We start from the raw sequence: 195,082 nt of genomic DNA on the forward strand, positions 1-195,082 counted from the left end.
GAACTGCCAGGCATCAAATTAAAAAACCCCGTACCTTATGGTGCGGGGTTTTTTGCTTTTCCACCCTGGCGGGCACAATCAACAATCTCTGGCTAAAATAACAAGATACGCATCGTCAGCGAGGTTATTTTGCCGAACCCCCCCTTTAACTATCAACAAGATTTCGCCAACATAAACTTTCGCGACCATCCTGAGCTTTACCAGGTAGGGCGGGGAGAACAAGGCGTTCTGCTGGTTGAACCTTACAAAAGCGAAATTCTGCCCTACTGGCGATACAAAAATGCTGAGGTTGCGACAAAATCTGCGCAGGAAATATACGCACTCTTTGAGCAATACCGTCAGCAAGACGATTTTGTGGGCATGGATATGGCCAGAAAATTCATCCAGATGGGATATACCCGCGCCAGACGCTACGCCAACCACAAAGGCGGAAAAAAGTACGATGATGAATGCAATGTTCGTCCACTGGATCACGATCCCGTTAAAGCCGAAGCCGCAAAAGTATTCAAAGGATGGTGGGACAAAATTCGCGCCGATGAGGATTATTTACAGAGAAAACAAGCGCATCAAAAAAAGTGGGGCTGATGATGTTATCCGTGTCAGGACGCATTTTGTGACGGAGATAACAAAATTAAATGAAACATAATAGAAACAATTATTTTACCTAACGTTAAATTTTAAATCTGGTTTTACTGGAGTGGGTGCTTTGGCCCGCATTGTAAGACAGGGGATTTAAAATGACAGAAACCGTAGCAAGTACAGATACGGATAGTAAAAAACTGGCAGAGGACGATACTCGCCGCAGGATTTGGGCAATCGTCGGTGCATCTTCAGGCAATCTGGTTGAATGGTTCGACTTTTACGTGTACTCGTTTTGCTCGCTCTATTTTGCCCATATCTTCTTCCCATCCGGCAACACCACTACCCAGCTTCTGCAAACTGCAGGCGTTTTCGCCGCAGGCTTTTTGATGCGTCCAATCGGCGGCTGGCTCTTTGGGCGTATTGCCGATCGAAAGGGGCGAAAAACGTCCATGCTGATCTCCGTCTGCATGATGTGTTTCGGCTCCCTGGTTATCGCCTGCCTTCCGGGCTATGACACTATCGGCACTTGGGCTCCAGCCTTACTGCTGTTGGCGCGTTTGTTCCAGGGACTTTCCGTTGGGGGGGAATATGGCACAAGCGCGACATATATGAGTGAAGTTGCCGTGGAAGGGCGTAAAGGCTTTTATGCCTCATTTCAGTACGTCACCCTGATCGGGGGACAGCTCCTGGCAATTCTGGCCGTCGTGATCCTGCAACAGGTTCTGAGTGATGAAGATCTCCGTGCCTGGGGATGGCGTATTCCTTTTGCGCTTGGCGCCCTCCTTGCCATTGTGGCGCTGTGGCTGCGCCGTCAGCTGGACGAAACGTCGCGTAAAGAGGTAAGGACGTTAAAAGAGGCAGGTTCTTTTAAGGGCTTGTGGCGTAACCGGAAGGCCTTTTTAATGGTGCTCGGCTTTACGGCTGGCGGTTCGCTCACCTTCTATACCTTCACTACCTATATGCAGAAGTATCTGGTTAATACAACGGGTATGCACGCTAACGTGGCGAGCATGGTCATGACGGTGGCGCTCTTTGTCTTTATGCTCACCCAGCCCATTATCGGTGCGCTGTCGGATAGAATCGGTCGTCGTAGCTCAATGCTGATTTTCGGCGGGTTGTCGGCAATATGTACTGTGCCCATTCTCACTGCACTCCAGCATGTCACATCTCCTTATGCCGCTTTTGCACTGGTGATGGTCGCATTGGTCATTGCCAGTTTTTACACCTCGATCAGCGGCATTCTTAAGGCAGAGATGTTTCCGGCTCAGGTGCGTGCACTGGGCGTTGGGTTATCTTATGCGGTGGCTAACGCGCTGTTTGGCGGCTCAGCGGAATATGTAGCCCTGTCATTAAAATCGGTGGGGAGTGAGGCAATCTTTTTCTGGTACGTCACGCTGATGGGGGCGCTGGCATTTATGGTTTCTTTAATGCTGCACCGCAAAGGGAAAGGCGTGCGTCTTTAATGATCCGCCATCTGCCAGACGGCATAGCCGGTAGTCGCACCGGCTATGTCCCAGGCAAAATCTTTCCAGCTCCAGCCGCTCCCTGCCGGGCGGCTGTCCCAGAGCTCTTTCGATGCCCCCAGACTGACCGAAAACATCAGGCCGTATGCAGCGCTGCAGTCGCGGCTGTAGCCCTGGCGCTGTGCATATTCATTACCCGCAGCCGAGAGCATCGCCGAGGCTAAAAAGTGTTGCGCCTTATCCTGACCCGACCAGCTATCCTGAGCCATATGGCTGCATCCGCCCAAAACCAGGCAGCCCATTAACAGCAAATAACGCACAACGACCTCCATAAAAAAGCCCCGTCAATGACAGGGCTGAAGATTACAGGATGCGGCTAATCAACCGGTCGATTCGGATGCGACGTAAACGGCGAATTAGCTTACGCACTTTCACCGGATAGTCAGCGATACTTTGCAGATCGCGATAATGGTTAACCACAGTGGTGTGCGTGCGGATCAGATCCAGTTCACGGTCGCGCGGAGCAGCCAGCTCCTGGCGGGGATCGTGGATCAAAATCGCATTTTCTAGATCCAGTCGCCACGCGCGGGGATTGAGGTTATTGCCCGTCAGCAGCATCCATTCATCATCAACCCACATGCCTTTCAGGTGATAGCTGTTATCTTCATCTTTCCACAGACGCACAACCAGCTGATCGGTATTCACATAGTACTGCAGGCGGCTCAGGAAGCGGCGCAGGTTGATCTCATAGAGATAAGGCAGGGCGCCGATGATCTTAAATGGCTGATCTTCAGGAATGAAGAAATCGTTCGCGGTTTTATCGCCAACGATAATTTCCACCTTTTTACCGTCGCGTAACAGCTGAATGATGTTACGCACCAGCACCGCCGGCAGGTTGAAGTACGGTGTACAGATGGTCAGCTTATGTTCTGTACACGGCATCAGATGGAAGATGGTCTTGTTGAGCAGGCTGGATTTACCCAGCCCAACCAGTGGGGTCACTGCAAGCTGTTCATTATCGGCATCGCCCTGGAAATGGAACATGGCATCGCGCAGTTCCTGACGGAAAAGGCGGATCTCATTTTTGATCTCCGGGCTTTTTGGTCGCTGCGGATCGTCAAGCCGATTCACGCCGCGGCCATGCACCAGATGTTGGTCCACCCACTCAAACATGACGTCAGCCATGCGGGCATTACGCACCAGGTGATAACGATCGTAACGGTATTTATCCAGTTGATGCAGATAGACATCGTTCAGACTCGCGCCGCTATAGAGCACGCTGTCATCAATGATAAAGCCTTTGAAATGGAGAACGCCCAGAGCTTCGCGGGTGTTAACAGGAACACCATAAACGGGGACATCTACGCCGGGGTTTTCCTGCGCCATGCGGCAATACCAGTCGGCATTGGTGTTGGACGCAGCGGCGCCAATACGACCGCGCTGGGCGCGATGCCAGTCGACCAGGATACGGACATCCAGCTCAGGGCGCTGGCGTTTGGCTTCGTACACGGCGCGTAAAATGGCGCTGCCGCCCTCATCCTGTTCAAGATAAAGCGCGATAATGCAGATACGATGCGTTGCGCTGGCAATTTTTTCCAGTAGCGTCTCCCGAAAGTCGGCGGGAGCATAAAAAAACTCTACATCATCAACTGACTGAGAAATCTTCGGTAGTTGAGCAAGGTGTTGTTGATGTTTATTACGCTTAAATTTTGACAACATCACAGTGCGTTTCTTCTCTGTTCATTGAAGGATTATATGTACTATGTAGACAACAGAAGCGGGCAATCATACCACCAGTGCCGTTTAAAGTGGTCAACATTTCCAGTACCTTACTCTTGTTTACCTGATGGCATAAGCTGCAGAGTCAACCCGACGATCCCATCTTCAAGCTGGATATCAACGGTAAAGCCCAGCTTTCGCGCCAGGGCGACCATGCCACGGTTGTTAGGCATGGTAATGCCATTGAGGCGGATCAGTCCGTGATCGCGCGTATAACTGATCAGTTTTTCGAGTAATCGTCTTCCCAGCCCAAGACCTTTCAGATCGGAGCGAACAAGCACCGCAAACTCCGCATCAACGTTATCAGGATCGGAGATGGCACGTGTGACGCCAAGGATTTCATCGCCCTCTTCAGTGCGTCGGACAGCAACGAAAGCCATTTCCCGATCGTAGTCGATCTGCGTCATATTGGCTAAATCTTCGTGGGTAAATTCGTTGATTTCGCTAAAGTAGCGGTAATACAAATCTTCTTTTGTGACCTGGGCGATAAAGCGCTGAAGCTGGGGTTCATCTTCAGGAAGGATAGGGCGGAACAGCGACAGTTCGCCATTTTTCATCTCCACCCACTCTTCAAGCTGATGGGGGTAAGGGCGAATAGCAAGCCGGCTTTCGCGATCGCCGGTATAGGCCGCCACATCCATCGTCACATCCAGCGCCGTCAGTTCGCTGCCGGATACCAGTAAAGGATGAATATCCAGACGCTGGATTTCCGGGCTATCGACAATCAGGTTCGATACCTGCACCAGGAACTGGCTCAGGGCGGCGATATCCAGCGGTCTTAAGGCACTGCGTCCACGGATCTTTTTGCTCTTAATCCCCTGAATCACCAGATAACGCGCCAGGTTCATGTTCAGGGGCGGCAGGGCAACCACCGCCTGCTCTTCAGGGCGCCACTCCACGCCCCCTTCGCCCAGCATAATCAGCGGACCGAAGACCGGATCGTGTTCCACTACCACCCGTAGCTCCTGCGCGCCGGCACGATTAGCCATGCTCTGCACCAGCAGGCCGTGGATCCGCGCCTGGGGCCAGGCCATTTTAACGCGATCGATAATGGCATCCGCCGCCTGCTGGACTTCCACCGCGGTACGCAGATACAACATCACCCCCTGAACTTCAGATTTATGCGGGATATCTGGCGAACGCAGTTTCAGTGCTACCGGATAACCGATCTGCTCGGCAATATGCACCGCTTCCGCGCTGTCGCTGGCGATCCAGGTGGGCAGTGTATGCAGGCCATAGGCGGTGAGGATCGGCTGTACCTCATGGGTATCCAGCGAACGCGCGCCGTCATCAATGGCACGCTGCAACAGGTCGTGAGCATGACCCGTATTGGCGGTCAGGTTTCCCGGCAGGGCAGGCGTCTCCCGCAGCTGTTTCTGATTGCGCCGGTACTCCACCATATGCATAAAAGCGGTGATAGTGCCTTCCGGGGTACGGTAAGTGGGGAGGCCAGCCTCGCTGAACAGACGTCGCGCCTCCTGAGATGAAAATTCACCGCACCAGTTGGTCAGAAGCGACACATACTTTCCACGCGGATGCTTCTTCACAATATCAATCAGCGCACGAGCGCTTTCGCTGCCCGGGGCTACGGCACTAGGGGAGTGAATAACCATCAGGGCATCAAAATCCTGGCTGTCCAGCAGGATATTGAGTGCCATGAGATAGTGCTCGCTGCTGGCATCGTCGCGTAAGTCGAGTGGATTACCCGGCTCCACGCCGGACGGCAATGCCTCACGCAGGCGCTGCATTGTCTCTTCGCTGAGTGTGGCCAGCTTACCGTTACGCAGCCACAGTTCATCCAGCGCCAGCGCGGCCGGTGCGGCCCCGTTACTGATGATCATCAGCCGTTCCCCGCGCAGCGGGCGCATATGGCTGAGCGTTTCGACAGCGGAAAAGAGTTCGTGGGTGTCCTGAACACGCAGCAAGCCGGCACGCTGGATAGCGGCATCCCATGCCGGATCCATGCCTGAATGAGAATGCAAAAGACGTTGGGCGGCCGGGCTACGCCCGCTTTTGATCACCAGAATCGGTTTGTTGCGTGAAGCGCTACGGGCTGCCGAGACGAAGCGTCGCGCGTCGCTGAGATGCTCAAGATAGAGCAGGATGGCGCTGGTTTTACTATCGCGCGCCAGAAAATCCAGCAGCTCGTCAACGTCAATGTCCAGACCGTCGCCCAGCGCGATGAAATAGGAAAAGCCCATTTCGCGCTGCTGGGCCCAGTCGAGGATAGTATTAGAGACCGCCGCCGACTGGGAAATAAAGGCCAGCTTGCCTTTACGTATCGGGACGGGAGAAAAGCTGGCATTCAGCCCCTGCCACGGTGCCAGCAGACCCAGACTGTTTGGCCCCAGCAGTCGCATCTGGTAGCGCGTCGCGCAGGCCAGCAGCTCCGCCTGTTGTTCAGGGGGCGAAGAGAGAATAATGCAGGTTTTGCAGCCCTTCTTCCCCAGTGCGTCGAGCAGGGCGATGTTACGTCGGGCGTGGGTGCAGAGCACCGCGAGATCGGGAATGAAGGGCAGGCTCTCCACATCCGGCCAGGCAAGGACACCCAACACCGCCTTATACGCGGGGGTAACCGGCAGTATCGGGCCATTAAAGCCGCCAGCGAGCAGGTTACGCATCATCAGATAACCGGCGCGTTCAGGCTTCATCGACGCGCCAATCACGGCAATGGATTTAGGGCGGAGTAAGGCTTCTAGCCCGCGCTGGCTCATACAGATCTCCTGAAAAGGCGAGTGACCTGATGATTTTAAACGCTTTCCGGCTCCGCCGCTGTGATGCTTCCCTTATGAATGGTTTTTCCGGCCAGATAACGTTCGCGAAAGCGTGAGAAGTGATCGCCCAGGGCGCCTGCCGCCTGAACGTCCCCCGCCAGATCCAGCAGGGCAATGGCCACTTCGGCAGTACAATACTGGCCTTCTGCGTGGGCTTCACGCAGCCGGTAAGCCGAGACGCGCGACAAATCGACGGAGATCACCGGCAGCGCATCCAGATAGGGGCTTTTGCGAAACATTTTACGCGCTTCAGTCCAGGTGCCATCCAGCATGATAAACAGCGGCGGTTTGCCGGCGGAGGGCGCGGTAATTACCTGGCGCGTCTCACCGGCGTAGGAGGCCGGAAACACTACCATCGGTTGATAGTCGGGGCTGGCGACCAGATCGAGCAGCGCCTGAGGTGGCTCAGTGCGTGACCACTGGAAGGCTGCGGTATCCGGTAGAATATCGGCGATCAGCCGTCCGGTGTTGCTGGGCTTCATCGGTTCGGTATCGAACATCACCAGGCAGAAACGGCTTTGAGCATGGCTGGGCGCCAGCGTCGCGCAGAGACACTGCCTGAGCGGCAGCAGACAGCGCTGACAGCGACGAATGCGGTTACCACGGGCAAGAAAAGGGCGAGTCGCACGCGCCAGGCGTTGGGCGCGCAGTTGCAGTACGGCGTTATCAGTCATGGGAAGGAGCGCAGAAAAAACGCCATTCTCGCAGAGGCGAGGGCGGGGCACAAGTTACGTGCCCCGGAATGTCAGAGGGATTCGTTCAGCCAGCTATCAAAAGGTGCTTTCGGAACGGCACCATTGAGCATATCGACGACTTCACCATTTTTGAAAATCATAATGGTCGGGATACTACGAATGCGGAAGCGGGAGCTCAGTTCGCGCTCAGCTTCGGTGTTCACTTTCACAAAACGCATTTTACCGCTACGCTCTTCGGCGACATCTTCAAAGATCGGCGCAAAGTTACGGCAAGGGCCGCACCAGGGTGCCCAGAAGTCTACAACAACCGGCAGATCATCCTTCAGCAGTTTATCCAGAGTTTCGCCGGTAGCATTAATCACGTCACCATCGAACAATTCATGACCGCAGCGTCCGCATTTTGCTCCGTCATCAATGCGATCTTCCGGAATGCGGTTAAGAGCCTGGCAGTTGGCACATACGGTATTCATAACTAACCTCAGGTAGAGCAGGGGGACAAATCGGCAACATGCCGGTTATGTTTCCAATATGTTACATATTATCAACGACCCTGTTTGAAACGACAATGCGTTTTGTTCAATGAGAACAATAGTCACAGGCTTTTATACGAAGTAATGGCTATGCGCCGGGACATCGGGTAATCTGCGCGCTTCGCGCAGCGCTGGTGGAGAAAAGCATGAACGACGAACTGAAAAACAAAAGCGGCAAGGTCAAAGTGATGTATGTCCGCAGTGACGATGACTCTGATAAACGCACCCAAAATCCGCGTACCGGAAAAGGTGGCGGACGTCCAGGGCCATCTCGTGCAGACGGTGGCCGTCGCCCCGCCCGCGATGAGAGAAGCAGCCGCGGTGATGACCGCAAACGTGACGACCGTAAGCGTGATGATTTCAAACGCGACGATTTTAGCCGCGACGCCTCACCGTGGCGTACCGTCTCCCGCGCGCCGGGCGACGAGTCCACAGCGCCCGTCGATCACGGCAGCATGGCCGGTAAAACGGTTATCGATCCGGAAGTGATCCGCCGTCAGCGTGCCGAAGAGACGCGCGTCTATGGCGAAAACGCCTGTCAGGCCCTGTTCCAGAGCCGTCCTGATTGCATCGTGCGCGCCTGGTTCATCCAGAGCGTCACGCCGCGTTTCAAAGAAGCGCTGCGCTGGATGGCGGCCAACCGCAAAGCCTACCATGTGGTGGACGATGCTGAGATCACCAAAGCGTCTGGCACCGAACACCATGGTGGCGTCTGCTTCCTGATTAAGAAACGTAACGGTACCACCGTTAAGCAGTGGGTCAGCCAGGCTGGCGAAGATGATTGCGTGCTGGCCCTGGAAGACGTGGGTAACCCGCACAACCTCGGCGCCATGATGCGCAGCTGTGCCCACTTCGGCGTGAAAGGCGTTCTGTTGCAGGATGCGGCTCTGCTGGAATCCGGCGCAGCAATCCGTACGGCGGAAGGCGGCGCGGAGCACGTTCAGCCGATCACTGGCGACAGCGTGCTGGAAGCGATTGAGCAGTTCCGTCAGGCGGGCTATGCCATCGTGACCACCTCCAGCCACAAAGGCACCACGCCGCTGTTTAAAGCGACACTGCCCCGTAAGATGGTGCTGGTGTTGGGTCAGGAGCGCGATGGTCTCTCCGATGCGGCACTCTCCAGCGCCGATCTGAGCGTCTCTATCGATGGCACCGGCAATGTAGAAAGCCTCAACGTATCCGTTGCGACCGGCGTTCTGCTGGCGGAATGGTGGCGTCAGAACAAAGCATAATCCCGCTTTGTTCGTCGTTCGTAGGCCCGGCAAGCGTAGCGCCGCCGGGCAATGTGCCGGGTGGCGGCTTCGCCTTACCCGGCCTACAACAACTTACTCGCTTTCAGCCGGTAACTCCGGCATCCAGTCAATCGGCGTTTCGCCCTGTTTCTCCAGCCACTCATTCGCCAGCACAAAATGATTGCAGCCAAAAAAGCCGCGATGGGCTGACAGCGGTGACGGGTGCGGCGCTTTCAGCACATGATGGCGCTGAGTATCAATGATCGACCCTTTCTTCTGCGCATGCGATCCCCAGAGCAAAAAGACCACGCCTTCCCGGTGCTGGTTAATCAGGCTGATGACCTTGTCGGTAAATGTCTCCCACCCGAGGCTGGCATGAGAATGGGCCTGCCCGGCGCGAACCGTCAGCACGGTGTTGAGCAACAGAACGCCCTGACGCGCCCAGCTTTCCAGGTAACCATGTGAAGGTCGGGTAAACCCCGGTACGGAGGCTTCCAGCTCCTTATACATATTCAGCAGGGAAGGGGGGATAGCAACGCCCGGACGCACAGAAAACGCCAGGCCGTGTGCCTGACCCGGTCCGTGGTAGGGATCCTGTCCCAGGATAACCACTTTGACATCTGCCAGCTCGGTAAAACGAAAGGCGTTGAACACATCTTTCTGGGGCGGATAGATGGTGATGCCGTCCTGACGTTCCGCGGCAACGGTATTCAGAGTATTAACGAAGTAAGGCTGTTTTTTTTCATCGGCCAGTACGTCGTGCCAGGTTAAAGGTGCTGTCATCTCGCTCTCCTGCGAATTTTCACTGTCTTTAGCTTAACTGCATATGACGAGGGAACAAAACTGGCGAGCCAAAAATGTCATTGCACTGAAAAATATTGAAAATTTACACGGAATTTTGAAGCCAATTGCGAGGTTAAAATTGATATAAAACAATAATCTCCGTTTATCACCCTTTTACTGGTGTGGTTTTTGTTGATTTAAGTCAAGGAATGGCGAGGGTTTGACTGATATATATACACTCAAGCAACAATGGTTTTACCAATTGCCCGGACGAACGGGCGACACCCAATATTGTAGTGTAAGGGAGACATCACATGATTACTGGTATCCAGATTACTAAAGCTGCAAACGACGACCTGCTGAACTCTTTCTGGCTGCTGGACAGCGAGAAAGGCGAAGCGCGTTGCGTATGCGCAAAAGCAGGCTTTGCTGAAGATGAAGTTGTTCAGGTTAACGCGCTGGGCGAGTTCGAATACCGCGAAATCCCTATGGAAATCAAACCTGAAGTCCGCGTTGAAGGCGGTCAGCATCTGAACGTTAACGTGCTGCGTCGTGAAACGCTGGAAGATGCTGTTAAGCATCCGGAAAAATATCCGCAGCTGACCATCCGTGTTTCTGGCTACGCGGTACGCTTTAACTCACTGACTGCCGAACAGCAGCGCGACGTTATTGCCCGTACCTTTACTGCCAGCCTGTAATCGTTACCAGCGTACAGATAAAAAAAGCCGGGTTAGAACCCGGCTTTTTTATTACTCTTCTTTCTGTGTCACCGGCGCGCTGCCGCTAGGCTTACGACGCTTGCCCACGTTTTTGGTATCACGGTGGCGTTGCTTCACGCGCGGTTTCTCTTTCTCTTTCGCCTTTTTCTCGGCACGTTTAGCGAGCACTTTCTTGGACGGTTTGCCCGTCATTTTTTCGCTCGGCGCACGGGTGCTCGGACGCAGTTCGTCGATCACGCGGGCCTTCAGCGGCTCTTCAACGTAACGACCAATTTTTTGCAGCAGCAGATGGTCATGCGCTTCGACCAGCGAAATGGCTGTCCCTTTACGCCCGGCACGACCGGTACGGCCAATGCGGTGGAGATAGGTATCCGCAGTGCGCGGCAGATCGAAGTTGAACACGTGGCTGACATCAGGAATATCAATACCGCGCGCAGCAACGTCGGTCGCCACCAGCACGTTCACGCGGCCATCGGTCAGACGTTTGATCGCTTCGTTACGTTTAATCTGCACCATCTCGCCTTCGAGATAGCAGTTATTGATACCCGCTTCACGCAGCCAGGTCGCCAGCTCGTGCACACGCTCACGTTTCCGTACAAAGACGATAGAGCGGGTGGCTTCAGGCTGTTTCAGCAGGTGGATCAGCAGCGCGGTTTTATGCTGAATATCATCGGCGCGGTAGTACCACTGATGGATCTTCTTGCGCTCGCGGGTGGACGGGGTGGCGGAAACCTCAACTGGGTCCTCCAGAAGACGCTCAGCAAAATCTTTAATTGCATCGCCTTCCAGCGTCGCGGAGAAGAGCATAGTCTGCTTACGCCAGCGGGTCTCACCGGCAATGTGTTCGATATCCTGCGCAAAGCCCATATCCAGCATACGGTCAGCTTCGTCAAGAATTAAGGTTTCAACCGCACGGCAGTCGAAGTTCTCTTCTTTGATGTATTGCAGCAGACGCCCGGTCGTCGCAACGACGATATCCTGGTTCTCACTGAATACTTCGGCGTGGTTCATATAGGCCACACCGCCGGTAATGGTTGCGATATCCAGGTGGGTATTCTTCGCCAGCTCACGGGCATGATCGGTAACCTGCATCGCCAGTTCACGGGTCGGGGTGAGGATCAGAATACGCGGCGGACCTGATTTCTTACGCGGAAAATCCAGCAGATGCTGCAACGCAGGCAGCAAATAGGCTGCCGTTTTACCCGTGCCGGTTGGCGCAGAACCGAGCACGTCACGGCCCTCCAGTGCAGGCGGAATTGCCGCTTCCTGAATAGCGGTCGGGCGTGTGAAGCCTTTTTCCTGGAGCGCGTCCAGAAGGCTTTCATCGAGTTCAAGTTCGGAAAAAGTCGTTACAGTCATGTTCTACCTCTGTGTGGGGCGCTGATTATAGACGTTACGGCTGCAATCTTCATCTGTTTGTGTGGATATCCCTTTTCCGTCGTTACGCTTTCACCTATGCTACTCCCGTTTCACTTTGAAGGTTGCTCCGACATGTCTCAACTCAAAGCGCAGCTGCGCCGCGATGGTTTTACTTTTAAGCAGTTCTTTGTTGCCCACGATCGCTGTGCAATGAAAGTCGGCACTGATGGCATTTTACTGGGGGCATGGGCACCGGTAGCAGGCGTTAAACGTATCCTCGACATTGGCAGCGGCAGCGGATTATTAGCCCTGATGCTGGCGCAGCGTACCGAACACGCTGTCACGCTTGACGCGGTTGAACTGGATCCCCAGGCGGCTGAGCAGGCAGCGGAAAACGTAGCGGAATCCCCCTGGGCTTCGCGCGTATCTCTTCATTGTGCGGATGTTCTTGCCTGGGCGCCAGAACAAACGGGCCGCTATGACCTGATTGTCAGCAATCCTCCCTATTTTGAACCGGGCGTAGCCTGTGCTACACCCCAGCGAGAGCAGGCCCGGTATACCGACACGCTCGATCATGGCGCGCTGTTAGCCTGCGCTGCCGGGTTGATCTCCGAAGAGGGATTTTTCTGCGTGGTATTACCGGAGAGCGCAGGCAGTGCATTTATTGCCAGCGCGCTGGAGATGGGCTGGTTTTTACGCCTGCGCACCGATATTGCGGAAACCGACGGCAGGCTGCCGCACCGGGTGCTGCTGGCGCTGTCGCCGAAAGAGGGAGAGTGCTTCAGCGACAGGCTGGTGATACGTGGGCCAGATCAGCGTTATTCCGATGACTACACGGCGCTGACCCACCCCTTCTATTTATTTATGTGAGCCAGCGGTGAGAGCACCGACGGGCCGGAATGCTCAAGCTGCTCCGGGTAGTCGAGCGTGTAGTGCAAACCGCGGCTCTCTTTGCGCATCATTGCGCAGCGCACAATCAGCTCCGCCACCTGAACCAGATTACGCAGTTCCAGCAAATTATTGGATACGCGGAAATGGGCGTAATACTCATCAATTTCCTGCTGCAGCATGGTAATACGGCGCAGGGCGCGCTCCAGACGTTTGGTGGTGCGCACAATGCCGACGTAATCCCACATAAAGAGGCGCAGCTCGTGCCAGTTATGCTGGATCACGACCAGTTCATCCGGGTTCTCCACGCGGCTTTCGTCCCAGTCCGGCAGGTTTTCCACCTGGCGGGCGTAAGGCATGCGCTTCGTGATATCTTCCGCCGCTGACCAGCCATACACAAGGCACTCCAGAAGCGAGTTTGATGCCATTCGGTTCGCGCCATGCAGGCCGGTGTAGCTCACCTCGCCGATGGCGTACAGGCCGTCAACGTCGGTCCGGCCATGATCGTCGACCATCACGCCGCCGCAGGTATAGTGCGCCGCGGGCACCACCGGCATCGGCTCTTTGGTGATATCGATGCCGAGCCCCAACAGTTTTTCATAGATGGTCGGGAAGTGCTGGCGAATAAAGGCTTCGGGTTTGTGGCTGATATCCAGATACATGCAGTCCACGCCCAGGCGTTTCATCTCATGATCGATAGCGCGGGCCACGACATCACGCGGCGCCAGCTCGCCCCGCTCGTCGAAATCCTGCATAAAGCGCGTGCCATCCGGGCGTTTTAAATGCGCGCCTTCACCGCGTAGCGCTTCGGTCAGCAGGAAGTTGCGTGCCTGCGGGTGGAATAGCGCAGTGGGATGGAACTGGTTAAATTCCAGATTGGCCACGCGACAGCCTGCTCGCCAGGCCATGGCAATACCGTCCCCTGAGGAAATATCCGGGTTGGTGGTGTACTGATACACCTTAGAGGCACCGCCGGTTGCCAGTACAACCGATTTTGCCCGACAGGTTTCCACCTTCTCTCTATTACGGTTCCAGACCCAGGCTCCCACAACGCGCCGCGTGCCCGGCAGACCAATCTTATCGGAGATGATCAAATCCACCGCGTTGCTGCGTTCCAGCACCCGGATGTTGGGATGGCTTAACGCCTGGCTGACCAGCGTCGTTTCGACTGCTTTACCAGTGGCATCTGCGGCATGCAGGATCCGGCGATGGCTGTGTCCGCCCTCACGCGTCAGGTGGTAACTCTCTTCTCCATTGGCCTGCACGTGGGTATCAAACAGCACGCCCTGATCGATCAGCCATTGCACGCAGTGGCGGGCATTACTGGCGACAAATTCAGCCGCGTGTCGGTCCACGATACCGCCACCTGCAATCAGGGTATCTTCGACATGGGAGTCGATACTGTCAGTTTCATCAAACACCGCAGCAATTCCGCCCTGGGCATAGAAGGTAGAACCTTCGCTAACAGGACCTTTGCTGAGGACAATCACTTTCTGGTGTGGGGCGAGTCGCAGCGCCAGTGAAAGGCCGGCGGCACCGCTGCCGATAATCAGTACGTCACAGGTGAGTTCGGAAATTGCGTTCATGATGTGTGTTTAATTTACTAAACAGTGTTTGGCCAGCATAGCACCTGAATGCGATGAATCGCACGTTTTTTTTAAGAGTTGTTGCAATGACTAAACAAAGGCTGGACAGCGATAAGGGACTAAAAGGGCGAAAATATTTTGCGTAGCAGATCGTTAGCTTCAGATTTTGTGGTGAAATAAAGCCCGTCTTGCGTTACCCTGCAAGCGGTAAAAGACCATTTCTTAGCAGAAACTGGGTACGTATCGGTATCAGACTTATAATGATAGAAAATGAACGGTCTGCGACGTGATTAACAAAAACAAAGGCGTGACGGAACTAATTGAAATAAAGACCCTCAAAGCAACTGCTTGCTCACAGTGCAGTGTTTGGAGTGGCGTTTCGATAACGCGTGGAATTTAGGTTTGGGGAGACTTTACCTCGGATGAGCGAGCAGTTAACGGACCAGATTCTGGTTGAACGGGTCCAGAAGGGAGATCAGAAAGCCTTTAACCTACTGGTGGTGCGCTACCAGCATAAGGTGGCGAGTCTGGTGTCCCGCTATGTACCGTCAGGGGATGTTCCTGATGTGGTACAAGAGTCTTTCATTAAGGCCTATCGTGCGCTGGAATCTTTCCGGGGAGATAGTGCTTTTTATACCTGGCTGTACCGTATTGCCGTCAATACGGCTAAGAACTACCTCGTCGCTCAGGGCCGACGTCCGCCTTCAAGCGATGTCGATGCTATCGACGCTGAAAATTTTGAAAGCGGCGGTGCGTTGAAAGAAATTTCGAACCCTGAGAACTTAATGTTGTCAGAAGAACTGAGACAAATAGTTTTTCGCACCATCGAGTCGCTCCCGGAAGATTTACGCATGGCAATTACGTTGCGGGAGTTAGATGGCCTGAGCTATGAAGAGATAGCCGCTATCATGGATTGCCCGGTCGGTACGGTTCGCTCACGGATCTTTCGTGCGCGAGAAGCTATTGATAATAAAGTTCAACCGCTAATCAGGCGTTGACGATAGCGGGATACTGGAAAAGGTATTAGGCATGCAGAAAGAACAACTTTCCGCTTTGATGGATGGTGAAACGCTGGACAGTGAGATGCTCAACGAGCTCTCTCGCTCTCCTGAGATGCAAAAAACCTGGGAGAGTTATCATCTCATTCGCGATACTCTGCGCGGCGATACCAGCGATCTCCTCCATTTTGATATCTCAGCTCGCGTAATGGCGGCCATAGAGAACGAAGCTGTTTCTCAGGCCACCCCGCTAATCCCCGAAGCCCAACCTGCACCGCACCTGTGGCAGAAGATGCCTTTCTGGAACAAAGTGCGCCCCTGGGCGAGTCAACTGACTCAAATGGGTGTGGCTGCTTGCGTATCGCTTGCAGTTATTGTGGGCGTCCAGCACTATAACACTCAATCTGAAGTGAGCCAGCAACCAGAAGCGCCAGTGTTTAATACACTTCCGATGATGGGCAAAGCCAGCCCGGTAAGTCTGGGTATTCCTTCTGATGCCTCGGCCGGTGCCGGTCAGCAGCAGCAGGTCCAGGAGCAGCGCCGTCGTATTAACGCGATGTTGCAGGATTATGAATTGCAGCGTCGTCTGCATTCTGAACAGCTTCAGTTTGAACAGGCGCAAACGCAGCAGGCTGCTGTGCAAGTGCCAGGAAACCAAACTTTAGGAACGCAATCGCAGTAATGAAGCAACTTTGGTGCGCCATGTCTCTGATGGCGGGTAGCCTGTTGTTCACTGTCAACGCCTCGGCTGATGTATCGTCCGGGGCGTTGTTGCAGCAAATGAACCAGGCCAGCCAGTCACTCAACTACGAGCTGTCTTTTATCAGTATCAATAAGCAAGGTGTAGAGTCGTTACGCTATCGCCATGCCCGTCTTGATAAACAGCCGCTTGCCCAGCTTTTGCAGATGGATGGTCCGCGCCGCGAAGTCGTGCAGCGTGGCAATGAAATCAGCTATTTCGAGCCGGGTCTCGAACCCTTTACGCTGAATGGCGACTACATTGTTGATTCGCTGCCTTCGCTCATTTATACCGATTTTAAACGGCTCTCCCCTTACTACGACTTTATCTCCGTAGGACGTACCCGTATCGCCGATCGGCTCTGCGAGGTGCTGCGGGTGGTCGCCAGAGACGGAACACGTTACAGCTATATCGTCTGGATGGATGCAGAGACCAAGCTGCCAATGCGGGTCGATCTGCTGGATCGGGATGGTGAGACGCTGGAGCAGTTCCGGGTGATCTCTTTCACCATCGACGATCAGGTCGGTAACAGCATGCAGAATCTGGCAAAAGCGAACCTGCCGCCGCTGCTCTCCGTCCCGGCGGGGGATAACGTCAACTTTAACTGGGCGCCCAACTGGATCCCGCAGGGCTTCAGTGAAGTCTCCAGCAGTCGACGCCAGCTGCCCACCATCGATACCCCGGTTGAATCCCGTCTTTACTCCGACGGCTTGTTCAGCTTCTCGGTTAATATCAACCGGGCAACACCGGTCAGTGCCGATCAGATGTTGCGTACCGGGCGTCGCACCGTCAGCACCACAATACGGGATAACGCAGAGATCACCGTTGTCGGTGAACTGCCGCCGCAAACGGCTAAACGTATCGCCGACAGCATTAAATTCAGGGCTGCACAATGATCAAAGAGTGGGCAACGGTCGTTTCATGGCATAAGGGCGTCGCGCTGGTCAGCTGCGACGTCAAAGCATCCTGCAACAGCTGCGCCTCCCGCGCCGGTTGCGGCAGCCGGGTGCTGAACAAACTTGGACCACAGACCTCACACACGATCAGCGTGCCCAGCGCAGAGCCGCTGGTGGAGGGGCAAAAAGTCGAGTTAGGAATCGCTGAAGGTAGCCTGCTTGGCTCGGCGATGCTGGTCTATCTCTCCCCGCTGGTGGGGTTGTTTGCCCTTGGCGGTCTGTTCCAGGTACTGTTTGGGACCGATCTCGCCGCCATGTGCGGCGCAGCGCTGGGCGGCGTAGGCGGTTTTTTACTGGCTCGCGGCTTTTCCTCCCGTCTTGCGGAGCGTGAAGCGTGGCAGCCCGTTATTCTCAGCGTCGGATTGCCACCCGATCAGCTGCGTGTCGACACGCTCTCTTCAGAAGCCCGGTGATGTTACCGGGCTTTGTTTTATTTACATCTCATAAAAGAAAACGCCAGATCTTCGCGCTAAGCTTGCTGGAAGAGCATTTCCTGGTGACGGAGATGTAGTGTAGAATGCTGCGTTTTCGCACTGAAAAACGTCAGGCTAAGAACAGCGGCCTCCAGGAATTCGTAAGGCATAATTATTTAACTATATGAAGAACATACGTAACTTTTCGATCATTGCTCACATTGACCACGGTAAGTCGACGCTGTCTGACCGTATTATCCAGATTTGCGGTGGCCTGTCTGATCGTGAAATGGCAGCCCAGGTACTGGACTCCATGGACCTGGAACGCGAACGCGGTATTACCATTAAAGCGCAGAGCGTTACGCTCGACTATAAAGCGTCTGACGGTGAAACCTACCAACTTAACTTTATCGACACCCCAGGCCACGTTGACTTCTCTTATGAAGTTTCCCGTTCGCTGGCGGCCTGTGAGGGCGCGCTGCTGGTAGTGGATGCGGGGCAGGGCGTAGAAGCCCAGACCCTGGCGAACTGCTATACCGCGATGGAAATGGATCTCGAGGTGGTGCCGGTTCTGAACAAGATCGACCTGCCAGCCGCCGATCCTGAGCGTGTGGCGGAAGAGATCGAAGATATCGTCGGCATCGACGCGACCGACGCCGTGCGCTGCTCGGCAAAAACCGGCGTGGGTGTAACCGACGTGCTGGAACGTCTGGTGCGTGACATCCCGGCGCCGGAAGGCGATCCGGAGGGGCCACTGCAGGCGCTGATCATCGACTCCTGGTTCGATAACTATCTCGGCGTTGTCTCGCTGGTGCGTATTAAAAACGGCACCATGCGTAAAGGCGACAAGATCAAAGTGATGAGCACCGGACAGGTTTACAACGCTGATCGTCTGGGTATCTTCACGCCAAAACAGGTCGACCGTACCGAGCTGAAGTGCGGCGAAGTAGGCTGGCTGGTTTGTGCGATCAAAGACATCCTCGGCGCGCCAGTGGGCGATACCCTGACGGGCGCCCGCAACCCGGCAGAAAAAGCGCTGCCAGGCTTTAAAAAGGTGAAACCGCAGGTTTACGCCGGTCTGTTCCCGGTCAGCTCTGACGATTATGAGAACTTCCGTGACGCGCTCGGCAAGCTGAGCCTGAACGATGCTTCCCTGTTCTATGAGCCAGAAAGCTCGACGGCGCTGGGCTTCGGCTTCCGCTGCGGCTTCCTCGGCCTGCTGCACATGGAGATCATTCAGGAGCGTCTGGAGCGTGAATATGACCTGGATCTGATCACCACCGCACCAACGGTCGTGTACGAAGTCGAGACCACCTCCAAAGAGGTTATCTACGTCGACAGTCCATCCAAGCTGCCGCCGCTGAATAATATTCATGAGCTGCGCGAGCCGATCGCCGAATGTCACATGCTGCTGCCGCAGGAGTTCCTCGGTAACGTCATCACGCTGTGTATCGAAAAACGTGGTGTGCAGACCAACATGGTTTACCACGGTAACCAGGTGGCGCTGACCTATGAAATCCCGATGGCGGAAGTGGTGCTCGACTTCTTCGATCGTCTGAAGTCAACTTCACGCGGTTATGCGTCGCTGGATTACAACTTCAAACGCTTCCAGGCCTCCAACATGGTGCGTGTGGACGTGTTGATCAACGGCGAGCGCGTCGATGCGCTGGCGCTGATCACCCATAACGACAACGCCCCGTATCGCGGTCGCGAACTGGTCGAGAAGATGAAAGATCTCATCCCACGCCAGCAGTTCGACATTGCGATTCAGGCGGCGATTGGCAACCATATTATCGCCCGTTCTACGGTGAAACAGCTGCGTAAAAACGTTCTGGCAAAATGCTATGGCGGTGACGTCAGCCGTAAGAAGAAGCTGCTCCAGAAGCAGAAAGAAGGTAAGAAGCGTATGAAGCAGGTCGGTAACGTTGAGCTGCCGCAGGAAGCGTTCCTCGCCATTCTGCACGTTGGTAAAGACGGAAAATAACCCTTAAGGAGTTGGCATGGCGAACATGTTTGCCCTGATCCTGGTGATTGCCACACTGGTGACGGGGCTGTTGTGGTGTCTGGATAAGTTTATCTTTGCTCCGAAACGTCGCGAACGTCAGGCCGCCGCGCAGGCTGCCACGGGCGACCAGTTGGATCCGAATACCCTGAAGAAAGTCAGCCCTAAGCCGGGCTGGCTGGAAACGGGCGCTTCGGTCTTTCCGGTGCTGGCCATTGTGCTGGTGGTACGTTCGTTTATCTATGAACCTTTCCAGATCCCATCCGGTTCGATGATGCCAACGCTGCTGATCGGTGATTTTATTCTGGTCGAGAAGTTTGCTTATGGCATTAAAGATCCGATCTACCAGAAAACGCTGATCGAAACCGGCCATCCAAAACGCGGCGATATCGTGGTGTTCAAATATCCGGACGATCCGCGTCTGGATTACATCAAACGTACCGTTGGCGTACCGGGTGATAAGGTAACCTATAATCCGGTTTCTAAAGAGGTGACGGTTCAGCCTGGCTGCAGTTCCGGCACCGCTTGCGGTAGCGCATTACCGGTGACCTATTCCGGCGTTGAGCCAAGCGACTTTGTGCAGACCTTTGCCCGTCGCAACGGCGGCGAAGCGACCAGCGGTTTCTTCCAGCTGCCGAAAGGCGAGACCAAAGAGAACGGTATTCGTCTGAACGAGCGTAAAGAGACCCTGGGCGATGTGACGCACCGTATCCTGACCGTCTCCATCGCGCAGGATCAGCTGGGTATGTACTATCAGCAAAAGGGGCAGCAGCTGGCGACCTGGATCGTGCCACCGGGACACTACTTCATGATGGGTGATAACCGCGATAACAGCGCGGACAGCCGTTACTGGGGCTTTGTGCCGGAAGCGAACCTGGTGGGTAAAGCCACCACCATCTGGATGAGCTTCGAGAAACAGGAAGGCGAATGGCCAACCGGCGTACGGTTAAATCGTATTGGCGGCATCCATTAATTCCTGATAAATGAGCACGTAGCCTCTTTAACCAGAGGCTACGTGAATTATTTCACTGATAAATCTCTTCTGACTAACGACAACCCCTGTCGTTGCGTATAGAATATTCCCCCGAAGTTTAAGGTTGGCGCTGATTCAGTGCCACGGCACACGAAACCGCGTTGGCTTTCTCAGGACGGTTTCGTGTGCTGCATTTTTGACGCATTTATTCTATTGGTATCGCATGAACCCCATCGTAATTAATCGGCTTCAACGGAAGCTGGGCTACACTTTTCAGCATCAGGAGTTGTTGCAACAGGCATTAACCCATCGCAGTGCCAGCAGCAAACACAATGAGCGACTCGAATTTCTGGGCGACTCCATTTTAAGTTTTGTTATTGCGAATGCGCTTTATCACCGTTTCCCGCGTGTGGATGAAGGCGATATGAGCCGCATGCGCGCAACGCTGGTACGTGGCAATACGCTTGCCGAAATTGCCCGTGAATTCGAACTGGGTGAATGCCTGCGACTCGGGCCTGGCGAACTGAAAAGCGGCGGCTTCCGTCGTGAATCTATTCTCGCGGATACGGTCGAAGCGTTAATCGGTGGTGTTTTCCTCGACAGCGATATCCAGACGGTGGAGCAGCTGATCCTGAACTGGTATCAGACGCGTCTGGATGAGATCAGCCCGGGTGATAAACAGAAAGATCCAAAAACCCGTTTGCAGGAGTATTTGCAGGGTCGCCATCTGCCGCTGCCATCTTATCTGGTGGTGCAGGTTCGTGGCGAAGCACACGATCAGGAGTTTACCATCCATTGCCAGGTCAGTGGCCTGAGTGAACCGGTGGTTGGCACAGGTTCAAGCCGTCGTAAGGCGGAACAGGCTGCCGCCGAACAGGCGCTGAAAATGCTGGAGCTGGAATGAGCGAAGAAAAAAGTTATTGTGGATTTATTGCCATCGTCGGACGTCCGAACGTAGGCAAATCAACCCTGCTGAATAATCTGCTGGGGCAAAAGATCTCTATTACCTCCCGCAAGGCGCAGACCACGCGTCACCGCATTGTCGGTATCCATACCGAAGGGGCATATCAGGCGATTTATGTCGATACCCCGGGTCTGCATATGGAAGAGAAGCGCGCCATTAACCGTCTGATGAACAAGGCGGCGAGCAGCTCTATCGGCGACGTTGAGCTGGTGATTTTTGTTGTCGAAGGTACCCGCTGGACCCCGGACGACGAGATGGTGCTGAACAAACTGCGTGACGGTAAAACGCCGGTGATCCTCGCGGTCAACAAAGTGGACAACGTGCAGGAAAAAGCCGATCTGCTGCCGCATCTGCAGTGGTTGGGTAGCCAGATGAACTTCCTCGATATCGTCCCGCTCTCTGCCGAGACCGGTCTGAACGTCGACACCATCGCGGGCATCGTGCGCAAGCATCTGCCGGAAGCGATTCATCACTTCCCTGAAGAGTACATCACTGACCGTTCTCAGCGCTTTATGGCGTCTGAAATCATTCGCGAAAAGCTGATGCGTTTCCTTGGCGCGGAGCTGCCGTACTCTGTCACCGTTGAAATCGAACGTTTCCAGACTAACGAGCGCGGCGGATATGACATCAACGGGCTGATCCTCGTTGAGCGCGAAGGGCAGAAGAAGATGGTGATTGGCAATAAAGGTGCCAAAATCAAAACCATCGGTATTGAAGCCCGTAAGGATATGCAGGAGATGTTCGAAGCGCCGGTTCACCTGGAACTGTGGGTGAAAGTGAAATCTGGCTGGGCCGATGACGAGCGCGCACTGCGCAGTCTTGGTTACGGCGACGACGTATAAGCCACTAAAACGTGGATGGATGGCAAAGAGCCTTTGTCCTTCACAGTCGTCCCTGGAGCGAAACCAGCCTGATGCTGGACGTCTTCACGGAAGAGTCAGGCCGCGTGCGCCTTGTTGCCAAAGGCGCACGTTCTAAACGTTCTAATCTGAAAGGTGCTTTGCAGCCCTTCACACCGCTGCTGGTGCGCTTTGGCGGACGTGGTGAAGTGAAAACCCTGCGCAGTGCTGAAGCCGTCTCTCTGGCGCTCCCTCTCTCTGGTATTACGCTCTACAGCGGTCTGTATGTTAACGAGCTTATTACGCGCGTGCTTGAACATGAGACCCGCTTCTCTGAACTCTTTTTCGATTATCTGCACTGTCTTCAGGCGCTGGCAGGCGTGAGCGGCTCGCCCGAGCCTGTGCTGCGCCGCTTTGAGCTGGCGTTGCTCGGGCATCTGGGATACGGCGTCGATTTTCTGCACTGCGCGGGCAGCGGCGAGCCAGTCGAAGACACCATGACCTACCGCTATCGCGAAGAGAAGGGCTTTATCGCCAGCGTGGTTATCGACAACAGCACCTTCACCGGGCGGGATCTGCGGGCGCTGGCGGAACGCGAATTTCCGGACGCCAGCACTCTGCGGGCGGCAAAACGCTTTACCCGTATTGCGCTCAAGCCGTATCTTGGTGGCAAGCCCTTAAAGAGCCGCGAATTATTCAGGCAGTTTATGCCAAAGCGTAAATGAACAACGAGAAACCGAGGATTGTCATGGCTGAATTACTGTTAGGCGTCAACATTGACCATATTGCCACGCTGCGCAATGCGCGCGGAACCGCCTATCCTGACCCGGTCCAGGCGGCCTTTATCGCCGAGCAGGCGGGTGCCGACGGCATTACCGTGCATCTGCGCGAGGACCGTCGCCATATTACCGACCGCGATGTGCGTATCCTGCGCCAGACCCTGGACACCCGCATGAATCTGGAGATGGCCGTCACCGAAGAGATGCTGGCGATCGCTGTAGAAACGAAACCGCATTTCTGCTGCCTGGTGCCGGAAAAGCGCCAGGAAGTGACCACCGAAGGCGGGCTGGATGTGGCCGGTCAGCTGGATAAGATGCGTGACGCCTGCAAACGTCTGGCCGATGCCGGGATTTTAGTATCCCTGTTTATCGATGCCGATGAAGCGCAGATCAAAGCCGCCGCCGACGTTGGCGCGCCGTTTATTGAGATCCACACCGGCTGCTACGCCGATGCCGAAGACGAAGCGACCCAGGCGAAAGAGCTCGATCGCATCGCCAAAGCGGCAACCTACGCGGCGGGTCTGGGTCTGAAGGTGAATGCTGGTCACGGTCTGACCTATCATAACGTTAAGGCCATTGCGGCGATCCCGGAGATGCATGAGCTGAACATCGGCCATGCGATTATCGGGCGCGCGGTGATGAGCGGTCTGAAAGAGGCGGTGTCAGAGATGAAGCGTCTGATGCTGGAAGCCCGCAAGTAATGGCTATCCTCGGCTTAGGCACGGATATTGTTGAGATCGCCCGCATCGAAGCGGTGATTGCCCGCAGCGGCGATCGCCTTGCCCGTCGGGTGCTCAGCGATAACGAGTGGGCCATCTGGGAAGCGCACCAGCAACCGGTGCGTTTTCTTGCCAAACGTTTTGCGGTGAAGGAGGCGGCGGCAAAAGCCTTCGGTACCGGCATCCGCAACGGTCTGGCGTTCAATCAGTTCGAAGTCTTTAACGATGAGCTGGGTAAACCGCGCCTCAGGCTGTGGGGCGAGGCGCTAAATCTGGCAGAAAAGCTGGGCGTGGCGAACATGCATGTGACGCTGGCGGATGAACGCCATTACGCCTGCGCCACGGTGATTATCGAAAGTTAAATTTTATCGGCGTGGTGCATCAGAACGAACTTGTCCCACAGCTGCTCTTCCGATTCAGGATGTGCCGGATCTTTCAGGATAGTATTGGGGATCGGGCACACCTTCTGGCAGGTTGGCGTCTCATAATGGCCCACGCACTCGGTGCAGCGGTCGCTGTTAATCTCGTAAATGCTCGCTCCCATTGAAATTGCCTGGTTAGGGCATTCGGGTTCGCACATATCGCAATTGATGCATTTTTTGGTGATTAACAGCGCCATCAGGAAATTCTCAGAAACAACACAAACAGGGCGGGCATTATACGCTCATTGTCTGTTCAAACCAGTTTTTTTACCAATGCCTCGCTGTGGCGAATACGTTCCGGGGCATGCTCCAGATCCTGCTGAACCAGCGCCATAAACAGCAGATCGGTCAGCATCATCTGCGCGCTGGTGGACGAGATCGCCGCGCTGCGGGTGGCCTGCTCTTCGGCAATGGTATACAGACAGCGTGTGGCCCGCTGCTGCAGGGCATTGGGGGTAAAGCCGGTGATCGCCAGAATTTTGCCCCCCACGCGCAGCGCTTCATCAGCGGCCAGATTAATCTCGCGGCGTTCGCCAGAATAGGAGAGGGCCAACAGCAGATCGTCAGGCTCCATCGCCTGTACGGTAGCCAGCAGGGCATGCATGTCCTGTTCGACAATGGCAATCACACCGATTTTATTGAGCTTCCAGCCGAAGTTACGCGCCACCAGCCCCGAGGCGCCGATGCCGGTTAGGATCACCCGTCTTGCCGCCCGCAGCATGGCCACGCTCTCCAGCAGCTTCTCTTCGCTGTTGACGTCGAGGGTGGCATGCATCGCCGCCACGTTCTCTTTGATGAGCTTTTCCCCGACCAGGCGCATCGGATCGTCGCCGCGGATCTGGTTATGAACCGGCATGGATTGCGGATTCGGGTTGCTGGCCAGCGCCTCGCTGAGTGCCAGTTTCAGGGCGGGGAAACCTTTGAAACCAATCTTTTGCGCGAATTTCACCACGCTTGACTGGCTCACGCCCGCCTCGCTGGCAAGCTGCTGAGAGCTTAAATGGCGGGCACGATCGGGCTGCGAGAGTAAAAAATCCGCCAGCTTTTTATCGCTCTGGGCAAAACCCGCGTATCGCTGGCGGATGCGAATTAGACAGTTCATAGGGACTCCTGGCGAAATGTGATGACTGCAGCAAATGCGAATTCTGCTCGCCTGAATGAATTTTATATTCCATGATAATGCGATTATTATGAATTAAAAATTCTTGAGGTACAAAAAAATGAATCTCGGCTCACTGGTATCAGAATCCCGCAACCCACAAACCCTGGACCTGGACGCACTCTCCACGCTTGACCTTGTTCATCGCTTCAACCAACAGGATACGCTGGTCGCGCAGGCAGTGAAAGAAACATTGCCCGAGGTGGCGAAAGCGGTGGATGCCGCGGCAGATGCGCTGAAAGCGGGGGGACGCATTATCTATATGGGGGCGGGCACCAGCGGGCGTCTGGGGGTGCTGGATGCTTCAGAGTGCCCACCCACCTTCGGCGTACCACATGGCCTGGTGATCGGCCTCATCGCCGGTGGGCCGGGAGCGCTGCTGAAAGCGGTGGAAGGGGCAGAGGACAGCAAGCAGCTCGGTGAAGACGATCTCAAAGCGCTTAACCTGACCGCGCAGGATCTGGTGGTCGGGCTGGCGGCCTCCGGGCGCACGCCGTACGTCATTGGCGGGCTGGAGTATGCGAACCAGACCGGCTGCACTACCGTGGCCATCTCCTGCAATCCAGGTTCCCCCATCGCCCAGGTGGCGACGATCGCTATCTCGCCGGTGGTAGGCCCGGAAGCGCTGACCGGCTCCACCCGCCTGAAATCCGGCACGGCGCAAAAGCTGGTGCTGAATATGATCTCCACCGGGGCAATGGTGAAGTTCGGTAAGGTCTACCAGAACCTGATGGTGGACATGAAAGCGACCAACGTGAAGCTCATTGACCGGGCGTGCCGCATGGTGGTCGAAGCCACAGGGAGTTCCCGCGAAGAGGCGGAAGAGGTGCTGAAACAGACCGGGTACGACGTCAAACCGGCCATTCTGATGATTTTAAGCGGGCTGGATGCCGCTGCGGCGCGCGCCAGGCTTGACGCGCATCAGGGATTCTTACGTGCGGCATTAGAAAACTAAAGAGGCGTACATGGAAAAAACAGTAGCGCTCGCCAGCGGTATTCTTGCGGGGATCGGCGGAGAAAAAAATATACGGCGTCTGGAAAACTGTATGACGCGGGTGAGGGTGGAAGTGCAGGATGACGACAAGCTCGATCCGGCCACCCTGAAAAAACTGCCTGGCGTCAGCGGATACGTAAAGCAGGGGGAGCAGCACCAGCTCATCGTCGGGCCGGGTAAAGCCGCGCAGGTAGTGGATGCCATGCGCTCCCTGATGGGCGGGGCGGTGATTGATGATGCCGAGCGCACCAAAGCGCAGGCAAAAGCGAAATATAAAGCCCCGATGAGCGATGCGCTACGCATGCTGGCAAATGTCTTTATTCCGCTCATTCCGGCCTTTATTGCCTCGGGGCTCATCACCGGCATTATCAATATCCTCAAACGCCCGGACATTGTCGGGGATTTTGCGACCCACTATCCAAACCTGCTCGGGATCCTCGGCATTTTCGGCAGCGCGGTCTTTGCCATCATGAACATTCTGGTGGGGGTTAATACCGCCAAAGTGTTTGGCGGCTCGCAGGCGTTAGGCGGGGTGATGGCCGGTATTCTCTCCAGCCCGCAGCTGGCGCAGATCACCCTGTTCGGCGAAGCGCTGCAGCCGGGGCGCGGCGGGGTGATCGCCGTGCTGCTGGTGGTGGTGCTGATGTGTTGGCTCGAGAAAAAGCTGCGTAATGTTCTGCCAGGCTCCCTGGAGCTGATCCTCAACCCGCTGTTGACCACGCTTATCACCGGCAGTATCGCCATCATCGCCCTGCAGCCGCTGGGAGGCTGGATCTCGGAGTCCATTGCCCACGGTGCCTCCTGGGCTATCGATCGCGGTGGGTTCCTGGTGGGGGCAGTGCTATCGGGTACCTTCCTGCCGCTGGTGCTGACCGGTTTACATCAGGGGCTGGTGCCGATCCACGTTGAGCTGGTGCAGGCGCACGGTTACAACGCCCTGCTGCCTATTCTGGCGATGGCCGGGGTCGGACAGATCGGCGCGGCCATCGCGGTGCTGATGAAAACCCGCAACGCACGCCTGAAAAAGGTGATCAAAGGGGCGCTGCCGGTCGGGCTGCTGGGCATCGGCGAGCCGCTGATTTTTGGCGTCACCCTCCCGCTCGGCAAGCCGTTTATCGGGGCCTGTCTGGGTGGCGCGGTCGGTGGGGCGCTGATCGGTTACTGGAAAGTGGCGACCGTCATCACCTTTGGTATTTCCGGATTACCGCTGGCATTAACCATCGTGACCGGAAAAGTCATGCTCTATCTGTTAGGCTATCTGGTAGCGGTGATCGCCGGGTTCCTGTTTACCTGGCTGTTAGGGTTTAACGATCCAGAGGAGTAAGGTTTGGCAAATAACGAGCGTCGTGTTGTCTTTTTTGACCTGGACGGAACGCTGCATCAGCAGGATATGTTCGGCACCTTTATGCGCTATTTACTGCGCCGACAGCCCCTGAATGCCCTGCTCGTATTGCCCTTGCTGCCAATCATTGGCGGCGTGTTGCTGGTGAAGGGGCGCGCCGCTCGCTGGCCGATGAGCCTGTTGCTGTGGGGGTGTACCTTCGGCCACAGCGAAGCCCGGCTTAAACAGCTGGAGAAAGAGTTTGTCACCTGGTTTCGCAAACATGTCACCGCCTTTCCGGTGGTGCAGGATCGGCTGACAAACTACCTGGACGCCAACGATGCCGACATCTGGCTCATCACCGGCTCGCCGCAGTCGCTGGTGGAACAGGTCTACTTTGATACCCCCTGGCTGCCGCGCGTTAACCTGATCGCCACCCAGATTGGCCGCGCCTATGGCGGCTGGGTGCTGACCATGCGCTGTCTCGGGCATGAGAAGGTGGCACAGCTGGAGAAGAAAATCGGCACCCCACTGCGGCTCTACAGCGGCTACAGCGACAGCAAACAGGATAACCCGCTGCTCTACTTCTGCCAGCACCGCTGGCGCGTTACGCCGCTGGGCGAACTTCAGCAACTGGAATGATTTTGTGATTATGCATAGCGGGTGTGTATAATGCGCCCGCTTTTCAGACTGGAGTATGCTGCGTTGTCCGACCCTGAACTTAATCATGAATACTGGATGCGCCATGCGCTCCAGCTTGCCCAACGTGCCTGGGATGAAGGCGAAGTCCCGGTCGGTGCCGTGCTGGTACACAATAATCAGGTGATCGGCGAGGGCTGGAATCGCCCGATTGGTCGCCATGACCCCACCGCCCATGCCGAAATTATGGCCCTGCGCCAGGGCGGACTGGTGCTGCAAAACTACCGCCTGCTGGACACCACCCTGTATGTCACTCTCGAACCTTGCGTCATGTGCTCCGGCGCCATGATCCACAGCCGGATCGGTACAGTGGTGTATGGGGCTCGGGATGAAAAAACCGGTGCGGCAGGTTCGCTGCTGGACGTGCTCAGCCATCCCGGCATGAACCATCAGGTCAAGGTTATTGGAGAGGTGTTGGCACCAGCGTGTTCGGCGATGCTAAGTGACTTCTTTCGAATGCGGCGTCAGCAGAAAAAGCAGCAAAAGGCAGAATTGAAGTTATCGGGTGAGTAAGCTCCTCCGGTGCCACCACCGGATAGGCCTGGGCCAGCTGCTGGGCTGCCTGCGCCTCTTTCTCTTTCTCCATCAGATACCCCACCAGGCTTATCTGGTATTTGCGGATGTTTTCCACGTAGGCGTACGCCTCGTGGCCGCGCGCGTAGCCATAGGTCAACTTGCTGTAATAAGGCTTCTGGCTCAGCAGCGGCAGACGCTGTTTTACGTCTGACCAGCTGTCGGGGTTGCCTTTGGTTTTCGCGGTCAGGGCGCGGGCGTCGATCATGTGGGCATAGCCCATGTTATAGGCCGCCAGCGCAAACCAGATCCGCTCCTCTTCCGGGACGCTCTCCGGCACTCTGTCCATCATCGCCTGCAGGTAGCGCGCGCCGCCGCTGATGCTCTGCTCAGCATCGGTACGGTCGGTTAGTCCCAGGCTTTGGGCGGTATTTTTGGTCAGCATCATCAGGCCGCGTACCCCGGTTGGCGAGGTGGCCAGTGCGTCCCAGTGAGACTCCTGATAAGAGATGGCGGCCAGCAGTCGCCAGTCAATCTCCTGGGCATACTTCACAAACAGGGGCTTCAGCGTCGGCAGGACATTATCCACCGCCCGCAGGAAGCTGCGGGTATCGACATAGTCGAAGCCCTCCCCGTGACCGAGGTATTTCTCCTCCAGACGCGCCAGCGTGCCGTCTTCATTCATCCTGTTAAAGAAATCGAGCATGGCGGCGGAAAGCGTCTGGTCGGCGTCGAGAGGGCTGAACCAGGTGACAGGCTGCTCGTCAGTGACGTCCAGCGCCACGGCCAGCTCCGGGTGAACGCGCTGGAACAGGCTGATGGCAACCGAGTCGGCGATGGTGTAGGGCAGTTTCCCGTCTGTCACCTGCTCCAGCAGCGCCGTGGTGCCGAGCTTCTTATCAACCTTCCAGCTAAGTTCAGGGTACTTTTTTTCTTTCAGCGCCCGAAGGTCGTCAATGACAACATGGCCCGGGGCAACGGTGAGCTGCTCGGCGGTGAGCCCGGCAAGCGTGCGTGGTCGCAGGCTGCCCACGCGATAGACCAGCTGCTGCGAGACAGAGTAGTAGGTTGGGCCTGGCTGATAGTTTTTGCTGCGCTCGCTGTTATAGACCAGGCCAGCAGCCAGCATGTCAGCCTTATCATTGTCCAGGTCGTCAAACAGCTGGCTGATGTTCTGGCGTACCGTAATTCTGAGCTTTACGCCCAGATAGTCAGCAAAATGCTGCGCCAGCTCGTAATCCAGCCCAATGACTTTATCGTTGATCGCACTGTAGGTGAGGGGAGAGGCCACGGTACTGACGCGCAGCTCCCCCCGCGCCTGAATGGCGGCGATGCGATTTTCGGCTTTACCGAACCAAGGGATTGAAGGCCACAGGGCCGCTGCCAACAGCAGGGTCACGATGCCGATGAACAGATAATTAATCTTTAATTTTTTCAATAAGTTGATTCTATGCGCTGTGTATTATTCTGTTGTTTATTGGCCATAGTAAAAACAAGTATTACCAAAGATTTCGCGGCATTTTGCGTAAAGTTGCGCCACTTGGCAACTTATTAGCGGGAAAGGCAACACCAATGGTTAAATGACGACGACGATTTTATTACGACGCAAACGGTTTCGTCGGCGCGCAGGATCCACTATAATGGCGCCCGTTTTCCCCCCTTGCGCACACTGTAAGCGCCTCCGGCGCTTCGAAGACGAGAGACTTATGATGGAAATTCTGCGTGGTTCGCCTGCACTGTCTGCCTTCCGTATCAATAAACTGCTGGCACGTTTTCAGGCGGCCGACCTTCCGGTAAGCAATATTTACGCTGAGTATGTCCATTTTGCTGACCTGAATGCTCCCTTAACGTCAGAGGATTTAGTCCGGCTTGAGCGCCTGCTGAAGTACGGGCCAAGCCTGAGCAGCCATACCCCGAACGGTAAACTTCTGCTGGTTACGCCTCGTCCGGGTACCATCTCCCCCTGGTCTTCTAAAGCAACCGACATCGCCCATAACTGTGGTCTGAGCCAGATTAATCGTCTGGAGCGGGGCGTGGCCTATTACGTTGAAGCCGCAAGCCTGACTGATGAACAGTGGTCAGCCGTGTCAACAGAACTGCACGACCGCATGATGGAGAGCGTGTTCGCCTCTCTCGACGATGCGCAGCAGCTTTTCTCTCACCATCAGCCTGCGCCCGTGCAGAGCGTGGACCTGCTGGGTGAGGGCCGTCAGGCGCTGATTGACGCCAACCTGCGTTTAGGCCTGGCGCTGGCAGAAGATGAGATTGACTACCTGCAGGACGCGTTCATTAAGCTGAACCGCAACCCGAACGACATCGAACTCTATATGTTCGCGCAGGCCAACTCAGAGCACTGCCGCCACAAGATTTTCAACGCCGACTGGGTTATCGACGGCGAGCAGCAGCCGAAGTCGCTGTTCAAAATGATCAAAAACACCTTCGAGCAAACCCCTGATCATGTGCTGTCCGCCTACAAAGACAACGCCGCAGTTATGGAGGGTTCCGAGGTGGGCCGCTTCTTCGCCGATCGCGAAGCGGGGCGCTATGACTTCCATCAGGAGCCGGCGCATATCCTGATGAAGGTGGAAACCCATAACCACCCGACGGCTATTTCGCCGTGGCCAGGTGCCGCCACCGGCTCCGGCGGTGAAATCCGTGACGAAGGTGCAACCGGCCGTGGGGCAAAACCAAAAGCGGGTCTGGTCGGTTTCTCCGTCTCCAACCTGCGCATCCCGGGCTTTGAACAGCCGTGGGAAGAAGATTTTGGCAAACCAGAGCGCATTGTTACCGCGCTGGATATCATGACCGACGGCCCGCTGGGCGGCGCGGCGTTTAACAACGAATTTGGTCGTCCGGCACTGAACGGTTACTTCCGTACCTACGAAGAAAAAGTGGACAGCCACAACGGCGAAGAGCTGCGTGGCTACCATAAGCCGATCATGCTGGCGGGCGGGATCGGCAACATTCGCGCCGATCACGTGCAGAAGGGTGAGATCGTCGTGGGTGCCAAGCTGATCGTGCTGGGCGGCCCGGCGATGAATATCGGTCTGGGCGGCGGGGCAGCCTCCTCTATGGCATCCGGCCAGTCTGATGCGGATCTCGACTTCGCCTCCGTACAGCGCGACAACCCGGAGATGGAGCGCCGTTGCCAGGAGGTGATCGACCGCTGCTGGCAGCTGGGCGATGCCAACCCGATCCTCTTTATTCACGACGTGGGCGCGGGCGGTCTCTCCAACGCCATGCCGGAGCTGGTGAGCGACGGCAACCGCGGGGGCCGCTTCAACCTGCGCGACATCCTGAGTGATGAACCCGGCATGAGCCCGCTGGAGATCTGGTGTAACGAATCTCAGGAGCGCTACGTGCTGGCCGTTGCCCCGGATCAGCTGCCGCTGTTTGACGAGCTCTGCCGTCGCGAGCGCGCCCCGTATGCGGTAATCGGTGAAGCCACCGAAGAGATGCACCTCTCCCTGAGCGATACCCACTTCGACAACCAGCCGATCGATCTGCCGCTGGACGTGCTGCTGGGCAAAACGCCGAAGATGACCCGCGACGTACAGACCCGTAAAGCGAGCGGCAAAGCCCTCGACCTGCAGGGTGTGACCGTTGCCGAAGCGGTAAACCGCGTTCTGCATCTGCCGGCAGTGGCGGAGAAAACCTTCCTTGTCACCATCGGTGACCGTACCGTGACCGGCATGGTCGCCCGCGATCAGATGGTGGGCCCGTGGCAGGTCCCGGTGGCGAACTGCGCGGTCACTACCGCCAGCCTCGATAGCTACTATGGCGAAGCGATGGCGCTGGGCGAACGCTCCCCGGTGGCGCTGCTGGACTTTGCCGCTTCTGCCCGCCTGGCGGTAGGTGAAGCGCTGACTAACATCGCCGCCACCCAGATTGGCGACATCAAACGTATCAAGCTCTCCGCCAACTGGATGGCCGCAGCCGGTCACCCGGGTGAAGACGCCGGGCTGTACGAAGCGGTGAAAGCGGTGGGTGAAGAGCTCTGTCCGGCGCTGGGCCTGACCATTCCGGTGGGCAAAGACTCCATGTCGATGAAAACCCGCTGGCAGGAAGGTAACGAGCAGCGCGAGATGACCTCTCCGCTGTCGCTGGTGATCACCGTCTTTGCCCGCGTGGAAGATGTGCGCCACACCATTACCCCGCAACTCTCTACCGAAGACAATGCCCTGCTGCTGATCGACCTGGGTAAAGGTCATAACGCACTGGGTGCCACCGCGCTGGCGCAGGTTTATCGCCAGCTGGGTGACAAAGCGGCAGACGTGCGCGATGTGGCGCAGCTGAAGGGCTTCTACGACGCCATTCAGGCGCTGGTGGCCCAACGCAAACTGCTGGCCTACCACGACCGTTCCGACGGCGGCCTGCTGGTCACCCTGGCGGAAATGGCCTTCACCGGCCACTGCGGCGTGGAAGTGAATATTGCCTCTCTGGGTAACGATAATCTGGCTGCGCTGTTCAACGAAGAGCTGGGCGCCGTCATTCAGGTACGGGCGGCAGATCGCGAGGCGGTGGAAACGCTGCTGGCGCAGCACGGCCTGGGCGACTGCGTCCATTACCTGGGTAAAGCAGTGACCGGGGATCGCTTTGTTATCGACGCCAACGGCCAGGCCGTCTTTGCCGAAAGTCGCTCCACGCTGCGTATGTGGTGGGCGGAAACCACCTGGCAGATGCAGCGTCTGCGTGATAACCCGGCGTGTGCCGATCAGGAGCACGAGGCGAAAGCCAACGACAACGATCCGGGCCTGAACGTCAAACTCTCGTTCGACATTAACGAAGACATCGCCGCGCCGTACATTGCGAAGGGTGCGCGTCCGAAAGTAGCTGTCCTGCGTGAGCAGGGCGTGAACTCCCACGTTGAGATGGCGGCCGCCTTCCACCGTGCAGGCTTCGATGCCATCGACGTTCACATGAGCGACCTGCTGGCAGGGCGCACCGGTCTGGCCGATTTCCAGGCGCTGGTGGCTTGCGGAGGCTTCTCTTACGGTGACGTGCTGGGCGCGGGCGAGGGCTGGGCAAAATCCATCCTCTTCAACGAACGCGTCCGCGATGAGTTCGAAACCTTCTTCCACCGTCCACAGACCCTGGCGCTGGGCGTCTGTAACGGCTGCCAGATGATGTCTAACCTGCGTGAGCTGATCCCGGGCAGCGAAGCCTGGCCGCGCTTTGTGCGTAACCAGTCCGATCGCTTCGAAGCGCGTTTCAGCCTGGTGGAAGTGACCCAGAGCCCGTCTCTGCTGCTGCAGGGAATGGTGGGATCGCAGATGCCGATCGCTGTCTCCCACGGTGAAGGGCAGGTTGAACTGCGTGATGCCGCGCATCTGGCGGAGCTGGAAAGCAAAGGTCTGGTGGCGCTGCGCTTTGTCGACAACTTCGGCAAGGTAACGCAAAACTACCCGGCAAACCCGAACGGCTCTGCCAACGGGATCACCGCGGTGACCAGCGAAAGCGGTCGCGTCACGGTGATGATGCCGCACCCTGAGCGCGTATTCCGCACCGTCAGTAACTCCTGGCACCCGGAAAACTGGGGCGAGGACAGCCCGTGGATGCGTATCTTCCGCAACGCGCGTAAGCAGTTAGGTTAAGAGATCGTTGTTGTGCCCGGGGGCGCTTCGCTTACCGGGCCTCCAAAAGCCGGATAAATTTTGTAGGCCGGGCAAAGGCAGTGCCGCCCGGCAATTCCTCAGTGTCGCAAATGTGCGACAACTCACATTCTGCGGTGTCGCCAAAAGGCGACACTTAAGTTTTTGATTTTTATAATGGTAGTAAGGATTCTGCCAGAGTGTTGCTGATTAGCGACAGATACCCTGAAAATCATCACGCGCTGAATAAGTACGTAAAACTCTATAAATTCATATTTTTCAACACATTAATATTTTTATTTGCATTTTGGCACATCTGTTGCATAATAGTAACCAGTGGCTCATTCACCTTCTTATGTCAGCCCCTTCGGGACGTGCTACATAAACTTCGAATGACGCACAAAAAGGTGCCTGCCGTCCAACTACTGATCATAGCGTTGCTTTATCAGACCCAGGGCGAAACGTCGAGTTAGGCACCGCCTCATTCCGCAACAAAGCCGGGTTTTTAACCCGGCTTTGTTGTATCTGAACGCATGTCCGGCTAGCATCCCCTTACCCCCTCGCGACAGAGAGTAATGCGTTGAAACGCTGGCCAGTTTTCCCTCGCTCCTTACGACAGTTAGTCATGATGGCCTTCCTGCTGATCCTGCTGCCTTTGCTGGTGCTGGCATGGCAGGCGTGGCAGAGCCTGAACGCGCTCAGCGCGCAGGCGGCGCTGACCAACAGAACCACCCTGATTGATGCCCGCCGCAGCGAGGCGATGACCAATGCCGCCCTGGAGATGGAGCGCAGCTACCGGCAGTATTGCGTCCTCGACGACAGAACGCTGGCCCGGGTGTACCAGGATCAGCGTAAGCGCTACAGCGATATGCTCGACGCCCATGCCGGTGTACTGCCCGACGATAAGCTCTATCAAACGTTGCGCCAGGATCTTAACGCTCTGTCCCAGCTGCAGTGCATTAACAGCGGGCCTGATGCCCAGGCCGCTATGCGACTGGAGGCCTTTGCGAATGCCAATACCGAGATGGTTCAGGCGACCCGGTCGGTGATCTTCTCCCGCGGGCAACAGCTCCAGCAGGAGATTGCCGAGCGCGGCCAGTTCTTTGGCTGGCAGGCGCTGGTCCTTTTTCTGCTCAGCCTGCTGTTAGTGGTGCTCTTCACCCGGATGATCATCGGCCCGGTTAAGGGCATTGAGCGGATGATCAACCGGCTGGGGGAGGGGCGCTCGCTGGGCAATACCGTGGCCTTTACCGGCCCGCGCGAGCTGCGTTCGGTCGGACAACGTATCATCTGGCTGTCGGAGCGGCTGTCATGGCTCGAATCCCAACGTCACCAGTTTTTACGCCATATTTCCCACGAACTGAAAACGCCCCTTGCCAGCATGCGTGAGGGCACCGAACTGCTGGCCGATGAGGTTGCCGGGTCGCTGACCCCGGAGCAAAGAGAGATTGTCGAGATCCTTGATGCCAGCAGCCGCAACCTGCAAAAGCTGATTGAACAGCTGCTCGACTACAACCGTAAACTGGCCGACGGCATCCCGGAGCTTGAGCGCGTAGAGCTCGCACCGCTGGTGGATATGGTGCTGTCTGCTCACAGCCTGCCTGCTCGCGCTAAAATGATGCATACTGAACTGGCGCTGGCGACACCCGCCTGTTTAGCCGAGCCGATGCTGCTGATGAGCGTGCTGGATAATCTTTATTCCAATGCGGTGCACTATGGTATTGAATCCGGTACCATTTATGTTCGCAGTTTTACGCGCGGCTCGCGAGTCTGTATCGATGTCGCCAACACCGGAAGCCCGATCCCCGACGATGAAAAAGCGATGATCTTTGAACCCTTTTATCAGGGTAGCCATCAACGAAAAGGGGCGGTGAAGGGAAGCGGCCTGGGGCTGAGTATCGCACGCGACTGTATTCGTCGTATGCATGGAGAGCTTAACCTTGTCACTGACGACCGTACCGATGTCTGTTTTCGCATCGAACTGCCGCTTGAGTCGGAAAAACCACTAAAATGAATCTAAATCTGGTGAGTATGTCACACGTCTTTTCCCGCGCCATTAACGCGGTATTTTCCGGTCACTCTCTCTTTCTGAGCCTTCCCTGCCTGCTGCTGGCCGGGTGCGTCACTAGTACGCCGACCAGTGCCATCAGCGACAAGCAGGGTGAAAAATTGCCTGAGCATCAGCTGGCGGACTTCCTGTCTACCGATTGCAATAATATCTGGCAGCTGCACGGTCAGGAGACCGACAGCAACCCGCTTTACTGGCTGCGCGGCATGGATTGCGCAGATCGCCTCTCACCCGCCGCCGCGCGCGCAGAGGCGAGGGGATGGGACGATGATACCTGGCAGGAGAGTTTTAAGCGCGGGATCCTGCTGGCCAATGCCAAAATTAATCCCGTGGAGCGGCGCCAGTTGACCACCCGGCTGGATGCGCTGAGCCCGCAGATCCCGGCCCAGGTGCGCCCGCTGTATCAGCTGTGGCGACACGGTCAGGTGCTGCAACTGCAGCTGGCAGAGGAGCGTTTCCGCTACGGTAAGCTGCAGCAGACCACCGACGGTGAACTGGATACCCTGCGCCAGCAGCAGCAATACCTGCGGGCGCAGCTGGACACCACAACCCGCAAGCTGGAAAACCTGACCGATATTGAACGGCAGCTCTCCACCCGTAAGCCGGTCAGTAACTATCTGCCGGACGCGCCGAAGAGTGCCGCGTCGCCCGCCGGCACCGAGGGTGATGCGACAGAGCCGAAAAGCGATGCCCCGAAACAGGAGGACGTAAAGCCATGACAAGCCGAAAACCTGCGCATCTTTTGCTGGTGGATGACGATCCCGGTTTGCTGAAGCTGCTGGGGATGCGTCTGGTGAGCGAGGGTTACAGCATCGTGACCGCCGAAAGTGGTCAGGAGGGGCTGAAAGTGTTGGGCCGCGAGAAGATCGATCTGGTGATAAGCGATCTGCGGATGGACGAAATGGACGGCATGCAGCTCTTCACCGAGATCCAGAAGCTCCAGCCCGGCATGCCGGTGATTATTCTTACCGCCCACGGCTCCATCCCCGATGCGGTGGCCGCCACCCAGCAGGGGGTCTTTAGCTTCCTCACCAAGCCGGTGGATAAAGACGCGCTCTACAAAGCGATTGATGATGCCCTGGAACACGCCGCCCCCTCCGGCGACGAAACGTGGCGGGAGGCGATCGTTACCCGCAGCCCGATTATGCTGCGTCTGCTGGAGCAGGCGCGCATGGTGGCGCAGTCCGATGTCAGCGTGCTGATTAACGGCCAGAGCGGCACAGGGAAAGAGATCCTCGCCCAGGCCATTCACAACGCCAGCCCGCGCGGCAAAAACGCCTTTATCGCCATTAACTGCGGGGCGCTGCCCGAGCAGCTGTTGGAGTCCGAGCTCTTTGGACACGCGCGCGGCGCCTTTACCGGCGCGGTCAGCAGCCGGGAAGGGCTTTTCCAGGCGGCGGAAGGCGGCACGCTATTCCTCGATGAAATTGGCGACATGCCGGCGCCCCTGCAGGTTAAACTGCTGCGCGTGTTGCAGGAGCGCAAGGTCAGACCGCTCGGCAGTAACCGCGATATCGACATCAACGTGCGCATCATCTCCGCGACCCACCGGGATCTGCCCAAGGCGATGGCGCGCAACGAGTTTCGTGAAGACCTCTTCTACCGTCTCAATGTTGTTAACCTGAAGATCCCGGCGCTGGCGGAGCGGGCAGAAGATATTCCGCTGCTCGCTACTCAGCTGCTGCGCCAGGCCGCGGAGCGGCACAAGCCGTTTGTCCGTGCATTTTCCACCGACGCCATGAAGCGGCTGATGACCGCCAGCTGGCCCGGTAACGTGCGTCAGCTGGTGAACGTGATTGAGCAGTGCGTGGCGCTCACCTCCTCGCCGGTGATCAGCGATGCGCTGGTGGAGCAGGCGCTGGAGGGCGAAAACACCGCCCTGCCGACCTTCGTTGAAGCCCGCAACCAGTTTGAGCTTAACTATCTGCGTAAGTTACTGCAGATCACCAAAGGCAACGTCACCCATGCGGCGCGCATGGCGGGGCGTAACCGCACCGAGTTTTATAAACTGCTCTCGCGCCATGAGCTGGAAGCAAACGATTTTAAAGAGTGATGCGCTAAATTCCGCCTGAATATGATACTGTGAGCAACCGATTACGAGGCAGCTGACAGGCATAAGTTTAAGGACCACCATGAAAAAGATTGATGCGATTATTAAACCTTTCAAACTGGATGATGTGCGCGAAGCGCTGGCAGAAGTCGGCATTACCGGCATGACGGTGACAGAGGTGAAAGGCTTTGGTCGTCAGAAGGGCCACACCGAACTCTACCGTGGCGCAGAATACATGGTCGATTTCCTGCCGAAGGTGAAGATTGAGATCGTGGTGTCGGATGACATCGTGGATACCTGCGTGGATACCATTATCCGCACCGCACAGACCGGCAAAATTGGTGATGGCAAAATCTTCGTCTTTGACGTGGCGCGCGTGATCCGTATCCGTACCGGCGAAGAAGACGACGCAGCGATTTAATTACCCGTTGTTTGACATCCCGTAGGCCCCTGCAAGCGCAGCGCCGCCGGGCAAAAAAAAGCCCCTCTACTGAGGGGCTTTTTGCATTACAGCACCTTATGCGGGCCGAAGCATTCGTAGTGAATGTTCTCTTTATTCACCCCCAGCTCAAGGAGCTGCGCGGCGGCATACTGCATAAAGGCCACCGGGCCACAGACGTAGAACTGCATCTCCGGGGCGTGGAACTGCTCTTTATGCTCGCTTAACGCCATCAGGCCTTCGCTGTCGAAGCGGGCAGCGGCACGGTCGTCATCCGACGGCAGGCGATACCAGGTATGAGCGGTAAAGTGCGGCAGGCCGGCAGCCAGGCTTTTCACTTCATCAGAAAACGCATGCACTTCGCCATTCTCTGCAGCGTGGAACCAGTTCACCTGCGCCTTATGCTGCGCCTTCGCCAGGGTGTCCAGCATCGCCAGCATCGGGGTCTGGCCGACACCGGCGGAGATCAGCGTCACCGGGGTATTGCTTTCAACAGCCATAAAGAAGTCGCCCGCAGGGGCGGCCAGATGCACCACATCACCCACGCGGGCTTCGTTATGCAGCCATGTCGAAACCTGACCGCCTTCCTCGCGTTTTACCGCAATGCGATAGCTTTTGCCGTTTGGCTTGCGGGTCAGGGAGTACTGGCGGATCTCCTGATGCGGGAAGCCTTCAGGCTTCAGCCACACGCCCAGGTACTGGCCTGGCTGGTAATCGGCAACCGGCTGGCCGTCGACGGGTTCAAATTCAAAGCTGGTGATAAGCTGGCTGCGCGGGGTTTTTTCCACGATACGGAAGGCGCGGGTACCTTCCCATCCGCCGGTCTTACTGGCGTTTTCGCTGTAGATCTGCGCTTCACGGTTGATGAAGACATTCGCCAGCACGCCGTAGGCTTTGCCCCAGGCGTCCAGCACCTCCTGGCCCGGGCTGAACATTTCGTCCAGGGTCGCCAGCAGGTGGGTGCCAACAATGTTGTACTGCTCAGGTTTGATCTGGAAGCTGGTATGTTTCTGAGCGATTTTTTCCACTGCTGGCAGCAGGGCCGGCAGGTTCTCGATGTTGCTGGCGTAGGCGGCAATGGCGTTGAATAACGCTTCGCGCTGATCGCCATTACGCTGGTTGCTCATGTTAAAAATCTCTTTGAGCTCCGGGTTGTGCGCGAACATACGATCGTAAAAATGGGCGGTAAGTTTAGGACCCGTTTCGACCAGCAGGGGAATCGTGGCTTTTACGGTAGCGATGGTTTGGGCATCTAACATAGCAGCTTCCTTCAAATGTTACTTTAATAGTGTATTTTGAATGCATCTTATAAAAAATAACCCTGCTTTGTAAATGGTTCTTTGCAACATGAATTAACTGCATCACAAACCTGAAAAGAATTCCCTTTTGCAGGGCGAGTACGCTATTCCTCAAACCCTTGCGTGGCGGGTAGGTAAACGTTTGCGTAAAATCCTTTGTCAAGACCTGTTATCACTCTGCTAATCAGTTATACTGTTGCCCGTCGTCCATCAGGACTGCCTTTTCAGGCCAAAATTTACTTGTTAGCTGAGTCAGGAGATGCGGATGTTAAAGCGTGAAATGAACATTGCCGATTATGATGCCGAACTGTGGCAGGCTATGGAGCAGGAAAAAGTACGTCAGGAAGAGCACATCGAACTGATCGCCTCCGAAAACTACACCAGCCCGCGCGTGATGCAGGCGCAGGGCTCTCAGCTGACCAACAAATATGCTGAAGGTTACCCGGGCAAGCGCTACTACGGCGGTTGCGAGTATGTCGATGTGGTTGAACAGCTGGCAATCGACCGTGCAAAAGAGCTGTTTGGCGCTGATTACGCTAACGTGCAGCCGCACTCTGGCTCTCAGGCTAACTTCGCTGTCTATACCGCACTGCTGCAGCCGGGCGATACCGTACTGGGTATGAACCTGGCGCAGGGCGGCCACCTGACTCACGGCTCCCCGGTTAACTTCTCCGGCAAACTGTACAACATCATCCCTTACGGTATCGATGAGTCCGGTAAAATTGACTACGCCGACATGGAGAAGCAGGCCAAAGAGCACAAACCGAAGATGATCATCGGTGGTTTCTCTGCCTACTCCGGTGTTGTTGACTGGGCAAAAATGCGTGAAATCGCAGACAGCATCGGCGCATACCTGTTCGTCGATATGGCACACGTTGCCGGTCTGATCGCCGCAGGCGTCTACCCGAACCCGGTTCCACACGCACACGTTGTCACCACCACTACCCACAAAACCCTGGCCGGTCCGCGCGGCGGCCTGATCCTGGCGAAGGGCGGTGACGAAGAGCTGTACAAAAAACTGAACTCTGCTGTCTTCCCAAGCGCGCAGGGCGGCCCGCTGATGCACGTTATCGCGGCAAAAGCCGTGGCGCTGAAAGAGGCGATGGAGCCAGAGTTCAAGGTTTACCAGCAGCAGGTTGCTAAGAACGCCAAAGCGATGGTGGAAGTCTTCCTGAACCGCGGTTACAAAGTGGTCTCCGGCGGGACTGAAAACCACCTGTTCCTGCTGGATCTGGTTGATAAAAACCTGACCGGTAAAGAAGCTGACGCTGCCCTGGGCCGCGCCAACATCACCGTTAACAAAAACAGCGTACCAAACGATCCGAAGAGCCCGTTTGTGACCTCCGGTATCCGTATCGGTTCTCCGGCTGTCACTCGCCGCGGCTTTAAAGAAGCGGAAGTGAAAGAGCTGGCGGGCTGGATGTGCGACGTGCTGGACAACATCAACGACGAAGCGGTTATCGAACGCGTGAAAGCGAAAGTGCTGGAAATCTGCGCCCGCTTCCCGGTTTACGCATAAGTCTGCCTCGCAGAACAAAAAGGCCGCGCAAGCGGCCTTTTTTATGGCTAACGCCGGTCGATGGAGATAGCGCCCGGCCCGGCCACCGCCAGCAGCAGGAATCCGCCAGCGATGCTGATGTTCTTGAAGAAGTTAATCATGTTCGGCATCACCGCATCGCCACTCATATCCCAGTAGTGGTGCCCAATCAACGCCGTTCCCAGCGTATAAAAGACAAACAGCACCGCCAGCGGGCGAGTAAAAAAGCCGAGCGCGATAAGAATGGCGGCGGGCACTTCCATGATCACCGCGACAATGGCCGCCAGCATCGGCATCGGAGCGCCCAGCTTCACCATATACTGCACCGTGCCGTCAAAACCGAACATTTTAGGCACGCCGAAAATAATGAACAGAAGGATAAGGGCGAGACGGGCAATCAACAGGATCAGCGCCCGGGACTGACCAAAATCGAAATACCGTAGTGTGTTCATGGCAGGCTCGTTTGGGGTGGGATTTATCTTAAAGCTAATACACAAATTGCCGCCCCGCCATTCCGCTTTTCGCCATAAATCAGCCATCAGGATGATTTAAATTCCCCCCTTTCAGCATGTTCTCCGCTAGCCTTCCGCCAGCGCGTCCTCCACGAACAGAAAGCCAATGCCGATAATCTGCTGCTGCCGGGTTAAGCCGCCAAAGGCGATTTCCGTTTGCCGGTTACGCACCGCATCGCCGTGATCGAAGGGGGTAAATCCAATCTGGCGATTGATGGTCTGCAGCCAGCGTTCGCCAAAGGCGCAGCTGCGGCCATAGAACCAGATTTGGTTGATATTAAGGATATTGAGCAGGTTGTAGAGCGTCAGCCCGATCGCGTTGGCGGCCTCGTCAGCCCAGCGCTGAATTGGAGCATTCCCCTGACGCCAGGCCTCAATCAGTTGCAGACTGGTGAGGCTGTCCGGATCAAGCCCGAGGGTGCCGGGCTGGGATTTCAGCCATAAACGCGCCTGTTTTTTAAGGGCTGAGAGGGAGGCGACCGTCTCCAGACAGCCGTAGCGTCCGCAGGCGCAGGCTACGCCGTCGCGATCGAAAATGGTGTGGCCAATTTGCCCGCTGCCGTTAAGCGTCCCGCGATAGACCTGGCCATTAATCACAAACGAGGATCCGATACCGTAATCGACGTTAATCACGCAAAAATCGTCGCGGTTGGCCGGGTTTTGCCACTTCTCTGCCAGCGCCAGCATCACACAGTCGTTATCCACCTTCACCGTGATGCCCAGTTTTTCTTCCAGCAGATACTTAATCTCAACCGGTTTTTTCCACGGCGCCTGGGGCATCATCTGCGATACCCCGGTGGCGGTATCGACCTGGCCGTGGATCCCCAGCGCCAGATTAATGCGCTGCCCCGGCCACTGTTTGCGCTGCTGCTGCCACAGGTTCTCAATGGCCTGTAACAACGCTTCGGGCGTCTGTGCGTTCACGTCAGTCCAGCGAAACTCGCCTAACGGCGACATACGGGCGTCGATAAGCTGGCTCTCAATGCTGGTGGGGCTGACATTCATGCAGAGTATTAATGGCCCCGCATCCGGGATCTGATAATGGCCGCTGTTCATTCCCCGGGTGCTGAGGTTTTCACTGGAATGCCCAAGCTTTTTGTCCGCCACCAGCTCATCCAGGATCTTGCTTACCGCCGGAATAGAGAGCCCGGTGTGCTGGGCCAGCTGGGATTTGCTCAGGCGCTTGTAGCGCCAGACCAGGGACATGATCGTGCGGCGGTTATGCTGTCGTACCCTGTGATTGTTCAGACCGGATAGCTGCATTCACTAAACTCCGTTAATTATATTGCGTGAGCATTACGCAATCAGCGCGCTGAATTCCTCTCTACACTGCCATCTTATCGCTTTTTACTGTTATTTGTTTACTGGAGAGTGAATATGTCTGGAGCAGTGAAGGTCTGGCGGGAGACCGTGGCATTACCGACGTGGACCACCGGCGCAGAAGATACCAACCCGATGTTCCTGGAAAAGCGCGTCTATCAGGGCTCCTCTGGCGCGGTCTATCCCTACGGCGTGACCGATACCCTGACCGGCGTTCGCGAAACCCGTAATTACCAGGCCGTCTGGATGGAAAACGACTTCATCCGCATTATGCTGCTGCCGGAGCTGGGGGGACGTATTCATCGCGCGTATGACAAAGTCCAGCAGCGTGATTTCGTCTACTACAACGAAGTAGTGAAACCGGCGCTGGTGGGGCTGCTGGGGCCGTGGATATCCGGTGGGATCGAGTTTAACTGGCCGCAGCACCACCGCCCAACCACCTTTATGCCTGTCGACGTCACCATTCAGGAGCAGGATAACGGGGCGCAAACCGTCTGGCTGGGCGAGGCCGAGCCGATGCGCGGCCTGCAGGTGATGACCGGATTTACCCTTTACCCTGACCGGGCATTGATTGAGATCGCCGGTAAAGTCTTCAACGGCAACGCCACGCCGCGCCACTTCCTGTGGTGGGCAAATCCGGCGGTGAAAGGTGGGGACGATCACCAGAGCGTCTTCCCGCCGGACGTCACGGCGGTATTTGACCATGGCAAGCGCGCCGTCTCTGCCTTCCCGATCGCCACCGGCACCTACTATAAAGTCGATTATTCCGCGGGCGTGGATATCTCCCGCTACAAAAACGTGCCGGTGCCAACCTCCTACATGGCGGAAAAATCGGACTACGATTTCGTCGGGGCATACCATCACGGCGAGCGCGGCGGCTTGCTGCACGTGGCCGACCACCATGTGTCGCCGGGGAAAAAGCAGTGGACCTGGGGTCATGACGATTTTGGCCGTGCCTGGGATCGCAATCTGACCGATGAAAACGGCCCCTATATCGAGCTGATGACCGGGGTGTTTACCGATAACCAGCCCGATTTCACCTGGCTTGCACCCTACGAAGAGAAGATCTTCGTGCAGAACTTCCTGCCCTATAGCGAACTGGGACAGGTGCATAACGCCAACACGCAGCTGGCGCTTAAGCTGGAACGGCGTGAGCAGCAGCTTCACCTCGGCCTCTACGCCATCGCACCGCTGCATGATGTGCGGCTCGAGCTGACCGCCGACGAAAAACCGGTCTGGGAGACGCACCTGACCCTGATGCCGGGCGAAAGCTGGCAGCAGGCGCTGCCGGATACCTGGCCGCAGCGCTTAACGCTGAGGGTGAAAGAGGCCTCGGGCCGCACGCTGCTCCACTACCAGGAGCATATCCCGCAGGAGACGCCGCTGCCGGATCCGGCCACCGCGCCCGCCATGCCGGAAGAGATCAGCAACAGCGATGAACTCTATTTTATCGGGCAGCATCTGGAGCAGTACAACCATGCCAGCCGCTATGCGGAAGATTACTATCGCCGGGCGCTGGCGCTGGATGCTAACGACTATCGCAATAACGTGGCGCTGGGCACGCTGGCGCTCAACCGTGCCGACTGGGCGCTGGCGCAACGCTGCGCCGAAGCCGCGCTGGTTCGCGCCCATCGTCTGAATAAAAACCCCCGCGACGGCGAAGCCAGCCAGCTGCTGGCGACGGCCCTGGAGCGGCAGGGGCAGGACGACGCCGCATGGGATCACTACTACAAAGCCTCGTGGAGCGGAAACTGCCGTGATGCGGCTTTCTTATCCCTGGCGCGGCTGGCGATGAAGCGCGGCAACGCGGCTGATGCGCTGGAAAAAGTTGATATCAGCCTTAGCACCAACGCCAGCAACAACCTGGCGATGGGGCTGAAAGCCCTCGCGCTGGCAGAGGTGCAGGGCGAAGGCGCAGCGCTGGACTACATTCAGCGCTGCCTGCAAACCCATCCTCTGAGCTACGCCCTGCACTATGCCCGCTGGGCAATCAGCCGGGATGATGCTGCCTGTGACCAGCTGTTGCAGGTGACTGGTCGTCGAGGGGCCAATGCCTGCCTGCTGGCGGGCTGGTTAATCTCGATGGGCATGCGCGACGCCGCCCGCGAGATGCTGGATCTGCTCGACAGCCAGGAGACGTTGCCCCAGCTGTGGCGGGCCGCCTTAAGCGACGATCCTGCTACCCGTGCCCGCTATATTGCCGCGGCGCGGCGCTGCGAGGCCAACCGGGTACGTTTCCCGAATGCGCTTGATGAAGTGCAAATGCTGCAAACCCTGCACGACGACCCGTATGCCTGCTATCTGCTGGGCTGCTTCTGGTACAGCAAACGCCGCTATGACGATGCGGTGAAATGCTGGCAGACCACGCTGGCGCAGGAGCCGGAGTTTGCCCCTGCCCACCGCCTGCTGGGGATCTACGCCTGGAATAAACAGCACAACCTGGCGCTGGCGGCGCAGTGTCTGCAGCGCGCCGTGGCCCTGGAGCCGGACAATCCGCGTTTCCTGTTTGAGCTTGATTATCTCAATAAGCTCACCGGGCAGCCGGTGGCGAAACGCCTCGCCATGCTCACCGAGCGGGAGCGCGTGGCGCTGAAGCGCGATGACCTCACCGCAGAACTCCTGAGTCTGTGGAACGGTTCCGGGCGCTACGATGCTGCGGCGCAGGTACTTCAGGAGCGGCAGTTCCATCCGTGGGAAGGGGGGGAAGGCAAAGTGACCGGGCAGTATCTGCTGAACCAGCAGCATCGTGCCCTGCAGCACATAAGCCGCGGGGAATTCCAGGAGGCGATGGCTCTGCTGCAGGCGGCATTGCACTATCCGCACAATCTGGGGGAGGGGCGTCTGCCGGGGCAAACCGATAACGATATCTGGTATCTGCTGGGGTTCTGCCATGCGCAAAGTGGCGTACATGCCGACGCGCAACGCTGTTTTGCCCGGGCGGCACAGGGCGGCTCCACTCTCGATGCCGGACGCTACTACAACGATCAGCCAGCGGACTATCTGTTCTGGCAGGGAATGGCGCTGCGCCAGTTGGGCGATCCCGCCGCGGCGGAGCGCCACTTCCAGGGATTCCTGGCGTGGGTGCAGGCCCATCGCGACGACCTGCCCGAAGCGGATTTCTTTGCAGTTTCGCTCCCGGATCTGGTGGTACTGGATACGCCAGCGGGTCATCAGCACCAGCAGCATTGCCTGTTCATTGAGGCGCTGGGCTATGCAGGGCTGGGCGAGCTCGCGGCCTGCAAACGCCTGTTGGGGAACTTACTGGCGCTGAACCCGGCCCATGACAAAGCGCATCTGTTTCAGCATGCGCAGGCCACGGGCATTTTCCATTAACTGACCTCGCAGGTGGGGAAACCCACCTGTTAACCCTCTGTACCCTGCGTTTCCCTTAAAGAGGAATCAACATGAATAATAGCGCGCAGACACAACTGAAAATGGGCTACGTCTGGACTATCTGTCTGGTCGCCGCCTGCGGCGGACTCCTGTTTGGCTACGACTGGGTGGTGATTGGCGGGGCCAAGCCCTTCTATGAAGCCTGGTTCTCCATTACCGACCCGGCACAGTCCGGCTGGGCGATGAGTTCCGCCCTGGTGGGCTGTATCTTCGGGGCGCTGATCTCCGGCTGGTGTGCCGATAAATTTGGCCGCAAGCGTCCGCTTATCCTCTCGGCGGTGCTGTTCAGCGCCTCGGCGTGGGGCACGGCGGTGGCGGGCAGTTTTGATATGTTTGTGGTCTGGCGCATCGTCGGCGGCCTCGGTATCGGCCTGGCCTCCGCCCTGAGTCCGCTCTACATCGCGGAGGTCAGCCCGGCGGAAAAGCGCGGTCGCTTCGTAGCCATTAACCAGCTGACCATCGTGGTGGGCGTGCTGGCCGCACAGCTGATTAACCTGATGATTGCCGAGCCGGTAGCGGCAGGCGCCACTCAGGAGGCCATCATTCAGACCTGGAACGGGCAGACCGGCTGGCGCTGGATGTTTGGCGCTGAGCTGGTTCCCGCCCTGGCGTTTCTGGTGTTGATGTTCTTTGTCCCGGAATCGCCGCGCTGGTTGATGAAGGCGGGCAAGCCAGAGCGTGCGCGCGCCATGCTGGAGCGTATTGGCACCCCGGCGTACGCCAGTCAGACCTTAAAAGAGATCGCCCACACCCTGGAGAAAGACACCCAGAAGGTGGCGTTCTCCACGCTCCTGCAACCGCAGGTCAAACCGATTGTCATCATCGGCATCGTGCTGGCGATGTTCCAGCAGTGGTGCGGGATCAATGTGATCTTCAACTATGCCCAGGAGATCTTCGCCTCCGCCGGGTTTGATATCAACGACACCCTGAAATCGATCGTGGAGACCGGCATCATTAATCTGGTCTTTACCCTCGCCGCGCTGCCGCTGGTGGATAAGATTGGCCGCCGCAAGCTGATGCTGCTCGGCGCCTCAGGCTTGACCATTATCTACGTGCTGATTGCCAGCGCCTACGCTATGAACATCATGGGCTGGCCGGTGCTGCTGCTGGTGCTGGCGGCGATTGCCATCTACGCCGTGACGCTGGCGCCGGTCACCTGGGTGCTGCTGTCGGAGATCTTCCCCAACCGCGTGCGCGGCCTGGCGATGTCCGTGGGCACGCTGGCGCTGTGGATCGCCTGCTTCCTGTTAACCTACACCTTCCCGCTGCTCAATGCCGGTCTGGGTGCGGCGGGGAGCTTCCTGCTCTACGGGGTGATCTGCGCGGCGGGCTATCTCTACATTCTGCGTAAAGTGCCGGAGACCAAAGGCGTGACGCTGGAGGCGCTGGAGGCACAGCTGGAAAAACAGCACGGCAAGGTTGCCTCCGCAAATCATGCTGAGCGCGTGCACTAATGGAAACGCTGTTGATTGAAAACGCGCATCTCCGGATGCGCGTCAACCCGCAGGGCGGCGGGTTACAGGAACTCTTTTCCCTGACCTGCGGGCAGCCGGTGTTATGGGACGGCGGCGACAGCGCGCTGTTTCCGATGGTGCCGCTGGCAAACCGGGTGGCGGGGAATCGCTTCTGGTTTCAGGGGCGGGAGGTGGTGTTGCCGCAAAGTCCGGTTGATGAGCGCTTCTTCCTGCACGGTGATGGCTGGCAGTCGCGCTGGCAGATAGCTTCGCATTCCGACACGGCGTGCGTCCTCACCTTGCGCAGCCAGCATCAGTGCGGTTTTGATTATCAGGCCGGGCTGCGCTACCAGCTGCGCGGGAACGTTCTGCGGGCGGAGCTGACGCTCACCCATCTTGGTCAGGCGCCGATGCTGTACGGCCTGGGCTTTCACCCGTGGTTCTGTTTTGATGCGCAAAGCCGCCTGCGCTTCTCCGCCAGCGGCTACTGGCCGGAAGGTGCACACCATTTACCGCAAGCCTGGCAGAGCAATATCCCGGCGGATGTCGATTTCAGCACGTCACGCCATGGCGGCGATCGCTGGCTGAACGTCGGCTATTCCGGCTGGAACGGCGTGGCGACCCTGGATCATGGTGTGATGAATATCACAATTACAGCGCAAACTCCGTGGTTGATGCTGTTCAGAATGTCGGGTCAATCGTTCTTATGCCTTGAGCCCCAGAGCCATCCGGTCAATGCCCACCATATGGCCGGGCAGCCTGGCCTGGTGGCGTTAGCCCAGGGAGAGAGCAGTCGTTTTGCGATGGAAATCGCCGTCGAAAAGGCTCGCCGAAACTGTTAAACCGCTGTTAATACTCCCTTGCGCCAGCCCGTTTTTGCCGCCAGACTATCGCCTCCAAAACGGGAGGGATTCATGGTTTTGCATTCCACACGCTGGCTGGCGCTCAGCTACTTCACCTACTTTTTTAGCTACGGTATTTTTCTGCCTTTCTGGAGCGTCTGGCTCAAGGGAATTGGCCTTACGCCGGAGATGATTGGCCTTCTGCTGGGCTCGGGCCTGGTGGCACGTTTTCTCGGTAGCCTGCTTATTGCGCCGCGCGTCAGCGATCCCTCCCTGTTAATCAAAGCCGTACGCGTGCTGGCGCTGCTCACCCTGGTGTTTATGGCCGGTTTCTGGGTCAGCCAGCAGTTTGCCTGGCTGATGGTGGTGATGGTGGGCTTTAACCTCTTCTTCTCGCCGCTGGTTCCGCTGACCGACGCGCTCGCCAATACCTGGCAAAAGCAGATCACCATGGACTATGGCCGGGTGCGGCTGTGGGGCTCGATTGCCTTTGTGATTGGCTCGGCGCTGGTGGGCAAACTGGTGAGCCTTTACGACTATCGCGCGATTCTGGCGCTGCTGAGCGTGGGGATCCTGTCGATGCTGCTCGGTATGCTGTTGCGTCCTTCAGTCATGCCGCAGGGGGAGAGCCGTCAGCAGGAGAGCGCAGGCTGGCCCGCCTGGCGATCGCTTGTCGCCCAGAGCTGGCGTTTTCTGGCCTGCGTCTGTCTGCTGCAGGGGGCGCATGCCGCCTACTATGGCTTCAGCGCTATCTACTGGCAGGGAGCCGGGTATTCAGCCTCCGCTGTCGGCTATCTCTGGTCGCTGGGCGTGGTAGCGGAAGTGATTATCTTTGCTCTCAGCAACAGGCTGTTTCGCCGCTTCAGCGCCCGGGACCTGCTGCTGTTATCGGCCCTCTGCGGGATTGTACGCTGGGGTCTGATGGGCTGGACCACGGAGCTGCCGTGGCTGATTGTGGCGCAGATCCTGCACTGCGGCACCTTTACGGTGTGCCACCTGGCGGCGATGCGCTATATCGCGGCGCGCGAAGGCAGCGACGTGATCCGCCTGCAGGCGGTCTACTCCGCCGTGGCGATGGGGGGCAGTATTGCCATCATGACCGTGTTTGCCGGTTTCCTTTACCAGCATCTGGGTCACGGGGTCTTCTGGGTGATGGCGCTGGTGGCGCTGCCCGCGGTTCTGCTGCGTCCGCGCGTGGCAGTGCGCTAAGTTTCCAGCATGGCGCGAATATGTTCCTGCTGCTGCGCATTCAACGCCTCGACGGCATGGATAAGCGGCGGCGAGAACAGCGGCAGGGCGGTGGTGTAAGGTGTGACCACCAGGGCCGCTTCGCGCGGGGCACCCTCCTTCTGAAAAGACTGTAGCGTCACATAGCGAATGTTCAGCGGCAGCAGGGTCAGTTCCCGGAGCTGCTGTTCAATCAGCTCCTCGCACGCTTTATCCTCACCGGTCAGCAACACCACCTGCTTTTCATGCAGATCGGTCTCCTGCATCAGCCAGGCGCCAAAGATCACCGCCACCAGGCTCGCCTCCTCCTCGGAGAACCGCAGGCCGAATTCGGACTCCAGCTCAAACAGCACCTCCCGGGTGGTACGCATCAGGCGCGGATAGAGGCGGTGGATCTCCTCCGGCAGGCTGTTGTCGATGCCAATGCCAAACAGCGAGCGGTCCAGCGCCTGGGCAAGGTGGATATAGAGCTGAGCGGTCAGTCCCTGCTCGTCACTGAAATGCATCCCCGTTTGTTCCCGGAAGCGGTCGATCATCCGGGTAATGGCGTGGCGCAGGCGTTCATCTTCCTGGTGCGCATCGCGCAGCGGATCGGGGGTACGCAACATCATAAACAGCAGAGCCAGAAACAGCTGTTCATCCGCGTGGGGAACCTGCACCACGCGGCGCTGCCAGTGGCGTACAATCTCCTGCGCCATCAGATATTCGTTACGCGACTGGGTCCAGTTACGCTGAACCACTGTAAACTGCGGCGTCTGGCCCAGATGGTGCTGGAGCAGGCAGTATTGCAGGTAGAGCTGTAAAAACTGCGCATCGCGGCATTCAAACTGCCGTTGCAGTCGGCGGGAACAGAAATTGACCAGCGCCTGCAGGTTAGTGTCGTCATATAACGTGCGGGCGATGCCGAGCTGCTTTAGCGCGATCTTCAGAGATGGGGTAAACTGCTGCGCGATGAAGTGGGGGCAGAGGCGTAACGCCCGGCGCAACCAGTGCAGCAGGCATAAGCGTTGATTAAGGTGGCTACCTTCCAGCAGGTAGCAGCCATCATGCTGTGTCGCAATGTCGAGCTGGTGATAGCGCTGGATCTCCATGCGCATCTCGTCGATATCCTGCCGGCAGAGGGCATCATCGACACCATTGATTTCCCCGATGCTTTGCACAGTGGCGCGAAAGCCTGGCACATAGAGCATCAACAGAACCTGGCAGCGGCGCTGCGAACTGGAAAGTGCAGATGGCATTTCGAGAGTCGTCATCATCTGTCGGGTTCCAGTGAGTGTGTTTGATAAGAATAGCTAAAGGATGTACGCCATAGCACGGGATGCCGGGCTTTCCTTCAGGAATGCGGGTGAACATCACAGAATTTTTGACGTGAGGATGAGATGCAAATAGTTAAACGCAGCGCAACTGCGCTTTTTTTGGCGGTTTTGTCTTTTTCCGCCGTCGCGCACCCTCACAGCTTTATCACCCTGAAAACGCAAATCATGGTGAAGGATGAGCAGGTCACCGGCCTGAAAATGCGCTGGGTAATGGACGAGCTAACATCCGCCGATCTGCTTTATGATGCCGGGAACGCAAAGCCCGGGGATGAAATCTGGAAAAAGCTGGCGGCGGAGGTCATGGCCAACGTGCTCGGCCAGCACTACTTTACCGAGTTCTGGCATAACGGGGAGAAGGTGAAATTTCTTAACCGCCCCACTCAGTACGGTATGAGCCGCATTGATCACCAGGCGGTGCTGACCTTTATCCTGCCGCTGGCGGAGCCCCAGCCGCTGGCCGGACAAAAGTACACCTTCTCGACCTTCGATCCCTCTTATTACGTCGACATGAGCTATGCAGAGGATAGTGACGTGACGCTGCCTGACGGCCTGAAAAGTCAATGCGCCCTCACTATCGATACCCCGGAGCCCAGCGATGAGACGCTCAACTTTGCCAGCTCGCTGGATAAAGATGATGCCCCGCCGGAAGATATGAATCTCGGCAAACAGTTTGCCCAGACGGTGACCTTACAATGTCAGTAATGCGCGCGCGACGTGGGTGGGATCTCTGGCCGCTGGCGCTGTTCCTCGTTGTGGCGGCGGCGGGAGCCGTGTGGTTATGGCAGGCGTGGCCGCAGGTGATGCGCCAGAGCATTCTCTGGCAGCGGGAGGTCAACCAGCAGATGAGCGGTTTGTTGAAAGCGGTGGCCGATAACCCGACGGCAGCAGGCGGGTCACTGCTGATCTTCAGCTTCCTCTATGGCGTGCTGCACGCGCTGGGGCCGGGACATGGCAAAATTGTTATCACCACCTGGCTTGCGACCCACCCCTCAAAACTGAAATCGAGCATCGGCTTAACCCTGGCCTCCTCTTTATTACAGGGGGGCGTGGCGATCGCCCTGGTGGTGGGGGTATTAATGCTGCTGCGGCTCCCGGCGCGGGATCTGCACATGAGTAGCTTCTGGCTGGAGAAGGGCAGCTACGCCCTGGTGGGCGTGCTGGGGATTATGCTCTGCTGGCGGGCGCTGAAAAAACTGCGCGCCTTGCTGCGCAAACCGACCTTCAAAGCCTTTACCCCGCATCACGTCCACGACGCAAACTGCGGCTGCGGCCATCAACATCTGCCCACGCCGGGGCAGATGCAGGGCGCGGACGACTGGCGGACGCGGCTGATGATTATTCTGTCGATGGGGATGCGGCCCTGTTCCGGGGCCATTATGGTGCTGCTGTTCAGTAAGGTGATCGGCGTATTCAGCTGGGGTGTGGCCTCGGCGCTGGCGATGGCGGCGGGAACGGGGTTAACCATCTCTTCGCTGGCACTGCTGGTGCACGGCTTTCGCCATCTGGCGGTCAGGCTCAGCGGCAATAAAACGCCGGTGCTGTGGCGACAGGTCGGATGGACGACGCTGGCATTAGCGGGCGGTGTGGTGTTGCTGGCGGCGGCGGTCATCATGTGGCTGAGCGCGGTGCCGGTGGGCAGAGGGCTGAGGCCGTTTTAGTCGTCCCTGCCGGGCAAAAATCCCAAAATGGCGGGATATGATTGTCGCTTCGACAGGGATGTTTTAGTTTGCAAGCTTTGCTTTGGGGTCATGACAAGGAGTCACGATGACCGATCATAATACTACTGTTTCAACACGCAATCTCTGGTTAGCCGCCGGGTCCGGCCTGCTGTCGGCCTGGCGCTCGTCTGCTTCTGGCCCGAACTGGCGAGCTGGTGGCCTGAAGATCTCCCCCGCATCTATTCCACCCTCTATTTTCTTATCGGTATGGGGCAAACCAGCATCGACACGCTTCCGCTCGCCATGTACGGCAAGCTGCTGGTGGCCGGTTTTGTGCTGGCTTTTCTGCATCCCGGCTACAGCAAAATACCTCTCGTCGCCTGGATGCTGCATAACCAGCCTTCGGCCAGGCAATTCTTTGACTGGATAGTGCGCAGCTGGATCCTGCAGGGCGGTTTTTTTGTCATTGTTTTCTGGCGCATCGGATTTACGCAGAATCTCTCCCACGAGGTATTGCTGCGCTTTGTCGCAGCGTTCAACTACGTCTGCTATTTCGCCACGCTGGTACTGGGTGTGTTGCTGGTTCGCGATGCCTTGTGCTGGCGGAAAAGCGCTGAAGGTCCCCGGAGCAATATTCGGCTGCCGCTCATTTTCGCGCTGAGCTTCTATATGCCTTCACAAATCGTGTGGCTACTGCTGGGGGCGCGGGAGCATGATTTGATCCTGACAGGATGGCTGCTATTCGTCCCCACCATGATTGGCGTGCTGTTAGCCAGACTGGCGACGGGCGGTATCGCCTGTCTGCTGCATCAGTGGCTGGGGGAGGCGCGGTGTCAAAAAGGGTGGCGGTATTTTGCGCTGTTTAACGGCATGGCGGTGCTGGCGATGGTCACCAATACCTTCATTCGTATACTGCTGTCACGGCTGCAGTAATCGTTAATTGTCTGGGGCGGGCAGGGCAGGAAAAGAGGCGGGTGAAAGATCTTCACCCGCCTGCTGAGATTAACGCTTCAGCGCTTCGCTCAGTTCGTCACGCATGTTCGCCAGCATGGCTTTTACCACGCGTGGGTTACCCGCAACGATGTTGCCAGACAGCATGTAGTTGTGGCCACCGGTGAAATCACACACCAGCGCACCCGCTTCACGCGCGATCAGTTCGCCAGCGGCGAAGTCCCACGGCTTGAGGCCAATCTCGAAGTAACCATCAACGCGGCCAGCGGCAACATAAGCCAGGTCCAGCGCAGCGGAGCCGGTACGGCGGAAGTCGGCGCACTCGGTGAACAGTTTGCCCAGAATTTTCATGTACGCAGGGGCGTGCTGTTTGGCTTTGAACGGGAAGCCGGTCGCCAGGATGGTGCCGTCGAGGTCGCGAGCGTTGGTGCCGCGCAGACGGTAGCCGTTCAGCTGTGCGCCCTGACCGCGGGTGGCGGTGAAGAGTTCGTTACGCATTGGATCGTAAACCACGGCCACTTCGGTACGGCCTTTGATGCGTACAGCGATAGAAACAGCGAAGTGTGGGAGACGTTTAACGAAGTTGGTGGTGCCATCCAGTGGATCAATAACCCATTGAACATCCTGATCTTCGCCCTCATGCTCACCGCTTTCTTCGGTGATGATGGTGTGCTGCGGGTAAGATTTGCGAATGGTGTCGATAATTACAGCTTCTGCCGCTTTATCAACGTTGGTCACAAAGTCATTGCTGCCTTTCTGGCTGGTTTCTACGGAATCGGGTGTTTCGTAGTGTTTGGCAATTACATTACCCGCCTTGCGCGCTGCGCGCACGGCGATGGTCAACATAGGATGTTGCATCGGTTACTCTCACTGGATGTTAAAGAACGGGGAAACGAAAACGGCGCAGAGTATAGCAGCGGGATCGGAATATGTCTTCCGTTTATGATAACATCATCGAATATTCTCCATACTCAGAAAAATTATGCTGCAAAATATCCGAATCGTGCTGGTCGAAACATCGCATACCGGCAACATGGGCTCCGTAGCCCGCGCTATGAAAACCATGGGCTTAACCAATCTCTGGCTGGTTAACCCGCTGGTCAAACCCGACTCCCAGGCCATTGCCCTCGCGGCAGGGGCCAGCGACGTGATAGGCAATGCCCAGATCGTCGATACCCTGGATGAAGCCTTAGCGGGTTGTAGCCTTGTGGTGGGTACCAGCGCGCGTTCCCGCACCCTGCCGTGGCCGATGCTCGACCCGCGTGAATGCGGGCTGAAAAGCATCAGCGAAGGCCAGCATGCGCCGGTGGCGCTGGTGTTTGGCCGTGAGCGCGTGGGGCTGACCAACGATGAGCTGCAGAAGTGTCACTATCATGTCGCCATTGCCGCCAACCCGGAGTACAGCTCGCTGAACCTGGCCATGGCCGTGCAGGTCATCGCCTATGAGGTGCGTATGGCCTGGCTGGCAACCCAGGAAAAAGATGTTCCCGCCGCGCAGGAAGAGACGCCTTATCCGCTGGTGGACGATCTGGAGCGGTTCTACGGCCATCTGGAGCAGACCCTGCTCGCCACCGGCTTTATCCGCGCCGGTCATCCGGGTCAGGTGATGAACCGTCTGCGCCGCCTCTTTACTCGCGCCCGTCCGGAGAGCCAGGAGCTGAACATCCTGCGCGGTATTCTGGCGTCGATTGAGCAGAAGAATAAAGAGTAGTGCGGTGTGGCGCCGGGTGGCGCTGCGCTTACCCGGCCTACGAAACCCGTAGGCCCGTGCAAGCGAAGCGCCGCCGGGCAAAAACAGATGAACGCACAGAAGGTTAAATACCTGACTAAATCAGTCAAGTAAATAGTTGACCATTTTAGTCAGGAATGTCAGACTTGGCCCTGCTATGCAATACCCCCACTTTACAATAAAAAACCCCGGGCAGGGGCGAGTTTGAGGTTAAGTAAGACATGAGACTGACATCTAAAGGGCGTTATGCCGTGACCGCGATGCTGGACGTTGCGCTCAACTCCGAAGCGGGCCCGGTTCCATTGGCTGATATTTCTGAACGTCAGGGAATCTCCCTCTCTTATCTGGAACAGCTTTTTTCCCGACTGCGTAAAAATGGCCTGGTTTCCAGCGTTCGCGGTCCTGGCGGTGGTTATCTGTTAGGTAAAGACGCGGGCAGTATTGCGGTTGGTGAAGTGATTAGCGCAGTTGACGAATCCGTCGACGCGACCCGTTGCCAGGGTAAAGGCGGCTGTCAGGGCGGCGACAAATGCCTGACGCACGCGCTGTGGCGCGATCTGAGCGACCGTCTGACCGGTTTCCTGAACAATATCACCCTCGGTGAGCTGGTAAATAACCAGGAAGTTCTGGATGTATCAGGCCGTCAGCACAGCCACGATTCCCATCGTAATACCCGCGCGCAGGACGCTATCGACGTCAAATTACGCGCGTAATAAAAAGATAAGTATTTCAGAATCAGGCCGGGGCGTAACGCCCCGTGTACTCGGTCGTACATCCAGCCGGTTGCCTGATTCCTTGCATTGAAGCGATGTACGGAGTTTATAGAGCAATGAAATTACCGATTTATCTCGACTACTCCGCAACCACGCCGGTGGACCCGCGTGTTGCCGAGAAAATGATGCAGTGTCTGACCCTGGACGGAAACTTTGGTAACCCAGCTTCCCGTTCACACCGTTTTGGCTGGCATGCTGAAGAGGCGGTAGATATCGCCCGTAACCAGATTGCCGAGCTGGTTGGTGCCGACCCGCGTGAAATTGTTTTCACCTCTGGCGCAACCGAATCCGATAACCTGGCGATTAAAGGTGCCGCTAATTTCTACCAGAAAAAAGGCAAGCACATCATCACCAGCAAAACTGAACACAAAGCCGTGCTGGATACCTGCCGTCAGCTGGAGCGTGAAGGATTTGAAGTAACCTACCTCGCCCCGCAGCGCAACGGTATCATCGACCTGAAAGAGCTCGAAGCGGCAATGCGTGACGACACCATTCTGGTCTCCATCATGCACGTTAACAACGAAATCGGCGTGGTGCAGGATATCGCGACAATCGGCGAGCTGTGCCGTGCGCGCGGCATTATCTATCACGTGGATGCGACCCAGAGCGTGGGCAAACTGCCTATCGATCTGAGCCAGCTGAAAGTGGACCTGATGTCCTTCTCCGGCCATAAAATCTACGGCCCGAAAGGTATCGGCGCGCTGTACGTGCGTCGTAAGCCACGTATCCGCATCGAATCCCAGATGCACGGCGGTGGTCACGAGCGCGGCATGCGTTCCGGTACGCTGCCTGTTCACCAGATCGTGGGCATGGGTGAAGCTTACCGTATCGCCAAAGAAGAGATGGAAACCGAGATGGCGCGCCTGCGTACGCTGCGCAACCGTCTGTGGGAAGGCGTGAAGGATATGGAAGAGGTCTACCTGAACGGCGATCTCGAGCAGGGCGCACCAAATATCCTCAACGTCAGCTTCAACTATGTTGAAGGCGAGTCGCTGATCATGGCGCTGAAAGACCTGGCCGTCTCTTCCGGTTCTGCGTGTACTTCCGCAAGCCTGGAGCCGTCCTACGTACTGCGTGCGCTGGGCATGACCGACGAACTGGCACACAGCTCTATCCGCTTCTCTTTAGGTCGTTTTACTACCGATGAAGAGATTGACTACACCATCCAACTGGTTCGCAACTCCATTGGCCGTCTGCGTGATCTTTCTCCACTGTGGGAAATGTACAAAGAAGGCGTGGATCTGAACAGCATTGAATGGTCACATCACTAATCGGTTTGTAAGGAGAATTCAGCATGGCATACAGCGAAAAAGTTATCGATCATTACGAGAATCCACGTAACGTGGGCTCCTTCGACAACAGCGACGACAGCGTGGGCAGCGGCATGGTGGGTGCACCAGCGTGTGGCGACGTGATGAAGTTGCAGATTAAAGTCAACAATGAAGGTATCATTGAAGACGCGCGCTTCAAGACCTACGGTTGCGGTTCCGCAATCGCGTCGAGCTCCCTGGTTACCGAGTGGGTGAAAGGCAAGTCTCTGGACGAAGCGCAGGCGATTAAAAATACCGATATTGCTGACGAACTCGAACTGCCGCCGGTGAAAATTCACTGCTCTATCCTGGCGGAAGATGCGATCAAAGCCGCAATTGCGGATTACAAAAGCAAACGTGAAGCAAAATAATTAGTTGAGGTTGTTATGTCGATTACCCTTAGCGACAGCGCTGCCGCGCGAGTAAGCGCCTTCCTGGCAAACCGTGGCAAAGGCTTTGGCCTCCGACTGGGTGTACGCACCTCCGGTTGTTCCGGTATGGCGTATGTACTGGAATTTGTTGACGAACCTGCGGCGGAAGACACCGTGTTCGAAGACAAAGGCGTGAAGGTGGTGGTCGATGGTAAAAGCCTGCAGTTCCTGAACGGCACTCAGCTGGACTTTGTTAAAGAAGGTCTTAACGAAGGGTTTAAGTTCACCAACCCGAACGTGAAAGACGAGTGCGGCTGCGGCGAAAGCTTCCACGTATAATTGCGCATCACCTGTTAACCCCACCGCAGCCAGGCTGTGTGTGGGGTTTGCTTTAATCAGCTAACCCTGAGATTGTTATGGATTACTTCACCCTCTTTGGGTTACCAGCCGGGTATGAAATTGATACTCAGGCGCTGGCGGCCCGTTTCCAGGATCTGCAACGTCAGTATCACCCGGATAAATTCGCCAGCGGCACGCAGGCGGAACAACTGGCGGCGGTGCAGCACTCTGCGACCATCAATCAGGCGTGGCAAACCCTGCGCAATCCGCTGAGCCGGGCAGAATATCTGCTTTCGCGCCACGGGTTTGATCTCTCCAGTGAGCAACACACCGTCCGCGACACCGCGTTCCTGATGGAACAGCTGGAGCTGCGTGAAGAGCTGGATGAGATTGAACAGGCCAAAGACGAAGCCCGTCTGGAGCGCTTTATCAAGCGCGTAAAAGGGATGTTCGATACCCGCCATCAGCAGATGGTTAACCAATTGAATAACGAGACGTGGGATGTGGCAGCGGACAGCGTTCGCAAGCTGCGTTTTCTCGATAAACTGCGAAGCAGTGCTGAACAACTCGAAGAAAAGCTGCTCGATTTTTAATTTCGGAAGCGATTATGGCCTTATTACAAATTAGTGAGCCTGGTTTAAGTGCCGCACCGCACCAGCGTCGTCTGGCGGTGGGCATCGACTTAGGCACCACAAACTCGCTGGTGGCGACCGTGCGCAGCGGCCAGGCTGAGACGCTGGCGGATGCGCAGGGTCAACATCTGTTGCCTTCTGTGGTCCACTATCAGCCTCAGGGCCACAGCGTGGGCTTCGATGCCCGCGCCAATGCCGCGCAGGATCCTGCCAACACCATCAGCTCGGTAAAACGCATGATGGGCCGCTCGCTGGCGGATATCCAGAACCGTTATCCCCATCTACCGTATCAGCTGCAGGCAAGTGAAAATGGCCTGCCGATGATCGCCACTGCCGCAGGGTTAATGAACCCGATCCGCGTCTCTGCCGATATCCTCAAGGCGCTGGCCGCCCGCGCCACCGCGACCCTTTCAGGCGAGCTGGATGGCGTGGTGATCACCGTGCCGGCCTATTTCGATGACGCCCAGCGTCAGGGCACCAAAGATGCCGCGCGTCTGGCGGGCCTGCATGTGCTGCGTCTGCTCAACGAGCCGACCGCGGCCGCCATTGCCTATGGTCTCGACTCCGGCCAGGAAGGGGTGATCGCAGTATTCGATCTCGGCGGCGGGACTTTTGATATCTCCATCCTGCGCCTGAGCCGCGGGGTGTTTGAAGTGCTGGCGACCGGCGGCGACTCTGCCCTCGGCGGTGACGACTTCGACCATCTGCTGGCGGATCACATCCGCGAGCAGGCGGGGATTGCCGATCGCAGCGACCTGCGCGTCCAGCGCGAGCTGCTGGATGCGGCCATTGCCGCCAAAATCGCCCTCAGCGATGCCTCCTCCGTGACCGTTGAGGTGGCGGGCTGGAAAGGCGACATCAGCCGCGAGCAGTTCAATGAACTGATTGCCCCGCTGGTGAAACGCACCCTGCTGGCCTGCCGCCGCGCGCTGAAAGATGCGGGCGTGGAAGCCGAAGAGGTGCTGGAGGTGGTGATGGTCGGCGGTTCAACCCGTGTGCCGCTGGTGCGTGAGCGCGTGGGCGAGTTCTTTGGCCGCACGCCATTAACCTCTATCGATCCGGATAAAGTGGTCGCTATCGGCGCCGCTATCCAGGCCGATATTCTGGTCGGCAACAAGCCGGACAGCGAAATGCTGCTGCTGGATGTCATCCCGCTCTCCCTCGGGTTAGAAACCATGGGCGGCCTGGTGGAGAAAGTGATCCCGCGTAACACCACCATTCCGGTGGCCCGCGCGCAGGAGTTCACCACCTTTAAGGATGGCCAGACTGCAATGTCGATCCACGTGCTGCAGGGTGAGCGCGAGCTGGTTCAGGACTGCCGTTCGCTGGCGCGTTTCGCCCTGCGCGGCATTCCGGCGCTGCCTGCAGGCGGGGCGCACATCCGCGTGACCTTCCAGGTGGATGCGGACGGCCTGCTGAGCGTCACGGCGATGGAAAAATCGACCGGTGTCGAATCCTCCATTCAGGTGAAACCGTCCTACGGTCTGACCGATAATGAGATCGCCACCATGATTCAGGACTCAATGAGTTTTGCTGAGCAGGATGTGAAGGCGCGTATGCTGGCCGAACAGAAAGTCGAAGCCGCACGCGTGCTGGAAAGCCTGAACAGCGCACTCACTGCTGATGCCGCGCTGCTAAGCGCCGCTGAACGTCAGGCCATTGACGATGCCGTCGCACAGTTGATTGCGGTGGCCGAAGGCAATGATGCTGACGCCATAGAACAAGCGATTAAAAACGTTGATAAACAAACCCAGGAGTTTGCCGCTCGTCGTATGGACCAGTCTGTCCGTACCGCGCTGAAAGGCCACTCCGTGGACGAGGTTTAATATGCCAAAGATTGTTTTTCTGCCACATGCGGACCTCTGTCCGGATGGCGCAGTTCTGGAAGCTGAGACCGGCGAAACCATCCTTAACGTTGCCCTGCGTAACGGTATTGAAGTGGAACACGCCTGTGAAAAATCCTGTGCCTGCACAACCTGCCACTGCATCGTCCGCGAGGGGTTTGACTCTCTTGCGGAGAGCACAGAAGATGAAGACGACATGCTGGATAAAGCATGGGGTCTGGAGCCGGAAAGCCGTCTGAGCTGTCAGGCGCGCGTCACCGATGAAGATCTGGTGGTCGAACTTCCGCGTTATACGCTTAACCACGCACGCGAGCATTAATATGGGACTGAAGTGGACAGACAGCCGTGAAATCGGCGAGGCGCTGTACGACGCCAACCCGGATCTCGATCCGAAGACCGTACGCTTCACCGATATGCATCAGTGGATTTGCGATCTGGAAGAGTTTGACGACGATCCCAACGCATCCAATGAAAAAATTCTGGAGGCGATTCTGTTAGTCTGGCTGGACGAAGCAGAATAAAACGTAACGGGCTGCCTTCAGGCGGCCCGTTTGCTTGTTGCTAATAAGGAAAAATAAAATGACCGAAGCGATGAAGATTACGCTCTCTACTCAGCCTGCCGATGCGCGCTGGGGTGAAAAAGCCACTTACAGCATCAACAACGACGGTATTACCCTGCACCTGAACGGCAGCGACGATTTAGGCCTGATCCAGCGCGCGGCGCGTAAAATTGACGGCCTGGGCATTAAACATGTGTTACTCGACGGCGAAGGCTGGGACACCGATCGCAGCTGGGCCTTCTGGGCCGGTTATAAAGGGCCAAAAGGCAGCCGTAAAATTGAGTGGGCTAATCTGGACGAAGCCGGCAAGCGCGAGCTGGAAAGCCGTCTGACCATTATCGACTGGGTGCGCGACACCATCAACGCCCCGGCGGAAGAGCTGGGTCCGGAGCAGCTGGCGCAGCGTGCTGTCGATCTGCTGAGCAAGGTGGCGGGCGACAACGTCTCTTACCGCATCACCAAAGGCGAAGATCTGCGCGAGCAGAACTATATGGGCATCCACACCGTGGGTCGCGGCTCTGAGCGCCCGCCGGTGCTGCTGGCGCTGGACTACAACCCAACCGGCGATAAAGCGGCCCCGGTATTCGCCTGCCTGGTCGGGAAGGGCATTACCTTTGACACCGGCGGCTATAGCCTGAAGCAGAGCGCGTTCATGGACTCCATGAAGTCCGACATGGGCGGCGCGGCGACCATCACCGGTGCGCTGGCCTTTGCCATCACCCGCGGCCTGAACAAACGCGTGAAGCTCTGGCTCTGCTGCGCCGACAACATGGTCAGCGGTAACGCCTTCAAGCTCGGCGACATCATTCGCTACCGCAACGGCAAAAACGTTGAAGTGATGAACACCGACGCCGAAGGCCGTCTGGTGCTGGCGGATGGGCTGATCGATGCCTCGGCGCAAAAACCAGAGCTGATTATCGACATGGCGACCCTGACCGGGGCGGCGAAAACCGCGCTGGGCAACGACTACCATGCGCTGTTCAGCTTCGACGATAAGCTGGCAAACCGCCTGCTGGCGAGCGCCGCCGCCGAGAACGAGCCGTTCTGGCGTCTGCCGCTGGCCGAGTTCCACCGCAGCCAGCTGCCGTCGAACTTTGCCGAACTGAACAATACCGCCAGCGCGGCCTATCCGGCAGGGGCAAGCACCGCCGCCGGTTTCCTGTCGCACTTTGTCGAGAACTATCGCGAAGGCTGGCTGCACATCGACTGCTCCGCGACCTACCGTAAAGCGGCGGTTGAACAGTGGTCCGCGGGTGCGACCGGTCTGGGCGTGCGTACCATTGCGAACCTGCTGACGGCAGAGTAATTAGCTTGCCCGGCGGCGCTGCGCTTGCACGGGCCTACGGGTGTTGTAGGCCGGGTAAGCAAAGCGCCACCCGGCGTTTTTTAAAGTAGTGAAACTATGTCAGAAACCAAAAACGAATTAGAAACCCTGCTGGAGAAAGCGGCCACCGAGCCCGCCCATCGTCCGGCATTCTTCCGCGCGCTGCTGGAGTCCACCGTCTGGGTGCCCGGTACGGCGGCGGAAGGCGAGCAGGTTGTTGAGGACAGCGCCCTGGATCTGCTGCACTGGGAAAAAGACGACGGCACCTCGGTGATCCCGTTCTTCTCCTCCCTTGAGGCCTTACAACAAGCCGTTGAAGATGAGCAGGCGTTCGTGGTGATGCCGGTGCGCACCCTGTTTGAGATGACGCTGGGCGAAACCCTGTTTCTGAATGCCAAACTGCCGACCGGGAAAGAGTTCACCCCGCGTGAAATCAGCCATCTGATTGGCGAAGAGGGCAACCCGCTTAGCACCCAGGAGGTGCTGGAGGGCGGCGAGTCGCTGCTGCTGTCGGAAGTGGCCGAGCCACCGGCGCAGATGATCGACTCCCTGACCACCCTTTTCCAGACCCTCAAGCCGGTTAAGCGCGCGTTTCTCTGCTCCATCAAAGAGCAGGCTGACGAACAGCCGGTACTGCTGATTGGTATCGAGGCGGATGGCGAGATCGACGACATCATTCAGGCCGCGGGCAGCGTGGCGACCGACACCCTGCCGGGCGACGAGCCGATCGATATCTGCCGGGTAGTGGCGGGGGAGAAGGGCATCAGCCACTTTATCACCGAGCACATCACGCCGTTCTATGAGCGCCGCTGGGGTGGCTTCCTGCGCGATTTCAAAAACAACCGCATTATCTGAATCTTACGGGGTGGCACTCACCCCGTTGCTTCCAGCAGCAGTAAATCCATCAGCAGCACCAGGTTCGACTCAAACGAGGTCACCCCTGCGGCTTCGGCGGCGAAATGCACCGCTTCGTCGTACAAAGCAAAATGCAGATCCGCCATCCCCGCCAGGCTATTCGCCGACGCGCGGGTAAAAGCCACCACCGTCATCCCCACGTTTTGCGCAATGCGCGCCTTATCCAGAACCTGTTCCGTTTCCCCGCTGCGCGAGACTGCGATGAAGACCTGATAGCGCGAGGCGTTGCTGAGAAAGATATTACGGCTGTCGCCCGGGCCGGAGATAAAGGCCGTCTTGCCCAGCACCTGCAATTTTTTGGTCAGGTACTCGGCAAAAAGATAGGAAAAGCCCGCCCCGTAGAGAAAGAAGCTCTCTTTTTCCCGCAGCAGTTCGGCAAAATAGTGGCGCTTTTGCGCCGTCGCCCACTGAAAGGTCTGCTGATAGTTGGCGATAAACTGATTGAACAGCGCGGGCAACTCCGCAGGCTGACGGCTTTCGGCGGCAATGTGCGGCGTGTCGCTCAATAGCTGCTTGCAGTGCCAGATGAACTCGCTAAAGCCGCTAAACCCCAGCTTGCGGCAGAGGCGCATAATGGTGGCGGTAGAGACAAAGGTCGCCTGCGCCAGCTCCCGCACCGTGATCTGACCCACCAGCAGTGGATGCCCGGTCAGATGGGCCAGCACGCGATATTCCGCGCGGGTCAGGGTCTCCCCGCGCGATAACAATGTCGCCAGGCGGTTATCCATTACTGCGCCGGTTCAACCGGCAGATCGTCCCGGGCACCCCATTCACTCCACGCCCCGTCGTAGAGCGTCACGTCGGTTTTGCCGAGGGTAGCCAGCGCCAGGATCACCACACAGGCGGTGACGCCCGAGCCGCAGCTGGTGACGATGGGCTGATGCAGATCCACACCCTGACGGGCAAAAATCTCACGCAGCTCATCGGTGGTTTTCAGCTCGCCTTCAAACACCAGATCGCCCCAGGGCACGTTACGTGCGCCTGGGATATGGCCGCGCTTAAGGCCAGGGCGCGGCTCGTCGGCCTCGGCGTTAAAGCGCGGGGCAGGGCGGGCATCGACAATCTGTACGGTCTGTTCGTGGCTCGCCAGCAGCACGTCGGTGACGCGCTTGATCGCCCCGGCGTCGAAGGTGGCTTCAAAATCGCTGTCCGGCAGGGAAACATCGCCCTGCTGGAGCGGGAGCTCCGCCCGCTGCCAGCCCGCAAGCCCGCCCGCCAGAATCGACACTTTTTCCACGCCGAAGGTTTTCAGCATCCACCACGCCCGTGGTGCGGAGAAGAGATTCCCTTCATCATAAATCACCAGATGCTTATCGTGGCTGACGCCCAGCTCGCGCATGGCGACCGCAAACGCTTCCGGGCGCGGCATCATGTGCGGCAGGGGAGAGGTGTGATCGGAGAGGGCTTCAATATCAAAAAATACCGCCCCCGGCAGATGCCCGGCGCGGTATTCCGCGGGAACGTCACGATGCTCCTGCCCCGGCGGCGCCATGCGCGCGTCGAGGATCTGGACTTCAGGATCGTCACTGTGCTCAATCAGCCAGTCGGCTGCGACAAAATATGAGGTGGACATGGTTGCCTCCATAAATGAATCCAATAATGGATTGTCGGTGTTTTTTCTGACACCGACAAGGGAACCACGTTCAACTCGCGAGCAAGCCCTTATTTTTTCACCGCTTCTCCGTCCTGCCACGCTTTCTGCAATGCAGGCCAGTATTCACGGTTAGCTTCGATCATCTCGTCCAGAATGGCTTTGGCATGCTCCATGGTTGGCACGGTGCGGTTCAGGGTGAACGCCTGCAACGCTTTCTCGTAGCTGCCTTCGATGGTGGCCTCTACCAGCAGCTGCTCCGAGGCCAGCTGTTGTTGCAGCAGGGTCTGGTGGAACAGCGGCACCTGGCCGATGCGGATCGGCTCTGGCCCTTCGCTTGTGATATAGGCCGGCACTTCAACCATGGCGTCATACGGCAGATTAGTAATCGCCCCGCGGTTTTCTACCATCACCAGATGGCGCTGACGCAGGTTGAACGCCAGCGAGCGGGCCACATCCACGATAAACTCGCCGTGTACCCCCACGTGGAACGCATCCGGCAGGATCCCGGTCTGTTTATACTCTTCCGCAGCCGCAAACAGCTTTTTCTCGCGACCGTTCATCACTTCGTTGGCGCGGGTATAGTCCGGGTTCTGGTGCTCCACGATCTGGTTTGGCATCAGGTAGTACTGCAGATAGGGGTTCGGCAGATACTCCGGGAAGTTATCCATGATCGGCTTGATGTTGCGCCAGGTTTTCACCCAGGATGGATCGGAGTGCTGCGGGTCGGTTTTAGCCGCATCTTCCGTCAGCAGGCCAAATCTGGCGACATGGCGGCGCAGCTCCGGCAGTTTGTCCTCGCCATCCACCAGCACGCGGGTAAACCAGCCGAAGTGGTTCAGACCGAAGTAATCCACCTCCAGCTTGTGACGATCCACGCCCAGAATGGCCCCCATATTGCGCATCGCCGCGACCGGCATATCGCAGATGTTCAGCACCCGGGCGTCAGGTCGCAGGCGGCGCACACCCTCTGCGACGATGGCCGCCGGGTTGGAGTAGTTAACGATCCACGCTTTTTCATGCGCATAGCGCTCGACCATGTCGATCAGTTCAACCATCGGCAGGATCGTGCGTAAGCCATACGCCAGCCCGCCCGGGCCGCAGGTCTCCTGGCCAACCACGCCGTGACGCAGCGGGATCTTCTCATCCTGCTCGCGCATTTTGTACTGACCCACGCGCATCTGGGCGAAGATGAAATGGGCACCGCTGAAGGCCACTTCCGGGTCGCTGGTGACGGTGAATTTGATGCTCTGACTGTGATCGCGAATCACCTTCTCCACCACCGGCGCGATGGTATCCTGCCGCGCGGCGTCGATGTCGTAGAGGCGAATTTCCGCCAGCGGGAATTTGTCCAGCTGCACCATCAGGCTTTTCACAATTCCTGGCGTATAGGTGCTGCCACCACCGGCGATAGAGAGAATGAATGGGGGTGTAATCATGTTTATCTCCTTCAGAGAACCGTCTCGACCGCTTCTCGCATTTTTTTGACATGCAGCCCGTAGACCACCTGAACGTTGTTACCTTGTTTGATAATGCCTTTCGCGCCCGTCGCCTTGAGCCGCGGCTCGTCGATGACGGCGACATCTTTCACCGTGACGCGCAGGCGGGTGTAGCAGTTGTCCACTACCTCGATGTTTTCACGTCCGCCGAGGCCGACCACAATCGCCTCGCCCAGGCCATTATTGCTGCCCTTCGCCTGATACTCCTGCTTGCTGTACAGACGGGTCTCCTGATCTTCCTCCTCGCGTCCCGGCGTTTTCATGCGGAAATGCAGGATCAGGAAGCGGAAGACAACGAAGTAGACGGTGAACATGATCAGCCCGACCACGATGTACATCGGCCAGTTAGACTTCTCCGTGCCCAGCGGCAGGTTATAGAGAATAAAATCGATGATGCCATTGGCGCCGATGGCGTGAACGCCGAACAGGGAGAAGAGCATCATGCCAATCCCGGTCAGCACCGCATGCACCACAAACAGCAGCGGGGCGACAAACAGGAAGGAGAACTCAATGGGTTCGGTCACGCCCACCAGCAACGAGGTGAGCGCCGCCGGGATCAGAATCGCTTTCGCCGCGGCTTTACGCTCCGGTTTCGCGGTGACATACATCGCCAGCGCGGCGGCAGGCAGGCCAAACATCTTGCTGATACCGCGAGCATCCCAGACCACGGTGCTGCTGAGCTGCTTCACATCCGGGCAGGCCATCTCGGCGAAGTAGATATTACGCGCGCCCTGGTAGGTAGCGCCGCAGACCTCCTGGGTACCGCCCAGTTCGGTATAGAGGAAGGGGGTATAAACCAGATGGTGCAGGCCGGTCGGCACCAGGATGCGCTCAAGGAAGCCGTAAATCGCCACCCCAAACGGTCCGGAACCTTTTATTGCTAAGGCCATCGTGCTGATCCCGTGCTGGGCAAACGGCCACAGCTCGCTCATCACCACCCCCAGCAGCATTGAGACCGGCAGCATAATAATGGCGACAAAGCAGTGGCCGGAGTAGATTGCCATGGCGCCGTTAAACTGCACCCCGGAGTATTTGTTATACAGGTAGCCCGACAGCGCCCCGGTGAGGATCCCGGCGAACACGCCCATCTCCAGCACCTGTACCCCCAGCACCATGCTCTGTCCGGCGGCTTTCATCTGCTCCGCAGGGGCCAGCGCGCCCTGCAGTTGCAGCGTGACGTTCATGGCGTTGATAAACACCACAAAGGTCATCAGACCAATCAGCGCCGCGTAACCTTTGTCACGTGTTGCCAGACCAATGGGAATCCCCACGGCGAACACCAGCGCGAGGTTAACCAGCACCGAGACGGCGGATTTGGCGATCAGCTGGCCAATACTCTGGATCAGTGGATGGCCGAGGAATGGCAGATAGCCGGCAAGACCACCGTTACCCAGCACGTTTCCAAAGGCAATAAACAGACCGACAATCGGCAGGATAAGTACCGGTCCGTATAATGATTTTCCGAAATTTTGTAGGGCGTTCACGGCTCGTTTCATCATGTTCTCTCTTATTGAACCGCGCACTCAAGGTGCGTCTGAGAGTAAAACTAGCAGTGGGAACGCCGGTTTATCCATATATCTTCTTGTTTTAAAAACAAATGACGTTAAAGGTTACATGTAACCTTATGCGCTGTGATCGCCGTAGCAGCGGAATTTTTAATGCTGATAATTATTTTGCGAGGTGCTGTCCGTAATTGGATTGAGTGCTTTTGTATTAATGAAACTTGCGGATAATACTTACCCCGACGACGACCAACAGGCCCGAGAGGCCAGGGATAAAGGATGAAACCGTTTCGCTTCGCCGCACTTTCATTAGCGCTGCTCACTTCACTGGCGCTTATCGGCTGTGACAACAGTGACGATAAGCCCAAACCCCAGGCGCCCGCTGCGGCGGCTGCATCCACCACACAACCGACTGTCCCGGCGAAGCCTGACGGCGCCACGCTGGAAAAACTGGCAGCGCAGAGCCAGGGCAAGGCGCTGACCCTGCTGGATGCTTCAGAGCTCCAGCTCGACGGCGCGGCAGCCCTGGTGCTGACCTTCTCGGTTCCCCTCGATCCCGCCCAGGATTTCGCCCGCACCGTGCACGTGGTGGACAAAAAAAGCGGCAAGGTTGATGGGGCATGGGAGCTGGCGCCTAACCTGAAGGAGCTGCGCCTGCGCCATCTGGAGCCAAACCGGAATCTGGTGGTCACCGTCGAGGGCGCGCTGCTTGGGCTGAATAAAGCCACGCTGGGCAGCGATATCGAAAAAACCATCACCACCCGCGATATTGAGCCGACCGTGGGCTTCGCCAGCCGCGGCTCGCTGCTGCCGGGCAAGGTGGTAGAAGGGTTGCCGGTAATGGCGCTGAACGTAAACAACGTCGATGTGAATTTCTACCGGGTCAAACCCGAGTCCCTGGCCGCGTTCGTCAGCCAGTGGGAGTACCGCAGTTCGCTTACCAACTGGGAATCTGACAACCTGCTGAAGATGGCCGATCTGGTCTATACCGGCCGCTTCGACCTTAACCCGGCGCGCAATACCCGCGAGAAACTGCTGCTGCCGCTGGCGGAGATCAAGCCGCTACAGCAGGCGGGGGTCTACATCGCGGTGATGAATCAGGCCGGGCACTATAACTACAGCAACGCCGCCACGCTCTTTACCCTCAGCGATATTGGTCTCTCCGCCCACCGCTACCATAACCGACTGGATATCTTTACCCAGAGCCTGGAGAACGGCGCGGCGCAGTCGGGCATTGAGGTGCTGCTGCTTAACGATAAAGGGCAAACGCTGGCCCAGGCGTCGAGCGATGCCGACGGTCACGCGACGTTGCAAACAGATAAAGCGGCCGCGCTGCTTCTCGCCCGTAAAGATGGGCAGACCACGCTTTTGGATCTCACCCTTCCGGCGCTGGATCTGGCGGAGTTTGCCATCTCCGGCGCGCCAGGCCTGAACAAGCAGTTCTTTATGTTTGGTCCGCGCGATCTCTATCGCCCGGGCGAAACGTTGATCCTCAACGGCCTGCTGCGCGACAGCGACGGCAAACCGCTGCCCGACCAGCCGGTGAAGCTGGAGGTATTACGCCCGGACGGCCAGGTGGCACGTACCGTGGTCAGCCAGCCGGAAAACGGTCTCTATCGCTTTAACTATCCCCTTGATAGCGGGGCGCAGACCGGCATGTGGCATGTGCGCGCCAGTACCGGCGATAACCAGCAGCGGATGTGGGATTTCCACGTCGAAGATTTTATGCCAGAGCGCATGGCGCTGAATCTTACCGGGCAAAAAGCGCCGGTTGCGCCGCAGGATGATGTCGCGTTCGACGTGACGGGGTATTACCTGTACGGCGCTCCCGCCAACGGCAACAGCCTGCAAGGACAGCTCTTTTTACGCCCGCTGCGTGACGCCGTGGCCGCACTGCCGGGCTTCCAGTTTGGCGATATCGCCGAAGAGAACCTGAGCCGCAGCCTCGACGAAGTGCAGCTGACCCTGGACGAACAAGGGCAGGGTCAGGTGACCAGCGAAAGCCAGTGGAAAGAGACGCACTCCCCGCTGCAGGTTATTTTGCAGGCCAGCCTGCTGGAGTCCGGCGGACGTCCGGTGACCCGCCGGGCGGAACAGGCCGTCTGGCCAGCGGCCACCCTGCCGGGCATCCGTCCGCAGTTCGCCAGCAAAGCGGTCTATGACTACCGCACCGATACCACCGTCAACCAGCCGATTGTGGAGGAGAACAGCCAGGCCGGATTCGATATTGTCTACGCTGATGCCAGCGGGGCGAAAAAAGCCGTTTCTGGTCTGCAGGTTCGCCTGATCCGCGAACGTCGGGACTACGCCTGGACCTGGTCGGAAAGTGACGGCTGGCAGTCGCAGTTTGATCAAAAAGATCTGATCGAAGGCGAGCAGGCGCTGGATCTGGCCGCGGGCGAAACGGGGAAAGTGAGCTTCCCGGTGGAGTGGGGCTCCTACCGTCTGGAGGTGAAAGCCCCGGATGAGGCGGTGAGCAGCGTGCGCTTCTGGGCGGGCTACAGCTGGCAGGATAACAGCGACGGCTCCGGCGCGGCCCGGCCAGATCGCGTCACCCTGAAGCTGGACAAACCGGCCTATCAGCCAGGGGATACCATCAAGCTGCACATTGCCGCCCCGGCGGCAGGTAAAGGCTACGCGATGATCGAATCCAGCGAAGGGCCGCTGTGGTGGAAAGAGATCGACGTCCCGGCTGAAGGGCTGGATATGACGATCCCGGTAGATAAAGCCTGGAAACGTCACGATCTTTACCTCTCCACGCTGGTGGTTCGCCCCGGCGATAAATCCAAATCGGCCACGCCAAAACGAGCTGTGGGCTTACTGCATCTGCCGATGGGCGATGAGAACCGTCGCCTGAGCATCGCCCTGGAAAATCCGCCCAAAATGCGTCCTGACCAGATGCTGACGGTGAAAGTGAAAGCCAGCGTGAAAGAGGGGACGACCCCGCAGAAAATTAACGTGCTGGTTTCGGCGGTGGACAGCGGCGTACTCAACATTACCGATTACGTCACCCCGGATCCGTGGCAGGCGTTCTTTGGCCAGAAGCGCTATGGCGCGGACATCTACGACATCTACGGCCAGGTGATTGAAGGCCAGGGGCGTCTGGCGTCGCTGCGCTTTGGCGGCGACGGCGATGAGCTCAAGCGCGGCGGCAAACCGCCGGTTAACCACGTCACCATTATCGCCCAGCAGGCGCAGCCGGTAGAGCTGGACGCCAACGGGGAGGGCACCGTCTCGTTACCCATTGGCGACTTTAACGGCGAGCTGCGTCTGATGGCCCAGGCGTGGACCGATGATGATTTTGGCAGTAGCGAGAGCAAAATCATCGTTGCCGCACCGGTGATCACCGAGCTAAACACACCGCGCTTCCTGGCCAGCGGCGATAGCGCCAGGCTGACGCTGGATCTGACTAACCTCACCGATCGTCCGCAGACCCTGAACGTCGCCCTGACCGCTGGCGGTAATCTGGCGCTGGAAGGGGCCCAGCCGCAGCCGGTTACACTGGCCGCGGGCGAACGCTCGACGCTGTTTATTCCTGTGCGGGCGCTGGAGGGTTACGGCGAGGGCGAAATCGTCGCGCAGGTAAACGGCTTGACGCTGCCCGGCGAAACCTTTGCCCCGCAGCAGAAGAGCTGGAAAATCGGCGTGCGCCCGGCATTCCCGGCGCAGACGGTGAACACCGGCACGATGCTCAATCCGGGCGAAAGCTGGCATGCGCCGGAACAGCACCTGGCGAATTTCTCGCCGGTGACCTTACAGGGGCAGCTTCTGCTCAGCGGCAAGCCGCCGCTCAACCTGGCCCGCTACATTCGTGAGCTGCAGGCCTATCCGTATGGCTGTCTGGAACAGACCACCAGCGGTCTCTTCCCGTCTCTGTATACCAATGCCGCCCAGCTGAGCGCGTTAGGGATTAAGGGTGACAGCGACGAAAAACGTCGCGCGGCTATTGAGATCGGTATCTCCCGCCTGCTGCAGATGCAGCGTGACAACGGTGGCTTTGCCCTGTGGGATAAAAACGGTGAGGAAGAGTACTGGCTCACCGCCTACGTCACTGATTTCCTGGTGCGGGCGGGCGAGCAGGGTTACAGCGTCCCGGCTGAGGCCATTACCAACGCCAACAACCGCCTGCTGCGCTATCTGCAGGACCCGGGCATGATGGCTGTCCGCTACAGCGAGAACACCACCGCCAGCAAATTTGCCATCCAGGCCTATGCCGCGCTGGTGCTGGCTCGTCAGCAAAAAGCGCCGCTGGGGGCGCTGCGTGAAATCTGGGATCGTCATGGTCAGGCCAAATCGGGCCTGCCGCTGATGCAGCTTGGCCTGGCGCTGAAGCTGATGGGGGATGCGCCGCGCAGCCAGCAGGCGCTCGATCTGGCAATCAAAACGCCGCGCAGCGAAACGCAAAGCTGGCTGGCCGATTACGGCAGCCCGCTTCGCGATAACGCGATGATGCTCAGCCTGCTGGAAGAGTATAAACTGCTGCCGAACGCTCAGAATACGCTGCTGAATGTGCTTTCTGAGCAGGCGTACAGCCAGCGCTGGCTCTCAACGCAGGAGAGTAACGCTCTGTTCCTGGCGGGGCGTTCCGTACAGAAACTCACCGGAGAGTGGCAGGCCACCACGTCGTTTAAAGAAGGCAATATGCGGGGAGACAAACCGCAGGTGCAAAATCTTAATGCCGATCAACTGGCCGCCCTGCAGGTGACCAATACCGGCACTGCACCGCTGTGGGTGCGTCTGGACAGCAGCGGCTACCCACAATACGCGCCGCAGCCCGCCTCGAACGTGCTGAAAATTGAACGGCAGATTCTGGCCACCGATGGCAGCAGCAAGTCGCTCTCCTCCCTGAAAAGCGGGGAACTGGTGCTGGTCTGGCTGACCGTGCGCGCCAGCAAGAACGTGCCGGATGCGCTGGTGGTGGATCTGCTGCCTGCGGGGCTGGAGCTGGAAAACCAGAACCTCGCCAGCAGCAGCGCCAGCCTGCAGGAGAGCGGCAGCGAGGTACAAAACCTGCTCAACCAAATGCAGCAGGCCGACATTCAGCATATGGAGTTCCGTGACGATCGCTTTGTCGCCGCCGTGTCGGTGAAAAATTATGAGACAGTGACGCTGGTCTATCTGGCCCGTGCCGTCACCCCGGGAACCTACACGGTGCCGGTACCGATGGTGGAATCCATGTACGTACCGCAGTGGCGGGCAACGGGTGCGGCCAGCGGCCCGCTAACTGTCGTTCCGTAACGTGCAGCGCCGCTCTCTGTTACGCTCCCGCTGGCTGTGGCTGGCGGGAGCGCTTCTTCTGCTATGGGGCGCTGTCGTGGCTGCCGATCGCCTGTGGCCGCTGCCGTTACACGAGGTCAACCCTGCCCGCGTGGTGGTGGATGAAAAGGGCATTCCATTGTGGCGATTTGCCGATCGCGACGGGATCTGGCGCTATCCGGTCACCATCGAAGAGGTTTCACCCCGCTATCTTGAGGCGCTGATCCAGTATGAAGATCGCTGGTTCTGGGATCATCCCGGCGTTAACCCATTCTCTGTTCTGCGCGCCGCCTGGCAGGATCTGCTGGCCGGAAAGGTGATCTCGGGCGGCAGCACGCTGACGATGCAGGTGGCGCGACTGCTGGATCCGCATTCCCGTACGCTGGGGGGCAAAGTGCGCCAGCTCTGGCGGGCGCTCCAGCTGGAGTGGCACCTCTCCAAAGCTGAGATCCTGACGCTCTATCTGAACCGCGCCCCGTTTGGCGGCACGCTACAGGGGGTGGGGGCCGCCAGCTGGGCCTATCTGGGAAAATCCCCTGCGCAACTGAGCTACTCCGAAGCCGCCCTGCTTGCCGTTCTGCCCCAGGCGCCGAGCCGTTTGCGACCGGATCGCTGGCCGCAGCGGGCAGAGGCGGCGCGTAACAAAGTGCTCAACCGGATGGCATCCCAGGGCGTCTGGTCCGCCCGCCAGGTCAAAGAGTCGCAGGAAGAGCCCGTCTGGCTGGCGCCACGCCAGATGCCGCAGCTGGCGCCGCTGTTCTCGCGCATGATGCTGGGCAAAAGCCGCGACAGCAAAGTGGTGACGACGCTGGATGCCACGCTGCAGCGTCAGCTGGAGGAGCTGGCCCTGAACTGGAAATCCCGCCTGCCGCCCCGCAGCTCGCTGGCGATGATCGTCCTGGATCATACCGATATGAAGGTGCGCGGCTGGGTGGGATCGGTCGATATCAACGACGACAGCCGCTTCAGCCATGTGGATATGATCAGCGCGATCCGATCCCCGGGATCGGTGCTGAAGCCCTTTATCTATGGCCTGGCGATGGATGAGGGGCTGATCCATCCCGCCTCGCTGCTGCAGGATGTGCCGCGACGCACCGGCGATTACCGTCCGGGTAACTTTGACAGCGGCTTTCACGGTCCAGTGAGCATGAGCGAAGCGCTGGTGCGATCCCTGAACCTGCCCGCCGTCCAGGTGCTGGAGGCCTACGGGCCGAAGAAGTTTGCCGGAATGCTGCGTAACGCTGGTTTACCGCTTCTCCTGCCTGCGGGGGCTCAGCCGAATCTGTCCCTGATTCTCGGGGGCGCCGGGGCGCGTCTGGCGGATATCGCCGCGGCATACAGCGCGTTTGCCCGTCAGGGTCGGGCAGGGAAGCTGCGCCTGAAACCCGACGACCCGCTGCTGGAACGGCCTCTACTCTCGCCTGGGTCCGCGTGGATCATCCGACGCATTCTTGCCAGTGAGGCGCAGCCGTTACCCGACAGCGCGCTTGCTCAGGTAGTGCCCCTGGCAATAAAAACCGGCACCAGCTATGGCTATCGTGATGCGTGGGCGATTGGGCTGAATGCGCGCTACGTCATCGGGGTCTGGACCGGCAGGCCGGACGGCACCCCGGTGGCCGGCCAGTTTGGTTTTGCCAGCGCCGTGCCGGTGTTAAATCAGGTTAATAACCTGCTGCAGTCGCGATCGGCGCTGGATGAGGCGCGTCTGCCGCGCGATCCGCGCCCGGCCTCCGTTAGCCGCGGGGTGATTTGCTGGCCGGGCGGGCAGTCGCTGCCAGACGGGGACAGCAACTGCCGCCGTCGACTCGCGACGTGGCTGCTCGAAGGGAGCCAACCGCCGACGCTGTTACTGCCGGAGCAGGAGGGCATCCGCGGCATTCATTTTCCGATCTGGCTGGATAACAGCGGTAAGCGGGTGGCGGCAGACTGCCCGCAGGCGCAGGAAAAAAGCGTCGACGTCTGGCCGCTGCCGCTGGAGCCGTGGCTGCCCCAGGCAGAGCGACGGTCTGCCCGCATCCCGCCCGCGTCTGCAACCTGTCCGCCGCTCGGTCAGACCTTCCCGGCGCCGCTGCTGCTCTCCGGCATTCGTCAGGGGGCAGTGATTAAGCGTTTGCCGGGGGAGTCGCGCGTCTCGCTGCCTCTGCTGGTCAGCGGCAGCGAGGGACCGCGCTGGTGGTTTCTTAATGGCGAACCGCTGAATGTCCAGGGGCGAATGTATACGTTGCAGCTTGTAAATGCAGGAGATTATCAGCTACTGGTAATGGATGAGGCGGGGCAGGTGGCGACTGTGGATTTCACGCTGCAATAGATAAAAGGTGTTTTGACGAGGATCTGTTGTTAAAACTCGTCTTATTTTAAAAAAATGTTACATGCATCCATAGGCAATGGCGCCAATGCTCATTATAATCCGCGCCATATATTTCGCATGAATGCAAAACAACAGAACAAATCACAGAGGTAATCATGGCTATTGAACGTACTTTTTCCATCATCAAACCAAACGCGGTGGCAAAAAACGTTATTGGCAGCATCTTTGCGCGCTTTGAAGCGGCAGGGTTCAAAATTGTTGGTACCAAAATGCTGCATCTGACCGTTGAGCAGGCTCGCGGTTTCTATGCTGAGCACGAAGGTCGCCCATTCTTCGACGGCCTGGTTGAGTTCATGACCTCTGGCCCAATCGTGGTTTCCGTCCTGGAAGGCGAAAATGCCGTTCAGCGTCACCGCGATCTGCTGGGTGCCACTAACCCGGACAACGCGCTGGCAGGTACACTGCGTGCAGACTACGCTGACAGCTTCACCGAGAACGGCACCCACGGTTCCGACTCCGTAGAATCTGCTAAACGCGAAATCGCCTACTTCTTCGCGGAAGGCGAAGTGTGTCCACGTACCCGTTAATATAACGGTTTCGTTTACACATTATTTTCGTAAATGCCGCGTGCAAACGTGGCATCCCTGCACCAGACTTTGTACAATGTAACGCCCCGGATGAGCCGATCGCTTTCCGGGGCGTTTCTTTTCAACCCTCCACGGGCCATAACGTGTAACAACGAGGCCGGAATATATTATGTCTGAATTAGTTAACACCTCCGAAGTCGCCATTCCTGCGGTTCCGAATAAAAATGGAAAAATCAACCTGCTGGATTTGAACCGTCAGCAGATGCGCGAGTTCTTCAAAGAGATGGGCGAAAAGCCGTTTCGTGCCGACCAGGTCATGAAATGGATGTACCACTATTGCAGCGACAACTTTGATGAGATGACCGACATCAACAAAGTGCTGCGCAACAAGCTGAAAGAAGTGGCCGAAATCCGCGCGCCGGAAGTGGTGGAAGAGCAGCGTTCCGCTGACGGCACCATCAAATGGGCGATTGCGGTTGGCGATCAGCGTGTTGAAACGGTTTATATCCCGGAAGACGATCGCGCTACCCTCTGCGTCTCCTCCCAGGTGGGTTGTGCGCTGGAGTGTAAATTCTGCTCCACGGCGCAGCAGGGCTTTAACCGTAACCTGCGCGTGTCAGAGATCATCGGCCAGGTGTGGCGTGCGGCGAAAATCGTCGGTGCGGCAAAAATCACCGGCACCCGTCCAATCACCAACGTGGTGATGATGGGGATGGGCGAGCCGCTGCTGAACCTGACCAACGTGGTTCCGGCGATGGAAATCATGCTCGACGACTTCGGTTTTGGCCTCTCCAAACGTCGCGTCACACTCTCTACCTCAGGCGTTGTTCCCGCGCTGGATAAGCTCGGCGATATGATTGACGTGGCGCTGGCGATTTCGCTGCATGCGCCAAACGATACCATCCGCGATGAGATCGTGCCCATCAACAAGAAGTACAACATTGAGACCTTCCTGAACTCGGTTCGTGGCTACATTTCGAAGTCCAACGCCAACCAGGGTCGCGTCACCATTGAGTACGTCATGCTGGATCACGTCAACGACGGTACCGAACACGCCCACGAGCTGGCGGCACTGTTGAAAGACACGCCGTGCAAGATCAACCTGATCCCATGGAACCCGTTCCCGGGCGCGCCGTATGGCCGTAGCTCAAACAGCCGTATCGACCGTTTCTCCAAGGTTCTGATGGAGTATGGTTTTACCACTATCGTGCGTAAAACCCGTGGTGATGATATTGATGCCGCCTGTGGTCAGCTGGCCGGTGATGTTATCGACCGCACCAAGCGTACACTGCGTAAACGCATGCAGGGCGACGCCATCGCGATCAAGTCCGTGTAATTATTATGCCGTCACGGCGCGTCTATTGCGCCGTGGCGGCTACGGATGCGAATAAACAGTCATTGCGCCGGCATATGGGTAATAATTACGGTGCGTTTTATATGACTTTGAGGCAGTATGTAACGATGCAACAACAGTTTAGCCTCACTGCCAGACCGCCTCTGTCAACGATAACCTGACAGCATTGGGCGGGGTTACTAAGGTTAACTGACCAGAAGTTTCGCGGTGCAGGTGGCATTGTGACTCACCGGCGCCAGGATACTCACTTTTCACGTACCAGTAGTTGTAGCGAATGAATACTGAAGCCACTCACGACCAAAATGCAGCACTTTCCACTGGCGTACGTCTTCGTAACGCCCGTGAACAACTTGGACTAAGCCAGCAAGTCGTTGCGGAGCGCTTATGTCTGAAGGTTTCCACGGTCCGCGATATTGAAGAAGATAAGGCTCCTGCCGATCTTGCTTCAACGTTTCTGCGTGGTTATATCCGCTCCTATGCGAAACTGGTTCATATCCCTGAAAACGAACTGCTGCCAATGATGGAAAAACAGGCACCGGTCAGAGCGGCGAAAGTCGCGCCGATGCAGAGTTTTTCGCTGGGCAAACGCCGTAAAAAACGTGATGGCTGGCTGATGAGTTTCACCTGGCTGGTGCTGTTTGTGGTCATCGGCCTGACGGGCGCGTGGTGGTGGCAGAACCATAAAGCGCAGCAGGAAGAGATCACCACCATGGCCGATCAAACTTCCGCCGAGCTCAATAACTCAGCGGGCGATGGTGCCCAGAGCATCCCGCTGAATACCGACGCCTCTGCAAGCGCCAGCGATTCACAGACGCCAGCAACCGGCACTCAGGATATGGCAACGGCGCAAACTGCTGCGCCAGCCGCGGATCAGACGGCGCTGGCACCGGCAGACAATGCGGTGGTGTCGCCTTCTCAGGCTAACGTCGAGACTGCACCTGCAACCGCACCTGCAGCGACGGCGGATGCCACTCAGACCTTACCTGCCGATCCGGCAGGCGTGTCGGCAGCACCTGTTGACCCGAACGCGCTGGTGATGAACTTCACCGCCGACTGCTGGCTGGAAGTGACCGATGCGACGGGCAAAAAGCTGTTCAGCGGTCTGCAGCGTAAAGACGGTAATTTAAACCTGACAGGCCAGGCGCCGTACAAACTCAAGATTGGTGCTCCGGCTGCGGTCCAGATCCAGTTCCAGGGTAAACCTGTCGATCTGAGCCGTTTTATCAGAACTAACCAGGTTGCGCGTCTGACCGTAAATGCCGAACAATCAGCAGCACAGTAAGTAACGGACAGGCAACGCGGGAGATTTTTCATGCATAACCAGGCTCCTATTCCACGTAGAAAATCGAAACGTATTTACGTCGGAAATGTGCCAATCGGCGATGGTGCGCCCATCGCCGTTCAGTCGATGACCAACACCCGCACCACGGATGTGGAAGCGACGGTCAATCAGATCAAAGCGTTAGAACGCGTAGGTGCGGACATTGTTCGCGTTTCCGTGCCAACGATGGATGCGGCAGAAGCATTCAAACTCATCAAGCAGCAGGTCTCTGTTCCGCTGGTTGCCGATATTCACTTCGATTACCGCATCGCGCTGAAAGTGGCGGAATACGGTGTCGATTGTCTGCGTATCAACCCCGGCAATATCGGCAGCGAAGAGCGTATTCGTGCGGTGGTGGATTGCGCCCGCGATAAAAACATCCCCATCCGTATCGGCGTAAACGCCGGTTCTCTGGAAAAAGATCTGCAGGAAAAGTATGGCGAACCGACGCCGCAGGCGCTGCTGGAATCGGCCATGCGTCATGTGGATCATCTCGATCGCCTGAACTTCGATCAATTCAAAGTCAGCGTGAAAGCCTCTGATGTTTTCCTTGCCGTTGAATCCTATCGTCTGCTGGCGAAGCAGATCGATCAGCCGCTGCACCTGGGGATCACCGAAGCCGGTGGCGCGCGCAGTGGGGCGGTGAAGTCAGCCATTGGCCTCGGCCTGCTGCTGAACGAAGGCATTGGCGATACCCTGCGCGTCTCGCTGGCCGCCGATCCGGTCGAAGAGATCAAAGTCGGTTTCGATATTCTGAAATCCCTGCGTATCCGCTCCCGTGGCATCAACTTTATCGCCTGCCCGACCTGTTCGCGTCAGGAGTTTGATGTCATCGGTACCGTGAATGCCCTTGAGCAGCGTCTGGAAGATATCATCACCCCAATGGATGTCTCGATTATCGGCTGCGTGGTAAACGGTCCGGGTGAAGCGCTGGTGTCAACGCTTGGTGTAACGGGCGGCAACAAGAAAAGTGGTCTCTATGAAGATGGCGTTCGCAAAGATCGTCTGGATAATAGCGACATGATCGATCAGCTTGAAGCCCGAATCCGCGCCAAAGCGACCATGCTTGATGAAGCGCAGCGCATCAGCGTGCACCAGGTCGAAAAATAACGTGATGGGAAGCGGTATGCTTCCTGTGTATGATTGAACCCTTCGGTTATGAACCCCAGGGTTCATTTTTGTCTATAGAAAGAGAACAAACGTGGCAAAGAATATTCAAGCCATTCGCGGCATGAACGATTATCTGCCTGCCGAGACCGCCATCTGGCAGCGCATTGAAGGCACCCTGAAGCAGGTGCTCGGCAGCTACGGTTACAGCGAAATCCGTTTGCCGATTGTAGAGCAGACCCCGTTATTCAAGCGCGCTATCGGCGAAGTGACCGATGTGGTTGAAAAAGAGATGTATACCTTTGAGGATCGTAACGGCGACAGCCTGACTTTACGTCCGGAAGGTACGGCGGGCTGTGTTCGCGCCGGCATCGAGCATGGTCTCCTGTACAATCAGGAGCAACGCCTGTGGTATATCGGCCCGATGTTCCGCCACGAACGTCCGCAGAAGGGTCGCTACCGCCAGTTTAACCAGCTGGGTGTCGAAGCCTTTGGCCTGCAGGGTCCGGATATCGACGCTGAGCTGATCATGCTTACCGCGCGCTGGTGGCGTGCGCTGGGCATCGCCGAACATGTTACGCTGGAGCTGAACTCTATCGGTTCTCTTGAAGCGCGCGCGAACTACCGCGATGCGCTGGTGGCCTTCCTGGAACTGCACAAAGAGAAGCTGGACGAAGACTGCAAACGTCGTATGTACAGCAACCCGCTGCGCGTGCTGGACTCCAAGAACCCGGACGTGCAGGCGCTGCTGAACGATGCGCCTGCGCTGGGTGATTACCTGGATGACGACTCCCGCGAACACTTTGCTGGTCTGTGCAAACTGCTGGAAGCTGCTGGTATTACCTATACGGTTAACCAGCGCCTGGTACGTGGCCTGGATTACTATAACCGCACCGTCTTTGAGTGGGTCACTACCAGCCTGGGTTCCCAGGGGACTGTCTGTGCCGGTGGCCGTTATGACGGTCTGGTTGAGCAGTTAGGCGGTCGCCCTGCACCTGCCGTTGGCTTCGCCATGGGCCTTGAGCGACTTGTTTTGTTAGTTCAGGCAGTTAATCCGGAATTTAAAGCCGATCCTGTTGTCGATATATACCTGGTAGCCTCAGGCGCGGAAACGCAGTCTGCGGCAATGCAGCTTGCCGAACGCGTGCGCGATGCGCTCCCGGAGGCTAAGCTGATGACCAACCACGGCGGCGGCAACTTTAAAAAACAGTTCGCCCGTGCCGATAAGTGGGGCGCGCGTATCGCACTGGTACTTGGCGAGTCAGAAGTGGCTAACGGCGAAGTGGTAGTGAAAGATCTGCGCTCTGGTGAGCAAACAACGGTAACGCAGGACGGCGTTGCGGCGCACTTGCGCACTCTACTGGGCTAAGGAGAAGGACTGCGTGGAAATTTACGAGAACGAAAACGACCAGGTTGATGCACTTAAACGCTTCTTTGCTGAAAACGGCAAAGCCCTGGCTGTTGGGGTCATTTTAGGTGTTGGCGCCCTGGTGGGCTGGCGTTACTGGAACAATCATCAGGTCGACTCTGCCCGTGGTTCTTCCTTACAGTATGAAAATACCGTTAGCGCAATCCGCGCCGATCAGCCACAAACGCTGGCGGCGGCAGAGAAATTTGCCGCAGACAACAAAAACACCTACGGTGCGCTGGCTTCCCTGGAAGTGGCTCAGCAGTTTGTTGATAAAAATGAACTGGACAAAGCGGCAGCCCAGCTGCAGCAGGGTCTGGCATCAGCAAGCGACGATAATCTGAAAGCGGTTATCAACCTGCGTCTCGCCCGTATTCAGGTTCAGCAGAAAAAAACTGACGACGCGCTGAAAACGCTGGACAGCGTTAAAGGTGAAGGTTACGCCGCCATTGTTGCCGACCTGCGTGGCGAAGCATTGCTGAGCAAAGGTGACAAACAGGGCGCGCGCAGCGCGTGGGAAGCGGGCGTGAAAAGTAACGCCTCGCCAGCGCTGAGCGAAATGCTGCAGATGAAAATAAATAATTTGTCCGTCTGAGAGGGACCCGATGCAATTGCGTAAATTACTTCTGCCAGGACTGCTTTCCGTTACGTTATTGAGCGGCTGTTCACTGTTCAGCGGTGAAGAAGATGTCGTGACCATGTCGCCACTGCCGACGGTTGAAAACCAGTTTGAACCTTCTACCGCCTGGAGCATCTCCGTGGGCGACGGGATTGGTGATTTCTACTCTAACCTGCATCCGGCTTCTGCGGACGGCGTTGTCTATGCGGCTGACCGTAAAGGCACGGTGAAAGCCCTGAATGCCGACGACGGCAAAGAAGTGTGGTCGGTTAACCTCGCAGAAAAAAGCGGCTGGCTGTCACGCACGCCTGCGCTGCTCTCCGGTGGTGTAACGGTCGCCGGTGGCCATGTCTATATCGGCAGCGAGAAGGCACAGGTCTATGCTCTTAACGCCAGCGATGGCTCCATTGCCTGGCAGACCCGCGTGGCGGGCGAATCGCTCTCTCGTCCGGTCGTCAGCGACGGCATGGTGCTGGTGCATACCGCAAACGGTCAGCTGCAGGCGCTGAATGAAACTGACGGCGCGGTGAAATGGACCGTGAACCTGGATATGCCTGCGCTCTCCCTGCGCGGCGAATCGGCTCCGGCTACCGCGTTTGGCGCCGCCATTGTCGGCGGTGATAACGGTCGCGTTAGCGCCGTACTGATGCAGCAAGGTCAGCTGATCTGGCAGCAGCGTATCTCTCAGGCTACCGGTCCGACCGAAATCGACCGTCTGAGCGACGTCGATACCACGCCGGTTATCGTGAATGGCGTTGTGTATGCGCTGGCCTATAACGGCAACCTGACCGCGATGGATCTGCGTAGTGGTCAAATCATGTGGAAACGTGAGCTGGGCTCGGTGAACGATTTCATCGTTGACGGCAACCGCATCTACCTGGTCGATCAGAACGATCGCGTGCTGGCCCTGAGCACTGAAGGCGGCGTGACGCTGTGGACGCAAAGCGATCTGCTGCACCGTCTGCTGACCGCGCCGGCACTCTATAACGGCAGCCTGGTGGTGGGTGATAGCGAAGGCTATATGCACTGGATTGACCCGAGCAACGGTCGTTTTGTCGCGCAGGAGAAGGTCGACAGTTCCGGCTTCCTGACCGAGCCGGTATCGGTTGACGGTAAACTGCTGATCCAGGCAAAAGACGGCACGCTGTACGCGATCACGCGTTAATCACCGCGGTTGTAGTATACTCAACGGCTCCTGTTGCTTCAGGGGCCGTTTTGATTTTTTAAAAAACGCCGCAAATGCGACGTGATATCGAATTTTATGAGGCTTTAAACATGGTACCTGTGGTCGCGCTTGTCGGGCGCCCGAACGTTGGAAAATCCACTCTTTTTAACCGTTTAACACGCACCCGTGATGCGCTGGTTGCGGATTTCCCGGGGCTCACGCGTGACCGTAAGTACGGTCGTGCAGAAGTGGAAGGTCGTGAGTTTATCTGTATCGATACCGGTGGTATCGACGGTACAGAGGACGGCGTGGAAACCCGCATGGCGGAGCAATCCCTGCTGGCGATCGAAGAGGCCGATATCGTGCTGTTTATGGTCGATGCGCGCGCGGGCCTGATGCCTGCCGACTCGGCTATTGCCAAGCATCTGCGCTCACGTGAAAAAGCAACGTTCCTGGTGGCGAACAAAACTGACGGTATCGATGCCGACCAGGCGATGGCCGATTTCTGGTCATTAGGCCTGGGTGATATCTACCCGATCGCCGCCTCTCACGGTCGTGGCGTGACCAGCCTGCTGGAAACCGCGCTGCTGCCGTTTGTTGATGAGATCAACCCGCCAGAAGAAGTGGATGAAGACGCGGAATACTGGGCGCAGTTTGAAGAGAGCGAAGAGGGCGAAGAAGAGCCTGAAGACGACTTCAATCCACAGGATCTGCCGATCAAGCTGGCGATTGTGGGCCGTCCAAACGTCGGTAAGTCAACGCTTACTAACCGTATTCTCGGTGAAGACCGCGTGGTGGTCTACGACATGCCGGGCACGACCCGTGACAGCATCTACATCCCGATGCAGCGCGACGAGCGTGAATATGTGCTGATCGACACCGCGGGCGTGCGTAAGCGCGGCAAAATCACCGATGTAGTGGAAAAATTCTCGGTAATCAAAACCCTGCAGGCGATTGAAGATGCCAACGTGGTGATGCTGGTTATCGATGCCCGTGAAGGCATCTCCGATCAGGATCTCTCCCTGCTCGGCTTTATCCTCAACAGTGGGCGCTCACTCGTTATCGTCGTCAACAAGTGGGATGGCCTGAGCAATGAAGTGCGTGAGCAGGTGAAAGAGACCCTCGACTTCCGTCTGGGCTTTATCGACTTTGCTCGTGTGCATTTCATCTCTGCCCTGCACGGTAGCGGCGTCGGCAACCTGTTTGAATCCGTACGCGAAGCCTACGACAGCTCTACCCGCCGTGTCGGTACCGCGATGCTGACCCGCATCATGACCATGGCGGCAGAAGACCACCAGCCACCGCTGGTGCGTGGTCGTCGCGTGAAGCTGAAGTATGCGCACGCCGGTGGTTATAACCCACCGATCGTGGTGATTCACGGTAACCAGGTGAAGGATCTGCCCGATTCTTACAAACGTTACCTGATGAACTACTTCCGCAAATCGCTGGACGTAATGGGTACGCCGATCCGTATCCAGTTCAAGGAAGGGGATAACCCGTTTGCTAACAAACGCAACACCCTGACGCCGAACCAGATGCGTAAACGTAAGCGTTTGATTAAACACATCAAGAAAAGCAAATAATCTTTGCTGCTCTGCCAAAAAACCCGCGCCTGTCGCGGGTTTTTTTATGCCTGACAGGAACGAATAATTATTGATGTGATGTCAATCACTATTCATGTTTATCCAACATAAAATCTAAGAAATAAGATGATTGTCGAACTTTCATCTTTTGGTGGTGCACCAGGGGCTGGACAAAAGTTGCTTCAGGTTATCAAATGGTTAAATAACATTTCGCCGGATGTAAAAAAGCCACCCGAATGCTAACGGGGCGGCTGACTTCCGGTGCTAACAAGTACGACGACACATCATCTCGGGAGAATTATGCAATCCTCTGTTAATAAAAACGAAAGCCGAACTTTCTTCGGCCATCCTTATCCGCTCGGCGCGCTGTTCTTCACGGAGATGTGGGAGCGCTTCTCGTTTTACGGTATCCGTCCGCTGCTGATCCTCTTTATGGCGGCCACCGTCTATGATGGCGGCATGGGGCTGGCCCGTGAAAATGCCTCCGCTATCGTCGGTATCTTCGCCGGAACCATGTACCTGGCCGCGCTGCCGGGCGGCTGGCTGGCGGATAACTGGCTCGGCCAGCAAAGAGCGGTCTGGTACGGTTCGATCCTGATTGCGCTCGGCCACCTGTCGATTGCGCTTTCTGCGGTGATGGGTAACAACCTGTTCTTTATCGGCCTGATGTTTATTGTCCTTGGTTCGGGCCTGTTTAAAACCTGTATCTCGGTAATGGTCGGCACCCTGTATAAGAAAGGCGATGCGCGTCGTGACGGCGGCTTCTCGCTGTTCTATATGGGCATCAACATGGGGTCATTTATCGCGCCGCTGATCTCCGGCTGGTTGATTAAATCCCACGGCTGGCACTGGGGCTTTGGTATCGGCGGCATCGGGATGCTGGTGGCGCTGGTCATCTTCCGCCTGTTTGCCGTACCGGCCATGAAACGCTACGACAGTGAAGTGGGGCTGGACTCCACCTGGAACAGCCCGGTTGCGAAGAAAAACGGTGTCGGCGGCTGGCTGCTGGCACTGGCAGTGGGTATTGCGATTATTGTTACCCTGATTGCTCAGGGCGTGATTGTCATTAACCCGGTCGCCGTTGCCAGCGTGCTGGTGTATGTGATTGCCGCCTCTGTGGCGCTCTACTTCATCTGGCTGTTTGCCTTTGCCGGCCTGAACCGGAAAGAGCGCGCCAGACTGCTGGTCTGCTTTATTCTGCTGGTCTCTGCGGCCTTCTTCTGGTCTGCGTTCGAGCAAAAGCCGACCTCGTTCAATCTGTTTGCGAACGACTACACCAATCGCATGATCGGCGATTTTGAAATCCCGGCCGTGTGGTTCCAGTCAATTAACGCCCTGTTTATTATTCTGCTGGCGCCGGTCTTTAGCTGGGCCTGGCCTAAACTGGCGCAAAACAATATTCGTCCGAGCAGCATCACCAAGTTCGTGATCGGTATTCTGTGCGCGGCAGGGGGCTTTGGCCTGATGATGCTGGCGGCGCAGAATGTCCTCAGTAACGGTGGGGCGGGTGTCTCCCCATTCTGGCTGGTGGGCAGTATTCTGATGCTGACCCTCGGTGAACTGTGCCTGAGCCCGATTGGTCTGGCGACCATGACCCTGCTGGCCCCGGAAAGAATGCGCGGTCAGATGATGGGGCTGTGGTTCTGCGCCAGCGCGCTGGGCAACCTGGCGGCGGGCCTGATTGGCGGGCACGTGAAGGCCGACCAGCTGGATATGCTGCCGGACCTCTTCGCGCGCTGCTCCATTGCCCTGCTGATTTGTGCCGCTGTTCTGACGGTGCTCATTGTTCCGGTGCGTCGTATGCTGGAAAATGCGCAAACGAAAAGTGAGCCGAAACCCGTAACCAACGCCTGAATCTGACCTTTCCTGGCCGGGGCGGTGTTACGCCCCGGCAATGCAACGAAAGAGGTAACAGATGCAGATTGGATTTGTCGGGCTTGGCGCGGTGGTTGAAACCGCCTACCTGCCCGCACTACAAAATACCTTTGGTGATTCACTCCACTCTCTGGGGTTTGATATCCAGCCCGCAAAGACCCTTGCAGGCATCACCCGATCTCCTGCGCTCGACGACCTCCTTGCCCGCCCCCTCGATACGCTTTTTATCACGACCTCATCACTACACCATCTGGATGTGCTTGAGCAGGCGCTGGCCTCCTCCATATCGAGGATTGTGGTCGAAAAACCGATTGTCGCCACGCTTGCCCAGGCCGAAAAACTGACATCGCTGCTGGCGAGGCCGGAGGCGGCCTCCCGGGTGCTGGCGCTCGATCACTGGATGGCGCGCATTCATCTGATACGTCTGGAGCTGATCGGCTCCTTCTCTGACATCGTCAGGATCGAGGGCTTTTTGCAGGAGCCGAGCGGGTTTAACGCGGCGGGGGAACCTGTCGCGCTTAACTTTGCCACCGGCGAGCCGGATACCCGGACGCTTCGCCACCCGGATGGGGTGATCCTCGATATCGGCACGCACGTACTGGCGATGATGCGCGAAACGGTGCGCTATCTGGGCGGCAGTGGGGATCTGGCCTTGCAGGTGGTGACCGCCAGAGATCGGCTGGGGCGCGATATCGCTAAAGGCGACCTGACCACCGCGGAAGGCGAGGCGCATCTTCAGGGGCAGATTAGCGGCGTGCCGATGGATATCTGGCTCAACAAATATGCGGGGCCGAGCGGCGGGCAAAAAGGGCTGCGGCTCTATCTGCGTGACGGCCGTATCCTCAGCCACGACCGGCGCGGAGCGGAAGATGTGCTGGAGCTCATTGATAAGGGGCAGGTTGTTCAGAGCTGGCGTTTTGGCGGCACGATTTACGCCCACTGTCTGGCGGAGCATATCCTGGGGGAGCAGAGCCTGTTTGAACGTGCCCCGCAGGAGGTGAGCCGCACAACGCAACGTCGGCTGGAGGAAGTAACATGCCTGCTGACATTACAGCAACAGCTACGTGGCCCCCACTGAGCGCATCGTGTTAAAATCAACAGCGTACTGAATATCCTTTCAAGGAGTCATCATGTCGATTACCTGCCCGGATTGCCATGCGGAGATTGAACCGCAAAACGGCGTGGCGCATTGTGAAAACTGCAACCAGGATATTGCCCTGGAAGCGCGCTGCCCGGAGTGCCATAAGCCGCTCGAGGTGTTAAAAGCCTGCGGTGCGGTGGACTATTTCTGCCAGAACGGCCACGGCCTGATCTCGAAAAAGCGCGTTGAGTTCGTCCTGCCCGGCGCTTAATCGCAGACGCAGTCTTCGCCCTTACGCCACAAATCCACCAGCGAGGGCGGGGCTTCCTGTTCCGGCACCAGCAGGATCACGTCGGTATACTGCGCCTGGTTGTGCCGGGTCCAGACGATCTGGATGCGAAAATAGCGCTGATCCCCTCGCCCCGGTGATGATGCCTGGCCGGGCGGCTGGCCAAGGTTCAGCGCCTGGTCGAGGATCGCTACCACCCGCTGGCGCTGCTGCTCGTTCAGTTCCGAGAGGGCGATACGCCGCAGGCCGCTCAGCTTAGGAATAAAAGCGACGCCGCCCTCGCGGGCCAGCTCAACCACGGCGTCATCCGTCAGTTCCGGGATCTGCATTTACAGTACTCCTGTGCTCTTCCAGGCCTGTTCAATGGCTGCCGCCACGTCGCCGCCGGCGCGTTTCTCTCCGTGATAGATGGTCAGCCGTGCAAAGGCGGCAAAATCCGCGTCCTGCGCCAGGTTGCGATCGCACACCGTATCGTACCAGGCGTAGCCAGCCTTTTCCCAGGCATAGCCCCCAATGGCGGTGGCCGCCAGGTAAAAGGCGCGGTTAGGGATGCCGGAGTTCAGATGAACGCCGCCATTGTCCTCACGGGTTTTAATGAAATCATCCATATGCCCCGGCTGCGGATCGTTGCCCAGCAGTGGATCGTCGTAGGCGCTGCCCGGCTCGGACATGGAACGCAGAGCCTTGCCGTTAACGCCCTCTGCCAGCAGGCCTTCGCCAATCAGCCAGTCGGCCTTATCGGCGGTTTGCTTAAGATGATACTGCTTCACCAGCGCACCAAAAACGTCAGATAACGACTCGTTCAGCGCCCCGGACTGTTCAAAGTAGATAAGCCCGGCTTCGGTTTCGGTGACGCCGTGGCTCAGCTCGTGGGCGACCACGTCGATGGCGATGGTAAAGCGGTTAAAAATCTCACCGTCCCCGTCGCCAAAGACCATCTGCTGCCCGTTCCAGAAGGCGTTCTGATACTCCCGGCCATAATGCACGGTACCGGTGAGGATTAGCCCTTTGTTATCGAGGGAGTCACGCTGATAGTTTTTCCAGAAAAAATCATGGGTGATGCCCAGATAATCGTAGGCTTCGTCCACCGCCACGTCGCCGTTAGAGCGCTGCCCCTCATAGCGCACCTGGGTGCCCGGCAGCTCCTGGGTCTGCCTGGCGTCGTAAATGTCCCGCTCCAGCTGCCCGGGTCTGTTCACGTGCGGCGCGACAGGTTTGCCCGGCATGTGGGCCATCAGCGTCTGGACATGGGTCAGGGTCTGGCGAGCGCAGCGCTGCTGCGGCTCAGAGCCGCTCTCAATAATACGGCGAAGGATATAGGGCGGGATCACGCTATAGGTTCGGGTCATGCGTCTCTCCTGTTATGGCAATGCCGAAAAAAGCAACAGCTTAAGTGTATGCCATCGCAGCAAAACGGCAGGCAAGTCGGACAAGTCGCGGGGCGAAAAAGTGGCGCACCCGGCGCACAGGGTTTAGGTTTTAACGACCCAACGCGAGGAACGGCATGAAGAAAAACCTGGCTCTGGCCATCACAGGATTTACCTTGATCGCTATCACCTATGGGATGGCGCGCTTTTCATGGGGCATCATGCTGCCGGATATCCGGCAGGCTATCCCTTTCTCGCCGCAGGCCGCGGGCCTGATTGCCGCCTGCAGCTACGGGGCCTATTGCCTGTCGGTTTTTTTCGCCTCGTCTCTCACTGAGCGCTTCGGGCCGCGCTTGCCGGCGGTTCTGGCGGCCTTAACGGCGGCGGCCGGGCTGCTGATTCTGGCGTTCGCCCCTTCGCCGCCGGTGCTGGCCGTGGGCCTGTTCATTGCTGGCCTCAGTTCGGGGCTGGCGTCTCCCGCCCTGGCAGGGGCCGTAAGCATCGGGGTTAACCCCGAGCGGCAAACTCAGGTGAACACCATTATCAATGCCGGGACCAGCGGTGGCATCATTCTGTCGGTGCCGGTGCTGTTTTTTGTGCCGGGAGGCTGGCGGGTTGCCTGCGCGATCTTTGCCCTGCTGGCGTTAGCCTCTCTTCTTCCCGTCTGGCGCTATCTGCCCCGCGCGGGAAGGGCGGGCGAAACGACCCCGGGCTGGCGCAGCCTGATGCATAAACCGGGGATGATTCGGCTCTCCGCTATTGCGCTGGTCAGCGGCATCGCCAGCGCCGCCTGGTGGAGCTTTGGCCCCGAGCTTTTGCAGCGCCATACCAGTCTGGATGACGCCGCCACCAACATCCTGTGGCTGGTGAGCGGCGGGGCTGGGGTGGCCGCCGTATTTACCGGCAGCCTGGCGAAACGCATCGGCATGCGCGGGGTTTATCGCGGATCGCAGATCTTTATGGCGGGGTCGCTGATTGCCCTGGCCTTCAGCAAGGGCTTTGCCTGGTGGCTGGTACCGGTGGTGGCGATGAGCGGGGCGGGATATGTGATTTTATCCGGCGTGCTGCTGGTTCAGGGGGCGCGGGTCGCGGAGCCTTCGCCTGCGGCCGGAGTCAGCGTCGCCTTCCTGATGCTGGCGGTCGGGCAGATTATCGGCTCGGTGCTCTTTGGCCAGCTGTATGGATTTGTCGGCGCGGCGTGGGCGCTGCTGGCCTTCTCCGCGTTATCGCTGGCGATGGTGATGGTGAGTCCCGCCCCCCGGAATTAATCGCGTCATCCCTTTTTGCGGGCGCGGGTTTTTCTGGCCGGCGTCACGCCTTTCACTTCGCTTTCCACCCAGCCATCTGACAGCCGGGTAGTAAGCACATCCCCCGCTTTAACCTGTTTCGTCTGCTTCAGCACTTTGCCGTCGGTTGCCGTGGTCACGCTGTAGCCGCGCGCCAGGGTTGAGAGCGGGCTGACGGCTTCCAGGTGGGTGACCGCATTACCAAAACGCTCGCGGGTGCTGCTCAGGCGGGCACGCAGATTCTCCGCAAGGCGATACTCCAGCTGCTGAATGCGGGTTTGCGCGCGGTAAATACGCGGCTGCGGGTTGTGCTGGTTCAGGCGCTGGGTAACGCGCTGCTGGCGTTGCACCGCCCGTTTAAGCTGACTATCCACCGCCACGTTCATCCGCTGGCGCAGACGTTCCAGCACGGTTTGCTGGCGCGCCAGGCGCAACTGCGGGTGCTGCTGTTGCAGACGATGATGAAGCTGGGTAAAGCGACGGGTGCGGTTGGCGAGGAAATAGTCCATCGCCATCTCCAGCCGTTGCTGGCCGTTTTGCAGCTGGCGCAGCAGCTCAAGCTGGTTACGGCTTACCACTTCTGCCGCGGCAGACGGTGTGGGGGCCCGCAGGTCAGCAACAAAATCGGCGATAGTGACGTCAGTTTCATGGCCGACGGCGCTGACTACCGGGATCCGGCTGGCAAAAATTGCCCGCGCCACCCGTTCGTCGTTAAAGCTCCAGAGATCCTCCAGCGAGCCACCGCCGCGCCCGACAATCAGCACATCACACTCCTGACGGGTGTTAGCAAGCGCAATGGCGCGGACAATTTGACCCGGCGCATCATCGCCCTGTACCGCGGTCGGATAGATAACGACCGGCAGGGAAGGGTCGCGGCGTTTCAGGACGTGCAGAATGTCATGCAGCGCGGCGCCGGTTTTCGAGGTGATCACTCCCACGCAGTGGGCGGGGGAGGGGAGCGGTTGTTTGTACTGCTGATCGAACAGCCCTTCTGCGGAAAGCGCGGCTTTCAGCTGCTCATATTTCTGCTGAAGAAGCCCTTCCCCCGCAGGCTGCATGCTCTCAACGATAATCTGATAATCACCGCGCGGCTCGTACAGGGTAATACTGGCGCGAACCAGCACCTGCTGCCCGTGCTGCGGCCGGAAGGTCACCCGGCGGTTGCTGTTGCGGAACATCGCGCAGCGCACCTGGGCGGTGTTGTCCTTCAGGGTGAAGTACCAGTGACCGGACGCCGGCTGGGTGAAATTGGAGATCTCTCCGCTGATCCACACCTGGCCTATTTCCTGCTCAAGCAGCAAGCGGACCGTCTGATTCAGGCGGCTGACGGTATAAATTGAGGGGGATTGAGAGGATAACATGTGAGCGGGATCAAATTCTAAATCAGCAGGTTATTCAGTCGATAGTAACCTGATAAGAGGCAATCGCAAGCATTATTTATAAAAAAGTGTGGATGCAATCGGTTACGCTCTGTATAATGCCACGGCAATATTTAACCACCCAGGTCAGAGATATTGCCCATGCTACGTATCGCTAAAGAAGCACTGACGTTTGACGACGTCCTCCTCGTTCCCGCTCATTCCACCGTTCTGCCGAATACTGCCGACCTCAGCACGCAGTTAACCAAGACCATTCGCCTGAACATTCCTATGCTCTCCGCGGCAATGGACACCGTGACGGAAGCGCGCCTGGCTATCGCCCTGGCTCAGGAAGGCGGCATTGGCTTTATTCATAAAAACATGTCTATCGAGCGTCAGGCGGAAGAAGTTCGCCGCGTGAAGAAACATGAGTCTGGCATCGTTACCGACCCACAAACCGTTCTGCCAACCACCACCCTGCGCGAAGTGAAAGAGCTGACTGAACGTAACGGTTTTGCAGGCTATCCGGTTGTCACCTCCGATAACGAACTGGTGGGCATCATCACTGGCCGTGACGTGCGTTTCGTCACCGACCTGAACCAGCCAGTCAGCGTTTACATGACCCCGAAAGAGCGTCTGGTCACCGTACGTGAAGGTGAATCCCGCGACGTGGTCTTCGCCAAAATGCACGAAAAGCGCGTTGAAAAAGCGCTGGTTGTGGACGACAGCTTCCACCTGCGCGGCATGATCACCGTTAAAGACTTCCAGAAAGCAGAACGTAAACCGAACGCCTGTAAAGACGAGCATGGCCGTCTGCGCGTTGGCGCAGCGGTAGGCGCAGGCGCGGGCAACGAAGAGCGTGTTGACGCACTGGTTGCGGCGGGCGTTGACGTGCTGCTGATCGACTCCTCTCATGGCCACTCCGAAGGCGTTCTCCAGCGTATTCGTGAGACCCGTGCAAAATACCCTGACCTGCAGATCATCGGCGGTAACGTGGCAACCGGCGCGGGCGCGCGTGCCCTGGCTGAAGCGGGCTGTAGCGCAGTGAAAGTGGGTATCGGCCCAGGCTCCATCTGTACCACCCGTATCGTGACCGGCGTGGGCGTTCCGCAGATCACTGCGGTATCCGACGCGGTAGAAGCGCTGGAAGGCACCGGCATTCCGGTTATCGCTGACGGCGGTATCCGTTTCTCTGGTGATATCGCGAAAGCGATCGCGGCCGGTGCGGCAGCGGTAATGGTGGGTTCCATGCTGGCCGGTACCGAAGAGTCTCCGGGCGAAATCGAACTGTTCCAGGGTCGTTCTTATAAATCTTACCGTGGAATGGGCTCTCTGGGCGCGATGTCCAAAGGCTCCTCCGACCGCTACTTCCAGACCGACAACGCTGCTGACAAACTGGTGCCGGAAGGTATCGAAGGCCGCGTGGCCTATAAAGGCTACCTGAAAGAGATCATCCACCAGCAGATGGGCGGCCTGCGCTCCTGTATGGGCCTGACCGGCTGTGGTACTATTGACCTGTTACGTACCAAAGCGGAATTTGTGCGTATCAGCGGTGCGGGTATCCAGGAAAGTCACGTTCACGACGTGACCATCACCAAAGAGTCCCCGAACTACCGCATGGGCTCCTGATAAATTTCCACGCCCGGCTATAAGCCGGGCGATTTTGTTTCACTTGCCTCGGAATTAGCGTCAATGACGGAAAATATTCATAAACATCGCATTCTCATTCTGGATTTCGGTTCGCAGTACACTCAGCTGGTGGCACGTCGCGTACGTGAGCTGGGCGTTTACTGTGAACTGTGGGCGTGGGATGTCACGGAAGCACAGATTCGCGAATTCAACCCAAGCGGTATCATTCTCTCTGGCGGCCCGGAAAGCACCACCGAAGAGAACAGCCCGCGCGCGCCGCAGTATGTATTCGAAGCCGGTGTGCCGGTGTTCGGCGTCTGCTACGGCATGCAGACCATGGCGATGCAGCTGGGTGGCCATGTAGAGGGCTCCAACGAGCGTGAGTTCGGCTATGCACAGGTTGAAGTCCAGACCGACAGCGCCCTGATCCGCGGTATCGAAGACTCCCTGACCGCCGACGGCAAAGCGCTGCTGGACGTCTGGATGAGTCACGGCGACAAAGTCACCGCTATCCCGTCCGACTTCGTGACCGTTGCCAGCACCGAGAGTTGCCCGTTTGCCATCATGGCGAACGAAGAGAAGCGCTTCTACGGCGTGCAGTTCCACCCGGAAGTGACCCATACCCGTCAGGGCCTGCGCATGCTGGAGCGTTTTGTCATCGACATCTGCCAGTGTGAAGCGCTGTGGACGCCAGCAAAAATCATCGACGACGCCGTGGAGCGTATCCGCCAGCAGGTGGGTGACGACAAAGTGATCCTCGGTCTGTCCGGCGGCGTTGACTCCTCCGTGACCGCGATGCTGCTGCACCGCGCCATCGGCAAAAACCTGACCTGCGTCTTCGTCGACAACGGTCTGCTGCGCCTGAACGAAGCCCAGCAGGTGATGGACATGTTCGGCGACCACTTCGGTCTGAACATCGTTCACGTGGAAGGCGAGCAGCGCTTCCTCGACGCGCTGGCGGGTGAAAACGATCCGGAAGCCAAACGTAAAATCATTGGCCGCGTCTTCGTTGAAGTGTTCGATGAAGAAGCGCTGAAGCTGGAAGATGTGAAGTGGCTGGCGCAGGGCACCATCTACCCTGACGTGATCGAATCCGCGGCATCCGCCACCGGTAAAGCACACGTCATCAAATCTCACCACAACGTGGGCGGCCTGCCGAAAGAGATGAAGATGGGTCTGGTTGAGCCGCTGCGCGAGCTGTTCAAAGACGAAGTGCGTAAGATCGGTCTGGAGCTGGGTCTGCCGTATGACATGCTCTACCGTCATCCGTTCCCGGGGCCGGGTCTGGGCGTGCGCGTGCTGGGCGAAGTGAAGAAAGAGTACTGTGACCTGCTGCGTCGTGCGGACGCGATCTTCATTGAAGAGCTGCACAAAGCTGACCTGTACAACAAAGTGAGCCAGGCGTTCACCGTCTTCCTGCCGGTTCGCTCTGTAGGCGTAATGGGCGATGGCCGTAAGTATGACTGGGTTGTCTCCCTGCGTGCGGTGGAGACCATCGACTTTATGACTGCCCACTGGGCGCACCTGCCGTATGACTTCCTGGGCCGCGTATCCAACCGTATTATCAACGAAGTGAACGGTATTTCCCGCGTGGTGTATGACATCAGCGGTAAGCCACCGGCGACGATCGAGTGGGAATAAATCCCGCCTGTTAAGCGCATATAAATCAAGCCCGCATCGTGCGGGCTTTTTTTCGCTGGCCTCATTTCACCGCTTGCTCAATCACCCGGGCAATCTCCCTGGGATGACTCACCATCGACACATGGCTTGCCGCTACCTCGCTGGTTTTCGCATCAATCGCTTTCGCCATTGCCCGCTCCAGATCCGGGTTGATCATCCGGTCACTCTTGCTGACCACATACCAGCTCGGCTTATCGTGCCAGGCCGCATGCGTGACCTTTTCCGCAAAGGCATCCGCACGGATCGGGCCCTGAGTGGCGGTCAGTCTGTTTTGCTCATCAGCCTTAATGTCCGGCGCAAAATCCTGACGTACCGATTTGCCCGGCAAATAGAGAAAACCCTCTGCGGTTTTAGCAATCCCAGCGCTCCCCGGCGGGGCAGGGTAGCTGTCCGCCAGCGCCGCCGTCGACTGGCCTGAGTCCGGGGCAAACGCCGCCACGTAAACCAGCGCTTTGACCCGCGCATCGTTACCCGCCTCGCTTATCACCGTGCCGCCCCAGGAGTGGCCTACCAGCACCACATCCCCGTGGGCCCGGGCGATGGCGCGCTGGGTTGCGGCGACATCCTCTTTCAGCGAGGTGAGCGGCAGCTGAACGGCGATGACCTCGGTATGCTGGCGTTGCAGCTTGTCGATCACGCGGTTCCAGCTGCTGCCGTCGGCAAACGCGCCGTGCACCAGAACGACGGTTTTATTATTCGCCAGCGCGGAGCCGCTGGTGGCGGCCAGCAGCAGGCCCACCGCAACGGTATGGATAGACACTTTTTTCATGGTTACGCCTCAGCGATAAATATCGGCGGTGCCGGACAGGGTGTTATTCCCCCCGGCGGAGGTAATACGAAACGCGCTGGCGCCCGCTTTATCGGCTTTGGCCTGCAGTTTTGCCTCCAGATCCGCCAGCGACGTCGCACCGCTGCTGTCGGAAACGGTGCCAATCTTTTGCTCTCCCTGAGGCTGGTTAATTTCCTGGGCGGCGAAAGCGGAAGAGGCCATTGCGGCAGTGAAGGTCAGGACAGCAATCAATAATGTTTTCATGGTTTAAATCCTCAAAAATAGGTCAGGGGTTGCGTTCAGTGCATAACCGCGGCATGCGGCGGCACGGTAAATTCAATGGTTTTACGATCAACAGGTTTATGAGTTGGGTCGGCGAGAATAAGGGTCACCTTGTGATGACCTGCGGGTAGCCCCACCAGAATGACCGGTTCACCGCTGGCGTCGGCCCAGTGCCAGGGATTGTCATCCACGATGACGTGGATATGGCCGATGCGCGGCGTCACTTTCAGCGCCTCAGGCCCGAACACCGGTTCAATGCGCATGTTCTCTGCGCGGTATTGAATAAAGACCGCGCCTTTACTTAGCGGGCCCGCCAGCGGTGGATCCACAATCAGCTTCGCCGGGGGCTGGGGTTGTTCGAGCGGTGCGACGGCAGCAAGGCCATTCACCTCCGCCGCACTAAGCCCGCTTAACGGTGCGGCCCAGGTACAGCCTGATGACAAGGCGAACAGCGTGAGCAGGACATTTCGATGCATCATCCGGGTATCTCCTCTTCAGGTAATCAGTGACAACAGGTACAGAAAACCATTTTTATGTATCGGGTCTGTTTGCTGTGGGCGGCTTTTTTGTATGGCTGCGTAAGCAGGGCGGCGGGGATACAGTGCGATACATTCCGCGCATGCGCAGGGGAGTTTCTGCTGGCAGGGTGTCTGCAGAGGCACCCGGGTGGGTGCTCAAGCCAACAGGAGAATGACCATCATGAATCACGAAAAAGTAGCGTTGATTTTCGGCGGGGCACGCGGGATCGGAGCGGCCATTGCGGCGCGACTGGCGCGCGAGGGCTATCGGGTTGCCATTACCTGGGTATCCCGTCCGGACCGGGCGCAGGCGCTGGTATCAACCATTGCGCGTCAGGGCGGCCAGGCGATAGCCATTGAAGCCGACAGCGCAGATGCGGCAGCAATCCAGGCGGCAGTGGATACGACGCTGCGCCGCTACGGCAGGCTGGATGTCGCGGTGGTGAACGCGGGTGTGCTTCGCCCTGGAACGATTGAGGAGTATGCCCTGGCGGATCTGGACGCCACGCTGTCGGTCAACGTACGCGGCGTCTTCCTCGCCATTCAGGCAGCGGTGAAGCCGATGACGGAAGGGGGGAGGATTATCACCATCGGCAGCAATACCGCCGTGCGTACCGGGCATGCGGGCAGCAGCGTTTATGCCATGAGCAAAGCGGCGGTGGCATCGATGGTGCAGAACCTCGCTCTGGATCTGGCGCCACGGCGCATCACCATTAACAACATTCAGCCAGGGCCCATCGCCACCGATATGACCGCCGGGATGGCGGAGCAGATCGTCGGGAGCATCCCGTTGCAAAGAATGGGCGAGCCGGACGAAATCGCCTCGCTGGCGGCCTGGCTTGCCGGGACATCATCCGGCTACATGACCGGGGCAAGCCTGACCATTGACGGCGGATTTGTTCTTTAGTCACTCAGGGCAGGGATGCCCTCAGCATGGCGCGATGCCTGACCCTTGACGATAGCCACCGCCAGCCCGGCAATCACCAGCGTCAGCCCCCACGACAGCCACATCGCGCCCGCCATGCCCAATATCCGGTTCAGCCATGCATAGGCCAGCGGGGAAGCTGCCGCCATCAGCTGGGCAGGGATCAGCAGCACCCCGGTGCGTTTGGCGTACTCTTCAGGAGCAAACAGCTGCAACGGCAGCGTAGCTTTGACGATGGTCACCAGGCCGTTAATCGCCCCATAGCCCAGCACAAAACCGGCGGCTGACCAGAGCCAGAGCGTAGTGCTGAGCCCCAGCAGAAAGCAGACCGGCATGGCAAGCGCGGTGAGCAGCGTCAGGCGCAGCGGAGTCAGTCCCGCTCCGGCCACCACCTCCAGGAACCGCGCCCCGGTCTGCCCAATTCCCCATAACATGCCGATGGTCACCGGCAGGCCGACGCTGGCGATAAATTCCGGCAGATGGGTCGAGGTGCCGTTAGAGACAAAGGTGATGAGGGCGATAAACGCGGCGTACAGCCAGCCGTTGCGACGATCCTCTCCCCCGGCACGGGCGGCGGGTTTGTTGGCTAGAGGGTGAGTTTGATTGGGTAGCGACAGGATTAACGCGGCGCTCAGCAGGCCGAACAGGGCATAGATCAGCAGCGCTTCACGCCAGTTCATGACCATGAGCAGTGCCTCTCCCAGCGGCCAGAAGACCACCGAGGCCAGCCCGCCCGCCAGCGTCACGCGGGAGATCGTTCGCCGCGCCTGCTGACCGTAGAGATTCACTAGCGCCGCAAACAGTGCGTCGTACAGCGACAGGCGCATACCGATGCCAGTTAACACCCAGGCGCTGTACCAGGTCATAAGCGAGTGCGTGTAAGCCATAAGCAGGCAACTCATGGCGATCAGCAGGGAGCCGGTCATCACCACACGCTGGCCGCCGATCCGCGCCAGTAAGCGGGCGACAAACGGCGAGAGGGCAGCCATCACCAGCATGGCGAGCGTCAGGCCCGAGTAGATTTGCGCTGACGACCAGCCGGTATCCGCCGATATCGCCCGGGCAAAGGTGCCGGGCATATAAAAAGAGATCCCCCAGTTGATAAGCTGGTTACAGCCAGCAGTGAGGGAGAGGGCGCGGGGCAGGGCAGGGTTTTTCATTATCTTTCATTCCATCAGGGCGTTATGCTGAGCATATCGGTTGCATCAGGACCCTGGCAGGCCGGTGCGTTTATGGCTCCTATAAGAGAAACTTTGTGATGACGACGCTGAATCTTGGACAGCTGGCGACCTTTCGTCTGGTGGTGCAGCGGGGCAGTTTTTCTGCCGCGGCGGATCTGCTGGGACTTTCGCAACCGGCCGTCAGTCTGCAGATCCGCCAGCTGGAGCAGTTTCTGCAGGCGCGATTAATCGAGCGAACCGGACGGGGGATTAAAGCCACCGCGGCGGGGCTCACGTTACTTACGCACGGCGAGCGCATCGAGCAGGCGGTGGATGAGGCGATACGCGCGATAGGGGCCTTCAGCCATGAGGTGAGCGGCACCATTACCCTCGGAATGGGTGCCACGGCCTGCATCCATCTGCTGCCACCTCTGTTGCAGCAGCTGCGTCAGGATCATCCGCTGCTGCGGGTTGGCGTCACCACCGGCAATACCCTTGAGATTGTTCGCGCTATCGAGGAGAACCGTCTCGATCTGGGGCTGGTGACACTCCCGGCTGCCGGGTCTGCGCTTTCGATCGCACCGGTGATGAATGAGGAGTTTGTCTATATCGCCGCCGGGGAAGAGCAGAGGCAGTTCGGCATGCTGACCGCTGAGCATCTACAGGATCGACCCTTTATCGCCTTTAGTGCGGGAAGCAGTACGCGTACGGTCATCGACGCCTGGTTCCAGGCAAGCGGCGTGGAGGTGCAGCCGGTGATGCAGTCCGGCAGCATCGAAGCGATCAAGCGTATGGTTCGTGTCGGGCTGGGGTACAGCATTATTCCCCGCATGGCGGTCGCCTGCGCGCAGGACAGACAGGGATTATGCGTACAATCGCTTACGCCGGTATTACAGCGCCAGCTGGCTATTGTTATGCGTCAGGACAAAATACTGAGCAAAGGAATGAGCGAAATTATTCGTTTATTACAAACAACAGAATAATTAAATTAACCAATAAAAACCAAACGATTAATTAATTGTCGATGTGGAACGCCCGGCATAATCGACAGAGAGGCTGGATTGCTGGGCCTGTTTTTTCTCCTGATGGTGATACCAGGCACCTATAGAGGAATAGACGAAACGGCCAAGGAAAAAGAAGAAGCTGATTAGCAGTATGATACGCGTCATCCGAGTGTTAAACCGATATCGTCTTCGCATACGTGTGGCCTGACTCACTGTTGTTTTCCTGATAATACCCTGCGGGCGGTACGCCATTAAGGCATACGGGCGGGCAGGGGTCAATTAATCGTAATGTAAAATTGCGTCAACAACTCACTCACTTAATGTTATGTATAATAATTAACTTATTTACGCCATTGATAATTAGCACAAAAGTGTGGTCAAAAAATGTGAATCTAATTGAGCGATATTAATATTTTTGATTTAAGTCAAATGTCACCCGCCGTTGCTAATTAAAATCTTTTATTCCCTTCGTGTAATCGTTATTCGATGCGCGGCAACAGTGTCAGGTTGGATGCCTGTCTGAATTACCCCCGGGATCAGCGGGTTTACTATGGCATCTATGACTATTTTCACTTTATACAAAAAATACAAAGATCGCTGGTGGGCGCTGCCGATGCTTCTGCCGATCGTGCTGCTGCCCATTGCGCGCTTAGCTACTACCTACACCCAGGTTGAGGGGAGTCTGGTGGTGCTCTACTATATGCCGCTGGCGTTGTTACTCGCGCTCATGCTGTTTTATGGAATGGCGGCAGTGCCGGGCATTATGGTTGCGCTCTTCCTGCACTATTATCCCTCGATTGGCGACTACGAAACGGCGATTGCCATTGCGCATTTCCTGATCCCTATAACTCTCAGTTGGGGCGGATATCGGGTCTTCACACCCCGACGTAATATGACTGCCTATGGCGACGCACGGCTTATCGCGCAACGGATGTTCTGGCAGATGTTCTGCCCGGCCACGATTTTTCTCCTGCTATTTCAGTTCGCGGTTTACCTCGGCGTTTACCAGACGCGGTTTGACCTGGCCGGTATCAGTACTCCCGGGATCCGCTCGCTGATTAACTATCAGGGGTTACTGGTTGGCTGCCTGACAGGGGTGCCCTTCAGCTATGTGATCATCCGCATCCTCCGTCATCCCCGCTATCTGCGCAGCCTGATATCGCAGATTAGGAGCCAGATAGACCGCAAAGTGTCGCTGGCAGAAGCTGTCACCTGGATGTTGATCAACAGTGCCTTACTGGCCCTGCTGTTATGGCCGATTAACGAAAACAGCAGTATCTTCAGTACCAACTACACGCTGTCGCTGCTGATGCCGGTCATGCTTTGGGGATCGATGCGCTTTGGTTATAAGCTGATGTCTCTGATCTGGACTCCAGTGCTGATCGTCTCTATTCACTATTTTTACCGCTACATCCCCTGGTCGCAGGGATACGATATTCAGCTCACCATTACCTCCTCCAGTTATCTGGTCTTTACCTTCGTGGTGGTCTATATGGCGGTACTGGCGACGCGACAGCGGGCCATCAATATTCGCGCCCGTCGGCTGGCGTTTCTCGATCCGGTGGTGCACATGCCAAACCTGCGGGCGCTCAATCGTGCCCTGGGCAAAAAACCCTGGTCGGTGCTCTGTTTCTTGCGCATCCCTGAACTGGAAGTTTTGGGGCGTAACTATGGCGTACTGCTGCGCATCCAGTACAAACAGAAGCTGGCCGCCTGGCTGAATGATTATCTGCAGCCGGATGAGTGCATCTATCAACTCTCGGGTCACGATTTAGTGTTGCGTTTAAATACCGAGCTGCACCAATCCCGTATTGAAGAGCTGGATCTGCACATCAAACGCTTTCGCTTTATCTGGGATGGGATGCCGCTGCAGCCGCAGGTGGGGGTCAGTTACTGCTATGTGCGTTCACCGGTGGTGCATATCTATCTGCTGCTGGGTGAGCTGAGTACCATTGCGGATCTCTCTCTGGCGACCAACCACCCGGAAAACCTGCAGCAGCGGGGCGCAATCAACCTGCAGCGCGGTCTGAAAGACAAGGTTGCGATGATGAATCGCGTGCAGCGGGCGCTGGAAAAAGATGAGTTTACCCTGCTGGCGCAGCCCGTACAGGGCATCCGCGGCGATAGCTATCACGAGATACTGCTCCGCCTGCAAAATGGTGATGCCGGGCTGATCTCGCCCGATATCTTTTTGCCCGTTGCCATGGAGTTTGGCCTTTCGTCGCGAATTGATCTGCTGGTGCTGGAGAAGACGCTTCAGTTTATGGCGAAGAATCGCGAAACGCTCCCGGGGCAGCGGTTCGCCATTAACCTTTCGCCAACGTCCGTTTGCCGGGCCCAGCTGCCGCTTGAGGTCAGCCGGATGTTGCAAAAATATGCCATTGAGAGCTGGCAGCTCATCTTCGAGATCACCGAAAGCAGCAGCTTCGGCAACGCCGGGCTGGCGATGCAGACCGTCAACCATCTGCAGCAGATGGGGTGCCGGATTGCCATAGATGATTTTGGTACCGGCTACGCCAGCTATGCGCGCTTGAAAAACGTGGATGCCGATATTCTGAAGATCGACGGCAGCTTTATTCGTAACATCGTCAGCAATAGTCTGGATTACCAGATTGTCGCTTCGATCTGTCATCTTGCGCGGATGAAAAAGATGCTGGTGGTGGCGGAGTATGTTGAAAGCGAAGAGATCCGCCATGCGGCTGAAGCGCTGGGCATTGACTATTTTCAGGGCTATTTGATTGGCAAACCTGTGCCGCTGGAGAGTCTGCTTAGGGGTGAGGCGCTCGGTATGAGCGCCTGACGGGAAGATTACGCGGCGACGTGCGGGGAGTGCTCTTCTTCAATTTTCAGGCACCAGCCGGTGACGGCGCTCCAGTACTGTTGCTCTTTTTCCAGATCCAGCAAGACCAGCGCATTCTGGCTAAACCAGTCATGCGGGAAACTCAGCGTCCAGTGGTTATCGTCCGTGGTGAGCGTCAGCGTAGGTGGCGTTGTCGTCGCCTGGCGCTGGTTGTTCAGCAGCACGCCCAGACGTAACAGCTGGATCAACGGCAGGAACTGTTTTTTCTTGAACAGCGTAAAGCGCGGCAGCTCATCCAGCTTAACGGCTTTACGATGATAGCGCACCAGCGAGGCCATCATGGTCTGCTGCTCCTGGTTGAAGCCTGGCAGGTCGCTGTGTTGCAGAATGTAGGCCGAATGGCGGTGCATCCCGCTGTGGTTGATATTGAGCCCCACTTCATGCAGCATCGCCGCCCATTTGAGCAGAGCCGCCAGCTGCGGATGCGCCAGTTTCGGGTTCTGGGCTTCCCACTGCTCATACATTTGGGTCGTGGTTTCCAGCACGCGTCTGGCCTGTTCGCGGTCAATATTGTACTGGTTGGCCAGGCTCTGCGCGGTGCGGCTGCGAATATCCTGATGACGGAAACGGCCTTCCATCTCATAGAGTACCCCTTCGCGCAGCGCGCCGTCGGAAAGACGCAGCTCGCGGATCGCCAGCGCATCGAACACGCCACACAGGATCGCCAGACCCGGCACAAACACCGCTTTGCGCTCTTCGGAGAGACCCGGCAGGCTGAGGGCGGTAAAGCTCTTATGCTTGAGCACCTCTTCCATCAGCCTGGTCAGACGCTCAGGGGTAATAAAGCCATCTTTTTCGCCCATCTCCACCAGCACTTCGTGTGCCGCTTTGATCGTACCCGAGGCGCCAAGCGCCACGTTCCAGCCCTGCAGACGGTATTGCCAGGCGAGGGACTCCAGCTTCTGTACCGCGGCCATCCGCGCGCGCTGGAAGTTCTCCCGGCTGATCGCCCCGCCGGGGAAATAGAGTTGGGCAAAGCTGACGCAGCCCATCCGGCGGCTTTCGACCAGATGCGGCTCAAAGTTTTCGCCGATCACCAGCTCCGTCGAGCCGCCGCCAATATCAATCACCAGCTTGCGGCCTTTTTCAGGTTGCGTATGTTCCACGCCCATAAAAATCAGACGGGCTTCTTCGTTACCCGAAATGATTTCGATAGGGTAGGGGATCACCTTTTCCGCGCGCTTTAAAAATTCCGTCGCGTTTGCGGCCTGGCGCAGGGTATGCGTTCCGACAATGCAGACGCTCGACGGGGTGAAACCCTGCAGGCGTTCGGCAAACAGCGACAGGCAGTTCAGCCCGCGCTCCATCGCCTCTTCGCTGAGCATATTGTTCGCATCCAGGCCATCAGCCAGGTGGACGCGCTGCTTCAGACGACCGATGATCTGCATTGCGCCATCCACCTCACGGGCGATGACCATGTGGAAGCTGTTAGAACCAAGGTCGACCGCAGCAAACTCCTGCGGTCGTGGGGTCTTATCGTTTATCGGCATAGGTTAATCGGATTGCTCGAGTGATTTGATATAGTCGTAAATCGCCAGCTGTGCCCGTACTTTACGGCGATTGCCGCGCGGCACATAGCGGTTACTCAGTTCTTTATCGACATAACGTGCTTTTACAGTATCACTTAACAACAGGTCGATAATATCAAGAATTTGTTGCTTCAGCCGCGGATCGAGCAGCGGTGCCGCCACTTCAATCCGGTAATCGATGTTTCGCGTCATCCAGTCGGCGGAAGAGAGGTAAACGCGTTTATCGCCGCCATTCTCAAAAATATAGATCCGATCGTGCTCAAGATAGCGATCGACGATGCTGATGACGCGAATATTTTCACTGATGCCCTCAAGATCGGGGATCAGCGAGCACATGCCGCGGATCAGCAGATTAACCTGAACTCCCGAACTGGAGGCGGCATACAGGCGATCCACCAGTCCTTTATCGACCAGGTTGTTGAGCTTAAGCGTAATGCCGGCCGGCTGGCCGTTTTGCGCGTTGGCGATCTCGCGGTCGATCATGTCATACAGCAGACGACGGGAGTTCTGCGGGGAGACCAGCAGATAGTCGAAATTAACCGGACGATAGGGGTTTTCAATAAAGTTGAAGACCCGACGCACCTCGTTGGTGATCCGCGCATCGGCGGTCAACAGCGAGTAGTCGGTATAGATGCGCGCGGTCTTCTCGTTGAAGTTACCGGTGCCGATGTGGGCATAACGCACCACATCATCACCCTCTTTACGGGAGATGAGGAACAGCTTGGCGTGGATCTTCAACCCAGGGGCCGAGAAGATCACGTGTACGCCCGCTTCGGTCAGACGACGGGCCCAGTGGATGTTGGCCTCTTCATCGAAACGCGCCTGCAACTCCACCACCACGGTCACTTTTTTGCCGTTGTGGGCAGCGTGGATCATCGCATCGATAATGCGGGAATCTTTCGCCACGCGGTAGATGTTGATTTTAATCGCCAGCACGTTGGGGTCGAACGACGCCTGCCGCATCAGCTCCAGTACATGCTCAAAAGTGTGGTACGGATAGTAGAGCAGGACATCGCGCTCGCGAATGGCGTCGAAGCCGTTACGGAACTTATCAAACCAGATATGGCGCAGGCGGGGCAGCGGCTTGTTCACCAGGTTGGCCTTGCCGACGTTTGGGAAGCCGATAAAGTCTTTGAAATTATGATAGCGACCGCCCGGCACGATGGAGTCATAGCGGGAGATGGTCAGCTTTTCGCGCAGCATATCAACCATGGCATCGGGCATATCGCGCTGATAGACAAAGCGCACCGGCTCCGCCGTCAGACGCTGCTTGAGGCTGGATGACATCAGCTCCATCAGGCTGGCCTCCATCTCGTGCACCAGGTCATACTCGGCATCGCGGGTCATCTTCATGGAATAGGCGTTCAGCGCATCGTAGTCGAAGAACCCTTTGAAGATATCGTCCAGGCAGTAGCGCAGGATGTTATCCAGCAGGATCATCGGCTTGCGGCGGCGCGGCGTTTCCGGTGGCAGGTTGACGAAGCGCGGCACCTTGTCTGACGGGATTTCCAGCAGCGCATAGCGGATGCTGTCGCCGCGGATAATCTCCACCGCCAGGTAGGTGTAGTCATCTTTCAGGAACTGCACCAGATCGGTTTCGCGGTTAATCAGAATCGGGGTGATGTGCTGGCGCAGATACTGTTTGAAATAGTGACGCAGCCAGCTCTGCTGGTTAACCGAGAGCTGACGCTCGTTAATCAGGAAGATTTGATTACGCGCCATCTCCAGCAGCAGTTCGTTATACAGGCTGTCAAATTCCTGGTCGGCTTTCAGTACCCGGGACTGGATCTTGCCAAGCAGATGACGCGAATTCGAGTTTAAACCCTGCTCTTCGCTAATGATGATTCGACGCTTCAGTTCAGCGAAACGCACTTTATAGAATTCATCCAGATTATTGGAGTAAATCCCCAGAAAACGCATGCGCTCAATCAGCGGGTTACTTTTGTCGGCCGCTTCCTGAAGCACGCGCTCGTTGAACGCTAACCAGCTTAGCTCTTTCTCGATGTATAACTTTTCCTGACCCATTACTACTCACACTCCAGTTCAATCACAGGACGTGGTAAATCCGTCTCGCCTTTATTATGGCGAGCATTTCCACAATATGTCCAACTGTGTCAGAAAAGTATGACAGTTAAATTTTTTCTTGAGGGATAATAGAGAGTTGGCGGGGCAAAAGGTGCTGTAGGCCGGGTAAGCGATAGCGCCACCCGGCAAAAGTTTACTCTTCCGCCGCGTGACCTTGCGGGGGTAACGGCGCGCCATCCAGCCAGGCGGCGCCGTCGCGCATTTCAAGACGGCCTTCAACGAACCAGCTCACCACCAGCGGGTAGATAGCGTGCTCCTGAGCCTGCACCCGGGCGGTCACCTCCTCTTCACTGTCGCCTTCAAACACCGGCACTTTCGCCTGCAGGATCACCGGGCCGCCGTCCAGTTCGTCAGTAACGAAATGGACCGAGGTGCCGTGCTCCTCATCGCCGTTGTCCAGCACCTGACGGTGGGTATTCAGGCCAGGATATTTAGGCAGCAGGGAGGGGTGGATATTGAGCAGACGTCCGGCATAGTGCGCGACAAACGCCGGGCTTAAGATCCGCATGTAGCCGGCCAGCACCACCACATCCGGGGCGTAGGCGTCAATCTCCTGCACCAATTCGCGGTCAAACGCCTCGCGGCTGGCAAACTGGGCAGCGCTGAGCGCATGCGTGGCAATGCCCGCGAGGCGGGCACGCTCAAGGCCGTATGCATCGGCCTTGTTACTGAATACTGCGCGGAGGGTGCCGTTGATCTTCTTCTGTTTGCAGGCATCGATGATAGCCTGCAAATTACTTCCGTTACCGGAAATGAGCACCACTATATTTTTCATTCAATGACCACACGCTGTTCGGAATCAGATGCTTTGATGATACCGATTTTCCACGCGTTTTCACCTTTCGCCTGCAGCAGCGCCAGGGCATTGTCCACTTCGCTTGCCGGCAGGGCGATAACCATCCCCACGCCGCAGTTGAAGGTGCGATACATCTCATGATCGCTGACGTTACCGGCATCCTGCAGCCAGTTAAATACCGCAGGCCACTGCCAGGAGGATGCGTCGATCACCGCCTGGGTGTTATCCGGCAGGACGCGCGGAATGTTTTCCCAGAAGCCGCCGCCGGTCAGGTGGGCAATCGCGTGAACGTCCACATTCTCAATCAGCGCCAGAATGGATTTCACGTAGATGCGGGTCGGTTCGAGCAGGTGATCGGCCAGCGGTTTACCTTCCAGCTCGGTGGTGAGAGGGTCGCAGCCGCTCACTTCAACAATTTTGCGCACCAGAGAGTAGCCGTTAGAGTGCGGGCCACTGGAGCCCAGCGCAATCAGCACGTCGCCGTCGGCCACTTTGCTGCCGTCAATGATCTCTGATTTTTCGACAACGCCCACGCAGAAGCCAGCCACGTCGTAATCGTCGCCGTGGTACATGCCCGGCATTTCAGCGGTTTCACCGCCCACCAGTGCACAGCCTGACTGCAAACAGCCTTCGGCGATACCGCTGATGACGCTGGCTGCGGTGTCGACGTCCAGCTTGCCGGTCGCGTAGTAGTCGAGGAAGAACAGCGGCTCAGCGCCCTGAACCACCAGGTCGTTCACGCACATCGCAACCAGGTCAACGCCGATGGTGTCGTGGCGTTTCAGATCCATCGCCAGACGCAGCTTGGTGCCCACGCCGTCGGTGCCTGAGACCAGAACCGGTTCACGGTATTTTTGCGGCAGCGCGCACAGTGCGCCGAATCCTCCCAGACCTCCCATCACTTCCGGGCGGCGGGTTTTTTTAACTACCCCTTTGATACGGTCAACCAGCGCATTACCTGCGTCAATATCTACACCGGCATCTTTGTAGCTGAGAGAAGTTTTGTTGGTCACGGCTCAAGTCCCCACGCGATTGCATTGCGATATAAGAAAAATCGGCGCAATTCTAACAGTCCAGGCAAACGTTTGCGAGCCCATTCTGCAACAGAAAATCGTGCGCCTGAAAATCGAGTAAAAATCGCCCCTTAGCATACAAACTTGAACCCGTTCACGAAAATGAAACCGGGTACATTCTTATTCTTGCAACCCTGCCAGTGAATGCACATCATTCCAATGAAACCGGTTTCTGTACTCTTTTTTGCCGATAATTAACGCTGAATGAGGGATATTGCATGTCAGGATTCAAAGAGGGTTTTCTGTGGGGCGGCGCAGTGGCGGCGCATCAACTTGAAGGCGGCTGGCAGGAGGGCGGGAAGGGCACGAGCGTGGCAGATGTGATGACCGCTGGCGCCCACGGCGTCCCCCGCGAAATTACCGACGGCGTACTGCCGGGCAAAAACTACCCCAACCATGAAGCCATCGATTTCTATCACCGGTATAAAGATGACATCCAGCTGTTCGCGGAAATGGGCTTTAAATGTTTCCGCACCTCCATAGCCTGGACGCGTATTTTCCCGAAAGGCGATGAACAGCAGCCTAACGAGGCGGGGCTCCAGTTTTATGACGATCTGTTTGATGAGTGCCTGAAGCATGGCATCGAGCCGGTGATCACCCTCTCGCACTTCGAAATGCCTTATCACCTGGTGAAAGAGTACGGCGGCTGGCGTAACCGCAAACTGATCGACTTCTTTGTGCGCTTTGCCAGCGTGGTATTCGAGCGCTATCAGCACAAAGTGAAAAACTGGATGACCTTTAACGAGATCAACAACCAGGCCAACTTCCACGAAGATTTCGCCCCGTTTACCAACTCCGGGCTGAAGTACCAGCCGGGTGAAGATCGCGAGCCGGTGATGTTCCAGGCGGCGCACTATGAACTGGTGGCCAGCGCCCTGGCGGTAAAAGCCGGACGCGACATCAACCCGTCCCTGAAAATTGGCTGCATGATCGCCATGTGTCCGATCTATCCCCTGACCTGCGCCCCGAACGACATGATGATGGCGATGAACGCCATGCACCGCCGCTACTGGTTCACCGATGTGCACGTGCGCGGCGCCTATCCGCAACACCTGCTGAACTACTTTGCCCGTCGCGGTTTTGCGCTGGATATTACCGAAGAGGATAAAGCGGCGCTGAAGCAGGGCTGCGTGGATTACATCGGCTTCAGCTACTACATGTCGTTTGCCACCAAAGCCACGGAGGACAACCCGCAGCTCGACTACGACGAAAGCAAAAGCCTGGTCTCCAACCCCTATGTACAGAAATCGGACTGGGGCTGGCAGATTGATCCGGTGGGGCTGCGTTACTCCCTGAACTGGTTCTGGGATCACTACCAGCTGCCGCTGTTTATTGTCGAAAACGGTTTTGGTGCCATCGACGTGCTGGAGAGTGACGGCACGGTCAATGACCAGTACCGCATCGACTATCTCAGCGCCCATATCCGTGAGATGAAAAAAGCGGTGGTGGAAGATGGCGTGGATCTGATGGGCTACACCCCGTGGGGCTGTATCGATCTGGTCTCTGCCGGAACGGGCGAGATGAAAAAACGCTATGGCTTTATCTATGTTGATAAAGACAACGAAGGTAACGGCACGCTGAATCGCAGCAAGAAGAGGTCGTTCGCCTGGTATCAGAAGGTGATCGCCAGCAACGGCGAGTCGCTTTAAACGCCCACTGCCGGGTGGCGGCTTCGCCTTACCCGGCCTACAAAACCGTAGGCCCGTGCAAGCGCAGCGCCGCCGGGCGAAAACCCGCACAAAAGCCGGCGATCCCCCGCCGGTTTTTTTTGTCTCTTTTATACTCTCTGACAGACTCTAATTCACTTTGGTTGATCCCGGTCAAGCAAGATGGGTATGGCGCTATCCGAAAAAAGCGGTATAATCCGGCGATTTTTTTTGTGGCTGCCACCCGAAGGAGAAAGAGAATGAAGATTGTGGAAGTGAAACACCCACTCGTTAAACACAAGCTGGGCCTGATGCGTGAGCATGACATCAGCACTAAGCGCTTTCGTGAACTGGCCTCTGAAGTTGGCAGCTTACTGACCTATGAAGCAACCTCCGATCTGGAAACCGAAACTGTAACCATCGAAGGCTGGAACGGCCCGGTACAGGTTGAGCAGATCAAAGGCAAAAAAATTACCGTTGTGCCAATCCTGCGCGCAGGTCTGGGCATGATGGAAGGGGTGCTGGAGCACGTTCCAAGCGCGCGTATCAGCGTGGTTGGCATCTACCGTAACGAAGAGACGCTGGAGCCGGTGCCCTATTTCCAGAAGCTGGTCTCCAATATCGACGAGCGTATGGCGCTGGTCGTTGACCCGATGCTGGCCACCGGTGGCTCCATGATCGCCACCATCGACCTGCTGAAAAACGCGGGCTGCAGCAGCATCAAAGTATTGGTACTGGTTGCCGCGCCGGAAGGCATTGCTGCGCTGGAAAAAGCGCACCCGGACGTTGAACTGTACACCGCCTCTGTCGATCAGGGCCTGAACGAGCACGGGTACATCATCCCGGGACTCGGCGATGCCGGCGATAAGATTTTTGGTACTAAATAAGTGAATAACGAAAAAGAAGCCGACTTTGATAGTCGGCTTTTTTTTGAATAAAAAACCCAACCGCTTAAAACAAACAACACTTGAGGAAGATTCTATGACGCGCCGTGCTATCGGGGTGAGTGAAAGACCGCCACTTTTGCAGACAATCCCGCTTAGTTTGCAGCACCTGTTTGCGATGTTTGGTGCAACCGTGCTGGTGCCAATCCTGTTCCACATTAACCCGGCCACCGTGCTGCTGTTTAACGGCATCGGTACGCTGCTTTATCTCTTTATTTGTAAAGGTAAGATCCCGGCCTATCTGGGTTCCAGCTTTGCCTTTATCTCGCCGGTGCTGTTGCTGCTGCCGTTAGGCTATGAAGTGGCGCTGGGTGGTTTCATTATGTGCGGCGTGCTGTTCTGTCTGGTGGCTTTCATTGTGAAGAAAGCGGGGACCGGCTGGCTGGATGTGATGTTCCCCCCTGCGGCGATGGGCGCAATCGTTGCCGTCATCGGTCTTGAATTAGCCGGTGTGGCCGCAAATATGGCGGGCCTGCTGCCTGCCGACGGGCAATCCCCGGATACTAAAACCATTACTATCTCGCTGGTCACGCTGGGCGTGACGGTCTTTGGCTCCGTGTTGTTCCGTGGTTTTATGGCAATTATCCCGATCCTGATCGGCGTACTGGCTGGCTATGCGCTCTCCTTTGCGATGGGCGTTGTGGATACCACCCCGATTGCCCAGGCCCACTGGTTCGCGCTGCCAACCTTCTACACCCCGCGCTTTGAGTGGTTTGCCATCTTCACCATTCTGCCTGCGGCGCTGGTGGTGATTGCCGAGCACGTCGGTCACCTGGTGGTGACGGCGAATATCGTCAAGCGCGACCTGATCCGCGACCCGGGTCTGCACCGCTCAATGTTTGCCAACGGCTTCTCAACCATCATCTCCGGTTTCTTCGGCTCCACGCCAAACACTACCTACGGTGAGAATATCGGCGTGATGGCTATTACCCGCGTCTACAGCACCTGGGTTATCGGCGGTGCGGCGATTTTCGCTATCCTGCTCTCCTGCGTCGGTAAGCTGGCGGCGGCTATCCAGATTATCCCGGTTCCGGTGATGGGCGGTGTTTCGCTGCTGCTGTACGGGGTGATTGGCGCCTCCGGTATTCGCGTTCTGATCGACTCAAAAGTTGACTACAGCAAAGCGCAAAACCTGATCCTGACCTCGGTGATCCTGATTATCGGCGTCAGCGGTGCCAAGGTGCACATTGGCGCCGCCGAGCTGAAAGGCATGGCGCTGGCGACCATCGTTGGTATCGGTCTGGCCCTCATCTTCAAGCTGATCTCCGTTCTGCGCCCGGAAGAGGTGGTGCTGGACGCCGAAGAGAGCGAAAAAGTCTCACATTGATCCTGCAACCGGGCGGCCGATCCGCCCGGTTCTCTCCCCGCTTGTTCCGTGTTAAACTCTGGGCCGATTCCGAGTAAGACCTGGTTGAGGTATTTCTGAACGCACCGGCACAGCTCTCTTTGCCACTTTATCTTCCCGACGACGAAACTTTCGCGAGTTTCTGGCCGGGTGATAACCCCTCTTTACTGGCTGCACTGCAAAACGTGTTGCGCCAGGAGCACAGCGGTTACATCTATATCTGGTCACGCGAAGGCGCGGGGCGCAGCCATCTGCTGCACGCCGCCTGTGCTGAACTTTCTCAGCGCGGGGATGCGGTCGGCTATGTGCCGCTGGATAAACGCACCTGGTTTGTGCCGGAGGTGCTCGATGGAATGGAACAGCTGTCGCTGGTCTGCATCGACAATATCGAATGCGTGGCGGGGGATGAGCTGTGGGAAATGGCGATTTTCAATCTCTATAACCGCATTCTGGAGTCGGGGAAGACCCGGCTGCTGATCACCGGCGATCGACCGCCGCGTCAGTTAAATCTCGGGCTGGCCGATCTGGCCTCGCGTCTCGACTGGGGACAAATCTACAAATTACAGCCGCTTTCCGATGAAGATAAGCTGCAGGCTTTGCAGCTGCGGGCGCGGTTACGGGGATTTGAACTGCCGGAAGACGTAGGGCGTTTTCTGCTAAAACGTTTAGATCGCGAGATGCGTACGCTGTTTATGACCCTCGATCAGCTGGATAAGGCATCCATCACTGCCCAGCGGAAACTCACCATTCCTTTTGTGAAAGACATTCTCAATCTTTAGGCCCGGCGCACGCGCTACCGGGCCAATCCTGCTTACTTCACAATCTCAAGCACCTGCTCAGGCGGGCGTCCAATCCGGGCCTGGCCGTTGGCCACCACAATCGGGCGCTCAATCAGCTTCGGATGCTCCACCATCGCCTGAATTAACTCATCTTCACTGAGCGCGCTGTCTGCCAGACGCAACTCTCTGTAAAGCTCCTCTTTCTGGCGCATTAACGCTCTGGCGCTGGTCATTCCCAACTGGGTGAGCAGCGTGCGGAGGGTGTCGGCATCCGGCGGCGTCTCCAGATAGAGCACCACCTGCGGCTCAACGTCGTTGGCTTTCAGCAGGTTCAGGGTTTCGCGGCTCTTTGAGCAGCGAGGGTTATGGTAGATCGTAACCGCGTCAGACATCTTTTCTCCTTTTACATCTTTTCATACGCGCGATAGCGCTGCTGCAGCTGGCGCAACTGATCGATACGGGCATCGTAACGGGCCTGTTGCAGGCTGCCGAGTTTCACCTGCGAGCTGGCGCTGCTCAGCAGGGAGATGGCCTGATCCAGACGTCCGGCCAGGGCATAACCTTCGGCGCGGGCAGCCAGCTCCTGATCGCGATGGCCGAGCGCGGCTTCCGCCTGGGCCAGCAGATCCCAGCCGTTAGGATCATCTTTATTATTGAAGGTGTAGCGGTTGAGAATGGGCGCGGCTTCCTGCGGCTGTCCACCCTGTAAGTAAGCATTCGCCAGGTTGAGTTGCAGGACCGGGTTGTTGCGCAGGTCACGGGCGCCTTTCAGACGGTTGATCGCATCCTGGGCTTTTTTCTGCCCTAAGTCGATGTCAGTTGCCAGATCAAGATACCAGGCATTGTTGGCCTCTGCGGCCAGCAGCGGCTGCAGGTTTTTGCGCGCCTCGTCATAATTGCTGGCCTCCATTGCCTGTAAGGCACGGCCATACCGGGCGGCACGCTGTTCACGCACGTTGCCTTTATTCAGGGCATCGAGCAGATCGTTGGTCAACTGGTTGCGCCCCGAGTTGTACATGCCGAGGGTTCTGACCTTCGCCATATAGAAATCTTCTGAGGACTGCGCCACCACCGGACGCATCTGGTTGGCGCGGTTGCGGGCATCCGAGAGACGGCTTTCCGGCAGGGGGTGAGTCAGCAGAATTTCCGGCGGACGCGAGGAGTAGCGCGCCCGGTCGAGTAACTTTTCGAGGAAGTTCGGCATCGCCTGCGGGTCGAACCCGGAGCGTTGCAGTACCTGAATACCGATGCGGTCCGCTTCCTGTTCATTTTGCTGGGTAAAGCTGATCATCCCCTGACGGGTGCCCGCCAGGGTACCCGTCAGCGCGGCCATACCCGCTTGCGGGCTCGCCATCGCCAGCAGGATAGAGCCCAGTGCGCCCACCCAGGTGAGCGGGGCGCTGCGCTTCTGATCTTCCATCGCGCGCGCCAGGTGACGCTGGGTGACGTGAGAAATTTCGTGCGCCATTACCGAGGCCAGCTGGCTTTCGTTGTCGGCATAGCGGAATAACGCCGAGTGCAGCACCACGTTGCCGCCGAAGAAAGCGAAGGCGTTGATCTCGTCGTTATTGATCAAATAGAAGTGGAAAGGGGTCTTTACCGAATCCGCGTGGGAGACAAGGCGCATCCCCAGCGAATTGATGTACTGCACCAGCAATGGATCGTTGATCAACGGCGCACTGCCGCGCAGCTGGCGCACGTAGAAATCGCCCATTTGCATCTCCTGACCAATGGAGAGCGTGCTTCCTGCCGAGGTGCCCATATCCGGCAATGCGTCTGCAGAGTCAGCGAAGGCTGGCATCATCTGGCCAGCGGTCAGCGCAGCGATGAGCGTCGCAACCAACGTTTTTTTCAACTGCCTGAACATAACCTCTGTCCTGTCTGGTGGGTGTGCTAATTTGACCGAAGAACCCGCATATCGTTCATCTGCGGCTGCTCTGCAAGTGTATGCGCCTCAGGGCGATAAGAAAATCCCTCTTTTCAGGCTTTTGCGTTTTGTGACGGAGCAAGAAAAAGCGAAAGTCTTTTCATTAACTCTTCGATACAATTCACCCTTTACGTTCCGCCAATATCTTCAGGGAAGGGTTGAATGCTCGAGTTATTAATGCAGTGGTACCGCCGACGTTTTAGCGATCCTGAGGCCATTGCTTTGCTGATTATTCTGGTTGCCGGTTTTGGCATCCTCTTCTTCTTTAGCGGGCTGCTGGCGCCGCTACTGGTGGCAATCGTGCTCGCCTATTTACTGGAGTGGCCTACCGTCCGGCTGGAAAATATTGGCTGTTCCCGCCGCTGGGCCAGCATCATCGTGCTGGTCTTTTTTGTCGGCATCCTGATGGTGATGTCCTTTGTAGTATTGCCGATCGCCTGGCAGCAGGGGATCAATCTCATCCGCGATATGCCGGGGATGCTCAGCAAACTCTCTGACTTTGCCGCCACCCTGCCGCGCCGCTATCCGGCCCTGATGGATGCGGGCATCATCGATGCTATGGCCGAGAACATGCGCACCCGCATCATGACGATGGGGGATACGGTGGTGAAATTCTCCCTCGCGTCGCTGGTGGGCCTGCTGACGCTGGCGGTCTATCTGGTGCTGGTGCCGCTGATGGTCTTCTTCCTGGTCAAGGACAAAGATCAGATGCTTAACGCGGTGCGCCGCGTCCTGCCGCGTAACCGTGGGCTGGCAGGACAGGTGTGGAAGGAGATGAACCAGCAGATCACCAACTACATTCGCGGCAAAGTGCTGGAGATGATTGTCGTTGGGGTTGCCACCTGGATTGGCTTCTTAATCTTCGGCCTCAACTACTCGCTACTGCTGGCGGTGCTGGTAGGCTTCTCGGTGCTGATTCCCTATATCGGGGCGTTTGTGGTCACCATTCCGGTAGTGGGCGTGGCGCTCTTCCAGTTTGGTCTGGGCACCGAGTTCTGGAGCTGTTTCGTCGTCTATCTGATTATTCAGGGGCTGGACGGAAACCTGCTGGTTCCGGTGCTGTTCTCGGAAGCGGTAAACCTGCACCCACTCGTCATTATTCTGTCGGTGGTAATTTTTGGCGGATTATGGGGATTCTGGGGAGTCTTCTTCGCGATCCCGCTGGCAACACTGGTTAAAGCGGTGGTGCATGCCTGGCCGGATGTGCCGGCAGTGGAGGAGTAGGCTGTTGCCCGGCGGCGCTAACGCTTGCACGGGCCTATGGATTTTGTAGGCCGGGTAAGCGTAGCGCCACCCGGCGAAACAAGCGAAGAGCCAAATCAGGCGTTCGCTTTCACCCATTCCAGCACCACATCGTGGTGATTGCTGGTTTTGAAGTCATCAAACACGTGTTCAACTTTGCCGTCAGCGTCGATCAGGAAGCTGATGCGGTGGATACCGTCATAGGTTTTACCCATAAAGGTTTTCTCACCCCAGACGCCAAACGCGTTGCAAACCTGGTGATCTTCGTCAGAAAGCAGCGTGAAGTTAAGCAGCTCTTTTTCGGCGAAACGAGACAGTTTTTCCGGTTTGTCGGTGCTGATACCCAGCACTTCGACGCCGGCGGTTTTCAACTCGTCCATGTTATCGCGTAAGCCGCAGGCTTGTACGGTACAGCCTGGGGTCATGGCTTTCGGGTAGAAATAGACCAGTACACGCTGTCCCTGGAAGTCGGTCAAATTTACTTGCTCACCGTCTTGATCGGGCAAGCTAAATTTCGGTGCGATGTCACCGGCTTTCAGTGGATTCATTACTCAACTCCATCCTGTTCATGCTGGGAATAATTGACGACGTTAATACTGCCTTGCGCATTCAGTTCTGTACAGAGGGCTTTGAACGCTTGCTCGATATTTGAGGCATCCCGCGACGCCGGGCTGTGGGCGGTGATCTGAATAAACAGTTTCGGCACGGCGTCATCTTTGCCCGGTTGCGTCCGCGAGACCAGCTCGGCGATATTCATCTGGTGGCTGTCAAACAGGGCGGTAAAGCGTTCGATTAAATGCGGGGAGTCAGTCACTTCCACCTGGACCCAGACGGTAGCCGGCAGGGCAGGCTGCGGGCGCGCGGTGGTGCGCTTCATCACGATCAGCAGATCCAGCTCTGCGCCTTTTAACGGCAGGGTCGATTCAATCAGGGTAATCGCATTCCACGACCCGGAAAGCAGCATGATGAAAGTAAACTCTTCACCCAGCATCGCCAGGCGGCTGTCTTCGATGTTGCAGCCGCAGCTACTGACGTGGCGGGTGATGGTGTTCACGATCCCCGGCCTGTCGGCACCCAGCGCAGTAATAACCAGGTAATGTTGTGATGAGGTTGTCAAACCTGTTCTTCCTTTGCTTGGTTTAGTCTTTCTAAGGAAAGCATAAAAAAAACCGGCATACAATAACCTGGAGGTCTCACGTCGCTTGCTTTTATTACAGCACCAAACGTACCATTGAGGCTCTTGTACGCACAGAGGATGGCCCATGTTCACGGGAAGTATTGTCGCGCTTGTAACACCGATGGATGAGAAAGGTAATGTCTGCCGGTCAAGCCTGAAGAAACTGATTGATTATCATGTCGCCAGCGGAACCTCGGCGATTGTTTCGGTAGGAACTACCGGTGAGTCTGCTACGTTGAGCCACGAAGAGCATGGCGAAGTGGTGTTGATGACCCTTGAACTGGCTGACGGGCGTATCCCGGTTATCGCTGGTACAGGTGCCAACGCCACGGCTGAAGCCATCAGTCTGACCCAGCGCTTCAACGACAGTGGTGTGGTGGGATGCCTGACGGTAACCCCATACTACAACCGTCCTACCCAGGAAGGTCTGTTCCAGCATTTCAAAGCCATCGCTGAACATACTGACTTGCCACAAATTCTGTATAATGTGCCGTCGCGCACTGGCTGCGATATGCTGCCAGAAACGGTAGGCCGCCTCGCGAAAGTAAAAAATATTATCGGTATTAAAGAGGCGACCGGGAACTTAAGCCGCGTTCATCAGATCAAAGAGCTGGTTTCAGACGACTTTATTCTGCTGAGTGGCGATGATGCGACCTCGCTGGACTTTATGCAGCTCGGCGGCCACGGCGTGATTTCCGTGACCTCTAACGTTGCAGCCCGCGATATGGCTGAAATGTGTAAACTGGCTGCGGCTGGTCATTTCCAGGAAGCGCGTGTGATTAACCAGCGTCTGATGCCGCTGCACAACAAATTATTTGTCGAACCCAATCCAATCCCAGTGAAATGGGCATGTAAGGAGTTGGGACTTGTAGCGACCGATACGCTGCGTCTGCCAATGACCCCGATTACCGACCACGGTCGTGAAACGGTCACTGCGGCGCTGAAGCATGCCGGTCTGCTGTAAAGTTTAGGGAGATTTGATGGCTTACTCAGTACAGAAGTCGCGCCTGGTGAAGGTTGCGGGTGTTTCGCTTGTTATGCTGCTCGCGGCCTGTAGCTCAGATTCACGCTACAAGCGCCAGGTGAGCGGTGACGAATCCTATCTGGATGCTGCGCCGCTTGCTGAACTTCATGCACCTGCTGGCATGATCCTGCCCATTCAGAATGGCGACTACAACATTCCGGTTGCCAACGGTAGCGGCGCGGTAGGCAAAGCGCTTGATATTCGTCCGCCAGCACAGCCTCTGGCGCTGGTAAGCGGGGCGCGTACTCAGTTCACCGGCGATACCGCGACGCTGCAGGTTGAGAGCGCGCGCAATGCCGGGCTGTGGCCGCAGGTGGTGAGCGTACTTCAGTCGAAGAACTACGCGATTACCCAGCGCGACGATGCCAGCCAGACGCTGACGACAGACTGGATCGAATGGAGCCGTCTGGATGAAGACCAGCAGTACCGTGGGCGCTATCAAGTCTCTGTTAAACCTCAGGGTTATCAGCAGGCGGTGGTGGTTAAACTCATCAACCTGGAGCAGGCGGGCAAACCGGTTGCCGACGCGGCATCCATGCAGCGTTACAGCACCGAGCTGCTTAACGTGATTGCTGCGGGTCTTGATAAGAGCGCCACCGACGCGGCGAATGCCGCTCAGAACCGTAATGGTGCCACCTTCGACGTGCAGAGCGCTGCCGACGATACCGGTCTGCCAATGCTGGTAGTGCGTGGTCCGTTCAACCAGGTCTGGCAGCGTCTGCCTTCCACCCTTGAGCGTGTCGGCATGAAAGTCACCGACAGCACCCGCTCAACCGGCAGCATGACGCTCACCTACAAACCGCTCTCTGACAGCAGCTGGGAAGAGCTGGGCGTACGCGATCCGGGTCTGGCTTCGGGCGATTACAAACTTCAGGTCGGCGATCTGGATAACCGTAGCAGCCTGCAGTTTATCGATCCGAAAGGCCATACGCTGACCCAGTCGCAGAATGATGCGCTGGTCGCTGTCCTTCAGGCGGCATTCAGCAAGTAAAAAAAAGGGGCTGGTTAATCCAGCCCTTTTAATTTTCGTGCTACGCAAACGTGTGCGTGGCATAATATCTCCAGTTTTGAACACAAATCATCACACCAGGAGTAATGAAGATGCAGAAGCAAGCTGAGTTGTATCGTGGCAAAGCGAAAACCGTATACAGCACCGAAAACCCGGATCTGTTGGTGCTCGAGTTCCGCAATGATACGTCAGCAGGAGATGGCGCGCGCATTGAGCAGTTTGACCGTAAAGGCATGGTGAACAACAAGTTCAACCATTTCATTATGAGCAAGCTCGAAGAGGCGGGTATCCCGACGCAGATGGAAGCGTTACTGTCCGATACAGAGTGTCTGGTGAAGAAGCTGGACATGGTGCCGGTTGAATGTGTCGTTCGTAACCGCGCCGCGGGCTCCCTGGTGAAGCGTCTGGGCATCGAAGAGGGCATGGAGCTGAACCCACCGCTGTTCGACCTGTTCCTGAAAAACGACGCCATGCACGACCCGATGGTCAACGAATCTTACTGCGAAACCTTTGGCTGGGTGAGCAAAGAGAATCTGGCGCGTATGCAGGAGCTGACCTTCAAAGCCAACGACGTGCTGAAGAAGCTCTTTGACGACGCGGGCCTCATTCTGGTCGACTTCAAACTGGAATTCGGATTGTATAAAGGTGAGGTGGTGCTGGGTGATGAATTCTCCCCGGACGGCAGCCGCCTGTGGGACAAAGAGACCCTGGATAAAATGGACAAAGACCGCTTCCGCCAAAGCCTGGGCGGCCTGATTGAAGCGTACGAAGCCGTTGCTCACCGTCTGGGTGTTAAACTCGATTAATCCTGCCCTACCTGCCAGAGGAGCACAGCCTCCTCTGGCATCTCACTCCTGTTTCCTGTGGTAATCTTGCTTCGAAGCGCCTACGATCATACCTGTTATCAAGATGATATTTTTCGAGGTGGGATTATGCGCTGGCAAGGGCGTCGTGAAAGTGACAATGTGGATGACAGACGCAGCAGTAGGGGCCCGTCAATGGGCGGCCCGGGATTTCGCCTGCCGGGAGGCAAGGGCGGCATTATTATTTTGCTGGTGGTCGTGGTGGCGGGCTACTACGGGGTCGACCTGAGCGGGCTGTTAACCGGGCAACCGATTCAGCAACAGCAGCAGGCAACGCGTTCCATCAGCCCAAGTGAAGACGAGGCGGCGAAATTTACGTCGGTCATTCTCGCCACCACGGAAGATACCTGGGGCCAGCTGTTTGAAAAAATGGGCCGTACCTACCAGCAACCGAAGCTGGTGATGTATCGCGGCGCCACCCGCACCGGCTGCGGCACCGGACAATCGGTCATGGGTCCGTTCTACTGTCCTGCTGACTCTACCGTCTATATCGATCTCTCCTTCTACGATGACATGAAACATAAGCTGGGCGCCGACGGCGACTTTGCCCAGGGCTATGTTATCGCCCATGAAGTCGGCCATCACGTGCAAAAACTGCTCGGGATTGAACCTAAAGTGCGTCAGCTGCAGCAGAATGCCAGCGAGAAAGAGGTGAATGCCCTGTCGGTACGCATGGAACTGCAGGCCGACTGCTTCGCCGGCGTCTGGGGTCACAAGATGCAGCAGGAGGGCGTGCTGGAGGCGGGCGATCTGGAAGAGGCCCTCAACGCGGCCCACGCCATTGGCGATGACCGTTTGCAACAGCAAAGTCAGGGCCATGTCGTGCCAGACAGCTTTACGCACGGTACGTCAGAACAGCGCTATAACTGGTTCAAAAAGGGCTTTGACGGCGGCGATCCGGCACAGTGCAATACCTTCGGCAAGGCGCTGTAATTTTCAATGTCAGGGATGAATTTATCAGGCCTGCCTGAACAACTGGCGCGGGAAGGGCACCGGCGGCTGCTGGTGCTGAGCGGGGATGAAACCTGGACGCAGCAGCAGGCGCGGCTGTTGAAAGAGGAGTATCCCGGGGAGTGGCTGTGGATTGGCGCTGATGCCCCGCAGCCGCCATCCTGCGCGCCCCAGGCGCTGCATCGGCTGCTGGGCCGTGAGTTTCTTCACGCTATCTTCGACGCCCGGCACGGCTTCGACGTCTCGGCCTTTGCTGCCGTGGCGGGCACCCTGCGAGCCGGCAGTCTACTGGTTTTACTCACACCCGACCTGACGCATTGGCCAAAGATTCCCGACCAGGATTCGCTGCGCTGGAGCGACAGGCCAGAGCCCATCCCTACGCCGCGCTTTATTGACCGCTTCTGCCGCCACATCCTGGGCGATCCGCAGGTGTTACGCTGGCAGCAGGGCGAGCCTTTTATGCTTACGCCAACGCCACCCGCACCCGACTGGCATCCAGCCAGCGGCGAGCCCCAGAGCGAGCAGGCTGCGATACTGGACCAGCTCATTACCATGCCTGAAGGCGTCGCCGCCGTCACCGCTCCGCGCGGGCGCGGCAAGTCGGCACTGGCGGGCATGCTGTTGCATCGCATTATGGGCAACGCCATTGTCACCGCTCCCGCCAGGGCGGCGACCGACGTCATTGCCCGTTTCGGTGGCGAGCGCTATCGCTTTATGGCCCCTGACGCGCTGCTGGCCCCGGACGAACATGCCGACTGGTTGATCGTTGATGAGGCGGCGGCCATTCCCGGACCGCTGCTGGAGCGGCTGGTGACGCGCTTTCCCCGGGTCCTGCTGACCACCACGGTGCAGGGCTATGAGGGCACCGGCAGGGGGTTCCTGCTGAAATTCTGCGCCCGTTTTGCCGGGCTGCGTTACTTCACCCTCTCCACCCCGGTGCGCTGGGCGGCAGGCTGCCCGCTGGAGCGCCTTATCGCCCAGGTGCTGCTGTTTGATGATGAGCCCGACGACAGCATCCCGCAGGGGGAGATCGGCTACGCAACCCTGGAGCAGGAGGCCTGGAACCGCGCCCCTGCGCTCCCGGCGGCGGTCTATAAACTGCTTTGCGCGGCCCACTACCGGACATCCCCCCTCGATCTGCGACGCATGATGGATGCCCCCGGACAGCATTTTGCCGTCGCCCGGGCAGGGGAGAGCGTCTGCGGCGCGCTGTGGCTGGTGGGGGAGGGAGGCTTAAGCCCGGCGCTCAGCCAGGCGGTATGGGCGGGCTACCGGCGTCCGCGCGGCAATCTGGTGGCGCAATCTTTGGCGGCACACGGGGGCTCGCCCCTGGCGGCAACGCTGAGCGCGAGACGGGTGACCCGCGTAGCCGTTCATCCTGCCCGCCAGCGCGAAGGCATTGGCCGGGCGCTGGTGGCCGCGGCCTGCCAGCAGACGAGCCTCGACTACCTTTCTGTGAGCTTTGGTTACACCGACGCGCTCTGGCGTTTCTGGCAGCGCTGCGGTTTTGTGCTGGTGCGGATGGGGAGCCACCGGGAGGCCAGCAGCGGCTGCTTCACGGCGATGGCACTCCTGCCGCTTAGCCCGGCGGGGCAGGCGCTGTGTCAGCGCGAGCATCAGCGGCTCTGTCGTGATGCCGCAGTGATTGAACGCATGAACGGAGAAAAGATCCCGGTAGAGCCCGCGGGTGAGTCTACCCTTAATGATGATGACTGGCTGGAGCTGGCCGGATTTGCTTTTGCGCATCGCCCCCTCACGGCGTCGTTTGCCAGTCTGACGCGCCTGCTGCGGTCAACGGTTCTGCCCCTGGCAGGCTTGCGGGGCAAAATCGAGCAGGACCGGGACGACGGCGCTCTGAGCCAGAGTCTGGGGCTGAACGGGCGCAAGGCGTTACTGAATTATCTGCGCAGCGAGGCGGGCCAGGCGCTGGCGCAGCTGGACAGTCAGCGCTGTCAGGAGCTGAAGCAGACGGTTTTGCAATGGCAATTTTTTCAATAACTTCATCAGTAAACTGGCATGTTCATTCTGCCTGTCAGGCGTAGAATCCCGCTTACCCATTAAGGAGACTGCCATGAAACATGACCATTTTGTTGTCCAGAGCCCCGCTATGCCAGCCAAACAGCTTTTGCTGCTGTTTCATGGCGTTGGCGACAACCCGGTCAATATGGGGGAGATTGGCCGCTGGTTTGCACCCCTGTTTCCTGACGCGCTTGTGGTGAGCGTGGGCGCTCCGGAGCCTTGCGGCCCGAACGGCCGTCAGTGGTTTTCCGTGCAGGGCGTGACCGAAGAGAGCCGTCAGGAGCGCGTGGATGCCATCATGCCGGCCTTTGTCGAAACGGTGCGTTACTGGCAGCAGCAAAGCGGTGTGAAGGCGGATGCCACGGCGTTGATCGGTTTTTCCCAGGGAGCGATTATGGCGCTGGAGAGCATAAAAGCGGAGCCAGGCCTGGTCTCGCGGGTAATTGCTTTTAATGGCCGCTATGCGACCTTGCCCGGACAGGCGACCACCAGAACCACTATTCATCTGATCCACGGCGGGGACGATCGCGTGATTGAGCTCTCCCATGCGGTTGCTGCCCAGGAGGCGCTGATCCGCGCGGGCGGTGATGTGACGCTGGATATTGTCGACGATCTGGGGCACGCCATTGACGATCGCAGCATGCAGTTTGCGCTGGATCACCTGCGTTTTACCGTGCCGAAACGTTACTTCGATGAAGCGCTCAGCGGCGGCAAGCCCAATGATGACGACATCGTGGAGTTCTTTTAGCGGATAACCCTCTCCCCGCCGGGGGAGAGGGGCAGGCATTACTTCTTCTGGTCTTTCTTCGGCCAGTCGTCTTCATCATCCCACTTGTCGTTAAAGTCACGATGTGGGGGGAGTTCAGGTTTGTTGGCGAGGAATTTCTTATGGTCAACGCGCTTGAGATCCTTGATCACATTCAGCAGTACGCCTACCAGAAAAACCAGTACCAGGATCCACCAGTATTTAGCCAGCCAGTCCATTCGCTTATCCTTCTTTGGGGCAACCGTCAGGCGACAAGTTGCTCCATGATACGTTGATACATACGGGCCAGCAGTTGCAAATCAGCGGCATTCACGCATTCATTGATTTTATGAATCGTGGCATTCACCGGCCCAAGTTCGACCACCTGTGCACCCATGCGGGCAATAAAGCGCCCGTCAGAGGTACCGCCTGTGGTCAGCAGTTGCGGTTTAATTTCATTATAGTGCGCGATGGCGTTAACCACCGCATCCACCAGTTTGCCGCGCCCGGTCAGGAACGGCTGGCCCGAAAGCCACCAGTCGATGCTGTAGCGCAGCTGGTGTTTCTCCAGCAGGGCCACGACGCGGGCTTTGATCATCTCATCCGTCAGCTCGGTGCTGAAGCGGAAGTTGAACTGCACAAACAGATCGCCAGGGATCACGTTGTTGCTGCCGGTACCGGCCTGAATGTTGGCGATCTGCATGCTGGTCGGCGGGAAATATTCATTGCCTTTATCCCACTCAATGCCAACCAGTTCCTCGAGCATCGGCGCGGCGCGGTGCACCGGGTTATCGGCCAGATGCGGATAAGCCACGTGACCCTGGACACCGTGAATGGTCAGGTTGCAGGTGATAGAGCCGCGACGGCCATTTTTCACCACGTCGCCCACCATTTCGGTGCTGGACGGCTCGCCCACCAGGCAGTAATCCAGACGTTCATTACGGGCCATCAGCGTTTCAACCACCTTCACGGTGCCGTTTTTAGCGCTGGCCTCTTCATCAGAGGTGATTAAAAACGCCAGGCGGCCTTTATGGTTCGGGTATTGCGCCACGAAACGTTCGGCGGCAACCACCATCGCTGCCAGCGATCCTTTCATATCTGCCGCGCCACGACCAAAGAGCATGCCGTCGCGGATGGTCGGTTCGAAAGGAGGGTTGATCCAGCGATCGGCATCACCGGCGGGTACCACATCGGTATGTCCGGCAAATGCCAGGGTTTCACCCTGGCCGCGCCAGGCCCAGAAATTTTGCGTGTCGCCAAAATCCATCGGTTCGACGGTAAAACCAATCGCCCGCAGGCGTTCGATCATCAGAGCCTGACAACCCGCATCATCAGGGCTCAGGGAGGGGCGGCGAATAAGCTGCTGAGTCAGCTCAATGACCGGGCATGACATAGACTACACCTCAATAAAATAGGTTTGGTATTGATTTTCGTTGAAACCCAGCAGCATAGGCTTACCGGGCGCCCAGAGCAATGGGCGTTTGATGATTGCGGGCATTTCCACCATTAATGCGGCTGCGCTGTCGGCATTGTTGATGCTGGCCCGCACACTTTCATCCAGTTTGCGCCAGGTGGTGCCGCGCGTGTTGAGCAGCGCCTCCCAGCCGAGCTCAGCAATAAATTTCTGCATCAAATCAGCATCAATACCGTCGGCGCGATAGTCGTGAAAACGGTACTCAATGTTGTTGTGCTCCAGCCAGCGGCGGGCTTTTTTAATGGTGTCGCAATTTTTAATGCCATACAGGGTGATCATGGTGAATCCTTTTGTCTTAAAAGTGGTCAGTTGCTCAGTAATTTCGATGAGTAAACGTTTGTGGAAATATAACACATTTGTTTTATTACCTTATTGAATATTCAGCAGCGTGACAAATTGCACTTAAGTCCTGAATATAATTTCATCTTTATTGCATAGGGCGCTGATAGCCAAAAATGCATTTAAGAACAGCTACAAAGTTATTTTCCCGGCCCTGATTAAGGTTATTTCAAAATATTGCAGTTGGTCACATAAAATTTAACGCGAAGAGCCCATAGTATCTACAAGCCAGTCGTACCAACGGGGGTAGAGCAGTATCACTGATTAAAAACTCTTCACAATGATGATATATTCTCGTAGAATGGCCGATAATAATAAGAGAGGTAGTTATGATTGAACGTGAACTGGGGAACTGGAAAGATTTTATCGAAGGCATGCTTCGTAAATGACATTCAGCAAGTAACGCAAGAGCACTTAATTTTCTAAATAATAAAAGTGTGAAAATTAACACACAAAAAAGGCGGCCGGTAAGGACGCCTTTTTTATTATCAAGATCTTATTTCTGTTTTTCCTTTAACGGAAAACGTCGCCGTACCAGCACAAAGAACAGCGGAACAAAGTAAATGGCGAGAACAGTGGCCGAAATCATCCCGCCCATCACCCCGGTACCCACTGCATGCTGACTGCTGGAGCCCGCGCCAGAGCTGGTGGCCATCGGCAGAACGCCAAACACAAACGCCAGCGAGGTCATCAGGATGGGGCGCAGGCGCTGGCGACAGGCTTCCAGGGTGGCGGCCATCAGCTCCTGACCTTTTTCATTCATCTCGTTGGCGAACTCGACAATCAGAATGGCGTTCTTCGCCGACAGACCGATGACCGTTAACAGCCCTACCTGGAAATAGACATCATTTTCCAGGCCGCGCATCCAGGTGGCGAGCAGGGCGCCGATAACCCCCAGCGGCACCACCAGCATCACCGAGAATGGCACCGACCAGCTCTCATACAGCGCGGCCAGACAGAGGAATACCACCAGCAGCGACAGGGCATACAGCGCCGGAGCCTGGGCTCCCGAGAGGCGTTCCTGATAGGACATGGCGGTCCACTCGAGACCAAATCCGGCAGGCAGCTGCCGCACCAGATTTTCCATCACATCCATCGCGGTTCCGGTACTGACGCCCGGCGCGGCTTCACCGACAATCTCCACCGCGGCGTAGCCGTTGTAGCGCTCCAGGCGCGGCGAGCCCGTCTCCCAGCGCGAGGTGGCAAAGGCCGAGAAGGGCACCATGCCGCCCTCTTTATTGCGCACGTACCACAGGTTGATATCGTCCGGCAGCATGCGGTATTTGGCCGCCGCCTGCACGTAGACCTTTTTCACGCGGCCACGATCCATAAAATCGTTCACGTAGCTCGAACCCCACGCGGTTTGCAGGGTGTCGTTGATATCATCGATGGAGACGCCCAGCGCCTGGGCTTTACGCTGATCGATATCGATCTGCATCTGCGGGCTATCGTCCAGACCGTTGTGACGCACGCGGGTCAGGGAAGGTTCTTCTCCGGCCAGCTCCAGCAGACGGTCGCGGGCGGCCATCAGCGCATCATGTCCGGCCCCGGCGTGATCCTGCAGCTCCATATCAAAGCCCGCCGAACTGCCGAGCCCGCTGATGGCGGGTGGGCTGCTGGCAAAGACCCGCGCCTCTTTAATGCGGCTGAAGGCTTTGGTGGCGCGCTCGATAATGGCAAACGAGCTGCCGGTTGTGGCATCGCGCTCATCCCAGTCTTTCAGACGGACAAACATACGCGCCACGTTCTGTCCGTTCCCGCCCGGGCCGGAGCCGACGGTGGCAAAGACCGACAGCACGTTGTCTTTCTCCTGGTTAAAGAAGTACGACTCCACCTGCTGCACTACCTTCAGAGTCTGCTGCTGGGTCGAGCCGCTCGGTAACTGCACGGAGGTAATAAACATGCCCCGGTCTTCAAGCGGCAGGAACGAGGTGGGCAGCCGCAGGAACATGAAAACCATGCCCCCCAGCAGCAGAATGTAGATCAGCATCCAGCGCAGACTGCGATGCAGAACCCGTCCCACGCCCGCCTCATAGCGCGCCGCGTTGCGGTTAAACATGCGGTTGAACCAGCCAAAGAAGCCTTTCTGACCGTGTTGCTCCCCCTTATGCAGGGGTTTAAGCAGGGTGGCGCACAGCGCTGGAGTGAGGATCATCGCCACCAGCACCGACAGCACCATCGCCGCCACGATGGTTATTGAGAACTGGCGGTAGATCGCCCCGGTGGTACCGCCAAAGAAGGCCATCGGCACAAATACCGCCGATAACACCATGGCGATACCCACCAGCGCGCCCTGGATCTGCTTCATCGATTTACGCGTCGCTTCCCGGGGCGAGAGTCCCTCTTCGCTCATGATACGTTCAACGTTCTCCACCACCACGATGGCATCATCCACCAGCAGGCCTATCGCCAGCACCATCGCAAACATGGTGAGGGTGTTGATGCTGTAGCCAAAGGCGTAGAGCACCGTGAAGGTGCCCATCAACACTACCGGAACGGCGATGGTGGGGATTAATGTTGCGCGGAAGTTTTGCAGGAACAGGTACATGACCAAAAACACCAGCGCGATGGCTTCGAGCAGGGTTTTCACCACATCCTCAATAGAAGCCTTCACGAACGAGGTGGTCTCGTAGGCGATTTTGTACTCCAGCCCGTGCGGGAAGTAGTGCGACAGCTCGTCGAGACGGTCGATAACCCGTTCTGCGGTGGCCATCTCGTTGGCGCCGGAAGCCAGTTTAACCCCCAGCCCGGAGGCCGCCTTACCGTTGAAGCGGCTCAGGTAATCATACTTCTCGGCCCCCATCTCCACGGTGGCGACATCCCCCAGGCGCACCTCGGAGCCATCCTGATTGACACGCAGGGTGATGTCGCGGAACTGCTGGGGCGTTTGCAACAGCGACTGGGAGTTAATGGTGGCATTCAGTGCCTGTTTATCCACGGACGGCGTGCCCCCCAACTGACCCACCGCAATCTGGGCGTTCTGCGATTCAATGGCGTCGGTGACATCTTTCGCGGTCATCTGGAAGCTGTTGAGCTTCGCCGGGTCGAGCCAGATGCGCATGGAGTACTGCGACCCGTAGGCGTCGATATCCCCCACGCCGTTGATACGGCTCAGCGGATCCTGAATATTACTGGCGACATAGTCGGCGATATCCTGCTTATCCATTGAACCGTCAGTGGAGACAAAGGCGATGGTCAGGATGTTGGTATCGCCGGTTTTACGCACCGTCACGCCCTGGTTTTGCACCGCCTGCGGCAGCTTACGCAAGGCTGACTGAAGCTGGTTCTGCACCTGCTGCACCGCTTCATCCGGGTCGGCGCCCGCGGTAAAGCTGAGCGTTATCGACGCCTGGCCGGTGGCGCTGCTCTGGGAAGACATGTACATCAGGTTGTCGAGGCCCGTCATATTCTGTTCAATCACCTGGGTAACGGTGTTCTCCAGAGTTTGTGCGGATGCCCCCGGATAGTTAGCCGTGATCCGCACGTTAGGCGGGGCCAGATCCGGGTACTGCTCAACAGGGAGAGAAAAAATAGCCAGCGTGCCGGTCAGGCACAATAAAATTGCCAGCACCCAGGCAAAAATGGGGCGATCGATGAAAAAATTCGCCATTAAAATAGGACCTCGTTTTGCTGCGCGTCGTCATTGTAGATAGCCCGCTTCACTCTAGCGGCAAGGGAGATGTCAAACGTGGAGAAATAAAGGAGATAATGTAAATTATCATGCGCTTTTTCCGCGACATCGCCCTGGTGCAGCGGTGAGTATTGTTCATCGGCGTGGCTGACAGGCGATCCCCCGCCTGTTTTTACCGTTATTTACCCTCGGTTGCGGTCGAAGAACAAAAGCGCACGCTGACCTGGGTACCGCCGGCTGGCGGCTGTGAGAAGCTCAGGGTTCCCCCCAGCCGGTCGGCACGTTCACGCATAATGTTCAGACCGTAGTGGCCCGGAGGTTCGCTGGCATCACCAATGCCGATGCCGTTGTCGCAAATTGTCACCGTGTGCTTGCCATCCGGGGCGGTGATGCAGCAGACCGTGATGTCGCTGGCCTGCGCATGCTTGATGGCGTTCAGTACCGCCTCCCGGACAATCTGCAACAGGTGGACCTGCATCTGTGCATCCAGCGCCAGAGACGAAAGCTGGCAGTCGAGAGTCAGCCGCGCAGCGGTCTGTTTTTGTAAGTCATCCAGCATCTCCTGCAACGCAGCCGGCAGATTGGCCTGGTTCAGCGTCAGGCGGAAGGTGGTAAGCAGCTCGCGCAGCTGGCGGTAGGCGGCATTCAGTGCCTGGGAAAAATCGGTAATGATCCCCTGCGCCGTTTCGTTTTCTTCCGGCACCGCATGTTTGAGCAGCGTCAGCTGGATCCGCAGATAAGAGAGCACCTGCGCCAGCGAATCATGCAGTTCGCGGGCAATAGTGGCGCGCTCCTCCATCAACAGTAGCTGGTGATAGTGCTTCTGCGCCTGGTTGGAAAAGAGGCCGCGGCCAAGCATCGTCGCCACGCTTTTCATCAGCGGCATCGGGACGGGGCGCTGCGCGCTTTGCCAGCGCAGCTCACCGAAGCGGGTCTCCATCATCACTACCGGCAGTACCTGGGTGTCGAGATGCAGTGCGGCTTCGCCCTCCTGCATCTGCCAGCCGTCGCTGGTGTGCAGGGCCAGATACGTGATCCCGGTATATTCGCAGACAATATGCAGGATGTGCCGGAAGCAGTGACTGTCAATCTTGCCGGTGTTCAACGCCTGGGAGCAGGTAAACAGCATCTCCAGCTGCTGGTGGGCTTCGTGCAGGTGATGCGTCTTCTCTTCAACCGAAATCTCCAGCGAGCGGTAGAGGGTGTGCAGCTCCGCCGACATATGGTTAAAGGTGCGGGAGAGCAGGCCAAGCTCATTGGAGAGATCGGTATTCGGCACCGGGGTATCAAAATGACCTTGTTCAATGCGCAGACTGGAGGTGACCAGGTGATTGAGCGGGGCGACAACCTGCTGGCGGATGCGGCGGAGGGTGACAAACACCAGCAGAAAAATACTGGCCCCACCGGCAAAGGAGATGGCGAAGACCAGGGTGATCTTACGTTCGGCATAGTGCTGCAGGGAGAGGACAAAGGCGTCGATACGCGCCACATACTCGTCCATCTGCGCCTGATACCAGGCGTAATTACCCTGAGCGAGTTTCTGATCCACCGCCAGCCACCGGATCTGCAGCTGGCGATAGCGCTGCTTAACCTCGTCCGGGACATACCAGCTGTTCAGGGTTTGCAGGGCAGGGGCGTCCAGGGTTTGTTGCCAGATCCGGCGATGAGGCACCAGGTCGACGCTGCCCCGCTGAATGTCGTAACCCAGGCGATAGCTCTGCATCCGTAACGAACCGGCCAGGTTGATGGCTTCAGCATCACGCTGGCCGCTGGCGAGAGTAAACAGCGCAATCGCGCTGGTCAGCAGCGACAGGGCAATGATGGAGAAAAAGGCCCGGGCAAGGCTGCGTGAAACAGGTTGTTTAACTCTCACCGGTCGCGTCCTGATAAGCATTTGTGCAAGGGAATGAAACGTAATTTCACCCGCGCTGAAATAAATTGATCTGATACAGGTTCAGGCGAAATATTTTCCGTTCCTGGGCAAATGAACATTGCCTGTTACCGTTGCGGTGGGTAAATACACTATTCCGTTAAAAGAATAAGGTTATCAGGGCCAGCAAGGGAACCGTCATGAACCGTTTTATTATGGCAAATAGCCAGCAATGTATTGGATGCTATGCCTGCGAGGTCGCTTGCGTCATGGCACATAATAATGAGCAGCATGTCCTCAGCCAGCGCCATTTTACCCCGCGCATCACCGTGGTCAAAGAGGGCAATAAACAGAGCGCCGTAACCTGCCACCACTGTGAAAACGCCCCCTGCGTCCAGAGCTGCCCGAACGGGGCTATCAGCCGCATGCATGACAGTGTACAGGTGGAGCAGCACAAATGTATCGGATGTAAAGCCTGTGTGATTGCCTGCCCGTTTGGCACCATCGAGATTGTCACCACACCGCTGGCGGCTACCGCCCAGAAGTGCGATCTCTGCCTTGAGCGCCCGCAGGGGCCCGCCTGTGTGGCGAACTGCCCGGCGGATGCCCTGTCGCTGGTGACCCCCGATAACCTGAACCAGCTGGCCCGCGCCCGGCAAATGCGCACGGCGCGCCATGAGGCCCAGCCGTGGCAGACCCGGGCGGCGAGCGTGACCAGAACAGGTAGCAAACGCGAGCAGCTGGCAGCTACGCCCGCGCGCGGGGAGCCAGATAAGCTCTCCCCTGAGGCGCGGGCGGGCAATTTTAACGAAATTTATCTGCCGTTCCGTCCGGCACAGGCGAAGCGGGAAGCCGACCGCTGCCTTACCTGCGGCGAGCACTCGGTGTGCGAATGGACCTGTCCGCTGCACAATCATATCCCCCAGTGGATCGAACGGGTGAAAGCGGGGGATATCGCTGGGGCGGTCGAGCTCTCTCACCAGACCAACTGCCTGCCGGAAGTAACAGGCCGGGTCTGCCCGCAGGACAAACTGTGCGAAGGCGCCTGCACGGTGCGCGACGTGGCCGGGTCGGTGACCATTGGCAACATCGAACGCTATATCTCCGATCAGGCGCTGGCGAAAGGCTGGCGACCGGACCTGAGCCACGTTACGCCGGTCAATAAGCAGGTGGCCATCATCGGCGCTGGGCCCGCCGGGCTGGCGTGCGCTGACGCGTTGATCCGTCGCGGCGTCAGCGTCACGGTCTTTGACCGCCACCCGGAAATTGGCGGCCTGCTCACCTTCGGTATTCCGGCCTTTAAGCTGGATAAATCCCTGCTGGCCCGCCGCCGGGAGATCTTCACCGCCATGGGCATCCGCTTCGAACTGAACTGTGAGGTGGGTAAAGATATCCCGCTGGCGCAGCTGCTCAGCGAGTACGATGCCCTCTTTGTCGGGGTGGGAACCTATCGCTCAATGAAAGCGGGTATTCCTAATGAAGATGCGCCGGGCGTTTATGATGCCCTGCCGTTCCTGGTGGGCAATACCCGTCAGCTGATGGGGCTGCCGCCGTCGGTGGAAGAGCCCTTCGTCGATACCGCCGGACTCAACGTCGTGGTGCTGGGCGGCGGCGATACGGCGATGGACTGTGTGCGCACCGCTCTGCGCCACGGAGCGGCGAATGTCACCTGCGCCTATCGCCGGGATGAGGCCAATATGCCGGGCTCGAAAAAAGAGGTTAAAAACGCCAGAGAAGAGGGAGCGACCTTTGAGTTTAACGTCCAGCCGGTGGAGCTCACCCTCGATGACGCCGGGCGGGTCAACGGCATCCGCCTGCTGCGCACCCGGCTGGGTGAGCCGGATGCGCAGGGACGCCGTCGCCCGGAGCCCATCGAGGGCAGCGAGTTTGTGATGCCTGCCGGGGCGGTGATTATGGCCTTTGGCTTTAACCCGCATGCGATGCCCTGGCTACAGGCGCAGGGGGTTGAGGTGGATGACTGGGGCAGGATTGCGGCAAGCGTGGAATCGCGCTATCGCTACCAGACCAGCAACCCGCAGATATTTGCCGGTGGCGACGCGGTGCGGGGAGCCGATCTGGTGGTAACGGCGATGGCGGAAGGGCGACACGCCGCCCTGGGGATCGCCGACTGGCTTGGGGTCGCTTCTCCCACCGAACATTAACCCGACGGGCGACAAGGCGGGCTTCGCAGCGTAGTATGGCCAGTATTGAGCGCAACGGAGCCCGTATTACCGTGAAAATTGAATTAATTAAAGACAAGTGCCTTTCGGATAACTATTTCATCCTGCGCAACCTGACCTACGATCTGACGCGGCGTAACGGTGAGGTGGTGCGCCACAAACGCGAAGTTTACGATCGGGGCAACGGTGCCACGGTCCTGCTTTACAACCGTGAGAAGCAGAGCGTGGTGTTGATTCGCCAGTTCCGCATTGCCACCTGGGTGAATGGCAACCCCGACGGGCGCCTGATTGAAACCTGTGCCGGACTGCTGGATAACGATGAGCCGGAAGTGTGCATTCGCAAAGAGGCGATTGAAGAGACCGGCTTTGTCGTCGGCGAGGCACGCAAAGTTTTTGAGCTCTATATGTCTCCGGGCGGCGTAACGGAAATCGTCCATTTCTTCGTGGCGGAATACAGCGACGCCCGGCGCGCCGGAGAGGGCGGGGGCATCGAAGATGAGGAGATCGAGGTGCTGGAGCTGCCCTTTGCTCAGGCATTATCGATGATACAATCGGGTGAAATACGGGACGGCAAAACGGTGATATTATTACAGTATTTGCAAAGTTCCGGGTTAATGGCTTGATCTTGTTGCCGTTAATAAGATGTATTCAGAATAAATCTATCCGATAAATCTGATTGAGCAACCCCGGTCTGAGCAGGAAGATACGCTCTGTCTGTTCAGCTATTGCTTCCGGGATCCTGCTATTCATGCGTCACTGCCTTTTACTTGTTTTCATGCTCAGCGTGCTGCCCGCGACGTTAGCCCGGGCAGCACCTGCACAGCGGTCGTTTATCGACTGGCAGGTGACCTGCAACAACCAGAACTTTTGCATCGCCCGTAACACCGGCGAGCATCACGGGCTGGTGATGACCTTAAGCCGCAGCGCGGGTGCAAAAACTGACGCGCTGCTGCGCATCGATCTCGGTGGGCTGGCAACGCCCGATCCTAAACAGCCCGCCATTGCTCCCCGCTTGCTGCTCGACGGCGAGCCGTTGCAGCTTGGCCCCCCGCACTGGCAAATCACCCCCTGGCGTCTGACGACCGACCATGCCGCCACCATTACTGCCCTGCTGACTACGCTTCAGCAAAAAAGGGTCATCACGCTCGCTGGTGGCAAGCAGGTCATCTCCCTGGATGGGATGAAAGAGGCGATACAGTTTATTGATGCCCAGCAAAAGCGTGGCGGAAGCGAAACCGCGTGGATCAACAAAGGGGCGCAACCCCCGCTGAGCGTACCGCCCGCACCGGCGCTAAAAGAGGTGGCCGTGGTAAACCCGACGCCGACGCCGCTCACCCGCGAGGAGCGCAGCGATCTGCTCGACTATGGCACCTGGCGTATCAACAACAGCCAGTGTTCACTTGACCCGGCGCGTCGTGAAGTGCGGGTCACCGCCCTGACGGATGACAAAGCGCTGCTGATGGTTGGCTGCGAGGCGGGGGCGTACAACACCGTCGATTTGGCCTGGCTGGTCTCACGCAAAAAGCCGTTTGCTTCCCATGCGGTACGTCTGCGCCTGCCGTTTGTTCCCGCCAGCGACAGCAGCGAGATGGAGTTAATGAACGCCAGTTTTGATGAGAAGAGCCGCGAGCTGACGACCCTGGCGCTGGGACGCGGGATTGCCGACTGCGGCATCCAGACGCGCTGGCGTTTTACCGGTCAGCGCTTCCGTCTGGTACGGTATGCGGAAGAGCCAAGCTGTGATAACTGGCATGGGCCGGATGCATGGCCGACGTTGTGGATAACGCGCTAAAATGCCGGGTGGCGCTGCGCTAACCCGGCCCACGGATGACGTTAACCTTCCAGGCCCGGCAAGCGCAGCGCCGCCGGGCAAACCCCTTACAGTAAGGCCTGCGCCTTCTCGACCACATTCTCCACCGTAAAGCCGAAGAACGGGAACAGCTTCTCGGCCGGGGCGGATTCACCGTAGCCGGTCATGCCGACAATCTTCCCTTTCAGCCCGACATATTTGTACCAGTAGTCCGCGATACCCGCTTCCACCGCTACACGGGCCGTCACGTCTGATGGCAGCACCGACTCACGGTACTCTTCATCCTGAGCATCAAAGATATCCGTTGAAGGCAGCGACACCACCCGTACTGCATGGCCTTCGGCGGTGAGCTTCTCCGCCGCCTTGACGGTGATCTCCATCTCCGAACCGGTCGCAATCAGAATCAGATCCGGCTTGCCGCCGCTGTCTTTCAGGATATATCCCCCGCGGGCAATATTTTTCACCTGTTCCGGGGTACGCTCGATCTGCGCCAGGTTCTGGCGGGAGAGGATCAGCGCCGTCGGGCCGTTGTGACGCTCTATCGCCAGCTTCCAGCCGACAGCGGCTTCAACCTGATCGCACGGTCGCCAGGTGCTGAAGTTTGGCGTCAGACGCAGGCTGGCCAGCTGTTCCACCGCCTGGTGAGTTGGGCCATCTTCCCCCAGACCGATGGAGTCGTGGGTATAAACCATGATCTGCCGGGCCTTCATCAGTGCCGCCATACGCGCGGCGTTACGCGCATACTCCACAAACATCAGGAAGGTGGCGGTATAAGGCACGAACCCGCCGTGGTGGGCGATACCGTTGGCAATGGCGGTCATGCCGAACTCGCGCACCCCGTAGTGGATGTAGTTCCCGGCAATATCTTCCTTGAGAGAGGTGGAGCCCGACCAGATAGTCAGGTTACTCGGTGCCAGGTCCGCCGAGCCGCCGAGCAGCTCCGGCAGGATCGGGCCAATAGCGTTAAGGACGTTTTGCGAGGCCTTACGGGTGGCGATTTTCGCCGGATTAGCCTGTAAATTCTCAATCAGCGCCTGGGTGGTCTCTTCCCAGTTTTCAGGCAGGCCACCCCCCATGCGACGGCTGAACTCTGCCGCCAGCTCCGGATGGGCTTTCTGATAGGCAGCAAATTTGTCGTTCCAGGCCGCCTGCGCTTTTTCGCCCTCTTCACGGGCATCCCAGGCTTTGTAGATCTCTTTAGGGATCTCAAAGGCCGGGTATTTCCAGCCCAGCTTCTGCCGCGTCAGAGCTACTTCCTCTTCCCCCAGCGCCGCGCCGTGGGACTCTTCTTTGCCGGCTTTGTTCGGGGAACCAAATCCGATGACCGTGCGACAGATTATCAGCGACGGTTTATCGGTTACGCTTTGCGCTTCCTGAATGGCCGCTTTCAGTGCCTCTGGATCGTGGCCGTCAATCTCATGCACCACGTGCCAGTTATAGGCCTCAAAGCGTTTGGCCGTGTCGTCGGTGAACCAACCCTCGGTTTCGCCGTCGATGGAGATGCCGTTGTGATCGTAGAAGCCGATCAGCTTGCCCAGGCCCAGCGTGCCCGCCAGGGAACAGACCTCGTGCGAGATCCCCTCCATCAGACAGCCATCGCCCATAAAGACATAGGTATGGTGATCGACAATCTCATGTCCCGGCTGGTTAAACTGCGCCGCCAGCGTGCGCTCGGCAATCGCCAGCCCGACCGCATTCGCCAGCCCCTGACCGAGCGGACCGGTGGTGGTTTCAACCCCTGGCGTATAACCCAGTTCCGGGTGCCCCGGCGTTTTTGAGTGCAGCTGACGGAAGTTTTTCAACTCCTCAAGCGGCAGGTTATAGCCGGAGAGGTGCAGCAGGCTATAAAGCAGCATCGAGGCGTGACCGTTAGAGAGAATAAAGCGGTCGCGGTCATACCACGTCGGATCGTTAGGGTTATGTTTCAGGAAGTCGTTCCACAACACTTCGGCAATATCGGCCATGCCCATCGGCGCGCCTGGGTGACCGGAATTGGCTTTTTGCACGGCATCCATGCTGAGGGCGCGAATGGCATTGGCTAACTCTTTACGGGACATAGTTCACTCCATGGCAAGGTTACAGTTTGGCGGCAAGCAGATCTTCGAGTTTGCGCTGGTCGACCGCGAAAAGACGGATCCCTTCTGACAGCTTCTCGACCGCCATGGCATCCTGATTATGCTCCCAGCGGAATTCGGCTTCGGTCATGGGTTTAGGTTTTGGCAGCACCGTGGAGGAGGGCACCAGACGGCGGATAACCGGCTCATCTTTCTCCTGCAACTCTTTCAGCAGGTTAGGGGAGATGGTCAGCCGGTCGCAGCCGGTGAGGGCCAGGATCTGTTCGGTCCGGCGGAAGCTGGCGCCCATCACGATGGTTTCGTAGCGGTGTTGCTTATAGTAATCGTAGATATTGCGAACGGATTTTACGCCGGGATCCTCATCCACCACATAGGGGTCCATCGGCTGGCGGGCCTGATACCAGTCGTAGATACGCCCGACGAACGGTGAAACCAGATGCACCCCGGCTTCGGCGCAGGCACGCGCCTGAGCGAAGGAGAAGAGCAGGGTCAGGTTACAGTTGATCCCCTCTTTCTCCAGCACTTCGGCCGCGCGGATCCCCTCCCAGGTGGAGGCCAGCTTGATCAGAATGCGCGATTTCTCCACATCCTGCTCCTCGTAGAGCTGCACAATCTGCCGCGCTTTGGCGATGCTCTTCTCCTGGTCGAACGACAGCCGGGCGTCCACTTCGGTAGAGACGCGCCCCGGAATACTTTTCAGAATTTCGCTACCGATATTCACCGCCAGTTTGTCGCTGGCCTCGGCAACCTGTTGCTCTTTGGTCTTGCCACGGGCTTTACCAAACGTAATAGCGTCGTCAATCAGGTGCGAGAAGTGCTCAAGCCCGGCGGCTTTCAGCAGCAGCGACGGGTTGGTGGTCGCATCCTGGGGTTGATAATGGCGAATAGACTCGATATCACCGCTGTCAGCCACGACTGTGGTGAATTGTTTGATGCCGTCTAGTTGGTTCATAAATGATGACTCCTTGAAAATAAAAGAGTTGGTGGAGTGTGTTAGATCACACTTCTGCGAAATTCGCGATGGACTTAACAAAAAAGCATAGCAGACGGACATGGTCTTGCTTCGCTGGGCAGGTAACATGATTGTTATAAATTGATAACAATTTTTGTTTTTGGATAGTGAGACTTTGGCACCCTTCAAAGTTTGAACCGCGGTCAGCAGCGATACTATCCGCCACCCTGGGTGAACTCAGACCATAACAACATCACCCATTTTGAACGACACGTGAAAGGAACCTTACAATGGACGATCAGTTGAAACAGAGTGCCCTCGATTTTCATGAATTCCCTGTACCCGGCAAAATTCAGGTCTCCCCCACCAAGCCTCTCGCCACCCAGCGCGACCTGGCGTTAGCCTACTCGCCGGGCGTGGCCGCGCCCTGTCTTGAAATCGAAAAAGATCCGCTGGCGGCCTACAAATACACCGCCCGCGGCAACCTGGTGGCGGTGATCTCCAACGGCACCGCGGTGCTGGGGCTGGGGAATATCGGAGCGCTGGCCGGTAAACCGGTGATGGAAGGCAAGGGCGTACTGTTTAAGAAATTTGCCGGTATCGACGTGTTCGATATTGAAGTGGATGAGCTCGACCCGGATAAATTTATCAACGTGGTGGCCGCGCTGGAGCCGACCTTTGGCGGCATCAACCTTGAGGACATCAAAGCGCCGGAATGTTTCTATATCGAGCAGAAACTGCGCGAGCGGATGAACATTCCGGTATTCCACGACGACCAGCACGGAACCGCCATCATCAGCACCGCCGCTATCCTCAATGGCCTGCGGGTGGTGGAGAAAAACCTCTCTGACGTGCGCATGGTGGTCTCCGGTGCGGGTGCGGCAGCTATCGCCTGTATGAACCTGCTGGTGGCGCTGGGGATGCAGAAGCACAACATTGTGGTCTGCGACTCCAAAGGCGTTATTTATAAAGGCCGCGAAGCCAATATGGCGGAGACCAAAGCTGCCTACGCCGTGGAGGATGACGGCAGGCGCACTCTGGCAGAGGTGGTGGAGGGCGCAGATATCTTCCTTGGCTGCTCGGGCCCGAAAGTGCTGAACGAAGAGATGGTGATGAAGATGGCGCGCGCGCCGTTAATCCTCGCCCTGGCCAACCCGGAGCCGGAGATCCTGCCCCCGCTGGCGAAAGCGGTACGCCCGGATGCCATTATCTGTACCGGTCGTTCAGACTACCCAAACCAGGTGAACAACGTTCTCTGCTTCCCGTTCATCTTCCGCGGGGCGCTGGACGTCGGCGCGACCGCCATCAACGAAGAGATGAAGCTGGCAGCGGTTCACGCCATTGCCGAGCTGGCCCACGCGGAGCAGAGCGAAGTGGTGGCCTCCGCCTATGGCGATCAGGATCTGAGCTTTGGCCCGGATTACATTATTCCGAAGCCGTTCGATCCGCGTCTGATTGTCAAAATTGCGCCAGCGGTGGCGAAAGCGGCGATGGATTCCGGCGTGGCAACGCGCCCGATCGCCGACTTTGATGCCTACGTCGATAAACTCACCGAATTCGTCTACAAAACCAACCTGTTCATGAAGCCGATCTTCTCCCAGGCGCGCGCGGACGCAAAACGCGTGGTGCTGGCGGAAGGGGAGGAGGCGCGCGTCCTGCACGCCACTCAGGAGCTGGTAAGCCTGGGGCTGGCAAAGCCGATCCTGATTGGTCGTCCGAGCGTGATCGAGATGCGTATCCAGAAGCTGGGTCTGCAGATCAAGCCAGGCGTCGATTTCGAGATCGTCAACAATGAATCCGATCCACGCTTCAAGGAGTACTGGAGCGAGTACTACAGCATCATGAAGCGCCGGGGGATCACCCAGGAGCAGGCGCAGCGGGCGGTGATCGGCAACACCACGGTGATCGGGGCGATCATGGTGCACCGCGGTGAAGCCGACGCGCTGATCTGCGGCACCATCGGTGAGTACCATGAGCACTTCAGCGTGGTGCAGGAGATCTTCGGCTATCGCGACAACGTGCATACTGCCGGGGCGATGAATGCGCTGCTGCTGCCAAGCGGTAACACCTTTATTGCCGATACCTACGTTAACGACGATCCGACCCCGGAACAGCTGGCGGAAATTACGGTGATGGCGGCGGAAACGGTGCGTCGCTTCGGTATCGAACCGAAGGTGGCGCTGCTGTCGCACTCCAACTTTGGCTCATCCAAATCGGCTGCCGCCTGCAAAATGCGCCAGACGCTGGCGCTGGTGCGCGAGCGCGCGCCGGAGCTGATGATCGACGGGGAGATGCATGGCGATGCCGCGCTGGTGGAGAGCATCCGTAACGAGCGGATGCCGGACAGCCCGCTGAAAGGCTCTGCCAACGTACTGATCATGCCGAACGTGGAAGCGGCGCGTATCAGCTACAACCTGCTGCGCGTCTCCAGTTCAGAAGGGGTGACCGTCGGGCCGGTGTTGATGGGGGTGGCGAAACCGGTGCATGTATTAACCCCGATTGCCTCGGTGCGCCGTATCGTGAACATGGTGGCGCTGGCGGTGGTTGAGGCGCAGACGCAGCCGCTGTAGTGGGTAAGTGTCGGGTGGCACTTTCGCTTACCCGACCTGTAGGTCGGGCAAGCGCAGCGCTGCCTGGGGTTAAACCCAGTCGCGAACCTTAATAAAATCCTTCAGGGCAGCCTCCGGGCTGCCTTCTTTTGGCTCATAGCTGTACTCCCAGCGCACCAGCGGCGGCATCGACATCAGAATCGACTCCGTGCGCCCGCCGGTTTGCAGACCGAACAGCGTCCCGCGGTCCCAGACCAGGTTAAACTCCACGTAGCGCCCGCGGCGATAGAGCTGGAACTCGCGCTCGCGCACCCCGTAATTGTGGTTTTTCCGCCGCTCGACAATCGGCAGGTACGCATCGGTATAGCCCTTGCCCACAGCCTGCATAAAGCGGAACGCGGTATCAAAATCGGGGGTGTTGAGATCGTCAAAGAACAGCCCGCCAATGCCGCGCTGCTCGTCGCGATGCTTCAGGTAAAAATAGTCGTCGCACCACTTCTTGTATTTCGGATAGACCTCGTCGCCAAAAGGCTGACACAGATCGCGGGCGGTCTGGTGCCAGTGCACCGCGTCCTCTTCAAAGCCGTAATAAGGCGTTAAGTCGAAGCCGCCACCGAACCACCACACCGGCTCAGCACCCGGTTTTTCGGCGATAAAAAAGCGCACGTTAGCGTGGCTGGTCGGTACAAAGGGGTTATGCGGGTGCACCACCAGCGAGACGCCCATTGCCTCAAAGCTGCGGCCTGCCAGCTCCGGGCGGTGCGCGGTGGCCGAGGCGGGCATCGCGTCGCCGTGGACGTGGGAGAAGTTAACCCCGGCCTGCTCGAACACGCCGCCGTTGCGCAGTACGCGGCTGCGTCCGCCGCCACCGGCCTCGCGCTGCCACTCGTCCTGCTGGAATTCACCGCCATCGACGGCGCTCAGTTTCTGGCAAATGTCATCCTGCAGTTGCAGCAGAAAGGTTTTAACCAGCTGTGCATTGGGTTTCATCAACGTTTCCTGGAGTGCGCTTTCTGGTTATCGAACCAGTTAAAGTAACTGATAATGCCGGAGGCAATCGCGTTGGCGATCTTCTGGCGAAACGCCGTCGTGCCGAGCAGACGCTCCTCTTCCGGGTTGGTAATAAAAGAGGTTTCCACCAGCACTGATGGAATCGACGGCGATTTCAACACCACAAACGCCGCCTGCTCGGTGCCTTTACTGTGCAGACGGTGTACCGGCTTAATCTTCTTCAGAATATGCGAGCCGAGCGTCAGGCTGTTTTTGATGGTATCCGTCTGAACAAGGTCAAACAGCACCTGCTGCAGGAGATGATCTTTGTCGGTGGTTTTCTTTCCGGCCACTTCATCCGCGCGGTTTTCCCGGTCGGAGAGGTATTTTGCCATGGCGCTACTGGCGCCGCGGTTGGAGAGGGCAAATACCGATGCCCCCGCCGCCGACGGGTTAGTAAAGCCGTCGGCATGTATCGACATAAACAGATCCGCGCCGTGCTTGTGGGCGATCTCCACGCGGTCGTACAGCGGAATGAAGGTGTCGCCGGTGCGGGTCAGGCGGGCGTCAATGCCGTTGTTGCGTAAAATCGACCGGACATTTTTTGCAATTGCCAGCACAACGTGTTTTTCTTTCGATCCGTTTCTGCCAATGGCGCCGGTATCAATGCCGCCGTGACCCGGATCGAGCATCACCAGACGCTTCGCGCCGGGTTTTTTGGTTTTGGGTTTACTGTGTCCGTTACTGGTTTTGAGCGTGCTCTCGTCTTTTGCCTGAGCCTGCTTTGCGATGCCCGTTAACGTTAAGGCCGCCAGCCCCGCTTTGAGAACCTGACGACGCGATGTGAGTGCTTTTAATGGTTTGAATGTGCTCATGCGGCCTGAATTGTAAAAATTGGGGTCCTGGTGTTATATCGTATCGTCTTTTCCGTTACGACAGTCCATGTGGCGAATTGTTTTACTTTTCATTCCAATACGTGACAAAGTGCCATTATGCCAAATTTTCAGGCGTTTTTCGCGGGATATTGGCGAAAGCGGGCGTTCGCGTCATAATCACTGTTTTTGAACCCAAAAAGGCGGTTAATACCATGGAGATACGTGTTTTTCGCCAGGCAGACTTCGAAGAGGTGATCACTCTCTGGGAGCGCTGCGAGCTCCTGCGACCGTGGAACGATCCGGAGATGGACATCGAGCGCAAGCTCAATCATGACGTCAGCCTGTTTTTGGTGGCGGAGGTGAACGGCGAAGTGGTAGGCACCGTAATGGGCGGCTACGACGGGCATCGCGGCTCGGCGTACTATCTGGGCGTGCACCCGGAGTTTCGCGGGCGTGGTATCGCCAACGCGCTGCTCAATCGTCTGGAAAAGAAACTGATCGCCCGCGGCTGTCCAAAAATTCAGATCATGGTGCGGGAAGATAACGACATGGTACTGGGTATGTACGAGCGTCTTAACTATGAACATGCCGACGTGCTGACGCTGGGCAAGCGCCTGATAGAAGATGAAGAGTATTGATTTTCACCCGGGCGACTATGACAGCTATGGCCGGGTACGCCTGCCGTTTCTGTTCTGGTGCGTGCTGCTCCTTCAGGCGCGCACCTGGGTGCTGTTCGTGCTGGCTGGCGCCTCCCGGGATCAGGGCAACACGCTGCTGAGCCTGTTTTATCCCGATCGCAATAACTTCTGGCTCGGGCTGCTGCCGGGGCTCCCGGCAGTAGTTGCCTTTTTACTGAGCGGGCGGCGTCATCTCTGGCCGCGCCTGTGGCGTGCGCTGCACGGGCTGCTTATCCTTGCCCAGGGTGTGTTGCTGTGCTGGCAGCCGCTGCTGTGGCTGAACGGCGAAGCCCTGAGCGGCCCAGGCATTGCGCTGGTGGTGGCCGATATTGTGGCGCTGCTGTGGCTGCTGACCCATCCTCGTCTGCGCGCCTGTTTCACCCCCGAGAAAGATTAAACGGCACTTTTTAGCGATGCTGTACTCCAACAAGCGTTCAAATAACCAGAAAGGAACTCCCGATGAAATCGCTGCGTTTACTGTTATGTGCGCTCCCCGTTGTCCTGACGGGCTGCTCAACGCTTTCCGCCGTTAACTGGTCTGCGGCTTATCCCTGGAACTGGTTCGGCTCATCCAGCGATGTGACTGAGCAGGGGGTGGGCAACCTCACCGCCGCCACGCCGCTGGAACAGAGCGCCATCGAATCGGCATTAGGCGGTGATTACCGGCTGCGCAGCGGCATGAAAACCGAGAACGGCAACATTGTGCACTATTACGAAGCACTGAAAGATGACCAACTGGCCCTGGTGATTAACGGTAATAAAGAGACGGTGACGCGCATCGAGGTGCTGGATAGCGACATCGAAACTGACACTGGGGTGAAGATCGGTACTCCGTTCAGCGACCTCTATCAGAAAGCCTACGGCAACTGCGCGAGCGCCCCTGCAGAAGAGGGGGTGGCGGTAGAGTGCAAGGCGGAAGGCAGCCAGCATATCAGCTATCAGTTCAGCGGAACCTGGAATGGCCCGCAAGGGTTAATGCCCTCTGACGACACCCTGAAAAACTGGAAAGTCAGCAAAATTATCTGGCAGCAGTAAATTGCGCCTGGACAAGCCGCCTCGCTGAAAAAGCGGGTATAATCGCCGCCAACCATGCCACGACTTCGTGGCATCTTTTTTTCAGGAGGAGCGATGTCTCAGGTTCAGAGTGGCATTTTGCCAGAACATTGCCGCGCGGCGATTTGGATCGAAGCCAATGTCAAAGGGGATGTTGATGCCCTGCGTGCGGCCAGCAAAGTCTTTATTGATAACGTGGCCACCTTCCAGGCCAAATTCCCGGATGCCCACTGCGGCGCAGTGGTGGCATTTGGTCACAACGTCTGGCGTCAGCTGAGCGGCGGAGAAGGGGCCGAAGAGTTGAAAGACTTTGTCCCTTACGGTAAAGGTCTGGCTCCGGCCACCCAGTACGACGTGCTGATCCATATTCTCTCTCTGCGTCACGACGTGAACTTCTCCATCGCCCAGGCTGCGATGGCTGCCTTTGGCGACTGCGTTGAAGTAAAAGAAGAGATCCACGGTTTCCGCTGGGTGGAAGAGCGCGATCTGAGTGGCTTTGTTGACGGCACCGAAAATCCGGCAGGGGACGAGATCCGTCGTGAAGTCGCGGTGATCAAAGAGGGCGTGGACGCGGGCGGCAGTTACGTCTTCGTCCAGCGCTGGGAGCACAACCTCAAACAGCTCAACCGCATGAGCGTACACGACCAGGAGATGATGATTGGCCGCACCAAAGAGGCCAATGAAGAGATCGACGGCGACGATCGCCCGGCGACCTCTCACCTGAGCCGCGTGGATCTGAAAGAGGATGGCAAAGGGCTGAAGATTGTCCGCCAGAGCCTGCCGTATGGTACCGCCAGCGGCATACACGGCCTCTACTTCTGCGCCTACTGCGCGCGTCTGTATAACATTGAACAGCAGCTGCTGAGCATGTTTGGCGATACCGACGGCAAGCGCGACGCGATGCTGCGTTTCACCAAACCGGTGACCGGCGGCTACTACTTTGCGCCATCCATCGAGCGTCTGCTGGCATTATAAAACGGCACTCCTTTCACAGGCCGGGCAAGCGTAAGCGCCACCCGGCACTTTTCCCGCACCCTTATTCCCTTTTCTGCTTCCAAATCACTAAACGGTATATAAAACCGTTACTCCTTTAGTACGCGTTATAAATATCATGACCCTGAGAAAAACATCACATCTTAAGGGTGCGCAATGGCCATTACTGTACTGAAAAAAGGATCTCTGGTGCTGGCAGCTTCAGTGTTGCTGGTCGCGCAGGCGCAGGCAACCGAGCTGCTGAACAGCTCCTATGATGTCTCGCGCGAGCTGTTTGCCGCCCTGAACCCGCCCTTCGAACAGCAGTGGGCGAAAGAGAATAACGGCGATAAGCTGACCATTAAGCAGTCTCATGCCGGCTCGTCGAAACAGGCGCTGGCCATTCTGCAGGGGCTGAAGGCCGATGTGGTCACCTATAACCAGGTCACTGATGTGCAGATCCTGCACGATAAAGGCAAGCTGATCCCGGCCAACTGGCAGAGCCGTCTGCCAAACAACAGCTCGCCGTTCTACTCAACCATGGGCTTCCTGGTACGTAAGGGCAACCCAAAGAACATCCACGACTGGAACGACCTGGTGCGTTCTGACGTGAAGCTGATCTTCCCGAACCCGAAAACCTCCGGCAACGCCCGTTACACTTACCTGGCCGCCTGGGGCGCCGCAGACAAAGCGGACGGCAACGATAAAGCCAAAACTGAACAGTTCATGACCCAGTTCCTGAAAAACGTTGAAGTGTTTGATACCGGCGGTCGCGGTGCCACCACCACCTTCGCGGAACGCGGTCTGGGCGATGTGCTGATCAGCTTTGAATCGGAAGTGAACAACATCCGTAAGCAGTACGAAGCCCAGGGCTTTGAAGTGGTTATCCCGAAAACCAACGTTCTGGCGGAGTTCCCGGTAGCGTGGGTGGATAAAAATATCGAAGCCAACGGCACGGAGAAGGCGGCAAAAGCCTATCTCAACTATCTCTACAGCCCGCAGGCGCAGACGGTGATCACCGATTACTACTATCGCGTGAATAACCCGGACGTGATGAACAAGCTGAAAGACAAATTCCCGCAGACCGAGCTGTTCCGCGTGGAAGAGCACTTTGGTGCCTGGCCTGAGGTGATGAAAACCCATTTCGCCAGCGGCGGTGAGTTAGACAAACTGTTGGCGGCGGGGCGTAAGTAATGTTTGCAGTTTCCTCCAGACGTGTGCTGCCGGGCTTTACCTTAAGCCTCGGGACCAGCCTGCTGTTCGTCTGTCTCATTTTGTTATTACCGCTCAGCGCGCTGGTGGTCCAGCTCTCTGAGATGAGCTGGTCCCAGTACTGGGAGGTGATCAGCAATCCGCAGGTGGTGGAGGCCTATAAAGTGACGCTGCTGTCGGCGTTTGTTGCCTCCCTGTTTAACGGCGTGTTCGGCCTGCTGATGGCGTGGATCTTAACTCGCTACCGTTTTCCGGGCCGCACGCTGCTGGATGCTCTGATGGATTTACCCTTCGCGCTGCCCACCGCGGTGGCGGGCCTGACCCTGGCCTCGCTGTTTTCCGTCAACGGTTTTTACGGCGAGTGGCTGGCGAAGTTTGATATCAAAGTGACCTATACCTGGCTCGGCATTGCGGTGGCGATGGCCTTTACCAGCATCCCGTTTGTGGTGCGAACCGTGCAGCCGGTGCTGGAAGAGTTAGGCCCGGAATATGAAGAGGCGGCAGAAACGCTGGGCGCAACGCGCTGGCAGAGCTTCCGCAAGGTGGTACTGCCTGAGCTATCTCCGGCCCTGCTGGCAGGCGTGGCGCTGTCGTTCACCCGCAGCCTCGGTGAGTTTGGCGCGGTGATTTTTATCGCCGGTAACATCGCGTGGAAAACCGAAGTGACCTCGCTGATGATTTTTGTTCGCCTGCAGGAGTTTGATTACCCGGCGGCGAGCGCCATTGCCTCGGTGATCCTGGCGGCATCGCTGCTGCTGCTGTTCTCGATTAACACTCTGCAAAGTCGCTTTGGTCGACGCGTGGTAGGTCACTGATGGCGGAAATCACTCAATTGAAACGCTACGACGCTCCCCGTATCAACTGGGGAAAATGGGTGCTGATTGGCACCGGCGTGCTGGTATCGGCCTTCATTCTGGTCGTGCCGATGGTCTATATCTTTGTCCAGGCGTTCAGTAAAGGGATTATGCCCGCGCTGCACAATCTGGCCGACCCGGACATGCTGCATGCCATCTGGCTGACGGTAATGATTGCGCTTATCACCGTGCCGGTGAACCTGGTGTTCGGTGTTCTGCTGGCCTGGCTGGTCACCCGCTTTAACTTCCCGGGCCGCCAGCTGCTGCTGACCCTGCTGGACATTCCGTTTGCGGTTTCACCGGTGGTGGCCGGTCTGGTCTATCTGCTCTTCTACGGCTCCAACGGCCCGCTGGGCGGCTGGCTGGATGAGCATAACCTGCAGATCATGTTCGCCTGGCCGGGCATGGTGCTGGTTACGATATTTGTCACCTGTCCGTTTGTGGTACGTGAGCTGGTGCCGGTGATGTTAAGCCAGGGCAGCAACGAAGACGAAGCGGCGGTGCTGCTGGGCGCATCCGGCTGGCAGATGTTCCGCCGCGTCACCCTGCCGAATATCCGCTGGGCGCTGCTCTATGGCGTAGTGTTGACGAACGCCCGTGCAATTGGCGAGTTCGGGGCCGTTTCTGTTGTATCCGGCTCCATTCGCGGTGAAACCCTGTCGCTGCCGTTACAGATTGAACTGCTGCAGCAGGACTACAACACCATCGGCTCCTTTACCGCCGCAGCGTTGCTGACGCTGATGGCTATTTTGACCCTGTTTTTGAAGAGTGTGGTGCAGTGGCGTTTAGAGAATCAGGAAAAACGTCAGCATCAGGAGGGAAATCATGAGCATTGAGATTGCCAATATTAAGAAGTCTTTTGGTCGCACCCAGGTGCTGAATGATATCTCGCTGGATATCCCTTCCGGACAAATGGTGGCGCTGCTGGGGCCGTCTGGCTCCGGTAAAACCACGCTGCTGCGTATCATCGCCGGTCTCGAGCATCAGACCAGCGGGCACATCCGCTTCCACGGCACTGACGTGAGCCGCCTGCATGCCCGCGACCGTAAAGTGGGCTTTGTGTTCCAGCATTACGCCCTGTTCCGCCACATGACGGTGTTCGATAACATCGCCTTTGGCCTGACGGTGCTGCCGCGTCGTGAACGTCCGGACGCCGCCACCATCAAGGCGAAAGTTACCAAACTGCTGGAGATGGTGCAGCTGGCTCACCTGGCTGATCGTTATCCGGCGCAGCTCTCCGGCGGCCAGAAACAGCGTGTGGCCTTAGCGCGCGCCCTCGCCGTTGAGCCGCAAATCCTGCTGCTGGACGAACCCTTTGGCGCGCTGGATGCGCAGGTGCGTAAAGAGCTTCGCCGCTGGCTGCGTCAGCTGCATGAGGAGCTGAAATTCACCAGCGTCTTCGTGACCCACGATCAGGAAGAGGCGATGGAAGTGGCCGACCGGGTGGTGGTAATGAGCCAGGGGAATATCGAACAGGTTGATGAGCCTGAGCAGCTCTGGCGTGAACCGGCGACCCGCTTCGTGCTGGAGTTTATGGGTGAAGTGAACCGACTGCACGGCAATATCCGCGGCGGCCAGTTCCATGTCGGGGCCCACCGCTGGCCGCTGGGTTACACCCCTGGCTATCAGGGGCCGGTCGATCTCTTCCTGCGTCCGTGGGAAGTGGATGTCAGCCGTCGCACCAGTCTCGACTCGCCGCTGCCGGTCCAGGTGCTGGAAGCCAGCCCGAAAGGTCATTACACCCAACTGGTCGTCCAGCCGCTGGGCTGGTACAACGAACCGCTGACGGTGGTGATGCGCGACGAGGAGCCGCCGCACCGCGGTGAACGCCTGTTTGTCGGCCTGCAACATGCGCGCATTTACCATGATAAGGATCGCATCGAGACGCGGGGAGATCTTGCTCTGGCGGAATCTGCCTGATAGGTTAACGCCACGTAGTTTTGCCGGGTGGCGCTGCGCTTACCCGGCCTACGATATGCTCTGTGTAGGCCCGGTAAGCGTCAGCGCCACCGGGCTTTTTATTGGACAGCGGTCATGAACACATTAGAACAAACCATCGGCAACACCCCTCTGATCAAGCTGCAACGGATGGGGCCGGATAACGGCAGCGAAATCTGGATCAAACTGGAAGGCAACAACCCGGCGGGTTCGGTGAAGGATCGTGCCGCGCTGTCGATGATTGTCCAGGCGGAAAAGCGCGGTGAAATCAAGCCCGGCGATGTGCTGATCGAGGCGACCAGCGGGAACACCGGCATTGCGCTGGCCATGATCGCCGCCCTCAAAGGCTATCGCATGAAGCTGCTGATGCCGGACAACATGAGCCAGGAGCGCCGTGCCGCGATGCGGGCCTATGGTGCCGAGTTAATTCTGGTCAGTAAAGAGCAGGGTATGGAGGGGGCTCGCGATCTGGCTCTTGAGATGGCGAACCGGGGCGAAGGTAAGCTGCTGGATCAATTCAACAACCCCGATAACCCCTATGCCCATTACACCACCACCGGCCCGGAGATCTGGCAGCAGACCGAAGGCCGCATCACCCATTTTGTCTCCAGCATGGGAACCACGGGCACCATCACCGGCGTCTCCCGTTTTCTGCGTGAGCAGGAAAAAGCGGTCACCATTGTTGGCCTGCAGCCGGAAGAGGGGAGCAGCATCCCGGGTATTCGCCGCTGGCCTGCGGAGTACATGCCGGGCATTTTTAATGCTCAGCTTGTGGACCAGGTGCTGGATATTCACCAGCGCGAGGCGGAAAATACCATGCGTGAACTGGCCGTACGCGAAGGTGTTTTCTGCGGCGTCAGTTCAGGCGGCGCGGTAGCGGGCGCCCTGCGCATTGCACAGGCGGTGCCGGGCGCGGTGGTGGTGGCGATCGTCTGCGATCGCGGCGATCGCTATCTCTCTACCGGCGTGTTTGGTGAGGAGAGCTATACGCAAGGGGCAGGGATCTAAAGGCGATGGAGATGATTTTATTCCGGGATAAAACCCGGGCGCAGCAGAGCGATATTGTGGCGGTTCAGTCGCAGGTGGTGTACGGCAGCGTGGGTAACAGCATTGCGGTGCCTAATATTCGCCAGCATCGCCTCAACGTGACGGCGATACCAACCGTGCTGTTCAGTAATACCCCCCACTACGACACCTTTTACGGTGGGGTGATCCCCGACGAGTGGTTCAGCGGCTACCTGCAGGCGCTGGAAGAGCGGGACATTTTGCGGGAGCTGAAAGCGGTCACCACCGGCTACATGGGCAGCGCCAGCCAGATTATCCTGCTGGCGAACTGGCTGCGCACGATTAAGGCACAGCATCCGGATCTCTTTATCCTGGTGGACCCGGTCATTGGCGACACCGACAGCGGAACCTACGTTAAACCCGAAATCCCGGAAGCCTACCGTCAGCATCTGCTGCCGCTGGCGCAGGGGATTACGCCCAATGTCTACGAGCTGGAAGTGCTCAGTGGCAAATCGTGTCGGGATAACGCCAGCGCCATTGCCGCGGCAAAAGGGCTACTTTCTGATACGCTGCAGTGGGTAGCGATTACCAGCGCCCCCGTGGCTGGTGACGCTGACGCTATTCATGTAGTGTTGGTATCCCATGACGAGGTGACAATCAGTACCCATCCCCGCGTCAACGTCGATCTTAAAGGTACTGGCGATCTCTTCTGTTCAGAGCTTGTCAGCGCGCTGGTGCAGAATGAGAGCGTGGCGGCGGCGATAAGCCGTGCAGGGGAGAGGGTGACGCAGGTCATGCAGTATACTCAGGAAAAAGGGTACGACGAGCTGGTTTTACCTCTCTGACAAACAAAAATGGCGCCCGAAGGCGCCATTTTTCTGTGCGGCAAAAATTACTTTTTGATGCGGATAACCGGGGTTTCACCCACGGTGACGCTGCCGGACAGTTTAATCAACTCTTTGATTTCGTCCATGTTGGAGATAACAACCGGCGTCAGGGTAGACTTGGCTTTCTCTTCCAGCAGTGGCAGATCGAATTCAATCACCGGATCGCCAACTTTAACGCGCTGGCCTTCTTCAGCGATACGCTTGAAGCCTTCGCCTTTCAGTTCAACAGTGTCGATACCGAAGTGAACGAACAGCTCAATACCGCTATCGGATTCGATAGAGAATGCATGGTTGGTTTCAAAAATCTTACCAATCGTGCCGTCAACCGGTGCAACCATTTTGTTACCGGTTGGTTTGATAGCAATGCCATCACCAACGATTTTCTCAGCAAATACGACATCTGGCACGTCTTCGATGTTGACGATCTCACCAGACAGCGGAGCAACAATCTCAATAGTTCCGGTGTCGTTATTGCCTTTGTCACCGAATAGTTTACTAAATAAACCCATTAGACTTCTCTCCTAAGCAGTAATTTGGGCCGCATCTCGTGGATTAGCAGATTGTTTTTTCTTCAATGAACTTGTTAACCAGCGTCATTAACTCGTCCGTTGTCGGTTGAGCAAGAGCCTGCTCTGCTAACACCTTCGCATCTTCGAAGTTCGTGTTACGGATAATCTTCTTGATACGCGGGATGGAAATGGCGCTCATAGAGAATTCGTCCAGACCCATACCCAGCAACAGAAGTGTAGCACGTTCATCGCCTGCAAGCTCACCACACATGCCTGTCCACTTACCTTCTGCATGAGAAGCATCAATAACTTGCTTGATCAAGTTCAGTACGGACGGGGACATTGGCTGGTAAAGATGTGAAATCATATCATTACCACGGTCAACTGCCAGGGTGTACTGGGTTAAATCGTTGGTACCAATACTAAAGAAGTCCACTTCTTTGGCTAAATGACGGGCAATCGTCGCGGCAGCAGGGGTTTCTACCATCACGCCAACTTCGATAGCTTCGTCGAATGCTTTACCTTCGTCGCGCAGTTCCTGTTTGAAGATTTCGATCTCTTTCTTCAGTGAACGCACCTCTTCAACAGAGATGATCATCGGGAACATGATGCGCAGTTTACCGAAAGCGGAGGCGCGCAGGATAGCGCGGACCTGGTCGCGCAGGATCTCTTTACGATCCATTGCGATACGCACGGCACGCCAGCCCAGGAACGGGTTCTCTTCTTTCGGGAAGTTCATGTACGGCAGCTCTTTGTCGCCGCCGATGTCCATAGTACGGACGATAACGGCCTGGGAGCCACAGGCTTCAGCAACCGCTTTATAGGCAGCGAACTGCTCTTCTTCGGTTGGCAGGGCGTCACGGTCCATGAACAGGAATTCAGTACGATAGAGACCGACACCTTCCGCGCCGTTGCGCTCAGCGCCATCGACGTCGCGTACGGTACCGATGTTTGCGCACACTTCTACCTGATGACCATCCAGCGTAATAGCTGGCAGATCTTTCAGCTTAGCGAGTTCCGCTTTTTCAGTCGCAACCTGCTCCTGAACGGTACGCAGTTTTTCGATCTCTTCGTTAGTTGGGTTGACGTAAACCACGTTGTTTACGGCATCCAGAATCAGATAATCGTCGTTTTTCACCTGTGCGGTCACGCTACCGGTACCCACGATGGCTGGCAGCTCCAGAGAACGCGCCATGATAGAGGTGTGGGAGGTACGGCCACCCGCGTCGGTGATGAAACCCAGCACCTTGTTCAGGTTCAGCTGTGCGGTTTCTGACGGGGTCAGGTCGGCAGCAACCAGGATGACTTCATCCTGAATCGCGCTCAGATCGATAATGGCAAGGCCAAGGATGTTGCGCAGCAGGCGCTTACCGATATCACGCACGTCAGCCGCGCGTTCTTTCAGGTATTCATCGTCCAGCTCTTCCAGGGCAGATGCCTGACCTTCGATAACTTCATGCGCAGCGGCATCCGCTGTCATGCCTTTATCTTTAATCAGGGCTATGATTTCCTGCTCAAGCTCCTCATCTTCGAGCAACATAATGTGCCCTTCGAAGATGGCTTCTTTTTCTTCACCGAAAGTTTCGCCAGCTTTAGTTTTGATCGCTTCCAGTTGCGCAGATGCTTTTGCACGGCCACTCAGAAAACGTTCAACTTCCTGATTTACCTTATCAGCAGAAATTTTTTTCCGGTCGATGACGATCTCGTCTTCTTTCAACAGAAGTGCTTTGCCGAAAGCGATACCCGGGGATGCTAAAATGCCTGAAATCATAACCCTACCTTACTTGTGACTGATATTTAAAAGAACCCGGATACTTACTCGAGCTCAGCCATCAGTTTAACCAGATGCTCAACTGCTTTCTGCTCGTCTTCGCCTTCCGCGGAGATGGTCACAACGGTGCCCTGAGTCAGACCCAGAGTCTGCAGTTTGAACAGGCTTTTTGCGCTTGCGCTTTTGCCGTTGGAAGTCACAGTGATCTCAGAAGTGAAGCCTTTTGCTTCTTTAACAAACTGAGCAGCAGGGCGGGTGTGCAGACCGTTCGGAGCGGTAATGGTAACTTCTTGCTGGAACATTGTATTTCCCCAACTTATTGGTTTAGTGTTGTGGAACTAAAGTCTAGCCTGGCGGCAGGACTTTAGCCTGTATTGTTAGCACCGGCTTAACGGCACGAGGCACAAATGTGTCAAACGTATTCCGGCACTGGCATGTCAGGCTGCTGACGTCTCGCTCGACATTAAACATTATGCCGCGAAAGCAAGACTTGAACCAAATCATAAAATCGATTCAGCAGCGCGAATTCCTGGATCGATTAATTTCGTGCTTCAAAATAATTGTCAGCTTAAATACCAGAGCCAACGGGGTTGAGCAATGCCGGAAGAGATAAAAGTTTGAAGCAGGCCACAAAAAAGCACCCAGTTGGGTGCTTTTTTACGCGATATTTACATTCTGGCACTACTGTTGCAGTTCTTTTTCAGTGAAGAGATCGGCAAACAGGGCAGTACTTAAATAACGCTCACCCGACGATGGAAGAATAACCACGATGTTCTTATTGGTAAAGGTTTCATCCTCGAGTAATTTCAACGCGGCGGCTACGGCAGCACCGGAGGAGATACCCGCCAGAATACCCTCTTCTTCCATCAGGCGGCGCGCGGTAGAAATGGCTTCATCGTTGGTGATAGCCACAACTTTATCAATCAGTTTCAGATCCAGGTTGCCCGGAATAAAGCCCGCGCCGATACCCTGAATCTTATGCGGGCCCGGCTTCAGTTCTTCTCCGGCCAGCGCCTGGGCAATGACTGGAGAGTCGGTTGGCTCAACGGCAACGGTAATAAGGTCTTTTTTACCTTTTGTACCTTTAATATAACGGCTCACGCCCGTCAGCGTACCGCCGGTACCCACACCAGAGATAAAGACATCAACCTGACCGTCGGTATCTTCCCAGATCTCCGGACCGGTGGTCTTCTCGTGGATTTCCGGGTTAGCCGGGTTGCTGAACTGCTGCAGCAGCAGGTATTTAGCCGGATCGCTGGCCACAATTTCTTCTGCTTTCTGAATAGCGCCTTTCATGCCTTTTGCGCCTTCGGTTAAGACCAGATTTGCGCCCAGGGCCTTCAGCAGTTTACGACGCTCAATACTCATGGTTTCTGGCATGGTCAGCGTCAGCTTATAACCGCGCGCGGCGGCAACGTAGGCCAGCGCGATACCGGTGTTACCGCTGGTTGGTTCAACCAGCTCAACGCCCGGTTTCAGTACGCCACGCTTTTCCGCATCCCAAATCATGTTGGCACCGATACGGCATTTTACGCTGAAGCTTGGGTTACGAGATTCTACCTTCGCCAGGATGCGTCCATTACCGATACGGTTCAGTCGAACCAGGGGCGTGTGACCGATAGTCAGCGAGTTATCTTCAAAAATCTTACTCATGGCCTGTCCTTAACTGTTTGAAATTGGGATACCGTCCCAGCATACCTGTTGCATAGGTAGGGGGAAGTAAGGAAATCGCATATCTATATGCTGCATAGAAATAATGGGGATCAGTATGGAATAAGGGGCGGCATAAGCCACCCCTCTTTTTAACTTATTTCCACAAAGCGTGTTTGTCGCGATAACAATCCACCCACATCGCCGTCGCGCCGCACACCGCTACCGGCATGATGAAAAGGTTAAGGAACGGAATCATGGTGAACAGGCTGGTCAGCGCGCCAAACTGCATATTGGCCATCTTACGGCTGCGCAGGGCGGTGCGCATCTCTTTGAAGGGCACCTTATGGTTATCAAAGGGATAGTCGCAATACTGGATGGCCAGCATCCACGCACTGAACAGGAACCAGAGTACCGGCGCTACGGTCTGTCCGATGCCGGGAATAAAATAGAGGAGCAGCAGCACGATGGCGCGGGGCAGATACCATGCCAGCTTTTGCCATTCGCGTTTCATAATGCGCGGCAGATCTTTCATGATCCCCAGCACGCCGGTGTCCGGCGGCGTGGCGCCCGTCAGCCGCGCTTCCAGCTGTTCGGCGAGCAGACCGTTAAAGGGCGCGGCGATCCAGTTGGCGAGCGTCGAGAAAAAGTAGCCAAACACCAGCAGCACCGAAACGATCGCAATCGGCCATAGTAGATAGCTCAGCCATTGCAGCCAGTCGGGGACATGGCTCATGAGCGCCGGGATCCAGCTGTCCAGACGGGTAAAGAGCCACCAGAAGGCGCCCCCCATCAGCAGAACGTTGATCAGCAGAGGCAGGATCACAAAGCGTCTGATGCCGGGCAGGGAAACCAGTTTCCAGCCCTGCGAAAAGTACCAGACGCCGCTGCGTGAAGGGGAAGATGTCGATGAAACCATAACCAGGTTGAGCTCCTTTTATCACAACCAGTGAAATTGCCTGCCTATATTAGCCAGTTGCGGCACGTTGACCAGTTCGGAAATGTTCGAAAAAACAGCAAAAAGCACGATTTAACTCATCTTTATGCTGCGAATGCTCTGCACGCACTTGCACTTGACGTAATCGGCAAATACTCTTAGTGAGTAAATGTTTGCCGTGGTGGCAAGGTGTTAGAACAACAGAGAATATAATGATGCAGGATTTGCGTCTGATATTAATCATTGTTGGCGCGATCGCCATAATCGCTTTACTGGTACATGGTTTCTGGACCAGCCGTAAAGAGCGCTCTTCTATGTTTCGCGATCGCCCACTGAAGCGCATGAAGTCTACCCGTGACGACGATAGCGATGAGGATATCGACGACATGGAAGATGAGGGTGTGGGTGAAGTACGCGTTCATCGGGCCAATACTGCGCCCGGCGCAGGCCATGGGGAGCATGAAGCGCCTCGTCAGCCTCCGCAGCATCAGTACCAGCCGCCTTACGCATCTGCACAGCCACGTCCCGCTGCGCCGCAACCCGTGGCCGAACCGGTACGCCAGCCGCAGCCGCAGCAGCATGAACCTGTGCGACAGCAGCCCGTGCCGCAGCAGCATGAACCTGTGCGTCAGCAGCCGGTGCCGCAGCCGCAATATGCCGCGCAGCCTGAACCACAGCCGCAGCCACAACCTGTCGTACAGCAGGCGCCGCAGCCTGTTGCGCCAGCGCCGCAACCAGCCCCAGCGCCGGTTTCAGAGCCGGAGCCGGTTGTCGAGGCCGCGCCAGTAGCTGAAAAACCACAGCGTAAAGAGACGGTGATTGTCATGAGCGTTGCGGCTCACCAGGGCACCACCCTGAATGGCGATGTGCTGCTTAACAGCATTCATCAGGCGGGCTTTAAATTTGGCGATATGAATATCTTCCATCGCCACCTCAGCCCTGACGGCAGCGGCCCTTCGCTGTTCAGCCTGGCGAATATGGTTAATCCGGGAACCTTCGATCCGGAGATGACCGGCGATTTCACGACGCCGGGCATTACCATCTTTATGCAGGTGCCCTCGTATGGCGATGAACTGCAAAACTTTAAGCTGATGCTGCAGTCCGCTCAGCATATTGCCGATGAAGTGGGCGGTATGGTGCTCGACGATCAGCGTCGAATGATGACGCCGCAGAAACTGCGCGAATATCAGGACCGCATCCGCGAAGTGAAAGAAGCTAACGCGTAAACATTCGCGTTTGTTTCACACCTCCTCAACCCCCGCCTGTCGGGGGTTTTTCTCATTAATGGTGCGACATGGACTCAATCGAACAACAACTCACCGAACTGCGAACCACGCTTCGCCACCATGAATATCTCTATCATGTGATGGATGCGCCGGAAGTGCCGGACGCGGAGTATGACCGTCTGATGCGTGAGCTGCGCGAGCTTGAAGCGCAGCACCCCGAGTTAATCACACCGGACTCGCCAACTCAGCGCGTCGGGGCGGCACCGCTGGCCTTTTTCAGCCAGGTACGTCATGAAGTGCCGATGCTGTCGCTGGATAACGTCTTTGATGAAGAGAGCTTCCTCGCCTTCAACAAACGCGTCCAGGATCGCCTGAAACATACCGATGCCCTGAGCTGGTGCTGCGAGCTAAAGCTGGATGGGCTGGCCGTCAGCATTCTGTACGAAAACGGGGTGATGATCCGCGCGGCCACCCGCGGCGATGGCACCACCGGCGAGGACATCACCGCCAATGTGCGTACCATCCGCGCGATTCCGCTCAAATTACATGGCGAGAACATTCCGGCACGTCTCGAAGTGCGCGGCGAAGTTTTCCTGCCCCAGGCGGGATTTGAAAAAATTAACGAAGAGGCGCGTCGTACCGGCGGCAAAATCTTCGCCAACCCCCGCAATGCCGCCGCCGGATCGCTGCGCCAGCTCGACCCGCGCATTACCGCGAAGCGTCCGCTGACGTTCTTCTGCTATGGGGTCGGCATCCTGGAAGGGGGCGAGCTGCCTGATACCCATCTGGGCCGTTTGCTGCAGTTTAAAGCCTGGGGGCTGCCGGTCAGCAACCGGGTGCAGCTGTGCGACTCGCCGGAGGCCGTGCTGGCGTTTTATCGTCAGGTTGAAGCCGATCGTCCGACGCTGGGCTTCGATATCGACGGGGTGGTGATCAAAGTCAACTCTCTCGCGCTGCAGGAACAGCTTGGCTTTGTCGCCCGTGCGCCGCGCTGGGCGGTAGCCTTTAAGTTCCCGGCGCAGGAGCAGATGACCTTTGTGCGCGACGTTGAGTTCCAGGTGGGCCGTACCGGGGCGATAACGCCGGTGGCGCGTCTGGAGCCGGTTCAGGTGGCTGGGGTACTGGTCAGCAATGCAACCCTGCACAACGCCGATGAGATCGACCGGCTGGGGCTGCGAATTGGCGATAAAGTGGTGATCCGCCGTGCCGGGGATGTGATCCCGCAGGTGGTGAACGTAGTGGAATCAGAGCGTCCTGACTATACGCGCCCCGTTGAGTTCCCGACCCACTGTCCGGTGTGCGGGTCCGACGTTGAGCGCGTCGAAGGAGAGGCCGTAGCCCGCTGTACCGGCGGTTTAGTCTGCGGTGCCCAGCGCAAAGAGTCCCTGAAACATTTCGTCTCCCGCCGGGCGATGGATGTTGACGGTATGGGCGACAAAATCATCGACCAACTGGTAGAGAAAGAGTATGTCCATACGCCAGCCGATCTGTTCCGCCTGACGCCCGGTAAGCTGACCGGGCTGGATCGCATGGGGCCTAAATCTGCCCAGAATGTGGCCGACGCGCTGGAAAAGGCCAAAGAGACCACCTTTGCCCGTTTCCTCTACGCACTGGGGATCCGTGAAGTGGGCGAGGCGACGGCGGCGGGGCTGGCGGGCTATTTCGGTACGCTGGAGGCGCTGGAAAAGGCGACGATCGACGAACTGCAAAAGGTGCCGGACGTTGGCATCGTGGTTGCTACCCACGTCTTTAACTTCTTCTCGGAAGAGAGCAACCGCGACGTTATCGGCCAGCTGCTTAACGAAGGGATTCGCTGGCCTGCGCCGGTGGCGATCAACGCCGACGAGATCGACAGCCCGTTTGCCGGCAAAACCGTGGTGCTGACCGGCAGCCTGAGCCAGCTTTCACGCGATGATGCTAAAGCGCGTCTGACGGCGCTGGGGGCGAAGGTGGCCGGCAGCGTGTCGAAGAAAACCGACCTGGTGATTGCCGGTGAAGCGGCGGGCTCTAAACTTGCCAAAGCGCAGGAGCTGGGCATTACGGTCATCGACGAAGCCGAAATGCTACGTCTGTTGGGAGAGTAACGTGGATAAAGCGCAGCTTATTGAGATTGCCAACACCGAAATGCCGTTCGGCAAGTATAAAGGCCGTCGGCTGATTGACTTGCCGGAAGAGTATTTGCTGTGGTTTGCCCGTAAGGATGAATTTCCTGCCGGGCATCTGGGTGAGCTGATGGCCTTAACGTTGCTGATTAAAACCGAAGGGCTGACCCAGCTGGTTCAGCCCCTGAGACGTCCTTAAACTTTTGCCGCGCGGGCCTGCTCCCGGGCCTGCAACTCATCGGTCTGGCGACGGTAGCGACGCGCCAGCACCGCACAGATCATCAGCTGCAGCTGGTGGAAGATCATCAGCGGCAGCACCATCATCCCAACCACCGAGGCTGGAAACAGTATATTGGCCATCGGGATGCCGTTAGCCAGGCTCTTTTTCGAGCCACAGAAGACAATGGTGATTTCGTCAGCTTTGTTAAACCCAAAGCGGCGAGCGGCAAAGACGTTGATGGCAATGATAATCGCCAGTAGCACCAGGCTGACCACCACGATAAACAGCAGCGATCCGACTCCAACCTTATGCCAGATGCCATGCACCACGGCTTCGCTGAACGCAGAATAGACCACCAGCAAAATCGATGACTGATCGGTTTTGGCGATCCACTTCTTATGTTTCGCCACAAATGCCCCGGTCCAGGGGCGGGAAAGATGTCCCAGCACAAACGGCAGCAGCAGCTGCAGCATGATTTTGCCCACCTGCTCCAGACTGCCCTCCGCGCCATGCATATTCATCACCAGCCCCACCAGCAGCGGCGAAAGGAAAATTCCCAACAGGCTGGAGGCGGAGGCTGAACAGACCGCAGCCGCCACGTTGCCGCCCGCCATGGAGGTAAAGGCGATGGCCGACTGCACCGTAGCTGGCAAAATGCAGAGATAGAGGAAACCGGTATAGAGCGCCGGGTCGACGTTGACCGGTGCCCACCAGGCAAACAGCACGCCCAGGACCGGGAAAACAACAAAGGTGCTGCACATTACCCACAGGTGCAGTCGCCAGTGACTGCCGCCCGCGATAATCGCTTCACGGGAGAGTTTTGCCCCATGCATAAAGAACAGCAGGGCGATGGCGGCAGTGGTTAAGCCTTCAAAGAAGGGGACAAAACCGCCGCGAGCCGGGAAGAAGGAGGCGAGCAGAACCACGACGATAAGAATAAGGGTGAACGGATCAAGAATGCGCAAAAGTTTCATAAATACTCCTGAAAACAGATAACGCTATTGTGCTTAACTCCGTTTGAGAAATAAAATTGATTTATTGCATCAATTTATGAGTAAAACAGATGAATTACTCTCTGCGGCAACTTCGTATATTTGTTACCGTCGCGCAGGCGAAAAGTTTCAGCCGCGCGGGGACGATGATCGGCCTGAGCCAGTCGGCGGTGAGCCATAGCGTGAAAGAGCTGGAGTTACAGACCGGCGTGCGGCTTATCGACCGCACCACCCGTGAGGTGGTGTTAACAGAGGCGGGGCAACAGCTGGCCGCGCGTCTGGAAAGATTGCTGGATGAACTTACCAGCACGCTACGGGATGCAGGCAGAGTAGGGCAACAGCTCTCCGGAACAGTAAGGGTTGCCGCCAGCCAGACCATTTCGGCGCATTTAATTCCACACTGTATCGCGCAAAGTAATCATCAGTATCCGGATATCAATTTTGTGCTCCATGACCGGCCGCAGCAGTGGGTTCTGGAGAGCATCCGCCTGGGAGAGGTGGATTTCGGTATCGTTATCGATCCGGGGCCGGTTAGCGATCTGGAGTGTGAAGAGGTGCTCTCTGAGCCTTTCTTATTGCTGTGCCGGGACGACGATCCCCTTGCTGCTCTGGAGCAGGTGACATGGCAGTCGCTTCAGGGTGCCAAACTGGTGTTACAGGATTACGCCTCTGGCAGTCGGCCACTCATTGATGCGGCTCTGGCAGAGCAGCAGGTAAGGGCGACGATTGTGCAGGAGATTGGTCATCCCGCCACGCTCTTTCCAATGGTGGAAGCCGGAATCGGAATTAGCGTGCTGCCCGCGCTGGCGCTCCCGTTGCCGCAGGGGAGTCGACTGACGGTAAAACGTTTCACTCCAATCATCGAACGGAAGCTGATGCTGGTTCGTCGAAAGAATCGCTCACTTTCGGGGGCCGCCCAGGCATTGTGGGAAGTGGTACGCATGCAGGCGAAGCGGCTGACGCAGGCCCGCATACGCGATCCGCTTTTTAACCCAGAAAACCGTTAAACGTAGATATCAATCTGGTGTTCAGCGGAAGGGGAGTTAACGCCTTCCACTTTAGCCTGCTGTTTATCCTGCTTCTGCAGAGCTTCTTCTGCCTGGCGGCGCTGCAACTGCTGGAGCTGAGCCTGCAACATTTTGATTTGGTTCTGCAGCAGCTCCTGCTGCTTTTTTTTCTCTTCCGCCGAGCCGCTGCCGTTGGCGACCTCTTTCAGCTGTTTGGTCAGTTTAGTGATTTGTGAGGTGAGGCGGCTGATTTGCGACGCAAGGTCATTGCCGGCGGAACTGCTGCTGCCGCTGCTTTGGGTTTGTACGGACGGGGTGGATGTCTGAATGGTTGTCATGACGATAGTCTCTTGCCTAAAAAAGAGATATCGGCAGAAAATTGAAGGGCTTGAGAATAGCTACCTGAAGAGGTAGTAAGCGCATTAATATCGCAGATAGTAAAAAGGCGCCTTTAGGGCGCCTTTTTACATTGGTGGGTTGTGCAGGATGACTCGCTTCGCTCGCCCTTCGGGCCGTCGCCGCAGGCGGCTCCGTTGACTCACTGCGTTCGTCCCGAACCTGCGCAGGTTCGAATCGTTAATATCGCAGATAGCAAAAAGGCGCCTTTAGGGCGCCTTTTTACATTGGTGGGTCGTGCAGGATTCGAACCTGCGACCAATTGATTAAAAGTCAACTGCTCTACCAACTGAGCTAACGACCCGAAGTGGTGGGTGATGACGGGATCGAACCGCCGACCCCCTCCTTGTAAGGGAGGTGCTCTCCCAGCTGAGCTAATCACCCACTTCGGTACTTCATTTACTACTGCAAGAAATCCAGCTGGCGAGAAAGTGGTGGGTGATGACGGGATCGAACCGCCGACCCCCTCCTTGTAAGGGAGGTGCTCTCCCAGCTGAGCTAATCACCCACTTCTCAATTTCTTGCTACACGGCGGAGACTACATAAAGTAGTTGGTGGGTGATGACGGGTTCGAACCGCCGACCCCCTCCTTGTAAGGGAGGTGCTCTCCCAGCTGAGCTAATCACCCCCGCTGTGTGGAGTCGCATTATAGGGAGAGTTGAAAATGAGTCAACGCCTTTTCTTAAGATTTTGTTCGTTCGTCGTAAAATTAAACAAAACGATCGCAAAACCGCCTGTGGTGCATGATTTCTAAACAAAAACGGCTACAGAGAACGATCTGACAGTAACAAGATTGAGGAATCAGGCTGGAGTGATAGAATATTGCCCACTTTAGTTTCCAGGATATGCCGGTTGTCGGCATCTTTATCACTGTAAGGCCACTTCATGAAAATCAAAACTCGCTTCGCGCCAAGCCCGACAGGCTACCTGCACGTCGGCGGTGCGCGTACTGCTCTCTATTCCTGGCTGTTTGCTCGCAACCAGGGCGGTGAGTTTGTGCTGCGTATCGAAGATACCGATCTCGAACGCTCCACGCCGGAAGCAATCGAAGCCATTATGGATGGTATGAACTGGCTCAATCTGGATTGGGACGAAGGCCCCTATTTCCAGACTAAACGTTTTGATCGCTACAACGCCGTAATTGATGACATGCTTGAAGCGGGCACTGCATATAAGTGCTACTGCTCGAAAGAGCGCCTGGAAGCGCTGCGTGAAGAGCAGATGGCGAATAACGAAAAACCACGTTACGACGGTCGCTGCCGCCATGACCATTCACATCACGCTGCGGATGAACCGTGCGTAGTGCGTTTCGCTAACCCGCAGGAAGGTTCAGTCATTTTTGACGATCAGATCCGCGGCCCGATCGAATTCAGCAACCAGGAGCTGGACGATCTGATTATCCGCCGTACCGATGGTTCACCAACCTATAACTTCTGCGTCGTGGTGGATGACTGGGATATGGCGATCACCCACGTGGTGCGTGGCGAAGACCATATCAACAACACCCCACGTCAGATCAACATCCTTAAAGCGCTGAATGCGCCGGTACCGGTTTACGCCCACGTCTCTATGATCAACGGTGACGACGGTAAAAAACTGTCTAAACGCCACGGTGCAGTCAGCGTCATGCAGTACCGTGACGACGGCTACCTGCCGGAAGCGCTGCTGAACTACCTGGTGCGTCTGGGCTGGTCCCATGGCGATCAGGAGATCTTTAGCCGCGAAGAGATGATCCAGCTCTTCTCCCTGAGTGCGGTGGGTAAGTCTGCAAGTGCGTTCAATACCGATAAACTGCTGTGGCTGAACCACCACTACATCAATACCCTGCCGCCAGAGTATGTTGCGACCCAGCTGCAGTGGCACATTGAGCAGGCAAATATTGATACCCGCAACGGTCCACAGCTTGCCGATTTGATCAAACTGCTGGGTGAACGCTGTAAGACCCTGAAAGAGATCGCGGAAAACTGCCGCTACTTCTATGAGGAGTATGACGAGTTTGATGCTGATGCGGCGAAGAAGCACCTGCGTCCGGTTGCGCGTCAGCCGCTGGAAGTGGTTCGCGACAAGCTGGCAGCCATTACCGACTGGAGCGCTGAGAATGTGCATCATGCCATTCAGGCGACAGCGGATGAGCTGGAAGTCGGTATGGGTAAAGTGGGTATGCCGCTGCGTGTGGCGGTCACCGGTGCGGGTCAGTCTCCGGCACTGGACGTTACCGTACACGCCATTGGCAAAACCCGTAGCGTGGCGCGCATCAACAGAGCGCTGGCGTTTATTGCTGAACGCGAAAGCCAGCAGTAACCAGAACGTAAAAAATAAAACGGCAGGTTTCCCTGCCGTTTTTTATTGCGCTGACTGATGAATGTTCAGCCGCACCAGAAAACCCTCTATTCCCTCGCGCGCCAGCAAAACGGCCAGCCGCTCCTGCTCAGGTGGGGTCATCTTCTCCAGTGCATCCGTAATCTGCCGCAGCACGGCAACGGGTTGCCCATTACCATAGCTGGCCGAGGTCTCCGCCAACTGAAAGAGGGCCTGCCGTTTACGAATGGCGGGGATGTTCATGATGTGCTCGCGTACCTGCGCATCTATATGAATCAGGCGCGCCCGCCCACCTTTTACGCCGTTAATGCCTTCCGTTTTCCAGCCATTATTGCGCACCCAACGGTTGACGGTTTGCCTGGCGACGCCCAGCGTTTCCGCAAGCTCCTCGGTGGTCATTTTGCTACGTAATCTTTTCATATCAGTTCTGATCGCGGATCCCTAAACGTTGTAACAAACCGGTAATCCCTTCCCGGAGTAATAAAGAGGTCAATTGTTTCTGCTCTGTGGGTGTCATTTCATTGGCCAGCGTAATCAGCAGGGCCTGTAGCGAGTTCTCAGGGTAGATCTCCGGCGATGCGGCCACATCCGGGGCTCTGCGTGCGTTGCGGATAAACTCCCGAACTTTCTCATTCACATGGACCAGACGTGCTTTACCGCCCTGGACGCCGGGTTTTGGCGATGTGGACCAACCCTCTTTCCGCACCCACTTATTGATGGTCTGTCGGCTATAGCCAGTGAGTCGGGCCAACTCTTCTGGCGTCATTCGTTCCTTGATCATGCAATTTCCTGAGTAAGAGTGTGGTTAATTAGTGAGTCATTTTATAACACCCTTTTACTGGAAAACGTGACAAGATTAACTCATGGCTGCGAGCACTCTCGCAATGTGATTCATTTGCATGAATTTTCAGCGATTGAACCAGAGTGTGAGAATTTGCCGTTGACACTCAGCAATGGAATTCATATGATGCCGCCCGTCAACACGACACGCTTTACGCGATGGGGCTATAGCTCAGCTGGGAGAGCGCTTGCATGGCATGCAAGAGGTCAGCGGTTCGATCCCGCTTAGCTCCACCAAACTCTGAACCCAACAGAGTCTGGTGCGTAAAGAATACTGTGGGGCTATAGCTCAGCTGGGAGAGCGCTTGCATGGCATGCAAGAGGTCAGCGGTTCGATCCCGCTTAGCTCCACCAAAATATTAACCCTCGCCAGACGGCGGGGGTTTTTTTATGCCCGCGATACCGTTTCCTGTCTCTCCTCGTAATTCTGTAAATAAATCTTATTCAGGTTTACTCCTGAGCAGGAAATGCTATTTCCTGGACCTTAAGTTGAATCACCTGCATAAAGAAATTATTATTATTGTGAATTTAATAACGCCAGATAAACTGTTTAATAAAATTAATGAATATTAAGTTTACTATTGACGTAAAGCGCTTCTCGCTCGCTCTGGTGTTATGTCTGGTTGTCATTCCTTTCTCCCGCCTTATTTCACCGAAGTCTGTTATTGATGGTTTTGAAGTTTATCTGGCATGGATGCCGCTGAGCGTCATGCTGGCGATGATACTCTTATTTGGTCGTCAGGCTATTCTTCCAATCATCATCAGTTTTGCCATCATTAACGAATGGAATTTAGATTTAACGCCAGGGCAGGTTGCTATCTTATTATTTTGTCAGGTATTTAGTACGCTGGTGGTCTGTGGGATCCTGCGATGGCAACTTGGAACGCGCTGGCGTTATCACGTACCCAATCGCTTTATCGGCGCGCGCATTTTCTGGCTGGGATTTATCCTGCCGCTAGCCACCAAACTCTCAATGTATCTGGCCGGTTATTTATGTGATTTTCCGATTACCCTTGCGAATTTCTCCGACCGCGGCTCGGTTATTTACCATATAGTCGATATTCAAAGCCTGATTTGTGCGGTTCTGATTTTTACCATGCTGTTCTATTATCCCTTAAGGATGATTATCAATCCCCATTATGCGCGCGCTTTCTGGCGGCGCAATATTCATAATTCATTTTCATTTCGCAACAGGTTATTTACATCCGCATTACTTCTCACGCTTGTTGCTTTCCTTTTGCTGCTCTGTGTACCTTTTACCTCCGATATCATTGCAGGCTACCTGGTTCCCGTCATATTCATTTTATTCACCTTAGGGGTCAGTCGATTTCGCTATCCTTTCATCGCGTTGGGCTGGGCGCTAAGCGCTTTGCTGCTGCTTACCTACAACAGCAATTTTCTACAGGGCGTACAGAACGGTTATTCACTGGCGTTTGTGCTGTCGGTGCTGATCTCCTTCGCAATTTGTCTGGCTTATATGTCCCGCATTTTTCAGCGCAGTCAATGGCTCAAACGTGGCTGGCAGGAGAGGGCGCTGGTCGATCCATTAACCGGGCTGCGTAATCTGCGCGCGCTGGAATGCTTTATGAAGGGCAACAGGGATATCACCCTGTGCTGTTTACGCATGGACAACCTGGAGTTTCTGAGCCGTCATTACGGCCTGATGATGCGCGTGCAGTGTAAACGGGACATTATTCGCCAGCTGCAGCCGTTGCTGATGGTCAACGAACAGGTTTTTCAAATCCCGGGTAATGAGCTGGTGGTGGTGCTTAGCGGCCCGGAAACCGGAGCGCGTCTGCAGCACATTACTGATTATCTCAACAGCCGCAAAATTTACTGGAACAATATCGGCATGGATATTGAGTTTGGCGGCGCCTGGGGCGGTGTGGAATCTAACGGGGGTGAGAGCCTGTACCACACGCTGGGCCAGCTAAGCTGGCTGGCAGAAAAGGCCTGCTCGGCGAATCAGGTTCTGTCGTTGAATAACAGCTTTGAGACGGTTTCGGGCCAGACGACGGAGCGTGTGCTGATGCTGAGCCGGATCAAACGCGCTCTGGATGAGGGGGGGCTGCGTCTGTATGCACAACCCATTCAGAGAGCCGATGGCGTGGGCTACCATGAAATCCTCTCGCGACTGGAGAGCGAGGGCGAACTCCTTACGCCCGACAGATTTCTGCCCCTGGTGGCGCAATTTAACCTGAGCCGACGCTTCGATATCAGCGTGGTTGAAGCACTGCTGGTATGGCTGCAGGATCATCCTGCACAGGGGTGCTGCGCGCGTTTCTCGGTGAATCTGATGCCGTTAACGCTGATGCAAAAAGAGGTTGCGTCAGAGATCATTGCACTGTTTGAACGCTACAGCGTGAAGCCGCAGACGGTTATTATTGAGGTGACCGAAGAGCAGGCGTTCTCCAATTCGGAAGTCAGTATCGCTAACATTCAGCAGCTGCGTCAGTATGGCTTTAAAATTGCTATCGACGACTTCGGTACCGGGTACGCCAATTACGAACGACTCAAGCGCCTGCAGGCGGATATCATCAAGATCGACGGCTGCTTTGTGAAGGATATTTGCAGCGACAGCATGGATGCGATGATTGTGAAATCCATCTGTAACCTGGCAAAGACCCGGTCGCTGTGCGTGGTGGCGGAGTTTGTCGAAACGGAAGCGCAGCGGGAAAAGTTGCTCGCCTCGGGAGTGGACTATTTACAGGGATATCTGATCGGCAAACCGCAACCGCTCACTGAATGACAGACGAAAAAAAACCGGGGTGTTATCCCCGGTTTTTTTATGCTGATTACAGTACCAGTGCAGCGATGGACGCTGACAGGACGCTGACCAGCGTAGAACCGTAGACCAGTTTCAGACCAAAGCGGGAAACCACGTTACCTTGCTCTTCGTTCAGGCCTTTAATCGCACCGGCGATGATACCGATGGAAGAGAAGTTAGCGAATGAAACCAGGAAGACGGAGAGAATGCCTTCGGCGCGCGGGGAGAGGCTACCGGCGATTTTCTGCAGATCCATCATCGCGACGAATTCGTTAGAAACCAGTTTGGTCGCCATAATACTGCCCACCTGCAGCGCTTCGCTGGCTGGCACACCCATCACCCAGGCTACCGGGTAGAAGATGTAACCCAGAATCCCCTGGAAGGAGATACCCAGTACGGCAGCAAACAGGGCATTCAGCGCGGAGATCAGGGCGATAAAGCCGATCAGCATCGCGGCAACAATCACCGCCACTTTGAAGCCTGCCAGGATGTATTCACCCAGCATTTCGAAGAAGCTCTGACCTTCGTGCAGATTCGCCATCTGCAAATTCTCTTCACTTTCGTCCACGCGGTACGGGTTAATCAGTGACAGAACGATAAAGGTGCTGAACATGTTCAGTACCAGCGCAGCCACCACATATTTAGGCTCAAGCATGGTCATATACGCGCCCACGATAGACATGGAAACGGTAGACATTGCCGTTGCCGCCATGGTGTACATGCGGTTGCGGGACATTTTGCTAAGGATATCTTTATAGGCGATAAAGTTCTCAGACTGACCGAGGATCAGGGAACTTACGGCGTTGAAAGATTCCAGTTTGCCCATGCCGTTCACTTTAGACAGCACGGTACCAATAGCGCGGATGACAATCGGCAGAATGCGAATGTGCTGCAGGATACCGATCAGGGCAGAGATAAAGACGATTGGGCACAACACTTTCAGGAAGAAGAATGCCAGACCTTCATCGTTCATTTTACCGAACACGAAGTTGGTTCCTTCATTAGCGAATCCGAGCAGTTTTTCAAACATCTCGGAGAAGCCTTTTACAAAGCCCAGCCCCACGTCTGAGTTCAGGAAGAACCAGGCGAGCAATACTTCAATAACAAGTAACTGAATGACATAGCGAATGCGGATCTTTTTGCGATCGCTGCTGACCAGCAACGCAAGCACGGCAACGACAACAAGTGCCAGGACAAAATGTAGGACGCGGTCCATATTTGCTCCAAATATGAGGCAGGTTTAATTTCGCTGCACATTCTATGAAACAAGCGTAAAGAAAACGAGATCAAAGCCACACTATCGTTGAGTCCTGTGACGAGTTTCAAAAATAGTGACATACGATACATTTTTGTTATGTTATGTAAATGAGTTAAAAGTTAAGTTTGTGTGCTACGCTTCACAAAGGCGCGTGCTTCTGCCCGCTATCTATACTTCATTCCAGCCTGCTAATTGTTCTTCGCTATCACTGCAATCACGATAATCCTTTTAAATGAACTTGATAATCATTCGCATTTTGATAGCATTTAACATAGCAAAGGCTATATTACTGAGGCAAAAATGAGCAACAGTCGCGTTGATGAGAGTAGCAGTGGTAGGGCTGCACGCAAAATGCGGTTCGCATTGATGGGACCTGCGTTTATTGCCGCCATTGGCTATATCGATCCCGGTAATTTTGCGACCAACATCCAGGCCGGAGCCAGTTTCGGCTACAAACTCTTGTGGGTGGTGGTCTGGGCCAACCTGATGGCGATGATGATCCAGGTGCTGTCAGCAAAACTGGGCATTGCCACCGGTAAAAATCTCGCGGAGCAGATCCGCGACCACTATCCGCGTCCGCTGGTCTGGTTCTACTGGGTGCAGGCGGAGATTATTGCCATGGCGACCGACCTGGCAGAATTTATCGGCGCGGCGATCGGCTTTAAGCTGATCCTCGGCGTATCGCTGTTGCAGGGCGCGGTATTAACCGGTATCGCCACCTTCCTTATTCTGATGCTGCAACGACGCGGGCAGAAACCGCTGGAGAAAGTAATTGGCGGCCTGCTGCTGTTTGTGGCGGCAGCCTACATTGTTGAGCTCATCTTCTCCCAGCCGGATCTGGTTCAACTGGGTAAAGGAATGGCGATCCCAAGTCTGCCTACCACCGAAGCGGTGTTCCTTGCGGCCGGGGTACTGGGCGCGACCATTATGCCGCACGTGATCTATCTGCACTCCTCGCTGACCCAGAACCTGCATGGCGGTTCCCGGCATGAGCGCTACTCCGCGACAAAGTGGGACGTCGCCATCGCTATGACCATTGCCGGGTTTGTTAACCTGGCGATGATGGCCACCGCCGCAGCGGCATTCCATTTCAACGGCCATACCGGCGTCGCCGATCTGGATCAGGCGTACCTGACGCTGGAACCGCTGCTGAGTCACGCGGCGGCGACCATTTTTGGCCTGAGCCTGGTGGCAGCGGGTCTCTCTTCCACCGTGGTAGGCACGCTGGCAGGGCAGGTGGTGATGCAGGGATTTGTGCGCTTCCACATTCCTTTATGGGTGCGCCGTTCGATCACGATGCTGCCGTCGTTTGTGGTGATCCTGATGGGACTGGATCCGACCCGCATTCTGGTGATGAGCCAGGTGCTGCTCAGTTTTGGTATTGCGCTGGCGTTGGTGCCGCTGCTGGTGTTCACCAGTGACAAGAAGCTGATGGGCGATCTGGTTAACAGTAAGGCGGTGAGACGGACGGGGTGGGCGATCGTGGTTCTGGTGGTGGCGCTGAATCTGTGGCTACTTATCGGGACCGCATTGGGATTGTAAAAAAGGCGCCGGAAGGCGCCTTTTTCGTATCAGTGACGGTGACCGTGCCCGCCATGACCATGACCACGACCGCGTGGGCCTCGATGATCGTCACGATCGCTCCAGCCTGCGCGGTAGCCACGCTCATAGGCTTTGCGTTTATCCCAGCCACGATGGTAGCCGTTATCATGTCTGTGCCAGCGGTTGCCGCGCCATTCATAATGTCGGCGCCAGTAGTCGCGGTCACGCCAGCCGCCGCCATCCCAGTAGTTACCATAATTATCACGATCGCCAATTTGTAATTTTATGGATGGCAACAGGGTGATTTCGCCAGCATTAGCGACCAGCGGGGCTGAAGCCAGTAATACTGCTGCAAGAATCAGAGACCTGAACATGGTTTTTCTCCTTCACGATCGGAGCCGTAATCGGCTTGTTAACGCAATATTAAGGGGCGGTAAAGCCCCGGATAATCGCTTTAACTCCTAATTCAGAAGGCGTAGCACTTTTTGCTAAAAGCGCTTTTAATTTACACTATTCAGAATTCCGTCGATTTCGTTCAGTTCCTCAGGCGTGAAGTGACGGTTCGCCAGCATTCCCACAGCATCATCAATTTGCGCCGTTTTGCTGGCGCCAATCAGCACCGAGGTGACGGCCTCCTGATGTAATACCCAGGCCAGCGCCATCTGCGATAGCTTCTGGTTGCGGCGTTCCGCCAGGGCGTTAAGCTGACGCACTTTCGCCAGCTTCTCTTCGGTGAGCTGATCCGGATTGAGGAACCGGCTTCCGCTGGCGGCGCGGGAATCTGCCGGAATACCGTTAAGATAGCGGTCGGTCAGCTGGCCCCCGGCGAGCGGCGAAAAGGCGATGCAGCCCACCCCTTTATCCTTCAGGACGCCCAGTAAGCCCGCTTCCGGGGTGCGTTCAAACAACGAATATTTCGGCTGATGGATAAGGCAGGGCGTGCCTAAATCATCGAGGATCTCAATGGCCTGGCGAGCCAGCTCTGCCGGATAGTTGGATAGCCCAACGTACAGTGCCTTGCCCTGGCGCACGATGTGGTCTAACGCTTTCATCGTCTCTTTCAACGGCGTTTCCGGGTCCGGACGGTGATGATAGAAGATATCGACATACTCCAGGCCCATCCGTTTCAGGCTCTGATCGAGGCTGGCAATCAGATACTTACGCGAGCCCCAGTCGCCGTAAGGGCCCTCCCACATGGTATAGCCCGCCTTGGTCGAGATGATGAGTTCATCGCGCCAGGCGCTGAAATCTTCCTGCAAGATTCGTCCAAAGTTACGTTCTGCGGAACCCGGCGGTGGACCGTAGTTATTGGCAAGGTCGAAGTGCGTAATCCCCACATCGAAGGCACGATGTAAAAGTTGACGGCTGTTTTCGATCAATGTGGCGTCGCCAAAGTTGTGCCACAGCCCCAGGGAGATGGCAGGGAGCTTAAGACCACTTTGCCCGCATCGTTGATAATTCATTGACTGGTAACGGTTTTGATTCGCCTGATAAACCATGAGTCTTGCCCCTCTGCGTCAGAATGTCATTCAGTGTATACGTTTACACTAAACGTCAGGCAGGCAGATTACCTCGCGAAAATACGTAAAGCATTATTTCCATGGGCAGTTTATCGCCATTCCTGGACAGCTATCACGCTTCTTCAATACTCAAACTGAAGTCAACATTATAAGGATAACTGTCATGCAAACCCCCTACACCGTCGCCGATTACCTGCTGGACCGTCTTACAGATTGTGGTGCCGATCATCTGTTTGGCGTGCCGGGCGACTACAATCTGCAGTTTCTCGATCACGTTATCGCCAGCCCGGATATTGGCTGGGTAGGTTGTGCCAACGAATTAAATGCGGCCTATGCCGCCGATGGATATGCGCGCTGCAAAGGGTTTGCTGCGCTGCTGACAACGTTCGGGGTAGGCGAGCTCAGCGCCATGAACGGTATCGCGGGCAGTTTCGCCGAGCATGTGCCGGTTCTGCATATCGTGGGTGCCCCGGGCAGCGCCTCGCAGAAAAAAGGGGAGCTACTGCACCATACGCTCGGTGACGGTGAGTTTCGTCATTTCTATAAGATGAGTGAGCCCGTTACCGTCGCCCAGGCGCACCTGACCGAACAAAATGCCTGCTATGAAATCGACCGGGTCCTGACCCAGATGCTTCGGGAGCGCCGTCCGGGCTATATTATGCTGCCTGCCGATGTGGCAAAAAAACCGGCCACGCCGCCTGTGAGCACGCTCATGAACCCTCTTTATGAGAGCGACAGTTTCCGTCTTGACGCCTTCCGCCAGGCGGCAGAAAAACGGCTGGCCGCGAGCGATCGCACCGCGCTGCTGGCCGACTTCCTGGTCCTGCGTTATGGCCTGAAAAATCAGCTGCAACGCTGGGTGGACCAAACGCCCATCGCCCACGCCACCATGCTGATGGGGAAAGGGATTTTTGACGAGCGCAAACCCGGTTTTGCTGGCACCTACAGCGGCTCCGCCAGCGCAGCCGAGGTTAACGAGGCCATTGAAGGCGCCGATACCGTGATCTGCGTGGGTACGCGCTTTACCGATACGCTTACCGCAGGCTTCACCCACAAACTTACCCATCAGCAGACTATTGATGTTCAGCCGCATGCCTCGCGCATAGGCGATGTCTGGTACACCGGGATCCCCATGACCCAGGCCATTGAGGTACTTTCCAGCCTCTGCCATCAGTATGCCCAAACCGGCAATACGCCTCGCCCGGCGAGACAGCTTCATGCGGTTCATCCCGGTTCGTTAACCCAGGACTGCTTCTGGAAAACGCTGCAAACCTATATTCGTCCGGGGGACATTATTCTCGCCGACCAGGGAACCTCGGCCTTTGGGGCTGGCGCGCTGCGTCTGCCGGATGAGGTAAATTTTATCGTGCAGCCGATCTGGGGATCGATTGGCTACACCCTGGCCGCCGCCTACGGTGCGCAGACCGCCTGCCCGGATCGTCGCGTGATTGCCATTACCGGCGACGGCGCGGCGCAGCTCACTATCCAGGAGCTGGGCTCCATGCTGCGGGACAAGCAGCGCCCGGTGATCATGGTGCTGAATAACGAAGGGTACACGGTGGAGCGCGCCATTCATGGTCCGAACCAGCGCTATAACGACATAGCGCTGTGGAACTGGACGCAGATCCCGCAGGCGCTCAGCCTGGATTGTCAGGCCGAGTGCTGGCGGGTGAGCGAGACGGTGCAGCTGGAAGAGGTGCTGGAGAGAGTCGCGCACCCACAACGGCTGTCATTGATTGAGGTGATGTTGCCGAAAGCCGACGTTCCGCCGCTGCTGAGCGGCATTATCCAGGCGCTGGAAGCACGCAAAAGCGCCTGATTACTTCTCATCGTTCCATGCAGCCATCATCGGTCTGCCCGCCAGCAGCAGCCAGGCGGGCAGCATCACAATACAGAGCAGCGGCAGCAGGGTGGTGTCCGGCACCACCACTGCCGCCATAAACAGGCTTAGCCACGCATCCCGGGTGACAACCAGCACCAGCCCCATAATCGAACAGGAGATGGTGATCGCCAGGGGAACCGCCTCTACATGTTCATGCAACATCAACCCCAGCGCCGCGCCGACAAACACCGCCGGGAAAATGCGCCCGCCGCGAAAACCGCAGGCCGCAGCCACTACCAGCGCCGCCAGTTTTATCAGCGCAAAGAGCAGATAATCCGACACGCTGAAGATCTGGCTGAAGGCCATCTGCTGCATCTCATCCAGCCCCTTAAACAGGGTGATATTGCCCCCGATTGCCCCAAGGATCCCCAGAATAAATCCGCCTGCGCCAAGAATAAGTACCGGGTGCTTCAGACGATGCATCAGACGGTGCAGGCGCGGCAGACACCAGACCGCCACCATCCCCAGCGCGATGGCGAAGGCGGCGACGATCGCGCCGCTGAAAATATCCACCATCTGCATCTGACTGTAGTGGGCAACGGGCAGTGAGAAGTGAGGATGAAAAAAGAGGCTGGTGGTCAGGGCTCCGGCGGCGGCGGATAAGAGCGGGGCGAACAGACGATCCCAGAGCGGGATCTCCGTGTTGCCGCTCAGGGTCTGGGAAAAAATCAGCGCCGCCGCGACAGGTGTGCCGAACAGCGCCCCGATGGTGCCGGCAGAGGCGAGAATGGTCCAGTCAAGGGCGTTTACCCGGGGGAAGGCCCGCGCCCCTATGGCGACGGCCAGGGCGATATTCACCGCCATCACAGGATGCTCAGGCCCAAGGCTGACGCCGCCCGCCAGACCAATAATCAGGGCGATAATCAACCCGGGCAGGGCAGCGGCATTGACCGGCGCGCCAATCAACGGCTCTGTGGCTGGATCTGGCCCGGCATGGCCCGGGCTGTAGCGTATCACCACTCCTACAGCGATACCGGTAAGCGTCAGGATTAAAATAACCCATACCGGCGAGCTTGCGTTAAGGCCGAGGGAAGCCGGTAATGAGGTCCACAAAACCGACTGCAGCACGGAGGCGACCTTCATGATCACAATCAGGATCAGGCTGGATGCAACGCCAATAATCAGCGCAGGAGGGGCCAGCAGCAGCATCGTTCTGGCTCGCGGATGGAGCATGATGATTTCCTTGTTAAAAATAGCTGTCTGTACTTTGCACGTTCAGCCTTATGGCAATAGTGCAAATGGTGCTGAAACGGTAAAGTTATTCTGTGATGAAGATCGATAATCCTGGGGTGCTTTTATCCAGGTCGTTGTTGTTCACGGGCCTTGAATTTAGAGTGTGCCAAACAGTTATTTTGACTTTAGCGGAGCAGTAGAAGAATGACAAAGTATGCTTTGGTAGGTGATGTAGGGGGGACTAACGCGCGTCTGGCGTTATGTGACGTCAACACCGGCGAAATCTCCCGCGCCAAAACCTATTCCGGGCTGGATTACCCCAGCCTGGAAGCGGTGGTTCGTGTCTATCTGACGGAGCATGATGTCAGCGTTGAGGATGGCTGTATCGCCATTGCCTGTCCGATTACCGGCGACTGGGTGGCGATGACCAACCACACCTGGGCATTCTCTGTCGCCGAAATGAAGGCCAACCTCGGCTTTGCCCATCTGGAAATTATTAACGACTTTACCGCGGTATCGATGGCGATCCCGATGTTAAAGCCGGAGCATCTGATCCAGTTCGGCGGCACCGAGCCGGTTGAAGGTAAGCCCATTGCCGTCTACGGCGCTGGCACTGGCCTGGGGGTTTCCCATCTGGTACATGTCGACAAGCGCTGGATCAGCCTGCCGGGTGAAGGCGGACATGTCGATTTCGCCCCAAACAGCGAAGAAGAGGGCATTATCCTCGAAGAGCTGCGCGCGGAGATCGGCCACGTCTCGGCGGAGCGGGTGCTCTCGGGTCCGGGCCTGGTGAACCTCTACCGGGCGATTGTGAAATCCGATGGCCGTCTGCCGGAGAATCTACAGCCGAAAGATGTGACCGAACGCGCGCTGGAAGATAGCTGCACCGACTGCCGTCGCGCGCTGTCGCTCTTCTGCGTCATCATGGGGCGTTTTGGCGGCAACCTGGCGCTGAACCTGAGCACCTTTGGTGGGGTCTATATCGCGGGCGGGATCGTACCGCGCTTCCTCGACTTCTTTAAATCCTCCGGTTTCCGCGGCGGGTTTGAAGACAAGGGGCGCTTCCGCGATTATGTCCGGGATATTCCGGTGTACCTGATTGTGCATGACAATCCGGGTCTGCTGGGCTCGGGCGCGCATCTGCGCCAGACCCTGGGCCAGGTACTGTAATGGCTCTTCCCCGGTGACGTCTGTTCACCGGGGCATCCCCCTCACAGGTGCATCAGCTGGCGAAACTCTTTCACCTTGCTGCGACTCACCGGCACCTGAAAATCGAGATCCTTCAGCCGTAGAATGTAGGTGTTGTTGAACCAGGGTTCGATCTCGCGGATCTTGTTCAGATTGACGCAAAAAGAGCGATGGCAACGGAAGAAGTGGCTCGCCGGCAGCTTGCTGCAAAATTCGGTGATGTTCATCGGCATGACGAACGACTCGCGGCGCGTGTAGACGAAGGTCATCTTCTCATGCGCTTCGGCATAATAGATATCGTTCATCGGCGTCACGATGATGCGTTCATCCTTGATCAAATTGATCGTGTCATTTTCGCGCATGACCGGTGAGGCCGCGACCTGTTCCGCGCCGGACTGCTGGTGCCAGGCGTGTTCCAGCTTCTGCAGCATGCTGACAATCCGCGACTCCTGGTACGGCTTAAGAATATAGTCGAACGCTTCCAGCTCGAAGGCCTCCACCGCATGCTCTTTCCACGCGGTGACAAAGACAATAAACGGTTTACTGGCAAACTGGCTGATGTTTTGCGCCAGCAGTACCCCGTCCAGAGAGGGAATATTGATATCCAGAAATATGGCGTCTACCCGGTTGTGCTGCAGAAATTTCAGCACGTCCAGACCATCCTCAAAGGTGCCGACGATCTCCATCTGGCTGTGTTCTTTAATCAGCCAACTCAGCTCCTGTTGGGCGAGTATTTCATCTTCCACAATGATGACTTTCATGCGTCACTCCCTCTAAGGCAACAACAACGTCTGGGCATGAACGGCGGCGCGTTCGTTAGGAACATAAAACGCGATCTCGGTACCCGGCTCAAGGCGGCGAATGTGTAGCCCTTCACCATAGAGCAGCTTAACGCGGTGATGGACATTGAGCAGACCAATTTTATTGCCGGGCATCTCATTCGACTCCACCCGTTCAATCACTTTCGGGTCGATCCCGTGGCCGGTGTCGCGCACCGCCACCCGCACGCGGTTACCGCATTCGGCCACGCTGATGGTGACCACCCCTTTACCCTTACGCGGCTGAATGCCGTGGACAATGGCATTCTCCACCAGCGGCTGGATCAGCAGGCTCGGGATCACGCAGTTCACCTCTTCATCGATGTCATAGATGACGGTAAGCTTATCGCCAAACCGCGCCTGTTCGATGGCGATGTAATCTTTGATCTGATAAAGCTCTTTTTTGATGTCGATCTGCTCGTCGTCTTTCAACTCAATGTTGTAGCGCAGATAGCGCGACAGATTGAAGATCAGCTGGCGGGCGGTGTCCGGATTCAGGCGGATCGACGAGGAGATGGCGTTCAGCGCATTGAACAGAAAATGGGGATTAATTTTACTCTGCAGGGCGCGCAGCTCTGCCTTGTTTGCCATCTCCCGCAGCTGCTCGGCACGGGAGACCTCCAGCTGGGTAGAGATAATCTGTGACAGCCCGACCGCCATCTCCTGTAAGGTCGATGTGATCTGGTGCGCGTGGCAGTAGTAAATTTTTAGCGTGCCGGTGACTACCCCTTTTTCCCACAGCGGTATCACAAGCATAGAGTGGATCTCCGGGGTGCGGTGAGCCTCATCGTTATTCTTAATGATGATCTTGCCGCCGCTGATTGCCTGGCGGGTGGTGGGGCTGATGGTATCATCATTATCCCGGTAGTTTGCTTCACCCACGCCCACGTAGGCCAGCACCCGGTCAATATTGGTGATGGCCACCGCATCGGCGTGAATGTCGCGGCGGATGATATCGCACACCTGGCGCAGCGATTCAGCGTTAATGTCGCGAAACAGCGGCAGCGTCTTATTGGCAATATCCAACGCCAGCTTGGCCTGCCGGGCGGCGCTGGCCTCTTTTTCGCCTTCCACACTCTGCACCAGCAGCACGATAAAGCCCACGCAGACGCTACCGAGGATCATCGGAATACCAATTTTTGAGACGATATCCAGCCCCAGCGCCGTGGTGGGGGCCCACGCCACCACCAGGATCATGGTCAGGGTTTCGCAGAGCATGCCGGCGATGATACCCGCTTTCCAGTGCTGTTTCTTAGGGACTTTGCGGTTGATCGCCCCCGACAGCACGCCAGCGATAATGCTGGTGATCAGGCAAGGAACCGCCGTCACGCCGCCGATATCAATCAGGTAACGGTGGGTCCCGGCAATGAGGCCCGTGATGATCCCGACCCATGGGCCAAACAGGATCCCGCCAGACATCACGGCGATGATCCGCACATTAACCAGGGAACCTTCCACCGGTACCCCGGACCAGGTACTGAACAGGGCAAACATCGAAAAGATCGCAGTGACCGCCAGCAGTTCCCGGGGCGAGTGGGCAGACTTATGCAGCAGCTCGCGGAACAGGCGGATGCGAATGAGGAAAAAGAGGCAAATCAGCATTAACGCCGCGCGATCGAACACCGCCAGCAGCATATTGAATATTTCGTGCACGGGTAAACCTGGGAAAAGAGGAAAGAACCATGATAAAAAACCTGACGCTCAATGACCAGCCATCCCGCTCTTTTATAAAATGGGGATAAACCACGTTAATCAAAGGGGATTGTATCTAAGGTCGCATAAGCGGGCAGAAAAGCTAAAAAGCCACCCGGAAGTCGTAACTGTAATGATATTAAAATGTTAATAAAAAGGTATTAATAATGCCTCTTTTCTTTTTTGCTTCCGGTTTTTGCCTCAGCAGAGTTCCTGTTTTAGCGCTACGCTTTTTTTTATTTCTTCCCCCCTCGACAAGGCGAATTTTTTCAGGTTATTTTCTAAGCACGCCACATCCGTGGCGACGTCGCTCGGACGGTCCGGGCGCTAACGTAATCTGAGGAATTTATGGCTGACTCCAGTCCTGAACGCCGTTTTTCGCGTATCGATCGTCTTCCCCCGTATGTGTTTAACATTACTGCTGAATTGAAAATGGCTGCGCGCCGTCGCGGCGAAGACATTATCGATTTCAGTATGGGTAATCCGGACGGCGCTACGCCGCCCCATATCGTGGAAAAACTCTGCACCGTCGCCCAGCGCCCGGACACGCATGGTTACTCAACCTCTAAAGGGATTCCGCGTTTACGCCGCGCCATTTCGCGCTGGTATCAGGAACGCTATCAGGTGGAGATCGACCCTGAGAGCGAAGCCATTGTCACCATCGGTTCAAAAGAGGGGCTGGCGCATCTGATGCTGGCGACGCTGGACCATGGCGACACGGTGCTGGTGCCGAACCCCAGCTACCCGATCCATATTTACGGTGCGGTCATTGCCGGTGCGCAGGTGCGCTCTGTGCCGCTGGTTGAAGGCGTCGACTTTTTTAACGAGCTGGAGCGCGCCATCCGGGAAAGCTATCCGAAGCCGAAGATGATGATCCTCGGTTTTCCTTCCAACCCGACCGCCCAGTGCGTGGAACTCGACTTCTTTGAGAAAGTGGTGGCCCTGGCGAAGCGCTACGACGTGCTTGTGGTGCATGACCTGGCCTACGCCGATATCGTGTATGACGGCTGGAAAGCGCCGTCGATCATGCAGGTACCCGGCGCGCGCGACGTTGCGGTGGAGTTTTTCACCCTGTCGAAAAGCTACAACATGGCGGGCTGGCGTATCGGCTTTATGGTCGGTAACAAGACGCTGGTCAACGCGCTGGCACGTATCAAAAGCTACCACGACTACGGCACCTTTACCCCGTTGCAGGTAGCGGCCATTGCTGCGCTGGAAGGCGATCAGCAGTGTGTGAAGGACATTGCAGCCCAGTATAAACGCCGTCGCGATGTGCTGGTCAAAGGGCTGCATGAGGCGGGCTGGATGGTGGAGATGCCTAAAGCTTCGATGTACGTCTGGGCGAAGATCCCGGACGCCTACGCCGCGATGGGATCGCTGGAGTTTGCCAAAAAACTCCTCCAGGATGCGAAAGTGTGCGTCTCCCCGGGGATTGGCTTTGGTGACTACGGCGATACGCACGTGCGTTTCGCGCTGATTGAGAACAGCGATCGTATCCGTCAGGCGGTGAGGGGCATTAAAAGCATGTTCCGCGCCGACGGATTACTGCCCCAGGTAACAAAGCCGATGCCAGAGCAGGCGGGTCAGTAACCCCAAAAAAAACAGGCGCCTTGGGCGCCTGTTTTTTTGACTACATTTTCTTTGCTCAGTTCATCATCAGGGCAAACGTACCGACCCATGCGAACAAAATCACTGAAAAACCCATAAAGAAATATTTCACGTTCATCGCTCCGCGTATTTCGTGATACGCAATAAAAATAGAGTCCAACTGAGTATAGAGAGGTGAAGTCAGGCCGGGGCGGAAATGAGAATTATCCCGTTTCAGCGACGACTCCAGCTCAGAATTCTGTGCTTTCAGGTAGCCAGACGGCGCTAATGTACGCTTAAATTTCAGGAGTGACAAGAGGCATTTTTCTAAATAATTTCCACGACTTACGAGTGTCGTGGAACGGCGACAGTTTAATTTCGGCGGGTAATAAATTGTCGTTCGGCAAGATAGCGTGCTAACGATAAACCTGAGTGATTACAGGTGATTGAAAAGGTTAGTTTCTAAAAGAAACTAACCTTCAACGGGGTTAAAGATAGAGGGAAGCGTGCCCCACAGGACGCGTTTTAAAACGGCGATGCACCCATAAATACTGTTCCGGCGCACGCATGATCTCGCTCTCGATCACCCTGTTGATGTAAGCCGCGGCGGCCGCCTCTTCCTGAGGATAGTTCTCCATCTCCGGCATGATAAACAGGCGATAACCGCTTTTATCGTCTTTTCTGACCATGGTGACCGTCAGCATCACCGACTTTGAAAGACGGTGAATCACAAATGTGCCGTTAGTGGTGGCCACCTCCTTTACCGCGAAGAAGGGGGCGAAGCTGCTGCCATTGCGGCCATAGTCCTGGTCCGGAGCAAACCAGACCGCTTCGCCTTTTTTCAGGGCGCTGACCAGCCCGCGTAAATTATTGCGGCTGATCATCGCCTTATTTGAACGCATGCGCCCGCACGTCTGCACCCACTCCATCAGGGCGCTGTTATGTGGACGATAAGTGGCCATCATCGGCTGGCACAACCCCATCACCCGGCCACCCAGCTCCAGCGACGTAAAGTGAACGCCGATCACCATCACCCCGCAGTTTTTTGCCTGCGCGCGCTGCAAATTTTCCAGGCCTTCAACGTCAAACCACTTACGTACCCGCGAGTCCGGCCAGAACCAGGCCATCCCCGTTTCCAGTAACGCCATGCCGATAGATTTAAAATTTTCACTAATGAGATGATCACGCTCTTCAGGGGAGAGCGCCGGAAAACAGAGTTCGAGGTTCCTGCGAGCGATAGATTCACGGCGCTTCAGAAAACGACGCGAAAGACTTCCGAGGCTGGCACCGAGCCAGCGTAGCGCCGGATAAGGAAGTTGCACGAGCAGCCAGAGGACACCCAGACCAAACCATGTAAACCAGTAACGCGGGTGCAGAAGCGTGCGCGTGAATTTGCATTGAGACAAGATAAAACGACCTTTATGGAGAGTATATTGGTAGCCCCAGACTGGCGCTACGCCGGAATGCTATTAAGACCTGCGTTAATACTATTGGTTCATGGTGATTACCGTATATGCCCAAGGTCTGAAAAAAGGCTGTCGGCGCTGGGCGGCGTAATGTAGCACTGATATATCTTAACTGCTAACACTACTTTTTGCGCAAAAAATAACCCACAAAAGGGCTCAAACCGGGGCTATTTTTATCCACATTCAAACGCGATTAGTCAGGCTTTCCATATCCAAAATCAAAGCCGAACAGCACGTTCTGGCGTATGGCATGATTCAGCGGATAGCTGTAACTCTGCCCGATGCTGACCGTATGGATCGCCCGCAACAGCGTGCCGCCGCTGAGGGGTGAGGGGGTATTGGTGATCGCCACTTCCGCTCCCTGCAATGCGTGCCGCAGCGACTGATAGGCCGGAGAAGCCGTAATACTGTTATTGGTCACGCTGCACAGGCCGAGCAGCAGGCAGATTAACAGCACCGGGAAGATCAGCGGATGGCGGTTAAGCAGGCGAACGGGCCGCCAGGCGGTAACAGAGAGCAGGGCGGAACTTAACGGCAGAAGCAGCAGATAGAGCAGTTTTGCCAGGTGGGTGAGGGCGCCGAGCAGGGAGAACATCAGCGCAATGGGAGGAACAATCACCGCCCGCGCCGCATCCTCGCCCCGTTTTTCATTTGCTCCGCCCGTGCCGTAGCTGGCCAGCGCAGCCTGCAGGCGGGGGAGTTGCTGTTGCACGGCGTAGTCAAGATGGGGAGCCTGCAGCGCCAGGGCGAACTGTTTCAGGGCGTCCTCTTTCGGATATTCAGGCTGCACCCGGGTTTGCAGCGGCAGGGCCAGCTTTTCCCGCAGCCTTTTCTGCACCGGGTCCAGCATAAAAAATGTCTCCCAGTCGAGGCGGGCCGGGATTGTCACCCCATGATAGAGCCCATTTTTCTGCGTAACGCTGGTATAGTCGAGATAGTCCTGATAAATCTCTGCGCGCGCGGCCAGCCAGAGTTTGTAATAGCCGAGGAGCCCGCCCTCCTGAACGCTGATGCTGTCGCGCAGGTTTTGCGCCGCCTCTCGCTCAAGCAGTTCGTGATAGCGGCTGACCGAACTCATAAGTAGCGGCAGCATCGCCAGAAACGCTTTCCCGGATGGGCTGGTCCAGGTTTCGCGCTGACTGCCATCGTCATCAAGCGGGATCCCCTCCAGCGTCTGGTGCCCGTCAATTAAAGACTGCTGATAGAGCTGCGCCAGCATCGACTTCTGGCGAAACTCGCCGGTACTTTGGGCGACCTGGCGCTCAATTACCCGCTCCACCGTTTGCCATGTCACCACGCCGGTGAGCAGACAGAGCGAGAACACCATGCCTGCCACCCAGGGGGCGGGAAAGGCAATGCCGCGTTTTTTCAGCCAGGCGTTCGCTGCCAGCACCAGCTGGAACATCAACAGCGCGGCGGCGATAGCGGTTAAAGCCCGACCATAGCGCTCCATACTGTGGATATCGTCGGGGGTGGAGAGACTTCCCACCAGGTCGAGCAGGCGCGAGTTAAAGGCCAGCTCGCAGATGAGATAGGTGAGGGTGAGAAGAATAACCACTGCGTTTTGCCACAGCGGCAGCGTGGGGCGCTTGATATCGGCCCGGTTTTCCAGTTCACCGAGAGCGCGTTCCGTCATGATTTTAGCTCCAGGCTGGTCTGACGGGTGATCGCAGGTTGCCAGATCTGCTCCGGCAACGAGTTATCCAGCACCGGTATGACCCGGGGCGCGGGCGGTTCGGCGGCTTTATCCTGAGGCCGTTTTTTTACTCTTACGGGCGGCGCAGGGGACGCTTCTGGCGCGTTCAGGAACGATTCAGGTGCGCTATACGCGGGCTGCACAGGCGCAGGGCGAACATATTTCGGCGCTACACGCGCCCGGCTGGGATTCTTATCATGGCTAGCACAACCGCTTACGCTCAGAAGCAGCGTTAACAACACCACCCCGCAGCGGGGCATTTTTTGCAGTAGCACGCTCATCAGTTTGTCCTGACTCTGTCGCACAGCGGAGTGACGTCTTTTAAATGTAATCGGGAATTTTAATTCAGGTAGTTGTATCGCTTAAAAATTCTGCTTACCTCCCGGCCAGGTGCGCCAGCGGCATGATCAGCCTGCATTCACCCTCCTCACTGACGGCGCGCCAGCCCGCATCGGACGTCTCTTCCTGGGTAATGGGCATGCCCTGCGCGGTAAGCTGCGCGATCAGATCTGAGAATTCCGCCCCGGTCACCGGGCGGGGCTGCCAGAAAGTCTGTTTATTGTCGGTCAGGATCGGCAGAAGCGCGATCTGCGGCTGCGGATTGCCAAGCAGCAGGCGGACGACAAAGCCATACGGCGGCACGCCACGCGACTGGTATTCACCGTTACTGTTAAACACCCCATTGCCGATGCTGTAGACCACCAGACTTTCGCCCTGTTTTACCGCCTCGCCTGCCATGTGCGGCCCGGAGCCGATAATCAGGTCGGCTCCGGCCTCGCAGAGACGCTGCGCCAGCGCCCGCTGTCCCACCGTTGTCCACTGGTAATCTAGCCCCCAGTGAGCGAGCACGATAGTGGTGGCTGGCCGGGGGCGTGCTTTCTCCAGACGCAGCTGTTCAGCCAGGCCGCCGCTCAGGCAGGCGACCCCTGCCCGACGTGGGCGGGCATAAAAGGCGCAATCCTGCTCCATGTAGCGTCGGTACCAGTAGGCGCTGAAAATCTTGTACTGTCTGTCGCCCACCGTCAGCACCAGCGGAGCGTGGGCCTGCTGCGCATTGCGTCCGGCGCCGATGCAGGCAATGCCGCCGCCGCCAAACGCCGCCAGGGTGCTCTCCAGCCCCGGCACTCCGGCATCCATGGCGTGATTATTGCCAAGGGCCACCGCGTCGATACCCTGTTTACGCAGCGCGGTAACCGAGGCGACCGGATCCCCGGTCAGGCAGAACGGCTTTCGCCCTTCCAGACTGGCGCGCAGATCGGTGGCGAGGGCCGTCTCAAAGTTGGCAAGAGTGAAGTCGCTACCGCGCAGCAGGGGGGCGATGCCCAGAAAGCTGTGATCGTAGCCGTAACGTTGCAGGGCATCATCCAGACCCCGCGCCTGGCGCTTACGGGTATACCACTCCCCAAAGTAGGTGTCGCCCAACAAGGTGAGGGTCGCCACAGGTTTGTCGATGTGCCGTTCGACGGGCACCGGTGCGGGCTCTGCGCCATCCACTCCGGCCAGGAGCCCATCCAGCAGATAGTCGAGATGAAAGGCGTCATCCGCCCCGGCAGCGCAGGCCAGCCAGAGTTCGCCTGCGATCCACTGCAACGCAACGCCCCAGCGTCCGGCGCAGAATTGTCCCCATGCGCTGCCGTTGCTGTGCAGGTTGCCGCTTTTACGGTAGACCCGCTCGCCGATGGCCGCCTCGTGCTCACCCAGCCACGTAAGCCAGTGCGGGTAGCGCAGCTGGAAATGGTGCATCAGCCTGGCGATATCCGTAAGCGTGGTGCGCTGGCCGGGGCGGGGCCGACCGGAGACGTTATTGATATGGGTGTGGCGCATCTCCAGCTGGTCGACAAGGCTGCGCAGCGCCTTCAACGCCTCCGCGCTGCTGCCGGCCAGCGTTTCCGCCAGATGAATGGCGGCGTCGCAGGCGTTGTGGATGAGCATCCCCTGCACCAGCGATTTCACGGTTGCCGTGCACCCCCGTTGCAGGCCAAGAGCCGGATTGCCCTGCAGAACGTGGGCAGCGATGCCATGCATCTCAACAGGCGTATCAAGGTCTATTTTTTTCGCCAGCAGCCGTTCTGCCAGGCAGACGGCCAGCAGCAGCTGGCTCAAGTACGTGGGGGCAAACGCGCTGTCACCCTGCTCAGACAGCCGGGTTTCGCCGGTGGTAAGATTCATCAGCAGGCGGGCGATTTGCCCTTTTGCCAGGGCTGGCGACGCGGTAAGTCGGCGCTTCAACAGGCCGACAACCCGCCTGAAGTCGGAATTACGCACGCTCCCTTTGACCAGCACGATATCGCCGTCGCGCAACGCTGGCACAGCGGCTTCCACCAGCGCCTCTGCGGTACTGAAATGACCGCCACGAACCTCCTCCGGCAGGGTGTCGAGCAGGGCATACATCTCGTCACCGTGCAGAAATGCCTGCTGACAGCCAGCCGCCAGCAGGGGCTGCGCCAGCGAGCGGTGGATGGCGGCGGACCGATCCCCGAGGTTGATGATCCGCCCCAGCAGGGCGATCACACGGCCGCCCCCTTCCTGCGCTCGCTGAGCGGCCACCTCAAACGCGTTGAGCATCGAGAGGTATTCGGCGTTATAACTGTCGTCAATCAGGGTGACAGCCCCGCCGCCCGGCAGCGGCAGCGCGGAAATGCCCATATGTTGATCATCGCTGCGCCAGGTTTCGAGGCTGGCCACGATCTCCGCCAGGCTCACCCCGAGCAGATCGGCGGCGATAAGCGAGGCCACCGAGTTAAGCGCGGCGCCTTTGCCCGGCACAGCCAGCCGGTAATTCAGGCTCTGCTGACGGAGGCTGAGCGTGATCAGGCTCCCGTTGGCATTCTGGGTAAACGCCGTGATCCGCACGTCGGCGTCGGCATCAAACCCGTAGCTGATGATGCGGGCACCGTCACGGGTGACGCTCGCAGCCACGGTGTCATAGCTGGCCATATCACGGTTTAAAATGGCGTAACCACCCGGAATAAGACCGTGACTGATGCGCGCTTTAAAGCGGGCCACATCGTCGAGAGAGGTCACGCTCCTGCCCACCTGGGTGAGGCCGATCTCGGTAATAATGACGATATGCGGTTTGATACGCGGGCCGATCCCGCCGTTGCGCATCCACAGAGCAGAGATCGCCACCTCCAGCACCACCGCCTGCGGATTGCAGACTGCACGCGCCAGCGTGATGGAGGCCCCCGTGCGGGTGTTATGGTTTCCGCGGCTCGCCACTACCGACATATGCTTTGTCAGGATGCTGTTGAGCATCTCTTTGGTCGAGGTTTTGCCTACCGTACCGGTGATCGCCACCAGCTTACCGTCCAGTCGCCGCCGGGCTTCTTCTGCAAGCCAAAGCAGGGCCTGATAGCTGTTGCCCACCACCAGTTGAGGGAAGTCTGGCGGGAGATCTTCAAGGCGTCGCTGGACGATGGCCCCGCAGTAACGAGAGGCGTGGCGGGAAAGCGAAAGATGAGTATCATCCCAGCCAGCGTAAACTCCGGTGTTGCCGGAGCCCTTGTGCCAGGTGTCGGGATCGATGGCGACAAACAGACAGGGATGGCCAGGCTGCGCCTTATCATGAAAAAGGACAATGTCAGTGGCGCACCAGCCTGCATCCGGGCGATTGTACCAGACGCTACCGGGTAGTTTTTCGAGTTCGGCAGCGGTCCATCCCGGGGCTTGCGTCTCTGCGCGTGGCTGACGGGGCGGTTTCTGGCGCATATTTTTATTCCTGCTTTTTTGGGCTTATCCGCGTAGCGGACAAAGGCGAATGGCGTTGATACCGGCATTCCCCGTCAAATTATGAAATTGCGGCGGTCTGGCGGGGCGTTCGAGCAGTTCTACCCGGTGGCCATGTTCCCGCAGCGCATCCGCGAATCGCGCCTGCAGATCGAACGGCGTATTGCGATCCTGCGGGTTGCCGATCACCAGGATCAACCGGAAGGGATCGGCGGCGATCCCGCTGATGTGGTCGAGGGGATCCCACGGGTGAGGGAGGCCGGTGCCGTCCAGTGCAGGCGCCGGGGCTTCGCCACGCTGCTGACGCAGGCGCTGCGCCCGCTCGAGTATTCCCCAGGCGCCGGAAGTAAGCACCGCGCAGGCGATGTCCCGGCGGCCGGTAGTCAACAGCGCCGAAGCGGCGGTGGCGCCTCCGCTGTGTCCGCTGAGAATAAAGCGCTGGATACCATAGCGGGCCTTGATAGCATTGAGGGCGGCATCGATAGCCTGGAACTCTTCCGCCTGACGACGGCGGTAATGGTTGCCGCTGGAGCCGTAGGTGCCGGGGCGGGCGATAATAATGGTCGGCAACCCGGTCTGGCGTAGGATCGCCCGGGCCTGACGGCGTTGGTCGGCGGCGGTGTTACCGGGAATGGTTTCGGGTGGACGCTTTATCTGCGAGACGCGGTCGCCTTTTAACATCACCACCGCCAGCGGGGCAGCCTGGAGATTTCCGGCGCTGAAATAGCGCATACAGGCGTTGCCTTGAGGGTAGTGTACCCACACGGCCTCGTCGCCGACCGGGCAGTGCTCCCGGGAGGCCGGTTGGTTCCACAGCAGCGGCATTTCAGCGTATGCATACAGGCTCACCAGCAGCAGGCTCCCTACCGCGAAACATCGACTCACAATACTGCCCCGGAAGAAACATAGATATACAGAATACACAACTTGTCATACATAATGGTATTATCTGGTTAGGATTTTTCTGACAGGGTTTCTTCAGGCGTTATCAGGAGTAAAAATGCCGCTCAGCCAATTACTGGCGCAAACCCGCCCGGCGATGGAATTGCTGGACGTCGCGCCCAAACCGCCGATTTGCCCCGCCTGGGCGATCTTTTTTAGTGCTTCCGATGGTCAAAGCCGTGCGCATATTGTGCAGGGCTCTGGCGACAGCTTCGATCAGGCCTGGCAGCAGGGCGTAGAGGCGCTGCTGCAGTGGCAGCAAAAGAGTGGGGCGGTGGTTTGCTGGCTGCGCGTTGACCTTGTGGATCAGGTGCAGGCCCTGCGCTGGGATAACCTGCAAGCCCGTTTAGCCAAGACCAAACGCAACTATTTTCGCTTCGGCATCAGCCTGGACCCAGCGTTTCGCTACGCGATGCTGGAGCAGGAGATTGCCGCCAACGCGCTGCTCTATCATGGCGATCACGGCGTTGCCACGCCCAATGCCACTAATCTGGCCCATTTTTCCCGCCGTCGCTTCGGCGCTGTGCTGAGCTGGCCGGAGGAGCCTGACCAGACGCTCTGGCGCTTCACCACCCGGGCGCTGTTTTGCGACGGCGAGCAGTTGTTACCCATCGAATCGACCGGGCGTAACAGCGGCTACCGCCAGCTACCCGACTGGCAGGCGACGGCGCTTGAGCCGATGATCGCCTCCGCCACCGACTACCTTGCCCGGCAGATCGCCCCCTCCGGGCGCTATCAGTACGGCTGGTTCCCCTGTTTCGACCGCGCCATTCCCACCTATAACGCCTTGCGCCACGCCAGCTCCACCTATGCACTGCTCGAAGGATGGGAAGTGACGCAGCAGCCTGAACAGTTCGCGGCAATCGAGCGGGCACTCAACGACCTCTGCGCCAGCTTTATTCGTACTTACCGGCTACCGGACGGCAGCGACGCCGATTTCCTGGTCGATACCGGGGATGAGATTAAGCTTGGCGGCAATGCGGTGTGTATTCTGGCGATGGCGAAATACAGCGAGCTGACCGGTGATGATCGGTATCTGGAACCGATGGCGCGGCTGGCGAACGGGATCGGCTTTATGCAGGATCCACAGACGGGGGGGTTTGTTCACGTGCTGAACGCAGGGGATCTGTCGCTGAAGGCGGCGCACCGCATTATCTATTACGACGGTGAGGCGGCGTTTGCGCTGATGCGTCTTTACGGACTGACTAAAGCGCCGCGCTGGCTGGCAATGGTCGAACGGGCGATGGATCATTTTATTGTGCAGAAGCACTGGCAGGCACACGATCACTGGCTCAGCTACTGCGTCAACGAGCTGACGTGCTACCAGCCGCTGGAGCGCTATTACCAGTTTGGGCTGGATAACGTGCGCGATCATCTCGACTTCGTTCAGAACCGCGTCACCACTTATCCTACGCTGCTTGAGTTGATGATGGCGGCCTCACGGATGATCGCGCGGCTTGAGACATCGCCGCATAAACATCTGCTGGCGGGCTTCGACATGGCGGTGTTCAACCAGGCGCTGGAGAGCCGCGCCCGCTATCTGGCAAACGGCTTTTTCTGGCCGGAACTGGCGATGTTCTTTAAAAACCCGCCGCGCATCGTCGGCAGCTTTTTTATTCGTCACCACAGCTATCGCGTGCGAATCGACGATGTTGAACACTACCTTTCCGGCTATGTCGCGTACCGTAAGCGCTGGCTGGCCCGGTCAGGCGAGCAGTAAGTTACGTCATGCGGCTTTATCCTTCTCTTCTGGTGAGCTGTCGACGCTGGCTGTCGCTCTGGCTGGTGCTGCTGCTGGTTATCTCCCCCGGACTCGGCGCCGGGTGGGATTTCAGCGCCATCAGCACCCGTACCGAACGGCTGTATGGCCCGGCTACCCCCGCCGCCCGGCAGCGGATTGATGAGTGGGCAGCGTTGCTTAAACAGCCGTCGCAGGGCACGATCCATGACACCTTAAACCGGGTTAACCAGTTTTTTAACGCCCGGATGGCGTTTCGCGATGATATCGTCGTCTGGAAGCAGCAGGATTACTGGGCAACGCCAATTGAGTTTTTACGTCAGGGGGCAGGGGACTGCGAGGACTTTGCGCTGGCGAAATATTTCACCCTGCGCGAAATGGGCGTGCCGGCGAACCAGTTACGTATTACCTATGTTAAAGCACTCGAACTGAATCAGGCGCACATGGTGGTGACATGGTATTCCACCCCCACGGCGATCCCACTGGTTCTGGATAACCTGAAAACCGCCATCTTGCCTGCTACACAGCGTACCGATCTGCTTCCGGTGTATGCGTTTAACGGCGAAGGGCTGTGGCTGCCGCAATCTGGCGGCAACAAACGCGTGGGTGACAGCAAACGGCTCTCCCGCTGGCAGGATCTTCTCACCCGTATGCGTGCAGAAGGATTTGTAATTCATGAATAGGATAGGGCCATGTCTCTTTATAAACAGCTACTGATTGGCATCTGTTTATTTACGCTCGTCATTTTCTGCGGCAACTTTTTCGTTACCCTGGAAAGCTCACGGGAGCAGTACCGCAATCAGCTTAGCGCCCACGCGCAGGACGCGGCGACGGCGCTGGGGGTGTCGCTGACCACCCATATCGACGATCCGGCCATGACCGAGCTGATGGTGAACTCCATCTTCGACAGCGGCTATTTCTATCGCATTCGCGTGATCGACATTAAAACCAATAAACCGATTATCGAGCGCAGCGACGTACCCCAGAGCACCCGTGTACCGCACTGGTTTGTGCGGCTGGTGAACCTCAGCCCAGGCGAAGGCGATGCCATTGTGATGCGGGGCTGGACGCAGGTTGCCCGGGTAGAAGTGGTCAGCCATCCGATGTTCGCCCTGGCCCGCCTGTGGAACAGTATCGTTGCCAGCTTTTTGTGGCTGATCGGCTGTAGCCTGCTGTTTGTGCTGGCAGCCACCCTGCTGTTGAACCGCATTCTGCGCCCGCTTAACTATATTGCCGGACAGGCGATGGCCATCTGCCGCCGCGAGTTTCTTAATATACAGGCGCTGCCAAAAACGCCTGAGCTGCGCCGGGTGGTGGACGCCACCAACATGATGGTGACCCAGCTCAAGGTGTTATTCAGCGAGCAGGCCCGGCGTACCGAAGCGCTGCGCCAGGAGGCCTATCACGACAGCCTGACCGGCCTGAGCAACCGCCGGGCGTTTGATATGCAGCTCCAGTCACGCCTGAGTGATGAAGAGAACGCCGCCGGCCACATTATGCTGCTGCGGGTGCAGGATCTGATGGGGCTTAACCACCGTCTGGGTGGGGCGAAATCCGATCAGCTGCTGGTGGCCGTGGCGGATATTCTGAGCGGCCTGCAGCGCAACTATTTCCACAACGAGGGGTTTGTAGCCCGCGTGCGCGGCGGGGAGTTTGCCATTATCGCCCCGCAGATCCTGGGCCAGGAGCTCGATAATCTGCGCAACACCCTCAGCACCCAGCTGAAGGCGCTGTCTGAGATGGGCATGAGCGACGTGACGCCGGTGGCGCATTTTGCCCTGGTGCCGTTTAACCCAGGCGATACGCCCCAGGCAGTACTGGCTCAGGCGGATCAGGCGCTGGCAAGAGCCGAAACCGAAATGCGCATCTTTGCGACGCCCGATACCGCATCGGCCACCGAGAGCGAAGACGATCATCACAGCTGGTACACCCGTCTGGACGCGGTGCTGACAAGCGGCGACTTTGCGCTCTTTTCACAGCCGGTCTACGCCTGCAACAGCGCGCGTGAGGTGCTGCATCATAAGATCCTCGCGCGAATTAAAACCCCGGAGGGGGAGCTGGTGCCTGCCGGACGCTTTATGCCGTGGATCCACCGGCTCAATCTCAGCCGCCGCATGGACATTGTGATGCTCCAGCAGACCCTAAGTGAGCTGGCAAAATCACCGCGTCCGCTGGCGCTGAGCATCAGCGGGGCCAGCGTCGCGGATGACCAGAGCCTGAATGCCCTGTTGCAGCCGCTGAAAAGCGCGCCGCAGCTGGCAACCTGGCTGACGTTTGAGCTGGATGAGAATGAGCTGCCCGATGTCGAGAGGGTGAATGTTCTGGTCAGCCGCCTGAAGGCGTTGGGGTGTCGTCTGGGGATCCAGCACTTTGGCGGACGCTTCCACCTTATCGGCAATTTGCCGCAATGGGGTCTGGCCTGGATTAAGGTTGATGGCAGTTATATTCGCGATATAGACAGCGAGGACGATAAAAAACTGTTTATTGAGGCTATTTACTGGGCCGCCCGTCAGATAAATCTTCCTTTAATTGCCGAGCGAGTGGAAACGGCAGGCGAACTGGCGATCCTCGAAAAAATGGGGCTGTATGGCGCAATGGGGCGCTATTTTGCTGATGCCAGTACGCTGGGTGGAAATTAACCTCACAGGTTATACAGAGGCTGAATATGTATTACGTAGAACGCGATAGGGAAAGACGAATAATTCGGATGGAATTGACACCTTTTTCCGCAATGACAGAACAGCACGATCTCTGTACGCCCGAGATTGACGAGTGGTTGCGCCAGCGTGATATCCGCGAAGCCACGCTGTATCAGCTGCGGCAAAGCGACCTTGAGATGGTGCGTGTGCTTGAGGATCTGATCGAGGTTCTGATGAGTAAAGGGGTTATCACCATTACTGACCTGCCGCCTGCCGCACAGGCCAAACTCACCAGCCGTGCGCAGGCGCGTCGCTCGCTGAGTGGTCTGGAAGGGTTAATCGCGGATGAGGACGAGGGGCTTATTTAGCCTCTTTTGCGTACCGGGATTAATCAACAATTAATAGGGGGATATTTCCCTGGCTCCCTATTTTGATAGTACAGATCTTTTTAGTTTCCTGTTTATTCATGGCATCTATTAATATAGCGCCCTGATCCGTATCTGCATCAATAAATCTGGTGCATAAAGGCGTATTGTAGTCATAGTTGCACAGCATATTACTAATACAGATTAAATACTCTTTTAGCATTCTAAGCCTGACAAATGGATGAATTGGGCAAGAAAAAGATTGAGGGAGACAATATATGAGTGGCGTATCCGGGATTGTCAAAGCAGTAATCGGGCAGGTATTTGCCGTCAGCCCTGACGGCAGTAAGCGTTTGCTGACCGAAGGCGACCGCGTTCTCGAAGGAGAACACGTCCAGACGGGAGCGGCTGGCGCAATTACCTTATCTTTGCCGGATGGCAAACAACTGGATGTGGGGCGTGACAGTCAGTGGGACAGCTCAGGGCATATAGTGGCAGAGGCCACGGCGACCCAGCAGCAGGACGTGGCAGCCATCCAGCAGGCTATTGCCGACGGGCAGGACCCGACGCAAACCCTGGAAGCGACAGCAGCTGGTCCGCAATCCGGTAATTCTGGCGGCGAGCCAGGCGGCAGCGGCGGCGGGTCACATACCCACGTCGTGCTCGATCTTACCGGCGAAATTGTTGATCCCACTGCGGGTTACCCAACGATCGGCCTGGATTTCCCCGATGATGAGCCCCCGGAAGAATTAACGCTGCTCGATATTGATGATTCAGATGCTGATGCGGATGCTGACGCGGATGCGGATGCGGATGCCGACGCGGATGCAGATGCCGATTCGGACGCTGACGCTGACGCGGATTCCGATGCCGATGCCGACGCGGATGCCGATGCTGATGC

171 protein-coding genes, 6 tRNA genes and 1 other RNA gene are annotated in these 195,082 nt (G+C 57.1%); 107 read left to right on the forward strand and 71 right to left on the reverse strand.

Annotated features, from left to right (window positions below):
• Nucleotides 1-129 precede the first annotated feature (129 nt).
• The gene (locus tag B3X29_RS09230) at nucleotides 130-585 is read left to right on the forward strand and encodes a DUF4385 domain-containing protein (RefSeq protein ID WP_290527347.1); all 456 of its coding nucleotides are present in this window, start codon (nucleotides 130-132) and stop codon (nucleotides 583-585) included.
• Nucleotides 586-737: 152 nt separating this feature from the next.
• The gene (locus B3X29_RS09235; RefSeq protein WP_159340019.1) at nucleotides 738-2,045 is read left to right on the forward strand and encodes an MFS transporter; all 1,308 of its coding nucleotides are present in this window, start codon (nucleotides 738-740) and stop codon (nucleotides 2,043-2,045) included.
• On the opposite strand, the gene B3X29_RS09240 is transcribed toward B3X29_RS09235, so the two are convergent.
• From B3X29_RS09240 to trxC, 5 genes are all read right to left on the reverse strand, one after another.
• Entirely contained in the window at nucleotides 2,042-2,377 is a 336-nt protein-coding gene (locus B3X29_RS09240; protein WP_409454960.1) for a YfiM family lipoprotein, read from the reverse strand. The two genes, B3X29_RS09235 and B3X29_RS09240, sit on opposite strands and share 4 nt — an antisense overlap.
• 31 nt (nucleotides 2,378-2,408) lie before the next feature.
• The gene (gene pssA / locus B3X29_RS09245) at nucleotides 2,409-3,764 is read right to left on the reverse strand and encodes a CDP-diacylglycerol--serine O-phosphatidyltransferase (RefSeq protein WP_159340020.1); all 1,356 of its coding nucleotides are present in this window, start codon (nucleotides 3,762-3,764) and stop codon (nucleotides 2,409-2,411) included.
• 110 nt (nucleotides 3,765-3,874) lie between these two features.
• Nucleotides 3,875-6,538 (reverse strand): bifunctional acetate--CoA ligase family protein/GNAT family N-acetyltransferase, encoded by a 2,664-nt coding sequence (locus B3X29_RS09255; protein ID WP_159340021.1) that lies wholly within the window; start codon nucleotides 6,536-6,538, stop codon nucleotides 3,875-3,877.
• A gap of 35 nt (nucleotides 6,539-6,573) precedes the next feature.
• On the reverse strand, nucleotides 6,574-7,272 hold the full coding sequence (gene tapT / locus B3X29_RS09260; RefSeq protein ID WP_103180767.1) for a tRNA-uridine aminocarboxypropyltransferase: 699 nt from the start codon (nucleotides 7,270-7,272) through the stop codon (nucleotides 6,574-6,576).
• Nucleotides 7,273-7,343: 71 nt separating this feature from the next.
• On the reverse strand, nucleotides 7,344-7,763 hold the full coding sequence (gene trxC / locus B3X29_RS09265) for a thioredoxin TrxC (protein WP_103180766.1): 420 nt from the start codon (nucleotides 7,761-7,763) through the stop codon (nucleotides 7,344-7,346).
• A gap of 206 nt (nucleotides 7,764-7,969) precedes the next feature.
• Here trxC and B3X29_RS09270 point away from each other — a divergent pair, with 206 nt between their 5' ends.
• Nucleotides 7,970-9,055, forward strand: a complete 1,086-nt coding sequence (locus tag B3X29_RS09270) for a tRNA/rRNA methyltransferase (RefSeq protein WP_103180765.1) — start codon at nucleotides 7,970-7,972, stop codon at nucleotides 9,053-9,055.
• A gap of 93 nt (nucleotides 9,056-9,148) precedes the next feature.
• Here B3X29_RS09270 and ung read toward each other — a convergent pair whose 3' ends face one another.
• On the reverse strand, nucleotides 9,149-9,838 hold the full coding sequence (ung, locus tag B3X29_RS09275) for a uracil-DNA glycosylase (RefSeq protein WP_103180764.1): 690 nt from the start codon (nucleotides 9,836-9,838) through the stop codon (nucleotides 9,149-9,151).
• Between the two features lie 314 nt (nucleotides 9,839-10,152).
• Between ung and grcA the strand changes: the two genes are divergently transcribed.
• Nucleotides 10,153-10,536, forward strand: a complete 384-nt coding sequence (grcA, locus tag B3X29_RS09280; RefSeq protein WP_103180763.1) for an autonomous glycyl radical cofactor GrcA — start codon at nucleotides 10,153-10,155, stop codon at nucleotides 10,534-10,536.
• Between the two features lie 51 nt (nucleotides 10,537-10,587).
• On the opposite strand, the gene srmB is transcribed toward grcA, so the two are convergent.
• Nucleotides 10,588-11,916 carry an ATP-dependent RNA helicase SrmB gene (srmB, locus tag B3X29_RS09285; RefSeq protein WP_159340022.1) on the reverse strand — a complete coding sequence of 443 codons (1,329 nt, stop codon included), beginning with the start codon at nucleotides 11,914-11,916 and terminating at the stop codon, nucleotides 10,588-10,590.
• Between the two features lie 132 nt (nucleotides 11,917-12,048).
• On the opposite strand from srmB, the gene trmN reads away from it, so the two are divergent.
• Nucleotides 12,049-12,786: a tRNA(1)(Val) (adenine(37)-N(6))-methyltransferase TrmN gene (gene trmN / locus B3X29_RS09290; RefSeq protein WP_103180761.1), complete on the forward strand. Its 738-nt coding sequence runs from the start codon at nucleotides 12,049-12,051 to the stop codon at nucleotides 12,784-12,786.
• On the opposite strand, the gene nadB is transcribed toward trmN, so the two are convergent.
• Entirely contained in the window at nucleotides 12,771-14,390 is a 1,620-nt protein-coding gene (gene nadB / locus B3X29_RS09295; RefSeq protein WP_159340023.1) for an L-aspartate oxidase, read from the reverse strand. The two genes, trmN and nadB, sit on opposite strands and share 16 nt — an antisense overlap.
• Nucleotides 14,391-14,747: 357 nt before the next feature.
• On the opposite strand from nadB, the gene rseD reads away from it, so the two are divergent.
• The 12 genes from rseD to acpS all read left to right on the forward strand — a co-directional run bounded on the left by rseD (nucleotide 14,748) and on the right by acpS (nucleotide 24,134).
• Nucleotides 14,748-14,816, forward strand: a complete 69-nt coding sequence (rseD, locus tag B3X29_RS09300) for a rpoE leader peptide RseD (RefSeq protein WP_233212310.1) — start codon at nucleotides 14,748-14,750, stop codon at nucleotides 14,814-14,816.
• The gene (gene rpoE / locus B3X29_RS09305) at nucleotides 14,813-15,388 is read left to right on the forward strand and encodes an RNA polymerase sigma factor RpoE (RefSeq protein ID WP_032613187.1); all 576 of its coding nucleotides are present in this window, start codon (nucleotides 14,813-14,815) and stop codon (nucleotides 15,386-15,388) included. The genes rseD and rpoE overlap by 4 nt, the downstream gene beginning before the upstream one ends.
• Before the next feature lie 31 nt (nucleotides 15,389-15,419).
• Nucleotides 15,420-16,070, forward strand: coding sequence for an anti-sigma-E factor RseA (gene rseA / locus B3X29_RS09310; protein WP_159340024.1), 651 nt, complete (start codon nucleotides 15,420-15,422; stop codon nucleotides 16,068-16,070).
• Nucleotides 16,070-17,023, forward strand: coding sequence for a sigma-E factor regulatory protein RseB (gene rseB / locus B3X29_RS09315; protein ID WP_103180757.1), 954 nt, complete (start codon nucleotides 16,070-16,072; stop codon nucleotides 17,021-17,023). The genes rseA and rseB overlap by 1 nt, the downstream gene beginning before the upstream one ends.
• Nucleotides 17,020-17,496, forward strand: a complete 477-nt coding sequence (gene rseC, locus B3X29_RS09320) for a SoxR-reducing system protein RseC (protein WP_114385946.1) — start codon at nucleotides 17,020-17,022, stop codon at nucleotides 17,494-17,496. The genes rseB and rseC overlap by 4 nt, the downstream gene beginning before the upstream one ends.
• A gap of 184 nt (nucleotides 17,497-17,680) precedes the next feature.
• Complete coding sequence (gene lepA / locus B3X29_RS09325; protein WP_103180755.1) at nucleotides 17,681-19,480, forward strand: translation elongation factor 4; 1,800 nt, start codon at nucleotides 17,681-17,683, stop codon at nucleotides 19,478-19,480.
• A 16-nt stretch (nucleotides 19,481-19,496) separates the two neighbouring features.
• Nucleotides 19,497-20,471 (forward strand): signal peptidase I, encoded by a 975-nt coding sequence (lepB, locus tag B3X29_RS09330; RefSeq protein WP_103824593.1) that lies wholly within the window; start codon nucleotides 19,497-19,499, stop codon nucleotides 20,469-20,471.
• Nucleotides 20,472-20,694: 223 nt separating this feature from the next.
• Complete coding sequence (gene rnc, locus B3X29_RS09335) at nucleotides 20,695-21,375, forward strand: ribonuclease III (protein ID WP_103180753.1); 681 nt, start codon at nucleotides 20,695-20,697, stop codon at nucleotides 21,373-21,375.
• Entirely contained in the window at nucleotides 21,372-22,277 is a 906-nt protein-coding gene (gene era, locus B3X29_RS09340) for a GTPase Era (protein ID WP_103180752.1), read from the forward strand. The genes rnc and era overlap by 4 nt, the downstream gene beginning before the upstream one ends.
• 11 nt (nucleotides 22,278-22,288) lie before the next feature.
• Entirely contained in the window at nucleotides 22,289-22,999 is a 711-nt protein-coding gene (recO, locus tag B3X29_RS09345) for a DNA repair protein RecO (RefSeq protein WP_103180751.1), read from the forward strand.
• Between the two features lie 23 nt (nucleotides 23,000-23,022).
• Nucleotides 23,023-23,754, forward strand: coding sequence for a pyridoxine 5'-phosphate synthase (gene pdxJ / locus B3X29_RS09350; RefSeq protein ID WP_103181123.1), 732 nt, complete (start codon nucleotides 23,023-23,025; stop codon nucleotides 23,752-23,754).
• Complete coding sequence (acpS, locus tag B3X29_RS09355; RefSeq protein ID WP_103180750.1) at nucleotides 23,754-24,134, forward strand: holo-ACP synthase; 381 nt, start codon at nucleotides 23,754-23,756, stop codon at nucleotides 24,132-24,134. The genes pdxJ and acpS overlap by 1 nt, the downstream gene beginning before the upstream one ends.
• Here acpS and B3X29_RS09360 read toward each other — a convergent pair.
• Together B3X29_RS09360 and B3X29_RS09365 are read right to left on the reverse strand one after the other, a co-directional pair.
• Nucleotides 24,131-24,391, reverse strand: a complete 261-nt coding sequence (locus tag B3X29_RS09360; RefSeq protein ID WP_103180749.1) for a YfhL family 4Fe-4S dicluster ferredoxin — start codon at nucleotides 24,389-24,391, stop codon at nucleotides 24,131-24,133. The genes acpS and B3X29_RS09360 overlap by 4 nt on opposite strands.
• Before the next feature lie 56 nt (nucleotides 24,392-24,447).
• Nucleotides 24,448-25,296: a MurR/RpiR family transcriptional regulator gene (locus B3X29_RS09365; protein ID WP_039029756.1), complete on the reverse strand. Its 849-nt coding sequence runs from the start codon at nucleotides 25,294-25,296 to the stop codon at nucleotides 24,448-24,450.
• Between the two features lie 118 nt (nucleotides 25,297-25,414).
• Between B3X29_RS09365 and murQ the strand changes: the two genes are divergently transcribed.
• The 4 genes from murQ to tadA are packed head-to-tail and all read left to right on the forward strand — an operon-like array spanning nucleotide 25,415 to nucleotide 28,880.
• Nucleotides 25,415-26,308: an N-acetylmuramic acid 6-phosphate etherase gene (gene murQ, locus B3X29_RS09370; RefSeq protein WP_103180748.1), complete on the forward strand. Its 894-nt coding sequence runs from the start codon at nucleotides 25,415-25,417 to the stop codon at nucleotides 26,306-26,308.
• 10 nt (nucleotides 26,309-26,318) lie between these two features.
• A complete protein-coding gene (locus tag B3X29_RS09375) occupies nucleotides 26,319-27,671 on the forward strand; it encodes a PTS transporter subunit EIIC (RefSeq protein ID WP_103180747.1) in 1,353 nt (450 codons plus the stop codon).
• Nucleotides 27,672-27,674: 3 nt separating this feature from the next.
• Nucleotides 27,675-28,310, forward strand: a complete 636-nt coding sequence (gene yfhb, locus B3X29_RS09380; protein ID WP_103180746.1) for a phosphatidylglycerophosphatase C — start codon at nucleotides 27,675-27,677, stop codon at nucleotides 28,308-28,310.
• A 30-nt stretch (nucleotides 28,311-28,340) separates the two neighbouring features.
• Nucleotides 28,341-28,880 carry a tRNA adenosine(34) deaminase TadA gene (gene tadA, locus B3X29_RS09385; RefSeq protein WP_103824601.1) on the forward strand — a complete coding sequence of 180 codons (540 nt, stop codon included), beginning with the start codon at nucleotides 28,341-28,343 and terminating at the stop codon, nucleotides 28,878-28,880.
• Here the strand turns inward: tadA and mltF are convergent.
• A complete protein-coding gene (gene mltF, locus B3X29_RS09390; protein ID WP_156655040.1) occupies nucleotides 28,768-30,318 on the reverse strand; it encodes a membrane-bound lytic murein transglycosylase MltF in 1,551 nt (516 codons plus the stop codon). The genes tadA and mltF overlap by 113 nt on opposite strands.
• A 268-nt stretch (nucleotides 30,319-30,586) precedes the next feature.
• On the opposite strand from mltF, the gene purL reads away from it, so the two are divergent.
• The 5 genes from purL (at nucleotide 30,587) to glnB (ending at nucleotide 39,010) form a co-directional block, all read left to right on the forward strand.
• A complete protein-coding gene (gene purL, locus B3X29_RS09395; RefSeq protein ID WP_290527349.1) occupies nucleotides 30,587-34,474 on the forward strand; it encodes a phosphoribosylformylglycinamidine synthase in 3,888 nt (1,295 codons plus the stop codon).
• 577 nt (nucleotides 34,475-35,051) lie between these two features.
• The gene (gene qseE / locus B3X29_RS09400; RefSeq protein ID WP_201304746.1) at nucleotides 35,052-36,485 is read left to right on the forward strand and encodes a two component system sensor histidine kinase QseE/GlrK; all 1,434 of its coding nucleotides are present in this window, start codon (nucleotides 35,052-35,054) and stop codon (nucleotides 36,483-36,485) included.
• Nucleotides 36,482-37,258, forward strand: coding sequence for a two-component system QseEF-associated lipoprotein QseG (qseG, locus tag B3X29_RS09405; RefSeq protein WP_103180740.1), 777 nt, complete (start codon nucleotides 36,482-36,484; stop codon nucleotides 37,256-37,258). The genes qseE and qseG overlap by 4 nt, the downstream gene beginning before the upstream one ends.
• Entirely contained in the window at nucleotides 37,255-38,592 is a 1,338-nt protein-coding gene (glrR, locus tag B3X29_RS09410) for a two-component system response regulator GlrR (protein ID WP_103180739.1), read from the forward strand. Before qseG ends, glrR begins: the two co-directional genes overlap by 4 nt.
• Nucleotides 38,593-38,671: 79 nt before the next feature.
• Nucleotides 38,672-39,010: a nitrogen regulatory protein P-II gene (glnB, locus tag B3X29_RS09415; protein WP_003860685.1), complete on the forward strand. Its 339-nt coding sequence runs from the start codon at nucleotides 38,672-38,674 to the stop codon at nucleotides 39,008-39,010.
• 86 nt (nucleotides 39,011-39,096) lie between these two features.
• Here the strand turns inward: glnB and hmpA are convergent, their stop codons facing one another.
• Entirely contained in the window at nucleotides 39,097-40,287 is a 1,191-nt protein-coding gene (gene hmpA / locus B3X29_RS09420; RefSeq protein WP_103180738.1) for an NO-inducible flavohemoprotein, read from the reverse strand.
• 304 nt (nucleotides 40,288-40,591) lie between these two features.
• Here hmpA and glyA point away from each other — a divergent pair, with 304 nt between their 5' ends.
• Nucleotides 40,592-41,845 (forward strand): serine hydroxymethyltransferase, encoded by a 1,254-nt coding sequence (gene glyA / locus B3X29_RS09425; protein ID WP_103180737.1) that lies wholly within the window; start codon nucleotides 40,592-40,594, stop codon nucleotides 41,843-41,845.
• 47 nt (nucleotides 41,846-41,892) lie between these two features.
• Here the strand turns inward: glyA and B3X29_RS09430 are convergent, their stop codons facing one another.
• Both B3X29_RS09430 and B3X29_RS09435 read right to left on the reverse strand, forming a co-directional pair.
• Nucleotides 41,893-42,315 (reverse strand): DoxX family protein, encoded by a 423-nt coding sequence (locus B3X29_RS09430; RefSeq protein ID WP_159340027.1) that lies wholly within the window; start codon nucleotides 42,313-42,315, stop codon nucleotides 41,893-41,895.
• Nucleotides 42,316-42,441: 126 nt separating this feature from the next.
• Nucleotides 42,442-43,638 carry an ROK family protein gene (locus B3X29_RS09435; protein ID WP_103180735.1) on the reverse strand — a complete coding sequence of 399 codons (1,197 nt, stop codon included), beginning with the start codon at nucleotides 43,636-43,638 and terminating at the stop codon, nucleotides 42,442-42,444.
• Nucleotides 43,639-43,752: 114 nt separating this feature from the next.
• Between B3X29_RS09435 and B3X29_RS09440 the strand changes: the two genes are divergently transcribed.
• The 4 genes from B3X29_RS09440 to B3X29_RS09455 all read left to right on the forward strand — a co-directional run bounded on the left by B3X29_RS09440 (nucleotide 43,753) and on the right by B3X29_RS09455 (nucleotide 50,593).
• On the forward strand, nucleotides 43,753-47,028 hold the full coding sequence (locus B3X29_RS09440; protein ID WP_159340028.1) for a DUF5107 domain-containing protein: 3,276 nt from the start codon (nucleotides 43,753-43,755) through the stop codon (nucleotides 47,026-47,028).
• A gap of 71 nt (nucleotides 47,029-47,099) precedes the next feature.
• On the forward strand, nucleotides 47,100-48,542 hold the full coding sequence (locus B3X29_RS09445; protein WP_290527435.1) for a sugar porter family MFS transporter: 1,443 nt from the start codon (nucleotides 47,100-47,102) through the stop codon (nucleotides 48,540-48,542).
• Entirely contained in the window at nucleotides 48,542-49,384 is an 843-nt protein-coding gene (locus tag B3X29_RS09450; protein ID WP_159340029.1) for an aldose 1-epimerase, read from the forward strand. Before B3X29_RS09445 ends, B3X29_RS09450 begins: the two co-directional genes overlap by 1 nt.
• A gap of 72 nt (nucleotides 49,385-49,456) precedes the next feature.
• Nucleotides 49,457-50,593, forward strand: coding sequence for a 3-phenylpropionate MFS transporter (locus tag B3X29_RS09455; protein ID WP_103180731.1), 1,137 nt, complete (start codon nucleotides 49,457-49,459; stop codon nucleotides 50,591-50,593).
• Here B3X29_RS09455 and csiE read toward each other — a convergent pair.
• A complete protein-coding gene (csiE, locus tag B3X29_RS09460; protein ID WP_290527437.1) occupies nucleotides 50,590-51,867 on the reverse strand; it encodes a stationary phase inducible protein CsiE in 1,278 nt (425 codons plus the stop codon). The genes B3X29_RS09455 and csiE overlap by 4 nt on opposite strands.
• Nucleotides 51,868-51,990: 123 nt before the next feature.
• Between csiE and B3X29_RS09465 the strand changes: the two genes are divergently transcribed.
• The 3 genes from B3X29_RS09465 to B3X29_RS09475 all read left to right on the forward strand — a co-directional run bounded on the left by B3X29_RS09465 (nucleotide 51,991) and on the right by B3X29_RS09475 (nucleotide 54,518).
• Complete coding sequence (locus B3X29_RS09465) at nucleotides 51,991-52,629, forward strand: DUF1007 family protein (RefSeq protein WP_103180729.1); 639 nt, start codon at nucleotides 51,991-51,993, stop codon at nucleotides 52,627-52,629.
• Nucleotides 52,620-53,585 (forward strand): nickel/cobalt transporter, encoded by a 966-nt coding sequence (locus B3X29_RS09470; RefSeq protein ID WP_103180728.1) that lies wholly within the window; start codon nucleotides 52,620-52,622, stop codon nucleotides 53,583-53,585. The genes B3X29_RS09465 and B3X29_RS09470 overlap by 10 nt, the downstream gene beginning before the upstream one ends.
• 267 nt (nucleotides 53,586-53,852) lie before the next feature.
• Nucleotides 53,853-54,518 (forward strand): hypothetical protein, encoded by a 666-nt coding sequence (locus B3X29_RS09475; RefSeq protein ID WP_159340030.1) that lies wholly within the window; start codon nucleotides 53,853-53,855, stop codon nucleotides 54,516-54,518.
• Nucleotides 54,519-54,587: 69 nt separating this feature from the next.
• Here B3X29_RS09475 and suhB read toward each other — a convergent pair whose 3' ends face one another.
• Complete coding sequence (gene suhB / locus B3X29_RS09480; protein ID WP_103180726.1) at nucleotides 54,588-55,394, reverse strand: inositol-1-monophosphatase; 807 nt, start codon at nucleotides 55,392-55,394, stop codon at nucleotides 54,588-54,590.
• Between the two features lie 124 nt (nucleotides 55,395-55,518).
• Between suhB and trmJ the strand changes: the two genes are divergently transcribed.
• The 11 genes from trmJ to sseB all read left to right on the forward strand — a co-directional run bounded on the left by trmJ (nucleotide 55,519) and on the right by sseB (nucleotide 64,273).
• On the forward strand, nucleotides 55,519-56,247 hold the full coding sequence (gene trmJ, locus B3X29_RS09485; RefSeq protein ID WP_103180724.1) for a tRNA (cytosine(32)/uridine(32)-2'-O)-methyltransferase TrmJ: 729 nt from the start codon (nucleotides 55,519-55,521) through the stop codon (nucleotides 56,245-56,247).
• 239 nt (nucleotides 56,248-56,486) lie between these two features.
• On the forward strand, nucleotides 56,487-56,978 hold the full coding sequence (gene iscR, locus B3X29_RS09490) for a Fe-S cluster assembly transcriptional regulator IscR (RefSeq protein ID WP_103180723.1): 492 nt from the start codon (nucleotides 56,487-56,489) through the stop codon (nucleotides 56,976-56,978).
• Between the two features lie 116 nt (nucleotides 56,979-57,094).
• Entirely contained in the window at nucleotides 57,095-58,309 is a 1,215-nt protein-coding gene (gene iscS / locus B3X29_RS09495; RefSeq protein ID WP_103180722.1) for a cysteine desulfurase, read from the forward strand.
• A gap of 23 nt (nucleotides 58,310-58,332) precedes the next feature.
• Nucleotides 58,333-58,719, forward strand: coding sequence for a Fe-S cluster assembly scaffold IscU (iscU, locus tag B3X29_RS09500; protein WP_004866383.1), 387 nt, complete (start codon nucleotides 58,333-58,335; stop codon nucleotides 58,717-58,719).
• Nucleotides 58,720-58,734: 15 nt separating this feature from the next.
• Nucleotides 58,735-59,058 carry an iron-sulfur cluster assembly protein IscA gene (gene iscA / locus B3X29_RS09505; protein ID WP_103180721.1) on the forward strand — a complete coding sequence of 108 codons (324 nt, stop codon included), beginning with the start codon at nucleotides 58,735-58,737 and terminating at the stop codon, nucleotides 59,056-59,058.
• A gap of 77 nt (nucleotides 59,059-59,135) precedes the next feature.
• Nucleotides 59,136-59,651, forward strand: coding sequence for a co-chaperone HscB (hscB, locus tag B3X29_RS09510; RefSeq protein ID WP_156655033.1), 516 nt, complete (start codon nucleotides 59,136-59,138; stop codon nucleotides 59,649-59,651).
• Between the two features lie 14 nt (nucleotides 59,652-59,665).
• Nucleotides 59,666-61,516 (forward strand): Fe-S protein assembly chaperone HscA, encoded by a 1,851-nt coding sequence (hscA, locus tag B3X29_RS09515; RefSeq protein ID WP_159340031.1) that lies wholly within the window; start codon nucleotides 59,666-59,668, stop codon nucleotides 61,514-61,516.
• Nucleotide 61,517: 1 nt separating this feature from the next.
• Complete coding sequence (gene fdx / locus B3X29_RS09520) at nucleotides 61,518-61,853, forward strand: ISC system 2Fe-2S type ferredoxin (protein ID WP_039029728.1); 336 nt, start codon at nucleotides 61,518-61,520, stop codon at nucleotides 61,851-61,853.
• Between the two features lies 1 nt (nucleotide 61,854).
• Complete coding sequence (iscX, locus tag B3X29_RS09525; protein ID WP_032613119.1) at nucleotides 61,855-62,055, forward strand: Fe-S cluster assembly protein IscX; 201 nt, start codon at nucleotides 61,855-61,857, stop codon at nucleotides 62,053-62,055.
• A gap of 58 nt (nucleotides 62,056-62,113) precedes the next feature.
• Nucleotides 62,114-63,400 (forward strand): aminopeptidase PepB, encoded by a 1,287-nt coding sequence (gene pepB, locus B3X29_RS09530; protein WP_103180719.1) that lies wholly within the window; start codon nucleotides 62,114-62,116, stop codon nucleotides 63,398-63,400.
• A gap of 96 nt (nucleotides 63,401-63,496) precedes the next feature.
• Nucleotides 63,497-64,273, forward strand: coding sequence for an enhanced serine sensitivity protein SseB (gene sseB / locus B3X29_RS09535; RefSeq protein WP_103180718.1), 777 nt, complete (start codon nucleotides 63,497-63,499; stop codon nucleotides 64,271-64,273).
• A gap of 17 nt (nucleotides 64,274-64,290) precedes the next feature.
• Here the strand turns inward: sseB and B3X29_RS09540 are convergent, their stop codons facing one another.
• The 4 genes from B3X29_RS09540 to B3X29_RS09555 form a co-directional block, all read right to left on the reverse strand.
• Nucleotides 64,291-65,061: a MurR/RpiR family transcriptional regulator gene (locus tag B3X29_RS09540; protein WP_156239569.1), complete on the reverse strand. Its 771-nt coding sequence runs from the start codon at nucleotides 65,059-65,061 to the stop codon at nucleotides 64,291-64,293.
• Nucleotides 65,061-65,906 (reverse strand): 3-mercaptopyruvate sulfurtransferase, encoded by an 846-nt coding sequence (sseA, locus tag B3X29_RS09545; RefSeq protein ID WP_156655031.1) that lies wholly within the window; start codon nucleotides 65,904-65,906, stop codon nucleotides 65,061-65,063. The genes B3X29_RS09540 and sseA overlap by 1 nt, the downstream gene beginning before the upstream one ends.
• Before the next feature lie 89 nt (nucleotides 65,907-65,995).
• On the reverse strand, nucleotides 65,996-67,363 hold the full coding sequence (locus B3X29_RS09550) for a 6-phospho-alpha-glucosidase (RefSeq protein WP_290527484.1): 1,368 nt from the start codon (nucleotides 67,361-67,363) through the stop codon (nucleotides 65,996-65,998).
• Nucleotides 67,364-67,374: 11 nt separating this feature from the next.
• Entirely contained in the window at nucleotides 67,375-68,919 is a 1,545-nt protein-coding gene (locus B3X29_RS09555) for a PTS transporter subunit EIIC (protein WP_159340076.1), read from the reverse strand.
• 285 nt (nucleotides 68,920-69,204) lie between these two features.
• Here B3X29_RS09555 and B3X29_RS09560 point away from each other — a divergent pair, with 285 nt between their 5' ends.
• The 13 genes from B3X29_RS09560 to B3X29_RS09620 all read left to right on the forward strand — a co-directional run bounded on the left by B3X29_RS09560 (nucleotide 69,205) and on the right by B3X29_RS09620 (nucleotide 88,860).
• Nucleotides 69,205-74,163, forward strand: coding sequence for an alpha-2-macroglobulin family protein (locus B3X29_RS09560; protein WP_159340033.1), 4,959 nt, complete (start codon nucleotides 69,205-69,207; stop codon nucleotides 74,161-74,163).
• Nucleotide 74,164: 1 nt separating this feature from the next.
• A complete protein-coding gene (gene pbpC, locus B3X29_RS09565) occupies nucleotides 74,165-76,489 on the forward strand; it encodes a peptidoglycan glycosyltransferase PbpC (protein WP_159340034.1) in 2,325 nt (774 codons plus the stop codon).
• Between the two features lie 155 nt (nucleotides 76,490-76,644).
• Nucleotides 76,645-77,076, forward strand: coding sequence for a nucleoside-diphosphate kinase (gene ndk, locus B3X29_RS09570; RefSeq protein WP_039029721.1), 432 nt, complete (start codon nucleotides 76,645-76,647; stop codon nucleotides 77,074-77,076).
• 169 nt (nucleotides 77,077-77,245) lie between these two features.
• A complete protein-coding gene (locus tag B3X29_RS09575) occupies nucleotides 77,246-78,412 on the forward strand; it encodes a bifunctional tRNA (adenosine(37)-C2)-methyltransferase TrmG/ribosomal RNA large subunit methyltransferase RlmN (RefSeq protein WP_103180711.1) in 1,167 nt (388 codons plus the stop codon).
• A gap of 292 nt (nucleotides 78,413-78,704) precedes the next feature.
• Nucleotides 78,705-79,712 (forward strand): cytoskeleton protein RodZ, encoded by a 1,008-nt coding sequence (gene rodZ / locus B3X29_RS09580; protein ID WP_159340035.1) that lies wholly within the window; start codon nucleotides 78,705-78,707, stop codon nucleotides 79,710-79,712.
• A gap of 30 nt (nucleotides 79,713-79,742) precedes the next feature.
• Nucleotides 79,743-80,861, forward strand: a complete 1,119-nt coding sequence (ispG, locus tag B3X29_RS09585) for a flavodoxin-dependent (E)-4-hydroxy-3-methylbut-2-enyl-diphosphate synthase (protein ID WP_103824628.1) — start codon at nucleotides 79,743-79,745, stop codon at nucleotides 80,859-80,861.
• Nucleotides 80,862-80,952: 91 nt separating this feature from the next.
• Nucleotides 80,953-82,227: a histidine--tRNA ligase gene (hisS, locus tag B3X29_RS09590; RefSeq protein ID WP_103180708.1), complete on the forward strand. Its 1,275-nt coding sequence runs from the start codon at nucleotides 80,953-80,955 to the stop codon at nucleotides 82,225-82,227.
• A gap of 13 nt (nucleotides 82,228-82,240) precedes the next feature.
• Nucleotides 82,241-82,861: a YfgM family protein gene (locus tag B3X29_RS09595; RefSeq protein WP_103180707.1), complete on the forward strand. Its 621-nt coding sequence runs from the start codon at nucleotides 82,241-82,243 to the stop codon at nucleotides 82,859-82,861.
• Between the two features lie 10 nt (nucleotides 82,862-82,871).
• Entirely contained in the window at nucleotides 82,872-84,050 is a 1,179-nt protein-coding gene (bamB, locus tag B3X29_RS09600; protein WP_159340036.1) for an outer membrane protein assembly factor BamB, read from the forward strand.
• 110 nt (nucleotides 84,051-84,160) lie between these two features.
• Nucleotides 84,161-85,633: a ribosome biogenesis GTPase Der gene (gene der / locus B3X29_RS09605; RefSeq protein WP_103181122.1), complete on the forward strand. Its 1,473-nt coding sequence runs from the start codon at nucleotides 84,161-84,163 to the stop codon at nucleotides 85,631-85,633.
• A 300-nt stretch (nucleotides 85,634-85,933) separates the two neighbouring features.
• Nucleotides 85,934-87,487: a peptide MFS transporter gene (locus B3X29_RS09610; RefSeq protein WP_103180705.1), complete on the forward strand. Its 1,554-nt coding sequence runs from the start codon at nucleotides 85,934-85,936 to the stop codon at nucleotides 87,485-87,487.
• Nucleotides 87,488-87,548: 61 nt separating this feature from the next.
• Nucleotides 87,549-88,586, forward strand: a complete 1,038-nt coding sequence (locus B3X29_RS09615; RefSeq protein WP_159340053.1) for a Gfo/Idh/MocA family oxidoreductase — start codon at nucleotides 87,549-87,551, stop codon at nucleotides 88,584-88,586.
• A gap of 52 nt (nucleotides 88,587-88,638) precedes the next feature.
• Nucleotides 88,639-88,860 carry a zinc ribbon domain-containing protein gene (locus B3X29_RS09620; RefSeq protein ID WP_103180703.1) on the forward strand — a complete coding sequence of 74 codons (222 nt, stop codon included), beginning with the start codon at nucleotides 88,639-88,641 and terminating at the stop codon, nucleotides 88,858-88,860.
• On the opposite strand, the gene B3X29_RS09625 is transcribed toward B3X29_RS09620, so the two are convergent.
• Together B3X29_RS09625 and B3X29_RS09630 are read right to left on the reverse strand one after the other, a co-directional pair.
• Entirely contained in the window at nucleotides 88,857-89,207 is a 351-nt protein-coding gene (locus B3X29_RS09625; protein ID WP_103180702.1) for a protealysin inhibitor emfourin, read from the reverse strand. The genes B3X29_RS09620 and B3X29_RS09625 overlap by 4 nt on opposite strands.
• Nucleotides 89,208-90,227, reverse strand: coding sequence for a M4 family metallopeptidase (locus B3X29_RS09630; RefSeq protein ID WP_159340054.1), 1,020 nt, complete (start codon nucleotides 90,225-90,227; stop codon nucleotides 89,208-89,210).
• Nucleotides 90,228-90,382: 155 nt separating this feature from the next.
• Between B3X29_RS09630 and B3X29_RS09635 the strand changes: the two genes are divergently transcribed.
• Nucleotides 90,383-91,513 (forward strand): MFS transporter, encoded by a 1,131-nt coding sequence (locus B3X29_RS09635; RefSeq protein ID WP_159340055.1) that lies wholly within the window; start codon nucleotides 90,383-90,385, stop codon nucleotides 91,511-91,513.
• A gap of 5 nt (nucleotides 91,514-91,518) precedes the next feature.
• Here the strand turns inward: B3X29_RS09635 and xseA are convergent, their stop codons facing one another.
• Entirely contained in the window at nucleotides 91,519-92,892 is a 1,374-nt protein-coding gene (gene xseA / locus B3X29_RS09640) for an exodeoxyribonuclease VII large subunit (protein ID WP_159340056.1), read from the reverse strand.
• Nucleotides 92,893-93,051: 159 nt separating this feature from the next.
• Between xseA and guaB the strand changes: the two genes are divergently transcribed.
• Both guaB and guaA read left to right on the forward strand, forming a co-directional pair.
• Nucleotides 93,052-94,518 carry an IMP dehydrogenase gene (gene guaB / locus B3X29_RS09645; protein WP_114314245.1) on the forward strand — a complete coding sequence of 489 codons (1,467 nt, stop codon included), beginning with the start codon at nucleotides 93,052-93,054 and terminating at the stop codon, nucleotides 94,516-94,518.
• A 63-nt stretch (nucleotides 94,519-94,581) separates the two neighbouring features.
• Complete coding sequence (guaA, locus tag B3X29_RS09650) at nucleotides 94,582-96,159, forward strand: glutamine-hydrolyzing GMP synthase (protein WP_103180698.1); 1,578 nt, start codon at nucleotides 94,582-94,584, stop codon at nucleotides 96,157-96,159.
• Between the two features lie 61 nt (nucleotides 96,160-96,220).
• Here guaA and B3X29_RS09655 read toward each other — a convergent pair whose 3' ends face one another.
• The 3 genes from B3X29_RS09655 to B3X29_RS09665 are packed head-to-tail and all read right to left on the reverse strand — an operon-like array spanning nucleotide 96,221 to nucleotide 97,728.
• Nucleotides 96,221-96,967 carry an alpha/beta fold hydrolase gene (locus B3X29_RS09655; RefSeq protein ID WP_159340058.1) on the reverse strand — a complete coding sequence of 249 codons (747 nt, stop codon included), beginning with the start codon at nucleotides 96,965-96,967 and terminating at the stop codon, nucleotides 96,221-96,223.
• A 9-nt stretch (nucleotides 96,968-96,976) separates the two neighbouring features.
• Nucleotides 96,977-97,231, reverse strand: a complete 255-nt coding sequence (locus B3X29_RS09660; RefSeq protein WP_103180696.1) for a DUF1471 domain-containing protein — start codon at nucleotides 97,229-97,231, stop codon at nucleotides 96,977-96,979.
• A gap of 35 nt (nucleotides 97,232-97,266) precedes the next feature.
• Entirely contained in the window at nucleotides 97,267-97,728 is a 462-nt protein-coding gene (locus B3X29_RS09665; protein ID WP_103180695.1) for a DUF6130 family protein, read from the reverse strand.
• Between the two features lie 220 nt (nucleotides 97,729-97,948).
• On the opposite strand from B3X29_RS09665, the gene B3X29_RS09670 reads away from it, so the two are divergent.
• Nucleotides 97,949-98,674, forward strand: a complete 726-nt coding sequence (locus B3X29_RS09670; protein WP_103181121.1) for an SDR family oxidoreductase — start codon at nucleotides 97,949-97,951, stop codon at nucleotides 98,672-98,674.
• Here B3X29_RS09670 and B3X29_RS09675 read toward each other — a convergent pair.
• Nucleotides 98,671-99,852: an MFS transporter gene (locus tag B3X29_RS09675; RefSeq protein WP_159340059.1), complete on the reverse strand. Its 1,182-nt coding sequence runs from the start codon at nucleotides 99,850-99,852 to the stop codon at nucleotides 98,671-98,673. The genes B3X29_RS09670 and B3X29_RS09675 overlap by 4 nt on opposite strands.
• Before the next feature lie 98 nt (nucleotides 99,853-99,950).
• Between B3X29_RS09675 and B3X29_RS09680 the strand changes: the two genes are divergently transcribed.
• The gene (locus B3X29_RS09680; RefSeq protein WP_103180693.1) at nucleotides 99,951-100,835 is read left to right on the forward strand and encodes a LysR family transcriptional regulator; all 885 of its coding nucleotides are present in this window, start codon (nucleotides 99,951-99,953) and stop codon (nucleotides 100,833-100,835) included.
• 27 nt (nucleotides 100,836-100,862) lie between these two features.
• Here B3X29_RS09680 and B3X29_RS09685 read toward each other — a convergent pair whose 3' ends face one another.
• Complete coding sequence (locus B3X29_RS09685) at nucleotides 100,863-101,069, reverse strand: YfgG family protein (RefSeq protein ID WP_159340060.1); 207 nt, start codon at nucleotides 101,067-101,069, stop codon at nucleotides 100,863-100,865.
• A 346-nt stretch (nucleotides 101,070-101,415) separates the two neighbouring features.
• Between B3X29_RS09685 and B3X29_RS09690 the strand changes: the two genes are divergently transcribed.
• Complete coding sequence (locus tag B3X29_RS09690) at nucleotides 101,416-103,656, forward strand: sensor domain-containing phosphodiesterase (RefSeq protein ID WP_103180691.1); 2,241 nt, start codon at nucleotides 101,416-101,418, stop codon at nucleotides 103,654-103,656.
• A gap of 8 nt (nucleotides 103,657-103,664) precedes the next feature.
• On the opposite strand, the gene ppx is transcribed toward B3X29_RS09690, so the two are convergent.
• The 4 genes from ppx to purM all read right to left on the reverse strand — a co-directional run bounded on the left by ppx (nucleotide 103,665) and on the right by purM (nucleotide 109,139).
• A complete protein-coding gene (ppx, locus tag B3X29_RS09695) occupies nucleotides 103,665-105,206 on the reverse strand; it encodes an exopolyphosphatase (RefSeq protein WP_103180690.1) in 1,542 nt (513 codons plus the stop codon).
• Between the two features lie 3 nt (nucleotides 105,207-105,209).
• Nucleotides 105,210-107,270 (reverse strand): polyphosphate kinase 1, encoded by a 2,061-nt coding sequence (gene ppk1 / locus B3X29_RS09700; protein WP_103180689.1) that lies wholly within the window; start codon nucleotides 107,268-107,270, stop codon nucleotides 105,210-105,212.
• Nucleotides 107,271-107,463: 193 nt separating this feature from the next.
• Nucleotides 107,464-108,105, reverse strand: a complete 642-nt coding sequence (purN, locus tag B3X29_RS09705) for a phosphoribosylglycinamide formyltransferase (protein ID WP_156655018.1) — start codon at nucleotides 108,103-108,105, stop codon at nucleotides 107,464-107,466.
• Nucleotides 108,102-109,139: a phosphoribosylformylglycinamidine cyclo-ligase gene (gene purM / locus B3X29_RS09710; protein WP_159340061.1), complete on the reverse strand. Its 1,038-nt coding sequence runs from the start codon at nucleotides 109,137-109,139 to the stop codon at nucleotides 108,102-108,104. Before purM ends, purN begins: the two co-directional genes overlap by 4 nt.
• A gap of 278 nt (nucleotides 109,140-109,417) precedes the next feature.
• Between purM and B3X29_RS09715 the strand changes: the two genes are divergently transcribed.
• The 4 genes from B3X29_RS09715 (at nucleotide 109,418) to B3X29_RS09730 (ending at nucleotide 113,913) form a co-directional block, all read left to right on the forward strand.
• The gene (locus B3X29_RS09715) at nucleotides 109,418-110,848 is read left to right on the forward strand and encodes a 6-phospho-beta-glucosidase (RefSeq protein WP_159340062.1); all 1,431 of its coding nucleotides are present in this window, start codon (nucleotides 109,418-109,420) and stop codon (nucleotides 110,846-110,848) included.
• A 257-nt stretch (nucleotides 110,849-111,105) separates the two neighbouring features.
• Complete coding sequence (upp, locus tag B3X29_RS09720; RefSeq protein WP_032613066.1) at nucleotides 111,106-111,732, forward strand: uracil phosphoribosyltransferase; 627 nt, start codon at nucleotides 111,106-111,108, stop codon at nucleotides 111,730-111,732.
• 94 nt (nucleotides 111,733-111,826) lie between these two features.
• Nucleotides 111,827-113,116: a uracil permease gene (uraA, locus tag B3X29_RS09725; RefSeq protein WP_114314300.1), complete on the forward strand. Its 1,290-nt coding sequence runs from the start codon at nucleotides 111,827-111,829 to the stop codon at nucleotides 113,114-113,116.
• A gap of 95 nt (nucleotides 113,117-113,211) precedes the next feature.
• On the forward strand, nucleotides 113,212-113,913 hold the full coding sequence (locus B3X29_RS09730) for a DnaA inactivator Hda (RefSeq protein WP_214422612.1): 702 nt from the start codon (nucleotides 113,212-113,214) through the stop codon (nucleotides 113,911-113,913).
• A gap of 32 nt (nucleotides 113,914-113,945) precedes the next feature.
• Here the strand turns inward: B3X29_RS09730 and arsC are convergent, their stop codons facing one another.
• Together arsC and bepA are read right to left on the reverse strand one after the other, a co-directional pair.
• Nucleotides 113,946-114,305, reverse strand: coding sequence for an arsenate reductase (glutaredoxin) (gene arsC / locus B3X29_RS09735; RefSeq protein WP_159340063.1), 360 nt, complete (start codon nucleotides 114,303-114,305; stop codon nucleotides 113,946-113,948).
• A gap of 11 nt (nucleotides 114,306-114,316) precedes the next feature.
• On the reverse strand, nucleotides 114,317-115,780 hold the full coding sequence (bepA, locus tag B3X29_RS09740) for a beta-barrel assembly-enhancing protease (protein WP_103180682.1): 1,464 nt from the start codon (nucleotides 115,778-115,780) through the stop codon (nucleotides 114,317-114,319).
• Nucleotides 115,781-116,002: 222 nt separating this feature from the next.
• Here bepA and B3X29_RS09745 point away from each other — a divergent pair, with 222 nt between their 5' ends.
• Nucleotides 116,003-117,064, forward strand: coding sequence for an AI-2E family transporter (locus B3X29_RS09745; protein ID WP_103180681.1), 1,062 nt, complete (start codon nucleotides 116,003-116,005; stop codon nucleotides 117,062-117,064).
• Nucleotides 117,065-117,159: 95 nt separating this feature from the next.
• On the opposite strand, the gene bcp is transcribed toward B3X29_RS09745, so the two are convergent.
• Together bcp and B3X29_RS09755 are read right to left on the reverse strand one after the other, a co-directional pair.
• Nucleotides 117,160-117,630: a thioredoxin-dependent thiol peroxidase gene (bcp, locus tag B3X29_RS09750; RefSeq protein ID WP_039029687.1), complete on the reverse strand. Its 471-nt coding sequence runs from the start codon at nucleotides 117,628-117,630 to the stop codon at nucleotides 117,160-117,162.
• Entirely contained in the window at nucleotides 117,630-118,199 is a 570-nt protein-coding gene (locus tag B3X29_RS09755; RefSeq protein WP_197431813.1) for a glycine cleavage system transcriptional repressor, read from the reverse strand. The genes bcp and B3X29_RS09755 overlap by 1 nt, the downstream gene beginning before the upstream one ends.
• Before the next feature lie 145 nt (nucleotides 118,200-118,344).
• Between B3X29_RS09755 and dapA the strand changes: the two genes are divergently transcribed.
• The 6 genes from dapA (at nucleotide 118,345) to ypfH (ending at nucleotide 124,873) form a co-directional block, all read left to right on the forward strand.
• The gene (gene dapA, locus B3X29_RS09760; RefSeq protein WP_103180679.1) at nucleotides 118,345-119,223 is read left to right on the forward strand and encodes a 4-hydroxy-tetrahydrodipicolinate synthase; all 879 of its coding nucleotides are present in this window, start codon (nucleotides 118,345-118,347) and stop codon (nucleotides 119,221-119,223) included.
• A 16-nt stretch (nucleotides 119,224-119,239) separates the two neighbouring features.
• Nucleotides 119,240-120,274, forward strand: a complete 1,035-nt coding sequence (bamC, locus tag B3X29_RS09765) for an outer membrane protein assembly factor BamC (protein WP_103180678.1) — start codon at nucleotides 119,240-119,242, stop codon at nucleotides 120,272-120,274.
• 110 nt (nucleotides 120,275-120,384) lie between these two features.
• Nucleotides 120,385-121,098, forward strand: a complete 714-nt coding sequence (gene purC, locus B3X29_RS09770; protein WP_103180677.1) for a phosphoribosylaminoimidazolesuccinocarboxamide synthase — start codon at nucleotides 120,385-120,387, stop codon at nucleotides 121,096-121,098.
• Nucleotides 121,099-121,224: 126 nt separating this feature from the next.
• Nucleotides 121,225-122,088, forward strand: coding sequence for a KPN_02809 family neutral zinc metallopeptidase (ypfJ, locus tag B3X29_RS09775; RefSeq protein ID WP_156655015.1), 864 nt, complete (start codon nucleotides 121,225-121,227; stop codon nucleotides 122,086-122,088).
• Nucleotides 122,089-122,103: 15 nt separating this feature from the next.
• Nucleotides 122,104-124,104, forward strand: a complete 2,001-nt coding sequence (locus B3X29_RS09780) for a tRNA(Met) cytidine acetyltransferase TmcA (protein ID WP_409454961.1) — start codon at nucleotides 122,104-122,106, stop codon at nucleotides 124,102-124,104.
• Between the two features lie 73 nt (nucleotides 124,105-124,177).
• Nucleotides 124,178-124,873, forward strand: a complete 696-nt coding sequence (gene ypfH, locus B3X29_RS09785; protein WP_103180674.1) for an esterase — start codon at nucleotides 124,178-124,180, stop codon at nucleotides 124,871-124,873.
• Nucleotides 124,874-124,911: 38 nt separating this feature from the next.
• On the opposite strand, the gene B3X29_RS09790 is transcribed toward ypfH, so the two are convergent.
• Genes B3X29_RS09790 through B3X29_RS09800 form a run of 3 tightly spaced genes read right to left on the reverse strand, consistent with a single transcriptional unit; the run spans nucleotide 124,912 to nucleotide 126,623 of the window.
• Entirely contained in the window at nucleotides 124,912-125,109 is a 198-nt protein-coding gene (locus B3X29_RS09790; protein ID WP_039029679.1) for a YpfN family protein, read from the reverse strand.
• A 26-nt stretch (nucleotides 125,110-125,135) separates the two neighbouring features.
• Nucleotides 125,136-126,263 carry a succinyl-diaminopimelate desuccinylase gene (gene dapE, locus B3X29_RS09795; RefSeq protein WP_156655013.1) on the reverse strand — a complete coding sequence of 376 codons (1,128 nt, stop codon included), beginning with the start codon at nucleotides 126,261-126,263 and terminating at the stop codon, nucleotides 125,136-125,138.
• A 3-nt stretch (nucleotides 126,264-126,266) separates the two neighbouring features.
• Nucleotides 126,267-126,623, reverse strand: a complete 357-nt coding sequence (locus B3X29_RS09800) for an ArsC family reductase (protein ID WP_103180672.1) — start codon at nucleotides 126,621-126,623, stop codon at nucleotides 126,267-126,269.
• 389 nt (nucleotides 126,624-127,012) lie between these two features.
• Between B3X29_RS09800 and ypfM the strand changes: the two genes are divergently transcribed.
• The gene (gene ypfM / locus B3X29_RS09805; RefSeq protein WP_015572204.1) at nucleotides 127,013-127,072 is read left to right on the forward strand and encodes a protein YpfM; all 60 of its coding nucleotides are present in this window, start codon (nucleotides 127,013-127,015) and stop codon (nucleotides 127,070-127,072) included.
• Between the two features lie 107 nt (nucleotides 127,073-127,179).
• Here the strand turns inward: ypfM and acrD are convergent, their stop codons facing one another.
• Both acrD and narQ read right to left on the reverse strand, forming a co-directional pair.
• The gene (acrD, locus tag B3X29_RS09810) at nucleotides 127,180-130,293 is read right to left on the reverse strand and encodes a multidrug efflux RND transporter permease AcrD (protein WP_180209675.1); all 3,114 of its coding nucleotides are present in this window, start codon (nucleotides 130,291-130,293) and stop codon (nucleotides 127,180-127,182) included.
• Nucleotides 130,294-130,492: 199 nt separating this feature from the next.
• Nucleotides 130,493-132,187 carry a nitrate/nitrite two-component system sensor histidine kinase NarQ gene (gene narQ, locus B3X29_RS09815; RefSeq protein ID WP_159340066.1) on the reverse strand — a complete coding sequence of 565 codons (1,695 nt, stop codon included), beginning with the start codon at nucleotides 132,185-132,187 and terminating at the stop codon, nucleotides 130,493-130,495.
• A gap of 197 nt (nucleotides 132,188-132,384) precedes the next feature.
• On the opposite strand from narQ, the gene aegA reads away from it, so the two are divergent.
• The 3 genes from aegA (at nucleotide 132,385) to B3X29_RS09830 (ending at nucleotide 136,156) form a co-directional block, all read left to right on the forward strand.
• On the forward strand, nucleotides 132,385-134,346 hold the full coding sequence (gene aegA, locus B3X29_RS09820) for a formate-dependent uric acid utilization protein AegA (RefSeq protein WP_159340067.1): 1,962 nt from the start codon (nucleotides 132,385-132,387) through the stop codon (nucleotides 134,344-134,346).
• Between the two features lie 65 nt (nucleotides 134,347-134,411).
• Nucleotides 134,412-134,987, forward strand: coding sequence for a GDP-mannose pyrophosphatase NudK (gene nudK / locus B3X29_RS09825; RefSeq protein ID WP_103181120.1), 576 nt, complete (start codon nucleotides 134,412-134,414; stop codon nucleotides 134,985-134,987).
• A 125-nt stretch (nucleotides 134,988-135,112) separates the two neighbouring features.
• A complete protein-coding gene (locus B3X29_RS09830; RefSeq protein WP_159340068.1) occupies nucleotides 135,113-136,156 on the forward strand; it encodes a DUF1176 domain-containing protein in 1,044 nt (347 codons plus the stop codon).
• Between the two features lie 86 nt (nucleotides 136,157-136,242).
• Here the strand turns inward: B3X29_RS09830 and tkt are convergent, their stop codons facing one another.
• Together tkt and tal are read right to left on the reverse strand one after the other, a co-directional pair.
• A complete protein-coding gene (gene tkt, locus B3X29_RS09835) occupies nucleotides 136,243-138,231 on the reverse strand; it encodes a transketolase (protein WP_103180667.1) in 1,989 nt (662 codons plus the stop codon).
• 19 nt (nucleotides 138,232-138,250) lie between these two features.
• Nucleotides 138,251-139,201 (reverse strand): transaldolase, encoded by a 951-nt coding sequence (gene tal, locus B3X29_RS09840; protein WP_103180666.1) that lies wholly within the window; start codon nucleotides 139,199-139,201, stop codon nucleotides 138,251-138,253.
• Nucleotides 139,202-139,491: 290 nt separating this feature from the next.
• Between tal and maeB the strand changes: the two genes are divergently transcribed.
• A complete protein-coding gene (gene maeB, locus B3X29_RS09845; RefSeq protein ID WP_156655009.1) occupies nucleotides 139,492-141,771 on the forward strand; it encodes an NADP-dependent oxaloacetate-decarboxylating malate dehydrogenase in 2,280 nt (759 codons plus the stop codon).
• 69 nt (nucleotides 141,772-141,840) lie between these two features.
• Here the strand turns inward: maeB and hemF are convergent, their stop codons facing one another.
• Entirely contained in the window at nucleotides 141,841-142,740 is a 900-nt protein-coding gene (gene hemF / locus B3X29_RS09850) for an oxygen-dependent coproporphyrinogen oxidase (RefSeq protein ID WP_103180663.1), read from the reverse strand.
• Complete coding sequence (amiA, locus tag B3X29_RS09855; RefSeq protein ID WP_103180661.1) at nucleotides 142,740-143,615, reverse strand: N-acetylmuramoyl-L-alanine amidase AmiA; 876 nt, start codon at nucleotides 143,613-143,615, stop codon at nucleotides 142,740-142,742. Before amiA ends, hemF begins: the two co-directional genes overlap by 1 nt.
• 212 nt (nucleotides 143,616-143,827) lie before the next feature.
• On the opposite strand from amiA, the gene B3X29_RS09860 reads away from it, so the two are divergent.
• The 10 genes from B3X29_RS09860 (at nucleotide 143,828) to pdxK (ending at nucleotide 152,171) form a co-directional block, all read left to right on the forward strand.
• Nucleotides 143,828-144,253, forward strand: a complete 426-nt coding sequence (locus B3X29_RS09860) for a GNAT family acetyltransferase (protein ID WP_032613000.1) — start codon at nucleotides 143,828-143,830, stop codon at nucleotides 144,251-144,253.
• Nucleotides 144,240-144,689 (forward strand): DUF2919 domain-containing protein, encoded by a 450-nt coding sequence (locus B3X29_RS09865; protein WP_103180659.1) that lies wholly within the window; start codon nucleotides 144,240-144,242, stop codon nucleotides 144,687-144,689. The genes B3X29_RS09860 and B3X29_RS09865 overlap by 14 nt, the downstream gene beginning before the upstream one ends.
• 62 nt (nucleotides 144,690-144,751) lie before the next feature.
• Nucleotides 144,752-145,327, forward strand: coding sequence for an RpoE-regulated lipoprotein (locus B3X29_RS09870; RefSeq protein WP_159340069.1), 576 nt, complete (start codon nucleotides 144,752-144,754; stop codon nucleotides 145,325-145,327).
• Between the two features lie 93 nt (nucleotides 145,328-145,420).
• A complete protein-coding gene (locus B3X29_RS09875; protein ID WP_156655005.1) occupies nucleotides 145,421-146,320 on the forward strand; it encodes a Dyp-type peroxidase in 900 nt (299 codons plus the stop codon).
• A gap of 174 nt (nucleotides 146,321-146,494) precedes the next feature.
• Nucleotides 146,495-147,511 carry a sulfate ABC transporter substrate-binding protein gene (locus tag B3X29_RS09880; protein ID WP_103180653.1) on the forward strand — a complete coding sequence of 339 codons (1,017 nt, stop codon included), beginning with the start codon at nucleotides 146,495-146,497 and terminating at the stop codon, nucleotides 147,509-147,511.
• On the forward strand, nucleotides 147,511-148,344 hold the full coding sequence (cysT, locus tag B3X29_RS09885; RefSeq protein ID WP_159340070.1) for a sulfate/thiosulfate ABC transporter permease CysT: 834 nt from the start codon (nucleotides 147,511-147,513) through the stop codon (nucleotides 148,342-148,344). The genes B3X29_RS09880 and cysT overlap by 1 nt, the downstream gene beginning before the upstream one ends.
• The gene (cysW, locus tag B3X29_RS09890; protein WP_103180649.1) at nucleotides 148,344-149,219 is read left to right on the forward strand and encodes a sulfate/thiosulfate ABC transporter permease CysW; all 876 of its coding nucleotides are present in this window, start codon (nucleotides 148,344-148,346) and stop codon (nucleotides 149,217-149,219) included. The genes cysT and cysW overlap by 1 nt, the downstream gene beginning before the upstream one ends.
• On the forward strand, nucleotides 149,209-150,303 hold the full coding sequence (gene cysA, locus B3X29_RS09895; RefSeq protein WP_103180647.1) for a sulfate/thiosulfate ABC transporter ATP-binding protein CysA: 1,095 nt from the start codon (nucleotides 149,209-149,211) through the stop codon (nucleotides 150,301-150,303). Before cysW ends, cysA begins: the two co-directional genes overlap by 11 nt.
• Nucleotides 150,304-150,417: 114 nt before the next feature.
• Entirely contained in the window at nucleotides 150,418-151,329 is a 912-nt protein-coding gene (gene cysM / locus B3X29_RS09900) for a cysteine synthase CysM (protein WP_159340071.1), read from the forward strand.
• Between the two features lie 5 nt (nucleotides 151,330-151,334).
• Nucleotides 151,335-152,171: a pyridoxine/pyridoxal/pyridoxamine kinase gene (pdxK, locus tag B3X29_RS09905; RefSeq protein ID WP_103180643.1), complete on the forward strand. Its 837-nt coding sequence runs from the start codon at nucleotides 151,335-151,337 to the stop codon at nucleotides 152,169-152,171.
• A 47-nt stretch (nucleotides 152,172-152,218) separates the two neighbouring features.
• Here the strand turns inward: pdxK and crr are convergent, their stop codons facing one another.
• The 5 genes from crr to cysZ form a co-directional block, all read right to left on the reverse strand.
• Nucleotides 152,219-152,722 (reverse strand): PTS glucose transporter subunit IIA, encoded by a 504-nt coding sequence (gene crr / locus B3X29_RS09910; protein WP_039029658.1) that lies wholly within the window; start codon nucleotides 152,720-152,722, stop codon nucleotides 152,219-152,221.
• A gap of 43 nt (nucleotides 152,723-152,765) precedes the next feature.
• Entirely contained in the window at nucleotides 152,766-154,493 is a 1,728-nt protein-coding gene (ptsI, locus tag B3X29_RS09915; RefSeq protein ID WP_103824678.1) for a phosphoenolpyruvate-protein phosphotransferase PtsI, read from the reverse strand.
• Nucleotides 154,494-154,537: 44 nt separating this feature from the next.
• Nucleotides 154,538-154,795 (reverse strand): phosphocarrier protein Hpr, encoded by a 258-nt coding sequence (gene ptsH, locus B3X29_RS09920; RefSeq protein ID WP_000487600.1) that lies wholly within the window; start codon nucleotides 154,793-154,795, stop codon nucleotides 154,538-154,540.
• 379 nt (nucleotides 154,796-155,174) lie between these two features.
• Entirely contained in the window at nucleotides 155,175-156,146 is a 972-nt protein-coding gene (gene cysK, locus B3X29_RS09925; RefSeq protein WP_039029656.1) for a cysteine synthase A, read from the reverse strand.
• Nucleotides 156,147-156,300: 154 nt separating this feature from the next.
• Nucleotides 156,301-157,062 carry a sulfate transporter CysZ gene (gene cysZ, locus B3X29_RS09930; RefSeq protein ID WP_103180640.1) on the reverse strand — a complete coding sequence of 254 codons (762 nt, stop codon included), beginning with the start codon at nucleotides 157,060-157,062 and terminating at the stop codon, nucleotides 156,301-156,303.
• A gap of 230 nt (nucleotides 157,063-157,292) precedes the next feature.
• Between cysZ and zipA the strand changes: the two genes are divergently transcribed.
• The 3 genes from zipA (at nucleotide 157,293) to B3X29_RS09945 (ending at nucleotide 160,607) form a co-directional block, all read left to right on the forward strand.
• Nucleotides 157,293-158,306: a cell division protein ZipA gene (gene zipA / locus B3X29_RS09935; protein WP_103180639.1), complete on the forward strand. Its 1,014-nt coding sequence runs from the start codon at nucleotides 157,293-157,295 to the stop codon at nucleotides 158,304-158,306.
• Nucleotides 158,307-158,374: 68 nt separating this feature from the next.
• Nucleotides 158,375-160,390 carry an NAD-dependent DNA ligase LigA gene (ligA, locus tag B3X29_RS09940; RefSeq protein ID WP_159340072.1) on the forward strand — a complete coding sequence of 672 codons (2,016 nt, stop codon included), beginning with the start codon at nucleotides 158,375-158,377 and terminating at the stop codon, nucleotides 160,388-160,390.
• A gap of 1 nt (nucleotide 160,391) precedes the next feature.
• A complete protein-coding gene (locus B3X29_RS09945; RefSeq protein WP_103180635.1) occupies nucleotides 160,392-160,607 on the forward strand; it encodes a DUF3820 family protein in 216 nt (71 codons plus the stop codon).
• On the opposite strand, the gene B3X29_RS09950 is transcribed toward B3X29_RS09945, so the two are convergent.
• Nucleotides 160,604-161,602: a bile acid:sodium symporter family protein gene (locus B3X29_RS09950; protein WP_103180634.1), complete on the reverse strand. Its 999-nt coding sequence runs from the start codon at nucleotides 161,600-161,602 to the stop codon at nucleotides 160,604-160,606. The two genes, B3X29_RS09945 and B3X29_RS09950, sit on opposite strands and share 4 nt — an antisense overlap.
• Nucleotides 161,603-161,691: 89 nt before the next feature.
• Here B3X29_RS09950 and B3X29_RS09955 point away from each other — a divergent pair, with 89 nt between their 5' ends.
• On the forward strand, nucleotides 161,692-162,627 hold the full coding sequence (locus tag B3X29_RS09955; RefSeq protein ID WP_159340073.1) for a LysR family transcriptional regulator: 936 nt from the start codon (nucleotides 161,692-161,694) through the stop codon (nucleotides 162,625-162,627).
• Here the strand turns inward: B3X29_RS09955 and B3X29_RS09960 are convergent.
• The 6 genes from B3X29_RS09960 to B3X29_RS09985 form a co-directional block, all read right to left on the reverse strand.
• Nucleotides 162,624-162,965 (reverse strand): FlxA-like family protein, encoded by a 342-nt coding sequence (locus tag B3X29_RS09960; RefSeq protein ID WP_159340074.1) that lies wholly within the window; start codon nucleotides 162,963-162,965, stop codon nucleotides 162,624-162,626. The two genes, B3X29_RS09955 and B3X29_RS09960, sit on opposite strands and share 4 nt — an antisense overlap.
• 132 nt (nucleotides 162,966-163,097) lie before the next feature.
• Nucleotides 163,098-163,222: non-coding RNA, RtT sRNA (locus tag B3X29_RS09965), on the reverse strand.
• Between the two features lie 29 nt (nucleotides 163,223-163,251).
• Nucleotides 163,252-163,327: transfer RNA gene (locus tag B3X29_RS09970), tRNA-Lys, on the reverse strand.
• A 4-nt stretch (nucleotides 163,328-163,331) separates the two neighbouring features.
• A tRNA-Val gene (locus B3X29_RS09975) sits at nucleotides 163,332-163,407 on the reverse strand.
• A gap of 48 nt (nucleotides 163,408-163,455) precedes the next feature.
• Nucleotides 163,456-163,531, reverse strand: a tRNA-Val gene (locus tag B3X29_RS09980).
• 44 nt (nucleotides 163,532-163,575) lie between these two features.
• Nucleotides 163,576-163,651: transfer RNA gene (locus B3X29_RS09985), tRNA-Val, on the reverse strand.
• Between the two features lie 257 nt (nucleotides 163,652-163,908).
• On the opposite strand from B3X29_RS09985, the gene gltX reads away from it, so the two are divergent.
• Entirely contained in the window at nucleotides 163,909-165,324 is a 1,416-nt protein-coding gene (gltX, locus tag B3X29_RS09990) for a glutamate--tRNA ligase (protein WP_103180630.1), read from the forward strand.
• Between the two features lie 42 nt (nucleotides 165,325-165,366).
• Here gltX and B3X29_RS09995 read toward each other — a convergent pair whose 3' ends face one another.
• A complete protein-coding gene (locus B3X29_RS09995; RefSeq protein ID WP_103180628.1) occupies nucleotides 165,367-165,762 on the reverse strand; it encodes a YfeC-like transcriptional regulator in 396 nt (131 codons plus the stop codon).
• A 1-nt stretch (nucleotide 165,763) separates the two neighbouring features.
• On the reverse strand, nucleotides 165,764-166,123 hold the full coding sequence (locus B3X29_RS10000; RefSeq protein ID WP_103180626.1) for a YfeC-like transcriptional regulator: 360 nt from the start codon (nucleotides 166,121-166,123) through the stop codon (nucleotides 165,764-165,766).
• Between the two features lie 220 nt (nucleotides 166,124-166,343).
• Between B3X29_RS10000 and B3X29_RS10005 the strand changes: the two genes are divergently transcribed.
• From B3X29_RS10005 to B3X29_RS10015, 3 genes are all read left to right on the forward strand, one after another.
• Nucleotides 166,344-166,419: transfer RNA gene (locus B3X29_RS10005), tRNA-Ala, on the forward strand.
• A gap of 41 nt (nucleotides 166,420-166,460) precedes the next feature.
• Nucleotides 166,461-166,536, forward strand: a tRNA-Ala gene (locus B3X29_RS10010).
• 208 nt (nucleotides 166,537-166,744) lie between these two features.
• Complete coding sequence (locus tag B3X29_RS10015; protein ID WP_103180625.1) at nucleotides 166,745-168,931, forward strand: EAL domain-containing protein; 2,187 nt, start codon at nucleotides 166,745-166,747, stop codon at nucleotides 168,929-168,931.
• A gap of 46 nt (nucleotides 168,932-168,977) precedes the next feature.
• Here the strand turns inward: B3X29_RS10015 and B3X29_RS10020 are convergent, their stop codons facing one another.
• A complete protein-coding gene (locus tag B3X29_RS10020; protein WP_103180623.1) occupies nucleotides 168,978-170,165 on the reverse strand; it encodes a NupC/NupG family nucleoside CNT transporter in 1,188 nt (395 codons plus the stop codon).
• A gap of 342 nt (nucleotides 170,166-170,507) precedes the next feature.
• Between B3X29_RS10020 and B3X29_RS10025 the strand changes: the two genes are divergently transcribed.
• Nucleotides 170,508-171,749, forward strand: coding sequence for an Nramp family divalent metal transporter (locus B3X29_RS10025; protein ID WP_103180621.1), 1,242 nt, complete (start codon nucleotides 170,508-170,510; stop codon nucleotides 171,747-171,749).
• A gap of 29 nt (nucleotides 171,750-171,778) precedes the next feature.
• Here B3X29_RS10025 and ypeC read toward each other — a convergent pair whose 3' ends face one another.
• Nucleotides 171,779-172,123, reverse strand: a complete 345-nt coding sequence (gene ypeC / locus B3X29_RS10030; protein ID WP_103180619.1) for a DUF2502 domain-containing protein YpeC — start codon at nucleotides 172,121-172,123, stop codon at nucleotides 171,779-171,781.
• Nucleotides 172,124-172,249: 126 nt separating this feature from the next.
• Nucleotides 172,250-173,248 (reverse strand): L-glyceraldehyde 3-phosphate reductase, encoded by a 999-nt coding sequence (mgrA, locus tag B3X29_RS10035; RefSeq protein ID WP_159339647.1) that lies wholly within the window; start codon nucleotides 173,246-173,248, stop codon nucleotides 172,250-172,252.
• A 184-nt stretch (nucleotides 173,249-173,432) separates the two neighbouring features.
• Between mgrA and ipdC the strand changes: the two genes are divergently transcribed.
• A complete protein-coding gene (gene ipdC / locus B3X29_RS10040) occupies nucleotides 173,433-175,088 on the forward strand; it encodes an indolepyruvate decarboxylase (RefSeq protein ID WP_159339646.1) in 1,656 nt (551 codons plus the stop codon).
• Here the strand turns inward: ipdC and B3X29_RS10045 are convergent, their stop codons facing one another.
• Nucleotides 175,089-176,324, reverse strand: a complete 1,236-nt coding sequence (locus B3X29_RS10045; protein WP_103180614.1) for an ion channel protein — start codon at nucleotides 176,322-176,324, stop codon at nucleotides 175,089-175,091. It lies immediately after the preceding gene.
• A gap of 204 nt (nucleotides 176,325-176,528) precedes the next feature.
• Between B3X29_RS10045 and glk the strand changes: the two genes are divergently transcribed.
• Nucleotides 176,529-177,494 (forward strand): glucokinase, encoded by a 966-nt coding sequence (gene glk, locus B3X29_RS10050; protein ID WP_103180613.1) that lies wholly within the window; start codon nucleotides 176,529-176,531, stop codon nucleotides 177,492-177,494.
• Nucleotides 177,495-177,535: 41 nt separating this feature from the next.
• Here the strand turns inward: glk and B3X29_RS10055 are convergent, their stop codons facing one another.
• Both B3X29_RS10055 and B3X29_RS10060 read right to left on the reverse strand, forming a co-directional pair.
• Nucleotides 177,536-178,273: a LytR/AlgR family response regulator transcription factor gene (locus B3X29_RS10055; protein WP_103180611.1), complete on the reverse strand. Its 738-nt coding sequence runs from the start codon at nucleotides 178,271-178,273 to the stop codon at nucleotides 177,536-177,538.
• A gap of 12 nt (nucleotides 178,274-178,285) precedes the next feature.
• The gene (locus B3X29_RS10060; protein ID WP_103180609.1) at nucleotides 178,286-179,983 is read right to left on the reverse strand and encodes a sensor histidine kinase; all 1,698 of its coding nucleotides are present in this window, start codon (nucleotides 179,981-179,983) and stop codon (nucleotides 178,286-178,288) included.
• Nucleotides 179,984-180,370: 387 nt separating this feature from the next.
• On the opposite strand from B3X29_RS10060, the gene alaC reads away from it, so the two are divergent.
• On the forward strand, nucleotides 180,371-181,612 hold the full coding sequence (alaC, locus tag B3X29_RS10065; protein ID WP_159339645.1) for an alanine transaminase: 1,242 nt from the start codon (nucleotides 180,371-180,373) through the stop codon (nucleotides 181,610-181,612).
• 55 nt (nucleotides 181,613-181,667) lie between these two features.
• Here alaC and ypdK read toward each other — a convergent pair whose 3' ends face one another.
• From ypdK to B3X29_RS10090, 6 genes are all read right to left on the reverse strand, one after another.
• On the reverse strand, nucleotides 181,668-181,748 hold the full coding sequence (gene ypdK, locus B3X29_RS22585) for a membrane protein YpdK (protein WP_197080173.1): 81 nt from the start codon (nucleotides 181,746-181,748) through the stop codon (nucleotides 181,668-181,670).
• A gap of 349 nt (nucleotides 181,749-182,097) precedes the next feature.
• Nucleotides 182,098-183,018: a kdo(2)-lipid IV(A) palmitoleoyltransferase gene (gene lpxP, locus B3X29_RS10070; protein ID WP_103180605.1), complete on the reverse strand. Its 921-nt coding sequence runs from the start codon at nucleotides 183,016-183,018 to the stop codon at nucleotides 182,098-182,100.
• Between the two features lie 250 nt (nucleotides 183,019-183,268).
• Entirely contained in the window at nucleotides 183,269-184,711 is a 1,443-nt protein-coding gene (locus B3X29_RS10075; protein ID WP_159339644.1) for a hypothetical protein, read from the reverse strand.
• On the reverse strand, nucleotides 184,708-185,052 hold the full coding sequence (locus B3X29_RS10080; protein ID WP_159339643.1) for a hypothetical protein: 345 nt from the start codon (nucleotides 185,050-185,052) through the stop codon (nucleotides 184,708-184,710). The genes B3X29_RS10075 and B3X29_RS10080 overlap by 4 nt, the downstream gene beginning before the upstream one ends.
• Before the next feature lie 94 nt (nucleotides 185,053-185,146).
• Nucleotides 185,147-188,479: a CapA family protein gene (locus B3X29_RS10085; protein ID WP_159339642.1), complete on the reverse strand. Its 3,333-nt coding sequence runs from the start codon at nucleotides 188,477-188,479 to the stop codon at nucleotides 185,147-185,149.
• A gap of 24 nt (nucleotides 188,480-188,503) precedes the next feature.
• Nucleotides 188,504-189,382, reverse strand: coding sequence for an alpha/beta hydrolase family protein (locus B3X29_RS10090; RefSeq protein ID WP_236560463.1), 879 nt, complete (start codon nucleotides 189,380-189,382; stop codon nucleotides 188,504-188,506).
• Between the two features lie 115 nt (nucleotides 189,383-189,497).
• Here B3X29_RS10090 and B3X29_RS10095 point away from each other — a divergent pair, with 115 nt between their 5' ends.
• The 5 genes from B3X29_RS10095 to B3X29_RS10115 form a co-directional block, all read left to right on the forward strand.
• A complete protein-coding gene (locus B3X29_RS10095; protein ID WP_156654984.1) occupies nucleotides 189,498-191,159 on the forward strand; it encodes a Mur ligase in 1,662 nt (553 codons plus the stop codon).
• An 8-nt stretch (nucleotides 191,160-191,167) separates the two neighbouring features.
• Nucleotides 191,168-191,860 (forward strand): cysteine protease LapG, encoded by a 693-nt coding sequence (lapG, locus tag B3X29_RS10100; protein ID WP_103180595.1) that lies wholly within the window; start codon nucleotides 191,168-191,170, stop codon nucleotides 191,858-191,860.
• 9 nt (nucleotides 191,861-191,869) lie between these two features.
• Entirely contained in the window at nucleotides 191,870-193,816 is a 1,947-nt protein-coding gene (lapD, locus tag B3X29_RS10105) for a cyclic di-GMP receptor LapD (protein ID WP_103180594.1), read from the forward strand.
• A 68-nt stretch (nucleotides 193,817-193,884) separates the two neighbouring features.
• A complete protein-coding gene (locus tag B3X29_RS10110; RefSeq protein ID WP_236560462.1) occupies nucleotides 193,885-194,184 on the forward strand; it encodes a tryptophan synthase subunit beta in 300 nt (99 codons plus the stop codon).
• A gap of 275 nt (nucleotides 194,185-194,459) precedes the next feature.
• A partial coding sequence (locus tag B3X29_RS10115; RefSeq protein WP_290531428.1) for a retention module-containing protein occupies nucleotides 194,460-195,082 on the forward strand: 623 nt, incomplete at its 3' end.

This window comes from Leclercia sp. UBA5076, assembly GCF_002416465.1.
Taxonomy (GTDB): Bacteria; Pseudomonadota; Gammaproteobacteria; order Enterobacterales; family Enterobacteriaceae; genus Enterobacter.

What these genes read in the sequence shown, in the direction of transcription:
- B3X29_RS09235 (WP_159340019.1), top strand. Translation starts at nt 738, where the DNA reads ATGACAGAAACCGTAGCAAGTACAGATACGGATAGTAAAAAACTGGCA.
- B3X29_RS09240 (WP_409454960.1), bottom strand. Translation starts at nt 2,377, where the DNA reads ATGGAGGTCGTTGTGCGTTATTTGCTGTTAATGGGCTGCCTGGTTTTG.
- pssA (WP_159340020.1), bottom strand. Translation starts at nt 3,764, where the DNA reads ATGTTGTCAAAATTTAAGCGTAATAAACATCAACAACACCTTGCTCAA.
- B3X29_RS09255 (WP_159340021.1), bottom strand. Translation starts at nt 6,538, where the DNA reads ATGAGCCAGCGCGGGCTAGAAGCCTTACTCCGCCCTAAATCCATTGCC.
- tapT (WP_103180767.1), bottom strand. Translation starts at nt 7,272, where the DNA reads ATGACTGATAACGCCGTACTGCAACTGCGCGCCCAACGCCTGGCGCGT.
- trxC (WP_103180766.1), bottom strand. Translation starts at nt 7,763, where the DNA reads ATGAATACCGTATGTGCCAACTGCCAGGCTCTTAACCGCATTCCGGAA.
- B3X29_RS09270 (WP_103180765.1), top strand. Translation starts at nt 7,970, where the DNA reads ATGAACGACGAACTGAAAAACAAAAGCGGCAAGGTCAAAGTGATGTAT.
- ung (WP_103180764.1), bottom strand. Translation starts at nt 9,838, where the DNA reads ATGACAGCACCTTTAACCTGGCACGACGTACTGGCCGATGAAAAAAAA.
- grcA (WP_103180763.1), top strand. Translation starts at nt 10,153, where the DNA reads ATGATTACTGGTATCCAGATTACTAAAGCTGCAAACGACGACCTGCTG.
- srmB (WP_159340022.1), bottom strand. Translation starts at nt 11,916, where the DNA reads ATGACTGTAACGACTTTTTCCGAACTTGAACTCGATGAAAGCCTTCTG.
- trmN (WP_103180761.1), top strand. Translation starts at nt 12,049, where the DNA reads ATGTCTCAACTCAAAGCGCAGCTGCGCCGCGATGGTTTTACTTTTAAG.
- nadB (WP_159340023.1), bottom strand. Translation starts at nt 14,390, where the DNA reads ATGAACGCAATTTCCGAACTCACCTGTGACGTACTGATTATCGGCAGC.
- rpoE (WP_032613187.1), top strand. Translation starts at nt 14,813, where the DNA reads ATGAGCGAGCAGTTAACGGACCAGATTCTGGTTGAACGGGTCCAGAAG.
- rseA (WP_159340024.1), top strand. Translation starts at nt 15,420, where the DNA reads ATGCAGAAAGAACAACTTTCCGCTTTGATGGATGGTGAAACGCTGGAC.
- rseB (WP_103180757.1), top strand. Translation starts at nt 16,070, where the DNA reads ATGAAGCAACTTTGGTGCGCCATGTCTCTGATGGCGGGTAGCCTGTTG.
- rseC (WP_114385946.1), top strand. Translation starts at nt 17,020, where the DNA reads ATGATCAAAGAGTGGGCAACGGTCGTTTCATGGCATAAGGGCGTCGCG.
- lepA (WP_103180755.1), top strand. Translation starts at nt 17,681, where the DNA reads ATGAAGAACATACGTAACTTTTCGATCATTGCTCACATTGACCACGGT.
- lepB (WP_103824593.1), top strand. Translation starts at nt 19,497, where the DNA reads ATGGCGAACATGTTTGCCCTGATCCTGGTGATTGCCACACTGGTGACG.
- rnc (WP_103180753.1), top strand. Translation starts at nt 20,695, where the DNA reads ATGAACCCCATCGTAATTAATCGGCTTCAACGGAAGCTGGGCTACACT.
- era (WP_103180752.1), top strand. Translation starts at nt 21,372, where the DNA reads ATGAGCGAAGAAAAAAGTTATTGTGGATTTATTGCCATCGTCGGACGT.
- pdxJ (WP_103181123.1), top strand. Translation starts at nt 23,023, where the DNA reads ATGGCTGAATTACTGTTAGGCGTCAACATTGACCATATTGCCACGCTG.
- acpS (WP_103180750.1), top strand. Translation starts at nt 23,754, where the DNA reads ATGGCTATCCTCGGCTTAGGCACGGATATTGTTGAGATCGCCCGCATC.
- B3X29_RS09360 (WP_103180749.1), bottom strand. Translation starts at nt 24,391, where the DNA reads ATGGCGCTGTTAATCACCAAAAAATGCATCAATTGCGATATGTGCGAA.
- B3X29_RS09365 (WP_039029756.1), bottom strand. Translation starts at nt 25,296, where the DNA reads ATGAACTGTCTAATTCGCATCCGCCAGCGATACGCGGGTTTTGCCCAG.
- murQ (WP_103180748.1), top strand. Translation starts at nt 25,415, where the DNA reads ATGAATCTCGGCTCACTGGTATCAGAATCCCGCAACCCACAAACCCTG.
- B3X29_RS09375 (WP_103180747.1), top strand. Translation starts at nt 26,319, where the DNA reads ATGGAAAAAACAGTAGCGCTCGCCAGCGGTATTCTTGCGGGGATCGGC.
- tadA (WP_103824601.1), top strand. Translation starts at nt 28,341, where the DNA reads ATGCGCCCGCTTTTCAGACTGGAGTATGCTGCGTTGTCCGACCCTGAA.
- purL (WP_290527349.1), top strand. Translation starts at nt 30,587, where the DNA reads ATGATGGAAATTCTGCGTGGTTCGCCTGCACTGTCTGCCTTCCGTATC.
- qseG (WP_103180740.1), top strand. Translation starts at nt 36,482, where the DNA reads ATGAATCTAAATCTGGTGAGTATGTCACACGTCTTTTCCCGCGCCATT.
- glrR (WP_103180739.1), top strand. Translation starts at nt 37,255, where the DNA reads ATGACAAGCCGAAAACCTGCGCATCTTTTGCTGGTGGATGACGATCCC.
- glnB (WP_003860685.1), top strand. Translation starts at nt 38,672, where the DNA reads ATGAAAAAGATTGATGCGATTATTAAACCTTTCAAACTGGATGATGTG.
- hmpA (WP_103180738.1), bottom strand. Translation starts at nt 40,287, where the DNA reads ATGTTAGATGCCCAAACCATCGCTACCGTAAAAGCCACGATTCCCCTG.
- glyA (WP_103180737.1), top strand. Translation starts at nt 40,592, where the DNA reads ATGTTAAAGCGTGAAATGAACATTGCCGATTATGATGCCGAACTGTGG.
- B3X29_RS09430 (WP_159340027.1), bottom strand. Translation starts at nt 42,315, where the DNA reads ATGAACACACTACGGTATTTCGATTTTGGTCAGTCCCGGGCGCTGATC.
- B3X29_RS09435 (WP_103180735.1), bottom strand. Translation starts at nt 43,638, where the DNA reads ATGCAGCTATCCGGTCTGAACAATCACAGGGTACGACAGCATAACCGC.
- B3X29_RS09440 (WP_159340028.1), top strand. Translation starts at nt 43,753, where the DNA reads ATGTCTGGAGCAGTGAAGGTCTGGCGGGAGACCGTGGCATTACCGACG.
- B3X29_RS09445 (WP_290527435.1), top strand. Translation starts at nt 47,100, where the DNA reads ATGAATAATAGCGCGCAGACACAACTGAAAATGGGCTACGTCTGGACT.
- B3X29_RS09450 (WP_159340029.1), top strand. Translation starts at nt 48,542, where the DNA reads ATGGAAACGCTGTTGATTGAAAACGCGCATCTCCGGATGCGCGTCAAC.
- B3X29_RS09455 (WP_103180731.1), top strand. Translation starts at nt 49,457, where the DNA reads ATGGTTTTGCATTCCACACGCTGGCTGGCGCTCAGCTACTTCACCTAC.
- csiE (WP_290527437.1), bottom strand. Translation starts at nt 51,867, where the DNA reads ATGATGACGACTCTCGAAATGCCATCTGCACTTTCCAGTTCGCAGCGC.
- B3X29_RS09465 (WP_103180729.1), top strand. Translation starts at nt 51,991, where the DNA reads ATGCAAATAGTTAAACGCAGCGCAACTGCGCTTTTTTTGGCGGTTTTG.
- B3X29_RS09470 (WP_103180728.1), top strand. Translation starts at nt 52,620, where the DNA reads ATGTCAGTAATGCGCGCGCGACGTGGGTGGGATCTCTGGCCGCTGGCG.
- B3X29_RS09475 (WP_159340030.1), top strand. Translation starts at nt 53,853, where the DNA reads ATGGGGCAAACCAGCATCGACACGCTTCCGCTCGCCATGTACGGCAAG.
- suhB (WP_103180726.1), bottom strand. Translation starts at nt 55,394, where the DNA reads ATGCAACATCCTATGTTGACCATCGCCGTGCGCGCAGCGCGCAAGGCG.
- trmJ (WP_103180724.1), top strand. Translation starts at nt 55,519, where the DNA reads ATGCTGCAAAATATCCGAATCGTGCTGGTCGAAACATCGCATACCGGC.
- iscR (WP_103180723.1), top strand. Translation starts at nt 56,487, where the DNA reads ATGAGACTGACATCTAAAGGGCGTTATGCCGTGACCGCGATGCTGGAC.
- iscS (WP_103180722.1), top strand. Translation starts at nt 57,095, where the DNA reads ATGAAATTACCGATTTATCTCGACTACTCCGCAACCACGCCGGTGGAC.
- iscU (WP_004866383.1), top strand. Translation starts at nt 58,333, where the DNA reads ATGGCATACAGCGAAAAAGTTATCGATCATTACGAGAATCCACGTAAC.
- iscA (WP_103180721.1), top strand. Translation starts at nt 58,735, where the DNA reads ATGTCGATTACCCTTAGCGACAGCGCTGCCGCGCGAGTAAGCGCCTTC.
- hscB (WP_156655033.1), top strand. Translation starts at nt 59,136, where the DNA reads ATGGATTACTTCACCCTCTTTGGGTTACCAGCCGGGTATGAAATTGAT.
- hscA (WP_159340031.1), top strand. Translation starts at nt 59,666, where the DNA reads ATGGCCTTATTACAAATTAGTGAGCCTGGTTTAAGTGCCGCACCGCAC.
- fdx (WP_039029728.1), top strand. Translation starts at nt 61,518, where the DNA reads ATGCCAAAGATTGTTTTTCTGCCACATGCGGACCTCTGTCCGGATGGC.
- iscX (WP_032613119.1), top strand. Translation starts at nt 61,855, where the DNA reads ATGGGACTGAAGTGGACAGACAGCCGTGAAATCGGCGAGGCGCTGTAC.
- pepB (WP_103180719.1), top strand. Translation starts at nt 62,114, where the DNA reads ATGACCGAAGCGATGAAGATTACGCTCTCTACTCAGCCTGCCGATGCG.
- sseB (WP_103180718.1), top strand. Translation starts at nt 63,497, where the DNA reads ATGTCAGAAACCAAAAACGAATTAGAAACCCTGCTGGAGAAAGCGGCC.
- B3X29_RS09540 (WP_156239569.1), bottom strand. Translation starts at nt 65,061, where the DNA reads ATGGATAACCGCCTGGCGACATTGTTATCGCGCGGGGAGACCCTGACC.
- sseA (WP_156655031.1), bottom strand. Translation starts at nt 65,906, where the DNA reads ATGTCCACCTCATATTTTGTCGCAGCCGACTGGCTGATTGAGCACAGT.
- B3X29_RS09550 (WP_290527484.1), bottom strand. Translation starts at nt 67,363, where the DNA reads ATGATTACACCCCCATTCATTCTCTCTATCGCCGGTGGTGGCAGCACC.
- B3X29_RS09555 (WP_159340076.1), bottom strand. Translation starts at nt 68,919, where the DNA reads ATGAAACGAGCCGTGAACGCCCTACAAAATTTCGGAAAATCATTATAC.
- B3X29_RS09560 (WP_159340033.1), top strand. Translation starts at nt 69,205, where the DNA reads ATGAAACCGTTTCGCTTCGCCGCACTTTCATTAGCGCTGCTCACTTCA.
- ndk (WP_039029721.1), top strand. Translation starts at nt 76,645, where the DNA reads ATGGCTATTGAACGTACTTTTTCCATCATCAAACCAAACGCGGTGGCA.
- B3X29_RS09575 (WP_103180711.1), top strand. Translation starts at nt 77,246, where the DNA reads ATGTCTGAATTAGTTAACACCTCCGAAGTCGCCATTCCTGCGGTTCCG.
- rodZ (WP_159340035.1), top strand. Translation starts at nt 78,705, where the DNA reads ATGAATACTGAAGCCACTCACGACCAAAATGCAGCACTTTCCACTGGC.
- ispG (WP_103824628.1), top strand. Translation starts at nt 79,743, where the DNA reads ATGCATAACCAGGCTCCTATTCCACGTAGAAAATCGAAACGTATTTAC.
- bamB (WP_159340036.1), top strand. Translation starts at nt 82,872, where the DNA reads ATGCAATTGCGTAAATTACTTCTGCCAGGACTGCTTTCCGTTACGTTA.
- der (WP_103181122.1), top strand. Translation starts at nt 84,161, where the DNA reads ATGGTACCTGTGGTCGCGCTTGTCGGGCGCCCGAACGTTGGAAAATCC.
- B3X29_RS09610 (WP_103180705.1), top strand. Translation starts at nt 85,934, where the DNA reads ATGCAATCCTCTGTTAATAAAAACGAAAGCCGAACTTTCTTCGGCCAT.
- B3X29_RS09615 (WP_159340053.1), top strand. Translation starts at nt 87,549, where the DNA reads ATGCAGATTGGATTTGTCGGGCTTGGCGCGGTGGTTGAAACCGCCTAC.
- B3X29_RS09620 (WP_103180703.1), top strand. Translation starts at nt 88,639, where the DNA reads ATGTCGATTACCTGCCCGGATTGCCATGCGGAGATTGAACCGCAAAAC.
- B3X29_RS09625 (WP_103180702.1), bottom strand. Translation starts at nt 89,207, where the DNA reads ATGCAGATCCCGGAACTGACGGATGACGCCGTGGTTGAGCTGGCCCGC.
- B3X29_RS09630 (WP_159340054.1), bottom strand. Translation starts at nt 90,227, where the DNA reads ATGACCCGAACCTATAGCGTGATCCCGCCCTATATCCTTCGCCGTATT.
- B3X29_RS09635 (WP_159340055.1), top strand. Translation starts at nt 90,383, where the DNA reads ATGAAGAAAAACCTGGCTCTGGCCATCACAGGATTTACCTTGATCGCT.
- xseA (WP_159340056.1), bottom strand. Translation starts at nt 92,892, where the DNA reads ATGTTATCCTCTCAATCCCCCTCAATTTATACCGTCAGCCGCCTGAAT.
- guaB (WP_114314245.1), top strand. Translation starts at nt 93,052, where the DNA reads ATGCTACGTATCGCTAAAGAAGCACTGACGTTTGACGACGTCCTCCTC.
- guaA (WP_103180698.1), top strand. Translation starts at nt 94,582, where the DNA reads ATGACGGAAAATATTCATAAACATCGCATTCTCATTCTGGATTTCGGT.
- B3X29_RS09655 (WP_159340058.1), bottom strand. Translation starts at nt 96,967, where the DNA reads ATGAAAAAAGTGTCTATCCATACCGTTGCGGTGGGCCTGCTGCTGGCC.
- B3X29_RS09660 (WP_103180696.1), bottom strand. Translation starts at nt 97,231, where the DNA reads ATGAAAACATTATTGATTGCTGTCCTGACCTTCACTGCCGCAATGGCC.
- B3X29_RS09665 (WP_103180695.1), bottom strand. Translation starts at nt 97,728, where the DNA reads ATGATGCATCGAAATGTCCTGCTCACGCTGTTCGCCTTGTCATCAGGC.
- B3X29_RS09670 (WP_103181121.1), top strand. Translation starts at nt 97,949, where the DNA reads ATGAATCACGAAAAAGTAGCGTTGATTTTCGGCGGGGCACGCGGGATC.
- B3X29_RS09675 (WP_159340059.1), bottom strand. Translation starts at nt 99,852, where the DNA reads ATGAAAAACCCTGCCCTGCCCCGCGCCCTCTCCCTCACTGCTGGCTGT.
- B3X29_RS09680 (WP_103180693.1), top strand. Translation starts at nt 99,951, where the DNA reads ATGACGACGCTGAATCTTGGACAGCTGGCGACCTTTCGTCTGGTGGTG.
- B3X29_RS09690 (WP_103180691.1), top strand. Translation starts at nt 101,416, where the DNA reads ATGACTATTTTCACTTTATACAAAAAATACAAAGATCGCTGGTGGGCG.
- ppx (WP_103180690.1), bottom strand. Translation starts at nt 105,206, where the DNA reads ATGCCGATAAACGATAAGACCCCACGACCGCAGGAGTTTGCTGCGGTC.
- ppk1 (WP_103180689.1), bottom strand. Translation starts at nt 107,270, where the DNA reads ATGGGTCAGGAAAAGTTATACATCGAGAAAGAGCTAAGCTGGTTAGCG.
- purN (WP_156655018.1), bottom strand. Translation starts at nt 108,105, where the DNA reads ATGAAAAATATAGTGGTGCTCATTTCCGGTAACGGAAGTAATTTGCAG.
- B3X29_RS09715 (WP_159340062.1), top strand. Translation starts at nt 109,418, where the DNA reads ATGTCAGGATTCAAAGAGGGTTTTCTGTGGGGCGGCGCAGTGGCGGCG.
- upp (WP_032613066.1), top strand. Translation starts at nt 111,106, where the DNA reads ATGAAGATTGTGGAAGTGAAACACCCACTCGTTAAACACAAGCTGGGC.
- uraA (WP_114314300.1), top strand. Translation starts at nt 111,827, where the DNA reads ATGACGCGCCGTGCTATCGGGGTGAGTGAAAGACCGCCACTTTTGCAG.
- arsC (WP_159340063.1), bottom strand. Translation starts at nt 114,305, where the DNA reads ATGTCTGACGCGGTTACGATCTACCATAACCCTCGCTGCTCAAAGAGC.
- bepA (WP_103180682.1), bottom strand. Translation starts at nt 115,780, where the DNA reads ATGTTCAGGCAGTTGAAAAAAACGTTGGTTGCGACGCTCATCGCTGCG.
- B3X29_RS09745 (WP_103180681.1), top strand. Translation starts at nt 116,003, where the DNA reads ATGCTCGAGTTATTAATGCAGTGGTACCGCCGACGTTTTAGCGATCCT.
- bcp (WP_039029687.1), bottom strand. Translation starts at nt 117,630, where the DNA reads ATGAATCCACTGAAAGCCGGTGACATCGCACCGAAATTTAGCTTGCCC.
- dapA (WP_103180679.1), top strand. Translation starts at nt 118,345, where the DNA reads ATGTTCACGGGAAGTATTGTCGCGCTTGTAACACCGATGGATGAGAAA.
- bamC (WP_103180678.1), top strand. Translation starts at nt 119,240, where the DNA reads ATGGCTTACTCAGTACAGAAGTCGCGCCTGGTGAAGGTTGCGGGTGTT.
- purC (WP_103180677.1), top strand. Translation starts at nt 120,385, where the DNA reads ATGCAGAAGCAAGCTGAGTTGTATCGTGGCAAAGCGAAAACCGTATAC.
- ypfJ (WP_156655015.1), top strand. Translation starts at nt 121,225, where the DNA reads ATGCGCTGGCAAGGGCGTCGTGAAAGTGACAATGTGGATGACAGACGC.
- B3X29_RS09780 (WP_409454961.1), top strand. Translation starts at nt 122,104, where the DNA reads ATGAATTTATCAGGCCTGCCTGAACAACTGGCGCGGGAAGGGCACCGG.
- ypfH (WP_103180674.1), top strand. Translation starts at nt 124,178, where the DNA reads ATGAAACATGACCATTTTGTTGTCCAGAGCCCCGCTATGCCAGCCAAA.
- B3X29_RS09790 (WP_039029679.1), bottom strand. Translation starts at nt 125,109, where the DNA reads ATGGACTGGCTGGCTAAATACTGGTGGATCCTGGTACTGGTTTTTCTG.
- dapE (WP_156655013.1), bottom strand. Translation starts at nt 126,263, where the DNA reads ATGTCATGCCCGGTCATTGAGCTGACTCAGCAGCTTATTCGCCGCCCC.
- B3X29_RS09800 (WP_103180672.1), bottom strand. Translation starts at nt 126,623, where the DNA reads ATGATCACCCTGTATGGCATTAAAAATTGCGACACCATTAAAAAAGCC.
- acrD (WP_180209675.1), bottom strand. Translation starts at nt 130,293, where the DNA reads ATGGCGAATTTTTTCATCGATCGCCCCATTTTTGCCTGGGTGCTGGCA.
- aegA (WP_159340067.1), top strand. Translation starts at nt 132,385, where the DNA reads ATGAACCGTTTTATTATGGCAAATAGCCAGCAATGTATTGGATGCTAT.
- B3X29_RS09830 (WP_159340068.1), top strand. Translation starts at nt 135,113, where the DNA reads ATGCGTCACTGCCTTTTACTTGTTTTCATGCTCAGCGTGCTGCCCGCG.
- tkt (WP_103180667.1), bottom strand. Translation starts at nt 138,231, where the DNA reads ATGTCCCGTAAAGAGTTAGCCAATGCCATTCGCGCCCTCAGCATGGAT.
- tal (WP_103180666.1), bottom strand. Translation starts at nt 139,201, where the DNA reads ATGAACCAACTAGACGGCATCAAACAATTCACCACAGTCGTGGCTGAC.
- maeB (WP_156655009.1), top strand. Translation starts at nt 139,492, where the DNA reads ATGGACGATCAGTTGAAACAGAGTGCCCTCGATTTTCATGAATTCCCT.
- hemF (WP_103180663.1), bottom strand. Translation starts at nt 142,740, where the DNA reads ATGAAACCCAATGCACAGCTGGTTAAAACCTTTCTGCTGCAACTGCAG.
- amiA (WP_103180661.1), bottom strand. Translation starts at nt 143,615, where the DNA reads ATGAGCACATTCAAACCATTAAAAGCACTCACATCGCGTCGTCAGGTT.
- B3X29_RS09860 (WP_032613000.1), top strand. Translation starts at nt 143,828, where the DNA reads ATGGAGATACGTGTTTTTCGCCAGGCAGACTTCGAAGAGGTGATCACT.
- B3X29_RS09865 (WP_103180659.1), top strand. Translation starts at nt 144,240, where the DNA reads ATGAAGAGTATTGATTTTCACCCGGGCGACTATGACAGCTATGGCCGG.
- B3X29_RS09870 (WP_159340069.1), top strand. Translation starts at nt 144,752, where the DNA reads ATGAAATCGCTGCGTTTACTGTTATGTGCGCTCCCCGTTGTCCTGACG.
- B3X29_RS09875 (WP_156655005.1), top strand. Translation starts at nt 145,421, where the DNA reads ATGTCTCAGGTTCAGAGTGGCATTTTGCCAGAACATTGCCGCGCGGCG.
- B3X29_RS09880 (WP_103180653.1), top strand. Translation starts at nt 146,495, where the DNA reads ATGGCCATTACTGTACTGAAAAAAGGATCTCTGGTGCTGGCAGCTTCA.
- cysT (WP_159340070.1), top strand. Translation starts at nt 147,511, where the DNA reads ATGTTTGCAGTTTCCTCCAGACGTGTGCTGCCGGGCTTTACCTTAAGC.
- cysW (WP_103180649.1), top strand. Translation starts at nt 148,344, where the DNA reads ATGGCGGAAATCACTCAATTGAAACGCTACGACGCTCCCCGTATCAAC.
- cysA (WP_103180647.1), top strand. Translation starts at nt 149,209, where the DNA reads ATGAGCATTGAGATTGCCAATATTAAGAAGTCTTTTGGTCGCACCCAG.
- cysM (WP_159340071.1), top strand. Translation starts at nt 150,418, where the DNA reads ATGAACACATTAGAACAAACCATCGGCAACACCCCTCTGATCAAGCTG.
- pdxK (WP_103180643.1), top strand. Translation starts at nt 151,335, where the DNA reads ATGGAGATGATTTTATTCCGGGATAAAACCCGGGCGCAGCAGAGCGAT.
- crr (WP_039029658.1), bottom strand. Translation starts at nt 152,722, where the DNA reads ATGGGTTTATTTAGTAAACTATTCGGTGACAAAGGCAATAACGACACC.
- ptsI (WP_103824678.1), bottom strand. Translation starts at nt 154,493, where the DNA reads ATGATTTCAGGCATTTTAGCATCCCCGGGTATCGCTTTCGGCAAAGCA.
- ptsH (WP_000487600.1), bottom strand. Translation starts at nt 154,795, where the DNA reads ATGTTCCAGCAAGAAGTTACCATTACCGCTCCGAACGGTCTGCACACC.
- cysK (WP_039029656.1), bottom strand. Translation starts at nt 156,146, where the DNA reads ATGAGTAAGATTTTTGAAGATAACTCGCTGACTATCGGTCACACGCCC.
- cysZ (WP_103180640.1), bottom strand. Translation starts at nt 157,062, where the DNA reads ATGGTTTCATCGACATCTTCCCCTTCACGCAGCGGCGTCTGGTACTTT.
- zipA (WP_103180639.1), top strand. Translation starts at nt 157,293, where the DNA reads ATGATGCAGGATTTGCGTCTGATATTAATCATTGTTGGCGCGATCGCC.
- ligA (WP_159340072.1), top strand. Translation starts at nt 158,375, where the DNA reads ATGGACTCAATCGAACAACAACTCACCGAACTGCGAACCACGCTTCGC.
- B3X29_RS09950 (WP_103180634.1), bottom strand. Translation starts at nt 161,602, where the DNA reads ATGAAACTTTTGCGCATTCTTGATCCGTTCACCCTTATTCTTATCGTC.
- B3X29_RS09955 (WP_159340073.1), top strand. Translation starts at nt 161,692, where the DNA reads ATGAATTACTCTCTGCGGCAACTTCGTATATTTGTTACCGTCGCGCAG.
- B3X29_RS09960 (WP_159340074.1), bottom strand. Translation starts at nt 162,965, where the DNA reads ATGACAACCATTCAGACATCCACCCCGTCCGTACAAACCCAAAGCAGC.
- gltX (WP_103180630.1), top strand. Translation starts at nt 163,909, where the DNA reads ATGAAAATCAAAACTCGCTTCGCGCCAAGCCCGACAGGCTACCTGCAC.
- B3X29_RS09995 (WP_103180628.1), bottom strand. Translation starts at nt 165,762, where the DNA reads ATGAAAAGATTACGTAGCAAAATGACCACCGAGGAGCTTGCGGAAACG.
- B3X29_RS10000 (WP_103180626.1), bottom strand. Translation starts at nt 166,123, where the DNA reads ATGATCAAGGAACGAATGACGCCAGAAGAGTTGGCCCGACTCACTGGC.
- B3X29_RS10015 (WP_103180625.1), top strand. Translation starts at nt 166,745, where the DNA reads ATGAATATTAAGTTTACTATTGACGTAAAGCGCTTCTCGCTCGCTCTG.
- B3X29_RS10020 (WP_103180623.1), bottom strand. Translation starts at nt 170,165, where the DNA reads ATGGACCGCGTCCTACATTTTGTCCTGGCACTTGTTGTCGTTGCCGTG.
- B3X29_RS10025 (WP_103180621.1), top strand. Translation starts at nt 170,508, where the DNA reads ATGAGCAACAGTCGCGTTGATGAGAGTAGCAGTGGTAGGGCTGCACGC.
- ypeC (WP_103180619.1), bottom strand. Translation starts at nt 172,123, where the DNA reads ATGTTCAGGTCTCTGATTCTTGCAGCAGTATTACTGGCTTCAGCCCCG.
- mgrA (WP_159339647.1), bottom strand. Translation starts at nt 173,248, where the DNA reads ATGGTTTATCAGGCGAATCAAAACCGTTACCAGTCAATGAATTATCAA.
- ipdC (WP_159339646.1), top strand. Translation starts at nt 173,433, where the DNA reads ATGCAAACCCCCTACACCGTCGCCGATTACCTGCTGGACCGTCTTACA.
- B3X29_RS10045 (WP_103180614.1), bottom strand. Translation starts at nt 176,324, where the DNA reads ATGCTCCATCCGCGAGCCAGAACGATGCTGCTGCTGGCCCCTCCTGCG.
- glk (WP_103180613.1), top strand. Translation starts at nt 176,529, where the DNA reads ATGACAAAGTATGCTTTGGTAGGTGATGTAGGGGGGACTAACGCGCGT.
- B3X29_RS10055 (WP_103180611.1), bottom strand. Translation starts at nt 178,273, where the DNA reads ATGAAAGTCATCATTGTGGAAGATGAAATACTCGCCCAACAGGAGCTG.
- alaC (WP_159339645.1), top strand. Translation starts at nt 180,371, where the DNA reads ATGGCTGACTCCAGTCCTGAACGCCGTTTTTCGCGTATCGATCGTCTT.
- ypdK (WP_197080173.1), bottom strand. Translation starts at nt 181,748, where the DNA reads ATGAACGTGAAATATTTCTTTATGGGTTTTTCAGTGATTTTGTTCGCA.
- B3X29_RS10075 (WP_159339644.1), bottom strand. Translation starts at nt 184,711, where the DNA reads ATGACGGAACGCGCTCTCGGTGAACTGGAAAACCGGGCCGATATCAAG.
- B3X29_RS10080 (WP_159339643.1), bottom strand. Translation starts at nt 185,052, where the DNA reads ATGAGCGTGCTACTGCAAAAAATGCCCCGCTGCGGGGTGGTGTTGTTA.
- B3X29_RS10085 (WP_159339642.1), bottom strand. Translation starts at nt 188,479, where the DNA reads ATGCGCCAGAAACCGCCCCGTCAGCCACGCGCAGAGACGCAAGCCCCG.
- B3X29_RS10095 (WP_156654984.1), top strand. Translation starts at nt 189,498, where the DNA reads ATGCCGCTCAGCCAATTACTGGCGCAAACCCGCCCGGCGATGGAATTG.
- lapG (WP_103180595.1), top strand. Translation starts at nt 191,168, where the DNA reads ATGCGGCTTTATCCTTCTCTTCTGGTGAGCTGTCGACGCTGGCTGTCG.
- lapD (WP_103180594.1), top strand. Translation starts at nt 191,870, where the DNA reads ATGTCTCTTTATAAACAGCTACTGATTGGCATCTGTTTATTTACGCTC.
- B3X29_RS10110 (WP_236560462.1), top strand. Translation starts at nt 193,885, where the DNA reads ATGGAATTGACACCTTTTTCCGCAATGACAGAACAGCACGATCTCTGT.